We start from the raw sequence: 194534 nt of genomic DNA on the forward strand, positions 1-194534 counted from the left end.
TTTTTTGCCTCTAGATGTGTGTTTTTATTCTTACTTGCCTTTTTTCTCTAAGTAATTTCCGGTTGTGACACTTGGGGTGCGGAAGGTGGGTTAGATGTCCGGTTTTTGCAACCATCGGGCAACCATACCCGCCAAAACTCCACCGAAAATTGGGAACACGATGAAAATCCAAAGGTCAGCCAATGCCCAACCGCGAGTAAAGATAGCTGTGGCTAGCGATCGCACGGGATTGACGCTGGCATTTGTCACCGGAATAAGGATCAGATGCGCTAAGGTCAGCCCCAAACCGATAGGGATAGGTGCAGACAGCTTGAGAGCGCGAGAAGATGTGACGCTCAAGATCAGCAGCACAAAACCACAGGTAACAATGAATTCGGCTAATGCACAAGCCCACCAGCTATAGTTACCAGGGGAGTGAATTCCCACCCCATTAGAACCAAAGTTAGCTGTTGTAAACTCAGGCTTGCCCATACAAATCAAAAACAGGATAGTACTCCCCCAAATTCCGCCGAGAATCTGACTGCCTATATAGGGTAAAACGTCTTTGGAAGAAAACTGCTTGGCTACCCAAAAACCAATTGTGACTGCGGGGTTGAGGTGAGAGCCGCTAATAGAACCGAAGGTATAGGCAGCAGTCAACAAACTTAAGCCAAAAGCGATCGCCACTCCAGTAACTCCAACCCAAGGTACTGCACCAGAGATCACAGCAGTACCCACGCCCATCAGAACCAACCAAGCTGTACCTAGAGCTTCCGCCAAACATCGTTTTGCTAATGAGTAACGATTCACGATCAATACCTTCGTCAAAAAAAGAGGCAGAGGAAGGAGAAGTCCGATGTAGTATAGTTATTGTCTTGGGCAACGACAAAGTATTCCCGAAAATTGCCCATGTTTGACAAAAAGCGCACTCTAGATGATACCTGTTACCGCAAATAAACGCGATAACGGCAGCAGCAATTGAACCTGGATAAAGCACAAGACATGAAAAAAATGCCCAAAGGCATTAAAGTCAGGCATTAAGCTAAAAATCTTTTAATTTGCATCCTCCAAAAAATAAATTTCTTGTGGGGTGGGCCGAAAAACCCGCCCTAGTTGTGCAAATTAAATGCGCGACAGCTTAGTTGATTGTGATTGATTTGGCTTCAAGTTGCGATCGCCCATTATCGTGATGCGATAGGGCCGCCATTCCATGTTTTTGGGCACGTAGCTCTTGAGCAGATATTTCTGGCTCCTTAATATAGACTGAACTCAGTAAGATATTCAGGACTCCACTTTCTTCAGCCTGACGCACAGCGCAATGCGTAATCAATTCACCCACATTCAGAATCACGTTGTCTTCTGGATCAAGAATGACGCGGGTAACAGGACGACCCAGTGCAAGTTCAATTCGTTGCTTCCTCATTGCCCGTGTGCTGCGTCTTTGTAGCATTTCTGCCTTCTGTTTCAAGGCTTGCCAGAAAGTGTTGAGGTTCTCTTGAGCGACACTTGCCCCCTGGCGCAGTTGAACTTTGGTTTCTAACCATGTGTCACTTGTGGTAGAACGAACTGCGGTTGCCACCAGACCAGCAGCGTTGAGTAATTCTGCTTGTTTGCCGTAAGTCTGGGCACGAGCAAGGACGGATTCAGTTACAATCTGCCCAGATGCCGCAATAATTAAGCCATCGTCAGCACGCACCGTTTGCAGGACTCTGCGCCCTCTTACCTGCTGGATCGCCTGTGCTGCCAGCCCATTAACGGACTGACGTAGGTTAGCAGCACTGCTCATCGTTGCACTCCCAATTCGATTGCTAGTAGATTCTGTTGCTGCTTGCAAATTGCGGGTGATATTGGCAGTCAGACTGCCACCTGTGGCTCGATAGAGTTCATCGAGGATACCTAAGCGCTCGGCCGCTTCTGCATCGACTAGCGTGACTGACTGCCCCTGTAGTAGGAGTACACTACCGTCTGGAGTTAGCACATCTCGCTCAACATGTTTGCCAATCACATATACTTTTTGCTCGGCAGGGTCAACCAAATTGTTTGTCAGGGAGGCAGCTGCATCTCGATTCAGGTCTTGCAGTTTGCTGCTAGTAGCATCAGTTGCGGCTTGTAGTTGCTCACCTGCATTTTGGCTTGCTGACTGTAGCCTGCGGTTCACGTTCTCTACTGAGCTTTGTAGTTGCTCACCTGCATTCTGGCTTGCTGACTGTAGCCTGCGATTCACGTTCTCTACTGAGCTTTGCAATTGCTCACCTGCATTCTGGCTGGCTGACTGTAGCCTGCGGTTCACGTTCTCTACTGAGCTTTGTAGTTGCTCACCTGCATTCTGGCTGGCTGACTGTAGCCTGCGGTTAGCCGTTTGAGCCGATTCTTGCAACCTGTCTTCAGTTGCTTGGACGGCTCCCCGGATACCACCGACCTGTTCTTCCATCATCTGAGCAGTTTCTGGAGGCACAAAGGCAACATCGTCACCAATTATCAGTGCTTCGGGAGCAGGAACGAACGATCGCCCCGAGTAAGCATCGGCAAATACACCGCCAGAAACTTCGTATCCTTCCACCAGTCCACTATGCTCATCAAAGAACAAATCCACCAGTCCACCAAGGTAAAGTCCCTCAGTGGTCAGAATTCTTGTTCCTCTTAGTACGATATTCTGGTGCAGAATCTCTTTAATTGCAGGCACACGATGTGCCTTAACAACAGATTCTTTCGATTTAACTATGATCGCATCTGACCCGATCGCTTGCACCTCTTGTATGGGAATAACTTTTGCATCCCGAAACAGTCCCTTCTCTTCAACCAGGAAACCCAAAAGTTGATTGCGTTTGTGATCAAAAATTAAATCTAGAATTCGCTGAATTTTCTGACCCTTGTCAGAAGTGACGACTACTTTATCGATCACATCACTACCTTTACGCATTTATCTATCCCTTGCAGTTATTATTAATTGGGTTATTTAGTGACTTGTTCGTTGGTTGGCTGAATTTTTAGCTGAAAATATCGTCCCTCTCTGCCAAAACCGGGAACGATGTCAATAACGCCAAAGTATTCCATGAATACCCCAAAAATGGCGACAAGGATGATCAGAACGGTGATGTTTGCTCCAGTATTAGAGCGCTGTCCTACGAGTCTAGGCATTTTTTTCCTCTTATTTCTTATTTTTTTATCGCCAAGCTTGCTGTAAAAATCAGATAAGGTTGTTTACATCTTTATTAATTTGACGTACATATATATCTTTCGCCATATGCGATCGCTCAGTTTATTGTTTAAAAATAAATAAATTCCACAAAAATATGGGCATTTGATTATTTTGATTTCCCTAAGCCATTTTAATTAGCGCTCGTCCTGATCACGGGGCGACTTAGTTTAACGCACACCCCTATATATCTGTACAACGCTCAAGTAAAACTCGGCTTTCTACTTGATAATAAGTATTTAAATATACATATATTTGGCAGTCCTATCTGATTTGTGAAAATTCGCGGTGTCCAGATACCCGACTTCGTAAAAGAAGTCGGGTATCTAACTTTTGACCAATGATTTAGAATTGCTATATATGGCGAAAAAAAATTTTTCATTCGCCACTATACTGTAGTTAACTCTAAGTCTGGGATTCTTGTATGCCTAAAATTTGTTTTTTAAGCAAACGAATTTCTCCTGCTAATTCTTGCCGAGTAGAATCTTTGAGCAAATAGCGAAAAGTAAACCAAATTGTGTAACCCAGTCCAATGAACTGTAGAATTGGAGAAACTAATGGAATACCATTTATTGCGTTCAGTACTGCTAGAAATATTCTCAGTGTCGTAACCACTATTACAAGCAAAGCAAAGCTAATAATTGGTAGTTTGTATTCTTGGTAGAAACTACCTATGTACTCAGGAAGTTGTGCCAAAAATGTAGAAATCTGTCTACCAATTCTTTGCCATTGTTCTTCAGGTTCCGAGGCAGGCGGTAACATTGGCAAGTTTCCAGCCTCTGAACCTTTAAGTGCTTCTATCCGGTTTTGGGATGCAGCATCAACGTATTGCTGTTGCTCTAATTCAGTTTCCATAATTCTCTCCTAATTTTCTGCAATGAGAACAGTTTTTAAGTTTAGGCTTTGTTGCTATCAACTTTGGCAACGGTTGCTTTAACAACTACATTTTTAACGTCTTTTATTTCCTTAGCTATGAACTTTTGACTCTACACAGTGAGTTAAACAGTTTCATGGCGGCAATTAACAATGATAACAGCAGAGTCTTCACTGTTGTTATCAAAACTCACTGTTTGACGAACTCCTCAGTTGTCACCTGCGGAGGCATCATCAATAATAAAATCTTCAATTCCTCGCTGTTTGAGAATCGCTTCCACACGCTTACTCTCAGTAGCGCTATCTTTAATTAGTACTAAGTAATCATTTCGATTGAAGCGATCGCTTAATTTATTAGGGCTTTAATAACATTAAGGCATTTTCATATTAGTTTATCATCAATCTTTTGGAGTACGTTTTTTTTCTCTAGAGTGAGATTAGGGTTTTAACTCAAACAATAAGGGCTAAAAAAATATTAGGATGTTTGATTAAAATGTAAGGTTTTAAGAAATTTAATTAGCTTAAAATTCTGAATATATATGAATTTGGCTGAGTTATGACCTGACATTTACGGCTAGAAACTGGTCACAATAATGCTAGAACCTAGTCACAAAATATTAACAAGAGAGGTGTCCTGGTTGATGAATACTGCCTTATAGAGTTTCCTAGTGCGACAGTCGTGAACAAGGTTTAAACCCCTACTTTGTTAAGTGGCTTATTTTTATCCAGGGTTAAATATCCGGCTGAAAAGTCCTGCCAGACTACCTTCAGGAAAAATTGGCTTATAATTTATTACATCATTAGAGTCACAAAAGTTAAGATGTTGAAATAAGACTTCTTGATGATGCAAGTAAAACTAGATGTAATTACTACTTTTTGTTAAAGTTCAACATGATTTAACTCAATCTTTGGAAAGAAGATTTATCTAAATTGAATATGCTAAATTCTAAAAAAGAAACAGTACATTTTTAAGGAATAGAATAATGCCACTGCAAAAAATAAGTGAATTTGATACAGACTACCGGGATGCTATTCAAGGTAACGACATCAAAGGAATGGATGTGTATGTTCAGGGAACTGATGAGAAGATTGGCACGGTAAGTGATGCTGTAGTAGACGAACAAGGAGCGTTCCGCTATTTAATTGTTGACTTAGGCATTTGGATTTTTGGCAAGAAAGTATTACTACCAGTAGGGAAATCGCGTATTGACTCTAGAGCAAACCGTGTATATGCCCTTGGGATCACAAAAGAGCAAGCGGAAAACTTGCCTGAATATCAAGAACACACAGCGCTTGATTACGACTATGAAGAACGGGTGCGTGGAGGATATCGTACACCGTCTGTAGGAAGTTCAGTAGATGGTCGTACTGCTCCCACTTATGATCGCAACAACTACACATATGCAAACGACGCGGATCTATATGATGTCAATGCTCATGAAGACCAAACCTTCAAACTCTACGAAGAAAGGCTGGTTGCCAACAAACAGCGCCGTAAAACTGGAGAAGTGACAATTGGCAAGCACGTTGAAACAGAAACTGTAAGAGTTTCTGTTCCAGTGGAAAGAGAGCGAGTCGTAATTGAGCGAGTTACTCCTCAAGATGCAGGCAAAGTTGTGTCTGCTGAAACAGCTAACTTCGGCGAGGGCGAGGTAGCACGTATAGAACTCTATGAAGAAGTTGCTGATGTCCAGAAAGAAGCTTTTGTGCGCGAAGAAATCAGAGTCCAAAAAGTTGTAGAACAAGAAACTGTTGAAGTTCAAGAGACGATTCGACGTGAAGAGTTAGACGTTGATGCTGAGGGTCGTACTATTGAGGAAAAAACTGGTAAGTTGCCCAAAGATCGTATTTAAGAAGGCTGCTTTTAAGTTTCATCCCTTGTCAGACAGCACAAAGATTCCAGGCTGAGTCTGGAATCTCTTCAAAGGTTTTCAGCACTTTTGTGATCGAGCAAATGTATTTGCTTTCTGTATGCGTTCGCAAGAGTTGTAGAGATCCCCAATTAGATTTAATCTACCGATTTAGGCACAGGAGAGACTTCTGTAAACTAGAAAGGGTCAAGTCTGCGTTAGCTGAACTTGTCGGCACGTTCTTTTTGATGCTTGCTGCACTCTTGGGTGGTACACCTTATGCTGTTGGGCTGAGACTATTAAAAAGAATGCATGAGTAAGTTAAACTTCAAACCTCAAACTTAAGTTTTGCTATGTTACTACAAGAAAAAGAGAGCGGCAATTTAGTAGAAATCCTCGACATTGAGGCACTGTTTAGCCCGAAAGAAACTACTGTTAAAGGCCAATATCAGGTGGGAGAAGAAGAACAAGACCCAGAATCTTTTGAAAAAGGCAAATTAAATTTTCCTTCTGGTGAGAGCTTGCCACAATGTTGGATAGATTCAAATTACAAAAGTGCTTGAACATCTACTTAAAATTCATGCCATGTATGTTGCATCTTAGGCTAGAGCTTATTTAAGCAATTACTCAAACCTCTATAGCACTTTTAAATGATTTATGAACTTTTCTGTTTCTCCTATTCTCTACGACACGCTCTGCGTACCCCTACGGGGAAGCAAGCTACACGTAAAGAAGGCGGTAGCCTGCGCCGCTGCGCGTCTACGATAATTTTCATAACTCAAATAGGATTGCTATAGGCTGGGATTGTAAAACTTCCAACTTATTTTTTTAGGAGACAAGTGTGAATATGATTCAACAGTTTCGCCAAATTTTAATGGCTTTAGTCTTGGCTTTAGTACTAACAACAACTGCCGCTTGTAGTGGTACGGTTCAAGCTAAACAACCAACTCAATTACCACCCGGAATCAGTCGTAGTGGTGACTATGCCTTGTTAGAGCGTGGTAACAGCGTCCAAGGTCAAGATTTTGGTAACTGGGTTATCGGTACAGCAAAGGGAATTGTCCAAGATGCTTATGTCCGTGATAACAACAAGTTAGGTGTCGTGATTACGCCTCAAGTTCGTCCGACAGAAGTGCGACCATTAGCAAAATCCTTACTCCAAGGTTTCCACAAAAACTTCCCTAATCAAGATTTAACAGTTTTGATGTATGCACCAGACAAAAAACTGATTTTGACAGGTCTGTATGATGTGCAATCATCTCAAATTGAGTATAAATAATTAACTCAATTTTCCGAAATAAAAAAGCTGATTTACGTTGATTTGAACTAAAAAAGGAGAAAATTAAAATGAGCAGCAGTGACAAATATAAACGCGAAATTCTGAATGACTTAGCGCATGGTAATACAGAATCTTTGGATGATGTTTCATCTGATCCAACTAAGGAATACCAAAATTTTGACGATTTTGCTCAACGCTCATCCCACGAAGAACGTCGTCAATTATTTGGTCGGTCTTTCAACCATGACAGTATTCCTCCTACTCAGATGGAGCCAGAATTGCAGAAGGCGATCGCTCAGATTAAACCTAACGAGCGAGATGATGTCGCCGGGTCATTTTTCAAGCACTTAAAGCAAAGAGGTTTAGACGAGCGCCATCTAGAGAAAGACTTGGGACTTTCTTCCCATAATCCTAAGCACATAAATGCAGATGACCTGAGCAAACTGGCATCTTTCACTTATCACAATCATCCTGATATCTTCCGAGAAGTGATGGCTGAACAACCAGCGCTGATTAAGTTTCTCAGTAATCCAGTTGTCGGAGCAGCTTTAGGAGCGATCGCAGCTAAATGGTTTGGTGGTCGCAAATAAGCGATCATCTTAGGTAAATATATCCTAAGATGGATGCTCAAAAAATTAAGGACAATCCCCAAAAAGTTATATTTTGGGGAATTGTCCTGCTTAAGCGCGGCAAGATTTGAGTGAGGAGGAGATAAACCAAACCATTGACTCTTCATTAGCAGTCTGGGATAACAGGCAATTAATAATTACCCATGCTTAGAAGATGGAAAAGTTTTTACTATTTTACAAACCGAGCAATTTTAAAAAAGAATTTATTGAAATAAATAATGTTAGTAAATAACAATTTGCATAGACCATTAGAAGTAGTATTAGCAATTCCTGTAAGAACATACGACATTGACTTTATGGGAATTGTAAGTAATATTGTGTATATTAGATGGCTAGAGGATTTACGTTTAAAGTTTTTAGATGAACATTGGCAACTAAGTAAACAAATTGATAAAGGATATGCACCTATTTTAGCTGCAACTGAAATTGAATATAAACGTCCGATAAAGATTATTGATAAAGTGATTGGACGTTTATGGATGAGTAATTTAGGACGGTTAAAGTGGACTGTGCAAGCTGAAATTTTATCTAACAATGAGTTAGCAGCAGTAGCTACCCAAAAGGGCGCTTTTGTCAGTTTGCAAAATAATCGTCTTATTCCTATTCCAGAGGAATTACAGAATAAATATTTAGAGTATAAACCAGCTATTCAGAACACAATACAGTTCAGTTAAAGATAAGATTTACCCAAAATTAATAAAAAACGATCGCATTATCGCTTTTATCCCCTCCAAATCGCTAAATTAGCCGCCAAAGGACTTTTAGGCATAGCAGCGGCGAAGAAACCCAGGTCAGTCAGATAACTGGTACTTAGAAAAAGTTATCTATGACACAATACAGTTCAGCTAAAGATAATTGTCGGTTGGGTTGAACGTAGACAAAGGAGGCGGCTTAAGGCAGAGTAGTGAAACCCCACAAATGCCCATCCAAGGGACTTCCAGTTAAAAAAACATCCCATCCCTGCGGGACGCTCCGCGAACGTAGGGACGCAAGGCCAAAATCCCCTACAAATGTACAAATAATTTTGGATAATTTATTTTTTGTCAGTCCCTAAATTGGGTTTCGTTCCTGAAAGCCTAAGTCCTGTTATCCTTATCGTGATTAACTTTTAGGTATCTTTTTTTAACAATCAGTTCTCAGAAGTTTAACCGACTACTGTGTATTATCCAGAGAATCTAGCGATATACAACACGAATACGCTAGACGTTTTATCATGATTACAAGTAAAATACGGTAAGTGCATCGTCTTACTGGCTTTTACATGTAAAACTACAGAAAAACCAGTTAGAAGTTGAGTTTAGCAGAGCAACTGACCCCTAAGCAGTTATCAAAGTCTGTTTCGGCTAAATGCCAGTTGTCATGCTGACAAAAACTTTCAGACAGGTTTTAAGTTGTCCAGGAATCCTCTCTCCCCTAACTTTTAGCTGGATAACCTTTGTGTCACTCATCCTTTGAGAAACACAATAGCTTGCCATGACTAGCTCTATCTACCACTGGGCTATAGTTTGGCACAGTTGCTGCTCTCTAGCAGTGAAGCTTTAGCTGACTTTCAGTTCCAGCTGCTTGTAATTAAGTCAGTGAACACTTATTAAGGCTTCGTTTGGCGATTTAAACCCTAATCTACGCTGCTCACTTTATAGAAGTGGGAGACTCAACAGGACTCTGATAACTGATAACTGATTGTTGAAACCTCACAAGAGTATGCACTATTTATTACTACCGTTCTTAAGCTTTTTTGTTGGCATCATCGTTGGTTTGACGGGAATCGGCGGAGCCTCTCTCATCACCCCAATGTTGATTTTTGTTTTTCAGGTTCCGCCTTCCATTGCTGTGAGTTCTGATGTTGTAGCTGCCACATTGATGAAGATTGTTGGTAGCGTCAAACATTGGGAACAGAAAACCCTTGACATAGAAGTTGTCAAATGGCTGGCATTTGGGAGTGTTCCAGGCTCACTGTTCGGGGTGGGGATTTTGCACTTCATTAAACGTACAGGTGAGTATAACCTAGATAACATCTTGTTCCGTTTACTTGGCGGGATGATTTTGCTAGTCACACTATTAGCACTAATACAATTGTTGTTATTGACTTTTTTGCCGAAATTTAATTTACCGGAACTGCCAAAGTTAGACTTAGAAACTAATTTGGGTCGGATCATAACAATCAGTTTAGGAGCAATTTTAGGCTGTTTAGTTGGTCTAACTAGTGTCTCCTCAGGTTCAATGTTTGCCCTAGTCCTGATTGGGTTTTTCCGCCTTGATGCACGGAAGTTAGTGGGTACAGATATTTCACACGCAGCAATTTTACTGCTGTTTACAGCCCTCGGTCACCTCAGCCTGGGAACAGTTGATTGGAGTTTGGTAGTGCCTATATGGCTAGGCTCTGTTCCAGGAGTGTTACTAGGCGCTAAAATCTGCCAGGTAGCTCCACAACGCCCATTACGGTTTATCATTTATGCCATCTTGATGATGGTGAGTTGGAAATTAGTTCATCAGGTGTGATAAATTTTAGATTGGGGTTCTAAATCCAGCATTCAACATCCAACATTGATTAACTTCTTAACCAAGGTAGTAGAGTGAATGTACCTCGTTCATAGAGAATGAACAGACCCAAGCCAATTAACACAAAAGGTACAACAGCTTTACCGTAGCGACTTAAAATATAAGCAATGGTAGGTTGACGGCTTAAAAAATAGGCGATCGCACACCAAACCCCTACCATCACAAAAAATATACTTAGAATTACTCCCAAGCTGGCAAGGTCATGACCAGCAAATAAAGGAATATATATACTAATATTGTCACCACCATTAGCAACGGTTACTGCTGCCACTTTATATATTTGGGGATGCAAAACACTCAAAATAAAAGCCAATACGGGGTTAGTAGGTGTAGACTGACTAAAATCACTAGTGACTGTCTGAACTGTTGCAGTTTCTTCTTTTTTATATATTAATTGTTGAATCCCAATTGCTATTGGTAGCAGTCCTAGCAATCCTATCCATTCTCGCTGTATAACCAATCCACCAAAAAATCCTGGTAAGCTAGCGATGATAATGGCTGTAAAACCCAGATATTGACCGAGTAAGATATGCCGTCGTCTAAAATTAACATCTACCTGTGAAAAAAATATTAATAAGATAATAATGTCATCTATGTTAGTGGCTATGAAAGCAATTATTCCTTCACTGAAGGTTGTCCCTAGCTTACTCATGCTGGATTTTTAGAACCTACAATTTATCACCATACCAAATTAACTAATTACTAATTCGTAATTCGTAATGACTCTTGCAAACTCCCTAACGTCATTATCAATTACAAATTATTTTAACCTTCTGGCACAACTAAGTTTTAAAATGACAAAGTAATTATTCTGATAGAGAGAATTTTGTCAATGCCTAGACTTACAGTTCCACCTAATTTCATTGGTACTTCCGGTATCGATACTTTAGCCGCACAAGAGTCAAATGCATCTCTGGCGATCGGTATTGATATTTTAAATCGAGGTGTGATTAATACATTTTCAGGAAACGACAGTATTACTGGTACTGGTAAGCCTAGCACAGGTGGTACTAAGCCTAACAAACCTGTTACTGGCATCGGCATCAATAACAGTGGTACTCTCAATGCAGGGGATGGAAGTGACATTATCAGTGGCATCGGTACTGGCTTGAAATTTATAGGCGCTAGCACTATCACTAGCACTGGTATTGATGACAACCTTGGTAATAGAAACAGCGGAAGTGGAATTGGCATTAGCAACAGTGGCAGTTTAAAAGCTGGAAACGGAAATGACACTATCACTGGCACTGGTACTAGCGCTAGTGCAATCGGCATCAGCAACAGTGGTACTTTTGATGCAGGGGACGGAAATGACACTATCACTGGCAACGGTACTGGTAGCATTGGACTCAACGTTTTCCGTAGAAGAAATGCTCTTAAAGACCGTAAAGGCGATACTGGAATTGGCATCAGCAACAGTGGTACTTTTGATGCAGGGGACGGAAATGACACTATCACTGGCAACGGTACTGGTGGTATTGGCAGCACTGGCGGCGTTCAGGGAGGCGATGATTCTAAAGGTGGCGACGGCGGTACTGGAATCGGCATCAGCAACAGTGTAAGTTTTGATGTAGGGGACGGAAATGACACTATCACTGGTATTGGAACTGGTGGTAATGGTCGCGAAGGTACCATCTTTGCCTTTACTAATTCCATCCCCCCCGGCATATTCAGAGGCGAAAGCGGCGACGGCGGTGCTGGAATCGGCATTAGCAACAGTGGCAGTTTTGATGCAGGGGACGGAAATGACACTATCACTGGCACTGGGACTGGTGGTATTGGTGGCGAAGGTTCCGCCGAGGGTACTACTAGTAATTACAGGATCACAGGCGAAAGCGGCTACGGCGGTGCTGGAATTGGCATTAGTAACAGTGATAAACTAACTACTGGCAAAGGAGAAGATACGCTCATCGGCACTGGTACTGCTGGCAGCAGGGGCAAATATATAATTTCCCCTATACCTAAACCTATTGATGTTGGATCTGTCCAGGTCATTCAAGAAGACACCATCCCCACCACAGAAAGGATCAGCGCTACTAGCATTGACAGCCAGAACAAGAACATCGAAGACGCCACCATCATCACAGGGGGGAGCAAAAGCAGCATCGGCATCCAGAATATTAAAAAAGCAATTATTACTACGGGTGAAAATACTGACACGATTAAGGGTTCTGCAAATAGCTTGGAAGCAAACACCCTAGCCTATGGCATCTTCAATGACGGCATCATTGATACTGGTAATGGCCATGACATCCTCACCGGACAAGCAACAACCACAATTGGTGGTACTGCCTATGGGATTTATGGGCAAGGAATCATCAAGACTGGCGATGGGAATGACAGAGTTACCGCCACCAGTAGTATCGATAAAGTTCAACAGAAAGTCACTATCGGTGGCGGTATCCGCTTTGAACTAGGGACTGGAAATGACTACTTCAAAGGATTCGGGTCTGCAATTGTTGATGGCGGAAATGGTTTTGACACCCTTGATGTGAGGGCTTTCAAACGTTCTGAAGTTAGTGTATCTGGTGTTATTTCTGGCAATAGTCTAAACCCTGCCAACATTATCTTCAACAACAATGGAAACCTGATTACCCTTTCGACAACTGGCTTTGAGAATTTTATCTTTGCGGATAGCTCTTTATCTTACAGCCGTTTAACTTGAAACAAGAATTACCACAATTAAATTGTATACACATTGTATACAATTTAATTGTGAGTAAAGTAATGTAATTTCGGTTTTTGATGCCTTGCTTAATGATTAGTGAAAATTAGTTGTTGAACGAATTGTGTTAAAGAAAGTAGCTGACTACAGGGTAGGATGATCCTCAATACGTAAAAGCATGTCTATATTTCTCTTAAAATATGAACGAGTTACTTACTGCATTTACTACAGGGGCAATTGCGTTCATTGCCACTAACATTGATGATATTGTCATTCTATTGTTGTTTTTTTCTCAAATAAATGCTAACTTTCGCCCCCGGCATATAGTTGCTGGTCAGTTTTTAGGTTTTACGGTTCTGTTAATCCTTAGTCTTCCTGGTTTATTTGGTGGGTTGGTTTTATCAAAAAGTTGGATTGGATTACTTGGTTTACTACCAATGTCCATAGGTATCAGTAGCTTAGTGAATTGGGAAGAAGATTCATCAGAAGAAGTTGTAGCTGCAACAGAAGAAACTGAAGCATCAACAGTTACTAGTTTTTTTTCTCCCCAAGCTTATAGTGTGGCAGCCGTTACAATTGCCAATGGCAGCGATAATATTAGTGTTTACGTGCCTTTATTTGCGAGTAGCAACTTAGAGAGTTTCGTGATAATTATCGGATTATTTTTTCTATTGTTAGGAGTTTGGTGCTACGCTGCATACAAATTGACTAACAACAGAGTCATAGCTGATGTATTGACTCGCTACGTTAATAATCTTGTGCCTTTTGTTCTTATAGGGTTAGGCGCTTTTATTGTATTAAAAAGTGGAGCTTTGAGCTTAATAAAGCTAGCTGCTAGTTGTTTCTGTTTGATAATTTTGGTGAAAAATAATGAAAGTGCAGATGAAATTGGCGAAAATTCTAGTAGATAACCAAGCCAATTTTAGATTTTTCATCTAAATTAAAATCTAAGAAATCGGTTAATTTATTTTTTCTCAGTCCCTAAAATTTAAAATTGGTATATGGAATCAAACTTTACTCAACCACTCATTCTCCTCTGGGTCTTTGAACAGTGAGGTACTGAGGTAGCGTTCGCCGAAGCTAGGCTGGATCATGACGATTAGGCGACCGACATTTTCTGGTCGCTGTGCCACTTGAATAGCCGCGGATAAAGCAGCGCCAGTAGAAATGCCAGATAGCAATCCTTCTTCTTTTGCTAGACGACGGCTGTAAGCGATCGCCTCCTCATCCGCTACCTGAATCACTTCATCTACTAGTTCTGAACGGTAAATTGCTGGGACAAATCCCGCGCCGATACCCTGAATTTTATGAGGCCCCGATTTACCACCCACTAATACCGGACTGCTGCTTGGCTCAACTGCGATCGCTTGAAAACTCGGCTTCCGTTTTTTAATAACTTCTGCAACTCCTGTAATCGTTCCACCAGTACCCACTCCCGCCACAAGAATATCTACCTGTCCATCGGTATCATTCCAAATTTCTTCTGCTGTGGTTTCGGCGTGAACTTTCGTGTTAGCAGGGTTGCGAAACTGCTGTAACATATAAGCATTGGGCGTTTGAGCTAAAATCTGCTCTGCACGACCGATCGCTCCTCGCATCCCTTCTACCCCTGGCGTTAACTCTAGTTGAGCGCCATAAGCTTTGAGCATGGATCGTCTTTCCTGGCTCATTGTGTCAGGCATCGTTAGAATGAGATGGTAACCCTTAGCGGCCGCCACCATCGCCAGCGCAATTCCTGTATTCCCAGAAGTTGGCTCTACTAAAACGGTTTTTCCGGGGTGAATTAAGCCTGCTTCCTCTGCCGCTTCCACCATACTCGCGCCAATCCGGTCTTTCACAGAAGATGCTGGGTTCATGCTTTCTAACTTCACCACAATCTGAGCAACCGCTCCCGAAGCTTGGGGAATCTTGTTTAATTGAACTAAAGGAGTCCGTCCGATTAACTCTGTGATATCTTTTGCTATCCGCATGTAAGTACTCCGTCGTGTCTAAATATAATACATTGGACTTTGCTGGGCGCGAGTTTGTCTTTCCTGGCACAAGTCTTGGAGTGTATAGCGACCCAAAACTTCAATTGAGGCAGCGTTAGCTTGCTCCCAAACTTCATAAACTAGAGTCTTTTCCAGAGTGGAAGAGTCGGAGGTATCTTTCTCTTTCCGCTCGCCTTCGACCAAAGTGACAATTTCAAGTATTGTAATCTGCCAAGGTTCACGAACTAAAACGAAACCTCCTTTAGAGCCGCGTTGACTCTGCACCACACCAGCACGCCGGAGGTTGGTCAAAATTTGTTCCAAATAGCGTTCAGGTATGGGTTGCTTGGCAGTTATTTCGCTCATGGTTAGAGGAAGTTTTTTTCCGTGGTGGCTTGCCAGTTCTAAGAGTGCCAGCAGCGCGTATTCCACTTTGGAAGACAAATCCAAGAGAGTGTAGTTTTGGCTATTCAAGACTGTACTCTACATACTACGGTGATTTGAGGGACTTATCGCAGTTTATGCGAAATTAATTTTTCTGAAAGTGTGGAATGTGATAGCATCCCACTTATTACCCACAAAAACACTGTACTCTATCGACTTACCGTAGATTATTATCTCACACAATTCTCATGAATGACTTGATCTTTTAGTGGGAATTATCCTGAGTTTCTGTTTTCAGAGCCTCACTTACCAACGAAAATCTCAACTGAGTATGCTACTAACTGATTTGCGAACCATTTTTGAGCGTGATCCAGCAGCCCGTAACTGGCTAGAAGTATTGTTCTGTTATCCTGGACTTCATGCCCTAGTATTTCATCGATTGGCACACTGGCTGCATAAACTTGGAATTCCCTTCATCCCTCGGTTTATCTCTCATATTAGTCGGTTTTTAACCGGAATTGAAATCCATCCTGGGGCATTAATTGGTCAGGGAGTGTTTATTGACCACGGAATGGGAGTAGTGATTGGTGAGACAGCGATCGTGGGCGACTATGCCCTAATTTATCAAGGCGTTACCCTTGGCGGGACGGGGAAAGAAAGCGGCAAACGCCATCCAACTTTAGGCTCTCATGTAGTTGTGGGAACGGGTGCGAAGGTTTTAGGAAATATTCAAATTGGCGATCGCGTCCGGATTGGAGCCGGTTCTGTGGTGCTGCGAGACGTGCCCAGTAACACTACTGTAGTTGGGATTCCAGGGCGTGTGACTCGTCAGAACAACTTACCTACCAATGTTCTGGATCATGATAAAGTCCGTGACGTAGAAGCTGAAGTAATCCGCGCTCTATTTGAACGCGTCAAGGCTTTAGAGAAAGAGTTTGAGCAGCAAGAAGATCAATCAAGTTTCTCCCCAACTGAGCTTGGCGACCAACAAATTGACAACCCTAAGAGCAAAAATTATGATGGGATAATTGAAGATTTTCTTGATGGTGCGGGAATTTAATTTAAAGCATTGGGCATGGGGGAGCCACTGGGGTCTTCTCCCATTCGTGAGAGGCTAGCGCCTGCCGTAGGATGCCCAAAGGGCTGTAGGGGTCTCCCCAAGTGGAGGAGCCAGCCGTGTGGGCGGGTCTCCCGACTTGAGCGGACTGGCGTCAAGTGGCGTCATGGGGCATTATTTAGTTATTCTTTCTCCCCCTGCTCCCCTTGCACCTTTGCCCCTCATCTCCCCACTCCCCTCTTTAAAATACTCATAAGCTCTTAGAACCTGATATAAATATATAATACTACGGTTAATTTATCGGCAAATAGTTGTATATATGGTGTCTTTGTACACAAGCTTTACTAGCTTAAACAGTAATAATACTAAGCAAATTTTTGTCCGTCGGTCATTCCTGCCAGAGCATCAAAACGGACTTTGGAAAATTGAAACGGGTTTTGTCAGGACTTTTACCTATCTGGAAGATGGTACAACCGTCGCTCTGGGATTGTGGGGACCTGGAGATATCGTTGGTAAGGCTTTGTCAAAATTAGAACCTTATCAGATGGAATGCTTAACTAAAGTGGAAGCGACGGTCTTACCTTTAGAGGAATGGACTCAACTAACAGAAACTCTACTTGCTCATATCCAACAGGCTCAAGAATTAATGGTTATTCGTAGCCATAAAAAAGTGGATACTATGCTCATCAAACTATTGGCATGGTTATCCAAAAAGTTTGGTTCAGAAGTTGAGAAGGGACGTTTAATAGATATGCGTCTGACTCATGAAGACCTGGCAGAAATGCTCGGTTCAACTCGTGTGACCATCACTCGTGTTCTTGGGCAGTTTGAGCAAGAAGGCTTAATTAATCGTCTTTCCCTGCATCGAATTGTGGTGCGAGAAGAAGAAATTTGGTACTACGAAATTTAGATTATTTCAGCAAAACCAGCCATCGCCGTCAGCATAATTCATAATTACCCTACTAATAAATTTGATGGTTACAAAAAATATTGATGCTAAGTTTTTTGTTTTTCATAAATTAATTCAGGAATCATTCGTCAGATGTTATTTATAAAGTAAAAATAAAATTCCTGTAGGGGAGTACTAGGGGCGCAAGGCCTTGCGCCTTTACAAATGTACAAATAATTTTGGATAATTTATTTTTTGTCAGTCCCTAAAGCTGTAACACACCCTAACTTTTGATTTACTTTATAAATGGTTTCTGAACAACGAGATCCTCAACTTATCTAACAAGTCATGGATCTGAGGATTGCGATAATTTTAATTATTCAGTTAGCGATCGCTATAGACGCTAGACAAATCCAGCCAAATTGGTAGCCCCAGTTTTTCCAAATAACTCAGGCTAGAGTAGAGTTGCTTTGTTCTCCCCCACAAATCCAAGTCAAACCAGCCGTCATCTTGGGTATCGGGTTGAAGTCTAGCACTGGTGATGTTGACTGTTAGTCCATAACCAGAAACTAACTCGGAAATCACTGGTTCCTCATAGTAAGATTTTAAGACGCACAGTTGCAGGCGCAATCGATTGGTTTGACCTGTAGAAATCCATTGCTGGAATTGTTCTTGCCATTGATTTGTCAGCCATGCAGAGTCTTTGGGACTCAGTTTGCTAGCTGGATTTGGGAAAGGTAGAGAGTGCTGGTTGGGTTGAATGTTGTTAGCGATCGCTAGTTGCAGCAAATTCACTCCCAATCCTTGCAAGTAAGATAGGCTATTTGTCAGTTTTTGGGGATTTCCCGAAAGTTCCAAATCAAACCAGCCATCGCTGTCACTATCTGATGTCAGGGATGCAGCTTTGATATTGACGGTTAAACCATAACGAGACACTAGTCGAGAAATTACAGGTTGGCTATGATATCGCTGAGGCACGAGAATTCGGCTGTGGACTGAAGCGGGTTCTACAGATTTTGTGAGAGACATCAGATTAATTCCCAATAGCGATGCCTACGGCGGGCTGCGCCTACGCAATTTTTAGGTTCGGCAAAGAATCTTGCTGATGCCGTGTCTCTACAACTCAACTGTGACTGTTTGAATATCAGCCTCATAGAGATTTTCATATTTCTGGCTTTTATTAAACTACGGTAACTCTATCGATTTAATACATTTAGTTGTAATGTAAAGGAGAGTCCCACAAAGACCGCAAAGAAGCAATAAGTAAATTCACGTAAATTATACTTACTTTATATAAAGTACTTTGACACCAAAGCAATTGAGAATCATTTCAATGGTTGCATGGTAAATGTCCCTAAATTCCGATCAAAACTGCTACGGAATCGTCCCCTGCATCATCAAGACTCTACTGATATAGTTCCTAAAACTGAAAATGGTACACCAGGTTGGATATCGTTACGACTTTGGCCTGATAATGGGTAGTATTGGACATCAAATAAGTTTTCAAAGTTACAGCTATTTTCAGGTAAATAAACCACACGGTAGGGGCACAGCAATGCTGTGCCCTTACGATAGATGTGGTTCAAAAAATATCACTAACTACAGTTTTTGCCCGATAGCGATACCACCACATCACCAAACCAGTAACAAAAAGAACCAATGGTGCAAGTCCAACAAATACATAGAGAATACGGGTGGGTAAGCCACCAAATGTGCCATAGTGCAGGGGTACAAAAGAGTTGAGGACGCGATCGCCCAACCGCATCTTTAAAGCATTATCAACTCGCAAAACCTCACCCGTGTACTGATCAAGATAAACATTACTATTTCCATACTCTACATTTTCCTGCGGCAGCTTCATGCGAATTTGTAGAGGATCTTCTGGTTTACTGGGAAAATAAATACTTTTAGTAACAGCACCAGGTAAGGCAGCATCGGCAATTTTGAGTTGTTCTGTCAGTCCTAAGGTTGATTTACTAGGAATTGGCTTAGATAGTGGCTCAGATGGTTTTGGGGTGAATGTAATAGCGTAAATAATCGGTTCAGGAAAGCTGAAACTCCAGCAAAAGCCAGTAAAGCCAGTAAAGAATAAAAAAACCACAGCGATAATGCCAGCCACTTTGTGAATGTCAAAGTTCACCCGCTTAGGATGAGCATCAAGCTTAATTTTGAAGCCTGCAATTAGCTTACGCCAACCAGGCCAGAGAACTAAACCTGTGATAGTGAGGATACACATTAGAAAGGCAGCAATCCCAACAAACATAATTCCGGTTTCGCCTGCCATTAAGCTGTAGTGCAGATTAAGGATGACACCGATTAGAGTTATATCCGATATCCGCTCACCGAGAATTTTGCCTGTATAAGGGTTGACAAAAACTTCTGTCCTTTGCTCATTAGCTGATGACAACTGCCCCACGTAGGGAGAAGAAGGAGTATCTGGCAAATAAATACGAAAAAGATGGAGATCGCTTCGCGCGGCATACTTCGCCTCAATTGTATTCAGCACAGACTCTGGGGATAACTGCACCTGTTGGGGAATAATCTGTCCATACTGTTGAGTAATCATAAAGTGGTCAAAATCTTGCTCGAACACCAACAAGCTACCTGTCAAGCCAACGATAACCAGCACCAGTCCAACAAAAAGACCGATATATTGGTGCAGGTAAAAAACGATAGAGCGTAGTTTTCTTCGGTTCATAATTGCCACAAAGCTAGTTGGATTTTTATCCCCCTAATCTGTCACCTACAGGTATGCTGTTATCTTTGCTAACAAAGGCATCATTATGGGCAAAAGAAGCAATCACATTCCATCCAGGTAAAATTTGCCCAGCGATACCGAATAGCAGCTTTAAATTAGGAAGTAATGCTACTTGGTTTTGTAAGTAAATACCAACGGTATTTTGTTTTGCTTCATCATTTCGATGGAGTGGATAGTAGTTGTTTAGTGACATAATTAACGACACCACCCGGTTCAAACTGACCATATAGCACCGAAGCAGGGCCTTTAAGGACTTCAATTCGGTCAACAGTGATCGGATTGATATAGTTATCTTGAACTGCAAAACCATTTCTCAGGTTATTGTATGTTACAAGTCCTCGGATGATGTAGTTGTCAGTAAGGTTAGAAAATGATCCTTGCACTGCCACACCACTGACATTGCGTACTGCATCGCTAATCCTGGTGATTTGTTGATCTTTGATGACTTGTTGAGGAATAACTTGAATTGACTGGGGAATGTCACGTTGAGGAGTATCAGTTTTCGTCACAGTTGTCGCATCGGGCACTCGATATCCGTCTTCTTCACCTGTTACTACCAACTCAATCGCTTCATCACTATTGGTTGATGGTTTTGGCTGTGTTTGACTTTCTGGCTTTTGTTGAGAGGGAGTTGGTTGGGTTTGAGGTGGCTGCTGTGTTCGCGCTTGAGATGTAGCAGTTGCAACAGAGAAGATTATACCCTCGTTGGGACTGTCAAACAATTCGACAGTTGGTACACTCCCCTCACCCGTCACTGTGACTCGGATAGTATTAGCATCAGAGTTAGTAACTGTGATTTCAGTTACACCTGCAATTGGTTTAGTAGAGCGGAATGTAAACGTATCACCACTCGGTAAGCGCAGTTGAGCATTGGGAATATCAGCAATAAAATTATTACCAGCACTGCGATTTGTGACTTGCAACTGTTCACCAATGGATGTCTGTAAAATCACCTCCACACCCTTATTGGTGGGATTTGCCTTCACAGAAGTCACTTGCACAACTTCTGTTTGTGGCGTGTTTGATGGTGTTGGCGACTGCACTAATAACATTTTGGCGCTAGTAACAACAGGTTTTAGCTCACTTAATTGCCTAATCTTTTTAGTTGCTTCAGGTGGCTTGGCTTGTGATAGTGTTTTCGCTAGGCGATACCTACGGTGAGCTACGCTAACGCTCAACCAATTATCAGATTTGGGAATATCTTGCGCTTTTACAGGCTGAACCACCAAAAACGGAGAAAGTATTAAAAAACACTTCAGATTTTTAGTAAATTCACGTGCTTGTTTACTCATTTTGTCTCCACACACCATATTATTAAAGATCACAAAAAACCTCACTCCATGCCTAGCTTCATAATTGCTGTTTTACCAATGCAGATGCATAAAGTTGAGCTTAGAATGTAAAAGAAACAGAGCCAATCACCGTAAATGGATCACCTGGATAAACAACGTCGCGTCCCTGAGTTTCCAGGTAGTAGTTAATATCAAAAAGATTTTTGAAATTGAGACCAACCCTCCAGTTATCTTGCTTGTAAAACAGCGCTGCATCTGTGCGAAAATAACTTGGTAGGATAAGGGATTTGTCAATTTCTCCGGGGCGATCGCCCACATAATAGAGACCTAAACCAAAGCCCAACCCTTTGAAATTACCTTTTTGAAGTTCGTAAGTTGTCCAGAAACTAGCAGTATTTTCTGCCACGTTTTGCAGGCGATTGCCTACAGGTAAGTCATTATCGCGTGTGACTCTGGCATCTATATAACCATAGCTAGCAATCACATTCCAACCTGGTGTTAATTGTCCGACGATATCAAGTTCAATCCCTTTGCTGGTCTGTTCCCCCACCTGAATGGAGTAATTGGAATCAGTGGGATCACTAGTTAAAACGTTGGATTTTGTGAGGTGGTAAGCTGCCAATGTTGCTGAGAGTTTGCCGTCAAGCAGCTCTCCTTTTATGCCTACTTCGTACTGTTTGCTGCGTTCAGGAGTAAAAGGTGAATTGTCCCTAGACCGTCCATACTGTGGTACGAAGGATTCTGCATAGCTTGCATACAGAGAAATGGGAGGGATGGGTTGATAGACAATGCCAACCCGCGGTGTAAAGGCGGAATTATTGTCGTTCGTTGCACTTTGGGCTACCAAGTCCTTCTGTAAAATACTGACCGTATCAAAACGACCGCCCAAGAGTAGCTTGAGGTTCTCAGCTATAGTTACCTGGTCTTGCAGATAAAAGCCTAATGTATCCGTAAAATTTTGAACTATGTAAGGAGTCGTGGGACGGGTAATCGGAACAAAGTAGACAGGATTGAAAACATCGATAGATGCAAAAGGCCCATTGGTAAAGCCATTGGAAACATTGGTATAACGATTCAGGTCTACACCAAACAGCAGCTTGTGGGTAATTGTTCCTGTTTTGAAGTTACCAATAACATCTGTCTGGAGTCTGTAGTCCTCTTGGGTGGTTCCACCAAAATTAGCGATATCTCTAGTTGCTGTGCGTCCATCTGCTTGCAGTTCGTCCACCTGAACACGGATTTCATCACTCTTGAATATGTTGGTGGATAAGGTCTGACGCAATTGCCAATCCCGACTGAAGCGGTGTTCAAGATTGTACCCAAACTTGTAGTTTGTAGCGGTGCCTTCGTTAATAGAGGGTTCACCAAAAAATCGACTAATCGGAACTGACCCAGGGCGATCGCCAATTGCAATCACTCCGCGATCGGGTTTATAATCTCTATCATTGTATTCAAAAAATAATTTTAAATCCGTATTTTCACTAAGCTTCCAAGCTATGACTGGTGCAACAAATATCTTCTGGGAACTAATAAAATCTCTGAAACTACCAGTATTCTCGTAAGCAATATTGAGGCGATACAGTAAGGTTTTGTCTACATTCAGAGGCCCTGATAAATCCAAAGCTGAACGATAGAAAGCATAATTTCCAGCACTCAGATCGACATTGTAGTAGGGGTCACTTAGAGGTTGCTTCGTCACAATATTGACAATCCCACCTGGTTCAGTTTCTCCGAATAGCACAGATGCTGGCCCCTTGAGTACCTCAACCCGTTCCACATTTGCAAAATCTGTGGACGCAAAGTTGTCACGAATTCCATCTCGAAAAGTTATTTCTTGCGTAAATCCCCGAATTCTCACTCTGTCAAAGGAGTTTTGATAGCCTGCACCTGGTGTTACCCCACTGACATTTTGCAGAATATCCCGCAATCTAATTGTTTTTTGATCATCAATTATTTGTCGTGGAATCACCTGAATCGATTGGGGAATATCGCGCAGAGGCGTATCAGTTTTAGTCGCAGTTGACGCATCAGGTACGCGATATCCATCTTGCTCACCTGTTACCACCAATTCAATTGGCTGATCACCCGAAGTTGATGGTTGATTTGATTGTGTCTGGTTCGTTGGCTGTTGTGATGTTTGGGGTTGCTGCTGTGACGGCGTAGAAGGTGCAGTACTCGCAACAGAGAAGATCACACCCTCGTCTGGACTATCAAACAACTCGACAGTTGGTACACCCACCTCACCTGTCACTGTCACCCGGATAGTATTCGCATCAAGATTTGTTACCATTATCTGTGTAACACCCGCTATTGGCTTTTCTGAGCGGAACGTGAATGCTTCGCCCGATGGTAGGCGCAGTTGAGCATTGGGTATGTCAGTAATGAAATTGCTGCCAGCACTGCGATTGACTAGTTGCAACTGTTGCCCTCTTGATGTCTGTAAAATCACCTCCAGACCTTTATTGGTGGGATTTGCCTTAACTCCTGTCACTTGCGTAACTTCAGTAGTTGGGATATTCGGTGTTGTTGGTGACTGTACTAGCATTTGAGCGCTGGTATTGGGAAGTTCTACTTCATTGAGTTTTAAAATCTTTCCAATCAACCTAGAATCGCGTAGTACCGATGTAACATATTTCCCTTGTGCTTGTTTGTTGACTTCTTGAGCAATTGCACTTATTGGAACGCAGAACAAAATAGAGCTTGTAACCAGCAGAACTTTCAATATTTGCCTTAACACCATTTACCACCCCTACACTTACTCCCCGGCTGCCATCAACTCTCAATAAATTAGCAAATAGCTGCTAGCTACTGAGATATGTAATCAGCTACTTGAGAATCCAGATTACAGGATATGACTAAGCAATTGCAAATAGTTATCAGAATTTATTTACAAGGGGAGTTGACAGCTAATAGGTTTTTGATTTTATTGCTGTGATTTCAGATACCTTTTTGTTTAAGTTAATTGAAAACTATCTTAAACGTGTAAAACTATTAATAATATTTATTTTTAATCCATTAAATGTATAAAAGCTAATGGGACTTTCAAACAATCTTTGCCCAAACATAGCCAGACTTAGCTTTATGAGTGGCAAATACATCGATATATCTACTGAGCCAGCCTCAACTGTGCCTGATTGAATATCAGTTTCATAGAGATTTTCATCTTTTTGGCTCTTATTAAACTACGGTAACTCTATCGGTTTAATTCTTATGTAAACGAGAGTCCCACAAAAACTGCAAATAAACAATAAGTAAATTGCAGACATAAAGGCATTAATTTTACAAACCAATAATGATAATTATGATTTATTATTTTTTGAAAAAGCTCAAAACGGAAATTTTGATAGTTTTAGTTATCTGATTAGAAAATATGGGAAATATACAACTAACAAAGTAGTTTTTAAACTTAAACAACAGCAATCCGAAATAGAAGGATATTTCTTCAATATAGAAGAAAATAAAGTTTACTATGATCTATGTGGTAAATATTCCCAAAAACAACAAAATTTTGATTACCAAGATTTTGAAAAACTAATTTCTATCGTTTATTAAAAAAAACCTAACCCCCTAACCCCCTTCCCGACGCGGGAAGGGAGAAAATTCAAAGTCTCTGACGCCACGTGCTACCCTGCGGGAACGCTAAGAGCGAACAAGTCGGCAGAGCCGCCCAACGCAGTGGCTCCTCCTTTTAGGAGAGAGATTTAGAGAGAGGTTAACCCTTACCAATCACTCGCTTGAGTGTCATCCCAGACTTGCAATTTCAAATCGTGGAGATAGGTTAACCCACTCTGAATTTGTGCATCTGTTCCTTGTAGTTCAAGGTCAAACCAACCATCACCGACAGCATTGGCTCCCAAAATCGCTGCGGTGATATTCACAGTCAGTCCATAGTCAGACACCAGGCGAGAAATGACAGGTTCCTGGTGATAATCCTTAGGAATTCTTAGTCGAATCCGTTTATTGGTAAGTGTATTGTCACTAGCCATATTTGAATTATTTCAATCCCTGATCGAGATTGGTACAGAACTACCCTTAACTTTAATGGTAATTTCCTGAACGGTACTAGGTAAATCGTACCATGTCCGCTGATTTGCTTGTATCCTATTTAAAGGATAACTGTTCTAACCGCTTGATTTTCCTATTCAACATCTTTAATCTGGGTTTTCCGTTCCAGAATCTCCTTCAGCACTAAGGTTACTACTGCTAACAACGCTAACAATACAGCCGCAGAGAAGGCAGCTTCGGTTTCGTACTGTTTGTAAGCATCTTCTACAAATAATGGTAAACTCTGGGTTTGGTCGGCAATGTTGCCAGATACCACCGAAACCGCGCCGAATTCACCCATTGCTCTAGCATTGGTCAAAATTAAACCGTAGAGTAAGCCCCAGCGGATACTAGGCAGGGTGACGCGCCAAAATATCTGCCAATCTTTTGCACCTAGAGTTCTAGCAGCTTCTTCTTGATCCTTACCAAATTCCTCTAAAACAGGAATCACTTCCCGCGCCACAAAGGGCATACTCACAAAGGCTGTAGCCAGTACCATACCTGGAAAGGCAAAGATGATTTTGATATCATGGGCCTGGAGCCAAGGGCCAAACCAGCCATTGCGTCCGTAAAGTAGCACAATCATTAATCCTGCGACTACAGGCGAAATCGAAAAGGGCAGGTCAATAATGCTCAAAACTACGGCGCGTCCGGGAAATTTATGACGAGCGATCGCCCAGGCTGCACATAGCCCGAATACTGTATTTATAGGCAAAGAAATCAAAGCTAGCAACAGTGTTAGCCAAGCTGCATGGAGAAAAGCCGGTCGCGTCAGGTTGGATAGAAACGGCCCAACTCCTTTGCTGAAGGCTTGGACAAAAACGTTGATTGCAGGGATATATTGAACTAAGGTTAAATAAGCGATCGCTACACCAATTAAAACTATTGGTACCCAACTCTTCTGCTCTTTAGGCTTGGCTGTATGTGTATCTGTATCAGATGCAGATGAGTGAAAACTTGGCTTATCTACTGTCATATCGCCTTGCCCATGCTTGTAAGAAATTAATTGCCAATAACAATACCAACGAAATTGATAGTAAAACTATGCCAATTACTGTTGCACCAGAATAGTCATACTGCTCTAATCGTTGGAAAATCAGCACAGGTGCAATCAAATCTTGGAATGGCGTATTGGAAGAAATAATCACAGTTGACCCATATTCCCCAACTGCACGGGAGAAACCCAAGGCAACACCAGTTAAAATCGTCGGAAATAAAGGCGGCAAAATTACCTTCCAGAAGGTCTGCCATTGAGAAGCCCCCAGACACCAGGCGGCTTCTTCTATTTCATGTTCCATTTCCTGAAGCACTGGTTGCACAGTTCTCACCACAAAAGGTAGTGAGATAAATATCATTGCCACCGCTACTCCTGTGCGGGTAAAAGCCACCTTAATTCCCAGTGGTGCTAATAGCGAACCTATCCAGCCATTATCGCTGTAAACTGTTGCCAGGGTTAGCCCTGCTACCGATGTTGGCAGCGCAAAGGGTAAATCCACTGTGGCATCAATCAAGCGTTTTAAGGGAAAGTCGTAGCGAACCAGAACCCAAGCAATCAGAGTCCCAAATACGCCATTCAGCAAGGCAGCAAATATTGCCGTAAAAAAAGTGACATTGTAAGTGGCTAATGCAATCTCACTGGTTGCGATCGCCCAAAATCTCGCTGGAGGTTCCGTACTCGCTTTCAGGAACATGGCAGCTATGGGGATAAATAACATCACCGTGAGGTATGCAATGGTGATTCGCCAAGTCCACGGAACCCGCCCCAATCTCTTCCAGAATGGCGTTTTGCGTTCAACTTCCACAGAAGGAGATACAGTCGTCATAGTCAAAAATTCAAAATTTTAATTTCAAAAAAAGTTTTTTACCAGTGGTCAGTTGTTTTTTCTACTGACCACCGACCATTGATTAATGACTAATTACCGTTTAATTTGGGCTTGAATCTTATCAAACACACCGCCATCTGCGAAGAACTTCTGATCGATTGCACTCCAACCACCCAAGTCTGCAACTGTACCGAGAGTTTTCACCTTGGGAAATTTGTCTGTGACTTCCTTCGTTTGAGCTAAAGTCTCATCTATAGATCGAAATCCCAATTTGACAAACTCTTGCTGTGCTTCTGGGCCATAGAGGTATTTCACAAAACCTTCAGCAACTTCGCGGGTTCCGTGCTTATCGACGTTTTTATCTACCACAGCGATCGGATTGTCAATGGATATGTTCACATCAGGAACGACATACTCAACCTTCTCGCCCTTTTGCTGTGCCAAAATAACTTCGTTTTCGTAGTTGATTAAAACATCTCCCTGCCCTTGCTTGGCAAATGTATCAGTAGCTTCCCGCGCATCTTTAGGCAAGATTGGCACATTTTTGTAAACTTTAGTCACAAATTCAGTAGCTTTAGCCTCATCCCCACCTGTTTTAATTACAGAATCCCATAGTGCTAAGAAATTCCACTTAGCACCGCCGGAAGTTTTGGGGTTAGCAGTAATCAATTTTACACCGTCTTTGGCTAAATCTTGCCAGTTCTTGATCCCTTTAGGATTGCCGGAACGAGTGACTAATGCTGCAACTGATTTGGAGACAATACCATTGTTGGGAACTTCTTTCTCCCATCCTGGCTGAATCAATCCAGCCTTCTCAATCTTTGTGGTGTCTCCAGCTAGTGCCAAGTGAACAACATCTGCTTCCAAACCATCGATGACGGCGCGAGTTTGGGAACCAGATCCGCCATAACTTTGTTTGAAGGTGACAGTTTGGTTATGATCTTTCTTCCACTGTTCTACAAACTTAGGAATGATCGCTTCGTGAGCTGCTTTGGTAACTGCAAAAGAAACGAGGGTTAGTTCAACATTATCCTTGCTTGCAGCAACAGGACTAGCTGTAGGGGTTTCAGAGGAAGAATTACTTCCAGTTCCACCGGAGCAGGCGGCAAGCGCCATACTCAATAAAGTACCTACTAAAAAGAGCGATACAAAGCTTTTGAGCGAATTTAGCCGGAACCGATATGTTCTATGTTCAGCGATCGCTTGTAATCTTTTCAGTGGGCGTTGCCACAAACTCATTCTATTTCCTCCACTAAATCTACGGATAACTGATGGTAATACAGTTGTATAGTATTTATCATACTAGATGATTCCATCTATTTAGTTGCAAACAACAATAAACATCACATTCTTTATCAAGAATATGGTGATTTTACCAGTTTTGTGAGGAATTATAAATGTTTTTACTTTCTACTATTTAAGTTATCATCACAATTACCTACTTAATCTATCAAGCAAATTGCTAGTGAATAGCTAATTTTTGAGACTCACTGCTATTTCCAAAGTTGGAAATGTAGTTTGTGCTGATGACGATGCCTCAATAGCTGATTTGAGCTTAAGTAGTAGGCACGAGAAAACGAATATATGTTTAGTTTTGTAAAAACGGTGAAATAACGAATTTATAAGGTATGTGCCGAATTTAAATTTCGTTACATACTGGAAAATTTTCTTGCCTACTTACTTATTCTTTTGATTGTTAGGTAAACAAGAAATCTCGTAGTCACAGGAGTATGTAAAACAAGAGGTTACAGCCTCACATAATTGTCTTTCTGTCAATGGGTAAATCTTATTTTCAATCAAACGAGTTCTTTTTTGTTCCTTAGTCAAGAAAACGCGAATGCATATTATCAAAGTTACTTTTCCAAGATAGAAGAAAAATTTGCAATATGATATGAACTTCTGTTTTAGACAAAGAACAAACCATTGCACAGCCTGGATTTAATCGCTGGTTGATTCCTCCAGCAGCATTAGCAATCCACCTGTGTATAGGACAAGTGTATGGCTTTAGCGTGTTCAATCTGCCAATGACGAAACTGATCGGCATCACCCAATCAGCGCCGACAGATTGGAAGTTGCTAACTCTCGGTTGGATATTTTCTAGTGCGATCGCCTTTTTAGGGATTTCTGCGGCTCTTTTTGGCAAATGGGTTGAAAAATAAGGGGTATTGCTTATTGGCTTTCTTGCAAATCTACTTGTCCGTGAAGTCCGTAAAAAATATAGCATTGGACAAGAGAGGTTATCATAGAAAGCATGAAAAAGAAAACCCATTTAGATAATTTATAAATGGGAAAAATATCTAGTTAATTGTGAAATTCGTCAAAAATATCAGATATTTGAGCCTTGGCTACCAAAGCATTTATTGAGTAAGATTGTCACTCTACATAACCTAGACTTGTTCGGAACTGAACGCATATTTCAGGGGCAGCCCGTCCTGAAAAACTAGTAATTCTCCCGGTTGGATTTGTGTCCAAACTTCGTTGTCAGTCAAGGGTGTAGTAGCAATGACAGCGACGCGATCGCGTTCAGTAGTTACCTCCCGAAAATCTACAGTCATGTCTTGGTCAATTAAATGGGCAGCTGCAAACGGCGCTTGGCGGACAATGTAACTGAGTTTGGTTGAGCAATAAGCAAATAAGTGTTCTCCATCTGATAATAAATAATTAAATATACCTATTTCTGCTATTTGATCACTAGTTTCTTTCAGCACAGGGTACAGCTCCTCGATGTCAGGCTTACCCTCAGGAAAGTGCGATCGCAATGTTTCTAGCATCATGCAGAATGCTTTTTCACTATCGGTGTCACCTACGGCTTGATAAAAGCCGAAATTTTCCGGATCAAAATCTGGCAAATTACCGTTGTGGGCAAATACCCAATACTGACCCCACAATTCTCTACGGAAAGGATGGCAGTTGTGTAGGGCAACTTCACCCTGAGTGGCTTTGCGGATATGGGCTATGACATGGGTTGAGTGGATGGGATAACTCCGCACTAACTCCGCTATTGGAGAAACAACAGAAGGTTGGGCATCTAAAAACATCCGACATCCCTTTCCTTCAAAGAAAGCAATGCCCCAACCATCGCGATGATCATCCGTTTTTCCTCCCCGTGCAGAAAACCCTTCAAAAGAAAAGCAAATATCCGTTGGAACATTGCAGTTCATTCCGAGCAATTGGCACATGGACGTTGTAGCTCTCAATTTTTGACTAAGGCCTCAGGATCAAGATACTTCAGAATGCTGTATTGATTCTGGAGCGATCGCTTCAATCTTGGAATTTAATGAGATATTCCAAATGCTCCCCTACAATAAAACAATATATGACTATGCCAAAAGATGGTATCGGCGGACATCTGGTGCAGCAGTCACTAAACCTTCAAGTTTGGCTACTCCCGCTTGGAGATGGGGTGAATCTAGATGAGTGTTCAGGGTTTGATCAGAAGTCCACTCCTCTATAAAAGTAAAGTCTGTTGGATCGGACTGGTTTTGCAAAAGTTCATACTTGATCGCACCTACTTCCTGACGGGTTGGCTCAATAAGTTCCAACAGTACAGCTTTTAGTTCTTCTACTTTGTTAGGCAAAGCAATAAAATGGGCAACTACGCGAATAGTTTGGTTAGTCATTTGTCATTTGTTATTTGTCATGGGGTAGAAAGGATGGAGGGGCGAGGGGAAAAACTTGCTGCTCCCCTGCTCTACTGTTAACATTTATTAAAACATCTCCTGTAAATATTGCTCATAGCCTAGTTGTTCTAGTTTTTCTTGCTTTGCAATTACTGATTCAGATAGGGTTTGGCGATATTGCTGCACTCTTTCTAGCAATTCTAGTTGCCCAGTTGCGAGGATTTGTACTGCTAAAAGTCCGGCATTTTTGGCATTACCGATCGCTACTGTTGCCACAGGAATACCAGCAGGCATCTGTAAAATAGAATACAAAGAATCTACACCTTGTAAGTTACGCGTGGGTACAGGAACACCGATCACAGGAAGTGGAGTTAAAGACGCTACCATTCCAGGCAGATGGGCAGCACCACCCGCACCAGCAATAATCACCTTAATACCGCGTTGGTGTGCAAGTTGAGCATATTGCACCATCCTTTCTGGGGTCCGATGAGCAGAAACGATCGCCACTTCGTTCTCAACGCCAAATTCTTCACAAACTGCGATCGCGTCTTTCATGGTGGGCAAATCAGAATCGCTGCCCATGATAATACCGACTAGGGGTGTCATAGAATTTTGGATTTTGGATTTTGGATTTTGGATTTTGGATTAATCGCCGATTGTTTCATCTAAAATCGGATGAGATTTAGCTCTCTTCTCGCCAGTGTAATGATCCAAGCAACACAAAATCCTGTAGATATTATCAATGCTAAAGTACCAGGGTACAAAGATTTGCAGATGCTCTTGGTTAATCAAGAGGGGATAATTGAGCAAATCTTGCCAATGGGTACAGCAGGAGTACACAGCCGTGCGCCTCTACTAGATGTAGCAGGTGACTGGATTTCTTTAGGCGGCGTTGATTTGCAAATTAACGGAGCATTGGGTTTGGCATTTCCTGAATTGACGGCTCTTAATGCTCACTTGCTGGGGAAAATATCACAATTTTTGTGGGATGCCGGGGTAGATGGATTTTTACCGACACTTGTAACAACTTCGGTAGAAAATATTCAGCGATCGCTTGCGATTATTGCTGAGGTTCTCCCCAGTCAACAAGCAGGTGCCAAGATTCTGGGAGTACATCTAGAAGGCCCATTTTTGAATTTTCAAAAGCGCGGCGCACACCCAGCAGAGTACCTGTTACCCTTAACAATTGATCAGGTAAAGCGGGTTTTGGGTAATTATGCTCATGTTGTAAAAGTGATCACCTTAGCACCTGAGTTAGATTTGACTGGTGAAGTAATTCCATATTTGCGTTCTTTGGGGATTACTGTCAGTTTAGGGCATTCTCAAGCAACAGCTGCCCAAGCGCAACGTGCTTTTGAGGAGGGTGCAACGATGGTAACTCATGCTTTTAACACCATGCCAGCGTTACATCACCGCGAACCAGGATTGTTAGGGGCAGCAATTATTCATCCTGACGTGATGTGTAGTTTTATTGCTGATGGTAAACACGTTTCGCCCACGATGCTGCAAATTTTACTTCGCGCTAGCTATCAAGAAAAAGGGCTGTTTCTTGTCAGCGATGCTCTTGCACCTTTGGGGCTACCCGATGGCGTATATCCTTGGGATAGTCGGCAAATTGAAGTTAAAAACGGTACGGCACAACTGGCGGATGGCACTTTGTCGGGGACGACTTTACCCTTGTTGGTGGGAGTGCAGAATTTGATGAAGTGGGGAATTTGTGACGTAGAAAGTGCGATCGCTTTAGCTACTAATGCACCTAGACAAGCGATTGGTTTACCAGGAATTGCTAAGAGTCAACCCGCTAATTTATTACGCTGGCATTGGGATGAGACTACAAAAGAATTAACTTGGCAACGTGCGATCACCGCAGATATGGGTATATTTTAAGTAATCCATATCAGATTAACTTTGTCTCCCTTCATTCCCACACGTACTATAAATTCATGTCCATCATCAGCAAAACTCAGCTTCCACAAATAGGTCTGAGTTTCTCCTTGTTTGAGATGACCGAAATAAGTAGTTGTATAACCCTCAGACATGCGTGGAATCAGCGGGGAGCTAACTTGGTCAAATATTTCTTTGGTAATATCTCTTCTATACTCTAAATCACCTACCGTGAGAAAAAGTTCGTAATTTCCCGCAACAGTGGCATCCAAAATAGTCTGCAAACAATTAATCACGTTTTCAGGGGGATTTGTCGAATTCATATATCATCCTCCTATGTCTAGTGTGACTCAGAGATCAGGCGTTGACTAACAATATAAGAACATGATACTGAATTTATTGAACTTTAGAGATCGCACCATCGTTTATTAACGGGGTAATCTTGTTTAAAATCCTTTAAACCACTGGCTTTTGCGTCTGTTATACCATTTTACTTTAATAATGATACAAATACGTTGGTAAGGGCATGGCATTGCCATGCCCCTACGAGAAATCTATCTGTATCAGGGTTTTCGTGAATTAGTATTACTCCTGCTTGTGTGGAACAAGAATCTCCCACCACAGCGTAGCTTGGTAGGAGAGTGTCAATAAACTATGCAGGGCTAGGTTGAGTTCGGCTTTGAAGTAGTTGGATAATTGCAGCTTTTTCTAAGATTCCAACTAGAACGCCATTCTCACGAATTACGGGAAGCACAGATAGCTTTTGTTGTTCGAGTAACTGCATGGCTTCCAGCAGAGGTTGATCGGATTGGACTGTGGTAGATTCGGTAATTGGTCGCATGACTTCTTTGACTTGAGTTTCTGACCACAGTGCTGTTGGGATGGTTCGTAAATTATCAACTGCGATCGCACCTACTAATTGTCCATGATCATCAGTCACTAAAAACCGATGCCAGTTTTGCCCACTTATGACTCGCTCATCGGCAAACTCTCTCAGGGTAAGATTAGCAGATACAATCGGGCTATCTTGAGTTACAGCATCTTCAGCAGTCAAACCTGTAAGCTTTTCTTGCACTCTGGCAAATTGAGCCGCATTACCAGCATTTTGCAACAAGAAGAAGCCAACTAACAAATTCCAGGAGTTACCGAAACTGCCAAATAATAGTAGGGGAAGTACACCGGAAAGAACTGCTACCCAACCAAAGATTTGCCCAACTCGACTCGCAAAAGTCACACCTTTATAAGGATTACCTGTAATTTTCCAAACGATAGCTTTCAGTATATTTCCGCCATCTAAGGGCAAGCCAGGAATAAGATTGAACAGGGCTAATGCCAAGTTAACAGAAGCCAGAACACCAAGTATTGCTGCTAACGGCCCTGATGCAGCAGTAGTAACACCAATTACTGTAACGATACCGCATAGTAGTAAGCTAACTAACGGGCCTGCGATCGCTACCCAGAAAGCTTCACCTGGGGTTTTTGACTCTTTTTCTAAGCTAGCCAAACCGCCAAATATAAATAGTGTGATGGATTTTACATCAATTCCCTGACCAATTGCAACGAAACTGTGGCCTAACTCATGGGCGACGACAGAGGCAAATAACATCAGCGCTGTCATCAATCCTAATAGTAAAGCTAATCCCGCAGACAATTGGGGAAATTGCGCCGCCAGTCCACTGCTATAGCTCCAAGTTACCAAACCCAGAACTAAAAACCACGACGGATGGATATAGAAGGGAATTCCGAAGAGATTACCAACGCGAATTGTGCCATTCATGTCGTTCACCTTTGATTTCAGCTTCGAGAGGTTTGCTTTCATCCTTCTCGATGTCTTTAGTGTAACGAAAGGTTAAGAGATTTTAATCTTGATGACGGTAGTGGTGTCCGTCGGTAAAGGTGCGGTTCTTGGGAACATTGGAATAGGACTTACGCAAAAAACCTCTCAAACTCTTATTCCTCCGTGTACTCTGTGTCTCTGTGGTTCGTTCTTTCATAACCCGTGCGTAAGTCCTGTGGAAGCAAAAGTAATTATATCTCCAAGTGGTTGCTAAAAAACTAGGAGATAAACAAGATAAACTCTAGTAATAGGTAAGTACAGTTTTGCGTAGAAGTGTAGCGTTTTGAATGCAGGGGAACGCATTAACATTGCAAGCCGACGCATTAACAATGCAAGCCGACACATTAACAATGTAAGCTGACGCATTAACAATGCAAGCCGACGCATTGGCATTGCAGGGTATTGCCTTTGATTAATTCGCTACAAATTAATGAAATGCTGTACTAAGGGCTATGGGATATTGAGGTAAACTCTAGTAAATCAGATATATCCCCTAGTAATGAAAGCTTTAGTAAAACGCGGCGCTACAAAGGAGAAGGTAGCAGCAGTCAAACTTCGCACCATCACCAAGAAGGGCAGGGATTATCCCCAGGCTTACTATCACGCTCAAGAAAATGGGCACAAGAAAAGCAAGTATATTCCTAAGTAACTCTCACTATTTCTTGATCGCTACATTAGGCAGGCGACTCCACTCATTCCAAGAGCCATCATAATTCCGAACATTCGGATAACCCAATAAATACTTCAAGACAAACCAGATATATCCAGAACGCGCACCGATAGTACAGTAAGGGAACACTTCTTTATCAGCTGTAATGCCATGACTCTCATAAAGATTTTTCAATTCGTTGAATGATTTAAAAGTTCCATCCTCATTGAGAATTAAGATATGCTCAAGATGCACTGCACCTGGTATATGTCCAGTGAGTTCACCTGCTTTCGGTGGCTGATTGAAAAACCACTCACCACAATATTCTTGAAGTGTTCGGACATCCAACAATACGCAATCGCTTCTACCAATTGATGCCTGAACTTCATTATGTAATACTCGCAGATGAGCATCAGGAGTTTTGGCATGGTAATCAGTGTCAGCAAACGTGGATAACTCAGTTGCCAGTGGACGAGCTTCTGACTTCCATTTCTGGTAGCCGCCATTGAGAACTCGGACATTCTCATGCCCAAAGACTTTCAATAACCAGAAAATCCAGGCTCCTGTTCCAGGATAACTGCCATAGGCAATCACTGTTGTGTCATTGGTGATGCCTGAACGTGCCATCAACTTCTCAAAAGCTTGTGCATCCCAATTCATCTTCAAATCGGGCAATAGTAAGTCTGTAAAAATGTTCCAGAAGACAGCACCAGGGATGTGAGCATTTTTGTACGGTTCTGGACTCATATCTACTTCGATAATGCGGACGTTTGGATCGTTGAGATGATTTGCCAGCCACTGGGTATCAACGAGAACGGATGAATCAGCGTATTGAGACACTTAATATTTCTCCTGTAATAGCGCTAAAAGAATTGAAAGTTGTGTTTCCTCTTCGGATTTAGTCTTGGTTGGGAAATACGATGTGCGATGTCCGATGGACTAGGGTTGTGGAAATAGAGAATAAGGAAAAGCCGATAAGTGGGTGGAAAACTGCTAAAGGAAAAGAAGTCTTCAAGTGAATTGTGAGAAATTGCAGTCCCAGCAGCACTGGCATACTTGCTGTAAGGCTCTGGATTCTTGGGGGAAACGGTATTAAAAACACCCATACCAACAAAATTAGTGAGAGTCCGCTATATCCTCGCACGAGCCAAATATGTAGGTTCCACCAATCAGAGTTGTAAAAGTAAGCTAATCCAACACTGAATACTTGGGTTGCTAAACAGAGATTGAAAAACACTGCTGCGATCAAAAAACTAATTTGAATCCAGCGCCCGGATATCTGTGTGTCATCAATGCCAGAATTTATAGTCATGGTAAAGTAATCCAAAAAAAGCAAACAAAGGATTTGACTTGATGTGACTAAAGCTAAGATAGGTCTGGTTGCTATACTGCGCCTAGACCTCGAAAGGGTACACTTTGCCAATCATGATTGCCTTACAAGCTCTATTTCATGCAATTGCTCAAGCTAAAGATGAACAGACGTTGCGATCGCACATATCCGCAGAAATGAGTCAGTATTTTTCAGCTACACGAGGTGGGCTGTTTTTCTTTGCTCAAATTTCTCTAGTTGACAGCAAGCTCCAAAAAGCAATGCAAATTGCATTATCACCTCAACACAATCCACTTGCACGCTACTTGCTAGAACACCATGCCCCTGTTCATGAAGCTTTGGTAGTAGAACCTAAGACGTGGAAGTTGATTTGTCCTCGTGCTGATCACTGGCACGTTATGGCAGGGCCGATTGTCAGCAATGGCCAGTTAGTGGGCGTGTTAGGTTTTACCCGTAAGCAAGGAATGCCTGCATTCGACTCACAAAATCTTACAGATTTGAGTGCGCTTTGTCTGCACGTTTCGACTTGGGTGGCAACGGTGAGATTACAACAACCACTATTACAGACAAAGCGTTTAACGCCTCGTGAAATGCAAATTGCTGACTTGGTGGCTCAAGGACAAACCAATGCAGAAATTAGTGCTGAACTTTGGATTACTGAAAACTCTGTCAAGCAAGCCTTAAAAAGGATGTTTCGCAAGCTTGAGGTTTCATCTCGGACTCAGATGGTTGCAAAGCTTTCCACAGTTTCAAAATAGGTATTGCTGAATCAAGAAACTTTCAGCAGTTTCCACTTCTTCTATTACATTTTTAATTTTCAGGAGCAAGTCCTCATCTCAAATCTTACCAAGATCCTTTTCAAAGCTTTTTCTGAACTCAACTTTCACGATTTCGGCTCCAAAAGTTGAAAGATGAAGTCGCGGTTAACCAGGTCAGTTGTTTCACCTTCCGCGATCGCTCGTTCCATTGCTATATCTTCAATAATTTCTGCCAAAAATTCAGAGACTTCTTCACGGTTATCACGAATCAATTCGACGATCGCGCTTTTCAAGATTTCCTTGAGTTGTTCTGGGTTTAGGATAATCTCAGACATTATGCTTCCATTAAATTAAGTTTAATTTGATAAATTAATGCCAATCGCTTCAAGTTGCTGGTTTATCCAAGTCGTTGCCTTCTCTTCATCCTGCTCGATCGCCCGTTCTACTCCTGTTTTAGCAATTTCCAGCAGTTGTTTCGATTGCTCCCGCTTTTGGTGAGAGGCTTCAACTTTGCTTCTGATTTTTTGTTGAACAGATTCAGGCGCATCCCAAACTAGAAATTGAGCAATTTCGTTGGGATATAGCTCAATTTGCCCAGATGATCCTTTGAAATGCTTTTCAACCAATAGCTTCCCAATCATGCTATTGAGGTAAATCGACAGATAAACTGAATCAAGCGAATCCGTTCGCAAAATTGTGACGTGATTATCGGGTAAAGCTTTTTGTTCGTAGAAATAAGGTGCACAGCGTCCGATTGTGCCAATCCCTGTACCATTGATTAACACATCATCCGTTTGGATGGTTAGCGGATCATTGGTTTCTGATAAATAAGCATAGCGATTGTCCGTCAACATAACCTCACCTTCTCGAACGTGCTTGGAGTTAATGACAGGCAAACTTAATTTATACTCGTCTTCGTCTTCAATATATTGAGGCTGTTTCCCTCGTTGATTCAAGGTAAGTAAATCACCGAGGGGGGTTAGTTCAACTTTTTCTTCAAGTCGTTTAATCAATTGGTCAAATTTTGGCTGGTAATACTCAGCGTCGAAGCGACCGGAGGACAGGAACGACTCAGCAAAACTTTTGACGGCAACGGTTTCTTCAGTAGGTTGCCAGTCCTTCAAGCCAAGCTCCGACAACAGCAAATCCTCAGCTTGTTGATATAATTTCTTTGAATTTTTGAGAATCTTGTATGAATACTTAATTAGTAATTCAAGAAAATCTTGAAAATTAAACTTTAGAGTAGGAACGAGAAGATTCTCAAGAATAGTTAGGTTGACATGTCCTTGTAAACCTCCACTAGCAAATCTAAACAACTGACTTGTACCAAGCTTTGAATTTAGGAAGCCTACAAGATAAAAGGGATTTACGTGATTTTTATTGCTCTCTACGATGATGATGTCAGCAGAATTAACAACTTCTGAATCTAGATAAATACTAGCTTTACCAAAAGATCCACTTCTGGCAATAAGAACGTCACCCTTTTTTATTTGAGATTTTTTAAGCTGTTTGTGAAATTTTTGAGTAATTCTTTGACACTCTTCAGTATTGACAAAGAATTCATCTATATTCCGAGTCTGTAGTAATAGAATGCCCGATTCATCATATTCAGAAACCATTGATCCAACATGACCAACATCAATTTTTCTAGCTACTTGAGATAAAGGCTGAGTTGTGGTGCTACCTAATGCTTTAACAATACTCAAATATCCCTTTTGAAAAAACTCTGCATCAACTCTAAGACTTGCGTTGTTAAATTTTGCTTCGCTAAATAATAATTCAACTGCTTCTAGCCCATCCATCAACCGCTGATACCTCATAGCATCAAATGGTGTCACAGATGGGCTGGGTTCAAAAAAACTGAGGTTCTCCTTTTTGGCAAACTCAATAAAGGCTTCAGCAATACCGTCTTCCGTCCGTCCTTCGTGGTTATACAGGTCATGATCCACCACTAAATGACCGTGTTTATCTTGCAAAAAATCGCTCTCTACCCCAATGACTCGTCGCACCGGAGAAGGTGGCATCAAGTCGCTGAGTTCATCATCGGGTGGTGAAGCCGTAGACGATGAAATCTTGCGCCAAATCTTGTCCCCAGAGTTATCCTTCCCCGACTTTCGCATCGTGGCAAAAAAGATGTTGTAGTCATTTTGTCGGGGGCAAAGTGCGCCTGCTTTGGGGTCGTCGTTCCATTTCTGCACAAACAGCACTGAGGTTTTTGTGCCTGTGTGCGGCTTAAAGGTGTTGCCATGTAGCCCCACTACTGACAGAATCCGGCAGCGTTCCGCAATAAAATCTCGAATGTTCTTATCAGAAGAGTTGTTAAAGCGTCCTTGAGGAAGCACGATCGCCATTCTGCCCCCTGGTTTCAAAAAGTCCAGGTTGCGCTCAATAAACAAAATGTCGCGCCCCACTTTACTTTGCCACTTGCCATCCGGCTTTTTCGCCAGGTCATAGCGGGCAATCATGCGCGGTTCCTTGATGTCCCCCGCAAAGGGTGGATTTGCCATCAACACATCAAACTGAAACTCTCGATAGTCCTTGCTGCCTTTCGGTCGCAGCCGTTTCAGCCGTTTGAACCCCTCATGGTAAATGTCATCCCATTCCTCTTGCTCGGTGACTTCATCCTACAATTCATAGTCCAGGGTGTTCAGGTGCAACACATTTGTCTGCCCATCCCCCGCAATCAGGTTCAGCGTCCGCGCCACCCGCACCGCCTTTTCATCAAAGTCGATGGCAAACACCTTGTCTTCCACATACTCTTTGCACCGGGGCGGCTTATCTTCGAGCGAAAACAAATGACTCGCTGACAATCCCTCATCATCTAAAATCTGCCGCCACACATGAAAAATCGTATGCACCGGAAACCCCGATGACCCCGCCGCCGTGTCGATCATGTACTCATCCTCTTGCGGGTTCAGCATTTTCACGCACAGATCAATTACATAGCGCGGTGTAAAAAACTGTCCCTTTTCGCCCTTGCTGCTCTGGTTGATCAAATACTCAAAGGCTTCATCGATCACATCCAAGTTGGAGTTAAACAGCTTCACATTTTCCAACGACGACACACAGACCGACAGGTGAGACGGCGTGAGGCTAATTTTGGCATCCTCGCTAAACACCCCTTCCCACTTCTTCTTGGCTTTGTCGAAGAGATCCTGAATCTTAGTTTTCAGTGCGGCTTCCGTCTGTCCCGTATTGCGAAATTCCAGAGAACGGGTCGATCGGCGGTTGCCCTGCCCGGAATACCACTCATCATAGAGCTTGGTGAAAATCAGCTTAAACAGTTCTTCAAATACATCCACCCCAGCATTAGCTAGCACCTCATCTTCCATTTCTTCGATCAAGGTCTTGAGAGATTTATTCTCCTTCACCAACTTGTCATTGGCGATCAGGTCTTCCAACGTGAACTTGATCTGGAGAATATCCGCCAGAGTTTGATTCGCATTGGGCAGCCCCGGAATATCTTCAAAATAATTGGGATCTTTGCGCTGGTAGTAGGAAATTTGATCGCCATTCGTCCAGACCGCGATCGGCGCACCCGTGGCATTGCAGTAAGAGCGAAGCTGGTCTTTCCCATCCTTCAGCTTTGGCTTCTTTAGCTCCACGATCATGTAAACCGTGTTGGGACGGTCTTTGTCCATCACCACGATGTCTGCCCGTTTCACCTCTCGTCCAAAGTTCACCCCATACTCAACCTGAATGCGACCGAGGGGATAGTGAAAGTGATCGCTCAAAACCCGTAAATATAGCTGCCGAATTGACTCCTCTGGCGTTAGCTTAATCGCCTTTTGGCGCACCAAACAAACCGTATAAGGAACCTCACCGTTTCTGGTCGCCTTGAGAGTAATCGTCTGCTCTAACTGCTCAATTTCAGCCATCGTAAACTGCGACAGCTTGTAATTTGAGTCCTTGAGGATATCGGCTAATTTCATCAGGGGCTATCAGGTTGACTCTAAAGGCTGCTTCGTCATAAGAGTTTAGCGCCATTGTAGTCACTACTGGATAAATTTTCTTAATTCTTTAATGGCGATCGCTGTATATTCCTGGTGAACACATCACCCTGCTTCTATTTAATCTGTGCGATCGCAGTTCCTAGAGGATTAGCCTCGCCTTTTACTACTGCGAATTTGTTAATGGATTCTAATGCGGCTAAACCCGAACAATTTTTTGTGTGGAAGCCCCGCTACCACACAAGGGACTTCCAAATAAAAAAATAATCAATCGTTTTGGTAAGCAGGGGGAGTAAAAATCGGATAGTCGTATTGGATTACAGGAATTGAGTAATTTAATTTTTGTCAGTCCCCAAAAAGAATCTCAATCTAGGTGCGTGCCGTTATACAAGTATTCGCGTGGCCGCCTAGATAGGTACAAAATGGAACACGTTGTAATGGCTTAGGCATCCACCTATGCTGCAATTGTCTCCATCTGCTGAGAACTTTTGTACAACATCGGGGCAATAATATCAGCAGGGACAGGACGACTAAAGTAGAAACCCTGACCTTCATCACATCCCCGCATTTGCAGGTATTCAAGCTGTTCTTGGGTTTCCACACCCTCTGCCGTGATCTTCAACCGGAGGCTCTTTGCTAGGGCAATGATCGCATCAGTGACGGCGGCGCTATCAGGATTAAATATGACATCCTGCACAAATGACTGATCAATCTTGAGCATGTTCACGGGAAAGCGCTTCAAGTAGTTCAGCGAGGAATAACCGGTGCCAAAGTCGTCTAGAGCCAACCATATACCCAGTTCTTGTAATTGTTTTAAAGTTTTAACAGATTGCTCAATGTCACCCATCAAGAAGCTTTCTGTCACTTCCAGTTCCAGGTAAGATGCTTGGAGTCCAGTCTCCTGAAGAATCTGGCTGACGACCTCAACTAGATTTGCTCGTTCAAACTGTCGAGCTGACAGATTCACAGATATCCGAATTGGGGTAAATCCAGCAAGCTGCCAAGCACGGTTTTGGGCACAAGCAGTTCGCAAGACCCATTCACCAATTGGTACGATCAAACCATTGGCTTCTGCAATGGGAATAAACTTTACTGGAGAAACCCAACCGAACGTAGGATGCTGCCAGCGAACTAACGCTTCCATAGCTGTAACTTGTCCGCTGCGTAAATCAATTATAGGTTGATAATAAACCAGCATTTCATTGCGCCCAAGCGCTCCATGTAATTCATTTTCTAAAATCAGTCGTTCCTGCAACTGATTATTAATTTCTGGCAAATAGAATTGGTATTGGCTACGCCCTTGCTGCTTCGCCTGGTACAGTGCTATGTGAGCCTGTTGCAAGAGTTTATCTACACTATTAGGATTATTTAAGTCATTAATTGTGATACCAATGCTAGCGGTGAGATGAATCGAGTTACCCTTTATGAAAAAGGGTTTGCTCAGAGTACTCAACAGCACCTGAGATAACTTAATCATATTTTCAAAAGAATGAATGTTTATGCGGGCAAGGGCAAATTCATCTCCACTTAAATGGGCAAGAATATCTGTTTGCCTCATGCAGGTTGATAACCTATAAGCAACTGCTCTTAACAACAAATTTGTTGTCTCATGCTCTAACCCATGACTAATATCGGTGAAATCATCAATAGCCAGGAAAAAGATAGCTACAAGGCGCTGGTTGTTTTCAGGTTGGGATAGAGTTTGATGAAGGCGATCGCGGAATAAATCACGATTGGGCAATCCAGTTAGATCATCATAATTAGTGATGTAGTGAATTAACTCATCTAATTTGTGAAGAGTTTGTGAGGTATCCGCCATCAACGTACCCGCTTCATCAGCAAATTCTGTAGGCAGTTCAGGTAGTGTTTTGGTATTGAGATAGTTTTGCAATGCAGCAGATGTCAAAATGACTGGTTTGAGGAGATGGTTTAGGGCGTAGAGGGTGGCGGCCGTACCCGCTAACGTAGCCAACAGAGCAATGATCATAACTCGCACCGCCATCTCCAAGGAATAGGAGTTTGAGATGACGAAACTCAAGAGTAAGGTCAGAAGTGGTACATGAGTGCCCAAAAATGCCACCAACATGATTTTAGCGGTGTAACTTTTCTTGAGCCATCCGAAATGAGCTAGGAATGAATATAGGTAGAACTTGTGATCGAGTTTCATAAATTCTGTTTGATAGTTGGCGAATTAGTTCCGAGCTATCCTGGCAAAAGAGTATTTTTGATTCGCAATCCAGTGGAATTAGCTCTCATGGAACCCAACCCTCATAAGGTTATATATTATGCTTCCCAATACAGGTTTATACTTAATATTTATAACGATAAAGTTTTTGTAAAACTTATTCCACAAACAATTCCAAAATAAAAATGCAATTGTATTGATTGTTACAGTCATCGCTATTTGAAGTTACAATTTGTAGGCGATCGCTATTAAAATTTGAACTACAACTGTTATGTGGCATCAATTATTGCTTGCGGTTGGGTAAAGATTTCTATAAGTGAAGGGTTATGGTGTGATTTTGAGTGAAAGGGTGCGATCGTTAGCGATATGGTTTTCTTAAAAAGATTGCATAATTTCCCCGAACTCTTATTGTATCGGGATGACCTACACCTAAAGTCTGCTCACAAATTGCTAAAGCTTGCTGATACAGGAATTCGGCTTCGCTATAGCGTCTGGTAGAACCGTAGAGTGCTGCGAGATTGTTCAAGATAATAGCGACATCGGGATGGTTGTCTCTTAGTAAGCGTTTTTTCAGTGACAAAGCTTGCTGATACAGGGGTTCGGCTTCGCTGTAGCGTTTTGTGGAACTGTAGAGTTCTCCGAGATTGTTCAAGCTAGTGGCGACATCAGGATGGTTGTCTCCTAGTAAGCGTTTTTTCAGTGCCAAGGCTTGCTGATACTGGGGTTCGGCTTCGCTGTAGCGTTTTGTAGAACTATAGAGTCCTGCAATATTGTCCAGGCTATTGGCGACATGGGGATGGTTGTCTCCCAGTAAGCGTTTTCTCAGTGCCAAGGCTTGCTGATACAAGGGTTCAGCTTCGCTGTAGCGTCCTGTAGACTCGTAGAGTAATGCGAGATTGTTCAGGCAAGTAGCGACATCAGGATGGTTGTCTTCCGGTAAGCGTTTGTACAGTTCCAAAGCTTGCTGATACAAGGGTTCAGCTTCGCTGTAGCGTCCTGTAGACTCGTAGAGTAATGCGAGATTGTTTAGGCTAGTGGCGACATCGGGATGATCGGCTCCCAGTAAACGTTTAGTCAGTGACAAAGCTTGCTGATACAGGGGTTCAGCTTCGCCGTAGCGTCCTGTAGAACGGTAGAGTTCTGCGAGATTGTTCAGGCTAGCGGCGACAGCGAGATGTTCTAAACCAAGACGATTTTTAGCTACCTCAATACATCGTTTGTACCAAGGTTCTGCTTGCTGATAAAGTCCTTGACCGTAATAAAACCAGCCTAAACCTCTGGAAAGCCCAATTAAATCCTCGTGGCTGAGATATTGGGATAGGTGGGTTGCAACTTCTGCAAGGTGGGAGATAAAGGGAGTGAGGTTGAAAATATCTTCACGGTTAGGCTGTGGAGGAATTTGCTTTGCGACCTCTAGCATAAGCGCTGCAAAGATTGTTTTTAACTTATCCGCCTCACTTGACTCATCCAACTTCATTTGGAAAAATTGCCGAATTAGTGGATGTAGACGATAAATTCCTTTATTTTGCCATTGTATTAAATGCAGTTTTCGCAACTGGGCTATAGCTTTCTCCCAAAGTTCTTGTTCATCGTCATCTTTTATCCACTCAACAGAAAAAAGAATATTAGCCAAGGCATACAAACTCAGCCAACAGCCTAAGCCTTGTGCTTTCTCATCCAATTGTTCCCAACTCAATGCAAAAGCTTCAGCAACGCCGTATTTATAATGCATCAATGGGTTAGCCTTGGCTACTGCTTCATGTTCTAGCCGCTTTTTTTCTAGCCGATTTAGCAGTGTCTCTAGAGACAAATCTGGCATTGTATCAAGATATCGCCCCACTAACTCTAACGCCAAAGGCAAATATCCCAAGAATTTACAAATTTCTCTCGCAACCCAAGGTTCGCTTTTAAGTCGTTCTCTATCAACCAGCAATTTTAATAATTTCATCGCCGCCAATGGTTTGAGAACACCCAAAGGTAATTGCGGCAAAGTTCTGTCAAATTTCTCGCGCGTTGTCAGCAATACTTTAAACCGGGGTGATTCTGGGGGTAGATAAGGCTGAACCTGTTTTTTGTAGTCAGTGACATTATCAAACACCAGCAGCACTTCACCTTGTTGCCAATTCTGCCAGCAGTATCGAAGCCTATCTGCTAATTCCCAATCGTCCGGTGCAATGAGTTTAAATTTTAATTGGGCAAATCTGAGAATCTGAATTTCGACATCAATACCCTGTGCTGATAACCAGCAAACCCCACCTTGATAATTCTGCAAATGCTGTTTGGCGTATTGGGTAGCAAGTTCAGTTTTGCCAACTCCACCCATACCCGCCACAGCTACAATCGCAACTTGCCAAGATGTTTGTAATGAGGAGTGCAGGTTTTCTAGTTCCGCCTCACGTCCCACAAATTTTTCAAATGGGACAGCAGGGGGAATATTTTGATGAATTTTTTTAGTTGTGGGACGAACATCTTGCCCGTTATTATATTTTGCTCTCAAGCAAGCCCGTAACTTTTCTAATTTGCCCCGACCTTTAGAGGTGGCTAACTCAGGATAACTCTGGGCGAACTTTTTATAAACGGCAGTCATCCGCTTTGTGAAAGTATCTTCTTCGATGTTTAGTTCGATGGCAAGATTCAATTCACTCTTCCCTGAGTTTTCAGTCTTTAACCGCTCTACAAAAGCTACCGTTTGCTCTGGGAATAAGCCATGAGTAGCAGCTTCATTGGCTAGAAAATCAGCCCATTGCATAGACAGCTTGTGAGATTTCTTCTCGATTCTACTTAATTTCTACCTTCTCTCTACTTTGTCTCCATTTCTAGGGAATCTCCTCTTCTTCTGGCAGAAATATTATTTGCATAGAAACATTTAGAAGAGGTTCAGCCGTGAAAACTGCCTTAACAACTCCAGTCAACTCCAATCAAACCACCCAGACTTCGCAATTAATCCCCGCCTCGCCAACATCGGTAGAGAATCCATCTACTTGGATGCGAGATGGATACAGTCCCACTGAAATCATCCTTGCGGTGGCAATTTTAACTTCATTGTCCATTGGGGGAATTGCCTCTGTGATTATGGCAATTACGGGTTTAGTTAAAACTTTAGTACGCCCGACAAGCGAAAAAACAAAGTAGGGGTACTGGCAAAGGCAAATTCTTCGCTTCGTTGCTATCCCGCCTCAGAATCAATTCCGAGACTAATAGCTTAAGTCCGTTCAAACGGACTAAATTTTAGTTCATTTGACTCAGTTTTAACTGACTTATGCTGTTAGCCTGCGATTTGAATCGCAGGCGGGCTGAAGGTATCGCCCGTTACTTGATACTTTGAGCCTTTGAACCTGAACGTTGAGCCTTTGAACCTGAACGTTGAGCCTTTGAACTTGAACGTTGAACCTCTGAACTTGAACGTTGAGCCTTTGAACCTCAACGTTGAGCCTTTGAACCTGAACGTTGAGCCTTTGAACCTCAACGTTGAACCTCTGAACTTGAACGTTGAGCCTTTGAACTTGAACGTTGAGCCTTTTAACCTCAACGTTGAACCTCTGAACTTGAACGTTAAGCTTCTGAACCTCGACGTTGAACCTCTGAACCTCAAATTTTGAGTTTGGTACTCAAAACAGTCAGGTAAATACTTTATTCCTTCTGCCTTCTCCATTCTTAGACTAAGGTGACTGATTTAACACCCACTTCAACCACTGCCTAAAGGAACTTACAACATTCAACTTTTGAACTCCAGGCGCACGTCCGGCGGCGAGTCCATCAACGGCGACTAATGCGGCATATTGCAAGCCCAAGAAACTATCAACTGCTGCATAAGGGCCACCTAAAGTTATAGCCCCAGCAGCATACATTTGACCTCTATCACTACGCATTTCTACTAATTCAAAATTGTTCGCTACAGCCAATCGCCCCAGGTGATTCATTGGGAGGTTGTAATGTTTCACCAAATCTGCTAGTAAAGGATTGGCATCTACTTTGGCATCCAGTCCAGTAGCATCAACAATAAAGTCAGCTAGCAACTTCATTTCCCCAAAGCTTTGCTCTCGGATACGGGTAATAGTCCGGTTTTGGGCATCTCGTTCTACATCAAAAACCTCTCCGAAGGTAATTTGATACCAACCTTCGCTTATCCCTTGGGCAGTAATTTGCTGCCAGTCGTGGCGGTCGGCGGTGGTAGTTCCACCCCAGTCTGCTAATAAACTCTTGCGTTCATCAGGACTAGCTTTTTCTAACATTGCCCGGAGTTCGCCGCCCCAACAAGCTTTAGGCCAGTTAAAGGGTTGAAATTCATAATGATTTTTGACTAGGCGCTGGGTATTTTGAAATTTGTTGCCTTGGGGTTTAGGCGATCGCATTAAATGCAAAACTGCAATATTCTGATTACGCTTTCTAGCTTCATAAATCCGTTGAATAATCCGCGAAGCCACAATTCCCCGCCCACGAATCAACACCGTACCACCTCGTTGCTCTAGTTGCTGATAAACATGATCATGGGCTTCATAAGCATTGACGACAGATTTAAAGTCTTGATATTTTTCCCTATAAGCTTGCAAATCTGGGAGAAACTGAATTGCTGGATACCCAGTAGCTAAATGTAAATAACGAGTAACTAAAAAAGCATAATTTCCTGGCCCGCGAGAATAAGCTACGCAATACCTGCCATCATCAGTTTTGCGAATTACCCTAACTCGCCCATAGCGATAAATTTGATTCCAGCCAATGCGCTTCGCCTCCCTATCTATGGAATCAAAGACATTACCTGCACGCGGAGTATAAGTTTCTGCAAATGTTGGTTCAGCAAACACTTGCCACAAATACTTGAATGCTGACTTCATCTCTACCTTGGTGAAATCGTGCCAAGCCTCACGCAAGGCATAACTTGGCCAACCCCAAATATTATCAGGACAAGAGTCAGAATTAGATCGCAGTCTTTCATGTAAGGGAATTTGCGAATTCAAACAAAGGCGCTTGTAACGAGCATAAGGCTCCGCCTCTAATCCCAAAGCTACAATTTTGTCAGCAGGCACACCACTAATTCGCAGCAAATCAGCCCAAAAAAAGCTACCCAGTCCCGCCCCGATCGCTAGATAATCAGATTCATCTACTGGTAAACCCGTAGCATGAAGTGCTTGCACAGCGACTTTTTCTGCCTGAAACGCTAATGGCGGGAAATTACTTGCCAAGGGACTTAGCGGCTGAACTACAGGCAAACTGGGGTCTGGGAGATTGGTCTTTGCATTGAAGTGAATCGTTGAAGGGGGGGTGGTATCTGGTACAGAGGCGCTAGCAGCAAATGTCACCATGATCACATAGGGGCCAATTTGTAATGTATCGCCATTAACCAGGACACTGCGTGTTTGTGGTTGACCGTTGACATACACACCGTTAACGCTACCTTGGTCAATTACCACCAAATGGTCTTGTTCCCAGTCAATTAGGGCATGGTAGCGAGAAACTTCGTTACTGTTAAGCAGCATCCTAGAAACCCGCCCTCCCCTGAGTTCAGCAGGTAAACGAGCAAATTCTCGACCAAAAGCGATCGGCATACTCAACATTGGTTCTCGCCGTTCTCCCGTCGCCGGATCTTCCCAACTCAATTTAATTTGTAAGTCATTTGTCATTAGTTATTCCCCTCTGCTCCCCTGCTCCCCTACTCCCCTGCCCCTCTGCCCTCCTTCTCAACTACTCGGTTCTACTAACACACTCACAGCCGCAGCCAAAGATGTCCCACACCAATGACAGCCAATTTGTAGATTCTCTCCTGGCGAAACTTTATGACATTTGGGGCATTCTAAACCATAAACTCCTGGCAGTGGTGCGGGGGGTGTGGCTGCATAGTGGTGATGTCCGTGTACTGGTGGATGGGGTGAGAGCAAAATTGTTGCTGGAATGCTGCCCGTGGAAATGCTAGTAACGTTGAGTTTTATTTGTCCCAAAGATATACTAGTGCCCTCAGTTAAAGGCATTTCACCTTGGACTAATTGCCGTCCATCGACAAAGGGGGGATTTTGCGATCGCAAATTCCTGATATAAAAGCCCTGTTGCTGGTGATGAAAAAATATTTCAACGTGCAGACCAGAGACAGTAGGGTGACTCAGAACAATATCGCACCGGAGTGGATCGCGACCGATGCGGACACTGCCAGGATTTTGACTTGACTGTTGTTCGTAAATGTTCTGAGTTTTATCTTCACCTGCATCGTGCCACTCTAAAGTCAGTGCGTTCATTGTTCTAACTTCGTAACTCGTATTTAGCTACTTCAACTTCTTTCTGTGCGATTCCTAACACGATTGAATAGGTGCAAGCAAGTATTTAGAAAAAACTTCAACAAGCTTTATTTCGCCGACGCTAGTTTATCAGCGATGCGTGTTGTTTCTGGCAGCCGATATTTGGGCGTGCAGCGCAATACATAGTCAATTGCTGTCGGTAAACTAATTCGATGGCCACTGGAGATGTACAGAGGTTTTACTCCAGTGCGCGATCGCAAAACTGCCCCAATGGTTTCACCGTTATGTATCAGTGGTTGTGTGCTACCTTTGGTTTCTGCCAATTCTTCATGCTTACCAATCAACCTCGACTTAGCTACACCAATTGTTGGCATATCTATAAGTAACCCTAGATGGCTAGCTATACCTAATTTGCGGGGATGAGCAATTCCTTGGCCATCACACAGGATCATATCTGGTGTTGTTTTAATCTTCTCCAGGGCATCAAGAACGGCTGGAATTTCCCGAAATGAGAGGAACCCAGGAATATAAGGAAAGCTCGTAGGACGGTGTGCTAGGCTTGTCTCGATTACTTGCAAATTAGGAAAACTCAGGACTGCGACAGCTGCCCGGCTAATTGTTCCATCAGCTTCAAAACCCATATCCACTCCAGCAACGTACTGGATAGGTTCTTGCAGTTGATCCTCAGTAATTACTTGATCCCGCAGCTTTTCTTGGATAACTATGGCTTCTTCCAGCGTTGAGGGCCAAGCATGATCTTGATAAATCTTCATATTGAAAAGTCGAATTAAACTAATTAATATTAATCCTGTTAATTTGACAAGCACAAATACAATACTTTTTGATGTTGATACAGGGAAAATATATTTATTGCAAAAATTTGTGAAAGACTATCTTTATACTAGATATTTTAGCCCAATTTAGCTGATATATTGCATCATAATGTTACTTCCGGCTGTCAAGAGGGAATCCTGAGAATATAAGTTTATTTTCCTAGATTTTCTCTTTTAGTGGTTATGACACAGCCAAATATTCTAAAACTTGCAAAACAGGGAGATACCCAGGCGATCGCATCTCTGATGAACCGCCATCTATACCCCAAAGGGATCACCGCAAAAGTTGCCTTCAAAGATGCTTGCTTAGAGGTAATCCTAGAATCTGCCGAAGTACCAAATCGGCAAACCTTAGTTGCATTTATTCGCAAAGGTTTAACTGGTTTAGGGGCTGCATCTATTGAAAGAGTAAAAGTTTTCGGACAACAAACGGCTAAGGAGTTTCCAGCTTGGAGTCAAGAGTTTGATTTGGGCATAGTAGAAGCTGAAATAGAAGTAGAAGATGATCAACAGTCTTCTAATAACCCTCAAAACCTAACTATTTGTATTAACTTGAGTGGAGATACTGCACAAGGATTAACAATCCAAGATTTTGAATTTATTGCTAATCAAATAAGCACTGATATTTTATCAGCTTGTACTGATATTTTTATTCAAAAAGTAAGTATTAGTAATGGTAGTTCTGTGATTACCAAGGAACGCTAAGATTTAATTTACCTCACGTATAGGTGCAGAAAAAGAGTTTATAATCGTAGTTTTTCCAATAAGTATAATAAATCCAATTAAATTTTAAATATAGGGCTAAAAATGTTATTTTTACCTGTAAATAGGGAACCATGAGATAGAAAATATTTCTCAGATTTTCGGATTTATTGGTTATGACACAGCCGAATCTTTTAGAACTTGCTAAACAAGGAGATGCACAGGCGATCGCATCTTTAATGAACCATCAATTACAGCCCAAGGGCATCACAGCGAAAATAACGCTCAAAAATGCTTGCTTAGAGGTAATGCTAGAATCTGCCCAAGTCCCAAATCAGCAAGCCTTAGTTGCATTTATCCGTAAAAGGATAACAGGCTTAGGTACTGCATCTATTGAGAAAGTTAAGGTTTACGGGCGACAAGCTAGAGAAGACTTAACGGTGTGGACTGAAGAATTTGAGTTGGTAGTACAAGTTAATTCAACTACATCTGTGATTAGTCCGCCTCTAACTATTAACCATAAAACTCAAGTAGAAACTCCAAGCAAAAACTCTACAGTTAAAATAAACACATATAATGATCTCCCATCTCTTAAAAATAAAGTTTCAAATCAATCCCAATCAAGATTTAGTCAACTGGCAGTGTACTATTTTGCTGGGATTGGTTTAATACTCTATGCTTTATTGAGTTCATCAACCTTGGGGAATCCAGCCATAACTTGGTCAATCATTATATGTGTTCTAGCTTGTTTAGTTGCTATCTCTACGCCACAAGGTCGAGGATTTATAGCTAAATATTCACAGCAAACAATTGAAGCACAAGTGAAGGAGCAAGCAAATACTCTAGCAAAATCAGAAATAAAAATACAAATAGAAAATCTGGTAGCTAGGGGTTTATTGGATGCAAGTGAACAAGTTGTATTCTCGCAAATAGCTACTTATCGAGGTGGAGTTCGTGGTTATCCAAACTCTGCTCAAAGCAGTGGATTGGCATTTGTTCTTAACCACTCCTTCGTATTCTATGATAAAGACATGTCTTTCAAAGTCCTATATGAAGGGGTGATTGAAGCTAAACTTGATTTCTTTGAGCTTGGAGGTGTTCGTGGATTTTTAGCTCTTGGTGATGTAGGACGCCAGCTTCAACAAACGAAGAATACCTTGGAATTGTCTTATCTGGATGGTGATAATACTGAACGCAGTGCAAAATTTCAGATTAATGGCGCTCTTACCATACCAGGTGAAGCAGAAAAGGCTAGGGAATTTCTCAACCATCTTCTTGAGTTTAAAGGGCAGTTTTTGGGCTATTCATCTAGAAATATGTCTGATCCACTATCTAAAATAGAAAAATTGAAAAAATTGAGAGATCAAGGAGCAATTAGTGATGATGAATTTGAAGCGAAGAAACGCAAACTACTTGAACAGTTATAAGAAAATATTTACAGATAAATTGGGAGCATCCCAATTTTGCAAATTTACCAAAATTGTTACAAGTCATTGCGAATGAAGTGTTCGCGGAGCGTCTCGTAGAGAAGCGGAATGAAGCAATCGCAACATCTGTAGTTTGCGATTGCTTTGCTTCACTGCGTTCGGCTCGCAATGACAAATTATGTTTTTACACATTTGGGATGCTCCCGATAAATTCTGCTGATGTTATTTTGAGGTGCGATCGCACCTCAAAGCTAAACTAGAAAAAGGAGTGCGATTGCTCGATTGTCCGTATCAGAATAAAAGAGTATGAAGACCAAAATATTAACTGCCATTATTCACAAAGAAGAAGAAATGTATGTTGCTGAATGTCCTGAAGTCGGCACAGTTGACCAAGGTGAAACAATTGAAGAAGCTCTTGTTAATCTTAAAGAAGCTACCAGGCTATACCTAGAAGAATATCCTTTAACCGACACTGATACTAGTCCCAGATTTGTAACGAGTATAGAGGTAAGCTATGCCTAGATTGCCAAGAATATCAGGCAATGAGGCAGTTCGATCCTGATGAAATGCGATGGATCTATGCTTTAGAAGGATATCCAGTTAATTATCCCTAGCTAAAATTTTAGAATAAAACTAATTTCGCCCCCAAAGCCAATCATGACAGAAGGAAAAACGCGGCGTAATTTCCTAATTACCAGCATTGCTGTGACAGGAGGCATTGTGGCAACTAATGCTTTACAACAAAATATTAGCAACACCGCTACACCACCAGCAACGATGCCAGAACGGCTGCTGGGACGCACGGAAGTAAAACTGCCTATCTTCGGATTAGGAGGAGCAGGACAAACGCCGTTATCCTGGGAAGGAAAAGAAGGTGATGCTGCGGCAATTATTCAAAGAGCGCTGGAACTTGGCATTCGCTACTTTGATACAGCGGCTAGTTATGGGCCGAGTGAAGATTATTTAGGCAAAGTGCTACCACCCCATCGCTCAAAGCTGTTTCTAGCAAGCAAGACTGATCAAAGAGATCGGGATGGTGCATGGCGAGAATTGGAGCGATCGCTTAAACGTCTCAATACAGATTATCTCGATTTGTGGCAGTTGCATCGCGTTTCTTTTTCCGAAGAACTCGACACCATCTTTAGTCCATCTGGTGCAATTAAAGCTTTAGAAGAAGCCATACAACAAAAATTGGTACGATTCGCAGGTATTACCGGACACCACGACCCTGAGGTGATTGCCGAAGGGTTACGTCGCTATCCTTTCCATACTACACTGATTCCTGTGAATGCCGCTGACAAACACCACCCACATCCATTTATCCCAGTAGTTCTACCAGTTGCTCAAGAAAAAAATGTCGGTGTGATTGCGATGAAAGTCCCGGCTTATGGTCGGCTGTTTAAATCAGGTGGGTTGACAGGTATGCAGCAAGCTTTAGGTTACACAATGTCTCAGCCTGGGGTTCATTGTTGCGTAATTGCGGCAGAAACAATTGCACAATTAGAGAATAATGTCAAGATAGCGCGGGCTTTTGTGCCCCTTAAAAAGGAAGAATTAACAGCGATCGCTCAACAGACTGCTAATATCTGGGAAGATAGTACATTCTTCCGTGCCTGGACTTAACCCAACCTTGCACATATTACAGAGTGTATTCTTATCAGTCCCGCTGATAATGTTGTGTCGCTTGGGACATATTAAATTGTAGTAGCTTTTCCTCTGGCAACTTGTATCCCAAACTCGGTTTAAAAGGCGAAATATTCAAACTGCGAATAATTTCTGCTGCCACAGCCTTTGCTAATAGGGGTGGTACAGAGTTACCGACTTGTCTAAATCCGTGCCATTTAGTTACATGAAATCTAAACCAATCGGGGTAAGAATGTAATCTTGCTGCTTCTCTGACTGTGATACAACGGGGCGTAAATGGATGAATCGGTCTAGGAGATGTGAAAGAACCTTTATACTTGTCTGTTCCGGCTCTTAAAGTATTGCAGACACCAGCAGGGTGCAGCTTATAAAAACGACTAATTTTTTCTCTCTCGCCTTGTTGAGTCTCCTGAAAACGTTGAATAGTTTCTGCTGAATGTTTTGTTCTTAAACTTGAAGAAAGTATTTGCAAATCATATTCACGTTTGTAAGAATAATCATCGTTTAGGCATTTGATACCGCGAAGTATCCGAGCGTAGTTACTAGGCTTTCCGTATTCTGCTGTTACCCAATTTCTTATTAGTAACTCAGAATATTTTTCTATTTCAGGTAAATCTCCAATTGCATCCCATACTGTAGGACTCAATGGAATGTCAAATATTTTTTTAGAATTTAAATTATTTGGTAATGCTTGTTTAGTAATCGGTTGAGGATATTTCGGTAACTCTAGATCCTCCCTTGCGCCTATGAGAAATAATCTCTCACGGGACTGTGGTACTCCGTAATGTGCAGCGTTGAGAATTTGATAATTTTCTTCTACCTTATAGCCGTAAGTTTTAAACTCGCTAATTAAGCTTTGAAGGATTTGTTTATGTTCGCCAACTGTGATCCCCCGCACATTTTCCATCACAAAAAATTTTGGTTGTAGCTCCAAAACCAATCTATGAAAGTGAAATACCAAAGAGTTTCGTGGATCATCAATAGCCCGTTTACCAATTAGGGAAAATCCTTGACATGGTGAGCCACAAATTACCACATCAATTTCATGATCGCCAATCTCAGACCGATTCCTAATTTCTTTCCCGGTTGTCTGTTCAACACTTTTACATAAAACTGAGCAAAAAGGGAAGTTAAACTCATGTGCTGCACAGTGGATCGGGTCGATTTCCACGGACGCCAGCACATCAAAGCCAGCTTGCTCAAAGCCAAGAGTCATACCGCCGGCGCCAGCGAACAAATCAACTGCGATCGCTCTTTGTTTTTTCATCTCATAAGCCATGACACCTCAATATAATTCGTAATTCCCCCACGGATAAATGCGGGTTTCCACAAAAATACGTGCTTCACACTTATTTTATTCATAAATAAATTGATTGATTCTCTATTTTTAATTACGAATTACGAATTATTTGGTCGCATTTGCAAAATTTCTTGAGCAGCGCGATCGCACACCCCAACTTCTCCTAAACTTTGCCGCATTTCTTCATAATCTAGCAAAGTTTGCTGTCTGCGACGGGGATTGAGTAGCAATTCCATCGCTGCTTGGATAATATTCTCTGGTGTGGCTTGCTCTTGTAAAAATTCTGGCACAATCGGCTTCATCACTACTAAATTGGGTGGTGATGCAAAGGTTATGGAACCTTTGAGGATGTTACGAGCTATCCAAGCAGTCAGGGAACTGAGGCGGTAAACTACAACTTGCGGCACATTTAACAGAGCCAGTTCCAAGTTGACAGTACCAGATTTACTAATAGCTAAATCAGCAGCAGCAAAAACTTCCTTTTGTTGACCCAATACAACTGTAGCCTGCAAACCGTAACGCTCAATAGCCTCCTCAATTGGCTGTCTATAGACTTCCAGAGATAGGGGAATCCAAAAGTGAACTTTAGGTAATTTAGCTTGAAGAGTTTGGGCGGCTTGAAAAATAATTGGTAAAAGATATTTTAGTTCTTGGTGGCGAGAGGCGGGGAGGAGTGCGATCGCAATCTGTTCTGGTGCAATCCCCAATGTTGCACGAGCTGCTTGGCGACTGGGAGCGTCTTGCATTCCGTCAACCAAAGGATGCCCTACCCAAATAACTTTTGCCCCTTGTTCGCGAAAGTAACGGGCTTCTTGTGGGAAGATTGCCAACAACTTGTCTGTAAAACCAACAATCCTGTCAGTCCTACGAAAATTGACTGACCAAGCCCACTCTTGGGGAGCGATGTAATATACTACAGGCACATCTGGCAAATGCTGTTTCATGTAAGTCCCAATTTTTATATTCGGACTCATGTAATCGATCAGCACCACCAAGTCAGGTGGATCTTGCTTGAGGGAAGCGATCGCCTTACGTTGCACTTGGAGAGTCGGTAAAATATAAGGCAGCCCTTCTTGAATACCCATTGAGCCAATACTACTGGTATTTCCCAGTAGAGTTGCCCCAGCCTCTACCATTTTTTCGCCACCCAAGGCCACAATCTCTAATTCCAACCCAATCGCCACAGCTTGACGCTTCAGCGCTGTAATTAGCAGCGACCCTTGTAAATCGCCAGATACTTCGCCAGTGCTGATAAATATCCGCATTTGATAATTGGTAATTAGTAAAAACTTAAAAGTAAGGAGTGAATAGTTAGGAGTTAGGAGTTAAAAATTTAATTCATCAACTCATAACTCCTAACTTAAAATTCACGATTCATCACTCGCGCCTTTTTTCCCCTTACCGGGAATCAAGCCACGCCTTCCTGGCATCTGAGAAAGTAGCAGGAAGCGGCGCAGATGCTGCAATTCTTCGCTATCCCCTAACAGTTCCAGTTGTTCCAAGGCATCCTTAAAGGACAAATCAGAACGGTAGAGAATGCGGAAGGCTTTTTTCAGCATTTGCAAATCTGCTGAGTCCATACCAGAGCGTTTAAGTCCGACAAGGTTGAGAGTTCGTACCCGCGCCGGATTTCCCTCAACTAGCATATATGGGGCCACATCCCGGTCAATCCGTGCCATGCCTCCTACCATTGCCTGTCTACCAATATGCACAAATTGATGGACACCTAAAACCCCACTCAGCCTAGCGCGTGACTCTATATGGACATGACCTGCCAACGCCACAGAGTTAGCGATCACTACCTGGTCTTCAATCACGCAGTTATGAGCCACATGGACATAAGCCATCAGCAGGTTCCCATCACCTATTACCGTCGCTTCACCAGCACCAGTAGCACGGTTAATAGTAACGTACTCACGAATTAAGTTGTTATCACCAATTTTGACCCAGGTTGGTTCTCCCACAAACTTGAGATCCTGGGGTTCCATGCCGATGGCTGCACCTGTAAAAATTTGATTTTGCGCCCCAATTTCACAAGGCCCCTCTAGCACAGCATGAGCGCCGATTATTGTTTCAGGGCCCACTTTGACATGCGCTCCAATCACAGCATAGGCACCGACTTGCACTGTATGGTGGAGTTCCGATTTAGGATGAATTACAGCAGTTGGATGAATTAGCGTTTTCAAGGGTGAATCTCCAGAACTGTCTTGATAAGCCAGCGCCAGACGGGGTTTCTCAGGCAGCGTGTTACTCTGGTTAAAAGAGTTGTACCTACTGCCGTCCCATCGAGGTGACTGGTAGAGCGTGAAGTATTTCAGTGAACGAAAGTGTCGGGCAAAGCAAGTTAAGTGTGTTTGTGAGTGCGTCTCGTAGAGAGGGCGTCGAAAATCAAGAAATTATCAGATGCTGTTGTGGATTTTTTTAACTGTTATCCTTTTTCAGGATTCAGTAAGGGCACTTCACGGCTATGCCTATACCACGAAAGCAAACTTTTAGTTAACTAGAGAAAACATTAATTCCCCTTCACAAGCAAGTTGACCGTCAACTTCGGCACGACCTTGCATCTTACCGAAACGACGTTGTTTTACCCATAACAGTTCCAACGTCATTACTAGTTGATCCCCCGGTACGACCTGGCGGCGAAAGCGGACTTTATCGATACCAGCGAAGACGAACAGTCCGTCTTCTTCCGGAGACATTTGAGTCAGGACAATGCCCCCGACTTGTGCCATTGCTTCGACAATTAGTACCCCTGGCATCAGTGGACGTCCAGGGAAATGTCCTTGAAAATGGGGTTCATTGATAGTGACATTTTTAACCCCAACAGCTTTTTTACCTGGAACGTAGTCAATTATTTTGTCTACAAGTAAAAATGGGTAGCGGTGGGGTAGCAATTTCTGAATTTCTTCAGATGTAAAACTTGTTTTAATCTCAGAACTGATTGTAGTCTCATTTATAGCCTGTGGTTCGGTAGATGTAGTTGTATTGATGGTATTCACTTCAGTGAGGATTGACATTGACCGTGTAGTTGATTTTTCATCTGAAAGTTGAGTAGGCAGGCGTATATCCAAAGCTTAATGATCCTAGATTTTAGGCTTTAGTTTTAATCTAAAATCTAAAATCGTTCGACTGAGCGTTCGCGCAGCGTCTCGTAGAGAAGCCGAAGTCCCAAATCTAAAATTCTTTGAGCCAGTTGAATGTGTAAATTATGACTGGCTTTATACGCTAAGAAATGAGCATTAGGAAAAGTTCCTAGTAAACTTAAATCTCCTACTAAATCCAAGATTTTATGACGGACTGGCTCATTTGCAAATCTTAATGGTGGATTTAGCCAGCCTTCTGATCCACAAACAAGTGCATTATCCAAACTGCCACCTTTAATTAACCCTGTTTTTTGTAAGTGTTCAATTTGATGCTGTAACCCAAAAGTACGGGCAGGAGCAATTTCCGCAGCAAAGCTAGCAGAAGCTTTTCCTAGTTCAGCACTTAGTGACCAACTATGCCATTGATTACCAATGGCGGGCAGGTCAAAATCAATACCGTAACTAAAGCGGGTTTCTGGTGCTGGGAGGGCACATACAAAGGCATCCCCTTGATAGACCCATATTGGTTCTGTAACAGACAAGGCAGCTTGGTTGTTAACGGGTTGTGATACTAAGCCAACTTGGGTAATGTTGGCTGTCCACACACTTGCTGAACCATCCAAAAGTGGAACTTCTGGGCCATCAATTTCAATCCGGGCATTATCCACACCCATACCAGAAAGTGCTGCTAACAAATGCTCTACCGTGCGAACAGATACCTCACCCTTGCCCAACTGAGTTGAGAGAACAGTGTGACTAACTGCCGCAACTTGGGCTGGAATGATCGGCAAATCTGGTAAATCCACTCGCACAAAGTAGCGTCCACTTCCTGCCTCAGCTGGTAGTATCCGCACCTGGGTACTCACACCGCTATGCAGTCCTACCCCTGTTTGGATGATTTGGGCGGCTAGAGTGTGCTGTTGCATAGCCGAAAAGTCAATATATTTCTTTTAGTATTGTTCATCGTCTGTTTTGGTAAAATCCCTGATATTCCCCTAAAAATGTGATTAATCCCTTTATCGGAACAGTATTGAGGTAAATGTGAAAATTAGCAAGCTAATCCAAAAAAGTTATGAGTTAAGAGTGAGGAGTGAGGAATTAAAACTCATAACTCCTAACTTCTGTACAGACGCGATTAATCGCGTCTCTACTTCTAACTCCTAACTGGTTAAAATCTTTCGCCAATACCGAAATTAATCCGGCTATCACCGTCATCGTTGATACCATAGTCAATCCGAATTGGCCCTAGTGGAGACTGGACGCGAACGCCAAGACCATAGCCGAAGCCACTACCATTTTTGTTCAACACTTCAGCTGCCCTAGTACTAGTTCCCAGGTCACTGCCGACATCAAAAAATAGTGCGCCGCTGACTACTGAAAAAACTGGGAAGCGATACTCAACTGATGCTTGCACATAAGAGCGTCCACTAGCTAATGCTCCTTCTTCATAACCCCGGACGGAGTTGCTACCGCCAAGGGTAAAAGCTTCGTAGGGAGGCAAGTCACCGAAGATGGTTCCTGCTTGCAAGTTAAATGCCAACGTTTGTGCCCCTTTGCTGAGGCTAATCAGTTTGATGGGTAAATATTGGCTGTAGCTACCCCGTAATCTGGTGAGGAAAATGCTGCCTAGTCCGATAGGAACCGACTGATCAACCCCAAAGCGGAGATAAGAACCGCTAGTGGGTTGCAAAGGGTTATTACGGAGATCGCGCTGTGCCCCCAGTTGCAGCAGTAGTAAATCGTCTTGACCGCTGCTAGATAAAGTCAGTGGAATTTCATCACTGATGCGGTTTCCATTATCATCAAATACCGCTCCTGTTTTTCTGAGATTGCCATCAGCATCACGGGCAGAAACTCGTTGATACTGTAAACCCGCTGAGGCAGTCCAGACGGAAGTTTTGTAAGGATTGGCAGACAGGGGACGGGTAAAGGTGACACCACCACCTATACGGAGAATGCGGGGGCGATCCTGAGAACCTGTATTAGTGGGATTATCTGGGTCAAACGTCCTAATATCTTCATCTTTGCCATCAAAAATCAATGAAATGGAACTGCGGCGAAAAATATTTGTTGTGTAAGAAGTCCGGTAGGGATCTCCCGCGATCCAGGGGTCTGTGAACCGCAGGTCAAACAGCAGTTCCCGTTCTCCCACCTGTACTTCTGCCCCCAGCTTTTGGTTTCTACCGTTCAGATTTTGCTGTTGATAGCTTACTGTTCCAAAAAGTCCGCTAGCAGAACTAATCCCTGCCCCAGCTGCAATAGAACCACTGCTGCGTTCAGCTACATTCACTACTACATCTACCTTGCTGGGGTCACTACCAGGGTCAAGGGACACATTCACATCCTCAAACAGTCCCACTCCATACACGCGCTGTAGGTCTCTTTGCACTGTGTTGCGATTGAATACTTGTCCTGGCTTCAACTCCAATTCTCGTGTAATGATGTAATCCTGTGTGCGTCCCCGAATCGGTTGTCCTTTCTCGTCTGTCTCCTGACCATCTTTATTACGGAACCGGACTCTAATATTCTCTACTACCCCTTCTGCTATTTGCAACGTAACAACTCCGTTTTCAGAAACTTGGGGCGCTCCAATCACGTTGGCTAGCACGTAACCTTGGTCTTGATATCGCTTGTTTAACTGCTTGATGCCTTCTTGCAAGTCACGCAAGTTGAGGATTTTGCCATACTGCTCCCGAAATACTTCATCCACAGTATTAGCTGGTAGTACAGAAGCAACACCAGTGCCAGGATTGGCTTGCACTTCTACTTTACTGAGGACGGGGTTAGGCTGCACAACAAAGCTCACCCGCACTCCCAAGGGGGTATCTTCTGGCGTTGCCTGGACGTTGGAGAAGAAGCCAGTACCAAAGATGGCGTTAATATCTTCTTGTAGTTGGCTGCGGGTTGTCGTTCGTCCTGGTTGGGTACGAATTACTTTGTAAACTTGGTCTTCTAATTCTGGTGATAGTTGCCCAGCCTGTGATCTAATTACTACTTCTGATACCAGTACGCGGGGGTCATTGGCTTCTGGGGCTGTGTTGGGTTGAGTATTTCCTGGAGTTGTCGGCGGGTTAATATTCTGCGGACTGGGAGTAGCGCCTGGGGCTGTGTTGGGTTGAGTATTTCCCGGAGTTGTCGGCGGGTTGATAATCTGCGGACTGGGAGTAGCGCCTGGGCGTGGGGCAGGTGTTCTTTGTTGACTAGCTGGGGGGGGAATGTCTGGAGTGGTTGATGGTTGTGGAGTTGTGGGTAATAAAGGTTCCGTTGTCGGTGGATTGACATTTTCTGGGACTGGAGTGGTTTCAGGAGTTGGGGAAGGCGTTGGTTGTTGAATTTCTGGCGGTGGAATGTCTGGAGCGGGGGATGGCTGTTGAGTAGGGCTGGGATTGATGATTTGAGCGGTTTGTGCAGTTGTTGGCGTTGTGGAGGTTGGTACTATTACCTTTGATGTCGCGTAGGCGTAGCCCGCCGCAGGCATCGCTGCTGGATTTGCCGGGTAAATTGCGACAATGCGGGATTGGAGAGGCTCCCCCTCTATAACTCCTGTGGGATTAGGTCGAGATACTAGACTTTTACTAGAGTCACCCTGACCAGTATCCTTTTCTAGCTGCTGATTTTTTTCTAGTGTCAAAACTTCTTTTGTCTGTTTTGAACTGTTGGCGGTTTCTGCATTTGCACTCAATGAACCGCCCAAAGGGACTGCAATTGCTACTGCTGCCAGCAATACGGGAGATAAACGCATTTTACTTATGATTCCTCTTCACGACCACACACACACCATCACAAGGCAATAATGCCCTCATGCCAAAGGTAAAACTCAAAACATAGTTTTTTCTTTTGCTTTTTTACTTTACAAGGCAAAAGGCAAAAGTCAAATTTCAGGAGGCAGGAGTAACCCACGTTTAAAAGCGTGGGATTGATCTTGGACGCTTTGGATCTCGCAGCACCTGAGGTGAGAGACAATTTTTGTTTTTAAACTGGCTAATGACCCACGACTAAAGTTTTCATTCATAATTCTTTTCTTTTGTCTCCTGCCTTCTCTGATAATTTCTTCTTCCCTTTTGGTTTTTACCTGTTTAACTTGTAGTTTCTACTGCCTTTAGCACTCTTTGTAAAACCTCCTGGTAGGCATCCTCTACATTTCCTAAGTCTCGGCGAAAGCGGTCTTTGTCCATTACCCGGCGGTTTGAGTCCTTTTCTGTGCTATCCCACAAACGGCAGGTGTCGGGGCTAATTTCATCGGCCAAGAGCAACTGCTGTTGTGAGTCCAAACCAAACTCTAGTTTGAAGTCTACTAGGGTAATGCCGCACCGCTGCCAAAAGTTATTGAGAAATTTGTTGATGTGCAATGCTAGATGTGTTATTGCGTCTACTTGTTCCGCAGTAGCTAGTTCTAGCAGATACAGGCGATCGCGTGTCAATAAAGGATCTCCTAATTGGTCGTTTTTGTAATAAAACTCTACCAAAGGCTGTTTCAGAATTGTACCCACTGGTAACCCTGTTTGCTGACACAGACTCCCAGCAGCAATATTTCTGATAACTACTTCTAAGGGTAAAATCTTTACTGCTCTCACCAGCATCTGATTCGGGGCAGGGCTGTTGATAAAGTGAGTCTTTATACCATTTGCCTCCAACTGTTTAAAAAGCTGACTGGAAATGCTACAATTAATTTTTCCTTTTCCTTGGATACTGCCACGCTTTTGGGCATTAAACGCCGTGGCGTCATCCTTAAAATCAGCCAACAAGACTTCGGGATCGTCCGTTGTATAAAGAATTTTCGCTTTGCCTTCGTATAACTTGGAATTAACAGACATGGTGGCAGGTAAAGTTCTAGGCGATGGACGATTTTTGTCGTTTCGGGCTTCACCATTTTATCTTTAGTTATTGACTATTAGTCATTGGCGATTATTGAGTGCCGAGTACTGAGTGGGGAATCTCACTTCTTCACTCATAACTCTGAACTCAGAACTGTTTTGCCCAATGCCTCATTAGCCAGTTGCCAAACATTCAGAACTGAATCTCTAACTTTTAACAGACGACAATTAGCTTTAGTGCATAGTAAGTTTGTCTAAGTAGTTTCACCTAAAAAGCTTAGTAATTATTTTTGCGAAGAAAGATTAATAAAGAGTACGGGTATTTTTTAATAGTTTGTAAGCCAGGGTTTCAACTGTAGTTAATTACAATCTGAGCTTCATAAACTAAGATGAAAGAAATTGATAGCTCGGAGGGAAGTAAAATATATTCTCTAGTCATTTTAACAGGGAATTTTTTTGTAACATTTACGGTAAAAGTATTTCAAGCTTTATTTTCTAGTCTCAAAATCTGAATCAACCATATTTATGCATCACCAATTTGAAAAGGAGTTGGATGATTTGATTTCCCGCAATCTGATAAAAGAAAGATTAGGGTAGCTAGTGATTCAGCTTTAGACATTTAAACAAAAAGGGAGTTGAATAATTTGGAGAAAAAAATAGTGAACAAAGATGATTTTCTCTACCCTCGTGGTCGCTACTACGGTCAGGTAAAGCCAGAAAACTTGGTTTTTAATGCGAATCTACAGGAATTTGCCCAACGAGTAAGCTACATTTGCAACTTAGAAACAGGTGGAAAACTACCTCCAGGTGCAGCTTACGAACAAATAAAGGATCTATGGAAACAGTTGAAACGCTCAAAAAAAGAGCTAAGAATTGGCGAAGACCCCTTTCAGGATGACCAGGGAGAGGTTCAAGATTGAAGGAGAGAGGCGGGGACGCAGGGACTGATAACTCATAACTCCTAACTCTCTCACTCAAAACTATTTAGTAAGCATTGTCCAAATACCATCTCAGGACTTTGGAGAGTATTTGTAATTAATCATACTTTCATCTTTTAAGTGGATATCAACAGACCGATCTTTGGGTTGAATGCATTTGGTGGATTGAAAACAGGCGATCGCTTGTGAGAACTACGCGATAAATAAGCAGTGCGTCCGGATATGATAGTTAAACAGAAACTTTCGCCAATTAACTCCTAGATATTCACCGCCTGGTGTTTCCCTTTGACGCGAATTTTATCTAACTAGCGCACCCAAATGCGATCGCTGTAAAGCTGCTAAGTAAATTCACTTAAAAAAATCTCACAATCATATTCCTTAGTTACCGCTTCCAAGCGCAAACTCAAATTGGGCATTGGTTATTCTCCCCACTTCTGTGCCCCTGCTTCCCCACTCCCTATTTTGTCAATTGTTCAGAAAATATCACCTTTTGGTAGTAATCTTGTAGCTGCCTGGTAGCAGATGGCCAACCCCAAGTTTCTGCTTCCTGACGAGCATTTTGACGAATGATGTCTCGTTGTTGTTTTTGTTTTAAGAGGCGAATAGTGGCAGCGATGGCTCCTTGAACATCTGCTGTTGGCTCAAAAAGATATCCATTTACCCCATCTGTCACAATATCAGGAATTCCCCCCGAACGGGCTGCTACCACCGGACAGCCAGCAGCCATCGCTTCTAGTAGTACTAAGCCTAATGTTTCTGTCCGGGAGGGAAAAATAAAGGCATCAGCACTCGCAAAGGCAGAACCTAATTCTTGCCCCATAAGATAGCCAACAAAATAAGTGTTTGTGCCAGCAAAGTGTTTTTGCAATGCTTCACGGTGGGGACCATCCCCAACCAATGCCAACCGCGCTTCGGGAATGGCTTCTAAAATTGGTTTAATGCGCTCAATTTCTTTTTCAGCAGAAAGTCGCCCTACGTAAAGTAGCAATGGACTTTCTGGATGGTTTTGTGATAGGCGCGATCGCATCTCTACACTAGCCAAATTGGGGTGAAATAATTCTGTATCCACCCCACGCTGCCACAAATCTACCCGTTCAATACCGTGTGCTGTCAGTTCCTCCACCATTGCTGTCGATGTACACAGATTCAAAGCTGCTTGATTATGAGCACCTTTGAGCAGTTCCCAAAGAAAACCTTCCAGCATCCCCAAGCCGTAATGTTGGAGATATTGGGGTAAATGCGTATGGTAAGACGCCACTAAGGGTATTTTGAGGATTTTACTATAAAATATCCCAGATAAACCCAAAACTGCTGGATTCACAACATGGATAACATCTGGCTTGAACTCTTCTAAGGCGTACCCAATGGCTGGGCGGGGAAGTGCCATTTTCAATTCTGGATACAATGGCAGAGGAAAGCCAGTAACGCCGTAAACTTTAGCGCCTTTGTGTTCAGTAATCCCTCCATCAGGGGCAATCACCAGTACTTGATTACCACTGCGCTGTAAATGGTCAACGGTATGGCACAAGCGCGTTACAATGCCGTCAACCTTGGGCAAAAAGGTTTCGGTAAATAGAGCAATTCTCATAAAAAACTATTTAGTACAGGCAGATAATCCCAGATTTACTTGCGTTTCGGGATCAAACACAGAGTAAACTGTCTCCCGTGGTGTAATCAATTCTGCACAGTCAGATTTAATGTTTTGCCGCTGTTTTTGTACAAAGTCCGAGATATCCTCAATGTTCACAATCCAATCTTTGGCGTAAGCAGCTAGTACTTGACCACGTAACCCTAACTCAATAGCGCGTCTTTCTAATTTTGTCCCAGATGGGTGATGGTCTGGGTCCCATTGTAGGCGAACTTGCGATTGCTTCAATGCTCTTTGCCATTCACTTCTATTGGGATAAAGTTCTGGAACGTAGCTGGAATGAACAGCCGCCGCTAAAATTTCTTCAATTGCCGAACGCTTAATCCAAATAGCTAACACTACCTCTTGCCCATTTTGTGTACCCCATCCAGAACGATACATCATCCAGAGGAAGTTAGGTTTGATCCAACTCATGCGGTCAAAACTGAACTCACCACCAAAATAACCGTAGGTGGCGGCGAAATTACCAATAGCTGGACGATACGCAGGTTAAACAACAATTGAATGGTCGTCATATTGTGCTAAGATATGACGACCATTTTTCGGTCAATTACTGACTTGAGTTAAGTAAGGTTCTGTTATCAGCCGCACGTAGAATTTACCCTAATTTCGATGCCAAGAGACTTTGGGCAGAATTTGTTTGTGATCAACTCGTTTCTGATACTTGATGGCAAAGTTTAACAGAGAATCGAGTAGAGAATCAGAAAGCAAGTGAGGCTCTAAACCTAAATCGAGCAATTTAGTGTTTTTAGCGTTGAAGTAATGTTCTTCTTTCTCGACTCTGGGATTATCTAAGTGATTGATTTCTACATTCAATCCCATAGCGTTACCAGCTTTTTTCACCATCAATGCCAAGTCGCCGACGCTGAATTGTTCGGTAAATTGGTTAAATACGCGGAATTCACCAGGTTTTGCAGGGTTAGCGATCGCTAATTCCACACATCGGACTGTATCCCGAATATCCAAAAATCCGCGAGTTTGCCCGCCTTTACCATAAACGGTTAAGGGGTGTCCAATCGCTGCTTGAATACAAAAGCGGTTTAGTGCAGTACCAAACACCCCATCGTAATCCAGCCGATTAATCAATAGTTCGTCCATCCCCGTTTCTTCGGTTAAGACGCCGTAAACTACACCCTGATTTAAATCCGTTGCCCGCAATCCCCAAATCCGGCAAGCAAAGTGGATGTTATGACTGTCATGGACTTTGCTTAAATGGTACATTGAACCAGGCTGCTTGGGATAAGGTAGGGTATCCTTGCGTCCATTGTGTTCAATGGTGATGTACCCTTCTTCTATGTCGATATTGGGTGTACCGTATTCACCCATCGTCCCCAGCTTCACTAAATGACAGTCTGGGAAATCTTCCCGCATGGCGTACAACAAGTTCAACGTACCAACTACGTTATTGACCTGGGTAAGAACTGCATGTTCGCGGTCAATCATCGAAAATGGAGCCGAACGCTGTTCTCCAAAATGCACTAGGGCGTTTGGCTGAAATTGATGTAATGCTTTGTTGAGAAATTCGTAGTTAGTAATATCGCCGATGAACAGGTCGATAGATTTGCCAGTCAAATCTTGCCAGTGCTGGAGGCGTTGCTGAATTAGTGCGATCGGAGTGAGAGTTTCGACACCCAGTTCATTATCCCAATGCCGCCGCACCAAACTATCTAAAATTCCAACTTCATAACCTCGATTGGAAAGGTAAAGAGCAGTTGCCCAACCGCAATATCCATCACCACCAATAACCAGGACTTTCATCTTCACCAGTTTTTACTCGCTGATAGCTAAATCTACCAGGTTTCTGTCCCCTCTCAATCATCATTCTGGCGGAGATGTCAATTTAGGCAGCAGGGGGAGAGGGGAAGATGAGAGAAATTCTCCTAACTTTTGTACAGACGCGATTAATCGCGTCTCTCCTCACTCCTAACTCAGGACTTGGAAATCCGATACTGCTGGGCAATGTAATAAAACAAACGATAGTAATCTTGAAATTCTTGGCTCTTGCTTCGTCCCTGCCAGTAGTATTTCACTTGACTCTGAGTTAGTGTCAGTGTCATCGAACCTACTCCTTTGTCAACTTCTACAACCAGTACCCCAGATACTCCTTGGGCAGTCTGAAAGTTGGAATTTATCTTTTTCACGGAATTTTGGTCTGTAACAATCGAATTTGGTAGCTGCTGACTTGCCCACCCCCGAATTTCCACTGTTTTGTTCTGGGGTAAAATAAACACAATTCCATCATCATTTTCTGGGGCTGCTAATGAAGTCCAGTTACTTGGATATGGAAATTCAAAGCCATAACGGGAGTTGCTATAAGTTTTCCATGCGATCGCTCCGGCGTTAAAATCGTTTGCAGTGCAACCCCACAGGATTATGAACACGGCAATGACTCCGCTAACGCTGGAGGCAAACCGATAAATTCTTCGCCCCAAACTACAGGTTTTATTAGCAGTAGTCATTTATATTACGCATTTTGCCAAAGTCACTAATTTTATAGAAATACTAGAAACTCAGATCAATACCTTCGCTAATTTACGAGTTATTCCCCAATCCGTAAACTGCTGAATAAACTCCACCAAAAGAGCGCTCATTAAAAATTCAATAATATTCAGGATATTTACCATTCTCTTTTGAGTTCTCAGTAGAGAAAACTATATAAAGTGCTTTATCACACAGCTTATGTACAATGCATCTCAGACAGCCAAGGTAAGTTTGGAGCTTTTTCACTTCCAAACCAACACATCTTTGCAATTTCCACCAAATCTTTCTGTAATTTGCGTCGGTAAGCCAAACGACCAAAAACCACCAGATATTGATATTTCTGGCTTACCAGATTCGGATGTGGTATCTCGCATCCACGCGCAAATTTGGGTGAATGGGGATGAATACCATATCACCGATTTGGGCAGTTCTAATGGCACGTATGTTAACGGTGCGAAACTTCAACCTCAAGTTTTTTGTCCACTGCATCCAGGAGACAGAATTTCATTTGGGCAAGGAGACAAAATAACTTTCATGTTTAGGGTGCAGCAGCACTCTGCATCTGCCACAAAAAATCCTACACCAAACTCCGCGCCAACAAAAATTACAGCACCTACCACCAGTAAAGAAGATGAAGATCAAGTAATCCTTGCCAGTAAGCTTATTGGTTTAGGACTAATCCTAGCAGGCATTACATTTTTCAGTACAAGTATTTATGTGAGCGTCTACTTACGCAGCACACCTGGAATTTTGCTGTGTATGGGAGGTGTAGTAGCTCTAAATTGGGGTGGGCGCGATAATCGGAAACTGGGATGGGTGTTGATTGGGATAGGAATCGCTCTGTTTATTGCCAGTGGTGTTGTAATCGGCTCAGTGTCACTTTTTTCTATGCTAGTATCATTCGCTGCCATCTCCTGTGGATATCAGTTGTTTACAACCGGAAAGGTGTTCAACTTTAATCCGCTTACGCTCCAAATAATTAAAAAATAAGCCAAGTCAGCTAATCATTTCTTCATCGCTAATTCCCGTTCCGGCAAAAATCTCGGCATGGCTAGTTATCAACAACATTCTAGTCCCAAATATAAATAAATGTAACGAAACTGCCGTTAAAACGTTTTTCCGTCTTGACAACCAATCAAGAAACCGATAACTTGATATACATACCCGGGTAAGACCGTTAAAGAGTTATATGCAAACGCAAACTAAGCAAAAGGTCACTTTGTATTTATCGCCAGAGTTGCACAGAAAATTGAAGATTCGTTCAGCAGTCGATTCAGAACCAATGTCAGAACTTGCAGAACGTGCCCTCGTTTTTTACCTGTCTAATTCAGAATTGGTTGACGAGGTAAAAGATTCTTCTTATGGGCGGACTCATAGAGTTTATTCATGCCCAACTTGTGATAGCTCACTAGTCTTACGTGATGGGGAACTGGTAACTTTGGGCAATCAACCAGGAGTAGTTGGTCAAGAACATCTTTCTATTGATGAGATGGATAAAGATGAAACCCATCCCAAGAGTGAGGAAGAGTTAGTTCCTTGCTAAATAGATAGGAATTATGAATTATTTATTCATGATTCGGTTGTCTTTACCAGAAGCAATGTCTCTACTGTCTCTATAAGGTCTCAAGTAGGTCGATGTATGAAAGAAGAGCTCAATATCCTAATTCAAGCTCAATACCCTTTAATCTACCTTGTGACCTCCGAGGAAGAGCGGGCCGAGCAAGCAGTTTCCACAATTGCCCAGTTGTTAAAACCCCAGCGCCGGGTATTTGTTTGGACAGTAACACATGGGATTGTGGAGTATGGTCAACCCCGGAATGTCACCCAACATAATACCGTGTCTCCAGAGGCCGCGATTGAGTGGATAATCCGGCAGAAAGAACCAAGTATATTTATTCTTAAAGATTTACATCCCTTTATTGATGCGCCTGCAACAAACAGATCGTTACGTGATGCGATCGCTAGCTTTAAAGGTACGCAAAAGAACATCATTTTGATGTCGCCGATGCAACAAGTACCTATAGAGTTGGAAAAAGAAGTTGTTGTTATCGACTTTACACTGCCAGATATGGCAGAGTTAAATAAAGTACTGACTCAGCATGTAGACCAAAATCGTGGTCGGCGGCTGACAACAGAAGCCAGAGAAAAGCTTCTCAGAGCAGCTTTGGGTCTAACTAAAGATGAAGCTGAGAAAGTCTACCGGAAGGCGCAGGTAACTACAGGGCGTTTGACGGAAGATGAAGTAGATATAGTTTTATCTGAGAAAAAGCAACTAATTCGGCGCAATGGGATCTTAGAATACATTGAAGAAGATGAAACCATTGATGCTGTAGGCGGCTTAGAAGAGTTAAAAAGATGGCTCAAGCAACGCTCCAATGCTTTCACAGAGAGAGCCAGAGAGTATGGTTTGCCTCAACCAAAAGGGATGTTAATTCTCGGAGTTCCCGGTTGTGGTAAATCATTAATTGCCAAAACTACTTCCAGGCTGTGGGGTTTACCACTGTTGCGGTTGGATATGGGGCGAGTCTATGACGGCTCAATGGTGGGACGAAGTGAGGCAAATTTGCGGAACGCCCTGAAAACAGCAGAATCTATTTCCCCAGCGATTTTATTTATCGATGAATTGGATAAATCCTTTGCTGGTAGTGGAGGTTCCTCCGATTCTGATGGGGGGACTTCAAGTAGAATCTTCGGTTCTTTTCTCACATGGATGCAAGATAAGAAGTCACCAGTGTTTGTGATGGCAACTGCCAACAGAGTAGAACGCTTACCTGGCGAGTTCTTGAGGAAAGGACGCTTTGATGAAATTTTCTTTGTGGATCTGCCAACACCGGAAGAACGGCAGCAGATTTTCAATATTCATCTGACCAAGCGCCGTGAAGACATCTCTCGATTTGATCTTGAGCAACTAGCTAAGATGTCTGATGGCTTTTCTGGGGCAGAAGTTGAGCAAGCGATCGTTGCGGCAATGTATGAAGCTTTTGCCCAAGATCGGGAGTTCACCCAACTAGATATTATTGCTGCACTGAAGGCAACATTGCCGCTGTCTCGAACGATGCAAGAACAAGTAACGGCTCTGAGAGATTGGGCCAGACAGCGCGCCCGCCCCGCAGCATCCTCCGTAGCTGAATATCAGCGAATGGAGTTCTAAAAGCTTTCCTCTGCCATCCCAGGGGGAAAGGCTAGCTCTTAATGCTAGCAGTTATAAGAAAAGCCGCATCCTGTTAAGCGCGGCTTCGCCCAAAACAAACCGTTGTCGTTTTTCTCAATCTTCTCATTGGAGGAAACCCCAAATGTCTCACTTTAGCACCCTGCGTACCAAAATCACCGATGCCGAAATCCTCAAGGCTTCCTTGCGCGACCTCGGTATCAGCGTAAAGACTGAAGCTGATGTCCGTGGTTATAACGGTCAGCGTGTCCGTTCTGACATCGTTGCTATGTTGGATGGCGAATATGACCTCGGCTGGTCTCGCAACAGCGATGGTTCCTTTGACCTAATCGCTGACCTGTGGGGAGTTGCTAAGAAGCACAACCAAACCGAGTTGATCAACTCCATCAACCAAAAGTATGCCGTTAATAAAACTTTGGCTGAAGTAAAACAACGCGGTCTGCAAAACGCCAATGTGAAGTTGGTATTGCAATAACAATTTCTCTGCGCGTTCCCAAAGCTGCACGGGTTAACCATATAAATAGCGGTTAGCCCGCTTTTTTATCGGGGCTGAGATGTATTTCTCAGCCCCTATTTTATTTTTGTACTTTGATATTGCTATTTGTAACGGTTTTATTAGCATCTTTTTGAATTTACTTAGTCTCAAAATGTAACTTTAAGAACGGTTTAGGGAACTATATAAATGTAGCTCTATTCAGAAAAAACTAGTTCGAGGCATAAGTAATGGAAATAAATATCAGAGAACTATTCGAGTTATTTACTTCTAAAATTGGGCATAAAGTCATTGCAAAAACGCAAGATAAATGGCGCAGTAGTAGCGAAGGTTGGGATCATCATGCTTTGATTCACATGGGATATTGGACTTTACGAGATGTCAAAAACTTTACCCACGCAGAAGCCTGTAAGGAATTAGAGGTAAAAACGAAAGATGAATTGTTGAAATATTTATTAAGTACTTTTTTTGACATTGGGGGAGTTGTAAAAGAAATTCTGTTAGAAAAACCTAGTAGTTCCTCTGAGGTGTTTATTTTTACTCCTCAAAATGAGCTAGAAACAGCAGCTATTCAAATTACCACAATGGATGATAGAGGGTGGCAAGGTTCTCTTTACAAACTAGAGTATTATGCTACGGAGAACGATGAATTATGTCTAATTTTTGCAACTAAACCTCCAGATGTAAAAGAACAGGAGTGGTTGCTAATCATATTTAATCAGACTAAAGGTGAACGGTATTGGAGCGTTCATACTGGGAGCTTAAAGCAAGTGTATTACAAATGGGCAGAAAAAATAGGAGTTCTTAAATCTAAATAGCAGTAAGTTTGTAAGGTGGGCTAAGGTTATGCCTAATCCACTAATTTTTATGACTTCAAATCTTCACGTAATGTAAAAATAATTTGCTCTTCAGCTTGCCTAAATTCAATATTAAATTTATCAAATACTAGAGGGTGTTGTGTTCATATATTTAATTTTGTCCGTGGATGTGGAATATTTATAGCGCTATTTTTAATTGTATGGTGCAAGATTTGAACTACCAAACCTGACTTAAATCCAAAATAAACCCAGGTAGTAAAGGTTCACCGGAAAGGGTTTTAGGATTATCTAATTCCTCAACCGCAATATTAGGACGATAAATAAAAACTTGGCGTTGTTTTCTATCAATTAACCAACCAAGTTGTGTCCCATTATCAATATACTCTTGCATTTTGTCTTGCAAAATTTGTAAGCGATCGCTCTGGGAACGCAATTCAATCACAAACTCAGGACAAATCGGTGCAAATTTTTTTCGTAGTTCCACTGGTATGGCTTCCCAGCGATCGCGTTTTATCCACGCTGCATCTGGCGATGTCTACGACGGGCTATTCGGCGTCGCACCGTGATTTATCTGAATGATTGGGTTCCTTTCAACCTTCAGCCATTTTAACCAACAGCGAACTCGGTAAATTGTCGTTTAAAGGGGGAATGAAAAGCCAAAACGATGTCTTTTTTAGGTATACCTTGACTAATAAGTTCATTGGCGATACCTCCTTCAGTACCATCGTGTTGAATCCAAATTTTTTCGTTTTTAATATCTAAATGCAAAACACAGCCATATACACGGCGCTTATTTGACCACCCCGCATGAACGACTTGGTAGCGATCGCGTTCTCTATCAAAAATAACTTCTGCTTCGACTTCTTCGTTGCTGGCTTTGATTTCGCTGTAAGCTAGCAACAGTTCTTGAATAAGTTGACGGTACTGTTCTACTTTTGCCATTTTACGATCGCCTCCTCTTCTGGATCGAAAACAATCAGCCGAACTTGGTAACGTTGGATTAATAAGCCTGGCAGTTCTAAGGTAAAAAAAGAACGATAGGTGTCTAAGGGAACTGCTAAATATAAAAGTCTCTCAGGTTGTTCTTCTTCAAGTGCTAATTGATATTTGAGATACTGTCCTAAAGCAGTACTAAATTCAGTTGTAGTAGATGGAGCAACAAAGCTTTTAACTTCAACCGCAATTTTTTCTTGATTTCGTTCAGCTGCTAAAACTTTCTCTGCACCAAGGTCGATGTACATATCCAAACCACCAAAACGGAGGAAAAGCGGGTCATTAGTGATGAGCCAACCCTCTTTCTCCAAAGCGCGTTTTACTGCATCATGGAATATGTCTTTCGCCGCCATAAATTCATAAGATTTTTATTTTATCATGCTTTGAGTGTAGCTATTTTAGTTTTAATATGTAGATTTTCTCAGGCGCTTTTTTTCCAAACTGGGTTGAGTATTTTGTATTTATCTCTTACCAAACCTGACTTAAATCCAAAACAAACCCAAGTAGCAACGGTTCACCATAAAGTGTCTTAGGATTATCTAATACCTCAACTGCAATATTAGGACGATAAATCAAAACTCGGCGTTGTTTTCTATCAATTAACCAACCAAGTTGTGTCCCATTATCAATATACTCTTGCATCTTGTCTTGTAAAACTTGCAAGCGATCGCTCTGGGAACGCAATTCAATCACAAACTCAGGACAAATCGGTGCAAACTTTTTTCGTATTTCCACTGGTATGGCTTCCCAGCGTGTACGTTTTATCCACGCTGTATCTGGCGATCGCACTGCACCATTAGGCAAAGAAAACCCACCACTGGAACCAAACCCTACACCTGTACCATCTTGCTTTGTCCATACCCACAACTGCCCAACTAAGTTAAAGTTGCGTTCATCAGTTTCGGAACCAGTAGGGGGCATAATCACTAATTCTCCAGCAGCATTACGTTCAATGCGAAAGTCGCGGTTTAACTGACAAAACTCGTAAAACTGATCGTCGGTCATTGCGATCGCAGGTTGCAATTGCAAGACGATTGGTATAATTTCTGTGGCTACAGGTAAGTTGGTGGTCATAATTGCTTTTTGGTCACCTGTCTTCACTATAATCTCTTCACACTCTAGGGCGGAATATGGGTTAACTCATGAAGATTGGAATTAATTGGCAGTGGCAACATGTGACCTTCTTTAGGTCTTCTCTGGGCAGAACAGGGGCATGAAGTATTTTTTGGTTTCTGTGCCTCCACCCGTCATTCTTGGCTTGACAGAGTACTAGTTTAGAAATGCTGGCATTAAACAATCCGGTTGACAATTGTCCACACTTCCCCATCTGATCGGACATAGGGAACAGAGATTGTCTTGAACCCAGTAATGAAGGGCTTGTAATAAATCTGCCAATACATTGGACTCAGTTGATTGGCACAAGCCTTGAGTAAACGGACTTCTGTCGCCAGTTCACCTGCTAGTTGATTAATGCGTTGAGCATGAACCTGAGCGACTTCTTTAGCTTCTTCTAGCTGCTGCTGTTGGATAAGTTCTTTTGATTCAACTTGCGATCGCACTAACTTACCTTGTTTTTGTTTTATCTGGACTTCTAAGGCTGCGATCGCCGCATCTATGCCCTGGAGTTCAACTGATAATTGGGCATTTTCCCTGGCTTGACGGCGGTACGCTTCAACCATTGCCTGTGGTGAATCATTCTCGGCAGAGATTACATTATTAATAGTGAGTGTAGCGCGTTCTTCTAGGAGAATCTGAATTTGAGATTTAAGCGCCGCCATTTCATCCTGAATTTGCTCCATAAATCGAGTTTTAAGTGCTGAATAAAATAGTCATCTGATTTATTAAAAGCTTTTTGCGCCTTGGGTATCGAGAGAAAGCGATCGCACCTCGGCTGTAATTCCTTCTTGTTGCCAAGCAGCTAACATCGCCGCCTCCACAGCCTCTGAGTGTAACTTATCCGCCAAAGCTAACAGTGTCGGCCCCGCACCACTAATCACCATACCATAAGCACCAGCACTAACAGCTGCTATGTTTAGGGCATCATAACCAGGAATCAAAGCTTTGCGATAGGGTTGATGCAACTTATCTTGCAAACCTGTCTTTAACCATTGTCCGTTACCAGTTTCCAAGCCGCGCAATAATAACCCCAGATGTGCCATATTGAAAATCGCATCGGCGCGACTTACCTGAGTTGGGAGAACGCCCCGCGCCTCTGAAGTGGAAAGTTCAAAATCAGGAATAGCCACAACTGGTACAACATCTTTATGCCAGGGAACATCACAAATTTCCCAACCTGCGCCACTGGTAGCAGCAAGACGACATCTTCCCAACAAAGCTGGAACTACATTATCAGGATGTCCTTCCATTGCGATCGCTAACTCCATCACCTGTGACTGACTCATAGGCGCACCCTCAAGTTGATTAGCAGCAACCAACCCACCAACAATTGCTGTCGCCGAACTACCCAAACCCCTCGCCAGTGGGACACCTAATTTAATCTCTATTTTCACTATCGGCGGTGTCTGCTCTATATGTTGATAGAACTTGACAAATGCTTGGTAGAGGAGATTGTTCTCATCAGTTTTGACACGTTCAGCTTCCGTACCAGTGACATGAATAATTAGCTCACCCTCTTCTTGGCGAGTGAACTTGAACTCGTTGTACAGCTTTAAAGCTGCACCGATACAATCAAAACTAGGCCCCAAATTAGCAGTTGTGGCCGGAACGGTAACAGTGATAGCAGAAACAACAGACATTGGCAAAACTCACTAATCATCAACCAGCATCCCATGTATTGGTAACAGTTTGGGGCGAGTTTTTGAGCGTTGCTAGGGATACTTTGATTTACTGTTCCTTAATCCATCCTCCGAGCCTTGAGTTTCAGTGCTTGTGGCTCTAGCAAAATTCTACTATGGGAATTTAAATGGTTGGATTATGCGATCACTCCGCCCATCTATAGCGATGATATAATTATAAGTTCTGTTATAGTACAGATACACTATAAGAATCACAGATTCTAAAAAGTATAATTTGCAGAATTTGTAATTTACAAGGTTATGTAATATGTCTAGTACGCACACGGGTATTGAGTGGACAGATAAAACTTGGAACCCGATAACTGGTTGTAACAAGGTTAGCCCAGGTTGTTTGCATTGCTATGCAGAAGCTCTCACTAAACGTTTTCCTAATAACTTCAAGAATGGATTTGATTTAACCTTACACCCAGAAAGGTTAGCAGAACCTTTTAAATGGCGTACTCCAAGTAGAATATTTGTGAATTCAATGAGCGACCTTTTTCATGAAGATGTACCTGTTGATTTCATTGAAAAGGTCTTTAAAGTGATTCATGAAACTCCTTGGCATATATATCAAATATTAACAAAACGACCTGAGCGGTTACTTGAGTTGGCTTCTGAGTTAGAATTTCATGAAAATATCTGGTTGGGTGTGTCAGTCGAAAATCAAAACTATGTTCATCGTGTTGACTTTCTTCGCAAAGTTCCCGCGACTGTTCGCTTTCTTTCATGTGAACCGCTTTTAGGTGAATTGAATCTTGAATTAACAAATATTCACTGGGTTATTGTTGGTGGAGAGTCAGGACAAAAACATCGCCCTCTAAAAACTGAGTGGGTAAAAGATATTCATGACCAGTGTAAAGCTGCAGAAGTTGCATTCTTTTTTAAGCAGATTGGCGGAAGAACTTCTAAGGCTGGAGGTAGATTACTAGATGGTAAAATATGGGATGAAATGCCTGATGCTTGGAAGCGGCATCAAAAGAGATGGGGGGATACTCCACTGAAATTAGCAGGTAAAAAAGAAAGTTTGGTAATTACTGCTTAGGTAGAAATGTAACTTTCACTGAATCGGCGAATGTAAGTTCACCTTTCTTCTTTCTTCTTTTATTAGCAGGTGGATCTGCTGTAATATTACCCTTAGCTTCAAGATTATTAAGAGCAGCTTTATAGTTTTTGCTAATATAACGCCTGCCAACATGATGCCGATCGTAAATTTCTAGCATGGTTATTGTTTGACCTGCAAATGTATCCAAGAGCATTTCTTCTAAGTCATCAAGAGGATGAGAAAATTCAAAAAGTAACGGTTGTCTATAAGTGGCTGGATTATATTCAAAAGATGGCACACCTTGATGTTGTTCAGTACTCTCTTTTGCCATTATTTGCTTCATAATGTTATAGCCTTTAATATGCTTACTCACAAATATCAAGTGATGGCTAGTACGGTTTCCATTCTTATCTTTGAAGCAGAAAGGCAGAACATACTCTCCACCCATTTCTTTTAAAGCTTCGCAAATTGCCTCTACAACTGTTATTTCTCGTTCCCCTGGTTGAAGTGTTTTTAGTTGCTGGCGTACTTGATCAGCTCGTATATTTCCAAATAGTGCATTCATGTGTTCTTCAACAGTGGCGTTACTTAAAGCCATGTTAATGCGTTTGTAATTGAAAAAGAAGATGCAATCGCACCCATGATTTTTTACAACTGAGTTAATAAGTTCTAGCGATAAACCTTCATATCCCCACGGATCTACAAAAAACAATGTAGGAGGTAACTTGAGTTGTTCAAGTATCTTGACAATTTCTTCACCAACTTTATGATTAAATACTTTAGGCTTAGATTTTAAATTTGCAATATTAGGAATTGAATTTATAGCTTCTTGAAGAGAATTAATATGTTTGGTATCAGCATCATTAAATACTGTCACCAGCATATTTTGCATATATGGATTAGAAATCGCAGTCTCTAAAATTTTTATTGGTGTTGATTTTGAACCATCTTCGTATCTACCTGGCCCTGCAAAAAGGTCTATGTAGGCAATTTTTGAATTATATTTTTTAGCACTTGGTATCATCACGTTTGCCCAAGCCCAAAAATATTTCTCAACAATTCTAGCTTTGATTAAAGATTGCTCTTTCTGTTTATCAAAGAAGGAAGTAATACTCATACGCAACCTACGTGTATATAATCTAATACACTAATTGTAGGCTGCGTAAAGTGTTTGGTCAAAGTTATCTGCTAACAAAAGAGCTAGGCGCGTAGTGGCTATCCTAGACATCACTCTTTTTCACAAAAATAAAGGCCAAAAAGGTTACTTCAAAGTTCCCAAAACTGGCGCTACCTCAACCTCTGAAATTTGCCCAACCAAGAATCCCTTAGCATAAATCTGGGGATTTGTTTGCGAGACTATGGCATAAGACTGGCGAAGATTAGCATTCACTGCTACGGTCTTCACGTCGTACATCTGCATCGCCATTTTAGGATAGAAACCAATACCAATAATCATCAGCAGAAAACAGGCAGCGATAAACACTTCACGCGGTCTAGCATCCTCGTAGACTGCATCTTCTGGCACCAGACAGTCTGTACCAAAACAAACTGTTCCCTCATCTTCTTGATTTTCTGAGCCTGCATTATTAATGTCGCAGATGAGTGCTGCACCCTGACCATAAAATACCTCTCGCAGCATGGAAAGTAGATAAATAGGTGTGAGGATGACTCCAACTGCTGCTAGAAAAACCGTTACGGTGCAGAAAGTCGAACTGTAAACGTCACTGCTTGTCAGACCAACGAATACCGAGAGTTCGCCAGCAAAGCCGCTCATACCGGGAAGTGCCAGAGATGCCATCGCGGAGATTGTAAACAGGGCAAAGACTTTGGGCATGGCTTGACCAATACCGCCCATATCTTTCATTACCATTGTATGGCTGCGATCGTAAGTAACACCTGCTAAGAAGAACAGCACTGATGCAATCAAACCATGTGAAATCATTTGCAACATCGCGCCGTTGATTCCCAAATCAGTGAAAGACGCAATCCCAAGCAATACAAATCCCATGTGGGAAATCGACGAATAAGCTAAACGCCGCTTCATATTGGTCTGAGCAAAGGAGTTCAATGCACCATAGATAATATTCACAACACCCAGAATGGCTAAAATGGGCGCAAAGTAAATGTGTGCATCGGGAAGCAACTCAAGATTCAGGCGAATTAGTCCATATCCGCCCATCTTCAGCAATACACCAGCCAAAATCATCGATACAGGAGAGGATGCTTCGCCGTGGGCATCAGGCAACCAAGTATGCATCGGAAAAACAGCAAGCTTGACACCAAATGCAATCAGCAACCCTGCATAAAGTAGCAGTTGTAAACCAAGAGGATATTCCTTGCTGGCGAGGGCGGTTATGTCAAATGTCATTTTACCGCCGCCATATAGCCCCATTGCCAGGGCTGCCACCAAAATAAATATAGAAGCCGCTGCGGTATACAACAAAAATTTCGTAGCCGCATAACGACGCCTTTGCCCACCCCAAATGCAGACTAGTAGGTAGACGGGAATCAGCTCTACTTCCCACATAATGAAAAATAGCAGCAAGTCTTTGGCAACGAACACGCCTACCTGTGCAGAATACAGCACCAGCATCAGAAAATAGAAGAGGCGAGGTCGGTGATTAACTTGCCAGGCCGAAAATATTGAGAGTGTAGTGACAAATCCTGCTAAAAGCACAAGGGGAACTGAAAGTCCATCGACTGATACCGCCCAGTTCAAACCTAACTGAGGCATCCAGGCATAATTCTCCACAAGTTGAAAATTAGCACTGCTGGCATCGTAATGCTTCCAAAAGGCGTAGCACATCAAAGCAAAGTCTGCGATACCTATACCCAGTGCATACCACCGCACGCGCTTGCCATCTTTATCAGGCAGTACAGGAATGAGCAAAGAAGCAACGAGTGGCAGCAAGACAATCGCGGTAAGCCAGGGAAATTGATCCGCTATCATGTATATGAGAAAAAATACTTATTTGTCAATTATGTCATTCTACTCAAGTTTGTAACAATTTCTTCATAAAGTTTTGTCCCTGTTAACAGCTTTGACCGAAAAACAATTATGAACAAGCACTTCGTTAGCACAGCATCGATTCAAAAAGTTGCAGTTTTGAGGTGGATAGTTCAGTAGCCGCTTTCAAGGAATTAAAAATTACTGGGGAAATTGCTATCTAAGTAGTTGATTTACTCACTCATGGTACTAATCCAGCCCGCAAAGCCCGGACAGCAGCCTGTGTACGGTCAGCAACACAGAGTTTATTCAGAATACCTCGAACATGAGTTTTTACAGTACCGACTGTTAGATAGAGCCTTTTAGCAATTTCTGCATTGTCACATCCAGCGACAATCAACTCTAAAACATCCATCTCCCTATGAGTTAAAGGATAGCTGACTATATTTTTCTCGACATCTGGGTCAATACCTTCAATCAAGACTCTTTTTCCAGCTGCTCCTCTGCTACCATCGGGGAAATCTTGACGTATTTGTTGTAGTACAAGGTCTGCGATCGCTGGATCGATCCATGAGCTACCTGCATAGGTCGTTCGTACAGCCTCTACTAGTTTCTCAGTTTCGATATCCTTCATGCAATAAGAATCTGCACCTGCTGCAAATGCTGCTAAAACTGCCTGTTCGCTATTCTGCATCGTTAAAATTAGCAGCTTTGTTGTATAATCTTCATTCTCGGCTTGATATTGCCTAAATGTGCGTGTTAGCTCAATTCCATCCATGTCAGGCAAGCCAATATCAATAGTAGCAACATCGGGCTTGAGAGTTTTCAGAAGCTTGATGCCCTCTGCCGCATTGGCTGCTTCACCAACAATGTTTAACTCTGGGTCGGTTTGCAAAGCAGCCCGTAAGCCGATTCTCGTAAGGTTGTGATCTTCAATCACGAGGATCTTGATTTCACTCATAGTTGCTTAATTTTACTGTTATCTATCTAAAGTACAGATTAAAATAATCTCGTTCATCTATTCGGGATTTTATCCAAAAAGCAATGCATTTGGTATTATTACCATAAGTTCATCTACCATTAGACATAAATAACCTGATCTCGGAAGTTTTTTTAAAGCAAGAGTTTCGATATGACAATATAATTCGATCAAAAAATATTTTTATACATTTACTTGAGGATAAATGTTTCATGGTAAACAACTCCTTTCTGAAAATCCCCTAGCTAGCTAGCAAGAGTGGGTGACTACTAAATAGTTGCCCTTGCAGTGGCTAGGATGATGCACATAAAAGGGACTAAACTACCTCACCCTAGCATCCAGGCAGAGATATTGGTTGGATAATCGGACAGCTAAGATACTTGTAAAAAAGTAATATTTTTTAATAAATACATTTTTTATTAAAGAAGCAGTGTAATTACGTACAATTCTCAGATATTTAATTTGAGAAACTTTAAAGGAAAATGTCAATCCTTAATAATCTCAGCGCTGGTAAAGTAAGCTATTACTAGATTTGCTAGGGATAGCCAAGCACTTCTTTTTTTATTTAGCCATGTCTTTAACTAAAACTGTTAAAAAAGATAAAATTCTCGTTGTCGATGATGTTTTTGACAATTTACTGGTCTTAGAAGCAGTCCTAGAAGATAACGACTATGAGATTCACTTGGTAGAAGATAGCAAAATTGCTCTGACTATGGTTGAGGAGTCACCACCAGACATAATTCTGTTAGATGTGATGATGCCGGAGGTAGATGGCTATGAATTTACTCGCCGCATCCGACAGAATCCGGCGTTGCCATTTATCCCAATTCTGCTGCTCACAGCTCACTATGAGTCTAGCGTTGTTGAAGGACTTGATGCTGGTGCAGATGACTTTATTCGTAAACCATTCGATCCTGATGAATTACATGCACGAGTGCGATCGCTTTTGCGCCTCAAACATAGTATCGACGAACGAGATCAGATGGCTAACCTGCGGACAGATTTTGTCTCGCGTTTTACTCACGATTTACGCATACCGCTGGTAGCCTCCAACCGCGTATTAAAATTATTGCTGTCAGGCAGATTTTGCGAAGTTTCGCCACAATTGGAAGAAATAATTGATACCATGATTGGCAGTAACCAAGACCTGCTGGAAATGGTAAACACCTTGCTAGAAGTTTATCGTCATGAGGCAGGCTGTAAAACCTTAAAAATTTCTCCTTGCAATATTCAGGAATTAGTTAGTGAAGTTACCCAAGAATTAACTCCCTTAGCTGAAGAAAAAGGATTAGTTGTAAACATTGATAGAGGTGATGCTAGCACCATCATGGGCGATCGCGTAGAACTGCGGCGAGTTTTGACAAATATCATTGGCAATGCTATCAAATTTACAGACAAAGGTTCTGTAGATATTCATAGCCATCTCACTCCAGCAGATGTGACTATTGATATCCAAGATACGGGGCCGGGAATTTCTAAACAAGACCAGGCAATATTATTTGAGCGATTTCGCCAAGGTAAACACCAGCGTTCTGGTAGTGGTTTGGGACTATATCTATCTCGCTGTATTATTGAAGCACATCAAGGCACAATCGATGTGACATCTGAGCCAGGGCAGGGTAGTACATTCACTATCCATCTACCTCTAGCTGGTGAAAATTAAGACACCAGCGATGTCTACGACGGGCTACGCCTACGCAATCTGTGTCAGCTAGTGAGGAGTCAATACTATATTAAGTCTGATGGTTTATTGCCTTGGTCAGAACGACCTGAACCTTCTTTTACCAGATATCAAACTATGCAAAAACATCCGAAGAAGTTGATGAAATAGGTTCAGGATGTGATTGCCTTTTGCTTTCTAGGTATTTTTCAAGACGCGAGATATCGCGTCTCTGCATCTAAACCAATATTTTATAAACCCCTCTTAGAAATCATCCCAACCTTCAATACTTGATGACATGACGTAACTGGTGACACTTGCCTCAAAGAAGTTGGCTTTTGTATTGGCTTCTTTTTTGGTATCTGAGAAACGCTCCAAGTGAGCATAGGGGCTTTTCTTGTAGATAGCTTCTGGAAATAATGGCTTTAAACCGATCGCCTTTAAACGAGCATTTGCCAGATATTTGGTGTACTGTCCTGTACTATTGGCTGTAATGCCAAGAATATCATCTCCGACAATATGTTCTGTCCACTTGCATTCATGCTCGACGGCTAAAGCAAACATTTCATAAATTTGTTCGTGGCTGTGGGGGAAAACTTGCATCGCTTCTGGAATCAATTTTTGATATAGCCGCACATGGGAGAGTTCATCTCGGTTAATCATTCTAAAGATATCGGCACTCCCAGACATGAGCATCCGTGATGACAGATTGTAGAAAAATATAAACCCATTGTAGAAATACAATCCTTCTAACAAGTAATCGGCTAACAGCGATACGAAATAATTTTCTGGTGTCGGGTTATCGACATACTTTTGGTATAGTCCGGCGATGAATTCGCATCTAGCTTTGAGAATGCGATCGCTCCGCCAGAAATCATAGACGTGTGTCCGGCGATCGCTCGGAATCACCGTCTCAATGATGTATTGATAAGACTGATTGTGCATCGCCTCTTGGGAAATTTGTTCTGCCATGCACAGCGCTATTTCTGGTGCAGTCACGCTGTTTTTGATGTGAGGCACATTACAGGTTTGCACCGAATCGAGAAACGTTAGGTAACTGAGGATGCCATCAAATGCACGTCGTTCACCAGGCGTGAGATTGAGGTAATCTGTTACGTCCTGAGTAATGTCTATTTTTTCGGGAACCCAGAAGTTCTCTCGCATTTGACGGTAGAGAGACACAGCCCAGGAATAGCGAACATCATTGAGTTGCATTAAATTTGTAGTTTCCCCGAACCATATTAAACGGTTTGCTGTATTATCACTCCCGTTCGGATTGAAAACGGGATTAATTGGCATTAATGATTGTCTTTGTTGGTACATTTTTCAATTGAAAGGGAGTAGGGATCTTAATTAGGGAGTAGGGAGTAGGGAGTAGAGAGTAGGGGGAAGAATGGGGAATAATAATTACTGCTTCCATGACAATTCTTGGGACGGAGAATATATCTTACTCCCTAATTAAGATCCCTACTCCCTACTCCCTACTCCCCACTCCCTACTCCCTAGTTAGTTTGCACAAGCAACACATTGCTCGTTCGATTCTTTGAAACTGTCTTTTTGGACGGTGCGAATGTAGTAGATTGCTTTACAACCCAATTCCCAAGCCAGCATTAGGGTTTCAAAAATATCAACAGCGGTAAGAGAGCGCTCTGGTTCGTCGGGGAAATAGACTCCAGCGTTTAGGTTAAATAGCAATTCCATTGAAATTCCTGTATCAATCCATTGTTGGATTGTGGCGATCGCTTTCACCACTTTTTTCTGATCTAGTGTCTTATTTTCGACATAAAACCATAGATTATCCTGAATGTAAGGCGGTGCGATTGGTACTGAACCCTTGGCCCACTTTTCATAAAAGAATTTGCTGTAAACGGGTAAAACACTTGCTGTACAACCCTGAACTAAAGATGAAGAAGTGTTAGGTGCGATCGCAGTAATATGTGAATTGCGAATCCCATGTTGTTTGATATCCTGACTCAGTTGTAAAAAGCGTTCTGGTTGACTAGCGTGTTGCTTAAACCAATCCACAGGCTTTGCTCCGATTAAATGTCCCTTGCTCCATTCACTACCCCCAAAAGCAGGATACGCACCCCGTTCCTTCGCTAATTCCATCGATGCTGCGGTGCAATAGTAACCGATGTCTTCAAATAAATCGCTGATTTTCTGAAGATGGGTGTAGCTGAGATGACGTTTTGCTAACCAATCGGCTAATCCCATACAGCCTACCCCAATTGTGCGATATTTGGCGTTGTGAGTGGCACTAGCAGCAAATGGCGGTGAAGTAAGTTCAATCGTGTTATCTAGTATACGTACTGCAATTTGACAAATCTCTGCTCGCTGCTCATTTTCTAAATTTGCAAGATTAATACTTACAAGATTGCACGTATGTGCTTCTTCACCAGGTTTCACATTTGACCATGATTCTTGACAAAGGTTTCCACCAGGAATGTAGCCTTGATGCTGATTAGGATTAGCTCGGTTCGCGGTATCTTTGAACCATAAATAAGGCATCCCGGTTTCTAATTGGGTTCGCATCACCTGTTTGAGTAAAAGACGCGCATTTACCCGTTTGTAGAGTGTAATCGAGTCATCTAAACTGGCTTCGATTTGAAGATAGGCACGTTCAAATGCTTCACCCCAAGTTGAAGCTAGTTCAATGCCTAACCGAGTTCGCACTTCATAGGGATCAACTAAAGTCCATTCTGTATCTGCTGCTACTCGCCGCATAAATTCGTCACTGACAACCAATTGCGGGAATACGTCATAAGCTTTGCGTCGCCCGTCCCCACTCTCGGTTTGCATTTCCAAAAATTCAGGTAAGTCCAAATGCCAAACATCTAGACTCACAGTGACAGCACCTGCTCTGCGTCCACCTTGATTAACTGCGATCGCTGTATCATTTAACAACTTAATCCAGGGAACTACACCACCTGATGCATTTGCCTTGCCCATCACCCAACTACCTGTTGCTCGAATTCGAGACAGATTTACTCCCACACCGCCGCCATTTTTGGAAATGCGAGCCGCATCATGAATGCCGCCAAAAATGCTTTCCAAATTGTCGTCCATTGCCGTAATGAAACAACTAGCAAGGGAGCCATTGGGAATCCGCAAGTTCGCCAGAATGGGTGTTGCTAAAGATATTTGACGATTCGCTAATGCTTCATAAAATTGCTTTGCCCAGGTTAATCGTTTATCTGGTGTTTCCACGGAGGCAATCAATAGCGCACAAGTCAAAAATGCTTCTTGAGGCAACTCATTTGCCAAAAGATATCGCTTTGTCAGTAATACTGCTCCCGCATAATCATAATCGGCATCCCAGTCAGGATTAATCCAAGTGTTAGCAATCTCTAACTCTTCAGGAGAGTAGGTCAAGATGCGGCGATCGTATTGTTCTTCTAGAACTTTGAAATGTACAGTCCGAGCATAGTACCCGTACTGATAGCCACGGCTAACTGTTATTTCTTTCCACAAACTCCAAATATGTAAGCGGCCAGCTACATAGCGCCAATCAGGTTCTTCAGGACTACACAAATCCAAGGCACAGCGAATTAAATTATCTTGAATTTCTCGCGTGGTAATGCCGGGACGCAATCGAGTTGTCAGATGTGCTTCTAGAGCAATGGAATTTGTTGAAAGTCCACAACAAGCCCAATTAACCACTGTGCGAATTTTATTAATTTCCAACGGTGTAGTCGTTCCATCACGACGAATGACATGGATATCCGTTGTGGAGCTGTTGGAGAGTGTAGATGGAGCTTGCATACAAGATGTGTTGATAAATTTTAGAAGAATAATTGCAAAAATGGAAAAAAATTGTCAGCGCTATGTCAAAAAACGCTGGCAACCCGAAAAAGTTTGTTGGGTTGAAAAATTGCAAAAGAATTGTCCAATAAAAATTCAGAGCAAGCTTTGGTAAAGAATGAAACTTGCTCCGATTAATGACGAATGCCAGTATAGATCGACCATTGATTTTTATGCAAGCAAATCACAGTTGTGTTAATATTCAGAGGAATCTCGGTTCTAGTGGAGAACAGCCATTAGAGGAAACGGGGAAAGTCCGGTGTGAATCCGGCGCTGTCCCGCAGCTGTAATCAAGGCTTGCCTTGTGAGTCAGAATGCCCGCCGAAGTTGACTTGTAAATTTTGTACATCTGCGAGGCACAGATTAAGTATTTTTATGAAGATTTCTACAACTACTAGGCAATACAATCTCATAGCCCCACATATCAAGACGCTACAGGTTACGGCTTTCTATGAGACGGTAGGCGATTAATTAATAATATAAATTGCGTATGACTGATGCAGCGATGGTGACAGCTATTCTCTGTGGGAATATCGCTTAAAAATAGTTGCAGTAAAAACGAAACGCTGGATTAATTAACAGATGGAAGTTGTTGCAAACAGGTAGAAAATGGCGTGGATGACTTACACAGTCCTGTTCCATACCGAATAAATAGTTTCTCAATTATGCATAGAAATTGCTAATTTACTAGATTAATACTTCAGTTAATCATCATGCCGAAATTCTATCTTCACAGAGCCGCGAAGATTCCCACTGCTGTTCATCCCTTTGTCAAACAAACGATTCCCCAAGACAAACACAAGCCCCGTCTACTTCCAGGGAGAATTATTCGAGGTATGCAAAATATTGCAATGTCGATGTATGGGAAAATTTATACTGCGTTAGCTTTGCTCGTCGTAGGCATCGCCGACTGCGGGCGGTTACGCCATCGCTCGTCTGATTCGGGACGAGCAACGAGCAAACCGTTAGCTCGACTCCAAAAGTAAATCTTCTTTCTCTTCTACCCCTCTGCTTTCTTGTCAAGGGTTCCTGCTACAAAATTCATGGCTACGAGATTCGTGCAATAAATCTATCTACGGTAGGCGTAGAGGAGCGTTCAAAACAATGTCAACTTCATTATATTTTTTAATTGGTTTTCTTCTGCTTTTGGTGGTAGTAATTGCGACTTATTTCTTGACTGCCCGCAAGTATCAATCTTCAGCTACAGTTGCCAATTCCTACGATCAATGGACTACTGACGGCATCTTAGAGTTTTATTGGGGGGAACACATTCACCTCGGTCATTACGGTTCGCCGCCACGACAGAAGGATTTTTTGGCTGCTAAATCTGACTTTGTACATGAAATGGTTAAATGGGGTGGAATAGAAAAATTACCTCCTGGTACTACCGTTTTAGATGTTGGCTGTGGTATTGGGGGCAGCAGCCGGATTTTAGCGCGAGATTATGGGTTTGCTGTCACAGGGATTACGATTAGCCCACAGCAGGTGAAACGTGCCCAGGAGTTAACGCCCCAAGAGGTAAACGCCCAGTTTGCGGTCGATGATGCGATGGCATTGTCGTTTCCAGATGCCAGTTTTGATGTGGTCTGGTCAATTGAAGCAGGCCCCCACATGCCAGATAAAGCTGTTTTTGCTAGAGAATTAATCCGGGTGCTAAAACCCGGTGGAGTGTTGGTTGTAGCTGACTGGAATCAGAGGGATGACCGCCAAAAGCCACTAAATTTCTGGGAGAAACCAGTGATGCAACAACTCCTAGATCAGTGGTCTCATCCAGCTTTTTCTAGCATTGAGGGATTCTCTGAGCTTTTAGCAGAGACTTCCTTAGTCGAGGGAGAGGTAATTACGGCAGACTGGACGCAAGAAACGCTTCCTTCTTGGTTAGATTCGCTTTGGCAAGGGGTGGTTCGACCGAGCGGATTTCTGCGTTATGGACTGTCTGGTTTCCTCAAGTCTGTGCGCGAGGTGCCGACGTTTTTGTTGATGCGTTTGGCGTTTGGTGTAGGGCTGTGTCGATTTGGAATGTTCCGCGCTGTGCGGGCGAACGGGAGTACAGAATTGATGGACAGAAACCTTGCTAAAGAAACTCCCTCAAGCTTGGTTGGGTAGCGATGCCTGCGGCGGGTTGCGCCTACGCATGATGACCAATTTTGAGTTTCCATTTATTGGTCTTTCCTGCGGCGGCTACTGCTGCGACTGATGACCGGGCTGTGGAGTTGCTAGCCACAACTTGAGGCTATATCTGGCGAGGAAGTGAGCAATGGCACGGTAGCGTTAAACATTTAGCTTCTGATTTTGTAAAGGAAAACAAGAAGCAGAATTTGAGACAAAGACTGAATCAGTGCTGAAGGCGGCTAAACCAACATTATTGCCGCTGTTTATTGAATTCGGGCAGTTGTTTATTGAATTCGGGCAGTCGTTTATTGAATTCGGGCGGTTGTTTATTGAATTCGGGCAGTCGTTTATTGACTTCGGGCAGTTGTTTATTGAATTCGGGCAGTTGTTTATTGAATTCGGGCAGTCGTTTATTGAATTCGGGCAGTCGTTTATTGACTTCGGGTAGTTGTTTGTTAAATTCAGGCAACCACGAAGAATTCACGGAAAATAATTTATTGCTAATTTCTCGCCCTCTCTAAAACCGGGAGCATCCCAAATGTGTAAAATTCCCTTAGATGTCTACGCAGAATTAATTTTCACTCCTATGTCTATTTATAATTGCGATCGCTATTTTTTCAGTAATGCTGAGTGAAGTAGAAAGTACTCACTACTTATTGCAGTGAAGAATCCACAGTCTTGAGTAATTGACCCGATTTTTTAACTCAGCACTCTTTATTCATTTATGACTCAACACAAGCGCACTTTTATGTTAATATGCAAAAGAATCTCGGTTCTAGTGGGGAACAGCCATTAGAGGAAACGGGGAAAGTCCGGTGTGAATCCGGCGCTGTCCCGCAGCTGTAATCAAGGCTTGCCTTGTGAGTCAGAATGCCCGCCGAAGTTGACTTGTAAATTTTGTACATCTGCGAGGCACAGATAAGTATTTTTATGAAGATTTCTACAACTACTAGGCAATACAATCTCATAGCCACACATATCAAGACGCTACAGGTTACAGCTTTCTATGAGATGGTAGGTTATTAATTCGGGGTACAAATTGCGCGATCGCTCGCACTAATTCTCTTTGGCGTAACTATTCACGAAAAAGATGGATACGCTTATTTATTTAGCTAATGTTCACGCCGAATAAATTCAATTACCTTCCACATCACCTGCAAATTAGTAGAGAGGGAAAATTCCACGTCTCTACAGCATGATATCTGCGGTTGAAACTTCTTTCTTGTGATTGCAAAATTAATCAACAAACAACATTTATATGCACAAAATTCCCGTCACAGTCATTACAGGATTTCTAGGCGCAGGTAAAACGACACTAATTCGCCATTTACTCCAAAATAATCAGGGGCGACGCATTGCTGTTTTGGTGAATGAATTTGGAGAAATCGGAATTGATGGCGAACTTTTGCGTGATTGCCGAGTTTGTGATGATGAAGAAGATTCCAACAGTAACATTGTTGAACTCACCAATGGTTGTCTGTGCTGCACGGTGCAAGAGGAATTCTTGCCAGCGATGCAAGAATTACTGAAGCGACGCGATCGCCTTGACTGTATGTTGATTGAAACCTCTGGACTAGCACTCCCAAAACCATTGGTGCAAGCATTTCGCTGGCCAGAGATTCGCACAGGGGCTACAGTGGACGGCGTAATCACTGTGGTGGACTGTGAAGCGTTGGCAACTAATCAATATGTAGGCGATTTAGCAGCTCTCTTAGCACAGCGACAAGCCGACTCTAGCATAGAACACGAAACACCGATTGAAGAACTATTTGAAGATCAGCTGGCTTGTGCTGATTTAGTGTTGTTGACAAAGAGCGATCGCGTTGATTCCCAAACGCAAGTTAGAGTACAGGATTGGCTCAAGCAGAGTTTATCTCCTGGTGTAAAAGTCATTCCTTGCCAAGACGGTGAAATCAGTAGCAATTTGTTACTCGGTTTCAACGCTGCGGTAGAAGATAACTTAGATAGTCGTCCCAGTCACCACGACAACGAAGCCGAACACGAACATGATGAAGGGATTAATGCAGTGCAATTACTGCTAGACCAAGCATTTGAGCCGGCTGTCTTGATTAAACGCTTGCAAACATTGGTACAACAACAAGAAATTTATCGAATTAAGGGATTCGTGGCAGTTCCGAATAAAGCCATGCGTATGGTATTACAGGGTGTTGGTAATCGATTTGACTACTTTTATGACCGGACTTGGCAACCCCATGAACCCCGTCAAACAAGATTAGTGTTGATTGGACGGGAGCTTGAGCAGGTTCGCATTGAGTCATTGGTGTTGGGGGAGGAAGTGAATGCGACCTTCTAAGAGTGTCTGGGAAGGAAATTTTGGTTACTGGCAAAACAGCTTTATCCATAACAATCTGCTGGTAATCGGTTACACAGGATGGAAGGGATTTCAGTCATTTGGGCGGGGAGTTGTTATTTGTGATGTGGATACTCAAGTTACTCACCCGACAATTACAAGTCTTGATACAGTTCCCTTCACCCTCCAATTTCTCCCCTCCGATCTGATTAGGTTTTACTTGCGTTCGTTTCCAGATTGTGGAGCTATATCGCAATCAATCTGCTCATCCATGATTTCATCAATTTTCCCAGCGATCGCAACATACAATCCCCATCAAGATATTCTTCTGGTGCTAAAAGCTGAACCTCAAATTGAGGTTAATTTCTTACACCAATTAAAAATTACTCCACCCGATTGCTACGAACAAGTTTGCAAGCGTTGGTCAGAGTTTAATCCAACCCTAATGCCCTAAAACTTACTTTATTTGTCAATGCTCAAGCCAAAATCAAGCAATATTCCGAAACCTACTCGCTACCAAAATGCAGCGATAGATTATTACATGGGACTTACAAATTCCTGGCAGTTATCAAAAGGAGTTTAATCAAGATGACCCCAGAAATAAATACCCAAGATTGGCAACAAGCTTTTCTCGCCACCAATATATTAGCAATTGGTTACAACGCTTGGATCGGTTATTTAGGAGGAGAGCGTGGTGTTATAATTTGCAGTACCAACTCTCCGCATTTAGGTATGGCTGGCGAAACATTTAAAGCGCATTTTATCCCGCGTAAAAATCTCGCAGCTTTCTTAAATGCTTGGTTAGCAGCACCCGATACCGTACTGTTGCAAAGACACTTCATAAATGCTCATATTCTCGAAGCTGTAGATAAGTATAATCCGCAAACTGATGTTATCTTTTTGTTGGAATATGGTCATCAAGCTGAGTTTTTCTATTTAACTAATTTACCAATTACACCACCGCAATGTTATCAAACTGTGTGCAAAGAATGGGCAGAATTTCAACCTCAGCATACCCTCTCAATAGGAACAAAAACACAATGAGACTCATCGAAAATAAAAAATCAGCTTTCCGGTTTTATCGCTTTGTCCCAATTGCGATGTATAAAGCTTTAATAGCAAAGTTAAAAACTCCAAGACCATAGTCTTAAAAACTTCAAAACTATTTATTCAAAAAGTGGGTAATTAAATTTTATTTATCCACCATATATTACAGTTTTTTTGATTAATGAATATCTTTAATCTACTGTAAAAATAATTAAGAAATTCTCATAATTAATAGTATATATATTGATATTTATTTAGAAAACAATTCAAATTAAATTTGAATGCTAAAAATAGACTGACATTGAGAATGAAGAATCTTATGGTTTGCAGTCCAATCGCATGGAGGCTTCTATAGTAATTTGTGAAAACTTTGTCCAGCCGTTTTTTAACAGGTGTAAATTAAATTATACTGACTTTCATCAAATCGAATCTATATTTACAGCATCAGTATTTATTTATCATCCAAAACTCTTGACATTAGATATTTTCTTGCTTATGATTTTCAATCAGTTCTGGTTTCATTCACTTTCCAACAAATCTCTGTAAGAGGACGTTTGAAATTCCCATAATGTATAGTTTTGCTGTTAATACTTTGGTTGGTTAGGGCGGAAAATTGATTGAGGTTATAGGCATTTACTGAGATGCTTCACTGTGCTAAGTATGAAAGCAAAAGACCTTTTCAAATATTTTCTAAAAAAATTCAATATTCTCCTCGCTATACTGTATGAAATTACGCTGGTTATTGTTGAGCTTAATTAGTATTTTGCTACTATCCTCTCCTGCAAAAGCAACTCGATTAGAATCCTGGCACTTTGACCCCACTCAAAATCAGCTTGACCTAACCACTGACTCAGGTATTCAACCTAGAGTTTATTTAATTAATAACCCCAAAAGGCTTGTCATTGATTTATCGGGAACTATTTTGGACTATCCTGCAACCAAACAAAACTTTGGTTCAGCAATTCGAGAAATTCGGATAGGACAGCTTGACCCCCAGACGACCAGACTCGTAATTGAATTAGCACCCGGTTACACTGTCTTTCCGCAAAGTGTAATAGTTAAGGGAGATTCTCCCTCTCATTGGGTGATCAAATTATCATCAATTGAAAAAGAAAAAATGCCTGCGACGGGAATTTTGGAATGGGGAATACAAACTGGGGAACAATCCTCTCAAATACCAATCTCTATTACCCCTAATTTCCAGAAAAAATCTCAACTTCTCTTATTCCAACGCCAAGCGCCTTTACAAAATATTCCAGGTATTAATCAGCCCAGTCCACCAGATATACTCACTAAACCAGTCAATGCTTCTATGTTTGCTGGGGTAGTTGCTTTAGGTCAGGAACTACCAGAACTAAAATCTCAAATTAATGCCTTGATGGCTCGCTACAGTTTTCTCAAGCCGGGGATGTTTTTTGTGGATTTAGAGACGGGTAATTATTTGGATATTAGTGGCGACAGAGTATTTCCCGCCGCGAGTACGATTAAGTTCCCAATTCTGATTGCTTTATTTGAGAAAATAGACGCTGGCAAAGTTAAGCTAAATGACACCTTGGTAATGCGGCGAGACTTGGTTGCAAGTGGCTCTGGAGACTTGCAGTATCAACGTGTGGGAACCAAGTTGACTGTACTGCAAACCATAAACAAAATGATTACTATCAGCGACAATACAGCCACAAACATGATTATTGACCGTTTGGGTGGTAAAGCTATATTGAATCAGCGGTTTCGCAGTTGGGGACTGAAAAATACTGTAATTCGTCATTTGTTGGGAGACTTCAAAGGAACTAATACGACTAGTCCCGCCGATTTAGTGCAATTGTCAGCATTAATTCAGTATCACAAGTTAATTTCAGATGCGAGTCGCTCCCAGGCTTTAGACATCTTAAGTCATTGCCATAACAAAAAGTTGCTAGCTGCTGGTTTGGGTTCGGGAGCGCTAATTGCTCATAAAACAGGGGATATAGGGTTTGTCATTGGGGACGCAGGTATTGTTGAGATGCCCAATGGCAAGCGTTACTTAGCAGGCATTTTTGTGAGAAGACCTTACAATGACATCAGAGGTAGGGATTTTGTTCGTCAAGTTTCCCAATTGGTATATACATACCTTGAGCAACCAAAATTAACTCAGTTACCTTAAGGAATCTGGATTAAACTGTAGCCTTCACAAAGGATGTTATCAACGTAACACACCCGACAAAAGTTGGTTTTTATTAAATCCACAATGTCTGCAAAGTCCCCTGTACTGAAGTTAGGGGATTTCTTTTATGGGTGTTAATGGTAGCACCAGTATATATTCCATATTGCGTGAGTGATATCGATAATTGGAATATTTCTCAAAATTGTTCACAACTAAATTTGCATCCAGACAGCAACTATGGTAATCTGACGTATAACTGTCGGTTCTGGTGGGGAGCAGCCACCAGAGGAAACGGGGAAAGTCCGGTGTAAATCCGGCGCTGTCCCGCAGCTGTAATGAGACTCATGTCTCAGAGTCAGAATGCCCGCCGAAGTTGGCTAATCAGTTCTACACGTCTGCGAGGCACAGATGAAAAAAAGTATAAATATTTCTTCCACTATTCAGTGTCATTTCTTTAAAGAGCCAGAGATTCGCTATAGATTACGGCTTCCTACAAGATTATAGACACTCGATTTAAGCTACAAATTACACCTCCTAGTTTTTCTCAGCCTCATCATCTGAGCGACTAGTTAATTATTGCTAATTATTAGCAATAGATATATTGCGGCAGTCAGCGACGCTAGACTTCAGCTTTGACAACGCTGAATGATATCTGCGATTCAGATTTATTCCTACACACTTCAAAATTAATGCTTGACAAACAACATACTTTATTTGTTTGCACAACCTGCGCCAGCGTGTGGCAAAACGGTAAACAAGTTGGTATCAGTGGAGGCGAACAACTTCTACAGCGGCTTCAGGAACTCTCACAAGGTTGGGAATTACAAGAAAAATTCTCAATTCAGCCAGTTGAATGTATGAGTGCTTGTAACCGTTCTTGCGTCATTGCCTTTGTAGCAGAAGGAAAATCAACCTATCTTTTTGGAGATTTGCCAATTGATGGCTGTGCATCTGCTGTACTGAAATGTGCGAGTCAATACTATACCAAGTCTGATGGTTTATTGCCTTGGTCAGAACGACCTGAACCTTTGAAAAAGGGTATTTTAGCGAAGATTCCGCCACTAATAAGTGGGCAAAATTAAACATAAGTTGTTGTTAATTGATGACTGGATAAAATTTCCTAATTCCCAATCACTACTACCTAAATCATTAATCTTCAAAGGAACAGAAATCAATGCAGATTCAAACAGCAACATTAGGCTATCCTCGTATTGGTAAAAATCGGGAAGTTAAAAAAGCACTAGAAGCATTTTGGAGTGGCAAGCTAGAGGCAGAGTCATTATTACAAACCGTGCGACAAGTTGAGGAATCTAACTGGAAAACCCAATTGGAAGCCGGAATTGATCGCATTGGGATTGGAGACACAACTCTCTACGACCATGTACTTGACTGGATATTTCGTTTTGGGCTAATTCCTGAAAGATTCCAACAATTTAGTGGGTTAGAACGTTACTTTGCAATGGCGCGAGGTCGAGAAGGAATTCCAGCGTTGGAAATGACCAAGTGGTTTGATACTAACTATCACTATCTCGTCCCTGAAATTGCAGATGAAACATTATCAGTAGATTTCAGTGACTTTTTAGAACGTTTTGTTTTAATCTCGTCAAATTTTTAGTTATACGGGTTGCTTAGATCATAAATGTCTACTAATTTTGTTGTTAGTTGGAAAATTCAAGTTGTTGTGTCTAATTTGACTATCCTTTTGGGAATACTATGCGGTAATCACAACACCACAGCCACAGAAATTACATTAATATCAGAGTTTCCCCAACACGAAGGTACTGCAAAAGACCTACAACCAGTTGCAGAAGTTACACCTCAAAATACTCCAGTAGCAATAAAAAAAACCAGAAGGAATTGCTCAAAATCCTCCAGCATCCACAGAAGAACCCGATATTGAACTGACAGTCATCGACAAGCTATTGAATGAACCCGTTTACTCACCCTTTCGCCGCGAGGGGACAGTGAAAGATTCCACCCGTCCGGTTTATGTGATTACCGGTGAAGAAATGGAAGCGCAAGGTGCTAAAACTGTCAGAGAAGCGCTAAAATTTCTTCCTGGTATCTTGCCTGATGGTACAGTTGGCACAGAAGTAAACGCCTTAAGCGGTCAATTTATCCGAGGTTCTAACTCTGCACAAGTCTTGATTTTGCTTGATGGTAGACCGATTAACGATTTAGATTCCGGTGGTTTTGACCTTTCAGAATTTACTACCAATATTGTTGAAAGAGTGGAAGTATTACCAGGTGGTGGTTCTACCCTTTATGGTTCTGATGCGATTGGGGGAGTGATTAACATTATCACTCGGCGTCCCACAGAAAAAGTGACAACACAAGCGGGAGTCATCCTTGGCGCGTATGGACTAAATCAGCAGACTATCAACAGTAGCGGCAGAGTAGGGAATATTTCTTGGGTTGTAGGTTACAACCGTACCGAAGCCGAAAATAATTATCCTTTTTCCATCCCAGAAGCCAACTTTGAGGGAACCAGGAAAAATAATGACACTCTCTACAATAACTTTAATGTCAAGTTAGAGGCGAATTTAGGTTCTCGCAACACCCTAACCCTTTCAACCCTATATTTAGGTAAAGACCAAGGAGTACCAGGAGGAGTACCGATTCCTGAACCATTATATGGTCAAGGTTATTTTAACTCGTTGACGGATAGCGATCGCAAGTACACAGACCAAGTTCTCACCGATTTAATCTGGAACTCAAAATTAGGAAGTGGGAATGATTCGCTGCTAACAGCCAGAGTTTATGCAGATTTCCTCAACACTCGCTTTGATAGTCGCAATTCATCCCAAGCACGATATGATAATAGGCAAGCTTCTTACGGATTGCAAGCACAACACAATTGGAAATTTGCTAATAATCAAACCCTAGTTTATGGCTTTGATTATCGCAATGTATCAGCTACTAATAATACATTCGATTTTTCTGTTGATACAAAAACAGTCACTTACGACGATAGTATTAGTCAAGGGGCGCTATTTGCTAGATATGAAATTAACTTTACTCCTGGTTTCACTGCCAACTTAGGTTTACGCCAGGATTTTAGCAGCTTGACAAATGGTTCATTTACATCACCGAGTGTCGGGACAAAATTTGCGCTTACCAACTCTACCACCGTGAGAGCTAATTATATCAAGAATTTTCGCGCACCGAATCTTTTTAGCTTATATGCAAATGGTGGTAGTTACGTTGGTAATCCTAATCTTCGTCCAGAAAAAGGCGATAGTTATGATATCGGAATTGACCAGAAAATAGGCAATTTTGGTCTGTTACGCTTGACCTATTTCAACAACACAATATCAGATTTAATCGCCTATAACTTTGCTGTTCCTGTAGCTACTTATGAAAATATTGGTAAAGTTCGTACTACAGGAATCGAAGCAGTTTTAAATTTGCAGATAACGAAGAATATCTATGCCTTTGTTAGTTATACAGCAAATGATCCGCGGATTTTAAAAAGTACAAACTCAGCCGAAGTTGATAAAGAATTACGGTTCGCCAGTGCAGATAGTTTAAATGCAGGACTTTCTTACGAAACTCGTCAAGGTTTATATGCGGGAATACTAATGCATTCTTTGGGTGCGTATCCAATAAACAATACCAATACAGAATCTTTATCTGGGTACACTACTTTTGATTGGAAAATGCGGGTTACTCTTAGTGATACATTAGTGTTAACAGGCAGTGTAGATAATATATTTAACCAGAGATACCAATTATTCCCTGGTTTTCCTGATGGGGGTAGAGTTTTTCAAGTTGGTTTGAGTTCAATATTCTGATGCAATAAGGAGAATATCTCATGGCTGAATTCAATTATTGGGTAACACCATTAAATCAAGTTGTGACTAAGGCTTTATCTACACAAGGGTCTATTGAATATGAATATTTTGATTATGGAAGTGATGTTTTGTCATCGCTACTTTACACTTTATTTCAGCAAAATTGGCAGCAGGTAGGGGTAGGGCATATTGTTCAAGGAGGTGTATTAGAATTAGAATTTAATACTCCACCCAAAATTTGTATCCTCTATGATGGATATCTCACAGTAGTTACTGAAAGCTGGCATTTGCACCTATGTATTGAGGCTAATTTAGGTGGCCCTCATTGTAAGACCCCTTTGGAATTAAGGCAACAACGTCAAGTAAGTCGCGCTGCATTTTATCGACGATTTAATGCAGAAGGTATCCCTAGAAGTTGGGGAATTGATTTTTGGAATGGTGCAGATGAAAACCTCATGACTATTTTCTTGCCAAATCCATATGTAGAAGGTGAAAATTTATTACCAGAAGGTAAGCCTAACTTATCAAAGTTGGCTCTTTATGAGGAACTACGAGATATCTATGTATTGGGAAACAAACCTATACCATTTACCAAAAATCCCCTAAAACATTCTTATATTTCCGTTTGCACTTCAACTCGCTGTCTTCCTTCCCGCAAATGGCAACCTACATTTGATGCCTTAAAATCAGCGGTGGAAAAAGCAGGTGTGGAAGTGGAAGTGAGAACATCTGGCTGTTTGGAAGTTTGCCAACTAGGGCCAGTTGTATTTTATTCAGACGATAGGACTTGGTACACTCGTGTTAACCAGAATGCTGCTGAAATTATTGTTAATGAACATTTAGTAAAAGGTAACAAAGTTACTGAATACCGCTATCCACCAGATTCCGTCTAATTTCTCCTTTTTTTTAATTTTACGCAAAGATGTAAAGTACTTTTTATTTATCTCATCCTCTTTTACTCTAACGCTTTGCGTGAGAAAAATAGTATTTTTATGAAACTCATGAAATTGGTAAAAACACCTCAAGCAAAAGCCATATTTTTTTTATACCAATTACTTTTAATAGCAATTTTAATAATTGCCTGCAATAGTACAGCAATTAACATATCTCCTAATACCAATAATAACGCCTGTATTCAAAAATATGACTTCAAAACTGATTATTTTCCTAATAAAATCAAGATTACCCATGCAACAGGCTTGGCAGTAGAATATCATAAACACTACAAAGTCGTCACTATCAAAAATCCTTGGCAGAATGCCAAGACAGATTTTCAATATGTTCTAGTTCAATGTGGAACTCCTACGCCACAAGGATTTAATCAAACACAGGTAATTACAGTACCAGTAAATTCTATAGTCTCTCTTTCTACTACTCATTTACCCCACTTAGCAAAGTTAGGAGTAGTTGATAAATTGATTGGCGTTAGTAATAGTAAGCAAATAAATACTCCTGATGTGGTAGAAAGAATCAAAGCTGGGAAAGTATCACAAATAGGTAATAATGACAATGTGGATATAGAGAAATTATTAGAATTAAATCCTGACTTGGTAACAACTTATGGTAGTGGAAATTCCCAAACTGATAGCTATGCCAAACTCACAGAGGCGGGTTTAAAAGTGGGGATAAATGCGGAATATATGGAAGACACACCATTGGGAAGAAGTGAATGGCTGAAATTTACGGCTTTGTTTTTTAATAAAGAAGAGAAAGCAGAAAAAATCTTTAATGAAATTGCCAATAAATATGAACAAGTAGCTCAAAAAGCCAAATCTGTAAAAAATCGTCCGACTGTATTTCTCGGATTTAACTTTAAAGGAACTTGGTATACACCTGGGGGCAAAAGTTACGTAGCAAAATATCTGGCTGACGCAGGAGCAAACTACCTCTGGAGTGATGATAAATCATCTGGTAGTTTACCTCTATCTTTTGAAGTTGTTTTAGAACGTGCGGCTAATGCTGATTACTGGTTAAATTTTCGTCAATCTTGGAATACTTTAAAAGATTTAGTTGCTGAAGATAATCGTTATGCTGATTTTAAGGCTGCGAAACAGGGAAATCTTTATAATAATAATGCCCGTGTCAATGAAAGTGGAGGTAATGATTACTGGGAAGATGGTATTAGCAACCCAGATGTCGTTTTATCTGACTTGATTAAGATACTGCATCCAGATATATTACCTAATCATCAACTATTTTATTACCGCAAACTTATTTAATAATGTTAAGGGAAAAATCTAGATTTAAAATCCCCCTACTAAACCAAAAACCTCTGGCTCTAAAAATTATTATTTTCTCAAGTTTGCTGATAGGTTTAATATTTGCTTTTTTATTGGACTTAGCTTTAGGTTCAGTTGATATTCCTATTAATGAAGTAGTCAAAAGTTTACTCGGACAAGAACCAGAAAAAGCAACATGGGCTAATATTATTCTCAAATTTCGTTTACCTAAAGCTTTAACTGCAACTTTAGCAGGTGCAGCTTTAGGTGTGAGTGGCTTGCAAATGCAAACTTTATTTAAAAATCCCTTAGCAGGACCTTTTGTATTAGGAATTAGTTCTGGTGCAAGTTTAGGTGTAGCGTTAGTTGTGCTGACAGCAAGTGCTACGGGTACACCAACATTATTAGCAAATTTGGGGTATTTAGGCGATTTTGGTTTAGTCATAGCTGCAAGTCTCGGTGCAGCATCAGTTTTAGGAATGATGTTAGTTGTTTCTCGCCGAGTGCAAGATACGATGACGTTACTGATTTTAGGTTTATTGTTTGGCTACGCTACAAGTGCAATAGTAAGTATTTTGTTGCAGTTTAGCTCAAAGGAACAGATTCAAAGTTATATAATGTGGACTTTTGGAAGTTTTGCTGGGGTGACTTGGAAACAGTTAGTTGTTTTAATTCCAGTGATCTTTTTAAGCTTATTGGGAGCAGTGCTGCAATCAAAATCTTTGAATGCACTTTTACTTGGGGAATCTTATGCACGTAGTCTAGGTTTAACGGTGCAAAAAACCAGATTTTATATTATTACTAGTGCATCTATATTAGCAGGTGGAATTACTGCTTTTTGTGGGCCTATAGCATTTTTAGGTGTGGCAATTCCGCATCTGTGTCGTAGTCTGTTCAATACTTCCGACCATCGAATATTAATCCCTAGTGTAATAATCATGGGTGCAATATTAGCCCTAATTGCAGATTTGTTTTCCCAAGTTTGGGTAAGTCAGATGGTTTTACCTTTAAATGCTGTCACCGCTTTAATTGGAACTCCTGTTGTCACTTGGGTAATTCTGCGGCGTAATTCCCAAAAATCTTTTCCCTCATGAATGATGCGATTTTAACAACTCACAACCTGACTATTGGTTACAAGACATCCCGAAAAACTGTTCGGAGTGTTGCGTCTGATATTTCTCTATCTCTCTTAACTGGGGAACTGGTTTGTTTACTTGGCCCCAATGGTGCGGGTAAATCTACATTACTGCGATCGCTCGCCGGAATGCAACCACCCATAGCAGGCCAAGTGCGACTCTTGGGAGAAAACATATATCATTTAAAACCACAAGAATTAGCAAAACGTCTGAGTTTGGTACTCACTGAGAAAGTTGATGTGGGAATGCTATCAGCCTACACCTTGGTGAGTTTGGGGCGATATCCTTACACTGACTGGTGGGGAAATTTGACACCCCAAGATGAAGCTATAGTACATTGGGCAATTAAATCTGTAGGAGCAGTACACTTAGCACAACGCCAAGTTAGCGAATTAAGCGATGGTGAACGTCAAAAAATTATGATTGCACGTGCTTTGGCTCAATCACCTATTGTTATGTTACTTGATGAGCCAACAGCATTTCTCGATTTACCGCGACGGGTAGAAATTATGCAATTGTTGCGCCAGTTAGTACGGGAAACTAATCAAGCAATTCTCCTTTCTACCCATGATTTAGATTTAGCTTTGCGGATTGCAGATAAAGTTTGGCTATTATCAACTAATGGCCTTTTACACGTTGGTGCACCGGAAGATTTGGTATTGAATGGTGCATTTGCTGATACTTTCCGTAGTGAAGGTGTAGAGTTTGATGTTGCTTCTGGTGAATTTCATCTCCATACATCTTACAAAGGAGAAATTAATTTGATCGGCGAGGGGATTGCATCTGTGTGGACTATTCGTGCTTTAAAACGTGCAGGCTTCCAAGTTAATCAAAATAAAAATAGCTTACCAATTTCAGTAGAAGTGATAGCAAAATCTAAACAAGTTTTATGGAAAATCACACACAGTCAGAGTGTGTATACTCATCATTCGTTGTATGAAATGATTAAATTTTTGGATTGTTTATAGAAATGCTGTCCGATAAACGTTATCAAAATTTGCACTAGTGGATGGCTATAAAAGGAAGTAGCAATAGTAAATGCAAAAATAAGTTTATGTTATAATGGGAATAATTGTAGTTGATTAGTTATTGCTTGCTAAGAAAGCGTTGCCATGTTTATAGATTACTTTTAGACAAGTTTTAATTTTGTTTTGGAATCTGTTCTCAAAGTTAACCCAAATCATACCGGACTTGATTACCTGGAATCACCAGACTTATACTTTCCCACGCGGGAATCTCTGGGCAGTGTGCTTTTGGCTAAGGGTGATTATAGAGAGTTTAAAAAAGTATCCAAATTATGGGCGTTCTCTATTTGGCTTGCAGGCACTAGGCAAACATGAGTTCGCTCAAGTTGTCAAAGGCTAATTGGAAACGGCTTGGAAAAGTGATGATAAGCAGACATACCCAAAAATGTCATAAAAAAATTAAAAATCATCGTTTGCGTAACCGCGGCTATAAGAGAAGTTCAACCCTTAGCCTCTCACGCCACTTGCTGCCCAACTTTTGGACGATGCTCCTTCGCGCTGGGAGAAGACCGCAGTTGCTTTCATAGCGGGTTATCCAAAGAAGTACAAGCCGACATAGCCTTTATTTGTTGCCTGACTTTGCCTTTCATATTAAAATTTGGGAGTAATGCTTCATGGTTAATGCAGTCAAACGTTCAATTCGGATATTCAAAGATGCGCCCCTCCATGTCTGATTTCCTTTATCACCCTACAGAATTTATCTTCTTGCATTTCCAAACCTTTTTTGCAATGGGCTGTACTTAGGGTAGGTGGGGGGAGGCGATCGCGTAAGTGCGATCGCATCACCGGTTAACTATCTACTGGATGCAGAGAGTTGTCTCCTATGTCATCCTAGATTTAGGAGAGTTAATTCGGTGATGTCTTTGGTTTTAGTATTGAAGGGCTTTTTCCTTTTAGTATTTACAGACTTCTCAGAGAAATTAAAATCTCTACACAGTGATGATTTTGGAGAGAATCGATGTCAATTTATGTAGGTAACCTCTCTTATGACGTTACACAAGAGGATTTAAGTGGTATTTTTGCAGAATATGGTACTGTAAAGCGGGTTCAAGTACCTACTGACCGTGAAACTGGTCGTCCACGAGGCTTTGCTTTTGTGGAAATGGGAACTGAAGCCGAAGAAACAGCTGCCATTGAAGCTCTAGACGGTGCTGAGTGGATGGGTCGTGACCTGAAAGTGAATAAGGCTAAACCTAAAGAAGACAGAGGTGATAGAGGTTCGTTTGGTGGTAACCGAGGAGGATACGGCGGTGGCGGTGGCGGACGCTCCCGCTACTAACCTTGGAAAAAAAATTTACCAACACTCTTAAGGTCAGACAAGGAGTCTGTCTTTTTTTTGTACTGCTACTGCCTGCATAGCTATTGATGAAGTCAACTTAGTAGGAGAAATAATGACCCAAGTAATTGTAGGTGACAATGAACACATTGAGTCAGCCTTACGACGATTTAAGCGAGAAGTTTCCAAGGCTGGAATTTTTCCAGACATGAGAAAGCATCGTCATTTTGAAACGCCCTTAGAAAAACGCAAGCGCAAAGAAGTTGCCAAGCACAGGCAGAGTAAGAGAAGTTTTCGTAATTAAGGACTGACATACATATAAACGAATGCCCTCATAGATTTTATGAGGGTTTTCCTTTTGCCTATTTTAAAATCAGGAAACCTAAAGAAACGCTAAAATCAAGTCAGCCTTTGTATTGTAGCGGTTGTGTCCCACATCACTCAGAGTGCGGTTCACTGCATAAATCCTGATTGTCAACGTCCTTATCCTCAGCCTTGGGGAAACAAATTTTGTAACAGCTGTGGCGCACCGCTAGAGTTGTTAGACCGCTATGTTCCACTTCAGCCTTTAGGGTCGGGAGGATTTGCTCAAATTTACACCGTTTGGGATGAAAAAACTCAAACCGAAAAAGTGCTGAAAGTGTTGGTAGAAGATTCACCAAAGGCACTGGAATTATTTACCCAAGAGGCGGCAGTTTTATCTAGCTTGCAGCATCCAGGCGTCCCCAGAGTTGATGCAGATGGGTATTTTCACGTAAAATTGTTTAATCCCAAACCACACCAACTGCCTTGTCTGGTAATGGAAAAAATCAATGGGCGGACTTTAGAGGAGATATTAAAAAAGTTTCCCCAAGGGTGTCCAGAGGATTTGGTTTTAAACTGGTTCGCCCAAGCTGTACAGATTTTACAGGAATTACATAAACGTCAGATTATTCACCGCGATATCAAACCTTCTAATTTAATGTTGGATTCGCCATCTGTAACCCCGCTTCAAGGGCAAATAGAGGGCGATCGCGTGGTACTAATTGATTTTGGAGGGGCAAAACAGTTTAGCGCCTCTAAACTACGTTCTCACTCTAGTTCCACCCGATTATTTTCTTCGGGCTACAGTCCACCAGAACAAGTTACTGGAGGTATTGTCGGGCCAAGTGCTGATTTTTATGCCCTCGGTCGAACGGTGATTGAACTACTAACAGGCAAATACCCGTTAGAGTTGGAAGATCAGCAAACGGGGAAATTGCGCTGGCGAACTGCGGTAAATGTCAACCCGCAACTAGCTTCTTTGCTTGATGAAATGGTGCAGGAGGATGTGCGATCGCGTCCAGCAAATGCAGCTATGATTCAAAAACGGTTGGCGAAGATTTCTCGACCATTACCGCCGTCAGGGTTATTTTTCCAACTACGGGATAACGTTAAGCAAGCCTCAACGCAAGCTTCCCAGAGATTTAGACTACTAACACAAGCTATTAAACAAGCTTTAGCTAACTTTAGCCAAGCTGTAACTAAAACCGTTATTTTTATCGCTCAGGCAATCATTAAAACTTTTCAAGCTTGTTTAGCGACGATTTGGGCGATGATCCTGACTAGTATCGGCGCTTGTTTTGGTGCGATCGCTGGTTTTATTTTGGCATATCACACCAGCTTGGGTCGTCAGGTTGTGGAATTGATTTTAAGTCAGCTAAACCAATTAGTGCCAAATACTCAACCCGTCTTCGGGGCAGATATTTTGGTGTTCGTCGCCGCAGGCTGGGGAACCGCATGGGGACTAACAGTATCTGGGTGTTTTGGTCAACGGCGGCGCTTTTTAGTGGCGTCGCTGATGGGCATGATTAGCTATGGCTTCGGCTGGTTGATTTTGCAATTAATCACACCAAAAGACAGCGGCGAGGGCTTAGTGGCAGTAATTTTGGTGGCAGTTTGCCTACTCACCTTGAGTTTAGGTCTTCGCAGCCATCACATAGTGTACGCTGTGTTCGCTGCCTTTGGCAGTGCGATCGCCTATGCAGTTTTGATTCTTTTGAGGTTAGCACCTCCGATCTTCCAATTTTCTAGTCAACCAGCCTGGTCAGAGTTATACTTACCTTTGACTTTTTTTGGTTCTGTGGGCTTCTTGATCAGCTTCTGGTTAGGAGTGAGTTACTACCTAATTGTGCCTGGATTGCGCTTTTTAGGTTGGCGGTGAATAAGGCAGGGGCACAGGGGCAGGGGAGGATGAGGGAGATGAGGGAAATGAGGGAGAAATAATCAATGCCCAATGCCCAATGCCCAATGCCCAATGCCCAATACCCCATGCCCAATACCTAAAAACAAGATCCCCCTAGTCGTATTTTTCATCGAGCTAGGGGGATCACATAAGTGGTAGTCTATAAAAGGTTCGGTATAGTTGCTTACGATTCGATTCTATAATCTATATTTCAGTTTGAGTAGTCTTACCATCAGAATTTATACTATTTTCACAGCTTCTTAATCAATGCTTCACCTCATGCCCAATACCTAAAAACAAGATCCCCCTAGTCGCATTTTTCATCGAGCTAGGGGGATCACATAAGTGGTAGTCTATAAAAGGTTCGGTATAGTTGCTTACGATTCGATTCTATAATCTATATTTCAGTTTGAGTAGTCTTACCATCAGAATTTATACTATTTTCACAGCTTCTTAATCAATGCTTCATCCCTGTTGTTCTTTTGGGAAGCATATTATTAAGTATGACAGTATGCAATGTGCGTAAATTGTCATTTTTGTAAATATCTGTAAAATATGAAACTTAAAATTGTTGCTACCGTCGTCCTGTTAGCTTGTTTTGGGTTTGCAGAGCAGGCCCTTGCCTTAAGTCAGCTAGACTTGGATCAGTTGAAGGCAACAAGTGCCTGTCCCCGGTGTAATTTGAGTGGTGCTGACCTAACTCGACTGAATCTAACTGGAGCAAATTTGCGAGGGGCTGACTTGAGCAGCGCTACATTATCTCAAGTTAATCTCACGAATGCCGATCTCACCGGTGCAAATTTAGAAGGTGCGATTCTGAATTCAGCGAATCTCAGTGGTGCTTCCTTAACAGGAGCAAATTTGAAATCAGCATCCTTGGAAAACGCCGATCTGTCTTATGCCGGTTTGATCAGCGCCAATTTGGAAGCAGCAAACTTAAAAGATACCAAATTGCAGTTTACTAATTTTCGGGGGGCTAACTTCCGACTAACAACTCTAGCTAATGGTGTTGTCACCTCCGACAAGCCCTATGGCTGGTCGTTAGAGCGTCAAAATCCTAGAGAATGTAACGAGTTCCGACCCGAAAATACTCGAGGCACAACCTGCTATTCAAAATAACTGGCAATAAGGGATTGGGGAGCCACTGCGTTGTCCAGGTTCCCCGGCTTGTACTCCTACGGGGATCTTGCTAGCAAGAGCGTCTCCCTTGGGAGAAGCAAGTGGCGTCATTAGAGAGTTAGGAGTTAGGAATAGGACTTACGCCCAAGAGATCCGCCAATCTCCTTAAAAAGTTGGCTCTTTGGTTCCCTGCTTTTAAGCTACTGTGTACACACAAGTTATCTGATTACTTAAAAGTCCTTTAAAACCTCACCCTGTCCTGACTTTAATCCCTCTGCTTACCAAGGAGAGGGATAGGTTTTACGTAGCAAAAGCAGGGTGAGGTTTGATTGGGCTATTCGATAAACCATAATTTGCGTCGAGAGAGACTTGTGTGTACACAGTAGTCTTTTTGAGGGGGGATCAAGGTTTCAGGTTTTCACTGCCTAAGTCATGAGTAATTATTCCTCCCCTCTGCCCCTTTGCTTCATCCTTCACTTATGGTTGTATGGCAAAAAGCATTTTGTTTGTTAACATTTCTTTATCATGGGAAAAAAGCCTATAGATTAATTAAATCGATGCTTACCCGTATTAAAGACTTAGCAGCAGAACTAGCGCCTCGCTTAATTGAAATTCGCCGCCACATCCACTCTCACCCAGAACTCAGCGGTCAGGAGTACCAAACAGCAGCCTATGTAGCTGGTGTTTTGTCTTCCAGTGGTCTGCATGTACAAGAGGGAGTTGGCAAAACGGGCGTCATTGGAGAACTGCAAGGCACTAGCCAAAATGACCGTTTATTGGCAATTCGTACCGATATGGATGCCTTGCCAATTCAAGAGGGCACCAATTTGGAATATGCCTCTGGCGCAGAGGGTATTATGCACGCTTGTGGTCATGATGTCCACACCACAGTCGGATTAGGAACAGCGATGGTGCTGTCTCAAGTTGCAGAGGAGTTGGGTGGTAAAGTGCGGTTCTTATTTCAGCCAGCCGAGGAAATTGCTCAAGGGGCAAACTGGATGATGAAAGATGGGGCGATGGAAAACGTCTCGGCTGTATTAGGGGTTCATGTTTTCCCTTCTATACCCGCAGGATCTATTGGTGTGCGTTACGGAGCATTGACAGCCGCCTCTGATAATTTAGAGATTCTGATTATGGGAGAATCTGGGCACGGGGCGCGTCCCCATGAGGCGATTGATGCAATTTGGATTGCTTGCCAAGTGATTACTGCACTGCAACAAGCTATCAGCCGGACACAAAATGCCTTGCGTCCTGTAGTATTGAGCATAGGGAAGATTAATGGTGGCAAAGCGCCGAATGTAATTGCGGATAAAGTGCAGTTATTAGGAACCGTGCGATCGCTCCATCCCGAAACCCGTGCCGATCTCCCGAACTGGATTGAAAACATTGTATCTAATATCTGCCATACTTACGGGGCAAAGTATGAAGTCAATTATCACCAGGGTGTACCCAGCGTCCAAAATGATTACACCCTGACACAATTGTTGCAATCAGCCGCCGAAGAAGCTTGGAGTAGCGATCGCGTCCAAGTTTTACTCGAACCCTCCCTTGGATCTGAAGATTTTTCTATGTATTTGGAACACGCCCCCGGTTCGATGTTTCGCTTGGGTGTAGGCTACAAAGAAAGAATCATTAACCACCCATTACACCATCCCCAATTTGAAGTTGATGAATCTGCTATTATTACCGGGGTTGTGACTATGGCCTATACGGCTTATAAATACTGTCAGCAAAATTTTTAAACAAAAACTCCCAGTAGATCAGCACTGGGAGTTTTTGTTTAACTAACCTTTTTTAGCGGATATAGAAAGCTCGAAAGCATCCTACACATTCGCTTCATTTACAACACCTAGCTTTTGTTGAATTCGGGTCTTAGCAGCTTTGAATTCAGTAGCCAGTTGCTCGCTTTGCTCAGTGTTCAAGTTGTTGCGAATAGCAGCAAACATTGTGCTTTCTTCTTGACGAATATGGTCGCCAACAGCTTCCATAAGCTGTCTAACTTGATCTTTGAATTCAGATGAAGAAGGGCTGATAGCCTTAATTTGATCTAACACCCGCTTCATCTGAGCTTGTTCGTCATACAATTCTTGGGTGTTATCTTGACCGTAGAAAGGACGTACTTTTGGATATACTACTTCCTCTTCAGCTTCAGCGTGAGCAGTTAAATCCTTATAAATTTGACCGAAGTACTCTTGGCTCTTCTGTGGATTGTCGCTTTGCAGGAGTTCGGTAAATAGGGTATTTACCTTGCCATTTTGCAGGAGTTAGCGTAATTTAAAGTTAAAAAACTTTGATTCTCTGGCGTTAATTAATTTAGAATGATGTCTTGATTTTTGCCATAGCTATTAAAGCTTATATAGCATTTAGTAAAATATTTTTAACTGTCAGACCTGAGTTGATTAGTGCTAAAACTAGTATTATTTTTACTGGCTCTTATCCATCATTTCCTTTGCTAAAGGATGATAGCCATTGTTATTCAAAAATCCCAAAGGTGACTCTTTAACCTGATAGCTAATGGCTTTACCAGTTGTCACCAACCTAGCGAAGTGTTCGCAATTCCATCCGAGAATACCATAGTGCCAGTCTTTAAAGAGTTGATAAGCAATGAGGCATCTATCGAGAACTTCTTTCCTATCCAATAATTTTACTGATTTTGCTACATGAGCCTTTTTGGGAATAGGGAACACAGCAAACCCATTTCCGCCAAAGTTAAAAGCGTGAGTATCAGAGATAGTTACGTGATAGTGTAATGCCGGATCGTTACGATGCTCTCTATGATGAATAAGTAATCCGGCATTGGAACTACTATAGTCAACATGAGCATTGAATTCACTGATAATCTTGTCCATCGGTGGAGGACTTTTAATGTCTTCACCGCTTATTAGTGATAACCATTCTTTTACTGACTGAGGCCGTTCCTCTGGTTTGATATTCATTCCTTTGAGAATTATCTGGTTCACTTTGTCGCTGATACTAGAATTAATCTTTTTTGGTTCTTCCAATGGCGTACCAATAGCTCTTAATGGCGCAAGTGTTGGTATTTCCCCAGTTAGCACAGAATATAGTGTTGCTGCTAAAGCATAAATGTCAGTGTAAGCACCCCGTTTTGCTCTTTTGTCATATTGTTCAATTGGAGCAAAACCATCAGATAAAACTTGTGTATGAGTTTGAGTTAGATTCGGGGTAAATTCCCTGGCAATGCCAAAATCAATTAACACAGCCTTAGAATTACCAGAACGCAACATAATATTTTGCGGTTTCAGATCCCGATGCAATAAACCGTTATTGTGAACTACGATCAGTGCTTCACCAATCTGCTGAATGTAGCATAATGCTTCCTTTTCTGCCAAAACGCCTTGATTCTCAATTCGACTGGCTAAATCTTCCCCAGAAATGTATTCCATCACCATGCACCACAGGGGATTCTCATAGATTACTTCATCAATTTTCACAATATGAGGATGACTACATTTAGCTAGTTTTATCGCCTCATTCAAAAAATCTTGCTGAAACTTAGTAAAATCGGGGCGACGTTGCACCTTATCATTCAACGTTTTAATCACAAAATAACGCCCCAGATCATCTCTGGCGAGGTACGTAATACCAAAGCCACCTTCACCTAATTCTTTTTCAATTGTGTATTTACCACTCTGCAATTGTTGTCCTAATACCCAAGCCATTATTCCAAAGTCCAAGACGCTGGTCTTAACTATGGCACAGGTCAGACTAATTTACGGAAGAAAACATATCTTAGAACTTTTTAGGACTTACGCAAAATATCTCTCAAACTCTGATTTCTCTGTGTCCTCTGCGCCTCTGTGGTTCGTTATTCCGTAGACTTGTACGTAAGTCCTAGTTTTAATCATACATTTACCCACTCTTCAACTACCTCAGTTAGACTTTCTAACAAGATGGCTAAATAATTCAACGCCAAGCACAGATTTAGCCAGCCTAACTTTCTGTCTGATGCCGCCTTGACAAACCTCATCGCAATTGTGACGATTACGCTAGAATTATTAAAGGTTCTTCACAGAGTTTTGCTAATCATACCTAATTCTGTTAAAAAATCCTAGCATTCAAATGTAAATCTCAAAACCCCCTCTAAAAGTTCACCAAAAGTTTCTATGACGCTCCCAATTCGCAACGTCGCCATTATCGCCCACGTTGACCACGGTAAAACTACCCTGGTTGACGCACTCCTCAAACAATCCGGCATTTTCCGCGAAGGCGAAGACGTTCCGGATTGCGTTATGGACTCCAACGCCCTAGAACGGGAACGGGGTATTACTATCCTCTCCAAAAATACGGCGGTTCGCTACAAAGAAACACTAATTAATATTGTTGATACTCCTGGACACGCTGACTTTGGTGGCGAAGTTGAACGAGTACTCGGCATGGTTGACGGATGTCTTCTGATTGTCGATGCCAACGAAGGCCCCATGCCCCAAACACGCTTTGTCCTTAAAAAAGCTTTAGAAAAAGGGCTGCGCCCCATCGTTGTGATCAACAAAATCGACCGTGGTCAAGCTGACCCCCACGTTGCTGTCGATAAAGTATTGGATCTGTTCTTGGAATTAGGGGCAGATGAAGACCAGTGTGATTTTACCTATCTGTTTGCCTCCGGTATGGCAGGTTTTGCTAAGGAAAGCTTGGAAGCAGAATCGGTAGATATGCAACCTCTTTTTAACGCAATTTTGCAACACGTTCCATCACCAGTAGGCGACAGCAATAAGCCTCTGCAATTGCAAGTCACAACCCTAGATTATTCTGAATATCTGGGACGGATTGTTATTGGCAGAATTCACAACGGTACTATCCGCTCAGGACAACAAGCAGCTTTAGTAACAGAAGATGGCACCATTGTCAAGGGCAAAATTAGCAAATTGATGGGCTTTGAAGGGTTGAAGCGCGTAGACCTGGAAGAAGCAACCGCAGGTTATATTGTCGCGGTGGCTGGTTTCGCTGATGCTTATATTGGGGAAACGATTACTGACCCCAATGAACCGCAAGCTTTACCACTAATTAAAGTGGATGAACCAACCTTGCAAATGACCTTCTGTGTGAATGATTCGCCCTTTGCTGGTCAAGAAGGCAAGTTGGTGACATCAAGACAAGTGCGCGATCGCCTATTCCGCGAACTTGAAACCAACGTTGCTTTGCGTGTCGAAGAAACCGATTCTCCGGATAAATTCCTCGTTTCCGGTCGGGGAGAACTTCACTTGGGTATCTTAATTGAAACCATGCGCCGCGAAGGCTTCGAGTTTCAGGTATCTCAACCACAGGTAATTTACCGCGAAGTCAACGGACAACCTTGCGAACCTTACGAACTGTTGGTGTTAGACATTCCTGTTGATGGTGTGGGTAGCTGTATTGAACGCCTGGGACAACGCAAAGGCGAAATGCAAGATATGCAACCAGGTAGTGGCGATCGCACCCAACTAGAGTTTGTGATACCCGCCCGTGGATTGATTGGTTTCCGGGGTGAATTCATGCGGATGACTCGTGGCGAAGGCATCATGAACCACAGCTTCTTAGACTACCGTCAACTCAGTGGCGACATTGAAGCCCGGAACAAAGGCGTTTTAATCTCATTTGAAGAGGGTGTTTCTACCTTCTACGCCATGAGAAACGCCGAAGATAGAGGAGCATTCTTTATTACTCCTGGCACCAGGGTTTACAGAGGCATGATTGTGGGAGAACACAATCGTCCCCAAGATTTGGAACTAAATATCTGTAAGACCAAGCAGTTAACCAATCACCGCGCTGCTGGTAGCGATGAATTAGTGCAACTGCAAGCACCGATAGACATGAGCCTAGAACGTGCTTTGGAATATATTGGCTCTGATGAATTGGTGGAAGTTACACCCCAATCGATTCGTCTGCGGAAGATGTCGAAGAAGTTAGCGAAACGTTAAGTAAAATTACTTAATTGATTTAGAAAGCCCGCAGATGTGGGCTTTTTATTTTGTTAGTTACAGCTGTCAATAGGATAAGCACATCGCTAAAATTGAGGGATTATTTGATTTGTCAATTACAAACTCTATCACTTATTGTTAATTTATCTAAGTAATTGAAAGGAAAGTATGGGAGTTGCTATTTGGGCTGCACTTCGTCAAATAGAGGCACTCCGTGAATCTGTTGCATTCACGTTGGAAGATGGAGCTATCCAAAGGTATAAGAAGCTAGACCTCGAAGGACTTGCTCAGTGGGTCAGTGAGCAAGGTGTTAATCCTGTAATTTTGACTTACAAGGATTTTGAAACAGACCAAGAAATAGGAGAGGAAAAGGTAAATCTTCTTATCTCAATGAAGGAATTTTTTAAGGATCGTTATCCTTATGCAGAAGCGGTGAAATACGAAACATGTTACATAAGATACGGTGGTTTTGATTTTGGAGTTCATCGTAGTGGCGTGGGGTGGCATAGTCTGCCAAATTTTGTCATTACCTCTGCTTTCGTTCGGTTATTAGGAGCCTCTGAGCAATTTGAGTTAGACGTTCTTAAATCTCTTCTACACCATAGACCTGCCGGAAAAGCTGAACTATTAGATCAGTGTGATGTAGTTACAGTAAGTCCTGACGTGTTAACAGAAGAACCTGATGAATCTGGCGCTTACTCCAAACCATCGATCTGGACGTGGATTAAGAAAGCAGCTGAGAATAACGTAGAACGGAAGACTATTTTCAAACGGGTTTATGGCATTGAAAGTACACCAGAGGAGTTTAATGGTTTAGCTAAATCTGCTATCAATAAGTATCGAAGTGAACTGTATGAAAAACGCAATGCCATTGCACATGGTCGTGCAAATGTTACAATGCTTCTCAGTGATTACTGTACTGCTGAGATTTTTGTTATTGAGACAATCCGAACAATGGGTCAACAGTGTATGGATAAGTTGAAAGTGAGCTTATGACTCAAGTTATCAACCCTGTTGCAATATGCGATCGCTTATTAGTGAGACGCAATCTAAAAATTTAAACTGATATGTTGCGATTCTTGGCGGACGATAATTTTAAAAATCAGATTTTTATTAAGGATTTCCTAACCAAACTATATCTAAATTAAAAATCTAATTATGAAAAATGTTGGGTTGACGCAAGGAAAAATTACAGTTCCAGAAAGCACGACTTTAGAGGAGTTCTTAAAACCTCCATACTCACTCACAGAGGAGGAAATCGATACATCTGATATTCCTCCTTTAACTAAGGAGTTTTTCAGTAATTGTGACATTGCGATCGCCAATTAGCAGTAGAGATTTACAGTGCGACGCCGAATAGCCCGTCGTAGACATCGCCTTTCGGTGCTTTCATTTCACAAAAATCAGATAAGACTGATATATTTAAGGTAAATAATTTTCATCTAATAATTGTACAAGAGTGTAAGGACACTTTTCTAGAAAAATAGTTAAATCGGTTTTAATTTTCATAAAATCAACCGCACTTTGATAAATATTCTCTAAATCATCCTGTAACTTGTTTATTAAATTCGTCGTTAAATGATTATTTAAGTCATATCTAAAAGTTTTAATTTCTCCAATCCAATGACGATAGTTTCTTTCATATTCCATCTGCCAATATTGCAGTAATAATATATGAATAATAATTTGTCTTAAAAGACTTTTGGCTTTAGCTAAATCTCTTTTACCCAAACTGATTAATTCCTCAATTAAGTTTTCTAAATCAAGTTGGTTAAACTGTTTTTGTTTTAATAATTCAATAGTTTTTTCTAACCATAAATTATCATCGGTTTCATAGAGTTGTTTTAAGTTGGTACTAATTGTCATATTTTTACCTTCTACCTAAATTCCATAATTTAATCATATACAATTATAAATTTATAGATGCAAACTACCAAAATACAGATAACTTGTTAAGTTGTGCATACAATTCCTAACAAACTCCATTTAGATGCTTTTGAAGATGTAAGTCTTTCAATGTTGCTTTCATTTCACAAAAACTCGACACGTCCCAACATCTCTTCAAGTGTCATCACCTCATACATCAAAACCAAATTTTCAATGATTTCACCAATTGAGCGAGTCCCTTTCTTGCAGTAAGTAATACCAGGATGATCAAGCCTAGAACTTGCAATAATCAAAAAATCTGCATCTTGGGTGAACAGTACTCGCTGTGTTTCTTGAATAAACGCTAACTGGACTTCATCGGTTTGGGTGCGTAGTTTTACATCATTGGTTGTTGTGACATCAATTCCATAACGGCGCAAGCCAAGAGCGATTACAGGATCGACATTTTCATCGAGATGAAAGCGAATTCGTTCACTCATTCCTCAACTGTCTGAGTTTCTCTTGCAGACGCGAAGGATGATTCTGCTTCAGTACCTCAACTAATTCATCCTCTTCTGCTGTACGGCAATCAATCTCGTCTCGGTGATCAAAATAATAAGCCATTGCTGCATAAACAGATGCCAGTGACAGGTCATACTTACCAGCAATCTCTACCAAGGAATATCCTAGCTTTAAATGCATCATCGCCACATCCTCTACAGCAATGCGGGTATCAGCAATCCGGGGCTTCCCACTCCGCACATCAGAAGAGATTTCAATATGCTCCTGACTGACTAACTGCATCAAAGAATCTTCCACCTCCATTCCATATCTTAATGATACATAGTACGATCGCCCACTCAACCCAGCACGCTTCAAATTGCTTGACGCTTCCTAAATACTACTATTATGGCTTTGCTTTTTTGGCAAACCCCTGAGACACTGTGAATTTCGGGCGGTGTTGGGTTAAAAAAGAAACATGAAAATCATCAAACCCATCACGAATTGGTTAGAAACTCGCGCTTGTACCCCTGCATACGGCGGTTGGGTACTAGCAGCAACGGCTATTTGTTTTTTTGGCGCAGGTATCAATACGATGGCTGGTTGGCTGTACGCCATTAGCGGCATCAGTTTTGCCCTTTTGGGTGTAGCAGCCATCTTACCGCCGCGATCGCTCACAGGTCTATCCATCTCTCGCCGTCCTATTCAAGCTGTGTCAGCAGGCGATGATCTGACGGTGGAATTAGAAATCCGCAATCAGACACAGCAGCCTGTAAGCTTATTGCAAGTCGAGGATATACTACCCTTCGTCTTAGGGAAACCAGTACAAAAAGCAATAGAAACAATTCCTAGCCAAGGCAGTTACCGTTGGGTATATTACCACCCTACCCAGCGCCGGGGCGTCTATCGTTGGCACACAGTCGAACTGGGTTCTGGTGCGCCTTTGGGATTGTTTTGGTGTCGCCGTCAACGTGACTGTGCTGCCACAGCGATCGTCTATCCCAAAGTGTTACCCTTGGCTACCTGCCCCTTAGTAGACGAAATGGGACAAGAAGAGAGCAAAAGGGGTGATCCTCGTGGTAGACCCTTGCAGACAGCTACAACGGGGCTAGTGCGATCGCTCCGTCCTTATCGCCTCGGAGATCCTACTCGTCTAATTCACTGGCGGACTAGCGCCCGCTATGGCGAATTAAGGGTGCGGGAGTTAGAAATGGTCACAGGTGGACAAGAGATAGTTATTGCCCTTGACAGTGCTAGCAATTGGGAAGAAGAAAACTTTGAACAAGCAGTAATTGCCGCAGCATCACTGTATTTTTATGCACAACAACAGCAATTACAGGTGCAACTCTGGACAGCATCAACAAATTTAATCAAAGGCGATCGCTTTGTTTTAGAAACCTTAGCAGCAACCACAGCCCTAGAAGATGCCAGTTCAGTAGTTCCTAAAAGCTATCCCTTGATTTGGCTGACTCAAAACTCCCTGAGTCTTTCTACTCTTCCTCAAGGCAGTCGCTGGGTAATGTGGCCAAATATTTCCTTACCACCAGCACAAGAGGTAATCAATTGGGAACACCCTGGTATAATTTTGCAAAGCGATCGCGCACTGCAACCCCAACTGCAAAAAACATTAAATTCATATTAATCAATACTTTCGGCAAAAAACGACGTTCTAGAAGGGCTATCCGAACAAAACCTACCTCTAAAGATTAGTAAAGCTTTTAGCCCACAGAGGTGTAGCTCTTGTTGTATAGCCGCTACTTCTAGTCCTTTGGGCAAGGTGTAAGGTTTGAGTTAACTTTGCTTTAGCTGTTTACGTTTTAATACTGAACCAGTACTTAAAGTAGCTATTGACAGTAGCGCTGGTAACAATGTAGGTTCGGGAACAGATGTAGCTTTTTCATTAAAGGTAAAGTTATCTAACGCAAAATTTGTCCCGCCACCCGTATTTATAAGATAATCTGGTTCAACTCCACCAAATGACGTAAACCTTAATTCATCAACACCAAAATAATCAAAATTTACTAAAGTTGGCTGTGTCGTATTTACAACCACAGTTTTTGAATACAAGGTTGCACCGCTCTTTAAACCCTCTACAGTAACCGAAAGACCATCATAGAAAGCAGCTGTGAGGTAAGCACTGTTGAAGTCAAAAATACTATCACTTACTAGTGCTGGGAGTCCAAATCCATTATAGCTTACGTAGTCTCCTGACACTCTGCCATTGTTATAGCCTGTAAGTGAATATGTATCTGAGATGCGGAAAAAATTATTCCAATTAAATCCTCCATAACCGTTAGGAATCGGCTCAGAATATCGATAAAATATAAGAGGTATGTCATCAAATGTTAAAATAGTTGCTTGTGCTACTGCTCCTATTCCCAAAACAATGACTGTTGCTCCAATAGCAGCAGTCGATAACTTTTTCGCAACAGTTGAAATGCTCATATGGTAGTAGTTGTAACTCTTGATAAGTATGTGTTTTTTATTACACATTTTATAACATACACTAAGCTACAAAAAAGTAACTACTATTACTTAGTTATTTCATAAAGCATCATAAAGTTATGATGAAGAGAATTCAGCACAATGTATAAATAAAGGCTGACATAAGTCTGATAAAAGGGTCGCGCTTGGCATCTTCCCTTAGACGGATCACAGCGTCGTTTGTTAATGAGAATAAATTAACCTCTTGACTTTTAAAGTCTGCCTCAAAATGCAACTTGAATTTTAATTGGCTTAGAAGTTAAGCTTCTGCGATTTCCTAGATTTTGTCTGATCCCAGCCCACCGGACATATCAGCCTTTGAGCAAAGGTAAAACAATTTGAGCAGGTAAGGTTGGGGAAAAACACCCAGTAATCCCTACATGAGGCTGAGGTACAATGCAAAGAAATATTTAAATTATGAGTCGCCGATCCACATGATCTCATCAGAAGCTAACACAAAATCCAGCGATAAAAGCCTAGAGGCAATGCGGCATTTTTCCGAACAATACGCCAAGCGGACTGGAACATACTTTTGTTCTGAACCTTCTGTTACCGCAGTTGTGATCGAGGGACTAGCCAAACATAAAGATGAACTGGGTGCGCCCTTATGTCCCTGTCGCCACTACGAAGATAAAGAGGCTGAGGTTCACGGCACATATTGGAACTGTCCCTGTGTGCCAATGAGAGAACGCAAAGAGTGCCATTGTATGTTGTTCCTCACCTCAGATAACGAGTTTGCTGGAGAAAAACAAGAAATCTCTCTCGAAACAATTAAAGAAGTACGAGACAGTATGGGATGAGCGAAACCATCCCCCAAGAGTTTTGGCAAGGCGTAGAACAGTTCAATTCTGGTGAGTTCTACGCCTGTCATGACACTTTAGAAGCTTTGTGGATTGAAGCTGGCGAACCGGACAAAACCTTTTATCAAGGCATTCTCCAAATTGCTGTAGCACTGTATCATTTGGAGAATCGGAACTGGCGAGGTGCAGTAATTCTACTCGGAGAAGGCAGCAATCGCTTACGTCGTTACCCATCTAGTTACGGCGGTGTTGATGTAGATGAACTATTGAGTCAGAGCGCAGTGTTGTTGACGACATTACAACAAATAGGGCAAGACTTGATTATGACTGGTGATTTGGGTGAAAATCAAGTCTTATCTTTGCCTATAATTCTGCTAACTACTGATTAGACATCTGCTGAAATTAATTATGCGTTGCCCGAAATCCTTGGTAGGCACAATTCATGAATTGTGCCTACGTCATTTTCACTTCTTATGCCAATTACCTGAAACCTTGAGGTTGGGCGTAGCGTCACTATTTCAGCCAGTAGTTATCGTAAATCACTCCAGATTGGATATTTCATCTCTGGATAAAGTACTTGAGATAATTAGAATGCAAGCTGAAATCCTGAATCCCCAATTGCTATGATGCCCTGCTATCAATTGCCCATATCCCAGATGCGTCGCTTTGGATTAGCTTTAATGCTGCCAGTTGCACTCTTGGGCGTCGCCTTCCCTAACCAATTGCAAACCGCTACTGCACAAACACCTAGAGAAAATCGCCCCCTCACTATCCGTGCTGATATCCAAGAATATGACGCCAAAAATCAAGTAATCACTGCTCGTGGTAACGTGCAAATGTCGTATCCGGCTCGCCAAATTCAAGCAACATCTGCCCAAGCACAGTACTTTAGTAAGGAACGCCGAATTGATTTCAGTGGGAACGTCTATATTTTGCAACAGGGCGGTAATAGTATCCGGGCGGAGAAAGTAACCTATTTAATTGATCAAGGGCGATTTGTTGCCTTACCCCAATCCAATCGTCAGGTAGAGTCCATCTACATGATCCAGGAATCAGATAATGATGGACAAACTGCAAAACCTGCTCCACAGACACCACCATTCAAGCGTTCTAATTAGCATCTACTATCAAGAAAGGGCGCGAACAATGAAAATTGTTTTAGAGAATATTCATAAATCTTATGGCAAGCGAGTAATTGTCAATCGTGTGAATCTTTCTGTTGCTCAGGGCGAAGTCGTTGGTTTACTAGGCCCCAATGGGGCTGGTAAAACGACGACCTTTTATATTGCCACAGGTTTAGAAAAACCCAATCAAGGAAAAGTCTGGCTAGGTAATCTGGATGTTACGGGAATGCCAATGCACAAAAGGGCGCGACTGGGTATTGGCTATCTAGCACAAGAACCAAGTGTTTTCCGCCAACTTTCGGTACAGGATAATATTCTGTTAGTGCTAGAGCAAACTAATGTGCCACGATGGGAGTGGACAAGACGACTCACAACTTTACTGCGAGAGTTTCGGTTAGAAAAATTAGCCAATAGCAAAGGAATTCAACTTTCTGGTGGTGAGCGACGGCGGACAGAATTAGCAAGGTCTTTAGCTGCTGGACAAGAAGGTCCAAAATTTTTACTTTTGGATGAACCATTTGCTGGAGTTGATCCGATCGCAGTCTCAGAAATTCAGCAAATTGTCGCCCGACTGCGCGATCGCGGTATGGGAATCTTAATTACAGATCATAATGTCCGCGAAACCCTGGCGATCACCGATCGCGCCTACATCATGCGCGAGGGACAAATTCTCGCTTTTGGCGCTACTGACGAACTTTACGGCAATTCCCTTGTGCGGCAATATTATTTAGGGGATAATTTTCAAGTCTAAATTAACAATTATTTAGTTAATAATTTCAAAGGCTATTTTGATTTTTTATTCTGAGGTTGCTCCTGAACTTGGGGATTTTGCCCTAAGTCTGACCAAGCTTGATTTTATGCAGTTTCCTAAAGAATTGGTATAAGCATGAATTTATTAGTTAATTTTAAGCTATTTCAAATTAAATTTTGATCCTAAATACAGTAGATATACTTTACTTCACTAAGGCTGCCAATATTTAACTATTTAATTTTGCTTATGATATCAAAGAAGTTTACGTCTTTCTACAACCTCCATTCGCTGCTGCCTTTTACGATCATGGATCGCTACCTTGCCAGCGAATTGTTAGCGCCGTTTTTCTTTGGTGTCGGAGCTTTTTCATCACTTGGTGTCACTATCGATGCTGTATTTGATCTCATCAGAAAAATCGTAGAATCTGGGCTACCTATAGACATTGCGATTCAAGTTTTTTTGTTAAAATTTCCCAACTTTATCGTTTTAGCCTTCCCCATGTCTACGTTGCTGGCTACTTTGATGACCTACAGTCGTCTTTCTAGCGAGAGCGAACTAATTGCCCTGCGTGGTTGTGGGGTCAGCGTCTATCGCATGGTGCTAACTGCTGTGATGTTGAGTCTTGTGGTTACAGGAATGACATTTGTGTTTAACGAACAAATTGCACCAGCAGCAAATTACCAAGCGGCAATGACTCTGGATAAAGCCCTGAAATCAGACAAGCCAATTTTGAAACAGCAAAATATTTTCTATCCTGAATACCAGGATGCTGCCCAGCCAGATGGCTCTAAAAATAGGATATTGACACGCTTGTTTTACGCCGACCAGTTTGATGGTAAGCGGATGAAAGGTTTAACGATTATAGACCGCTCAACAAAAGGTCTGAATCAAATTGTGGTATCAGAATCTGCCCAGTGGAATGCTTCTCAAAATGTCTGGGATTTTTACAACGGCACGATCTATTTTGTTGCTGCCGATCGCTCCTATCGCAATATCGTTAGATTTGAACATCAACAACTGCAACTACCGCGCACGCCATTAAGTCTGGCAGAAAAAAGCCGCGATTATGGTGAGATGAATATTTCTGAAGCCCTAGATCAACTACAAGTGGAACTTCTCGGTGGCGATCGCCAAAAAATTCGTAAACTCGAAGTGCGGATTCAACAAAAAATCTCTTTGCCCTTTGTATGTGTAGTTTTTGGCTTGGTAGGTGCAGCTATGGGAAGCATACCCCAGCGAACTGGAAGAGGCACCAGCTTTGGGATTAGCGTTGTAGTTATATTTTCCTACTACTTAATTTTCTTTATTGGTGGTGCGATCGCGCAAGCAGGTGTCCTCTCTCCCTTTATGGGGGCTTGGTTGCCGAACTTTCTTTTTCTAGGAATAGGTTTATTTTTATTGATGCGAGTTGCCAAACGGTAGAGGAAGCGGGGAACAGGGGAGCCTCTCTCTGCCCCTTTGCCCCCTTCCTCTTCATCCCCACACCTCAATTACGGATGATAACTTCGACACTCTGGTGCATCTGGGTTTTCCTTGCAGTATTCTTCAAAAGAGGCTTTGGCTGATACCATACCCTCAGATTTCTGATGAGCTGCTTCTGCTTGAAGTTCTTCTACCTCATCCCAGGCAGCTGCACAGGCTTTAGAATAAGCACCTTGTCCGGTGCAAATAGACCGAGCCTGCTCAATGGCTTTTTGAATTCTCTCCTCCAGCAGTAGGGCTTTTGGAGCTTCTACAAAGTCGCTTTTGGTCAAAATGTCGGTAATCGAGATGATACCTAACAGCTTGCTCTGAATCACAGGTGCTCGATGAATACCAGTGTTAGCAAATAACCGCGCTACATATTCCACACCCAAATCAGGATTGACCACAATGCAGGGCTTGCTCATAATTTCGTAAACCCGCACTTGCTTTGGGTCTTTACCGTAGGCTGTTACCTTATAGACAATATCCGTTTCTGTGACAATGCCATAAGCATCATTGTCATAGCGACGAGCCACAACCAGCGCCCGCAATCCTTTTTCCTTCATTACCCCTACCGCTTCAGCAACAGTCGCCGAACCGCGAATGGTAACTACATCTTTGGTCATGATATCTTCAGCTTTCATCATTGCTGTAGTCTCCTGGTTAATAGTACGGTGCAGCCCAGTGCCCTCGGAGGCGTATCGAAGCATTGCAGCGCACAGTTTGCTAACTAGAAAGTAAAAAAGTTGAACTTTTGTCCCGCCACAACAATAAATTAGACCAGTTGTCAACTCCTGATGTTATCCAATGTGACCGATAGCCAAAAACTGAGCATGAATTACCATAACTTTCTAGAAAATCTTGCCAAAGGACTCAAGGCGCTAAAAAGTAAATTTTTGACTACTACATGTCTATTGGTAATGACTAATAACTGATGGAGAAGTTAGGATGAAATTAGCATTTAAACTTAAGTTGAGATATTTTCTGTTGAGGAAAGCAAAAGCATTAAACAGCAACGCCTTCAGCTTCCCTCAAGTTTTTCTGATTTCAAGTAAATTTCAATTACCAATCCCATGCCAAATCGTCATTATCCTCCCGCCTACTTACGCTATCTCAAAGCCAGGTTATGGTATCTAGGGCGACCTGGTTTTTGGGGAACTGCAATTTTTTTATCTATAGTAGGGTTAGTAACCTGGGAATACTGGTCAAACCCAGATATTTTCGTTTATAAGCAAAAAAACCAAGTCGCTTCACAACAGCCTGCTGATTCCTCACTGTCAGCAGAAGACAGAGCTATTGCCGCAGATATTGATAACCTACCAGTTTTATTTAATGATTTTGACCAAGCAACTGTCTCATTAACGCCAAATACCCCTACTGAAAACACTGAGGAAAAAAAGAGCAAAAGCTTATTAGAGGATGTAATTAACAAACAAAAGTCTGGTGGTGATACCAAATTAAATCCTGGTTTAGGCGTTAATGGCGACACCTCCCCAGCCGTGAAAAATCCCTTTGTTGTCCAAACAGAAAATTTATTGCGGACTGGGACGGTTGATAGTAATAACCAGTTTCTAGGTCTGAAGACCTTAAATGCAGCGTCTGAACCAACAGAGGGGGAACAAACATCCTCTAACCTGGGTATTGGATTCACTAATCAAACCAAAAAAAATCAAAATTCTGTCTCCTTCAGCCCTCTGCAAGCAGCACTCAACCAATCAACAAACCAGAAATCGTCTAGCTTCAATGGGATCACTGCAACTCAGACAAATCCCTTGGGTCGAGTCTCTGACTCAGGAACAACGTTAATGCCACCCATCAACAGCTTACCCAGTCAGAATTCTCTACCAAGTAGTGGCTTAACTGCTGGGAACGGCTATACGTCAACGGGTACGAACTTACCACAAAATCCCTACAGTAATTTAAATAACGGTCAGGTATTGCCTAGTAATGGGTTAAATACTGGTACAGGTTATCCGTCAACGGGTACGAACTTACCGCAAAATCCCTATAATAATTTAAATAGTGGTCAGGTAGTGCCTAATGTATCACCAGTGACGCCCCCAGTCAGCTCTGCCGCACCAAGTAATATTTCACCTTACTCTAGGCAGATTCCGAGTCAAGGCGTTGTCACCCCAACAAACCCTGTGGGATATGGGAATTATGGCTTGCAGCAGCCAACGCAACTACCACAGTCTAATTATGGGAATTATGGCTTGCAGCAGCCAACGCAACCACCACAGTCTAATTATGGCTTGCAGCAGCCGACGCAACTACCACAGTCTAATTATGTGTTGCAGCAACCAACACAGTCTAATTCCTTATATCTTCGCCAGATTCGAGACAAGTATAGAAGTCCGGGTCAAAACTGATTTTAAACACAATCTCCTTAACTGAATTTTATTCAGTTAAGGAGATTGTGGGCTATCTGGAATAACCGGAATTTCTGGTGTTTCGGGTTGTCGCTGTTGTCGTTGCAAATATTTACTCAATACATAAGCTATATCCCCACGGGTAACAGGTTTTAATGGGGAAATATTTCCTTGAGCATCTGTGTTAAGAAATCCCTCACTAGCCACTGTAGCGATCGCTTTTCTAGCCCAAGCTGGGATAGACTTTTCATCTGGATGTGAAGCCAGAATCTCATTAACAGCGTCATCAGGAAACTGAAATACACCATAAGCTTGGGCGAAAATAGCAAGAGCTTCTGCCCTTGTCACCTTTTGATTAGGGAAAAATTCATTGCCTCGATAGCCTTTCATAATGTCAGTTTTTAAGACTGTCTGTATATCATTAAATGCCCAATGAGAAGCAGGAACATCTGGAATAGCTAAATTTTCTTTGCTAACAGCTTGTCTTTTATTTAGCCCAAATGCTTTTACCATAATTGACGCTAATTCGGCCCTACTCACTAACCTTTCTGGATAAAACTTGCCATCGGAAAAGTTTGTCATCCATTTGACAGCAGTTATTTGTTGAATGGAATCAGATGGGATTCCAGAAGTAGTTTCTGGCACTTGAGCTTGAGCAATTGCTGGTAAGTTTTGTAGTAGGGCCACTAAAGATAGAGTAATTGAAAGCTGACGCATTATAATAACCACTTTTAGCTGCTAAATGAATTTAAAAAACTACGTTATTGAGGTTAAGGCGAAGTTTGGTATTCCTAATAACGTGTAACTTAACTAGTGACGAATTTAAGTTGGACAATGTTGCTCCCGCTACGTAGGGTGTAGCTATAAATTTTAATAATTAGGACTGTGTTCAGAATCCCAGCACTTCCCATCATGCCAGACTCTACTGGTATATTCACATTCTGATTTATCCTCAATCCAAGGAATTGAAGTAGGGTAATACGAGGTAGATATGGGAGTAAGTGAAGACAATGCAAAAGAAAATATAGTGTAGCTACAAGCCGATAGAATGATTAGAAATCCGATGAGGAACAAGATATTGGCTGGAGTCCAAAAAGGATATAAACTTTTTTCAGAGTGTAAACGCGCTTTAGAGCGACGTTCTGAACCTGCTAACAACACCAGATAAAACCTTAATCCGGGAATTGGCACTGAAACTCTTATGTCTAAAGCATGACGGGTCCGACCACGAGAGACAAAACCCCTTTTTATGGCTTCTAATTGCTCCACCGTGAAGGTATTTGCTACTTCCGGGGCAATCTCAGCGAAAAGTTGCTCAAAAGTAGAAGCAGTGTACTGTGGTTTATTCATAAATTTCGTATATTAATATACACTATATTACATTATTCATTTCCTTTGTCCCGGACACTATGATGTTTTATTTTTTGGAAGTCCCTAATCAAGGAAGTAGAAATTAGCAAAAACTTGTTTTTTACCTTTCATCTTTTGACGTTATCTGCCCACTACTATGGACTATAGTCAGTTTTTCAGGAGTTTTGGGAATGACAGCAACAGATCCCGTAAAGTTGATGAAGCAAGAAGTTGGCAAAGCCGCCGCCGCCCTGGTAAAATCTGGTTCCATCGTTGGGTTGGGTACGGGGTCAACTACAGCATATACGATTCAGTTTTTGGGCGATCGCCTCAATTCTGGTGAACTCAAAGATATCATTGGTATACCTACCTCGTTTCAGTCAGAAGTGCTGGCGAAGCAGTATGGTGTTCCTCTCGCCACCTTGGACGCTATCGACCACATCGATATTGCCATTGATGGTGCAGATGAAGTTGATCCGCAGAAGAATTTGATTAAAGGCGGTGGTGCAGCACATACCCGCGAAAAAGTCGTAGACTACCTGGCAGAACAGTTCATCGTCGTGGTAGATAGTGGTAAGTTAGTAGACCGCTTGGGTTCTAGTTTCGCTGTGCCTGTGGAAGTGATCCCAATGGCAATTACTCCTGTTACCAATGCCATCAAAAAACTGGGTGGTAAACCGGAACTCCGTATGGGTGTAAAAAAAGCTGGCCCAGTGATCACTGACCAGGGAAACTTTGTCTTAGATGTCAGATTTGACTCTATTGAAGATCCAGTCAGCCTAGAAAAGACATTGAATAACATTCCCGGCGTTTTGGAAAATGGTATCTTCGTTAACTGTGTCGATTTAGTTTTGATTGGTGAAGTCAAAGATGGTCAGCCATTAGTGCGGCAACTGTAAGAGTGCTTGATTTTGGATTTTAGAAACATCTAAAATCCAAAATCAAGCAATACATATCTCCATAAATTAATTATGCATCCAGAACCCTAATAGAGACGTAGCAGTGCTACGGCTGTTTTTCTACTACAGGCTAGAACTGAGTGCTAGACGATGACGTTAGTACCAATTACCAGATTTGTAGCCGTGAAATTATTCAAAGTCGCCAAGGTTTCATCGAAATAACCACCATTATTAAAGGAAGAGTAATTAACTTTTGTAGCAGTACCCGATTGCACAAACTGTAGATAGCCATCAGCAATGGGATTGCTGCCAGTGTAGCCCTGATTCTTAAACACGTTAGTAAGAACTAACTTATCTTCACTCTGATTAAAGTCAATGATTATATTATTAGTGCTATAGCTTTGATAGATAAACTGGTCATTACCACTACCGCCATAAAGGATATCATTCTGCTCTTGATCATCAGAAGAGTAATCAGCATCATAATCACCAACAAGCAGGATGTCATTACCAGCACCACCACTGAGGTTATTACTTCCTTTACCGCCAATTAGGATGTCATCACCAGCACTACCAACCAGGGTATCGTTACCCGTACCACCGCGCAGCAGGTCGTTGCCACTCTTGCCGTCGATGCGGTCATTACCCCCCTGACCATTAATCACATCAGCTGAGTTGTCAAAACCATTGACATTGTTGTTTAGGTCATTGAGAAAGGTGACTGTGTTTTTGTTGAAGATGCTGCTTTGGGTGGAGTTGGCATCGAAGACATCAAAGCTGTCACGAATGCTACTTTGCCCATCAAACAGGATATTTCCCAGCGTTGATAGGTTGTCTAGGTTTTCTAGAGGAAAGTTTTGCAGGATAACTTTGTCATCAGCCACCCCATCAAAGGTGACTTCCAGATTGTTACCATTCTGGGTGAGGAGCAGATTTTTGGCAGTTAATCCAGTCCCTTGGAATTTCAGGGTATCCAATTCAGCAATGACTGCTGCCGAGGGATTTGAGCCTTTACCTAACCCCCCAAAATCGGTAATTGTATCAACACCGTCACCTAAGTTGTAAACAAATTTATCCTTGCCGCCACCACCAGTTAGGACGTCGTTGCCTTGATTACCTGTAATGATATCATTCCCGCCTTGACCGTTAATGATCTCACTATAGTTCTTGCCCACTAAATTATCAGCGCCATTGGTTCCATTCAGCCCGTTAAACTCTAATGCACCAATATCAACTGTACCCTGAGATATTCTGTCAAATCCAGCGCCACGTTGGTCGGTGGTGATCCCTGCTGGAATCAGAGCATTTTTGCCTGCGTTAATTGCGGGACTATCCGCAAGTAATGCATGAGTCAAGGTTGCACCACCGTTATTTTGCAGAGGGGTGAGTTTGGGGTTAATGGGGTTAGCGCTGGTGCCGACGAGGGTACTGGTGGTAAAACCTGTGCTACCAGTGCGATCGCCAATCAGGTTACTGCCGAGGTCGGTAAACTTGCCGGAAACGTCGCCCTCTAAGCCAAAGTTGCCTGCAATGATAGTGTTGCCAACAATGACACTACCATCAGAGTCATTGAAAACGCTGCTACCCTTGCCACCATAAGACTGGGCATCACCATTAAAATATGAAGAAATGTCATTATTTGTAATAGTGCTGTTGATGAGAGTAAGGGTGCCTTTGTTAGAGATGCCGTTGCCCTCTGTATAGGAGGTATTACTAGAGACAGTACTATTGTTGAGGTTGAAGGTGCCTTGGTTAAAGATGCCGCCGCCGTTGATCGCGGTACTGTTAGAGATTGTGCTTCCGGTTATGCTGAGGTTGCCTGTGTTAAAGATGCCACCACCGTAGCTATTTGTTAAAAAATTGCCAGGCAGCCGCTCATTAGAGATTTCTGTGGGCAGGTAATTACTAGAGACAGTACTTCCCGTTAAGCTGAGGTTACCTGTGTTAAAGATGCCGCCACCATAAGTATCTGCCGTATTACCAGAGACAGTGCTTCCCGTTATGCTAAGGGTACCTTTGTTAAATATACCACCTCCTAGTGACGATCCCCTATTATCAGAGACAGTAGTGTTAGTCAGGCTAAGGCTACCTCTGTTAAAGATACCGCCTACCGACCCACTATTGTTAGATACAGTGCTATTGGTCAAGCTGAGGCTAGCATTGCTATTGAGCAGAATACTACCAAAGCCATCATTAGCATTAGCAATTTTCAAGCCATTAATGCTTGTATCTGTTCCTGTACCTGATATCTCAAACACGCCAGAGGCGTTATTCCCACTGATAGTCAGGTTAGATACCCCACTTCCCAAAATAGTTAGATCATGGGTAATCGTCAATTTCCCAGAGGTGAGGGTGATGATATCTGGGGTGGCATCGGTGAACACGCCTGCAAAGGTAATCGTATCTGCCCCAACAGTAGCATTGGCATTGAGAATAGCCTGCCGCAACGATCCTGCTCCGGAATCGTTAGTATTAGTCACTACTGTGTCAGTATTAACAGGTGGTGGGCTAGTGGACTGGACTTCATAAGCACCAATATCTACCGTATTATCAGATATTCGGTTAAATCCAATGCCCCTTTGGTCAGTAGTAACACTACCAGCAACTAGAGAATTATTGCCTGCGTTAATAGCGGGACTACCGGCAAGTAAAGCATCAGTAAAGGTTGCACCGCCGTTATTTTGTAGAGGGCCGAGTTTGGGGTTAATCGGGCTGGCACTGCTGCCAACCAGGGTGCTGGTGGTCAATCCGGTGCTACCAGTGTTATTACCAATCAAGTTATTGCCGGAGTCACTGAAGCTTCCAGCCACGTCAGGGTAGATATTAGCGGAGGTAGAGTTATCGAAGTTGCCTGCAATGATGGTGTTCCCAACAGTGATAGTTCCACCATCGTTGAAAACACCTCCACCGTCGCCAGTACCATCGCCGTTTGAGTCAGCTGTGTTATTGGTAATCGTGGTGTTGATAAGGCTGAGAGTGTCGTTGTTATATATGCCGCCACCGTTAGAGATTGCCTTATTACCAGATACAGTACTGTTAATCAAGATTGCTGAACTTGAGGCATCAAAATATGTATCAGAGAGGTGTGAGTTAGAAATGCCTCCTGCCGTATTACCAGAAACACTGCTATTAATAAGTCTAAGAGAGCTGCCTACGTTAGAGATGCCTGATGCTGTATTATCAGAGACACTGCTATTGGTCAGGCTGAGGGAACCAGAGGAAATTAAATGATAAGCGCCAAAAGCGTAATTAGAGATGCCATCTCCTGTATTGCTAGAGACACTGCTATTAGTTAGACTGACTGTACCATCGTTGCCAATACCCTCTCCTGCATTGCCAGAGACACTGCTTTGCGTTAGGTCGAGGAAGCCACCATTAACGATCCCGCTTCTTGTATTGTCAGAGACACTACTTCCTGTTAGGTTGAGGATGCTAGCATTAGAGATGCCACCTCCCATATTGCGGGAGACAGTGCTGTTAGTGAGCCGAAGAATGGCACTGTCATCGACTAGAATACCGCTGCCACTGCCGTAGTTGGTATTGATATTACCATTAGCAATGGTCAAACCATCAATCATGGCATCTGTCGCTAATCCCGATATCTCAAACACCCTGGAGGCATTATTGCCACTCACAGTCAGTTGAGATGCCCCAGTCCCCAAGATAGTCACATCATCGGTAATCGTCAGTTGTCCAGAGGTGAGGGTGATCACATCTGGGGTAGTATCAGTGAATACACCCGCAAAGGTTATGATATCATCCCCAGGAGTGGCATTGGCTAAGTTAATTGCCTCCCGGAGTGTGGTGATGCCGTTGTTCGCATGACCATCATCCGTGTCTCCGGTATTATTCACCGTGAACGTTGCCAGTATCCCTGGGTAAGCTTCTCGGACTGTTTCTGCAAAGGCAAGATTTACTTCCATATCAGCAGTGCGAACTTCTAACTCCCAGTTCCCATTTAATGCTGTATTGCCAATCAGGTGACCAGAAGCGGCAATATTCGCTCCTGTAAGTTGGTGCAGTTTTTCGACAAATTCTCCCCCGGCATCACCAAAAGCCACTTTGCAACCATAGATGAGTAAGTTGCAGGGATTATCGCTTTTAGTAGAGGCTGAAAATATTTTCTGCCATTGTTGCAGTTGCTGACTGTATTCGTCTAGAGTATCAAGTCCTAAATGCGTGTTCCCCAATTGTAAGCAACCTGGGGCACCGTGGCAGACAAGATGAATATTAGTCAAATTCTCGCCAGCCCAACTCTCCAGAATTTCCGTAATTTGTTTTACACCGTTGTCTGTGGAGTCAAGCAGGAATACTTGGGTATTATCAAGCACGCCATTGACTAAACCGCTATAGTCTTCAACTGCCATGTCGATGAAGACTAGACTATTGGTATTGGAGGTGGAAGTTGCGTGATTTAGTTGCAAGTGTGAGGTATGTAGCGTTGCCATTTTGTTACTTTGAGCTTAGGTGATGAGGGAAACTCAAACCGACTTCAGCCTTGTAATTACAGGGTTTTCACACAACTATCAATAACTAAAAAAACTATACTACTAATTACTTTCCCTTTCGTTGCTATTTTCTAGCAAGTTGCCACTTTTGTAAAGCAAGCAAACTATGTAATTTTACTAAGTTGCCCAACTCATATTTAGCATGGGCATCAAAAACCAGGTTTTATGCTAGTTTTCGGAGATGTCTAATAGCTCCTGTTCATCAAAACACCAATTTAACTAAAATTCATAGTCTTCATCGCCCCAATGTGCGTAGTTTACCGCCGTAGGCATCGCTGCTTTGCCCCCGTCTTGCCCAATAATTCTTAAATCGCCCTTTTCGTCTAACTCTGCGTTAATCAATTGTGAAGTTTCTCCTGATTTTTCAAAAAGCCTAATTTTAGCTGGCGTGGTTTGGGGACATCCAAAAAATAAAATGCCCAGCCGTTTCAATGATATTGTTGGCAAAACCAAGTATTTTGGTGCTTTTGCCTGGAGGACAAAAGCGACAACTGGGCATTTTATTACTTGTAAGTACCTTGGGAGTCGTCTTTGGTCATAATTTTTTGTCTTGATTGAATCTACTGCGTGTCTTATTGTCTTAGAAAAAAGTGGCAAATCACTTGATTATTAAGACAATCGCTACAGACTAGAATTGAACGCTAGACGATGACGTTAGTACCGACTACCAGATTTGTAGCCGTAAAATTATTCAAAGTTGCCAAGGTGTAAACAGAATAATGACCAGCAGAGTAATTAACTTGTGTAGAAGTACCTGATTGCACAAACTGTAGGTAGCCATCACTGATGGGATTGCTGCCACTATAGCCCACGCTCTTAAACAGGTCAGTAAAGATTAACTTATCCTGGCTCTGATTAAAGTCAGTAATGGTATCACCGGAATAGTTTAAGGTTTGGTAGATGAACTGGTCATTACCACTACCGCCAGTCAAGGTATTGTTATCTGCACCACCAATAAGAATGTCATTGCCAGCACCGCCGATAAGACTATCGTTACCTGCACCACCAACAAGGATGTCATCATCTGCACCACCAACTAGGGTATCGTTACCCGTACCACCGCGCAGTAGGTCGTTGCCACTTTTGCCATTGATGTAGTCATTACCCCCCTGACCATTAATCACATCAGCTGAGTTGTCAAAGCCATTGACATTGTTATTTAGGTCATTGAGAAAGGTGACTGTGTTTTTGTTGAAGATAGCGCTTTGGGTGGAGTTGGCATCGAAGACATCAAAGCTGTCACGAATGCTACTTTGCCCATCAAACAGGATATTTCCCAGCGTTGATAAATTGTCTAGGTTTTCTAGAGAAAAGTTTTGCAGGATAACTTTGTCATCAGCCACCCCATCAAAGGTGACTTCCAGATTGCTAGCATTTTGCGTAAGTAGCAGATTTTTGGCAGTTAATCCAGTACCTTGGAATTTCAGGGTATCCAATTCAGCAATGACTGCTGCCGAGGGATTTGAGCCTTTACCTAACCCCCCAAAATCGGTAATTGTATCAACACCGTCACCTAAGTTGTAAACAAATTTATCCTTGCCGCCGCCACCAGTTAGGATATCGTTGCCTTGATTCCCTGTGATCGTATCATTCCCGCCTTGACCGTTAATGATGTCACTATAGTTCTTGCCCACGAGATTATCAGCGCCATTGGTTCCATTCAGCCCATTAAACTCTAATGCACCAATATCAACTGTACCCTGAGATATTCTGTCAAATCCAGCGCCACGTTGGTCAGTGGTGCTCCCTGCTGGAATCAAAGCATTCTTGCCTGCGTTAATCGCGGGACTATCCGCAAGTAATGCATGAGTCAAGGTTGCACCGCCGTTATTTTGCAGAGGGGTGAGTTTCGGGTCAATGGGGTTGGCGCTGGTACCGACGAGGGTGCTGGTGGTAAAACCTGTGCTACCAGTGCGATCGCCAATTAGGTTATTACCCGCATCGGTAAAGTTGCCGGAAACGTCAGGGTTGAAGATAAAGGGTTCAGAAGACTGGTTGGGTATCATATCAAAATTGGCTGCAATGACGGTGTTCCCAACAATAACAGTCCCATCAGATTTATTGAAAACGCCCCCACCGTCGCCTATATCCCCCACAAAGCCTTTTGATGTGTTATCTGTAATGGTGTCGTTGGCAAGGCTGAGAGTGCCGCTGTTATAAATGCCACCGCCGTTGTAGTATGCACTATTGGCAGAGACAGTGCTTCCCGTCAGGCTAAAAGTACCTGAGTTAGATATGCCACCACCGTCTGCGGCACTATTATTAGAGACAGTGCTGCGAGTGATATCAACGCTGCCTAAGTTATAAATGCCACCACCAGAGGATGGATAAGGGTCAGGTCCTCCCCGATTAAGACCACTAGCGAACGCACTATTATTAGAGACAGTGCTTCCTGTTATACTGAGCTTGCCTATGTTGAATATACCACCGCCATAGGCAGGGTTGAAACCTACGTATACATTATTATTAGAGACAGTGCTTCCTGTCAGACTAAGATTGCCTTTGTTAAAGATGCCTCCGCCTAAAGACGACCCGTTATTGCCAGAGACAGTGCTTCCGGTTAGGCTGAGAGTGCCTCTGTTAAATATACCACCTACGACCCCCTTATTGTTTGAGACAGTGCTTCTTGTCAGGCTAAGGTTAGCATTACTATTGACCAAAATACTGCCCAAGGGGTCATTAGCATTAGCAATCTTCAAGCCATCAATGCTTGCATCTGTGCCTGTGCCCAATATCTCGAACACGCCTGAGACATTATTCCCGCTAATGGTGAGTTTAGATGCCCCAGTTCCCAAAATAGTTAGATCATGAGTAATCGTCAATTTCCCAGAGGTGAGGGTGATGATATCTGGGGTGGCATCGGTGAACACACCCGCAAAGGTAATCGTATCCGCCCCAACAGTAGCATTAGCATTGAGGATAGCCTGCCGCAATGACCCTGCCCCAGAATCGTTGGCATTAGTCACCACTGTGTCAGTATTAACAGGTGGCTTAGTTGTGGGGGGCTGGACTTCATAAGCACCAATATCAATAACACCGTCGAATACTCGGTTAAATCCAGCACCGCGTTGGTCAGTGGTGAACCCAGTTGAAACTAAGGAATTCTTGCCAGCATTAATGGCGGGACTACCCGCAAGTAAGGCATGAGTTAAGGTTGCACCACCGTTATTTTGCAGCAGGCCGAGTTTGGGGTTAATGGGGCTAGCACTTGTGCCGACGAGGGTGCTGGTCGTAAAGTTACTGCTACCAGTATTATTGCCAATTAGGTTATTGCCAGAGTCAATCACTCCACCACTCACGTCGGGGTTTATATCACCTGATTTGGAGTTGTCGAAATTGCCTGCAATAATGGTGTTACTAACATTGACGTTGCTAACAGACCTATCGTTATTAAAAATACCTCCACCATTGCCAGTACCATCACCATCTGAGTCAGCTGTGTTGTGATTAATTGTGGTATTGATTAGGGTGAGTATGTTGTTTCCCACATAGGCACTGTCATTGTATATGGCACCGCCATCTTCTAACGCTGTATTGCCAGAGATGGTGCTATTAGTTAGAGTAGCTAATCCGGAAAAATAACTACCATCATCTCCGTTAAAAATGCCACCACCGAATTTTGCACTATTGCCAGAGACAGTGCTATTGGTCAGCCTGAGAGTACCGCCTTTATTATAGATGCCACCACCGGAGTTTGCCGTATTCCCAGAGACACTGCTATTGGTTAGGCTAAGAGTACCAGTTTTACCACTAGAAGCGTCATTAAAAATGCCGCTTCCCCCGGTATTGCCATAAACACTGCTGTTAGTTAGGCTGAGAGTACCACCATTATAGATACCGCCCTGTGTATTGCCAAAGACGCTGGTGTTAGTAAGACCGAGGATACCACTGTTAGAAATGCCACTTTCTGCTATATTACCAGACACACTGGTGTTAGCTAGGCTGAGAATGGAATTTCTATTAACCTTAATACTGCCGCTAGCGATCGCCAAGCCATCAATAGTGACACCTGTGGCTAATCCCGATATCTCGAATATTGTAGAGGCATTCTTGCGACTCACAGCCAGCTTAGATGCCCCAGTCCCCAAGATGGTAATATCATCGGTAATCGTCAGTTGTCCAGAGGTGAGGGTGATCACATCTGGGGTCTTATCCGTAAATACACCCCCAAAGGTTATGATATCATCCCCAGGAGTGGCATTGGCTAAGTTAATTGCCTCCCGGAGTGTGGTGATGCCGTTGTTCGCATGACCATCATCCGGATCTCCGGTATTATTCACCGTGAACGTTGCCAGTATCCCTGGGTAAGCTTCTCGCACTGTTTCTGCAAACGCAAGATTTACTTCCATATCAGCAGTGCGAACTTCTAACTCCCAGTTCCCATTTAATGCTGTATTGCCAATCAGCTTCTTGGAAGCGGCAATATTCGCTCCTGTAAGTTGGTGCAGTTTTTCGACAAATTCTCCCCCCACATCACCAAAAGCCACTTTGCAACCATAGATGAGTAAGTTCCAAGGGTTATCGCTTTTGGTAGAGGCTAAAAATATTTTCTGCCATTGTTGCAGTTGCTGGCTGTATTTATCGAGGGTATCAAGTCCTAGATGCGTGTTCCCCAATTGTAAATAACCTGGGGCACCGTGGCAGACAAGATGAATATTAGTCAAATTCTCGCCAGCCCAACTCCCCAGAATTTCCGTAATTTGTTTTACACCGTTGTCTGTGGAGTCAAGCAGGAATACTTGGGTATTATCAAGCACGCCATTGACTAAACCGCTATAGTCTTCAACTGCCATGTCGATGAAGACTAGACTATGGGTATTGGAGGTGGAAGTTGCGTGATTTTCTTGCAAGTGTGAGGTATGTAGCGTTGCCATTTTCTTACTTTGAGCTTAGGTGATGAGGGAAACTCAAACCGACTTTAGCCTTGGATTACAGGGTTTTCACACAACTACCGATAACTAAAAAACTATACTACTAATTACTTTCCCTTTCGTTGCTATTATCTAGCAAGTTGCCACTTTTGTAAAGCAATCAAACTATGTAATTTTACTAAGTTGCTCAACTCATATTTAGCATGGGCATCAAAAATCAGGTTTGATGCTGGTTTAACCTGAAAACCTCAATTTTCCGACCATAAACCCGGTTTAGCAAGTTTTGTTGGGAATAGTACCAGATATCCAATTGATGAATTTGGACTTGAATATATAGCTTTTCTGAAAATGAATTTTATAAATTGACAAATTTATTACACAATATTGAATATATACATTTGAATAATCAAACCAAAAGAACTATTGTGGCATTTTCGCAGATATTAATTTTTTAAGAGTCTTAGTCATGCAAAATACTAAAGAAGTATAAATAATAGCATGGAAAAAAGTGTTATTAATGCCAGTCTTTCTACTCAAAACCTAACCTTTCGTCCAGGTGATACTCCTGTCTCATTTGAGGTAACTGTCAATAATGACAGCGATCGCTTTGTCAATTTTCAGATAGAAGTTACCGCAGCAGGAGAAACCCGGAACACAGGATATCTCTGGTATCGACTCGAACCAGAGGTGGCAGCAGCGAAGCCACCAGGCAGTAGTACAATATTCCAAGTCTTCATATACAATACACCCATTCCGGGATTTGTCGGTACTGTCAACCTGATGGTGAAGATTTTTTCACCGCAATTAGCACAGCAGTCAAGACTTGTGCTGAGGCTAAAAATCGAGCGAGACAACAGACCAACACATTTAAGTGTGGAATTGCCTGTGCGGGAGTTCCAAGTTTATCCCCGAAATTCTGTAGATATACCAGTTCGGGTGCGGAACTTGGGGCAACAACCTACCGATGTGGTACTACGTTTTACAGGCGTTGATCCTTCTTGGCTAACAGGTAGTGCAGAACGCCGATTATTCTTAGAAGCAGGTGGTTTAGCAGAAGTGACATTCCAATGCCAACCTCCTTCTGTAGTACAAGCGCCCAGTCAAAATTATCCTTTTACTATTGAAGCTGTTAGCAATAATGGTTATCCAACTAGTGCTGAAGGTAATGTTGAAGTCTTGCCTGTGGGTTTTATAAACTTTGGTATTACACAAAAACACCTGAAAATTCCTAGTAAATCGGCATGGTTGCCTGACTGGAAGTCAGATACAGCTTCCTTTGAATTACTATTTAAAAACGCTAGTAACCTGAATCAGGAAATTAATCTACAAGTGCAAGGTAGAGACTGGCGAAAATGTAGTTTCAAAAAACTTCCCGAAATTGCCAATCTCCATCTAGGAGAGACAAGTAAAGTCATTCTTGATGTTAAAACAAAACGCCCTTGGGTAGGAATCGGCAAAACTTTGTTGCTGGAGGCCAAATCTGAATTATCCGACCAACGTTTAGGGAGTACAGACCCTGCCACGCAGACATTAGAAGTGGAGGCTCTGCCAATTATACCTCTATGGCTACAGCTGGCTGCGATCGCATTATTAGCCGCACTCCTAGCATGGATACTGCAACCAAGAGATGTAATGCATACACGTTCTGTGAATTCAGTGCGTTTTAGTGGTATTGGTTTATCTGTGGTCAGTGGCTCAGATGATTGCACCTTAAGACTTTGGAGCATCGGTGCTGATAGGTTAGACCCCGACGATAGAGTAACATATGCTGGGGGGCCTGTTGCTTGTGATAAAGCGCAACAGCCTAAAGGTTTAATGGCGATTACTGACGACGCTGTAGAAGTTTTACGCTTCATGCCGTTACAAAATGATCGTGTTGCTGTTGGTTTAGATAATGGTGTAATTGAACTAAGAGATGTCCCTTCAGGTGCAAAGAGCAGCGAACTTCAAGACCTTAAAGATCCAAAGGCAAAAGGCGATCGCGTTTTTGACCTAGCTTTCACCTCAAACTCACTTAACTTATTCAGTGGTTATGGCAGTGGTAAAGTTAGATTATGGTCAAGACCAGCGTCTAACACCGATTTTCTGCCAGAACCGCGAGAAGTTATCGACGTACAAAGTACATTGAAACTATCAGGTTTCCAAGTCCGGGCATTAAATCTTAGCCCAGATGCAAAAACTCTAGTAATTGCTGGAAACTTTAAGCGTTTCATATTATGGCAGTGGAATCGAACTCAATCTGATAAACAATTCCCAGGTTTATCAGTCCAAAATCTAGAAAAATTAGATCCATTAGTTGGGCGTGAAGACTATATTTGGGGATTAGCTTTCGTTCCTAACTCGGCAGAAAAAATCTTAGCAACCTCCGATTCTGCGGGATTTATTACGATTTGGAATTTAAATCAGTGCCAAACTATCAAAAATCCGAATCCGCAGGAAAAAGTTAATGAACTCAATTGTTCACCACTAGACCGCTGGCCAGCATCAAAAACATCTGTGCATAGTCTGGCATTTAGTGATGATGGTAGTCTGTTAGTAAGTGGTGGCGATGATGGACGAGTAGTGGTTTGGTACTTAACCTCCGAACATAAGCTCGACAAAACAAAGGCAGCAGAAGGTAAAACAATTTACCAAAGCTCTAAAAAAATCAATAGTATCGACTTGAAAAGTAATCAAGGAACCATGATTGTGAGTGGTAGTGAAGATTTTCAGGTCAAACTACACCGCATCAAATAAGGGAGTCGATCACATGCAAGCTAAATTCAATCCACTGGAAGTTATTATCAACCCACCTGGAATTCAATTTGGGATGCCAGGAGATACCATTCAACTGTATGTTGTTGTAATCAATCAGGGAGACCAGAGTGCGGTTATTGATTTATATTTTGTTTTTGACGAAGTATTTCAAAATTTAATCGGTTGGTCTAGTTCTCCTAGAGAAAGTTTAGCATTAGCTCCCCAACAGAATAGTGACGAAATAACATTTGAATTTCAAATCCCCGCAAATGCTCTCCCAGGAACCTATGACTATACACTAGTCGTAGATTCTCCTCTACATTATCCACAAGACACTCCCGTAACCTTCCCAAACCAAATTAAGGTTTTACTAAAAGAACAGACCGCAATTCGGGTGAATGACCCGACATTTTCCATTAGACCTAACACCAACCCCAACAAGCCGCTAATTTTCAATCCTAGTCAGCCTCTGCAAGTGGAGGTGATAGTTGACAATCGCTCTTATCTCGTAGACAGGTTCCGCTTGAGTTGCCCAGATTTAGATAATGACTGGTTCACAATCAATTATCCTGCAACTGGACTTGAGGGGCCAGGGTTGGTGTCTGATGTGAGTGCACTAGAACTCAACCCTGGTACTCAAGGTCAAATATTGTTGAAATTTCATCCACCTGGAGATACCCTTGCGGGAAACTATTCTCCAACAATCCGCTTGTATTCAGAAAGCTCTCCAGACTTAGTACTGCTGGATTTGGTGTACATCCAGATTCCGACAAATTATCGCCTAGATATAGAACTTAATACCATCTTAGGACAAGTTAGCCGTAGTCTTGGCAAGTACGAATTATCACTAACGAACCAGGGCAATATAGTTCGCGAACTAATATTAAGTTTAAAAAGTCGAGACGAAGAAGAACTATATACTTACAAATTTGATCCGACTGAAGTAAGATTATTACCTAATAGAAGTGCTGCCGCCAATTTGACGGTCAAACCCAGACCTTGGTGGCGAAGACCGTGGTTTGGCACAGGGCTAGTGGTCAACTTTCAACTCGATATCAAAGACGAACAAAATTTACCCTTACCTAACACATTGCCTCAGGGAACTTTGGTATGGAAACCCCGTCCATTGTGGCAATTTATTCTGTTAATTTTGGCAATTTTGGGCTTACTCGGAGGGATAGGATTTATCATTTGGCGAATTTTAAATCCTGATCCTTTGAGATTAGAAAATTTTAGTGCCAATAACCCTCGAATTACTGAAGAGGAGGATGAGGTAGCTTTAAAGTGGGACATTCACAACTATCAACAGTTGCAAAAGTTGGTTCTGACGGCCAAAAGTTCGCAACCTATTCAGCCTATTACCTATGACTTTAGCAATGGTATTCCTGAAACACTAGGCAAAGGAAGTGCTAATGAAATACCTCCTTGTCAGGTGCAAGAAAAACAAGAGCTAATTTGTAGCAACGTTAAAACTGGAGTGAAAACAAAAGGTAATTACACTTTTGATTTACAAGCGTTTTATCGTAATGGTATACAATTATTTTCTCCAAAGAACCAAGTAGTAAGTCAAACAACACAAGTAGAAATAGCTGAAAAACAAATTGCTGAAGTAGTTGGTTTCCAAACAGATAAACCACTATATACAAAAGGTCAAAATATTCTTTTTAGTTGGACAATTGCCCGTCCATTATTGTTAGCACAAATTCAAATTGCTGGCAGTGCAGATGATGGTACATCCTATGGTCAACAAATTGCTTATAAATTTAATCAAGGTAAGATTACCGACCCTAAACTTCAAAAACTATGTACACAACAAAATCAACAACTGCGATGTAAAAATATTCCTCTACCAGCAAATAAAGCCGGAAACTTTGCGTTTCAAATAAAAGCTTTTTCTAACAATGGAAGTCAAAAAAATAGTTTTAAAAAGACTGAATCAAAAATTGAAATATTACCAAAACCATTTAAGATTATCTCTTTTAGAATCAACGGTAGTGAGCAACCAAATCTGGTTCTCAAAGAAGGGGAATTTACTACTCTAAGTTGGAGAGTAGAGGGAGAAAATATTCAGGTTAAACTTTTGCCATACGGCAATGACGTTAAACCAGTTGACTCAATAAAACTTCCAGTCAATCAAGCCTTCCCGCCTCAAATCGCACTGCAAGTTAATGACATATCTGGCAAGCAACAACCCCAGCAAAGAGGATTTGCAATCACAGTCATCAAAAAAGTGGTGCCTACTCCTACTCCTATACCTAGCATTAACCCAATTCCATCTACTTTACCACGCAACAATAGCCCGTTTAAGACTCCCTTCCCTCTAAGGTAACTTTTTGGGCGATGTGAAAAGCAGAGATATATGAAAGTTGAAGACTGCCTCCAAAATCATTTTCTATGCGATGCCTCAATCCCGAAAATAAAGACTCTTTGTTGTGTGGATCTAATTTTATATATGGCGAGTAAGTATTCAAAAGTGTTAAATATTCATCGACAGTGTAGGTTACTTCTGATATAACTTGTCCGGATATCAAGTCTTTGAATTGCCCCGAATCAATGACCATATTTCCTAATTGTCTCAAGATATATTCTTGAGTTTCTTGGTCTTCATATCGGTCAAGAGATGGAGTATGTAGTTGATAGACTTGCGATAAAGTTTGATACACTTCGTGGCTCGGTTGAAGTTCCTTGTTCCACAATAAAATCAGGTAGCCATTTTGTTGTAGGGCATTTGCAGCTTTTGGATATCCAACTTCTGGTGATATCCAATGAAAAGAAGTTGCTGCTAAGACGGCATCAAATTCAAATGGCTTGAGTTCCCACTCTTCAAAGGATGTGTTATGAATCTCTACATTGGAATACGGTTGACAATTCTGTTGAGCTAACTGGAAAAAATCTGGGTTTGGTTCTAAGCAAATCATTGAGCAACCCAATTGAGCGAGCGCTACTGTTGCAGTTCCAGGGCCACATCCCACTTCCAGAATTTTTGAGTCTGTGGAGAGTTGAGCAACTTCCACAACTTGCTGAATCAAATCCTGAGGATAGCGGGGTCTTGCCTTGTTGTAAGCTTCTGCTGCTGGAGAATACCACTTTTTGCGCTGTTCGAGGTCTGTGCTGGAGTAGTTGATTATTGTTTTTTTTAAGTCTTCCATAATCTATTCAATTTTGATCGTGCAAAGAGCGTACTAGCTCAATTCCTATTTTTCTGAAAAGCTCGGCGTCTGCGCCCATTTTCCAACAGGGGTTTTCGCAACGGTACTACCTCAGCTTCACTACTTTCGCGTGCTACCCGAATCAGCAACCCAGCAGCTATTAAGCTGGCAATCATGGAATTGCCACCATAACTAAACATGGGCAAAGGTAAGCCAGTAGTTGGTAAAGAACCTGTAGCAACACCGATGTGGAGCAATGATTGTCCTACCATCAAAATCGTCACGCCGATCGCTACCAATCGATGCACTATATTTTTAGCCTTCAGCGCCACAATTAATCCGAGAGTGGCGAATGTAGCTAAAAGTACCAACAACACCATACTGCCAACAAAGCCAAACTCTTCAGCGAACACTGCAAAAATAAAATCGGTATCCTGAATTGGTAAATAAAACAGCTTTTGTTGGGAAAGCCCAAATCCGGCTCCCCAAGTTCTACCAGAACCTACGGCTAGTAGACTTTGCACTAACTGGTAGCCATCTCCTGTAGCATCCGCCCACGGATTCAGGAATGACATCACCCGCTTACGCTGGTACTCTTTAATACTAATACTGAGGATTGCCAACATCACTCCGCCAATTGCTGTTCCTCCCAGGTACTTGTAAGGTAACCCAGCTGCTAGGGCAATTAGCCAAATAGTCATGCCGCAAAGTGCTGTTGTACTTAAGTTAGGCTGGGCAAGAATTCCTAAAAGTACCAGACCGAAAATACCCAACCAAGCCAAGCGAACCCGCCAACTGATTCGTTCCCACTGACCAAAAAGCCGCGCACTTTGCAGCACCAAAAAGGGTTTAATTAATTCTGAGGGTTGAATCGGAATTGGCCCGATCGCTATCCAACGCGCTGCGTCAAAAGCCTTCCTTCCCAATCCTGGGATCAGTGTGACAAAAATTAACGCCAAAAACAGTAACAAAAACCAATGGGATAGTCCCAAAATTTTTTGTAATGGGAAATTAACAATAATATTGAATCCGATTAAAGAAACTAACACCCAAAGCAGTTGACGCTTAAAGTAGTACAGCCCGTCATGATGACGGGCGTCAGCCACAGGATAGGATGCTGAAAATAGCATGATCAAGCCGACGAACAGCCAAATCAACGTTAACCAGCGCAACAACCGCGCTTCTAATGCCCAGTTGGAGACTGAACTATCAAAAATTGGAATCAGGCGGCGTAGATTCACGATCAGTACGGGTAAAAAGTTAGGAATTAGGAGTTAGCAATAAAACTCATAAATCATAACTTATAACTCATAAGTAGGCTTTACAACCATAAATCTTATAGTTGTCAACTTCAATACACCGCTCGATCAATATTTCGGATAAATTGCGATCGCTATAGATATTTACTTCAAACAGGGTACATATACGGAAGTGTACAGAAAATATATGTATTATAAAAGTTAATTAAATACATTCTCGACAAAAAAGAGGTCTTTGCTGACCTCTTACTAATTCTCTAAAATAACGTTCTATTTACAGAATTACGACAAGCCAGTATTAGCACCTTGCTTACCTGTTGCCAGTTCCACCTTAATTATTTTGCCACCTGCTTTTTGGATGCGTTGCTGTTCGCGGAACCAGTTCTCATAGGGAACTAGCTTAGTGAAGTAAGTATTTTGTAGTTCGCGTTGGGTACGAATTCGGGTTTGGCTGGGAACTAGAGCAGTAATTTTAAACAAACGGGACATGTTCTGAAAGTCTCCTGTATACTTTGTGAAAACTTTTTTTATCTCAAAATCTTTGAGTGCAAATCTTTTAATATTCAAAGGCTGGAAATCAAACATCAATACTAGACCAGCAACACTCATCACTGATAATTTACCAAGATAAGCAATATAACGTTCTAGCACTCACAGTTGATTTCCAGACCTTAATAAAGCCGCACCTAAATTCTTAAGCGCAAACTAGTTCTTAGCTTAAGCCAGAAGAGATATAGTCTAAGTAAACACCCATTTCCTTACCAGCATCAGAACCAACCAAGCTAGCGGTTACTTCCTTGATTGCTTGGATAGCTTGCACGGTAGCACCAACGGGAACTCCTAAAGAGTTGTAGGTTTCCTTCAAGCCATTTAATACACGCTCATCCAAAATGGAAGGATCGCCAGCTAACATAGCGTAGGTGGCATAGCGGAGGTAGTAATCCAAATCACGGATGCAAGCAGCATAGCGGCGGGTGGTGTACATGTTGCCACCGGGACGAGTGATGTCAGAGTATAGCAAAGATTTTGCTACAGCTTCTTTGACGATCGCAGCAGCGTTGGCGCTGATGGTGCTAGCAGCACGTACCCGCAGTTCGCCAGTAGAGAAATAGCCTTTTAGCTTCTGTAAAGCAGTAGCGTCTAAGTATTTACCTTGAACATCTGCGGAGTTAATGACAGCGGTAATCGCGTCTTGAGCCATGTTGTTAATTCCTTATTTCCAACTGTATTGCAATACTTCTGTTTCGGCAGGGAAACAGCATCACTCTATAGCAGGGCGCCAACTAAGTAGTCGAAGTAGCCACCAGCTTCAGCAGCGTCATCACCAGACAGCAATGTACCAGCTACATTCTTCAGCCCACGGATACCTTCAGCAACACCATCAATCGGAGTTCCCAAGGACTTGTACAGTTCACGGGCACCGATAACACCAATTTCTTCAATGGGTGTAACATCACCAGCAACGATACCGTAGGTAACGAGGCGGAGGTAGTAATCTAGGTCACGTAGACAAGTAGCAGTCAATTCTTGACCGTAAGCGTTACCACCAGGAGACACAACGTCAGGACGCTTTTGGAACAGTTGATCGCCAGCTTGCTTAACCAGCCGTTCACGATTTTCTGTCAAAACTTGAGCAATCCGCACACGGCGTTCACCACTGGCAACAAAGGATTTGATCCGATCCAATTCACCAGGGCTGAGATAGCGAGCTTCTGCGTCAGCATTCACGATAGCTTTCGTGACGATACTCATTAATGGATTCCTCCAATACGAATGAAACCAGGATTTGATTAAACTGGTACGACTTTAATTTGGTTCACTGAGTTTATTCTCTAGTTCTTTTTAGATACAACAGTTTAATAACTGCTATAGCTAATGAATTAGGAGTTTTCTTGAGTCAACACAAGTACACAAGCTTTTAAACTCAGTTACCTTCCGCAAAACATTTTCCGGCATTCTGTTGAGCATTTATGACTGATCTTAACACTTTGTAATATTGCTTTTCAGAATTCCCTGTTTTAGCTGTAATCTGAGAGCAATATTACGAAAGGTTACGAAGGGATATTGGGTATTGGGCATTGAGAAGAAAATTAACTCCTCAGTCACCAATCCCCAATCCCTATTCCCTATTCAGCCGCCTGTACACTGCCGAGGTAGTTACCTGCTGGCAGAGATGGGAAACGGTTGTAAGGCACAACATCTTCACCGAAGTAGCGGCTATATTCTGGGCTTTCGACTATTGCTTCTACAGCAGCCGACAAACCACTATCAGCTAGCAGCTTCTTATACTGGCGAATTTCTTCCTGAGTTGTGGGTGTACGCCCCAACAGGTGACGGAAGAGGAACTCAATTACCTTGGCATGAGGATAAGGTATGTGGAAGCGCTGGCGATAGATTTGGGAACTGGCTAGTTCACGCACAAACTCCCGGACGGAAATTTCACCATTCTGGAGTTTGCCCTCTAGGTCAGTACGGCGGAAATTATCAGGCACTTCACCGCTAACATCCAACACTTGACAGTAAATGGCGTTGATTGCCTGTTGTCTTTCGGTTTGGTTAGTGCTCTCTGCCAGACGGTAAATGCGTGCATGTTTACGCTCACCTAGCTCCACGGATTGTCCGCTACCATCGTTGTAGGAACGACCTAGTTCAGCAAATGAGGGCTTACTCTGGTTTATACCATTTGTTTGTGTTGATATATCTGCGATCGCCTGTATCGAAAGCGCTGTATCATTACTCACTCCGACGCGGGTTTGCACTGGCTTAAAGCTCGGTACAACCACGTCATCATTTTGCTTGGTAAGCTGGTTGTACAACTTCTCCGTATTTGGGAAGTTTGCCGCAGGTAGGGTCGGGAAGCGACGGTAAGGCACCGTATCTTCACCAAATACCTGGTTATATTCCACACTATCTACCAGGGCACCGATAAAAGCACGAATACCTTGAGTAGCCAAAATCTGGTTATACTTGCGGATTTCTGCTTGGTCTAGTGGCGCACGTCCCAGGAAGTGTTTGGTTCCCAACTCAATCACTTTGGTGTTGGGGTAGGGTGTGTAGAACTCTTTCAGGTAGAGGTTAGAGTAACCCAAACCTTCAATAAATTCCTTCACGCTGATTTCGCCGTTCCCCAGCTTGCTTTCCCATTTTGTAAATTCGTTTTTGGCAATGTAGGGGGCAATATCCCGCTCAAATATCTGACGATAGGCAGCGCTGATCAAGGTTTTTACTGCAACTTTATCACTGGTATTGGCCACCAGTTTAAAGATTTTGGTTTGTTCTCGTTGCTTGCTAACACCTTGGTTAATGCGGAACTGAATATCTGGTTCTGACCGCTTTTCTGTGACTGTACCCAGTGTCACAAAGCTCGGCGTTACTTCCTTCTGGATTTTCGCGGCAACATCATCACGAATGCTACCAACGCGCAATTGTCGCCCTGCTACACCACCAGGAGTCAGATACCGTTCGTAAGGAATTGTATCTTCACCAAATGCTTCGCTGTATTCTACGCTGTTAATAATGGCATCAACCACCGCGTAAAAGCCTTGTTTGGCAGCGATGTCAAAGTACTTGTTAATTTCTTGACGACCATAAGTCGGACGACCCAACAAGCGGCGGTGAATATACTCGATCGCTTTACAAACATACAGCGATGACCAGTACAGATTGCGGAATACATCCGACTTAGCCAAAGCACGGATAAACTCCCGTACAGAGATGTCGCCGTTTTCCAGCTTGATTTCCAATACCTTCGGGCGCTGACCTTCGTAGACATCGCGACCGAAAACTTGCAGGTAAGCAGCTCTAATCACTGCTTGCGTGGAGCTTTCGGAGAATCTGACGCTAGAACCTTTGACAGCCTTTCTACCAATAGTACCAGGCAGTTGATCTAATTTGAACACCTTAGGCCCAAGGGTCCCAGGAGCTTCACCCCGCGCCTTGGGATTACTATTTTGGTTATTAATCCCTGCTCCTTGGTGAATTAGGATGCGCTTGGTATCCTTACCAAAAGGAGCCGGACTGGTGCTGGGGTTGCGAGTTTCTTTCGGGAAAATCGCCCCAAACTGAATTTCCAAGGGGTCATTCCCAGAACCGTAAGGATGCTGATCTGGTAGCGGTTGTTCGTAAGCAGCAAATGTGGTAATGAACTGAGGTATTTTGCGGAAAGGCGCACTGTAGTTAAACAGGTCTTGCTGCAGGCCCCAATTGCGACATTCTTGTGCTTCTTGACCCAGACCCCGGAGGTAGGGTACTGTTTCTTCACCAAAATAGTCGCTGTATTCAGCAGAATCTACTAAGGCATCTACTAAGGCTGGCAGACCACCATTAGAAATAATCGAGAAGTATTTTTGTACTTCTTCTCGGCTACTTGGTCCCCGTCCCAGAATGTGACGGAAAGCTAGTTCAATGACTCGGCTGTTAATAAAAGGCTGGTAAAACTGTTTTTGGTAAAGGGGAGATTTAGCTAGACGACGAACAAATCCCTTCATGGAGATGTCGCCATTTTTTACCTTGGATTCTAGGTCAGATATGGACAAGCTATAAGCACGGGTAATGTCGCGCTCAAAGATTTGCCGATATGCGGCCTTGATTACCTCATTTTTTTCGCTACTTGATAACCCAGTCTTCATCACAAACTTGGGACGCCGTTCTGCCGCATTAAAGTAAATTTGCGGTAGTTCCAACCCTTGCTGGTCGCTAGAGGGGCGTTGACGCAGTTTATTTGAAGGTGTGGCTGCTTTGAATTCTGTTAGCAAAACATCCATGTACTGAGACACAATGTCTGTAGCCTCAGGATCATTGCGGAAAAAGGAAAGTGACCCAACTTTGATTTCCTGCAAAGCTACTAGCGTTGCTTCACCAGAGCAGGCATTTTCAATTATTTCCCGCAAACCTCGTGTGTTCACCGCTATGATGTTGGGGTCGCCAGCAACGATCGCATAAGTAGCGTAGCGCAAGAACCAGGATAAATCCCGCAAGCTCTTGGCCATGTTGCTCGGACCATAACGGGCAATGTTAATTGGTCTGAAACCTGGAGGTGTCGGCCCACTGGGGGATGAGTTAAAGATTGAGCGTAAATTTTCTAGGAACCCACCACGACTTTCAACGTAGGTTACAGTTCCCAGTTGCATCCCTTGTTGAACATTAGCACCAGCACTAACAGGTACTATTTCTACTGCTCTAGGCTTTTCTAAAAAAGCCATTGGCGAACCACCGACAAAAATCCGGTTGGCAGCTCGAGATACGATAATCTCGGCATTTTCCGTAAGCCTCTGGGAAATTTCTAGACGCTTTGCACCAGATGCAAAATAGCTTGCCAGTTCATTTAGTTCACCACTTCCCAAAAAGCGGTCTTGCTGCTCCGCTTGGGTAATTGTCGCAACAGCTAGGGTTTGATATAGTTGCGGACGCGCAACTGAGCTTCCACCACTCGCCTTAACACTCATCGGATTTGTAAAACTCCCATCATAAGCGTTTATGTGTTAAGTCTGGATCGTTTTGAGGCTTGACACATCGGTGTGTCTATGCTTTATGAGCTTGAGAGTACTGCCTGCAAAACTGCCAGTAAATTAACCCGGTTAGCTTTTAGATTAAAACGTTTTGCGTTCTCAAGGCGGGTTTATTAAGAAGTGTGTAGAACATGTAGCTTTTATCCATGCAATCTCAAAAATAGATCCTCTTATTTGCTGAGATAAAATATAAGTTTTGTAACTCAGTACTAGGGTAGGCATGGTCTACCGATGCCGAAAACCTCGATTTTGATGTTTATGGTAGTGTCCACCCGACAATTATTGCAATTTGGGCAAAATCTCAGTTGAAACCAAATTCCCTCCAGCAACGTCAGGAGACAGTAGTCATTAGTCAATGTTAAGTTGTTTTTGCTACTAATGACTGAATATTAAGAAATAACACCATCCTGGAAAAAATTCTCAAATTGTGGTGGTTTAAGCATTAGCTATCAGCATTCTTTAACCGGAAAATACTATGCACAAAAGTTCTAAATTTAACTATTTATTCAATGCTACTTTGTCTGCGATCGCAGTTATTTTAGCTGCCACTCCTGCAAATGCGCTTCCAGAACAAAATATTAGCACCGTTGTTAAATGGGCAAAAACTCGATCACAGCTACCAACTCTGAGATACAACAGCGAAGCCCACGGTTATGAGGGTACAAAGGGAAATTTATACTTTTATGCTGATGTTACAGAACAAAATGGGACAGTGACCAAAGAAGGAATAACCGTTAGTGGTGACGATCGTCTCAAATTCACCACAAAAAATGCTAATGCAATCAAATTGTTACAAAATATTTATAATTCCAACATTGCCAATGACTTCCAAAAGTCTCGGTATGTCACCAAAGTTGGACGTGACCAGTTTTATCGTGGGCAAAAGTTTGCTTACATCACTGCCCAAGTACAGGGTGGGTCAGCATTGCAGATAATTCCCTTGAGAAATTTGCAAGAATTTATAAATAATGCCAAATATTGCCAAACCAATCAATGTGACCTTTGATTAAGTGTGTAGCCTGGAATTTACATAAGCATTGTCAGTAAATAAAGGCACACAATCACTAACGTTATAGGCGGCTGAGAGTTCAACATCTGACTCAAAACCTTTTTCAATCAACTCTTTACCCGAACTGCATTTTTTCAAGTACCCCAGTAAATCCTGCTGGAAAGCCTGAAATGTTGCCACAGCCGCTTTAGCTTCTGGTGACAAATTACCATCTAAATAACTGAGAATTGCCCCAGCACCAATTAAATCTTCAAATGCAGGTCGTAGGCTACCATCTTCTTTCCACCTCTCACCCGCAGGAATCACAGCGATTTTATCACCATACTTTTGAGCAACCTTAGCTACAGCTTGGCAATTTCGCAAGCAACCAGCCAAAGTAGGTGTATTCCCAGTATGTAAAGTCAGAAAAGAACCATTAGGTGAGGGTAAAACTAGTCTAGTTCCAGCAGGAATCTGAGTTACCGATTTTGGCGAGAGAGAATATCCTGTTGTAGTCCAACGTTGTCTATGACTTGCTAACTCTGCTTGCACTGACTTAGCATAATTTATGACAGATTCATCTCTCATGGCGTAGGGAAAAATTATCGCGCCATTGTTGGTGGCAATTTCCACGCAGGTGGAAAAAGAGAGAACGTCAACTATCACAATTACATCACTGATAGGAGCGAGTTGAGCAACTCCTTGGGGGCCCCATTCACAGCGTAAATCAAACTCTGATTGGTTGTAAATCATTGGAGCGATCGCAAAAGACAATATGATAAAAATAAAACTGTAGAGGAATAAACCTAGTATAAATAATTAAAGGTTTGTAGTCAGCACAAAGCGTGCTAATTTGAGAGCTTTATCCTCTCTATGAGACGCTACGCTAACACTACAAACTAAAGGTTAGCAGTCAGTAGGTGAGCAGTTATAATCAATATAAAACTTCAAGGTTCAAAATATTATGAATTTAACTGTAAAAACTTATCCTAACAATACTGCACCCAAGTTAACTTATGATGTGCTAATTGAAAATCAACAAGATGGCGGAGTTAGTGCGACAGTGGTAGGCTTGCCAGACTTTAAAGGCTTTGGTGTGACTAAAGAAGAAGCGCTAGAGAAACTAATTCAACTTTTACAAGAACGAGAACCAGAAATAGTAACTTTGGAAATTGAGCTTCCCCAAACTGAACATACTTGGATGAAATTTGCGGGAATGCACAAAGATAACCCTCTTTTTCCTGAGGTGCTGGAATACATAGAAGCTGAACGGAGTCAAATTGACTTAAAGAATGAGACAAAGTAAGTATTATGTGGATATTAGATACAGACCATGTTTCGTTATTTCAACATAGTCATCCACTAGTCACGCAACGCATAAGCCAGCATAATCCTGAAAATTTAGCCATAACAGTGATTACATTCGAGGAGAAAGTTAAATGTTATCAATAAATATAACAATCAAGCTTCTAAATATGACAAATTAATATGGGGATACAAGGGATTATGGGATGAAATAGAATATTTCAAAAATATAAACCTGCTTGAATTTGATACTAAAGCTTGTAATGTTTATGCTGAATTAGTTAAACATAAAATTCGCGTTGGCACTCAAGATTTACGCATTGCGGCAATTACGCTGTCAGTGAATGGGATTTTAGTTACTGGAAACCGGAAAGATTTTGAGAGAGTTCCTAATTTGTGTTTAGAAGATTGGACTATATCTTAATTTTGTGCGATCGCTAGGATTTAACGAGTATGCTATCAATTGTTACGAAGACTTGATTCGTCAAAGAATTCGCATTGGTACACAAGATTTACGCATTGCGGCTTTTTCTTATCCTTGCTGCTTTATAAACAGCACTTATTTCTTTATGGATGTGATAATTATTCCTATTAGAAATATAAGAAAAAGGGCTAGTAATGCCCACAAAATTAAACTAGTAAAACCAGAATGAATAAGAGAACGTGACACTGCTGGACCTAACATTAAAAAAATCACCGAAACTATAGTACTAATTAGGTCTGTAGTCGATGATGTTTGAGATGTATTTTTTACTGGTTTATTGCTTATCTGATTTTTTGCAGAAGTAGGATTTACTACTGATGAAGAAGTATTTTGGGCAATAGCGCTTTGAAAAATACTTTGTTTACTATAGTTATTAAGTGATGGTGAATTTGCAGACTGATTAGTTTGCGAAATTTGAGATTGAGTTGGCTTAATTGATGATGAAGTAGCTGTATTGCTCGATGATGTAAGCTGCCAAATATTGATAGTCTCATCAAAGCTTGCACTGGCAAGGATTTTGCCATCTGGACTGAAAGCTACGGAAGTGACATAGGAGGAATGCCCCTTAAGGGTGTAGATTTCTCTTGCCGTGCTTACATCCCATAGTTTAATGTCACCATAACTCCCACTGGTAAGGGTTTTGCCATCTGGGCTGAAAGCTAGGGAATAACCATAGGAAAGAACCGAGTCGGAATGCGCTTGGAGAGTGCGGATTTGCCTTCCTGTCGTGACATCCCACAGTTTAATAGTCTTGTCCCAACTCCCACTGGCAAGGATTTTGCCATCTGGGCTGAAGGCAACCGAACGAACCCAGTCGGAATGCGCTTGGAGAGTGCGGATTTGCCCTCCTGTTGTGACATCCCACAGTTTGATAGTCTTGTCATCACTCCCACTGGCAAGGATTTTGCTATCTGGGCTGAAAACAACTGAATGAACAGAGTCGGAATGCCCTTGAAAGGTGTAAATTTTTTTCCTGTGCCTACATCCCACAATTTGATAGTCGAGTCATCACTTCCACTGGCAATGATTCTGCCATCTGGGCTGAAGGCAACTGAACAAACAGAGTCAGAATCTTGGAGGGTATGGATTTGCCCTCCTGTCGTTACATCCCACAGTTTAATAGCACAACTCCCACTGGCAATGATTTTGCCATTTGGGCTGTATGCTATGGAATAAACAGAGTCGAAATGCCCTTGAAAGGTGTAAATTTTTTTTCCTGTGCCTACATCCCACAATTTGATAGTCGAGTCTTCACTGCCACTGGCGATGATTCTGCCATCTGGGCTGAAGACAACTGAATGAACAGCGTCGGAATGCCCTTGGAGAGTATGTATTTTCCCTCCTATTGCGACATTTTCTATAATTTTATCTGTGGCAAAAGCTTTAGGTTGTGATGTTGATACAGCAAAAGCAGATTGTTGCTTTGGTCTAGCAAAGCCAGGAAATATATCAATACCAAGTTTTGTAGAGCGATCGCACCAATAACACTTACCATAAGTTCGGCTGTAGTAGTGGCTGTCTACCTTTTCACAGATAGTTAACTCATTAACAGCAAGTCTCAGCGCCTTTACCCAATCCCCAGCAGTTGGGCGCAAGTTAGAATTTTTATAACCATCGTTAAAGCATCTGAGAAAACATCGCTGAACCTCTGGGTGAATAATCTCAAGAGGAATTGTCCTTTCTACAGGTTGAATCAAACGGTTTGGTGCATACAGCCATAAACCCTGACGGATACGATCAGTTTCTGGAGTTTCCCCCGCGCCTATCCACTTTCCCGCAAAAGGACTTTCACCACCAAATAACAACTGATAGATAATGACTGCTAACCGAAAGCGATCGTGTACTTCCGTTTGATCAATGCTATCAAAATCTTTGCCAATCAGTTCCGGTGGTGTAAAGCCATCTGAACCAACTGAACAACGATAAACCTTATTATTTTTCGGATTCCGAACCTGAAATGAATCAGTATCAATAATTGAAGGTAAGGCGCGATCGTTAACAAGAATATTTTGTGGCTTGATGTCACCTACAACATAGCCAGAAATGTGAATTGCTTCAATAATTGAGGCAATATTCAGCGCTGTTGTGTGGAAAAAACGCCAATCAACGTCAAGTTTCAAAGCCTTTCTTTGCTTGGGATTGTATACATCAATAAGTTCTTTTCCCTCCTTAATTTCCGGCATCAAAAAGCCCACGCAATTAGCCTGAGCATCTTTCAGTACCGACTTAGGCCAAGCAAAAGAAATATGATTGAGATGAGAGTTTGGCTCTTTGGGTCGGTGCGTTATCATCACCGCCAACTTTTGCAAATGCTCAGGAGTTGGCGAGTGGTAAATTTTCGCTAAGTAACCATTGCGATTAGTTCGCCAAACTTTACCTTCACCACTATCAGCGATCGCTTCACCCAGCAGAGTAATCGATTGTCCCGTACTGGTACAGGTGAAAACTGTCATTGAATTTTACTCTCATCAAACAAGCACAAAAGTAAGGTTTTATCATCATCAGTGCGAGAATTTAGCCGTTCCGAGTTGAGGAATTCCATCAGATATTTATCTTCATCCTCTGGATTAACAGTTTCGTGCAAGTATTCCTCCAAAGGTTTAAAGAAAGGTGAGAAAGGCTCCCAGTCGCTCGAGCGAATTGCTACTTTTTCAAGTCCATCAGTGGAAGCACAAATAAACTCTTGTTTTTCATGAATAACCTCTACCTGCATTTCTTTTAGTGCATTTTTTGAGGTGATAAAAGTCGTTTCATTAGCAAATTCACCTTTATCTGGCTGAAACAACAGTTTATATTCTGGCTCTTGGGAACGCATTACAATAAATCCATCCCCGATTTGCATAGCTGCAATGCAGTCAGGAGTTGCCAGGAAAACCAATAACGTACAAGCTAAATCATTGACAGAATAATCTCCTTCATCTGCTTGCTTCTGTAATTCTGTAATAACTTGGTTCACGATCTTAGCAAACACTTTCTGAGCTTCTTCTTTAGAAAGTGGTTGAAAAAAACCTTGTTTCTGAGGAAACTCATTAATATCAGAAAAGCATTTTAGTACTGTTTCTACCGCCAACTTAGAACCAATATCAGAATATTTAGCACTACCAGCACCATCAGCAACAGCGCCTACAATAACATCATCCAAGATGCAGGAATGCCCATAATCTTGACAAACTATCCCCTGTTTTTGATGACTCGTTCCGATCGCAGAACGTGCAACAGCTTTCCACTTCACAAAATTTCCTCTAACTAGTAATTTGACCCCATATCATAGCTGGTAAAGCTACAGCTTGCCCCACTTTGCCACTAGAAACCCGTTTCATCGAAGCAGAAAGCCAGACAAACATCTCACGAAAATCTAAGCCATTTAGCGTAACTGGTGGACGTTCAGGTGGAGAAATTTGTTTGAGGATATTCATATCAGCACCCTTTACACCAACCGCAAAAAATGAAAGTCGGCTTTGTGCTTCTGCTTATCTCAATCTTTGCGCGGCTGATTGCCAGGAGTCAGTTGGCGCTCCGTCTGTAATCAAAAACACCCAAGGGCGATAATAAAGAATACCGTTGTCTTTATAAGTCTGTTTCCGGCTCTCTAGAAAATCCAAGGCATACTCAATCGCCGCACCCATTGGGGTAACACCATCTACTTCCAATGTAGGCGGTGTAAATTGGTCAATCGTCACAAAGTCTTGTATTAGTTTAACTATAGGGCCAAATGTAATCATGGCCACTTCTACACTCAGCGATGCTTGGGAATCTTTTACTACATCTGCTTTGAAAGCAGCAAGTCCTCGATTTAACTCTTGGATAGGCTGACCTGACATAGAGCCAGAAGTATCGAGTAACAGAATTACAGGGCAACGATTTTCTGGATTTTCAACAAATTCAGGCATTCCTACAGCCATTGAATACTCCTGATTAAGTAAATTATTATACAAAGTTACAATTAAATTTTATTAGCCAATAAATACTTAAACACTAGTGTTTTTACTGAAACAACTTTCCTGCTTAAAATATATGGGCTGATGGCGCTCATAATTATCTGTATACCTGAAGGACATTGTTTTATGGAAGGAATAAATTACTCTCAAATTATTCAAAAGATTTTAAATAACCATTCCGCAAATGACGTAGCTAATGGCACGGAAGTTCAATTGTTGTTTGACGCGGAACGCCATCATTATCAAGTCTTAAATATTGGCTGGAAAGAACAACGGAGAATTTATGGAGTTATCATTCATGTTGATATAAAAGACAAAAAAAATTGGATACAAAGAGATGGTACAGAAATCGGTATCGCTAATGAATTAATTGCTGCTGGAGTACCTAAAGAAAATATTGTATTAGGATTTCATGCTCCTTATAAACGCGAATTTACTGACTTTGCTGTTGGATAAGTAGCAGTAAATAAGCAATAGTAATTTTTGCTCTAATCAGCCACTATCCGCTAAACTCAGAAATGCTGCGTTATTCCTCATCATGTCCGATTCCCAAACTGTCAGTGCTGCTGTTGCCAAACTCTACAATACCTACCCCTTTCCGCCGGAAGCCCTGTTAGATGAACCACCTCCAGGCTACAACTGGCGCTGGAATTGGCTAGCCGCTTATAATTTCTGCACAGGTCAAAAACCCCAAAAGCAAGATATTCGGATTTTAGATGCAGGTTGCGGTACAGGGGTGAGTACGGAATACCTGGTTCACCTCAATCCCCAGGCTTGTGTTGTGGGAATTGACCTCAGTACAGGCGCTTTGGCTGTAGCCAAAGAACGTTGTCAGCGTTCAGGGGCTACCCGCGTTGAATTTCATCACCTCAGCTTGTTTGATGTGGAACAGTTACCGGGTGAGTTTGATTTAATTAACTGTGTTGGCGTTTTGCATCATACGCTTGATCCAATTCGCGGTATTCAAGCTTTGGCGAAGAAGTTAGCCCCAGGTGGCTTGATGCACATTTTTGTCTACGGAGAGTTGGGACGCTGGGAAATTCAACTCATGCAAAAAGCGATCGCCCTTCTTCAAGGTGACAAAAAAGGCGACTATCGTGATGGTGTCCAAGTCGGGCGACAAATATTTTCCTCTTTACCAGAAAATAACCGAATTGTCAAATCTGAAAAGCAGCGTTGGTCATTAGAAAACCACAAGGATGAACACTTTGCCGATATGTACGTTCACCCCCAGGAAATTGACTATAACATTGAGACGCTGTTTGAATTAATAGATGCTTCGGGATTGGAGTTTATTGGTTTCTCGAATCCGAGTTTCTGGGATTTGGAGAGACTTTTGGGCAAAGCACCAGAGTTAGTAGAACGGGCAAAAGAATTGAGCGATCGCCAGCTTTATCGTCTGATAGAATTACTAGATCCAGAAGTAACTCATTACGAGTTTTTCCTGAGTCGTCCTCCCCTCATCAAAGCCGACTGGTCAAACGATAACGCCGTACTGGCTGCGATTCCCGAACTTAATCCTTGTATTGAAGGATTTCCCAGTCAATGTTTCTTTAATTACGATTACCAGATTGTTAATTTATCAGTAGCAGAGTTTGAGTTTATGCAAAAATGTGATAGTAATTCCACAGTTGCAGAGATTTTGGCAGGTGTAGAACTGGGATTGGATGGGGTAAGAACGCTCCTCCGGCAGCAGTTGATTTTGTTGACACCTGCTTAATTACAATACATTTTAATACTGAGTTAACAAAAGCAATTTATACTCGTAGTGATGAGCGATCGCCCATCACCACTTTTGGCAAATTAATGTAGATTAGGAAAGTGCCCAACAAACGGGGTATGGTACATCCCAAAAGTTTGAGTTTTTTGGAATTCAGCAGTGGTGCAATGTTTAATGACAAGCCGCTACTTTACGATTTCTGATTTGCGGTAGGCCCATACACTCCTCAAGCACCAGTTGATTTTATTGATACCGACTTAATTCAAACAGCAAGATGCTATGTAACGACATTGGAGAAGAATTATTCACTCAAAAAAGCTGAAATTGTCAGAAATTTTTAATTTTAAGGTAGCGATTATTGATTATTTAGCCCCACAGTCCCTCACCTCATTAGCCGTTCTCTCACTTCTGGGAGCGTGATTTTACTGACTGTCTAACGTTGCCAAGAAGTTAATTGTTTTTTCCTAAAGTATTGTTACCGGATCGTGATATGATTCATCTGACTGAATGTGCAGTCATAATGTTTAGCTGTACTGGTTTCAAGTCTCGTGAGCTTGTCAGACGAATCAATTGCGCCCACTCCGACAACGCAACAAGATGCTAAAACTGTTTCTGAAGATACAGAATCAGATAACTCCATGCAAGAGTTCTATCAACTCTTCCAGCGGTTGTTGGTAATCACGCTTGTCTTGACGGGGGTTATTTTTATCTCTGTGTGGATCTTTTATTCCTTGAACATTGCTCTCAATTATTTAATTGGGGCGTGTACAGGTGTGGTTTACTTAAAAATGCTGGCTAGAGACGTTGAGCAGCTCGGTAGTGAAAAAACCAGTTTGAGCAAAACTCGTTTTGCTCTATTTATGGGAGTGATCGTCGTGGCAACTCAATGGCGTGAGCTACAGATTCTGCCCATATTTTTGGGGTTTTTAACTTACAAAGCCACGCTCCTGGTCTATATGGTGCAAATTGCGTTCATTCCTGATTCTTAAAAAGTCAGGCTCACAAAGATAGTAATCCCATCCTCGCTCGTTGGGGAAAATGCTTGAAGAATGCAAATGCTTAGTGTCTTAAACGCCTTTAGTTCTTTTCCCCTCGCCGCATTAGAAGTAGGTCATCATTTCTACTGGCAATTGGGCAATCTTAAAATTCATGGGCAAGTTTTTCTCACCTCATGGTTTGTGATTAGCATTTTAGTAGTGGCTTCAATTGCTGCTACTCGCAACGCACAAAGAATTCCCAAGGGCATCCAAAATTTGATGGAATACGCCCTAGAATTTATCCGGGATTTGGCAAAAAACCAACTTGGTGAGAAAGAGTACCGCCCTTGGGTGCCATTTATTGGCACATTGTTCTTGTTTATTTTCGTATCGAACTGGTCAGGTGCGCTAATTCCCTGGAAGCTGATCAAGCTACCTTCAGGCGAATTGGCAGCTCCCACCAATGACATCAATACGACTGTTGCATTGGCACTGCTAACCTCCTTAGCGTACTTTTACGCAGGTTTTAGCAAACGGGGTTTGGGCTACTTTAAGAAATATATAGAGCCAACACCTGTTCTATTGCCGATCGCAATTCTCGAAGATTTCACCAAGCCCCTCTCCCTAAGCTTCCGTCTATTTGGTAATATTTTGGCGGATGAACTGGTAGTTGCGGTACTGGTGCTGCTAGTTCCTCTATTTGTACCTCTGCCTGTAATGGCCTTAGGTTTATTTACCAGTGCCATTCAAGCCCTGGTTTTTGCCACCCTAGCCGGAGCATACATTCATGAGGCCATGGAGGGACATGGTGGAGAAGAACATGAGGAGCATTAAACTTCTCAGTTGATAGCACAGTTCCAAGAGCATTTTCGCTCAAAACATCGCAAAGCGCGATCTGAAGAACTCGGTGCAGCGTGAAAAACACGTCTCTAGTCGTTAACGTAATGTCTGTTAGTTTTGTAATCAAAGCAAGGAAAATCAACATGGATCCATTAGTGCAGGCTGCTTCAGTTCTCGCTGCTGCTTTAGCGATTGGTTTAGCTGCAATTGGCCCTGGTATTGGTCAAGGAAATGCTGCTGGACAAGCAGTAGAAGGTATTGCCCGTCAACCTGAAGCAGAAGGAAAAATTCGCGGTACTCTGCTATTAACCTTGGCATTCATGGAATCCTTGACTATCTATGGTCTAGTGATTGCCCTGGTATTGCTGTTTGCTAATCCCTTCGGCTAATACCTTAAAGTTTTTGTGAGTGTGGAGTCGTGAGTGATCACGCCTCTACAATCGAAATATTTTGGGTATCTTAATAGTTCTAATGTTCAATTGACTACCGATTTTGGATTTTGGATTTTGGATTATCAAGAGTTTTGGGTACATGCCCCTGAGCTATGCCTGCTCTAAAATCTAAAAGACGCTTCTACGTCGCTAACGCTACGCTATCGTCAATCTAAAGTCCAAAATTACTTGACCCTTGTTGGCTATGGGTTTCTAAAATATGAAAGGTTGGATGATGTTGCTAGCCATGAAAACTGCTACTCCAGCCAAAGAGGAGAGAAATGTTTGATTTCGATGCTACCTTGCCCTTCATGGCATTGCAATTCCTGCTATTGGCAGCCTTGTTGAATGCAATTTTCTATAAGCCACTGACCAAGGTATTAGACGATCGCGATAATTATATCCGAACGAATACTCTTGAGGCGCGGGAGAGCTTGGCTAAAGCCGAGCGCTTGGCTACCGAATATGAGCAGCAACTCGCAGAAGCTCGCAAACAATCGCAAGCTACCCTAGAAGCAGCTCAACTTGAAGCTAAGAAAATTACTGCCGAGAAAATAGCTGAGGCCCAAAAGGAAGCTCAGTCTCAACGAGAACAAGCTGCTGTTGAAATAGAACAACAAAAGCAGGAAGCTTTTCGCACCTTAGAGCAACAAGTTGATGCTCTCAGCAGGCAGATTCTAGAAAAACTATTGGGGCCAACTCCAGTTAGATAAGCTAACAAGACTGGTTCTGTAAAAGCATACGCGCAATTGGGCCCTAGTCCAAAGCGCTTAATTAAGTGTCAAAAAAAGGCACTTTTTCCCCTTCGGGGGAAAGATACTTAATTTCCTTACGGGGAAAAGATACTTAAATTTCCCTACAGGGGAAAGATACTTAAATTTCCCTACGGGAAAATACAACGTATTAGCAAGCGAGCAGCGCACTTGTAAATGGGTATCATGGGGACATTGTTATTACTTGCCGCAGAAGCAAACGCTGTTCACTCTGAATTGGCAGAAGGCGCAGCAGAAGGTGGTTTCGGTCTAAACCTAGACATTTTTGAAACCAATCTGATCAATCTAGCGATTCTAGTTGGCATACTATTCTACTTCGGACGTAAAGTTTTAAGCAATATCCTGAACGAGCGACAATCCAATATTGCCACCGCAATTCAGGAAGCAGAAAGGCGCTTAAAAGAGGCTTCAATTGCCCTTTCCCAAGCGCAAGAACAGTTGAAGCAATCTCAGGCAGAGGCACAACGCATCCGCCAATCTGCCACAGAAAACGCCCAAAAGGCGAAAGAAGACTTGTTGGCGAAGGCAGTGCAAGACGTAGAACGCTTGAAACAAACAGCAGCAGCAGATTTAAACACTGAAACCGAGCGAGCGATCGCCCAACTGCGGCAACGGGTAGCTACTCTAGCATTGCAAAAAGTCGAATCGCAACTCAAAGGCGGGATTGCCGACGATGCTCAACAAGGTTTAATTGACCGCAGCATCGCACAACTGGGAGGCAATGTATGACAAGCAAAGTAGCAACAACTGAAGTAGCCCAGCCCTACGCACAGGCACTTTTGTCAATAGCGCAATCGAAAAATTTGACAGAAGAGTTCGGGGAAGATGCGCGGACTTTCCTGGGTTTGCTCAGGGCAGACAAACAGCTACAAAACTTCTTCAGCAACCCGTTTATTCAGTCTGAGAACAAAAAATCTCTGATTAAACAAATACTCGGTGAAGGCGCTAACCCCTACTTACGCAATTTTTTGCTAATACTAGTAGACAAACGCCGCATTGCATTCTTGGAATCAATTTTTCAACAGTATCTGGCGCTGTTGCGGCAGCTGAATCAAACCGTATTAGCGGAAGTGATTTCAGCCGTTCCCCTCACAGAAGCTCAACAGCAGGCAATTACAGAAAAGGTGATTGCTATAACTAATGCTCGCCAGGTAGAAATAGAAACCAAGGTAGACAGTGAGTTAATTGGTGGTGTAATCATTAAAGTAGGTTCGCAGGTAATTGATGCCAGTATCCGGGGTCAGTTACGCCGCCTTTCATTGCGCTTAACTAATAGCTAGAAAGTTAGGAGTACAGACGCGATTAATCGCGTCTGTACAGGAGTTAGGAGTAGAGACGCGATTAATCGCGTCTGTACAGGAGTTAGGAGTTAAGTAAACAGTAATTTATTTTGACTTTTAACTTTTAACCTTTGCTTTTTTAACTCATCACTTCCAACTATTGAATTTTTCCGTCTCGAAAGCAAAAAAGATAGACACATGAGCATATCAATTAGACCTGACGAAATTAGTAGTATAATCCAACAACAAATCGAGCAATACGATCAAGAGGTCAAAGTTGCTAACGTTGGTACTGTTCTACAAGTTGGTGACGGTATTGCCCGGATCTATGGTCTTGAAAAGGCTATGGCTGGGGAACTCTTAGAATTTGAAGACGGTACAGTTGGCATCGCCCAGAACTTGGAAGAAGACAATGTGGGCGCAGTGCTTATGGGTGAAGGGATAGAAATTCAAGAAGGTAGCTCTGTAACTGCGACTGGTAGAATTGCCCAGGTGCCTGTAGGAGAAGCCTTAGTTGGACGAGTTGTAGACGCCTTGGGTCGTCCCATTGATGGGAAGGGAGACATCAAATCCTCAGAAAGCCGTTTGATTGAATCTCCAGCACCCGGTATCATTGCTCGTCGGTCTGTACACGAACCCATGCAAACGGGGATCACAGCTATTGACTCAATGATTCCCATCGGTCGCGGTCAGCGCGAATTGATTATTGGTGACCGTCAAACTGGCAAAACTGCGATCGCGATCGACACAATCATCAACCAAAAAGAAGAAGATGTAATTTGTGTTTACGTTGCGATCGGTCAAAAGGCTTCCACAGTTGCTAACGTGGTGCAGACATTGCAAGAAAAAGGCGCGATGGATTACACCGTTGTCGTTGCCGCTAGCGCCAGTGAACCAGCAACCCTGCAATACCTAGCTCCCTACACAGGCGCAACCATCGCTGAGTACTTCATGTACAAGGGTAAAGCTACCCTAGTTATTTACGATGACCTCTCCAAGCAAGCCCAAGCTTATCGCCAAATGTCCCTGTTGTTGCGTCGTCCACCCGGACGCGAAGCTTACCCTGGAGATGTATTCTACATCCACTCCCGCTTACTAGAAAGAGCAGCAAAGCTGAGTGATGAATTAGGTAAAGGCAGTATGACCGCCCTACCAATCATCGAAACTCAAGCTGGTGACGTTTCGGCATACATCCCTACAAACGTAATTTCCATTACCGATGGTCAGATATTCTTGTCTTCTGACCTGTTTAACGCTGGTATCCGTCCCGCTGTAAACCCTGGTATTTCCGTATCCCGCGTAGGTTCGGCGGCGCAAACCAAGGCAATGAAAAAAGTTGCTGGTAAAATTAAATTGGAACTAGCACAATTTGACGACCTGCAAGCCTTCGCTCAATTTGCTTCCGACTTAGATAAAGCTACTCAAGACCAATTGGCACGGGGTCAACGGTTGCGCGAACTCCTCAAGCAGCCACAGAATTCGCCACTATCAGTATACGAGCAAGTAGCAATTTTGTATGCTGGTATCAATGGTTACCTGGATGATGTACCTGTAAATCAAGTAACCACGTTCACCAAAGGTCTGCGTGAGTACTTAAAGACTGGTAAACCGCAGTATGTGCAAGGAGTACAAGGCTCTAAAGCACTAGGTGATGCAGAAGAAGTTGCCTTGAAGGAAGCACTCACCGAATACAAGAAGACCTTCAAAGCTACAGCATAGCAATTTTGGATTTTGGATTTTGGATTTCGGATTAAATCTAAAATCCGAAACCCCAAATCTAAAATCTAAAATCTAAAATCTAAAATCGAATTATGGCCAATCTAAAAGCAATACGCGATCGCATTCAGTCGGTCAAAAATACCAAAAAAATCACAGAAGCCATGCGTCTGGTAGCTGCGGCTAGAGTGCGTCGGGCGCAAGAACAAGTGCTAGCGACTCGCCCCTTCGCCGATCGCTTGGCACAAGTATTGTATGGTTTGCAAAGCCGTCTGCGCTTTGAAGAAGCAAACCTGCCACTGCTGAAAAAACGGGAAGTTAAGTCAGTCGGGCTGTTGGTAATTTCAGGCGATCGCGGTCTATGCGGCGGCTACAATAATAACGTTATCCGTCGTGCAGAAAACCGCGCCAAAGAAATCCAGGCAGAAGGTTTAGACTATCAATTTGTGCTCGTCGGACGCAAAGCTACGCAGTACTTTCAACGCCGCAATCAGCCAATTGATGCAACTTACAGTGGCTTAGAGCAAATTCCCACCGCAGCCGAAGCTACTCAAATTGCTGACCAACTGCTTTCCTTGTTCCTTTCGGAAGAAGTAGATCGCGTTGAGTTAATTTATACCAGATTCCTTTCTTTGGTTAGCTCCCGTCCTGTGGTGCAAACCCTGCTACCCCTCGACCCGCAAGGACTAGAAGCAGCCGATGACGAAATCTTCCGCTTGACAACCCGTGGCGGTAAATTTGAAGTAGAACGCGAAAAAGTGACTAACCAAGTCCGCGCGTTGGCTCCTGACATGATTTTTGAGCAAGATCCAGTGCAGATTCTCGATTCTCTGTTGCCCCTGTATCTGAGTAACCAGCTATTGCGAGCGCTACAAGAATCGGCAGCTAGTGAACTAGCAGCCCGGATGACAGCCATGAGTAATGCCAGCGAGAATGCGGGTGAACTGATTAACACCCTCACCCTGTCTTACAACAAAGCGCGACAAGCTGCAATTACTCAAGAACTCCTTGAAGTTGTGGGCGGTGCTGAAGCACTAACTTAAGGTATAGCTAATTATTTATTTGTAGTGCGTTGTAATATATAGCCAATTGCTAATTATTTTAAGATTAGCAATTGGCTATTTTAGTATTTGGGACTTTCAAGATAAAGCAAAAAATTTTGTCCATTAACACATTTCAAGAATTGCGTATTATAATTGAAGTTATAAAGCGCATGGGTCCGTCACGGTTTCGACAGGTTGGCGAACGCTGCTCTGTGATTCAGGTCGAGAGTGAGTCTCCTCTCGAAAATCAAAGGCTCAAACAAAAAGTAAATGCGAATAACATCGTTAACTTTGCTCGTAAGGATGCTCTAGTAGCAGCCTAAAACACCTCTTACAGGTTCGAGCGTCTTTAGTTTGACTCCGTTAAGGACTGAAGACCAAACCCCAACGGATGCTCTAGCAAGCGTTCTCTGGTTGGCTTGCTGGCTAAGATTAAATCAGAGCATCCTACGTTCGGGATAATGAACGATTCCCGCCTTGAGGGTCAGAAAGGCTAAACCTGTGAATGAGCGGGGGGTCAATACCCAATTTGGACAGCAGTTCGACTCTGCTCGGATCCACTAAAAATAGTTAACAAGTCCACTTGACACTGTGATGTGTGAGTGGACTTTGTTTTATGGGAAACTCCGATCGTAATTTTCTATTATGCACAGCTAATATCATGTCCGCATAATTAGTTATAATTCCCACAGTCATTTTCAATGGCTAACATCTCAGGATGTGGGTAAACTGAGCTTCGCCCAGCTGCGCTAAGGTGTCTCTACAAGGTTTTAGATCAACAAGTCTAATTAGTTTTAATTCCCGAATCTGGGCAGAAAGCCCAAAACCCCCTCTCCGGGGTAATATTGCAAAAATACTAATTACAGATTCATCTCCCCTAGTTATCCCCGATTAACTTCTAATATTAAAAGCATCAAAGAAAGCTGTATTGAACAAGTATGGATTGCAGTTAATGGCATGAAGTTTTTATTTAGATGCAATATACGCTTTTAAAGTATATCTGTGCGCTCTTAGTGGAAACGCCTATATATAAACACGCTGACTTCGCCTTGTAAATAACTGTTAGTTGGTAAATAAATCTTTTTCTAAAAAAGTCAAATTTTCCTTATTGAGTTTCCCAGGTTAAATAAGAGCTTTCAAACTTAATTTCTGTGTTTGATTGCATCTGGCCTAGATACAGCACAAGTTTAGATTTAATACATCAAGTGATGAAAAACTGCACTCATGCGTCAGAAAAGATGCCTCATGAGCAGCATAAGCACATTTAAAAATATTCAGGAGTATCAGGTATTATGAATGCAATAATAAAGGCTTTTAAGCATATACAAATCTTTAGACATAGAGAGAAAGAGCAAAATATTTCCGAGCTTGTTTTTGCTTACGATACAAGCATTGCTGAAGATATTAGACGTGTAGATAACCAGGAAAAACCACAACTACTTGCTGATGCAATACCTGCTACGGGCTACGCCTACACAAAAACGTCTCCAACTATGCCTAATATCAACAGTCAGGAAAAACCACAACTACCTCCTGGTGAAATTGGCAAAGAGCCTCCACCTAATTTGCCTAATATATGGATTTACGACGGCGAAGCATACGATTTATCTGACTTTATTAAGCGGCATCCAGGCGGTGAATTTTTCATTGGACGTATGAAGAATAGAGATATCACCACATTGGTTAATATCTTTCATCCTAATCCCGAAAAGTCCAAAAGAGTTCTGAAGAAATATGCTTTGGGACGAAAAGCTAGACCTGAAGACGTTCATCCTAAATACAATGCTCCACCATTCTTATTTCGTGAAGGTTTTGATGGCTGGAGAGATACACCGAAGTTTAACTTCCAAAACCAAGAGCAACTGCTGAATCAGATTAAGGCAAGGATAAACAAGCCAGAAATGAAAAAAAAGATTGAGCAAATGGACTTTATTTTTGATGTGGTAACAATCATTTTGCTCGTTGTCTATATCCTTGTGCAAGTGCTGCGGTTAAATTTCATGCAATATATGCCAATTTATCTTTTTGTTCCACTGATGGCGGCTCTGAGAATCTCCCTCACAGGTGCAGGTCACTATCTAATCCATCGCGCTCAAGTTGGCCTTAATAAAGTATTTGCACATATTTTTGATATCAGCTACGTTCCAATGGCTTTCGTCGTGACTGATGGTCATACTTTAATGCATCATCCTTTTACCCAAAGTCAAGTTGATATCAAGAGAAATGTTTTCACAGCCATGTTGGAACTTCCTCGTTTCTATCGAATTCCGGTTCATACTGTACATAAGCTTGGTCACGTTTTGACTGGAATGCTTGTGCGATTTCTTGAGATATGTACACTGGCAGTAAAGTTTGGTGTAAAAGACTTGTTTGGCTCTTGGCAACGAGGTTTGCCTCATTATGTCGGCACTTTTTCTATGCGAGTAATCCTTGTTGGCGAGTTGATTTTGTTTTGGATGAATGGTGATTTTGGAGCTTGGCTGGCATAATTTATTTTGACTCTATGGATTAGTACTTTCATGATTGTCGCTAGTCACGATTTTGAAGAAGAAGAAGTCGATCCCTCAGAAGATTGGGCAGTATCTCAAATTAAAAATTCCTATGATTTGACTATGATTGGCAACAAGTACATTGACTGCTTTCTATCAGCAGGTCTTAGTCCACATCGCGTACATCATGTGCTTCCATACCAAAAAAGTGGTTTTGCAAATATTATCAGCGAAGATATTGTCCGAGAAGAGGCAGAGAAATTTAATGTTGTCTGGTCAAAGCCAAAAAATTTCTTCTTTGAGCGTCTGCCAATATTGGTAAAACATTACTTGTTAGGCCCATCAAGAACGGCAAAAGAAAATAACTTTGGACTATTGAAAGAACACTTTCACCCACAACAATTAATGACATCAGCGAAATATGTTTTTCAAGGTTTTTTGGGAATCGGTTCAATTTAATCAGAAAACATAGTTGTTGTTAATAGCAACTGTCTTGTTAAAATCCTGAAATTGACCAAAAATAATTGTCAATAGTAAAAATAGAAAAATTAGATGAATACTAAAACTAGCCTAGTAATGCACAACCAAGTAAATAATTTCGGTGTTGTTAAACCAACCGAAATAAAAGCAAAATACAACCCTTATGAACTTGGTACGATTAAGTCAAAGCAGTTTTTACCGATTATTGAGAGTATCGCAACTGGTACCCCCGACAACATCGTTCGACAGTCTGACGCGGCTGGATTAGTTGCAAAAATTCCTAGTTTGGAGCAAAATCGATGCCGAATCGATAAGATTTATAAAAATACTCGAATTGATACGAGACATCTAGCAGTCAATTTATTATCCGATGAAGCGATCGCTCACGGGCACAATCAGACTATCCAATCTCGGATGCAGATGTATCAAGAGTTTGCTGTTCCTCTGGCTGAACGGGTTGCTAAAAAAGCACTCTTAACTGCCTCTGAAAGTATGGAAGCTAACACTCATCTATACTTAGATAGGAATATCGAAGAGTGCATCCGCCTGATTGTTTTTGTATCGAGTACAGGCTTCGTAGCACCAGGAATAGATACAGAATTGATTAAAAGGCTTGGACTCAGGCGAGACACAGCGCGAGTAACAGTAAATTTTATGGGTTGTGCAGCTGCAATGAATGGACTGCGTGTTGCCTCCGATCATGTGCGAGCTAATCCAACACACAAAGTCCTTTTAGTATGCCTTGAACTAAGCTCAATCAATGCAGTCTTTGAAGATGATATGAATGATGTTATTATTCATAGCATTTTTGGCGATGGATGTGCCGCAGTAGTTGTCGGAGCTTGTCAACCAGAGCAAGCAATCGGTCAAGGTAAAGTCATCATTAAAGATCACCTAAGTTACCTTATTGAAAATACCGAAGATGGCATCGTTCTTGGCATACGAGATAACGGAATTACTTGTCAGCTTTCGCGTCAGTTGCCTGACTATATTAAGACTGGTGTTAATCCAATTATCGAAAGTTTTTTAGCAAGCCATGAGCTTACTAAAGATAGTATCGATCTTTGGGCTATTCATCCTGGTGGCACACGCATTATTCAGAATTCACAGGATTCTCTTGGACTCACTGATAGTCAAGTTGCTGATAGTTGGGAGATACTGCGTCAGTATGGTAATATGCTTAGTTCCTCAGTACTATTTGTCATGGAACGTATGCTGTTTAGAAGTGAAAATAATTCTTCGGCAGCTGAGAAAGAATACGTGGGATTAGATAACCGAAATCACGATTATAAAAATTCAAGCGAACAAATGAAAGCATTAACTGGAATTGCCTTTTCATTTTCACCAGGAGTTGGAATAGAAGGAATTCTATTTCAAAAAGTTTAAAATAATCATCCTGATATTATAAACGCCACAGTTTTTAGCCATCTAAAAGGACACAAGCATGAGATTTATTCGATTTCTTTGGGAAATATCATGGCGGAGTATTTTGATTGCAACTATCACAGGCTTAATTAGCGGTGGTAGTAATGCAATGCTGATTTCACTCATAAATCGGGCTGTTAGTCAAGCATCACTTCCCAATGCATTGTTATATTTTGCAGGATTAGGTCTTTGTACTCTCTTCACAAGTACTGTCACGCAATTCATGCTGATTAATCTCTCGCAAAATGCTATCTACCAATTGCGAGTCAGGTTAGGTCAAAATATCTTATCTTCACCTTTAGAACATCTAGAAAAACTTGGAGAAAATCGTTTACTTGCAACACTAACTGATGATGTCAGAGTTCTTTCGCACGCTGTATCAGCAATTCCGAGTATCTGTATCGATTTCGCGACTGTTCTGGGATGTTTATTCTACTTATCTTTAATTTCAAACATCATATTTGTATTGACGATCGCTACATCTGCTGTTGCTATTTGGTGTGTGCAAATTAGACTGGACAAAGCACAACATTTGTTCTCTATAGCACGTGAAGAGGAGGATAATTTATTCAAGCATTTTCAAGCTATCACTAGAGGTACTAAAGAACTAAAACTGCACAAAACCAGACGAGAAGATTTTTCCTCTAAGAACCTGCAAGGTAGTGCCACAAAACTGCGTCAAAAAAATACTACCGCAATGCAAAGTTTTGCGATCGCTAATGGGTTAGGGCAATTTTCACAGCTTTCTACTTTAGCTTTGATGCTTTTTATTTTGCCCTGGTTTATTCATATCCCAATCCCGATGCTATCAACTTATGTCCTGACTACTACCTATCTATCTCTACCACTCCAGAACCTATTACGCAGATTACCCGATATTTTGCAAGGTAATGTTGCATTGCAGAAAATTAACATGATGAAGCTGTCATTAACTAGCCAAGCAGAAGTTGACACAACAATTAACTCCCACATCGTCAAACAACCTAGTCAAATTGAAGTGAAACTCGAACTCGATCGGGTGAGCTATCTATATTACCCTGATAGTGATGAGAAAAGGTTTCTCTTAGAGCCAAATAATCCATCATTGCACCCAAAACATAAATCGGAAAAGGGACGTAAGCCCAGAGATATCCACCCGCCTCGTGGTAGTGAGAAAGAGTTTCTCTTGGGGCCAAATAGTCCATCTTTACCGCCGGGACATAAGCCCAGAGATATGCATCCTCCTACTGACGATGAAAAAGGATTTCTCCTAGGCCCAATTAGTCTAACTTTGCAGCCGGGACAAATAACGTATATTGTGGGTGGCAATGGTAGTGGCAAGTCAACGCTAGCTAAATTGATTACGGGATTGTATCCACCTAAAAATGGGTCAATTTATCTAGACGGAGTACTGATTACAGATGAAAACCGCGAATGGTATCGCCAGCATTTCTCTGCTATCTTCTCTGATTTCTACCTTTTCGATAGCTGTTTGGGATTCAATCATCCGAATCTCGATCGAGAAGTTGAAAATTATCTCAGACAATTGCAGTTAGACCATAAAGTTAAGGTGAGAGATGGTGTTTTATCAACAACTAATCTATCTCAAGGGCAAAGAAAGCGTCTCGCATTACTAACAGCTTATTTAGAAGATCGCCCTATTTATTTATTCGATGAATGGGCATCTGACCAAGAGCCATACTTTCGAGACCTCTTTTATAGGCAGAGTCTTGTGAAACTCAAAGAACGTGGTAAAGCCGTAATAGTAATTACCCATGATGACCGTTACTTTCACCTTGCTGACCAAATTATTAAGCTCGATTATGGTAAGGTTCAATCTGACTATATTCCGACAACTAGCCTTCTAAGTTAAGGCAGGCTTGATCGAGTAAAATCATCGGATTAACATCAGATACTCTAGCTTTCTTAATTACGAATTACGAATTGGTATTACTCGCTAGGATGATTCCGGCTCGAAATACCGCTCAATTAAACGCAATTACTGCCTTACGAAGTGATTGATATGACAACCAATCTCTAGCGATCGCTGCCCAAACGAAACAAGTGATCCGAGTCCAAGATGATTTAATCAGCTAACTATGCTGTTTTTGGGTTTGTGTGTATGCGCTTCCAAACCTCCTTCCCCTTTTTTTCAGTACCCGTCGTAGTCGATCTGCACTCAAGTTTACTTGACGCTCAGATGCGAGTTTTTTTGCTAATTGTTTAGAGTTATAAGTCTCTGACTCTTGAGCCAAACAACTTTCGAGATAAACCAAATCTGATTCTGAATATCGCGGCTTTCCCCCTCGACCAGGAGCATCCCATAAACCTGCTAAACCCATCTTTTCCCAGCGATGAAGGGTTTGACGTACTGTTGAAATCGCCCAGTTTAAGCCTTTAGCGATTTGCTCATTTTTTAAGCCGCGAGTATTCAGCAGTAAAACTTGAGCACGATCCTTGGTACGTTGAGGAACATCTTTGGCTTTTCTCAACTCTTCTAAAGTCAGCTTTTCTGCGTCAGTTAGAAAGACTTTTAATCGGCATCCCATAAACGATAACCTTTCACATAGTCAATTTTTGGCATTGTATATGTCTATTCACACCTCTATATCTACTTCAGCATGTGTTTAATAATACAGTTATAAGTTTAACAATAAGTATTAAATATACCGAAGTTTAGCCTTATGGCTGTTAGGGGCGAAGTATTAGCTTGAGAACATTATTAAAGTTTGTAATTTATCATCGGTAATGAATTTTCGTAAAAAGTTAGGCACACAAAAAACGACACCGTTAGCTTGTATGGGCATATAGATTAAATAGCCAGACGCTGTAGCTTATGGCTATGATCAAAATAATTTGTTGGCGTTGTCTTGATTAATGCCTAAGGTCGATAATAAAAAACTGTATCATTAAAATTATTAAATTATTCGTATTGTTACGGTCATTCATCGAAACTTTAAAAATGATTTTTACACTAGTTTATACTTGAATGAGCAGAAAAAGATATACAGGGTCAGTTGTTTTTATTCCGCTCGTCTCAGAAACTTTGCTTTTATTATCTCCAAAAAGACATCTATTTTATCGACTTTACAGAAAATTTATATTTTACGTAACAAGATTCTTGCTTGAGACAAAAATATATTTATACTCATTGGGAAAAATAGTCTCAACAGCTTATTTGATGCGTATTGAAAAGGTGTAAAAAATTTGTCTTACCTTTCCTACCTTTCCTACTTTTCCTACTTTTCCTACTTAGTTCTAAGAGAGGACTTCAAAAAACTAACTTTTTCTATTTGACATCTAAATCTATTCTCTTAAGACATGAATTTTGCGATCGCCCAATATTTTGCACCACAATTACAGAGTCTCTTTGTAATTGTGGTATATCCTTAGCACTCATCCGTCATTCTCAAAAATAAAGGTTAGCATAACAATCCTGGATGTGTAATATTTTTTTAGGTTTTGACTTTTTAGTTTTTTATTGTCAAATAACATGATGAATATGATATTTTTGAATTAGGATAAGTTCAGATAAACTTGCAAAATCAAATACTCAGTGAATAAGCCGGAATAAATTAATATTTAGTATATTTTTGGAGTCATATTTTTAGCAATAAAATAGCAATAATTGATACAAGTTAAAATTTAAAAAAACTGATATTTATTACAACTTAAACAAAAAATAATAGAGACAATGGGGGCAGAAGAAAAACCTGCTAATTTGCGCTCGGAGACGAATAATGGTAGCGATCGCACAGAACGTTCAACATCGCCTAACTATACAAACTGTAGAAATTGCCCCTAATACAACGGCGATTCGCTCTCTTGATTGGGATCGCGATCGCTTCGATATCGAATTCGGATTGCAAAACGGTACAACCTATAATTCATATCTAATTAGGGGTGAACAAACAGTTTTGATTGATACTTCTCACCAGAAGTTTCGTGATCTGTATTTAGAGACTCTAAAAGGTCTTGTCAACCCCAAAACAATTGATTATATAATTGTCAGCCACACAGAGCCAGACCATAGCGGCTTAGTAGAAGATGTCCTCCAATTAGCTCCTAGAGCTACCGTTTTAGCCTCAAAAGTTGCGCTTCAGTTTTTGGAAGGCTTAGTCCACGATCCTTTTTCCAAGAGGGTTGTGAAAACTGGCGATCGCATAGATATCGGCAAAGGACACGAAATCGAATTCGTGAGTGCGCCTAACTTACACTGGCCGGATACAATCTTTAGCTTTGACCGCAAAACCCAAACCCTTTACACCTGTGATGCTTTTGGGATGCACTTTTGTGACGATCGCACCTTCGACGAAGATTTAGAAGCGATCGAAGCTGATTTTAGATTTTACTACGACTGCTTGATGGGCCCTAACGCTCGTTCTTTGGTGAATGCCATGAAGCGGATGGGTGAACTAGGGAAGATTAATATTATCGCCAACGGTCACGGTCCATTATTACACCACCACCTAGATGTTTTAACCGGGTGCTACGAAAATTGGAGCCAAAAACAAGCTAAAGCAGAAACCACCATTGGCATGTTTTTTGTCTCAGATTATGGGTATAGTGAGCGCCTTGGTCATGCAATTTCTGAGGGTATACTGAAAACTGGGGTTGGGGTAGAAGTATTGGATCTAAGTACTGCCCAGAGCCAAGAAATCCAGGAACTAGCCGGGAGAGCAGCTAGCATCATTATTGGTATGCCCCCGACTACAAGCGCCGCCGCCCAAGCTAGTATCAGTTCATTGCTAGCTGTCGCCAGAAACAAGCAAATGGTAGGGCTGTTTGAATGTTACGGTGGGGATGATGAACCCATTGATACACTCCGCAGAAAATTTCTCGACTCTGGCATCAAAGAAGCCTTCCCAGCCATTCGGATTAGAGAGGCTCCTACCGCATCAACATTCCAATTGTGTGAAGAAGCGGGTAAAGACATCGGACAATTGCTGGTACGCGATCGCAACATCAAGCACATCAAGTCCCTCGACGTTGACATGGAAAAGGCGCTGGGTCGGATTAGTAGTGGGCTATATATAGTCACCACGAAAAAAGAAAATGTGTCAAGTGCAATGCTGGCATCCTGGGTAACGCAAGCGAGTTTGCAACCCTTAGGATTCACAATTGCCGTTGCTAAAGACCGCGCCATTGATTCCTTAATGCAAGTAGGCGATCGCTTCGTCCTCAACGTATTGGAAGAAGGCAATTATCAAGAATTGAAAAAGCACTTTCTCAAGCGCTTGCATCCTGGTGCTGACCGCTTTGCTGGGGTGAAAACTCAAACCGCGAAAAACGGCTCCCCGATTCTGACTGATGCTCTGGCGTACATGGAATGTGAAATACAGACCAGCATGGAATGCAGCGACCACTGGATTTTATACTGCACCGTCGAAGAAGGTCGTGTCTCTAAAAACGATGGACTGACAGCGGTTCGCCATCGCAAAGTAGGTAATTACTACTAAGAAAGAGGGAATGGGGAGTAGGGAGTAGGGAATAAAGATGCAGGAGAGCTTATGAGCAGAGGAGAACTTGTACAAGTCTTTGCTCATTCTCCATTCCTCATTCCCCATTCCCCATTCCCCATTCCCCACTCCCCACTCCCCATTCCCCACTCCCTATTCACCAACAGCTATGACCAATTCCAAGCCACGCGACGTACAAGTTCTACCAATTGCTACAAATACTAAGGCAATCAAAGCACGTAGTTGGTCACGTCTGCGGTTTGAAATTGAATACGCACTTGAAAGAGGTACTACTTCCAATTGCTATTTAATTGAAGCTGATAAAACCGCACTTATTGATCCACCCCCAGAAAGCTTTACCGAAATTTATTTAGAGGCATTGCGGCAGACTTTAGATTTGCAAAGTTTGGATTATATAATCCTGGGTCATTTTAATCCTAACCGAGTTGCAACCCTGAAAGCAATTTTACAACTGGCACCACAGGTAACTTTTGTCTGTTCTCTTCCCGGTGCGAACAATTTGCGTGCTGCTTTCCTAGACCACGATTTGAAAGTCTTGGTGATGCGAGGGAAAGAAACTCTGGATTTGGGCAAGGGTCATGTTTTAAAATTCTTCCCGATTCCTAGTCCACGTTGGCCAGAAGGACTTTGTACCTACGACCAGCAAACCCAAATTCTCTACACAGATAAGTTATTTGCAACTCATCTTTGTGGTGATGAACTATTTGATGATAACTGGGAAGCGCTCAAAGAAGACCAGCGTTATTACTTTAACTGCCTGATGGCTCCCCAAGCTCCTCATGTGCAAGCAGCTTTGGAGAAAATATCAGATTTGCAGGTGAGAATGTATGCTGTGGGTCACGGGCCCTTGGTACGCACCAGCTTAATCGAACTTACCAAAGCTTATGGAGAATGGAGTCGTGCTCACAACGATCGCGAGATTTCCGTTGCCCTACTTTATGCTTCAGCTTACGGGAATACGGCGACTTTAGCACAGGCGATCGCTCTGGGACTGACTAAAGGTGGAGTCGCAGTCAAATCGATTAACTGTGAATTTGCCACCCCTGATGAAGTTCGCATCAACCTAGCACAGTCAGACGGTTTTATTATCGGTTCTCCTACCATTGGTGGTCATGCGCCAACTCCTATTCATACTGCTTTAGGGATTGTGCTATCGAGCGGTGACAATAGCAAACTCGCTGGGGTCTTTGGTTCCTATGGCTGGAGTGGCGAAGCATTTGACTTAATTGAAGGTAAACTCCGGGATGCTGGATATCGCTTTGGTTTTGACACCCTGAAGGTCAAGTTTAAACCTGATGATGTCACTCTCAAGTTCTGTGAAGAACTAGGCACAGACTTTGCCCAAGCACTGAAAAAGGCTAAAAAGGTACGCGTACCACAACAAACCGCTACTCCAGTGGAACAGGCTGTCGGTCGGATCGTTGGTTCCGTTTGCGTGGTTACAGCCAAACTTGGAGAAGTGTCTACCGCAATGTTAGGCGCTTGGGTTTCTCAAGCCACCTTCAACCCACCTGGACTAACTGTTGCGATCGCCAAAGACCGAGCGATCGAATCTTTGATGTATCCAGGTGGGAAGTTTGCCTTAAATATTCTACCTGAAGGCAATCATCAAGACTACATGAAACATTTCCGTAAATCTTTCGCGCCTGGGGAAGATAGATTTTCCAACTTTAGTACAGCAGTTGCAGATAACGGTTGTACCATCCTCACTGATGCATCAGCATATTTGGAATGCTCAGTCAATCAACGTCTGGAATGTGGCGATCATTGGGTTGTGTATGCAACTGTGGATGAAGGTAAATTACTCAAGCCCGATGCTGTTACTGCCATCAACCATCGGAAAACAGGCACTCATTATTAGATAATGAGAAATTTAACTTAACGAAACCGCCTTAGCTTGAATATAGCCAAGGCATTATTATGACAAAAATTCTCTTTTTTATTGTGGGATGGGCAAGATGCTTATCCCAGTTTTTTTGTCGATATGTAGAGTCCGCCTAAGTAAATTTTAGTTATCTACGAGCTTATCTATCTTTAGACAGATACTGAATATTTTGAAGTTTTAGATTATACAAAAAAACTTTGAAATTACAAAATCATCTATTGTTTTAAAAGGGACTCCGACAATACTCTGGTAGATTTCTGAAGTGAAGAACCACTGGCTAGGAAGTGTCTCAAGTGCGATCGCTTAGTACAGCTGAGGAAACGTACAGACTTCTTAGGCAGCTCCGTCAGCAATGCAGGGGACATCAACGGTGGCGGCTTCGAGTCTGCGCCCCTAGCAACGTTATCTGTAGGATGAATTTCGTGAAATGGTATGACTTTTTATGGGATGTGGAATCAGAAAAATGGTGCGTGCAATTTCAGTATTAAAGCGGAAACAATATAAATTCACTCGCTGAAATTCCGCAATTGCCACCAAGACAATTGTAGAAACGCAGTGTAGCCTTTAACTAGAAAAAGAGTATCAGGGAGTTGCTAGACAAAATGCCAACTAGTAGTTTGCCAAACCAAAATTGCTGGGTTTGGGCTGGGGAAAGGGGAAAGGTTAAAGGAAAAGGGGCTAAAAACCTTTTCCCTTTTCCTCTTACCCTTTAAAGAGCCAAGTTCCATTGGCGAACTACTAGTACTACTAAACTTTTATAATATTTTGTTGTTCTTATGACTCCAAAACACACCAAAATTAAATTTCCCCTTTGGCAGTATCTGAACCAGCCTTTATTTAGTCACAATCCTAAATTAGTATTGAATCCCCATCGCTTTGCATTCATCTGGCGTCTTCGACTTCTAGAACGCTGCTGGACTAAAGAATGTGATGCCAAAGGGCCTCAACAGCATTAGATACCTGAAAAGCCGTAAACTAAGCCTCGTCTATAGAACGAGGCTTTTTGCCGTCAAGTAAAGCACTGACAGTCATATCTCCCATGACATTAATCGCGGTGCGGCAGCGATCCAGAAACCAGTCTACAGTAACTAGCAAAGCGATGTACTGGGTAGGTAAGCCTACAGAAGTGAACACTAGTGTCATTGTTACCAGTCCAGCATTGGGAATATTTGCCGCACCTACGGATGCAAAAATCGAGGTAAGGATGACAATTAACTGCTGTCCCAGACTCAGATGTTGTCCAATTAGTTGGGAAATATATAACGCAGACATTGCTTCATAGAGGGCAGTGCCATCATTATTGAAATTTGCCCCAACTAATGCCCCCAAGGCAGCAGAAGATTCCCTTAAACCGACTTTTGTTTGCAAAACCTCAAAGGTTACGGGCATTGCCGCCGCAGAGGAAGAAGTTGAGAAAGCTGTCAAAAAAGCATCAGAACCGCCAGCTAAGAATTTTAACGGATGTACCCAAGAACCAAATTTTACTCTGGTGAGGTAGTAGCACGCCTGCAATACTAATGCTAACAGCACTGCCACGATGAATGCACCCAAAGATTTAAACGGTGTAAAGCCCTGCATAGCAATAGTTTTAGCAACAATCCCAAAGACTGCGAACGGCACTAAGGCAATTACCCAGTTGAGGATACGGACTACCGCTTCAAATAAAATCCCGATGACATCCTCAATTGGCTGGTATCCGTTCTTGCCTTGAGTGATTTGTTCAGATTTTAATCCCCGCAGGACGATGCCAAAACTTAGGGCAATTACAATCAGTTGGATGACGTTATTATCAACTAACGGCTTGAGAACAGCTTCCGGTACAGCATCTTTGAGTATTCCCCAAGGGTCAAGACTCTGAGGAGTTATTTCTGTACTTGTTGAGGTGGTTACATTGCCCCAAGTTCCTGGACGCAGCACATTCGCTACCAAAAGTCCGACTAAAATAGCTACGGTAGTGTTAGTTAAAAGTAGCACTGCCAGCCGCCGTCCGGCTGTACCGGGGATATTCGTAGTCATTAAGGTATGCAGCACTGCTACCAGAATCAGAGGCGTAGCTAGGGCGCGGAGAGCCTTTAACACCAATTCCGCCGGAATTGCTAAATTATTGATTAAAGTGGCATTGTTGGGATTGGGATTCCCCGCTCCAAGGGCAATTCCGACGCTGACTGCTACTACTAGGGCGATGAGAATTTGCAATGTGAGAGGGATACGCTGCCACCAAGGGCTAGCTTTGGTTTCAGGCGAAGTAGTACTCTCTGTTTGACTCATTAGTTAGATGCTGATTAACTACTGTAACTATTAAAACAACACTTATGATAGTGACAATTTCGGAAAAATAACAGCTTGAATTTTGGTTAAAAACTGTTAATCTAAGATTCCGTTGCTTTGCAAAATCTAGCTCGAAAGGGTATACCACAAGGTAGGCCCCTAGAGATATCTTGGCTTGTGGTTGGAGATGCTTATGTCCTTTGTCCCTTTACATATTCACAGTGACTACAGTCTGCTCGATGGGGCAAGTCAGCTACCAGAGTTGGTGGATCAAGCGATCGCACTGGGGATGAAAGCGATCGCCCTTACCGATCATGGTGTCATGTATGGAGCCATTGAACTGATCAAAATCTGCCGTAGTCACAATATTAAGCCGATTATCGGCAATGAAATGTATATAATTAACGGCGATATTGAAAAGCAAGAACGCCGTCCGAAATATCATCAAGTAGTTCTAGCTAAAAATACCAAAGGTTACAAAAATTTAGTCAAGTTAACCACAATTTCTCACCTCAAAGGTGTTCAAGGTAAAGGAATTTTTTCTCGTCCTTGTATTAATAAAGATTTACTAAAACAATATCATGAAGGCTTGATTGTCACCAGTGCTTGTTTGGGTGGAGAAATTCCCCAAGCAATTCTTAGTAATAGACCAGACGCAGCCAGAAAAGTTGCTCAGTGGTATAAAGATGTATTTGGTGATGATTATTATCTAGAAATTCAAGACCACGGCTCCCAAGAAGACCGGATTGTTAATGTTGAAATAGTCAAAATTGCGCGGGAACTAGGAATTAAATTTGTTGCTACCAATGATTCTCATTTTATTTCTTGTTTTGATGTTGAAGCCCACGATGCTTTGCTATGTATTCAGACTGGCAAGCTAATTATTGAAGATAAGCGGATGCGTTATAGCGGCACAGAGTACCTCAAATCTGGTGAGGAGATGCAGCAGCTATTTCGTGACCATTTGCTAGATGATGTGATTGCAGAAGCGATCGCCACTACTGAAGAAGTCGCTGATAAAGTCGAGCGTTACAATATTATGGGTGAGCCTCAGATTCCTACACCCCCGATTCCCTCCGGTCATACTGCTGACACTTACGCCGAAGATGTTGCATGGAGCGGACTTTTAGAACGGTTAAATCGTAAATCCCGCAATGAGGTTGATTCCGTCTATAAAGAAAGATTGGAATACGAACTAAAAATGATTCAGCAGATGGGTTTTTCCAAATACTTTTTAGTTGTATGGGATTACATCAAATTTGCTAGAGATAATAACATTCCTGTGGGTCCCGGTCGGGGTTCGGCGGCCGGTTCATTAGTTGCCTATGCGATGCGAATTACCAACATTGACCCTGTGCATCATGGGCTACTATTTGAGCGTTTTTTGAACCCAGAACGGAAATCCATGCCTGATATTGATACGGATTTCTGTATTGAACAAAGAGATAAAGTTATTGAATATGTAACTGATAAATATGGTGCAGATAAAGTTGCCCAAATTATTACCTTTAACCGCCTAACTTCTAAAGCAGTTTTGAAAGATGTCGCCAGAGTCTTGAATATTCCCTACGGGGAAGCTGACAAAATGGCGAAATTAATTCCTGTAGTGCGGGGAAAACCAACGAAACTCAAGGTGATGATTTCTAATGAAACCCCAGAACCACAGTTTAAAGAGAAATATGATAAAGAACCGCATGTTCGCCATTGGCTTGATATGGCGATGCGAATTGAAGGAACTAACAAAACTTTTGGTGTTCATGCAGCAGGTGTGGTAATTTCTGCCGATCCACTTGATGAAATTGTGCCGCTACAGAAGAATAATGATGGTTCCGTGATTACCCAGTATTTCATGGAAGACCTGGAATCAATGGGTTTGTTGAAAATGGATTTTCTGGGTTTACGGAACCTGACGCTGATTCAAAATACCCTTGATTTAATTCAAGAAACTAAAGGATATCGTGTTGATCCTGATGAAATCACCCACCAAGAGAGAAAAGCCCAAAAGATATTAGCTAAAGGTGAACATACCACTCTGCCAAAAGATGTGCAAAAAACTTATGAACTATTAGAAGCAGGTGAGTTAGAAGGGATATTTCAATTAGAATCTTCTGGGATGCGTCAGATAGTGCGAGATTTGAAGCCTTCAAATATAGAAGATATTTCTTCAATTTTGGCACTTTATCGACCTGGGCCATTAGATGCGGGACTAATCCCTAAGTTTATTAACCGTAAACATGGTCGAGAAAACATTGATTATCAACACACCATTTTAGAACCAATATTAGACGAAACCTATGGAATTATGGTCTATCAAGAGCAAATCATGAAAATTGCTCAGGATATGGCTGGATATTCTTTAGGACAAGCTGACTTGCTACGTCGGGCGATGGGTAAAAAGAAAGTTTCTGAGATGCAAAAGCAGCGAGAAAAATTCGTGGATGGTGCAGCTAAAAATGGTGTTCAGAAAAAAGTTGCGGATGAATTATTTGAGCAAATGTTGAAGTTTGCTGAATATTGTTTAAGCTATGACACGGAAATATTGACAGTAGAATATGGATTAATGTCGATTGGGGAAATTGTAGAAAAACTTATTGAATGTACTGTGTACAGCGTTGATAATAATGGAAATATTTACACACAACCTGTAGCACAGTGGCACGATCGCGGACAACAAGAGGTGTTTGAATATTGCTTGGAAGATGGTTCAGTGATTCGGGCAACAAAAGACCATAAATTTATGACTGCTGATGGTCAAATGTTGCCAATTGATGAAATATTTGAACGGGAATTGGATTTGATGCGGTTAGGGGGTTTACCGGAATAAGAGCAATATAGCTGAGTAATTTTCCAAGAAGTATATTATATACAATGAGTTGCTTCTGCATGGGAAGACAAGAAAAATATGTTGTCGCGTAAAGCCATTGCTACACCTTTTGTAATTTGTGTGTGTATTTTAGGAGTTGGCTTGATTCAATTCCCCCAATTACAAAAACTGATAAATAGCAAACAATCTGCCTCCTTAGAAACTCTAGAGAAAGAAATAAAATCAGAAAATATCCGTCTGAATTTTCTCAAAAAAATGCCTACTTTTGGTTATGATAATTTCATTGCAGATTTGGTATATATCAATTTTTTACAATATTTTGGAGATGATCAAGTTCGGGATAAAACAGGTTATAGTTTAAGTCCCGAATATTTTGAAGTCATTCTAGAACGTGACCCGCGATTTTTAGAAGCGTATCGCAGTCTTTCGATCAGTACTTCATTGTATGCTGCTATGCCAGAACGTGCGATCGCACTATCAGAGAAAGGCTTAAAATCACTATCTCCCTTCGTTCCTGAAAAGTCTTATTACGTGTGGCGTAACAAAGGAATTGATGAGTTATTATTTTTAGGCAATGCTCAAGCTGCCCAAAAGTCTTTTGCAACAGCGGCAAACTGGGCTAGTAACTTTTCAGATGCAGAGAGTCAGTTTATAGTTAATAGTTCCCAAAAAACTGCGGAATTTTTGAGTCGAAACCCTAACAGTAAATATGCTCAAATTTCTACCTGGTCTATGGTTTTAAATAATCAAGTTGATGAAAAAACTCGAAAACGAGTAATTAGAGAAATTGAAAAATTGGGAGGAAAAGTAATTATAACTCCTGAAGGTACTGAGAAAATTTTATTTCCTCCAAAAGATTAAATTATTATTCATAGCATTTTTGTACAAGAGAAAGAAAATCTTGCAAAATTGTGATATTCTCGATAATTTGAGAAATTAATATGAATACGCATCATATTTTCAGGAGCAATACTGATGTCAATCCAATTAGGAGAATCTAACCTTCAAATATTAAAGTGTTTTCCTGTTATGTCCCAGTTGCGTCCTCACCTTGAGCAGGCTAAGTTTGTAGAACAAGTTCGATATCAAATGAAAGAAGGATATCAACTTGTATTCTTGGAAGTAGAGCAGCAAGCTGTGGCAGTAGCTGGATTTCGCATTTATACCTGTTTAGCATCAGGAAAGTTTTTATATATTGATGACTTAGTTGTTGATGAGTTAAAACGGTCACAAAGTTATGGTAAACAGTTATTTCAGTGGCTAATTGAATATGCAATAAATCATGACTGTGAACACCTGAGTCTTGATTCTGGTGTTCAGCGATTTGCAGCTCACAGGTTTTATCTCATGCAGCGCATGAGCATTACAAGTCATCACTTTGGAATAGAGTTGTAGCGAGAAGCAATCTGGTTGTGAAAAATGATATTTTTTGGTATAGCGGCAAATTAATTGAGTCCGGAATTTTAGAGTTAGACATTAATGATCCGGGTTTACTTTATGGGGCGACTGTTTTTACAACATTGCGGGTTTATCAGAACTCGCTAGATAGTAATTTAACTAATTGGCAAGCACACTGCGATCGCCTGTTTTTCTCAGTACAATCATTTAGTTGGCAGCAACCAGACTGGAGGCGTGTGCGTCAAGGTGCCCAAATTCTCCTCGCCCACTTCCCTGTTCTCAGAATTACTCTTTTTCCCGATGGACGGGAATGGATAACTGGCAGATTCTTACCAGAGGATTTGAGAGAAAAACAAAAAACTGGCGTTGTGTGTGCCATTGCTAGTTCTGAATTTTATCGCTCTCTCCCCTCTCATAAAACTGGAAACTATTTGAGTGCTTGGCTGGCAAAAACTAGCTTAGATGCTCAAGAAGCAATATTAGTCGATGCCCAAGGAAATTGGCTAGAAACCAGCACAGGCAACCTTTGGGGATGGTACGATCGCAGTTGGTGGACGCCGCCAAAGGAGGCAGGAATTTTGCCTGGAATTATGCGATCGCAACTTGTAAACTGGTTGCAAAACCAGCAGCAGCCGATGCGGGAAGAAACTTGGAGCGGGGAGTTAGTGCAGAGATTTGAAGCGATCGCCTACACTAATAGTGTGGTAGAAATTATTCCCATTCATACCGTTCATCAGCGCACAGGGTCGCTACAATATGATCCCTACCATCCTAGTTTTCTGCAAATAAGGGAGCTTTTTCTAGCATGATAGCCACGCCACTTTGTTACACTTAAGATAAGTTAACATAATTCTTAATAATGACCTCTCGCAACAGAGACGCTAGGCGATGGCGCAAAGCGCCCACTGAGAGCTAACGCGCGAAAAATACCGGAGGATAGACCTTAGTGAATAAAAGATGGAGAAATACGGGGCTGTACGCGCTGCTGTTTATTGTCGTCATTGCGCTGGGAACAGCATTTTTTGACAAACAACCTCAAAGCAGAGAGACATGGCGATATAGCCGGTTTATTCAAGAAGTTCAACAAGGCAGAGTAGAAAAAGTCAGTTTGAGTGCAGATCGCTCTACAGCACTGGTTACAGCCAAATATGACGGAAATAAACGGATTGTGACCTTAGTCAACGATCCAGACCTGATCAATACTCTGACTTCAAAAGGCGTTGATATTTCTGTTTTGCCCCAAAGCGATGAAGGATTTTGGTTTAAGGCACTAAGCAGCTTATTTTTTCCTGTATTGCTTTTGGTTGGGTTATTCTTCTTGCTACGTCGCGCTCAAAGTGGTCCAGGTAGCCAAGCGATGAACTTTGGCAAATCTAAAGCCAGAGTCCAAATGGAACCACAAACTCAAGTGACATTTGGCGATGTTGCTGGTATTGACCAAGCCAAGTTGGAATTAAACGAAGTCGTAGACTTTCTGAAAAACGCCGATCGCTTTACCGCAGTTGGTGCAAAAATTCCTAAAGGTGTGCTGTTAGTTGGCCCTCCTGGTACGGGTAAAACCCTCCTAGCTCGTGCTGTAGCAGGTGAAGCAGGTGTACCCTTCTTCTCGATCTCCGGTTCGGAATTTGTAGAAATGTTCGTCGGTGTGGGTGCATCCCGCGTCCGCGATTTATTTGAACAAGCTAAGACCAATGCTCCCTGTATCGTCTTCATCGATGAAATTGACGCCGTAGGTCGTCAGCGGGGTGCAGGTTTAGGTGGTGGTAACGATGAGCGGGAACAAACCCTCAACCAGTTGCTCACAGAAATGGACGGCTTTGAAGGCAACACAGGCATCATCATTATTGCTGCTACCAACCGTCCTGATGTCCTAGATGCAGCACTGTTGCGTCCTGGCCGCTTTGACCGTCAAGTTGTGGTAGACCGTCCCGACTATGCCGGACGCAGCGAAATCTTGAAGGTTCACGCCCGTGGCAAAACCTTGGCGAAAGATGTGGACTTGGATAAAATTGCGCGTCGTACCCCCGGATTTACTGGCGCAGATTTATCCAACCTGCTGAATGAAGCCGCAATTCTGGCAGCACGTCGGAATTTGACTGAAATTTCGATGGATGAAATCAACGACGCCATCGATCGCGTATTAGCTGGCCCAGAGAAGAAAGACCGGGTAATGAGCGAAAAGCGCAAAACCTTGGTAGCATATCACGAAGCTGGTCACGCTTTAGTTGGTGCTTTAATGCCAGACTACGATCCTGTGCAGAAAATTAGCATTATCCCTCGCGGTCGCGCAGGTGGTTTAACTTGGTTTACCCCCAGCGAAGACCGGATGGACACTGGTTTGTACAGCCGCGCTTATCTGGAAAATCAGATGGCTGTGGCTTTGGGTGGTCGAATTGCTGAAGAATTAATCTTTGGTGAAGAAGAAGTGACCACTGGTGCTTCCAACGACTTGCAACAAGTAGCACGGGTTGCGCGTCAGATGATCACCAGATTTGGGATGAGCGATCGCTTAGGCCCAGTTGCCCTTGGTCGTCAGCAAGGTAACATGTTCCTCGGACGGGATATTATGTCAGAGCGTGATTTCTCTGAAGAAACTGCCGCTGCTATTGATGAAGAAGTTCGCAAACTTGTGGATATAGCCTATACACGCGCTAAAGAAGTGTTGGTGCGTAACCGCCACATTTTAGATCACATAGCGCAAATGTTGGTTGATAAAGAAACGGTAGACGCTGAGGAATTGCAAGAAATTCTATCGAGTAACGATGTGACAACCGCTGCGTTTGCCTAATTTAACGAGTAGTTAGGAGTTAAGAACAATTCCTAACTTCTAACTTTTAAAATTCGGGGTAATTCTGGGATTTTCTAGAGTTACCCCAATTTTTTTTAATTCCTTGTCAAAAGCCCGGCCTTGATGGCTGGGCTTTTAATCCGAAATGGGGTTATATTCCCCGAAGGTTAGTTATAGAGTTTCAGTATAAATCCGTAGTCTGATAGAGACTACCACCTGAGCATAACCAATTCCGGAAAATTAGAAAAATTTTTCTAGATACACCCAAATAAAAGAACCTAAACCTCATCTATGTTGAGAACCGTAGTTTTTGCCCTCACCCTAATATCCCTCTCGCTACTGGGAGAGGGACTTTTTTTCGGCTCCCCTTCTCCCAATATTGGGAGAAGGGGCTGGGGGATGAGGGTTTTTTCTTAAAAGAGGTTGGTAATACTTTGCCTGACACACCGCAAAAGGATGAGTTACTCAAAGTCAGAGGAAATGCTTAAACTCTCTATTCGATTGGTAATACATTATCTCAAGTATGGTTCCGTGGCGCTGTCGGCGCTACGCGCCCGCAAGCTTGAGGCGATGTCTACGACGGGCTACGCCTACGCATGATTCATACTTGGATTCAGCAACGCCAAAAATTTACATCCGTATCTCCTGTTGCCGTCTTTGATAATTAGCAACTTGGATTATTTAGTGAAAACTAGAAATCAAGGTAATTCTGAGATTTTACAGAATTACCCCGATTGTTCTGAATGCAAAAGCATTTATACATTCTGTGGCGCACCCCTTATAGCGATCAAAAGTGTTCTCTAGATAACTTTCCGAATCTTGACATAACTACCGTCAAGAGTGACTCGACACTCAACTAATCGCCGATCTTAAAGTCTGGATGTCGGTTTTAAAAATAGCCACGCCACAAAGAACGTAGCCGCTGTGAATAGTTGCGTCAAATCCAAAGCAGATAGATAGCCATCTGCAAATGAAGCAATACTGCGATCGGTAATGCCAAATACCCAGGATGACAGTCCAAACAGCCAAATCCCATTCTTGAGATTTCCGACGAATTCCTTAGAGTTTGATGGTTTTTGGTCTTTCATGAGCTTCTGTTCTGTTGGTGAGAAATTTAATGATTGATGCGAAATACCTGCCATTAGGAATTTTTCTGACTCCTGATGCTGAATTTACACTTCCTATTCATAATATTAATAAATATTTCAGCTACTTGACTTCGCTGCCTAAAGGTACATCTCCTAATGTTGACATTCCTCCTTTGGTTCTGTAACCTCTGATAAAGGGCAATGTGTTGGGTTATCAGCATTACAGCGTTGGGTTTGAATGTTGAGATTACATTATCTTTAAAAAACTATATAAATATTTATTTATATTTATGATAAATTCCTCCATAGGATAGATGCATTTCAAAAAATGCCTTATATTTCACTTGCGTGGATCTGTCGTAGTGGCGCACAGATGTGCGCCACTACGCGATGATCTAGATTTCTGGGTCAACCAAGCGGGTAGTGGGACGACTCTGATGCAAGTCTTGAACTACTTGCCCAGAGGAAGGCTGCGATCGCAAAACCAATAGCGTAGCGAGTGGTCAAAGGACGTGCGGAGGGGATATGTCTTCCAGCACGGACGTACTCTATTACCAGCACAGCCCGACCGAGAGTATAGGAAATAGCAAAACCAGGGGAACTCTCACCCAAACCGTGGTGGATATTAATAGCCATTGCTGCTGCTGTCAGCATTTGTATACCAATTAGCAGCCGATGTCCCACATCATCGCTGTCAAAGCGGTTGGCGTAGAATGTAGTGCCAATCCATGACCACCAAACTGGTATAAATAAAACTACAAACCCAAATAATCCTGATAGAGAGATATCCTCGTTGAGATTGTGGGCGAGTTGAGAAACTGCAACTACAAAAACCAAATCATAAAACAGTTCTAGCCAAGTGGCGCGTCGTTCTTCTTCAGTGTCTTCACCAATGCGTAACCTTGGTGGTTGGAGAAAATTTGCCATAGTGCTAATTGCGAATCGCTAATTGATTTTTACCATTAGCTGTCATCCATTAGCGAGTGCGTATATGTTTCTGCGTAAATTCTTAAAAACCTGCTGAAAATTCGGTAACTTTGGCATTGTCCCACTGAATACTTTCAGCCGGAGAAGCTAAAGGCTGCGTTTAAAGCTTACGAACAACAAAAAACGGACTTCTTCCAGCAGGGTGAGCCAAAAGTTCAAATGGGGGTGGACGGTATTTCTTACCAAACCTTTAAAAAAGAACTTGATTTACGTTGTCAGCTTCTATCAAATAGATTATTTAAAGGTACATATCAGTTTTATACTTTTCGAGAAATAGAAATTCCTAAGCCATCTGCTGGAAAGCGAGTTTTATCGATTGCGACTATACGCGATGTTATTGTCCAAAAAGTATTGTATGATGCTATTTACAAAGAAATAGAAAAAGATTTTCAAGCCACACCTAGACTAAATAAAGTATCTTGTGCATATAGAAAGGGAAAGTCTGCACCCTATGCAGCAAGCTTGATTCATCATTATATTAAACAAGGTTTTATATTTGCCTTAGATGCTGATATAGTAAAATTTTTCGATAGGCTGTCTCACGAATATCTTTTTGAAATTATAGAGAGAAAGTTTGGTCAAGATACTCTAACTAATAAATTATTAAGACGGTTTATAAAAACTGGTGGACTTCCACATAGAAATCAACATGGCAAAACATACGGATACCGTTTTTTCATCATTATAAGCCTATTTTAAATAATCAAAGAATTATAAGAACTCAGGGTATCCCTCAAGGCGGTGTACTTTCGGGAATGCTAGCAAATTTATTATATTTACATGAATTTGATTGTTGGGTTATCAATGATTTATCGAAAAAATATTCTCTAAGATACGTCCGTTATGCAGATGATTTTGTAATACTTTTAAAACAAAAAGAATTAATTTCTATAGTACATCAAGAAGTTGCTCAAAAATTACAAGATATAAAACTGGAATTACATACTGATGAAAGTAAAACCAAATATGTTGATATAGCTAAAGATTTTCTAGAGTTTGTTGGTTTTCAATTTACTCTTGAGCATATCAAAGTTAAATCAGGAAACATTTTAAGATTTCAGCAAAGAATTGTAGAAAAGATTAATAAAGAGCAGTCTTATAAAACTGGTGAAAATTTAGAGCGTAGATTTAGCTTTTTTATCAAATACGTGATTAATAGAAAAGTAACTGGGCGTGGTGAGAAAATATGTGATGTATGCGGTGGTGTGCTAGGAGAAAGAGTAAAAAGTTGGATGGGCTTTTTTATGATTATTACAGACATCCAACAAATACGTGAATTGGATAAATGGATTCGGAAAGAAGTCAGCAAACACTTTTATAAAAATTACAAACTTCGTCTGAAAAAATCAGACTTTAAAAATGCAGGATTAATTACTCTTGAGCAAGAGTATTACAGACTTCGTAAACGAAAAGCCTGTTCATGTGAAAAATTTAATTGTTCTTTAAGTCCAATAAATGACAGTAACGCCATACAGCATACAGAGGTAAGGCAAACTCTATGTTGGAATTTTATTTGGAACTTTCTTAAGAGAACATTCAAGAAGTTATTTGCTCTTTAATGTTTAGCCAGTTTTGCTCATGCAAACGCTGCCAAGCTTTGCGAATATGTTCAGGCTTAAATAGCTTGCGCTTGCTTACACTGAATGGGTTGCCCCAGGCGATCGCCTGCTCAGTATCTTGTGCTAGTTTGGGATAACGGCTCAAAAATAATTACCTGCACATCTGGTAGTTGGGCGAAGGCTAATTCTATCAGTGGCTTAACATCAGCCCAAATGATGACATCAATTTGTTAAAAGTGACATTAATCTGTCAACAGTCACAAATAATTAGTTAATGTACATGATTTTAAAGCGGGCGATGGGACTCGAACCCACGACGATCACCTTGGGAAAGTGAGATTCTACCACTGAATTACACCCGCGAATTGCTGCCATAAACTTGGGCCTACAATGAATCATACCATTATTTACAGCTGTTTTCAATTGGCTTGAACATACGCTGTTTTGGTAACTGCTGATGTATGAGTCCTGTGGCTGTTCATATTGGGGAATTTTTTAGCTAGCTGATGACGGCACTTACTCCCATATTTAACTAAAGAACAATGTCCTCACCTCGCTCGGTGAAGCGAACCTCTTTAATATTCCATTGGGCATTACTCTTTAGGGTTTTGCGGAGACTACCAAACAGAGCGAACTGTTCACAACTAGAAAGAGAAGTTATTTGCCGCTTTGACTCAGGAGATATTCGCAAATCAACTGTAGCAATGCCATTTTTGACATTGACACGATACCCAGACAAGCTAAAGTCGCTTGTATCTCGTTTTTCTAAGATTTTACCCACTACATTTTTCACTGGTTCCTCGGCTGGTACTGAAACCTTTTCTGGAATTAGTTTTTGGCATTGAGTATCACTTGTGTATAGTGTGACTTTGGTAGTTTTGCTAGTAGCAGCCTTAGAAGTTGGTGAGGAAGGCGTATTCTCCTTAGGAGATTCTTGATTGGAAGATTTTTCTCTCAACTGAGCTACGCTAGGAATTTGGCTGGGAGTCTGAGACGATAAGCTACTCGTTAGTGTTGGGGTAGAGGATGGCGTTCCGCTATCAACATTACCAGCTGTGGGGTTAGAACTACAACTGCTGAGGTTGACAACCATTGCCATAAAGATAAGGGGTAAAAAATATCTCTTAGTTGTGTTCATAAACTTTGCTTACAAGTGATGTTGCTGCTATCAATTTCAGTGTTGCTGGTATCAATTCCGCATAAATTTGTGAATTATCAGCCAGTCTATAAAGTGTCAACCTGAAATCTGTTAAGGTCAAGGATTATACTATACACAGATTGCAATTGCACTGGGCGATCAAAATACGTGTGATTTCTCTCGCCAGTTTCGTCAGCACCACGGACTTTCTCCCAAAACTTGGAGAAAACAGCAACAAATTTTTCAGCCTTCAGAAGCGCGAAGCTACAATTGCTCAAAAATTGTAGTTCGTTAGAAAAACTTGTGTCTTTAGGTTGCTGATTAAAAGCAAATTACTAGTTTTCACTACTTTTTTGCTTGGTCAACTCCTGCACTAATAATTGCACACCCAAAGCCAACAAACCAATTGCTACTATACCAAATATCCCGCTTCCTAAAGCAACTACACCAACAACCAGAGTCCGAACAGCAGAAGAAATCTTCACCACCAATGGATTAATTGAATGGATCGGTTTAGTAGCGAAATTTGTAGCGATCGCAATCATCAGCGAATACACTGCATATCCCATTCCTCCAGAAATCACCGCCCCAGTTAAACAGCGTAACGGACTCGTTGCCGACTGTATTTTAGTATCCGTTTCTGGTGTTAAATTTTGCTCACTCATACCATTTTAGATTTTATATTTTGGATTGGGTCATTAGGAATAATTATTGTTTATTCCCTATAGTTAATTAACGAAAAAGAATTATTTAAACAGACGATGCCACTTTAATACCATGTGTGATTGTTCGAGTTACAAACAATTCTAAGTCCTGATCAAGAATTGCTTCCCTTACTTGCAGCAAAACTAGTTCTGCCTGCTGTTGAGACTCAAAAAGAGCAAATACTGTTGGCCCAGAACCAGACATCATTGTTCCTAAAACGCCTTCTTTATTTGCGAATACTTCTCGCAGTTGCAAGACTTGGGGATAGGCTGGCAATACCACACGCTCTAAATCATTGTGCAGTTTTTGGGCAATTTCTCCCACATCTTTATCCAGGACAGCTTTTACTATTGTTCCGGAATGAACTGCATTAGCACGCGCTACCAAGTTATCGCTATCTCTAATATAAGAATTACCAAACTGCTCTCGATAGGTTTTGTATGCCCAAGCCGTGGAAACTTCCAAACTGCGGTATTTCCCCAATACTATATATATATTATCTAAACTCGGCAGGGGAGAAAGTTGCTCACCCCTACCTGTTGCGATCGCAGTTCCACCCGCTACACAAAATGGTACATCTGAACCAAGTGTGCCTCCCAACTCCTCTAATTCTGACTGAGTTAATCCCAATTTCCACAGTAAATTTATCCCTACCAACACAGCTGCTGCATTCGTCGAACCCCCAGCTAACCCAGCAGCTACAGGAATCTGCTTATTGACGGTAATCTCCACACCCCCATATTTGGCAAAGGCTCCAGGAAATTGCCTCGCCATTAATTCTGCTGCTCGGTATGCCAAATTACTTTTATCTGTCGGTACTTGTGGGTGGTTGCAGTGAACACGGATGCTGTCAATGCTGATGGAACGCAGATCAATTTGGTCTGCAAGTCCGATACTTTGAAGTATCATGGCTAACTCATGATAGCCATCAGGACGATTGCCAATGATTTCCAGATACAAGTTGATTTTGGCAGGGGCAATTAGGCTGTAGGAACGCATTTTGAAAGTTAGAAGTTAGGGGTTATGGGTTGCTAATTGGGAATGGGTGAATTTTGGGTTTGAATCAAAGCAATCATCTACATGTTCACTCTTAACTCCTCATTCCTCACTTTTAACTCCTAACTCATTTGCTAGGATTACCCATTGCTGAACACTGAGGTCTTCGGCTCTGGCTTGGGGATTTATTTTTAATTGTTCCAATAAGTGGATCAGGCGATCGCGTTCAATAACAGATTGCAAATTATTTCGTAACATTTTGCGCTTGGCACCAAACCCCAACTTTAAAAAATTCTCTAACCGTCTTGGGTCAAGTGCTGCTATTTCTATTTTTCGGGGACATAATCGTACTACTGCTGAATCAACTTTTGGCGGTGGATGGAATGCGACCGCTGGAACGGTGCAAATTAACTCACACTCAGCCAAATACTGTACCCGCACGCTCAACGCTCCAAAGGCTTTTGACCCTGGTTTAGCATACAACCTTTCTGCTACTTCTTTTTGTACGAGTAACACTATTGAGTCAAATGGTTCGGGATTGGGGTTGGCGATCGTACCCAGTAGTTTCTCGATGATTGGCCCTGTAATGTTGTAAGGAATATTGGCTACTACTTTATTTGGCTTTTGGAAATTGGGAAAGGCTACGAGATGAGATGGTAAATCCAGGGTGAGAAAATCGCCTTGCAGCAGTAAAAAATTTTCAGTCTTACCCAGTTGCTTTGCCAATAGTTCGCATAAGTCGCGGTCTATTTCAACTGCAACCAGAGATTGCACTAGGGGTAATAAACGACGAGTCAGAATGCCGGTACCGGGCCCAATTTCCAGGATGCCATCGCTTTCTGTACACTCTGCTGCTTGAATAATTGCGTCGAGTGCCTTTTCACTTTTGAGCCAATGCTGAGCAAAGACCTTACGCGGTCGGATCATCTGTATTTATTGCCTAGTTTAGTTTTTAGCTTTTTATCAAAAATTCATTTGTTTAGAGTCAATGGGCGATATTACCTGCCGCACTTCTCTATTCAATCTAAAATTTGCACCAAGGGAGGTTTTCCTAAAGTTCACTAGGGCTAGTATCAGTCATCTGTGTAACCTTGGTCTACTTTGTCTTCTTATCGTCTAGTTGTCTCCAAGCAATACGCTTCGTCCTACCGAAGTCAGGGTTTCTCTGTCTGGTCTTGCCTACTTAGGTTTCGACCAATCTTAAAACTTAATTATTACTTTTGACTAATTTTATTGATTTTATATTGACACAAAGATATTTTTATATATTTTAAAAAGTAAAGTATCCCCTTTTTTAGTCTAGGGCTGTTTCATCGTTTAAAAGTACCTGATTTATAAGCATGGAAGCCAAAAATCAGTTAGTTAAAAAATATGATTGGACAATTATCATGGCGATCGCACTTAGATTTTTAGAGTTATGGCAATAATTTTTCTTTGTCCTACTTTTTTAAATTTCTTCCTGATAATTTTGATAAAATCCCTATCTTTACCTACCTTATCGATTGTGAAATCCTTCTACAGCGCTAGACTCACTGTAACGAACCTTCCCATGAACGGCTGCCTATCTTCGTAACGGTGTCAGTACGACCTTCACCCGTAGGATAGGGGTCTTAAACAGTAAGCTCGATAATGGTTATGCTTTTATCTTATATAGTTTATAGTTCTGACTTTCGCCTCTTATCTGGAAAACCTCACTTCCATTCCTTTCTCCTACTGTAGAGAGGCTTTGAATCCTCCCCCAACCCTATAAAGATTAGGGGTTAGGTTTCGCTCTCTTCTTTTCCATATCTTATGAAAAGTCAGATATAGTTTGGCCATTTTGATTCGGGATAAATCCCTCCAGCAAGACTGACTCTTGTCTTGTAAGATAAACACGATCTAAATACCCTAATCTGGATTAGATGGTGTTTAGGGGACACTAACTATTAATTTGCACCATTACAACATCAGGATTGAGCCACTTATTTTCGTTTATCTCCTGCTGCTTAACCTATTTCCCTGAAAGTACTGCCAGTCAAGCAATTTGTCCGATGATAAAAAAAGATTGTTTTACCCCTTGACAAACTAGAGAAAGACTAGCTACTCTAGTTAAGTGCGAAGGCGAAAGAAGCCAACGACGCGCTGAACCTAAAAAACATAATACTTTGAAAGCTTAAGAAATAACCAATCCTCGTCAAACAGATTCTAGCTTTGGGATTTACCAAAGAAATAGTCGAAATTATTAACTAGGATTCCGAGAAATAGATTTTTCGGAGCCACAAACTCGAAACAAACCAAAACGGAGAGTTTGATCCTGGCTCAGGATGAACGCTGGCGGTATGCTTAACACATGCAAGTCGAACGGTGTCTTCGGACACAGTG

General features: G+C 42.0%; 165 protein-coding genes, 1 tRNA gene, 1 rRNA gene, 1 other RNA gene, 9 pseudogenes and 3 riboswitches. Of the genes and pseudogenes, 90 read left to right on the forward strand and 87 right to left on the reverse strand.

Translation table 11 applies throughout. From position 1 onward, the window contains the following. Positions 1-90: 90 nt before the first annotated feature. The 4 genes from aqpZ to V7K46_RS06180 all read right to left on the reverse strand — a co-directional run bounded on the left by aqpZ (position 91) and on the right by V7K46_RS06180 (position 4030). Positions 91-789 carry an aquaporin Z gene (gene aqpZ / locus V7K46_RS06165; protein ID WP_335111715.1) on the reverse strand — a complete coding sequence of 233 codons (699 nt, stop codon included), beginning with the start codon at positions 787-789 and terminating at the stop codon, positions 91-93. 328 nt (positions 790-1117) lie between these two features. Then, positions 1118-2899, reverse strand: a complete 1782-nt coding sequence (locus tag V7K46_RS06170) for a PRC-barrel domain-containing protein (protein ID WP_335111716.1) — start codon at positions 2897-2899, stop codon at positions 1118-1120. Positions 2900-2931: 32 nt separating this feature from the next. Then, positions 2932-3117 (reverse strand): hypothetical protein, encoded by a 186-nt coding sequence (locus V7K46_RS06175; RefSeq protein ID WP_298906380.1) that lies wholly within the window; start codon positions 3115-3117, stop codon positions 2932-2934. 463 nt (positions 3118-3580) lie between these two features. Then, positions 3581-4030, reverse strand: coding sequence for a CAAD domain-containing protein (locus tag V7K46_RS06180; protein ID WP_335111717.1), 450 nt, complete (start codon positions 4028-4030; stop codon positions 3581-3583). A 1001-nt stretch (positions 4031-5031) separates the two neighbouring features. On the opposite strand from V7K46_RS06180, the gene V7K46_RS06185 reads away from it, so the two are divergent. The 6 genes from V7K46_RS06185 to V7K46_RS06210 all read left to right on the forward strand — a co-directional run bounded on the left by V7K46_RS06185 (position 5032) and on the right by V7K46_RS06210 (position 10305). After that, positions 5032-5901 (forward strand): DUF2382 domain-containing protein, encoded by an 870-nt coding sequence (locus V7K46_RS06185; protein ID WP_335111718.1) that lies wholly within the window; start codon positions 5032-5034, stop codon positions 5899-5901. Between the two features lie 350 nt (positions 5902-6251). Further along, positions 6252-6461, forward strand: coding sequence for an acetyltransferase (locus tag V7K46_RS06190; RefSeq protein ID WP_335111719.1), 210 nt, complete (start codon positions 6252-6254; stop codon positions 6459-6461). A gap of 278 nt (positions 6462-6739) precedes the next feature. Next, positions 6740-7177 carry a hypothetical protein gene (locus V7K46_RS06195; protein ID WP_335111720.1) on the forward strand — a complete coding sequence of 146 codons (438 nt, stop codon included), beginning with the start codon at positions 6740-6742 and terminating at the stop codon, positions 7175-7177. A 68-nt stretch (positions 7178-7245) separates the two neighbouring features. After that, on the forward strand, positions 7246-7767 hold the full coding sequence (locus V7K46_RS06200) for a hypothetical protein (RefSeq protein ID WP_335111721.1): 522 nt from the start codon (positions 7246-7248) through the stop codon (positions 7765-7767). Between the two features lie 257 nt (positions 7768-8024). Continuing rightward, positions 8025-8480, forward strand: a complete 456-nt coding sequence (locus V7K46_RS06205) for an acyl-CoA thioesterase (protein ID WP_335111722.1) — start codon at positions 8025-8027, stop codon at positions 8478-8480. A 1027-nt stretch (positions 8481-9507) separates the two neighbouring features. Next, positions 9508-10305, forward strand: coding sequence for a sulfite exporter TauE/SafE family protein (locus V7K46_RS06210; protein WP_335111723.1), 798 nt, complete (start codon positions 9508-9510; stop codon positions 10303-10305). A gap of 49 nt (positions 10306-10354) precedes the next feature. Here V7K46_RS06210 and V7K46_RS06215 read toward each other — a convergent pair whose 3' ends face one another. Beyond that, the gene (locus tag V7K46_RS06215) at positions 10355-11017 is read right to left on the reverse strand and encodes a cadmium resistance transporter (RefSeq protein WP_335111724.1); all 663 of its coding nucleotides are present in this window, start codon (positions 11015-11017) and stop codon (positions 10355-10357) included. 180 nt (positions 11018-11197) lie between these two features. Between V7K46_RS06215 and V7K46_RS06220 the strand changes: the two genes are divergently transcribed. Then, positions 11198-13030: a beta strand repeat-containing protein gene (locus V7K46_RS06220; protein WP_335111725.1), complete on the forward strand. Its 1833-nt coding sequence runs from the start codon at positions 11198-11200 to the stop codon at positions 13028-13030. Between the two features lie 200 nt (positions 13031-13230). Beyond that, positions 13231-13941, forward strand: a complete 711-nt coding sequence (locus tag V7K46_RS06225; protein WP_335111726.1) for a cadmium resistance transporter — start codon at positions 13231-13233, stop codon at positions 13939-13941. Positions 13942-14037: 96 nt separating this feature from the next. Here V7K46_RS06225 and cysK read toward each other — a convergent pair whose 3' ends face one another. Then, a complete protein-coding gene (gene cysK, locus V7K46_RS06230; RefSeq protein WP_335111727.1) occupies positions 14038-15000 on the reverse strand; it encodes a cysteine synthase A in 963 nt (320 codons plus the stop codon). Between the two features lie 18 nt (positions 15001-15018). Next, entirely contained in the window at positions 15019-15474 is a 456-nt protein-coding gene (locus V7K46_RS06235; RefSeq protein ID WP_335111728.1) for an RrF2 family transcriptional regulator, read from the reverse strand. Positions 15475-15715: 241 nt separating this feature from the next. Between V7K46_RS06235 and cysE the strand changes: the two genes are divergently transcribed. Both cysE and V7K46_RS06245 read left to right on the forward strand, forming a co-directional pair. After that, entirely contained in the window at positions 15716-16444 is a 729-nt protein-coding gene (gene cysE, locus V7K46_RS06240) for a serine O-acetyltransferase (protein WP_442939806.1), read from the forward strand. Between the two features lie 316 nt (positions 16445-16760). Then, a complete protein-coding gene (locus tag V7K46_RS06245) occupies positions 16761-17351 on the forward strand; it encodes a Crp/Fnr family transcriptional regulator (protein ID WP_335111729.1) in 591 nt (196 codons plus the stop codon). A gap of 363 nt (positions 17352-17714) precedes the next feature. Here V7K46_RS06245 and V7K46_RS06250 read toward each other — a convergent pair whose 3' ends face one another. The 9 genes and pseudogenes from V7K46_RS06250 to V7K46_RS06290 all read right to left on the reverse strand — a co-directional run bounded on the left by V7K46_RS06250 (position 17715) and on the right by V7K46_RS06290 (position 28486). Continuing rightward, positions 17715-18359, reverse strand: coding sequence for an NIL domain-containing protein (locus V7K46_RS06250; protein ID WP_335111730.1), 645 nt, complete (start codon positions 18357-18359; stop codon positions 17715-17717). A gap of 553 nt (positions 18360-18912) precedes the next feature. Then, on the reverse strand, positions 18913-20028 hold the full coding sequence (locus V7K46_RS06255) for a PepSY-associated TM helix domain-containing protein (RefSeq protein ID WP_335111731.1): 1116 nt from the start codon (positions 20026-20028) through the stop codon (positions 18913-18915). 25 nt (positions 20029-20053) lie between these two features. Further along, positions 20054-20281 carry a hypothetical protein gene (locus V7K46_RS06260; protein ID WP_335111732.1) on the reverse strand — a complete coding sequence of 76 codons (228 nt, stop codon included), beginning with the start codon at positions 20279-20281 and terminating at the stop codon, positions 20054-20056. Next, a pseudogene (locus tag V7K46_RS06265) lies at positions 20253-21053 on the reverse strand (TonB-dependent receptor plug domain-containing protein); the annotation flags it as partial. The gene V7K46_RS06260 and the pseudogene V7K46_RS06265, both read right to left, overlap by 29 nt. A 427-nt stretch (positions 21054-21480) precedes the next feature. Further along, complete coding sequence (locus V7K46_RS06270; protein ID WP_335111734.1) at positions 21481-24120, reverse strand: TonB-dependent siderophore receptor; 2640 nt, start codon at positions 24118-24120, stop codon at positions 21481-21483. Between the two features lie 979 nt (positions 24121-25099). Then, entirely contained in the window at positions 25100-25366 is a 267-nt protein-coding gene (locus V7K46_RS06275; RefSeq protein WP_298913151.1) for an NIL domain-containing protein, read from the reverse strand. A gap of 152 nt (positions 25367-25518) precedes the next feature. Next, positions 25519-26400 (reverse strand): sulfate ABC transporter permease subunit CysW, encoded by an 882-nt coding sequence (cysW, locus tag V7K46_RS06280; RefSeq protein ID WP_335111735.1) that lies wholly within the window; start codon positions 26398-26400, stop codon positions 25519-25521. Beyond that, a complete protein-coding gene (gene cysT, locus V7K46_RS06285) occupies positions 26387-27247 on the reverse strand; it encodes a sulfate ABC transporter permease subunit CysT (RefSeq protein ID WP_335111736.1) in 861 nt (286 codons plus the stop codon). The genes cysW and cysT overlap by 14 nt, the downstream gene beginning before the upstream one ends. 93 nt (positions 27248-27340) lie before the next feature. Then, positions 27341-28486, reverse strand: a complete 1146-nt coding sequence (locus V7K46_RS06290) for a sulfate ABC transporter substrate-binding protein (protein ID WP_335111737.1) — start codon at positions 28484-28486, stop codon at positions 27341-27343. A 785-nt stretch (positions 28487-29271) separates the two neighbouring features. Here V7K46_RS06290 and V7K46_RS06295 point away from each other — a divergent pair. Then, complete coding sequence (locus V7K46_RS06295) at positions 29272-29406, forward strand: hypothetical protein (protein WP_335111738.1); 135 nt, start codon at positions 29272-29274, stop codon at positions 29404-29406. A 228-nt stretch (positions 29407-29634) separates the two neighbouring features. Here V7K46_RS06295 and V7K46_RS06300 read toward each other — a convergent pair whose 3' ends face one another. The 3 genes from V7K46_RS06300 to purE all read right to left on the reverse strand — a co-directional run bounded on the left by V7K46_RS06300 (position 29635) and on the right by purE (position 31473). After that, positions 29635-30426 (reverse strand): class II glutamine amidotransferase, encoded by a 792-nt coding sequence (locus V7K46_RS06300; protein ID WP_335111739.1) that lies wholly within the window; start codon positions 30424-30426, stop codon positions 29635-29637. Between the two features lie 141 nt (positions 30427-30567). Then, positions 30568-30867, reverse strand: coding sequence for a putative quinol monooxygenase (locus V7K46_RS06305; RefSeq protein ID WP_335111740.1), 300 nt, complete (start codon positions 30865-30867; stop codon positions 30568-30570). A gap of 87 nt (positions 30868-30954) precedes the next feature. Beyond that, positions 30955-31473 carry a 5-(carboxyamino)imidazole ribonucleotide mutase gene (purE, locus tag V7K46_RS06310; RefSeq protein WP_335111741.1) on the reverse strand — a complete coding sequence of 173 codons (519 nt, stop codon included), beginning with the start codon at positions 31471-31473 and terminating at the stop codon, positions 30955-30957. A gap of 99 nt (positions 31474-31572) precedes the next feature. Here purE and nagA point away from each other — a divergent pair, with 99 nt between their 5' ends. Further along, positions 31573-32754: an N-acetylglucosamine-6-phosphate deacetylase gene (gene nagA / locus V7K46_RS06315; RefSeq protein ID WP_335111742.1), complete on the forward strand. Its 1182-nt coding sequence runs from the start codon at positions 31573-31575 to the stop codon at positions 32752-32754. Here nagA and V7K46_RS06320 read toward each other — a convergent pair. From V7K46_RS06320 to V7K46_RS06335, 4 genes are all read right to left on the reverse strand, one after another. Continuing rightward, on the reverse strand, positions 32751-33074 hold the full coding sequence (locus V7K46_RS06320; RefSeq protein WP_335111743.1) for a hypothetical protein: 324 nt from the start codon (positions 33072-33074) through the stop codon (positions 32751-32753). The two genes, nagA and V7K46_RS06320, sit on opposite strands and share 4 nt — an antisense overlap. 329 nt (positions 33075-33403) lie before the next feature. Beyond that, positions 33404-34528, reverse strand: coding sequence for a site-2 protease family protein (locus V7K46_RS06325; protein WP_335111852.1), 1125 nt, complete (start codon positions 34526-34528; stop codon positions 33404-33406). Positions 34529-35243: 715 nt separating this feature from the next. Next, a complete protein-coding gene (locus V7K46_RS06330) occupies positions 35244-36077 on the reverse strand; it encodes a sulfurtransferase (protein WP_335111744.1) in 834 nt (277 codons plus the stop codon). A gap of 58 nt (positions 36078-36135) precedes the next feature. Then, positions 36136-36549, reverse strand: a complete 414-nt coding sequence (locus V7K46_RS06335) for a DUF6220 domain-containing protein (protein ID WP_298910750.1) — start codon at positions 36547-36549, stop codon at positions 36136-36138. A gap of 113 nt (positions 36550-36662) precedes the next feature. On the opposite strand from V7K46_RS06335, the gene V7K46_RS06340 reads away from it, so the two are divergent. Beyond that, positions 36663-37325 (forward strand): LuxR C-terminal-related transcriptional regulator, encoded by a 663-nt coding sequence (locus V7K46_RS06340; RefSeq protein WP_335111745.1) that lies wholly within the window; start codon positions 36663-36665, stop codon positions 37323-37325. A gap of 125 nt (positions 37326-37450) precedes the next feature. Here the strand turns inward: V7K46_RS06340 and V7K46_RS06345 are convergent, their stop codons facing one another. The 5 genes from V7K46_RS06345 to V7K46_RS06365 form a co-directional block, all read right to left on the reverse strand. After that, complete coding sequence (locus tag V7K46_RS06345) at positions 37451-37660, reverse strand: hypothetical protein (RefSeq protein ID WP_335111746.1); 210 nt, start codon at positions 37658-37660, stop codon at positions 37451-37453. 21 nt (positions 37661-37681) lie between these two features. After that, positions 37682-39832, reverse strand: coding sequence for an N-6 DNA methylase (locus tag V7K46_RS06350; protein WP_442939807.1), 2151 nt, complete (start codon positions 39830-39832; stop codon positions 37682-37684). 117 nt (positions 39833-39949) lie between these two features. Further along, positions 39950-41203, reverse strand: a complete 1254-nt coding sequence (locus V7K46_RS06355) for a type I restriction enzyme HsdR N-terminal domain-containing protein (protein ID WP_335111747.1) — start codon at positions 41201-41203, stop codon at positions 39950-39952. Positions 41204-41729: 526 nt separating this feature from the next. Beyond that, a complete protein-coding gene (locus tag V7K46_RS06360; RefSeq protein WP_335111748.1) occupies positions 41730-43442 on the reverse strand; it encodes a putative bifunctional diguanylate cyclase/phosphodiesterase in 1713 nt (570 codons plus the stop codon). Positions 43443-43818: 376 nt separating this feature from the next. Further along, positions 43819-46209 carry a tetratricopeptide repeat protein gene (locus tag V7K46_RS06365; protein WP_335111749.1) on the reverse strand — a complete coding sequence of 797 codons (2391 nt, stop codon included), beginning with the start codon at positions 46207-46209 and terminating at the stop codon, positions 43819-43821. Positions 46210-46343: 134 nt separating this feature from the next. Between V7K46_RS06365 and V7K46_RS06370 the strand changes: the two genes are divergently transcribed. Beyond that, positions 46344-46592 carry a hypothetical protein gene (locus V7K46_RS06370; RefSeq protein ID WP_335111750.1) on the forward strand — a complete coding sequence of 83 codons (249 nt, stop codon included), beginning with the start codon at positions 46344-46346 and terminating at the stop codon, positions 46590-46592. A gap of 197 nt (positions 46593-46789) precedes the next feature. Further along, complete coding sequence (locus tag V7K46_RS06375) at positions 46790-47059, forward strand: hypothetical protein (protein ID WP_335111751.1); 270 nt, start codon at positions 46790-46792, stop codon at positions 47057-47059. Positions 47060-47119: 60 nt separating this feature from the next. Here the strand turns inward: V7K46_RS06375 and V7K46_RS06380 are convergent, their stop codons facing one another. The 3 genes from V7K46_RS06380 to nfi all read right to left on the reverse strand — a co-directional run bounded on the left by V7K46_RS06380 (position 47120) and on the right by nfi (position 50457). Beyond that, on the reverse strand, positions 47120-49078 hold the full coding sequence (locus tag V7K46_RS06380) for an FHA domain-containing protein (RefSeq protein WP_335111752.1): 1959 nt from the start codon (positions 49076-49078) through the stop codon (positions 47120-47122). Positions 49079-49135: 57 nt separating this feature from the next. Then, positions 49136-49684, reverse strand: coding sequence for an FHA domain-containing protein (locus tag V7K46_RS06385; RefSeq protein WP_335111753.1), 549 nt, complete (start codon positions 49682-49684; stop codon positions 49136-49138). Between the two features lie 107 nt (positions 49685-49791). Beyond that, positions 49792-50457: a deoxyribonuclease V gene (nfi, locus tag V7K46_RS06390; protein ID WP_335111754.1), complete on the reverse strand. Its 666-nt coding sequence runs from the start codon at positions 50455-50457 to the stop codon at positions 49792-49794. A 243-nt stretch (positions 50458-50700) separates the two neighbouring features. On the opposite strand from nfi, the gene V7K46_RS06395 reads away from it, so the two are divergent. From V7K46_RS06395 to V7K46_RS06410, 4 genes are all read left to right on the forward strand, one after another. Further along, on the forward strand, positions 50701-51222 hold the full coding sequence (locus tag V7K46_RS06395; protein ID WP_335111755.1) for a hypothetical protein: 522 nt from the start codon (positions 50701-50703) through the stop codon (positions 51220-51222). Between the two features lie 173 nt (positions 51223-51395). Beyond that, a complete protein-coding gene (locus V7K46_RS06400) occupies positions 51396-52646 on the forward strand; it encodes an SHOCT domain-containing protein (RefSeq protein ID WP_335111756.1) in 1251 nt (416 codons plus the stop codon). A gap of 306 nt (positions 52647-52952) precedes the next feature. Further along, positions 52953-53168, forward strand: a complete 216-nt coding sequence (locus V7K46_RS06405) for a type II toxin-antitoxin system HicB family antitoxin (protein ID WP_335111757.1) — start codon at positions 52953-52955, stop codon at positions 53166-53168. 135 nt (positions 53169-53303) lie between these two features. Beyond that, positions 53304-54269: an aldo/keto reductase gene (locus tag V7K46_RS06410; protein ID WP_335111758.1), complete on the forward strand. Its 966-nt coding sequence runs from the start codon at positions 53304-53306 to the stop codon at positions 54267-54269. A gap of 34 nt (positions 54270-54303) precedes the next feature. Here the strand turns inward: V7K46_RS06410 and V7K46_RS06415 are convergent, their stop codons facing one another. The 7 genes from V7K46_RS06415 to purC all read right to left on the reverse strand — a co-directional run bounded on the left by V7K46_RS06415 (position 54304) and on the right by purC (position 63487). Continuing rightward, positions 54304-55557 carry a DNA cytosine methyltransferase gene (locus V7K46_RS06415; protein WP_335111759.1) on the reverse strand — a complete coding sequence of 418 codons (1254 nt, stop codon included), beginning with the start codon at positions 55555-55557 and terminating at the stop codon, positions 54304-54306. 131 nt (positions 55558-55688) lie between these two features. Further along, positions 55689-56855 (reverse strand): lipid-A-disaccharide synthase, encoded by a 1167-nt coding sequence (gene lpxB, locus V7K46_RS06420; protein ID WP_335111760.1) that lies wholly within the window; start codon positions 56853-56855, stop codon positions 55689-55691. Positions 56856-56957: 102 nt separating this feature from the next. Next, positions 56958-57776: an acyl-ACP--UDP-N-acetylglucosamine O-acyltransferase gene (lpxA, locus tag V7K46_RS06425; protein WP_298904437.1), complete on the reverse strand. Its 819-nt coding sequence runs from the start codon at positions 57774-57776 to the stop codon at positions 56958-56960. A 306-nt stretch (positions 57777-58082) separates the two neighbouring features. Then, positions 58083-58607 carry a 3-hydroxyacyl-ACP dehydratase FabZ gene (fabZ, locus tag V7K46_RS06430; protein ID WP_298904439.1) on the reverse strand — a complete coding sequence of 175 codons (525 nt, stop codon included), beginning with the start codon at positions 58605-58607 and terminating at the stop codon, positions 58083-58085. Between the two features lie 98 nt (positions 58608-58705). Next, the gene (lpxC, locus tag V7K46_RS06435; protein WP_335111761.1) at positions 58706-59599 is read right to left on the reverse strand and encodes a UDP-3-O-acyl-N-acetylglucosamine deacetylase; all 894 of its coding nucleotides are present in this window, start codon (positions 59597-59599) and stop codon (positions 58706-58708) included. Between the two features lie 242 nt (positions 59600-59841). Next, a complete protein-coding gene (locus V7K46_RS06440) occupies positions 59842-62415 on the reverse strand; it encodes a BamA/TamA family outer membrane protein (RefSeq protein ID WP_335111762.1) in 2574 nt (857 codons plus the stop codon). A gap of 334 nt (positions 62416-62749) precedes the next feature. After that, positions 62750-63487: a phosphoribosylaminoimidazolesuccinocarboxamide synthase gene (purC, locus tag V7K46_RS06445; RefSeq protein ID WP_335111763.1), complete on the reverse strand. Its 738-nt coding sequence runs from the start codon at positions 63485-63487 to the stop codon at positions 62750-62752. Between the two features lie 644 nt (positions 63488-64131). Here purC and V7K46_RS06450 point away from each other — a divergent pair. Beyond that, positions 64132-64407, forward strand: a complete 276-nt coding sequence (locus V7K46_RS06450) for a DUF7219 family protein (protein ID WP_273762410.1) — start codon at positions 64132-64134, stop codon at positions 64405-64407. 90 nt (positions 64408-64497) lie between these two features. Here V7K46_RS06450 and V7K46_RS06455 read toward each other — a convergent pair. The 5 genes and pseudogenes from V7K46_RS06455 to V7K46_RS06475 form a co-directional block, all read right to left on the reverse strand. Beyond that, a pseudogene (locus V7K46_RS06455) lies at positions 64498-64835 on the reverse strand (adenylate/guanylate cyclase domain-containing protein); the annotation flags it as partial. Positions 64836-64882: 47 nt separating this feature from the next. Then, positions 64883-66013, reverse strand: coding sequence for a glycosyltransferase family 4 protein (locus V7K46_RS06460; protein WP_335111764.1), 1131 nt, complete (start codon positions 66011-66013; stop codon positions 64883-64885). A 6-nt stretch (positions 66014-66019) separates the two neighbouring features. Further along, a pseudogene (locus V7K46_RS06465) lies at positions 66020-66547 on the reverse strand (DUF4291 domain-containing protein); the annotation flags it as partial. A 129-nt stretch (positions 66548-66676) separates the two neighbouring features. After that, positions 66677-67831, reverse strand: coding sequence for an NAD-dependent epimerase/dehydratase family protein (locus tag V7K46_RS06470; protein ID WP_335111765.1), 1155 nt, complete (start codon positions 67829-67831; stop codon positions 66677-66679). 170 nt (positions 67832-68001) lie between these two features. Continuing rightward, the gene (locus V7K46_RS06475) at positions 68002-68532 is read right to left on the reverse strand and encodes a hypothetical protein (protein WP_335111766.1); all 531 of its coding nucleotides are present in this window, start codon (positions 68530-68532) and stop codon (positions 68002-68004) included. Positions 68533-68752: 220 nt separating this feature from the next. Between V7K46_RS06475 and V7K46_RS06480 the strand changes: the two genes are divergently transcribed. The 5 genes from V7K46_RS06480 (at position 68753) to V7K46_RS06500 (ending at position 73034) form a co-directional block, all read left to right on the forward strand. Continuing rightward, positions 68753-69544, forward strand: coding sequence for an FHA domain-containing protein (locus V7K46_RS06480; protein ID WP_335111767.1), 792 nt, complete (start codon positions 68753-68755; stop codon positions 69542-69544). A gap of 199 nt (positions 69545-69743) precedes the next feature. Then, the gene (locus tag V7K46_RS06485) at positions 69744-70097 is read left to right on the forward strand and encodes a hypothetical protein (RefSeq protein WP_335111768.1); all 354 of its coding nucleotides are present in this window, start codon (positions 69744-69746) and stop codon (positions 70095-70097) included. A gap of 96 nt (positions 70098-70193) precedes the next feature. Further along, entirely contained in the window at positions 70194-71705 is a 1512-nt protein-coding gene (gene ycf46, locus V7K46_RS06490; RefSeq protein ID WP_273762402.1) for a stress-responsive protein Ycf46, read from the forward strand. Positions 71706-71847: 142 nt separating this feature from the next. Further along, complete coding sequence (locus V7K46_RS06495) at positions 71848-72198, forward strand: DUF1257 domain-containing protein (protein ID WP_012407317.1); 351 nt, start codon at positions 71848-71850, stop codon at positions 72196-72198. Between the two features lie 248 nt (positions 72199-72446). Continuing rightward, entirely contained in the window at positions 72447-73034 is a 588-nt protein-coding gene (locus V7K46_RS06500; RefSeq protein WP_335111769.1) for a hypothetical protein, read from the forward strand. Positions 73035-73251: 217 nt separating this feature from the next. On the opposite strand, the pseudogene V7K46_RS06505 reads toward V7K46_RS06500, so the two are convergent. The 6 genes and pseudogenes from V7K46_RS06505 to thrB form a co-directional block, all read right to left on the reverse strand. Beyond that, a pseudogene (locus V7K46_RS06505) lies at positions 73252-73566 on the reverse strand (Uma2 family endonuclease); the annotation flags it as partial. 74 nt (positions 73567-73640) lie between these two features. Continuing rightward, complete coding sequence (locus V7K46_RS06510) at positions 73641-73976, reverse strand: XisI protein (RefSeq protein WP_335111770.1); 336 nt, start codon at positions 73974-73976, stop codon at positions 73641-73643. After that, the gene (locus tag V7K46_RS06515; RefSeq protein ID WP_190894602.1) at positions 73964-74380 is read right to left on the reverse strand and encodes a XisH family protein; all 417 of its coding nucleotides are present in this window, start codon (positions 74378-74380) and stop codon (positions 73964-73966) included. Before V7K46_RS06515 ends, V7K46_RS06510 begins: the two co-directional genes overlap by 13 nt. Positions 74381-74495: 115 nt before the next feature. Further along, positions 74496-75101: a Uma2 family endonuclease gene (locus V7K46_RS06520; RefSeq protein WP_335111854.1), complete on the reverse strand. Its 606-nt coding sequence runs from the start codon at positions 75099-75101 to the stop codon at positions 74496-74498. A gap of 215 nt (positions 75102-75316) precedes the next feature. Further along, positions 75317-75826 carry a hypothetical protein gene (locus tag V7K46_RS06525; protein ID WP_335111771.1) on the reverse strand — a complete coding sequence of 170 codons (510 nt, stop codon included), beginning with the start codon at positions 75824-75826 and terminating at the stop codon, positions 75317-75319. A gap of 42 nt (positions 75827-75868) precedes the next feature. After that, positions 75869-76783 (reverse strand): homoserine kinase, encoded by a 915-nt coding sequence (gene thrB, locus V7K46_RS06530; protein ID WP_335111772.1) that lies wholly within the window; start codon positions 76781-76783, stop codon positions 75869-75871. A gap of 307 nt (positions 76784-77090) precedes the next feature. Here thrB and V7K46_RS06535 point away from each other — a divergent pair, with 307 nt between their 5' ends. After that, positions 77091-77867, forward strand: coding sequence for a DUF5131 family protein (locus V7K46_RS06535; protein ID WP_335111773.1), 777 nt, complete (start codon positions 77091-77093; stop codon positions 77865-77867). On the opposite strand, the gene tcmP is transcribed toward V7K46_RS06535, so the two are convergent. The 3 genes from tcmP to V7K46_RS06550 form a co-directional block, all read right to left on the reverse strand. Then, complete coding sequence (tcmP, locus tag V7K46_RS06540; protein WP_335111774.1) at positions 77857-78984, reverse strand: three-Cys-motif partner protein TcmP; 1128 nt, start codon at positions 78982-78984, stop codon at positions 77857-77859. The two genes, V7K46_RS06535 and tcmP, sit on opposite strands and share 11 nt — an antisense overlap. Before the next feature lie 144 nt (positions 78985-79128). Further along, positions 79129-80817 (reverse strand): NAD(P)H-quinone oxidoreductase subunit 4, encoded by a 1689-nt coding sequence (locus tag V7K46_RS06545; protein WP_335111775.1) that lies wholly within the window; start codon positions 80815-80817, stop codon positions 79129-79131. A gap of 238 nt (positions 80818-81055) precedes the next feature. Next, the gene (locus tag V7K46_RS06550; RefSeq protein WP_273762392.1) at positions 81056-81775 is read right to left on the reverse strand and encodes a response regulator; all 720 of its coding nucleotides are present in this window, start codon (positions 81773-81775) and stop codon (positions 81056-81058) included. A gap of 589 nt (positions 81776-82364) precedes the next feature. Here V7K46_RS06550 and V7K46_RS06555 point away from each other — a divergent pair. Beyond that, entirely contained in the window at positions 82365-83456 is a 1092-nt protein-coding gene (locus V7K46_RS06555) for a hybrid sensor histidine kinase/response regulator (RefSeq protein ID WP_335111776.1), read from the forward strand. A 261-nt stretch (positions 83457-83717) separates the two neighbouring features. Here the strand turns inward: V7K46_RS06555 and V7K46_RS06560 are convergent, their stop codons facing one another. Next, a complete protein-coding gene (locus tag V7K46_RS06560; protein ID WP_335111777.1) occupies positions 83718-84752 on the reverse strand; it encodes a ribonucleotide-diphosphate reductase subunit beta in 1035 nt (344 codons plus the stop codon). A gap of 207 nt (positions 84753-84959) precedes the next feature. Then, complete coding sequence (locus tag V7K46_RS06565; protein WP_335111778.1) at positions 84960-87215, reverse strand: ribonucleoside-diphosphate reductase subunit alpha; 2256 nt, start codon at positions 87213-87215, stop codon at positions 84960-84962. Positions 87216-87451: 236 nt separating this feature from the next. After that, positions 87452-87595: riboswitch (cobalamin riboswitch) on the forward strand. A 372-nt stretch (positions 87596-87967) separates the two neighbouring features. Here V7K46_RS06565 and V7K46_RS06570 point away from each other — a divergent pair. The 20 genes from V7K46_RS06570 (at position 87968) to V7K46_RS06660 (ending at position 109378) form a co-directional block, all read left to right on the forward strand. Continuing rightward, positions 87968-88240: a hypothetical protein gene (locus tag V7K46_RS06570; RefSeq protein WP_335111779.1), complete on the forward strand. Its 273-nt coding sequence runs from the start codon at positions 87968-87970 to the stop codon at positions 88238-88240. A gap of 118 nt (positions 88241-88358) precedes the next feature. After that, the gene (locus V7K46_RS06575; protein WP_335111780.1) at positions 88359-89360 is read left to right on the forward strand and encodes a methyltransferase domain-containing protein; all 1002 of its coding nucleotides are present in this window, start codon (positions 88359-88361) and stop codon (positions 89358-89360) included. A gap of 232 nt (positions 89361-89592) precedes the next feature. After that, positions 89593-89814 carry a hypothetical protein gene (locus tag V7K46_RS06580; RefSeq protein ID WP_335111781.1) on the forward strand — a complete coding sequence of 74 codons (222 nt, stop codon included), beginning with the start codon at positions 89593-89595 and terminating at the stop codon, positions 89812-89814. A gap of 305 nt (positions 89815-90119) precedes the next feature. Continuing rightward, positions 90120-90262, forward strand: a riboswitch (cobalamin riboswitch). 362 nt (positions 90263-90624) lie between these two features. Then, a complete protein-coding gene (gene cobW, locus V7K46_RS06585; RefSeq protein ID WP_335111782.1) occupies positions 90625-91680 on the forward strand; it encodes a cobalamin biosynthesis protein CobW in 1056 nt (351 codons plus the stop codon). After that, positions 91667-92131 carry a hypothetical protein gene (locus V7K46_RS06590; protein ID WP_335111783.1) on the forward strand — a complete coding sequence of 155 codons (465 nt, stop codon included), beginning with the start codon at positions 91667-91669 and terminating at the stop codon, positions 92129-92131. The genes cobW and V7K46_RS06590 overlap by 14 nt, the downstream gene beginning before the upstream one ends. 134 nt (positions 92132-92265) lie before the next feature. Further along, positions 92266-92721 (forward strand): hypothetical protein, encoded by a 456-nt coding sequence (locus V7K46_RS06595; RefSeq protein ID WP_335111784.1) that lies wholly within the window; start codon positions 92266-92268, stop codon positions 92719-92721. Positions 92722-93448: 727 nt separating this feature from the next. After that, the gene (locus tag V7K46_RS06600; RefSeq protein ID WP_335111785.1) at positions 93449-94864 is read left to right on the forward strand and encodes a serine hydrolase; all 1416 of its coding nucleotides are present in this window, start codon (positions 93449-93451) and stop codon (positions 94862-94864) included. Positions 94865-95106: 242 nt separating this feature from the next. After that, positions 95107-95250: riboswitch (cobalamin riboswitch) on the forward strand. A 303-nt stretch (positions 95251-95553) separates the two neighbouring features. Continuing rightward, a complete protein-coding gene (locus V7K46_RS06605; RefSeq protein WP_335111786.1) occupies positions 95554-95946 on the forward strand; it encodes a DUF1636 domain-containing protein in 393 nt (130 codons plus the stop codon). A 92-nt stretch (positions 95947-96038) separates the two neighbouring features. Further along, positions 96039-96479: a hypothetical protein gene (locus V7K46_RS06610; protein WP_335111787.1), complete on the forward strand. Its 441-nt coding sequence runs from the start codon at positions 96039-96041 to the stop codon at positions 96477-96479. A 24-nt stretch (positions 96480-96503) separates the two neighbouring features. Further along, a complete protein-coding gene (locus V7K46_RS31960; protein WP_442939808.1) occupies positions 96504-96764 on the forward strand; it encodes a hypothetical protein in 261 nt (86 codons plus the stop codon). A 64-nt stretch (positions 96765-96828) separates the two neighbouring features. Beyond that, complete coding sequence (locus tag V7K46_RS06615) at positions 96829-98658, forward strand: TonB-dependent receptor (protein WP_442939809.1); 1830 nt, start codon at positions 96829-96831, stop codon at positions 98656-98658. A gap of 20 nt (positions 98659-98678) precedes the next feature. Then, complete coding sequence (locus V7K46_RS06620; RefSeq protein ID WP_335111788.1) at positions 98679-99551, forward strand: (2Fe-2S) ferredoxin domain-containing protein; 873 nt, start codon at positions 98679-98681, stop codon at positions 99549-99551. A 108-nt stretch (positions 99552-99659) separates the two neighbouring features. Continuing rightward, entirely contained in the window at positions 99660-100877 is a 1218-nt protein-coding gene (locus V7K46_RS06625; RefSeq protein WP_335111789.1) for an ABC transporter substrate-binding protein, read from the forward strand. A 2-nt stretch (positions 100878-100879) separates the two neighbouring features. Then, entirely contained in the window at positions 100880-101971 is a 1092-nt protein-coding gene (locus V7K46_RS06630; protein WP_335111790.1) for an iron ABC transporter permease, read from the forward strand. Further along, the gene (locus V7K46_RS06635) at positions 101968-102981 is read left to right on the forward strand and encodes an ABC transporter ATP-binding protein (RefSeq protein WP_335111791.1); all 1014 of its coding nucleotides are present in this window, start codon (positions 101968-101970) and stop codon (positions 102979-102981) included. Before V7K46_RS06630 ends, V7K46_RS06635 begins: the two co-directional genes overlap by 4 nt. Positions 102982-103996: 1015 nt before the next feature. Then, a complete protein-coding gene (locus V7K46_RS06640) occupies positions 103997-104317 on the forward strand; it encodes an RNA recognition motif domain-containing protein (RefSeq protein WP_273762368.1) in 321 nt (106 codons plus the stop codon). Between the two features lie 112 nt (positions 104318-104429). Further along, positions 104430-104618 carry a 30S ribosomal protein S21 gene (gene rpsU, locus V7K46_RS06645; protein ID WP_012407716.1) on the forward strand — a complete coding sequence of 63 codons (189 nt, stop codon included), beginning with the start codon at positions 104430-104432 and terminating at the stop codon, positions 104616-104618. Positions 104619-104741: 123 nt separating this feature from the next. Continuing rightward, on the forward strand, positions 104742-106496 hold the full coding sequence (locus tag V7K46_RS06650; RefSeq protein WP_335111792.1) for a serine/threonine protein kinase: 1755 nt from the start codon (positions 104742-104744) through the stop codon (positions 106494-106496). A gap of 576 nt (positions 106497-107072) precedes the next feature. Next, positions 107073-107636, forward strand: coding sequence for a pentapeptide repeat-containing protein (locus V7K46_RS06655; protein WP_335111793.1), 564 nt, complete (start codon positions 107073-107075; stop codon positions 107634-107636). 557 nt (positions 107637-108193) lie between these two features. Further along, positions 108194-109378, forward strand: a complete 1185-nt coding sequence (locus tag V7K46_RS06660; RefSeq protein ID WP_335111794.1) for a M20 family metallopeptidase — start codon at positions 108194-108196, stop codon at positions 109376-109378. 81 nt (positions 109379-109459) lie between these two features. Here the strand turns inward: V7K46_RS06660 and V7K46_RS06665 are convergent. Together V7K46_RS06665 and V7K46_RS06670 are read right to left on the reverse strand one after the other, a co-directional pair. Further along, positions 109460-109897: pseudogene (locus V7K46_RS06665) on the reverse strand (hemerythrin domain-containing protein); the annotation flags it as partial. 162 nt (positions 109898-110059) lie between these two features. Further along, complete coding sequence (locus V7K46_RS06670) at positions 110060-111316, reverse strand: serine/threonine protein kinase (protein ID WP_335111795.1); 1257 nt, start codon at positions 111314-111316, stop codon at positions 110060-110062. Positions 111317-111760: 444 nt separating this feature from the next. On the opposite strand from V7K46_RS06670, the gene typA reads away from it, so the two are divergent. The 3 genes from typA (at position 111761) to V7K46_RS06685 (ending at position 114880) form a co-directional block, all read left to right on the forward strand. Continuing rightward, positions 111761-113551 (forward strand): translational GTPase TypA, encoded by a 1791-nt coding sequence (typA, locus tag V7K46_RS06675; protein ID WP_273762357.1) that lies wholly within the window; start codon positions 111761-111763, stop codon positions 113549-113551. Positions 113552-113719: 168 nt separating this feature from the next. After that, positions 113720-114547, forward strand: a complete 828-nt coding sequence (locus V7K46_RS06680) for a hypothetical protein (RefSeq protein WP_335111796.1) — start codon at positions 113720-113722, stop codon at positions 114545-114547. 162 nt (positions 114548-114709) lie between these two features. After that, positions 114710-114880, forward strand: coding sequence for a hypothetical protein (locus V7K46_RS06685; protein ID WP_335111797.1), 171 nt, complete (start codon positions 114710-114712; stop codon positions 114878-114880). A gap of 93 nt (positions 114881-114973) precedes the next feature. On the opposite strand, the gene V7K46_RS06690 is transcribed toward V7K46_RS06685, so the two are convergent. The 3 genes from V7K46_RS06690 to V7K46_RS06700 all read right to left on the reverse strand — a co-directional run bounded on the left by V7K46_RS06690 (position 114974) and on the right by V7K46_RS06700 (position 116296). Next, positions 114974-115417 (reverse strand): DUF29 domain-containing protein, encoded by a 444-nt coding sequence (locus V7K46_RS06690; protein WP_335111798.1) that lies wholly within the window; start codon positions 115415-115417, stop codon positions 114974-114976. Positions 115418-115581: 164 nt separating this feature from the next. Continuing rightward, positions 115582-115917 carry a DUF5615 family PIN-like protein gene (locus tag V7K46_RS06695; RefSeq protein WP_335111799.1) on the reverse strand — a complete coding sequence of 112 codons (336 nt, stop codon included), beginning with the start codon at positions 115915-115917 and terminating at the stop codon, positions 115582-115584. After that, entirely contained in the window at positions 115910-116296 is a 387-nt protein-coding gene (locus V7K46_RS06700; protein ID WP_335111800.1) for a DUF433 domain-containing protein, read from the reverse strand. The genes V7K46_RS06695 and V7K46_RS06700 overlap by 8 nt, the downstream gene beginning before the upstream one ends. Before the next feature lie 100 nt (positions 116297-116396). Here V7K46_RS06700 and V7K46_RS06705 point away from each other — a divergent pair, with 100 nt between their 5' ends. Next, positions 116397-117560: a DUF58 domain-containing protein gene (locus V7K46_RS06705; RefSeq protein WP_335111801.1), complete on the forward strand. Its 1164-nt coding sequence runs from the start codon at positions 116397-116399 to the stop codon at positions 117558-117560. 149 nt (positions 117561-117709) lie between these two features. Here the strand turns inward: V7K46_RS06705 and V7K46_RS06710 are convergent, their stop codons facing one another. Next, positions 117710-118363, reverse strand: a complete 654-nt coding sequence (locus tag V7K46_RS06710; RefSeq protein WP_335111802.1) for a PEP-CTERM sorting domain-containing protein — start codon at positions 118361-118363, stop codon at positions 117710-117712. 473 nt (positions 118364-118836) lie between these two features. On the opposite strand from V7K46_RS06710, the gene V7K46_RS06715 reads away from it, so the two are divergent. From V7K46_RS06715 to V7K46_RS06735, 5 genes are all read left to right on the forward strand, one after another. Further along, positions 118837-119202: a ferredoxin thioredoxin reductase catalytic beta subunit gene (locus tag V7K46_RS06715; RefSeq protein WP_335111803.1), complete on the forward strand. Its 366-nt coding sequence runs from the start codon at positions 118837-118839 to the stop codon at positions 119200-119202. After that, the gene (locus V7K46_RS06720) at positions 119199-119591 is read left to right on the forward strand and encodes a DUF309 domain-containing protein (RefSeq protein ID WP_335111804.1); all 393 of its coding nucleotides are present in this window, start codon (positions 119199-119201) and stop codon (positions 119589-119591) included. Before V7K46_RS06715 ends, V7K46_RS06720 begins: the two co-directional genes overlap by 4 nt. Before the next feature lie 234 nt (positions 119592-119825). Next, positions 119826-120320: an LptA/OstA family protein gene (locus V7K46_RS06725; RefSeq protein WP_335111805.1), complete on the forward strand. Its 495-nt coding sequence runs from the start codon at positions 119826-119828 to the stop codon at positions 120318-120320. 28 nt (positions 120321-120348) lie between these two features. Beyond that, complete coding sequence (lptB, locus tag V7K46_RS06730) at positions 120349-121077, forward strand: LPS export ABC transporter ATP-binding protein (protein WP_298909124.1); 729 nt, start codon at positions 120349-120351, stop codon at positions 121075-121077. A gap of 306 nt (positions 121078-121383) precedes the next feature. Continuing rightward, complete coding sequence (locus V7K46_RS06735; RefSeq protein ID WP_335111806.1) at positions 121384-122499, forward strand: LptF/LptG family permease; 1116 nt, start codon at positions 121384-121386, stop codon at positions 122497-122499. Positions 122500-122567: 68 nt separating this feature from the next. On the opposite strand, the gene V7K46_RS06740 is transcribed toward V7K46_RS06735, so the two are convergent. Further along, positions 122568-123188 (reverse strand): CP12 domain-containing protein, encoded by a 621-nt coding sequence (locus V7K46_RS06740; protein ID WP_335111807.1) that lies wholly within the window; start codon positions 123186-123188, stop codon positions 122568-122570. A 426-nt stretch (positions 123189-123614) separates the two neighbouring features. On the opposite strand from V7K46_RS06740, the gene V7K46_RS06745 reads away from it, so the two are divergent. Continuing rightward, a complete protein-coding gene (locus V7K46_RS06745) occupies positions 123615-124910 on the forward strand; it encodes a hypothetical protein (RefSeq protein WP_335111808.1) in 1296 nt (431 codons plus the stop codon). Between the two features lie 36 nt (positions 124911-124946). On the opposite strand, the gene V7K46_RS06750 is transcribed toward V7K46_RS06745, so the two are convergent. Next, positions 124947-125627: an S-layer homology domain-containing protein gene (locus tag V7K46_RS06750; protein ID WP_335111809.1), complete on the reverse strand. Its 681-nt coding sequence runs from the start codon at positions 125625-125627 to the stop codon at positions 124947-124949. Between the two features lie 153 nt (positions 125628-125780). Next, entirely contained in the window at positions 125781-126260 is a 480-nt protein-coding gene (locus V7K46_RS06755) for a hypothetical protein (RefSeq protein ID WP_335111810.1), read from the reverse strand. A gap of 191 nt (positions 126261-126451) precedes the next feature. Between V7K46_RS06755 and rpiA the strand changes: the two genes are divergently transcribed. Next, complete coding sequence (rpiA, locus tag V7K46_RS06760; protein WP_335111811.1) at positions 126452-127159, forward strand: ribose-5-phosphate isomerase RpiA; 708 nt, start codon at positions 126452-126454, stop codon at positions 127157-127159. 143 nt (positions 127160-127302) lie between these two features. Here the strand turns inward: rpiA and V7K46_RS06765 are convergent, their stop codons facing one another. From V7K46_RS06765 to V7K46_RS06775, 3 genes are all read right to left on the reverse strand, one after another. Beyond that, complete coding sequence (locus tag V7K46_RS06765) at positions 127303-131607, reverse strand: DUF4347 domain-containing protein (RefSeq protein WP_335111812.1); 4305 nt, start codon at positions 131605-131607, stop codon at positions 127303-127305. A gap of 279 nt (positions 131608-131886) precedes the next feature. Next, positions 131887-132120 carry a hypothetical protein gene (locus V7K46_RS06770; RefSeq protein ID WP_335111813.1) on the reverse strand — a complete coding sequence of 78 codons (234 nt, stop codon included), beginning with the start codon at positions 132118-132120 and terminating at the stop codon, positions 131887-131889. Between the two features lie 188 nt (positions 132121-132308). Beyond that, entirely contained in the window at positions 132309-136541 is a 4233-nt protein-coding gene (locus V7K46_RS06775; RefSeq protein ID WP_335111814.1) for a DUF4347 domain-containing protein, read from the reverse strand. A gap of 495 nt (positions 136542-137036) precedes the next feature. Here V7K46_RS06775 and V7K46_RS06780 point away from each other — a divergent pair, with 495 nt between their 5' ends. Then, entirely contained in the window at positions 137037-139274 is a 2238-nt protein-coding gene (locus V7K46_RS06780) for a hypothetical protein (protein ID WP_335111815.1), read from the forward strand. A 13-nt stretch (positions 139275-139287) separates the two neighbouring features. Continuing rightward, entirely contained in the window at positions 139288-141603 is a 2316-nt protein-coding gene (locus V7K46_RS06785; RefSeq protein WP_335111816.1) for a COG1470 family protein, read from the forward strand. On the opposite strand, the gene V7K46_RS06790 is transcribed toward V7K46_RS06785, so the two are convergent. From V7K46_RS06790 to V7K46_RS06815, 6 genes and pseudogenes are all read right to left on the reverse strand, one after another. After that, positions 141578-142423, reverse strand: coding sequence for a class I SAM-dependent methyltransferase (locus tag V7K46_RS06790; RefSeq protein ID WP_335111817.1), 846 nt, complete (start codon positions 142421-142423; stop codon positions 141578-141580). The two genes, V7K46_RS06785 and V7K46_RS06790, sit on opposite strands and share 26 nt — an antisense overlap. A gap of 38 nt (positions 142424-142461) precedes the next feature. Next, the gene (locus tag V7K46_RS06795; RefSeq protein WP_298909102.1) at positions 142462-143664 is read right to left on the reverse strand and encodes an FtsW/RodA/SpoVE family cell cycle protein; all 1203 of its coding nucleotides are present in this window, start codon (positions 143662-143664) and stop codon (positions 142462-142464) included. 300 nt (positions 143665-143964) lie between these two features. Next, positions 143965-144171 (reverse strand): phycobilisome linker polypeptide, encoded by a 207-nt coding sequence (locus tag V7K46_RS06800; RefSeq protein WP_012411143.1) that lies wholly within the window; start codon positions 144169-144171, stop codon positions 143965-143967. 223 nt (positions 144172-144394) lie between these two features. After that, complete coding sequence (gene apcB / locus V7K46_RS06805; protein WP_335111818.1) at positions 144395-144883, reverse strand: allophycocyanin subunit beta; 489 nt, start codon at positions 144881-144883, stop codon at positions 144395-144397. Positions 144884-144948: 65 nt separating this feature from the next. Next, positions 144949-145434: an allophycocyanin subunit alpha gene (gene apcA, locus V7K46_RS06810; protein WP_334960712.1), complete on the reverse strand. Its 486-nt coding sequence runs from the start codon at positions 145432-145434 to the stop codon at positions 144949-144951. Positions 145435-145814: 380 nt separating this feature from the next. Then, positions 145815-149126 (reverse strand): annotated as a pseudogene (locus tag V7K46_RS06815) (phycobilisome rod-core linker polypeptide); the annotation flags it as partial. 538 nt (positions 149127-149664) lie between these two features. On the opposite strand from V7K46_RS06815, the gene V7K46_RS06820 reads away from it, so the two are divergent. Next, on the forward strand, positions 149665-150195 hold the full coding sequence (locus V7K46_RS06820) for a hypothetical protein (protein WP_335111819.1): 531 nt from the start codon (positions 149665-149667) through the stop codon (positions 150193-150195). Here V7K46_RS06820 and V7K46_RS06825 read toward each other — a convergent pair whose 3' ends face one another. Further along, positions 150196-150930, reverse strand: a complete 735-nt coding sequence (locus V7K46_RS06825; protein ID WP_335111820.1) for a 2-phosphosulfolactate phosphatase — start codon at positions 150928-150930, stop codon at positions 150196-150198. A 211-nt stretch (positions 150931-151141) separates the two neighbouring features. Here V7K46_RS06825 and V7K46_RS06830 point away from each other — a divergent pair, with 211 nt between their 5' ends. After that, positions 151142-151483 (forward strand): type II toxin-antitoxin system HicB family antitoxin, encoded by a 342-nt coding sequence (locus V7K46_RS06830; RefSeq protein ID WP_335111821.1) that lies wholly within the window; start codon positions 151142-151144, stop codon positions 151481-151483. A 558-nt stretch (positions 151484-152041) separates the two neighbouring features. Here V7K46_RS06830 and V7K46_RS06835 read toward each other — a convergent pair. The 3 genes and pseudogenes from V7K46_RS06835 to V7K46_RS06845 form a co-directional block, all read right to left on the reverse strand. Continuing rightward, positions 152042-154419: pseudogene (locus V7K46_RS06835) on the reverse strand (protein kinase domain-containing protein). Further along, positions 154416-155198, reverse strand: coding sequence for a PP2C family serine/threonine-protein phosphatase (locus tag V7K46_RS06840; RefSeq protein WP_335111822.1), 783 nt, complete (start codon positions 155196-155198; stop codon positions 154416-154418). The pseudogene V7K46_RS06835 and the gene V7K46_RS06840 overlap by 4 nt, the downstream one beginning before the upstream one ends. Before the next feature lie 10 nt (positions 155199-155208). Beyond that, positions 155209-155868: pseudogene (locus tag V7K46_RS06845) on the reverse strand (vWA domain-containing protein). Positions 155869-156030: 162 nt separating this feature from the next. Here V7K46_RS06845 and V7K46_RS06850 point away from each other — a divergent pair. After that, positions 156031-156360, forward strand: coding sequence for a XisI protein (locus V7K46_RS06850; RefSeq protein ID WP_335111823.1), 330 nt, complete (start codon positions 156031-156033; stop codon positions 156358-156360). An 82-nt stretch (positions 156361-156442) separates the two neighbouring features. After that, complete coding sequence (locus tag V7K46_RS06855; protein WP_335111824.1) at positions 156443-157624, forward strand: class I SAM-dependent methyltransferase; 1182 nt, start codon at positions 156443-156445, stop codon at positions 157622-157624. Positions 157625-157661: 37 nt separating this feature from the next. On the opposite strand, the gene V7K46_RS06860 is transcribed toward V7K46_RS06855, so the two are convergent. Next, a complete protein-coding gene (locus V7K46_RS06860; RefSeq protein WP_335111825.1) occupies positions 157662-157805 on the reverse strand; it encodes a hypothetical protein in 144 nt (47 codons plus the stop codon). A 367-nt stretch (positions 157806-158172) separates the two neighbouring features. Here V7K46_RS06860 and V7K46_RS06865 point away from each other — a divergent pair, with 367 nt between their 5' ends. From V7K46_RS06865 to V7K46_RS06925, 13 genes are all read left to right on the forward strand, one after another. Beyond that, on the forward strand, positions 158173-158613 hold the full coding sequence (locus tag V7K46_RS06865; protein WP_334726274.1) for an ATP synthase subunit I: 441 nt from the start codon (positions 158173-158175) through the stop codon (positions 158611-158613). 60 nt (positions 158614-158673) lie between these two features. Beyond that, positions 158674-159435, forward strand: a complete 762-nt coding sequence (gene atpB / locus V7K46_RS06870; protein ID WP_335111826.1) for a F0F1 ATP synthase subunit A — start codon at positions 158674-158676, stop codon at positions 159433-159435. A gap of 149 nt (positions 159436-159584) precedes the next feature. Then, complete coding sequence (gene atpE, locus V7K46_RS06875) at positions 159585-159830, forward strand: ATP synthase F0 subunit C (protein WP_012411162.1); 246 nt, start codon at positions 159585-159587, stop codon at positions 159828-159830. Positions 159831-160153: 323 nt separating this feature from the next. Further along, on the forward strand, positions 160154-160585 hold the full coding sequence (locus tag V7K46_RS06880) for a F0F1 ATP synthase subunit B' (protein ID WP_298909033.1): 432 nt from the start codon (positions 160154-160156) through the stop codon (positions 160583-160585). A 216-nt stretch (positions 160586-160801) separates the two neighbouring features. After that, on the forward strand, positions 160802-161374 hold the full coding sequence (locus tag V7K46_RS06885; protein WP_335111827.1) for a F0F1 ATP synthase subunit B: 573 nt from the start codon (positions 160802-160804) through the stop codon (positions 161372-161374). Beyond that, positions 161371-161925 (forward strand): ATP synthase F1 subunit delta, encoded by a 555-nt coding sequence (atpH, locus tag V7K46_RS06890; protein ID WP_335111828.1) that lies wholly within the window; start codon positions 161371-161373, stop codon positions 161923-161925. Before V7K46_RS06885 ends, atpH begins: the two co-directional genes overlap by 4 nt. A 198-nt stretch (positions 161926-162123) precedes the next feature. Then, positions 162124-163644: a F0F1 ATP synthase subunit alpha gene (gene atpA, locus V7K46_RS06895; RefSeq protein WP_335111829.1), complete on the forward strand. Its 1521-nt coding sequence runs from the start codon at positions 162124-162126 to the stop codon at positions 163642-163644. 92 nt (positions 163645-163736) lie between these two features. Then, entirely contained in the window at positions 163737-164684 is a 948-nt protein-coding gene (locus V7K46_RS06900; RefSeq protein WP_335111830.1) for a F0F1 ATP synthase subunit gamma, read from the forward strand. A 172-nt stretch (positions 164685-164856) separates the two neighbouring features. Continuing rightward, positions 164857-165247, forward strand: a transfer-messenger RNA (tmRNA) gene (ssrA, locus tag V7K46_RS06905). Between the two features lie 729 nt (positions 165248-165976). Then, positions 165977-167173, forward strand: coding sequence for a cytochrome b5-like heme/steroid binding domain-containing protein (locus V7K46_RS06910; protein WP_335111831.1), 1197 nt, complete (start codon positions 165977-165979; stop codon positions 167171-167173). 30 nt (positions 167174-167203) lie between these two features. Further along, entirely contained in the window at positions 167204-167632 is a 429-nt protein-coding gene (locus V7K46_RS06915; RefSeq protein WP_335111832.1) for a hypothetical protein, read from the forward strand. A gap of 93 nt (positions 167633-167725) precedes the next feature. After that, complete coding sequence (locus tag V7K46_RS06920) at positions 167726-169039, forward strand: type III polyketide synthase (protein ID WP_335111833.1); 1314 nt, start codon at positions 167726-167728, stop codon at positions 169037-169039. A gap of 58 nt (positions 169040-169097) precedes the next feature. Next, a complete protein-coding gene (locus V7K46_RS06925; RefSeq protein WP_335111834.1) occupies positions 169098-170930 on the forward strand; it encodes an ATP-binding cassette domain-containing protein in 1833 nt (610 codons plus the stop codon). Positions 170931-171150: 220 nt separating this feature from the next. Here V7K46_RS06925 and V7K46_RS06930 read toward each other — a convergent pair whose 3' ends face one another. After that, entirely contained in the window at positions 171151-171606 is a 456-nt protein-coding gene (locus V7K46_RS06930) for a helix-turn-helix domain-containing protein (RefSeq protein WP_335111835.1), read from the reverse strand. Between the two features lie 1191 nt (positions 171607-172797). Between V7K46_RS06930 and V7K46_RS06935 the strand changes: the two genes are divergently transcribed. The 3 genes from V7K46_RS06935 to V7K46_RS06945 all read left to right on the forward strand — a co-directional run bounded on the left by V7K46_RS06935 (position 172798) and on the right by V7K46_RS06945 (position 177378). After that, the gene (locus V7K46_RS06935) at positions 172798-174516 is read left to right on the forward strand and encodes a diflavin flavoprotein (RefSeq protein ID WP_335111836.1); all 1719 of its coding nucleotides are present in this window, start codon (positions 172798-172800) and stop codon (positions 174514-174516) included. Between the two features lie 169 nt (positions 174517-174685). Beyond that, positions 174686-176398: a diflavin flavoprotein gene (locus V7K46_RS06940; RefSeq protein WP_335111837.1), complete on the forward strand. Its 1713-nt coding sequence runs from the start codon at positions 174686-174688 to the stop codon at positions 176396-176398. 800 nt (positions 176399-177198) lie between these two features. Next, positions 177199-177378 carry a hypothetical protein gene (locus V7K46_RS06945; RefSeq protein WP_334726280.1) on the forward strand — a complete coding sequence of 60 codons (180 nt, stop codon included), beginning with the start codon at positions 177199-177201 and terminating at the stop codon, positions 177376-177378. Between the two features lie 19 nt (positions 177379-177397). Here V7K46_RS06945 and V7K46_RS06950 read toward each other — a convergent pair whose 3' ends face one another. Continuing rightward, positions 177398-178690: a dicarboxylate/amino acid:cation symporter gene (locus V7K46_RS06950; protein ID WP_335111838.1), complete on the reverse strand. Its 1293-nt coding sequence runs from the start codon at positions 178688-178690 to the stop codon at positions 177398-177400. A gap of 193 nt (positions 178691-178883) precedes the next feature. Here V7K46_RS06950 and V7K46_RS06955 point away from each other — a divergent pair, with 193 nt between their 5' ends. From V7K46_RS06955 to V7K46_RS06980, 6 genes are all read left to right on the forward strand, one after another. Next, on the forward strand, positions 178884-181514 hold the full coding sequence (locus V7K46_RS06955) for a DNA polymerase III subunit alpha (protein WP_335111839.1): 2631 nt from the start codon (positions 178884-178886) through the stop codon (positions 181512-181514). A gap of 78 nt (positions 181515-181592) precedes the next feature. Then, the gene (locus V7K46_RS06960; RefSeq protein WP_335111840.1) at positions 181593-182375 is read left to right on the forward strand and encodes a hypothetical protein; all 783 of its coding nucleotides are present in this window, start codon (positions 181593-181595) and stop codon (positions 182373-182375) included. A gap of 114 nt (positions 182376-182489) precedes the next feature. After that, on the forward strand, positions 182490-182909 hold the full coding sequence (locus tag V7K46_RS06965) for a GNAT family N-acetyltransferase (RefSeq protein ID WP_335111841.1): 420 nt from the start codon (positions 182490-182492) through the stop codon (positions 182907-182909). A gap of 17 nt (positions 182910-182926) precedes the next feature. Next, entirely contained in the window at positions 182927-183721 is a 795-nt protein-coding gene (locus V7K46_RS06970; protein ID WP_335111842.1) for an aminotransferase class IV, read from the forward strand. 137 nt (positions 183722-183858) lie between these two features. Further along, positions 183859-185700: an ATP-dependent zinc metalloprotease FtsH3 gene (gene ftsH3 / locus V7K46_RS06975; protein ID WP_335111843.1), complete on the forward strand. Its 1842-nt coding sequence runs from the start codon at positions 183859-183861 to the stop codon at positions 185698-185700. A gap of 456 nt (positions 185701-186156) precedes the next feature. Further along, positions 186157-186300, forward strand: coding sequence for a hypothetical protein (locus V7K46_RS06980; protein ID WP_335111856.1), 144 nt, complete (start codon positions 186157-186159; stop codon positions 186298-186300). 269 nt (positions 186301-186569) lie between these two features. On the opposite strand, the gene V7K46_RS06985 is transcribed toward V7K46_RS06980, so the two are convergent. Further along, on the reverse strand, positions 186570-186788 hold the full coding sequence (locus tag V7K46_RS06985) for a hypothetical protein (protein WP_298909172.1): 219 nt from the start codon (positions 186786-186788) through the stop codon (positions 186570-186572). A gap of 29 nt (positions 186789-186817) precedes the next feature. On the opposite strand from V7K46_RS06985, the gene V7K46_RS06990 reads away from it, so the two are divergent. Beyond that, entirely contained in the window at positions 186818-186973 is a 156-nt protein-coding gene (locus V7K46_RS06990) for a hypothetical protein (RefSeq protein ID WP_335111844.1), read from the forward strand. A gap of 262 nt (positions 186974-187235) precedes the next feature. On the opposite strand, the pseudogene V7K46_RS06995 reads toward V7K46_RS06990, so the two are convergent. Beyond that, positions 187236-187715 (reverse strand): annotated as a pseudogene (locus V7K46_RS06995) (low temperature requirement protein A); the annotation flags it as partial. Between the two features lie 219 nt (positions 187716-187934). Here V7K46_RS06995 and V7K46_RS07000 point away from each other — a divergent pair. Beyond that, positions 187935-188474 (forward strand): hypothetical protein, encoded by a 540-nt coding sequence (locus tag V7K46_RS07000; RefSeq protein WP_335111845.1) that lies wholly within the window; start codon positions 187935-187937, stop codon positions 188472-188474. Positions 188475-188503: 29 nt separating this feature from the next. Further along, complete coding sequence (locus V7K46_RS07005) at positions 188504-189334, forward strand: reverse transcriptase domain-containing protein (RefSeq protein ID WP_335111855.1); 831 nt, start codon at positions 188504-188506, stop codon at positions 189332-189334. Here V7K46_RS07005 and V7K46_RS07010 read toward each other — a convergent pair. The 6 genes from V7K46_RS07010 to rsmA all read right to left on the reverse strand — a co-directional run bounded on the left by V7K46_RS07010 (position 189312) and on the right by rsmA (position 193100). Beyond that, positions 189312-189479, reverse strand: a complete 168-nt coding sequence (locus V7K46_RS07010) for a hypothetical protein (RefSeq protein ID WP_335111846.1) — start codon at positions 189477-189479, stop codon at positions 189312-189314. The genes V7K46_RS07005 and V7K46_RS07010 overlap by 23 nt on opposite strands. A 145-nt stretch (positions 189480-189624) precedes the next feature. Continuing rightward, positions 189625-189696, reverse strand: a tRNA-Gly gene (locus tag V7K46_RS07015). A gap of 170 nt (positions 189697-189866) precedes the next feature. Beyond that, positions 189867-190472, reverse strand: coding sequence for a sporulation/spore germination protein (locus V7K46_RS07020; RefSeq protein ID WP_335111847.1), 606 nt, complete (start codon positions 190470-190472; stop codon positions 189867-189869). 335 nt (positions 190473-190807) lie between these two features. Beyond that, positions 190808-191137 carry a DUF3082 domain-containing protein gene (locus V7K46_RS07030; RefSeq protein ID WP_335111848.1) on the reverse strand — a complete coding sequence of 110 codons (330 nt, stop codon included), beginning with the start codon at positions 191135-191137 and terminating at the stop codon, positions 190808-190810. An 85-nt stretch (positions 191138-191222) separates the two neighbouring features. Further along, on the reverse strand, positions 191223-192176 hold the full coding sequence (ispE, locus tag V7K46_RS07035; RefSeq protein ID WP_335111849.1) for a 4-(cytidine 5'-diphospho)-2-C-methyl-D-erythritol kinase: 954 nt from the start codon (positions 192174-192176) through the stop codon (positions 191223-191225). Positions 192177-192275: 99 nt separating this feature from the next. Then, complete coding sequence (gene rsmA / locus V7K46_RS07040; RefSeq protein WP_335111850.1) at positions 192276-193100, reverse strand: 16S rRNA (adenine(1518)-N(6)/adenine(1519)-N(6))-dimethyltransferase RsmA; 825 nt, start codon at positions 193098-193100, stop codon at positions 192276-192278. Between the two features lie 1348 nt (positions 193101-194448). Here rsmA and V7K46_RS07045 point away from each other — a divergent pair. After that, positions 194449-194534 (forward strand): 16S ribosomal RNA (locus V7K46_RS07045); the annotation flags it as partial.

This window comes from Nostoc sp. (genome assembly GCF_036917395.1).
Classification (GTDB): domain Bacteria; phylum Cyanobacteriota; class Cyanobacteriia; order Cyanobacteriales; family Nostocaceae; genus Nostoc.

Coding starts and splice junctions, on each gene's coding strand:
- V7K46_RS06170 (WP_335111716.1), bottom strand. CDS start 2,899: ATGCGTAAAGGTAGTGATGTGATCGATAAAGTAGTCGTCACTTCTGAC.
- V7K46_RS06175 (WP_298906380.1), bottom strand. CDS start 3,117: ATGCCTAGACTCGTAGGACAGCGCTCTAATACTGGAGCAAACATCACC.
- V7K46_RS06180 (WP_335111717.1), bottom strand. CDS start 4,030: ATGGAAACTGAATTAGAGCAACAGCAATACGTTGATGCTGCATCCCAA.
- V7K46_RS06185 (WP_335111718.1), top strand. CDS start 5,032: ATGCCACTGCAAAAAATAAGTGAATTTGATACAGACTACCGGGATGCT.
- V7K46_RS06190 (WP_335111719.1), top strand. CDS start 6,252: ATGTTACTACAAGAAAAAGAGAGCGGCAATTTAGTAGAAATCCTCGAC.
- V7K46_RS06200 (WP_335111721.1), top strand. CDS start 7,246: ATGAGCAGCAGTGACAAATATAAACGCGAAATTCTGAATGACTTAGCG.
- V7K46_RS06205 (WP_335111722.1), top strand. CDS start 8,025: ATGTTAGTAAATAACAATTTGCATAGACCATTAGAAGTAGTATTAGCA.
- V7K46_RS06210 (WP_335111723.1), top strand. CDS start 9,508: ATGCACTATTTATTACTACCGTTCTTAAGCTTTTTTGTTGGCATCATC.
- V7K46_RS06215 (WP_335111724.1), bottom strand. CDS start 11,017: ATGAGTAAGCTAGGGACAACCTTCAGTGAAGGAATAATTGCTTTCATA.
- V7K46_RS06220 (WP_335111725.1), top strand. CDS start 11,198: ATGCCTAGACTTACAGTTCCACCTAATTTCATTGGTACTTCCGGTATC.
- V7K46_RS06225 (WP_335111726.1), top strand. CDS start 13,231: ATGAACGAGTTACTTACTGCATTTACTACAGGGGCAATTGCGTTCATT.
- cysK (WP_335111727.1), bottom strand. CDS start 15,000: ATGCGGATAGCAAAAGATATCACAGAGTTAATCGGACGGACTCCTTTA.
- cysE (WP_442939806.1), top strand. CDS start 15,716: ATGCTACTAACTGATTTGCGAACCATTTTTGAGCGTGATCCAGCAGCC.
- V7K46_RS06245 (WP_335111729.1), top strand. CDS start 16,761: ATGGTGTCTTTGTACACAAGCTTTACTAGCTTAAACAGTAATAATACT.
- V7K46_RS06250 (WP_335111730.1), bottom strand. CDS start 18,359: ATGTCTCTCACAAAATCTGTAGAACCCGCTTCAGTCCACAGCCGAATT.
- V7K46_RS06255 (WP_335111731.1), bottom strand. CDS start 20,028: ATGAACCGAAGAAAACTACGCTCTATCGTTTTTTACCTGCACCAATAT.
- V7K46_RS06260 (WP_335111732.1), bottom strand. CDS start 20,281: ATGTCACTAAACAACTACTATCCACTCCATCGAAATGATGAAGCAAAA.
- V7K46_RS06270 (WP_335111734.1), bottom strand. CDS start 24,120: ATGGTGTTAAGGCAAATATTGAAAGTTCTGCTGGTTACAAGCTCTATT.
- V7K46_RS06275 (WP_298913151.1), bottom strand. CDS start 25,366: ATGGCTAGTGACAATACACTTACCAATAAACGGATTCGACTAAGAATT.
- cysW (WP_335111735.1), bottom strand. CDS start 26,400: ATGACAGTAGATAAGCCAAGTTTTCACTCATCTGCATCTGATACAGAT.
- cysT (WP_335111736.1), bottom strand. CDS start 27,247: ATGACGACTGTATCTCCTTCTGTGGAAGTTGAACGCAAAACGCCATTC.
- V7K46_RS06290 (WP_335111737.1), bottom strand. CDS start 28,486: ATGAGTTTGTGGCAACGCCCACTGAAAAGATTACAAGCGATCGCTGAA.
- V7K46_RS06295 (WP_335111738.1), top strand. CDS start 29,272: ATGACGAAACTGATCGGCATCACCCAATCAGCGCCGACAGATTGGAAG.
- V7K46_RS06300 (WP_335111739.1), bottom strand. CDS start 30,426: ATGTGCCAATTGCTCGGAATGAACTGCAATGTTCCAACGGATATTTGC.
- V7K46_RS06305 (WP_335111740.1), bottom strand. CDS start 30,867: ATGACTAACCAAACTATTCGCGTAGTTGCCCATTTTATTGCTTTGCCT.
- purE (WP_335111741.1), bottom strand. CDS start 31,473: ATGACACCCCTAGTCGGTATTATCATGGGCAGCGATTCTGATTTGCCC.
- nagA (WP_335111742.1), top strand. CDS start 31,573: ATGATCCAAGCAACACAAAATCCTGTAGATATTATCAATGCTAAAGTA.
- V7K46_RS06320 (WP_335111743.1), bottom strand. CDS start 33,074: ATGAATTCGACAAATCCCCCTGAAAACGTGATTAATTGTTTGCAGACT.
- V7K46_RS06325 (WP_335111852.1), bottom strand. CDS start 34,528: ATGAATGGCACAATTCGCGTTGGTAATCTCTTCGGAATTCCCTTCTAT.
- V7K46_RS06335 (WP_298910750.1), bottom strand. CDS start 36,549: ATGACTATAAATTCTGGCATTGATGACACACAGATATCCGGGCGCTGG.
- V7K46_RS06340 (WP_335111745.1), top strand. CDS start 36,663: ATGATTGCCTTACAAGCTCTATTTCATGCAATTGCTCAAGCTAAAGAT.
- V7K46_RS06345 (WP_335111746.1), bottom strand. CDS start 37,660: ATGTCTGAGATTATCCTAAACCCAGAACAACTCAAGGAAATCTTGAAA.
- V7K46_RS06350 (WP_442939807.1), bottom strand. CDS start 39,832: ATGGCAAATCCACCCTTTGCGGGGGACATCAAGGAACCGCGCATGATT.
- V7K46_RS06355 (WP_335111747.1), bottom strand. CDS start 41,203: ATGGCTGAAATTGAGCAGTTAGAGCAGACGATTACTCTCAAGGCGACC.
- V7K46_RS06360 (WP_335111748.1), bottom strand. CDS start 43,442: ATGAAACTCGATCACAAGTTCTACCTATATTCATTCCTAGCTCATTTC.
- V7K46_RS06365 (WP_335111749.1), bottom strand. CDS start 46,209: ATGCAATGGGCTGATTTTCTAGCCAATGAAGCTGCTACTCATGGCTTA.
- V7K46_RS06380 (WP_335111752.1), bottom strand. CDS start 49,078: ATGACAAATGACTTACAAATTAAATTGAGTTGGGAAGATCCGGCGACG.
- V7K46_RS06385 (WP_335111753.1), bottom strand. CDS start 49,684: ATGAACGCACTGACTTTAGAGTGGCACGATGCAGGTGAAGATAAAACT.
- nfi (WP_335111754.1), bottom strand. CDS start 50,457: ATGAAGATTTATCAAGATCATGCTTGGCCCTCAACGCTGGAAGAAGCC.
- V7K46_RS06395 (WP_335111755.1), top strand. CDS start 50,701: ATGACACAGCCAAATATTCTAAAACTTGCAAAACAGGGAGATACCCAG.
- V7K46_RS06400 (WP_335111756.1), top strand. CDS start 51,396: ATGACACAGCCGAATCTTTTAGAACTTGCTAAACAAGGAGATGCACAG.
- V7K46_RS06405 (WP_335111757.1), top strand. CDS start 52,953: ATGAAGACCAAAATATTAACTGCCATTATTCACAAAGAAGAAGAAATG.
- V7K46_RS06410 (WP_335111758.1), top strand. CDS start 53,304: ATGACAGAAGGAAAAACGCGGCGTAATTTCCTAATTACCAGCATTGCT.
- V7K46_RS06415 (WP_335111759.1), bottom strand. CDS start 55,557: ATGAAAAAACAAAGAGCGATCGCAGTTGATTTGTTCGCTGGCGCCGGC.
- lpxB (WP_335111760.1), bottom strand. CDS start 56,855: ATGCGGATATTTATCAGCACTGGCGAAGTATCTGGCGATTTACAAGGG.
- fabZ (WP_298904439.1), bottom strand. CDS start 58,607: ATGTCAATCCTCACTGAAGTGAATACCATCAATACAACTACATCTACC.
- lpxC (WP_335111761.1), bottom strand. CDS start 59,599: ATGCAACAGCACACTCTAGCCGCCCAAATCATCCAAACAGGGGTAGGA.
- V7K46_RS06440 (WP_335111762.1), bottom strand. CDS start 62,415: ATGCGTTTATCTCCCGTATTGCTGGCAGCAGTAGCAATTGCAGTCCCT.
- purC (WP_335111763.1), bottom strand. CDS start 63,487: ATGTCTGTTAATTCCAAGTTATACGAAGGCAAAGCGAAAATTCTTTAT.
- V7K46_RS06460 (WP_335111764.1), bottom strand. CDS start 66,013: ATGAGAATTGCTCTATTTACCGAAACCTTTTTGCCCAAGGTTGACGGC.
- V7K46_RS06470 (WP_335111765.1), bottom strand. CDS start 67,831: ATGAAAGTCCTGGTTATTGGTGGTGATGGATATTGCGGTTGGGCAACT.
- V7K46_RS06475 (WP_335111766.1), bottom strand. CDS start 68,532: ATGACTACTGCTAATAAAACCTGTAGTTTGGGGCGAAGAATTTATCGG.
- V7K46_RS06480 (WP_335111767.1), top strand. CDS start 68,753: ATGTACAATGCATCTCAGACAGCCAAGGTAAGTTTGGAGCTTTTTCAC.
- V7K46_RS06485 (WP_335111768.1), top strand. CDS start 69,744: ATGCAAACGCAAACTAAGCAAAAGGTCACTTTGTATTTATCGCCAGAG.
- ycf46 (WP_273762402.1), top strand. CDS start 70,194: ATGAAAGAAGAGCTCAATATCCTAATTCAAGCTCAATACCCTTTAATC.
- V7K46_RS06495 (WP_012407317.1), top strand. CDS start 71,848: ATGTCTCACTTTAGCACCCTGCGTACCAAAATCACCGATGCCGAAATC.
- V7K46_RS06500 (WP_335111769.1), top strand. CDS start 72,447: ATGGAAATAAATATCAGAGAACTATTCGAGTTATTTACTTCTAAAATT.
- V7K46_RS06510 (WP_335111770.1), bottom strand. CDS start 73,976: ATGGCAAAAGTAGAACAGTACCGTCAACTTATTCAAGAACTGTTGCTA.
- V7K46_RS06515 (WP_190894602.1), bottom strand. CDS start 74,380: ATGGCGGCGAAAGACATATTCCATGATGCAGTAAAACGCGCTTTGGAG.
- V7K46_RS06520 (WP_335111854.1), bottom strand. CDS start 75,101: ATGACCACCAACTTACCTGTAGCCACAGAAATTATACCAATCGTCTTG.
- V7K46_RS06525 (WP_335111771.1), bottom strand. CDS start 75,826: ATGGAGCAAATTCAGGATGAAATGGCGGCGCTTAAATCTCAAATTCAG.
- thrB (WP_335111772.1), bottom strand. CDS start 76,783: ATGTCTGTTGTTTCTGCTATCACTGTTACCGTTCCGGCCACAACTGCT.
- V7K46_RS06535 (WP_335111773.1), top strand. CDS start 77,091: ATGTCTAGTACGCACACGGGTATTGAGTGGACAGATAAAACTTGGAAC.
- tcmP (WP_335111774.1), bottom strand. CDS start 78,984: ATGAGTATTACTTCCTTCTTTGATAAACAGAAAGAGCAATCTTTAATC.
- V7K46_RS06545 (WP_335111775.1), bottom strand. CDS start 80,817: ATGATAGCGGATCAATTTCCCTGGCTTACCGCGATTGTCTTGCTGCCA.
- V7K46_RS06550 (WP_273762392.1), bottom strand. CDS start 81,775: ATGAGTGAAATCAAGATCCTCGTGATTGAAGATCACAACCTTACGAGA.
- V7K46_RS06555 (WP_335111776.1), top strand. CDS start 82,365: ATGTCTTTAACTAAAACTGTTAAAAAAGATAAAATTCTCGTTGTCGAT.
- V7K46_RS06560 (WP_335111777.1), bottom strand. CDS start 84,752: ATGCCAATTAATCCCGTTTTCAATCCGAACGGGAGTGATAATACAGCA.
- V7K46_RS06565 (WP_335111778.1), bottom strand. CDS start 87,215: ATGCAAGCTCCATCTACACTCTCCAACAGCTCCACAACGGATATCCAT.
- V7K46_RS06570 (WP_335111779.1), top strand. CDS start 87,968: ATGCCGAAATTCTATCTTCACAGAGCCGCGAAGATTCCCACTGCTGTT.
- V7K46_RS06575 (WP_335111780.1), top strand. CDS start 88,359: ATGTCAACTTCATTATATTTTTTAATTGGTTTTCTTCTGCTTTTGGTG.
- cobW (WP_335111782.1), top strand. CDS start 90,625: ATGCACAAAATTCCCGTCACAGTCATTACAGGATTTCTAGGCGCAGGT.
- V7K46_RS06590 (WP_335111783.1), top strand. CDS start 91,667: ATGCGACCTTCTAAGAGTGTCTGGGAAGGAAATTTTGGTTACTGGCAA.
- V7K46_RS06595 (WP_335111784.1), top strand. CDS start 92,266: ATGACCCCAGAAATAAATACCCAAGATTGGCAACAAGCTTTTCTCGCC.
- V7K46_RS06600 (WP_335111785.1), top strand. CDS start 93,449: ATGAAATTACGCTGGTTATTGTTGAGCTTAATTAGTATTTTGCTACTA.
- V7K46_RS06605 (WP_335111786.1), top strand. CDS start 95,554: ATGCTTGACAAACAACATACTTTATTTGTTTGCACAACCTGCGCCAGC.
- V7K46_RS06610 (WP_335111787.1), top strand. CDS start 96,039: ATGCAGATTCAAACAGCAACATTAGGCTATCCTCGTATTGGTAAAAAT.
- V7K46_RS31960 (WP_442939808.1), top strand. CDS start 96,504: ATGTCTACTAATTTTGTTGTTAGTTGGAAAATTCAAGTTGTTGTGTCT.
- V7K46_RS06620 (WP_335111788.1), top strand. CDS start 98,679: ATGGCTGAATTCAATTATTGGGTAACACCATTAAATCAAGTTGTGACT.
- V7K46_RS06625 (WP_335111789.1), top strand. CDS start 99,660: ATGAAATTGGTAAAAACACCTCAAGCAAAAGCCATATTTTTTTTATAC.
- V7K46_RS06630 (WP_335111790.1), top strand. CDS start 100,880: ATGTTAAGGGAAAAATCTAGATTTAAAATCCCCCTACTAAACCAAAAA.
- V7K46_RS06635 (WP_335111791.1), top strand. CDS start 101,968: ATGAATGATGCGATTTTAACAACTCACAACCTGACTATTGGTTACAAG.
- V7K46_RS06640 (WP_273762368.1), top strand. CDS start 103,997: ATGTCAATTTATGTAGGTAACCTCTCTTATGACGTTACACAAGAGGAT.
- rpsU (WP_012407716.1), top strand. CDS start 104,430: ATGACCCAAGTAATTGTAGGTGACAATGAACACATTGAGTCAGCCTTA.
- V7K46_RS06655 (WP_335111793.1), top strand. CDS start 107,073: ATGAAACTTAAAATTGTTGCTACCGTCGTCCTGTTAGCTTGTTTTGGG.
- V7K46_RS06660 (WP_335111794.1), top strand. CDS start 108,194: ATGCTTACCCGTATTAAAGACTTAGCAGCAGAACTAGCGCCTCGCTTA.
- V7K46_RS06670 (WP_335111795.1), bottom strand. CDS start 111,316: ATGGCTTGGGTATTAGGACAACAATTGCAGAGTGGTAAATACACAATT.
- typA (WP_273762357.1), top strand. CDS start 111,761: ATGACGCTCCCAATTCGCAACGTCGCCATTATCGCCCACGTTGACCAC.
- V7K46_RS06680 (WP_335111796.1), top strand. CDS start 113,720: ATGGGAGTTGCTATTTGGGCTGCACTTCGTCAAATAGAGGCACTCCGT.
- V7K46_RS06685 (WP_335111797.1), top strand. CDS start 114,710: ATGAAAAATGTTGGGTTGACGCAAGGAAAAATTACAGTTCCAGAAAGC.
- V7K46_RS06690 (WP_335111798.1), bottom strand. CDS start 115,417: ATGACAATTAGTACCAACTTAAAACAACTCTATGAAACCGATGATAAT.
- V7K46_RS06695 (WP_335111799.1), bottom strand. CDS start 115,917: ATGAGTGAACGAATTCGCTTTCATCTCGATGAAAATGTCGATCCTGTA.
- V7K46_RS06705 (WP_335111801.1), top strand. CDS start 116,397: ATGAAAATCATCAAACCCATCACGAATTGGTTAGAAACTCGCGCTTGT.
- V7K46_RS06710 (WP_335111802.1), bottom strand. CDS start 118,363: ATGAGCATTTCAACTGTTGCGAAAAAGTTATCGACTGCTGCTATTGGA.
- V7K46_RS06715 (WP_335111803.1), top strand. CDS start 118,837: ATGATCTCATCAGAAGCTAACACAAAATCCAGCGATAAAAGCCTAGAG.
- V7K46_RS06720 (WP_335111804.1), top strand. CDS start 119,199: ATGAGCGAAACCATCCCCCAAGAGTTTTGGCAAGGCGTAGAACAGTTC.
- V7K46_RS06725 (WP_335111805.1), top strand. CDS start 119,826: ATGATGCCCTGCTATCAATTGCCCATATCCCAGATGCGTCGCTTTGGA.
- lptB (WP_298909124.1), top strand. CDS start 120,349: ATGAAAATTGTTTTAGAGAATATTCATAAATCTTATGGCAAGCGAGTA.
- V7K46_RS06735 (WP_335111806.1), top strand. CDS start 121,384: ATGGATCGCTACCTTGCCAGCGAATTGTTAGCGCCGTTTTTCTTTGGT.
- V7K46_RS06740 (WP_335111807.1), bottom strand. CDS start 123,188: ATGATGAAAGCTGAAGATATCATGACCAAAGATGTAGTTACCATTCGC.
- V7K46_RS06745 (WP_335111808.1), top strand. CDS start 123,615: ATGCCAAATCGTCATTATCCTCCCGCCTACTTACGCTATCTCAAAGCC.
- V7K46_RS06750 (WP_335111809.1), bottom strand. CDS start 125,627: ATGCGTCAGCTTTCAATTACTCTATCTTTAGTGGCCCTACTACAAAAC.
- V7K46_RS06755 (WP_335111810.1), bottom strand. CDS start 126,260: ATGAATAAACCACAGTACACTGCTTCTACTTTTGAGCAACTTTTCGCT.
- rpiA (WP_335111811.1), top strand. CDS start 126,452: ATGACAGCAACAGATCCCGTAAAGTTGATGAAGCAAGAAGTTGGCAAA.
- V7K46_RS06765 (WP_335111812.1), bottom strand. CDS start 131,607: ATGGCAACGCTACATACCTCACACTTGCAACTAAATCACGCAACTTCC.
- V7K46_RS06775 (WP_335111814.1), bottom strand. CDS start 136,541: ATGGCAACGCTACATACCTCACACTTGCAAGAAAATCACGCAACTTCC.
- V7K46_RS06780 (WP_335111815.1), top strand. CDS start 137,037: ATGGAAAAAAGTGTTATTAATGCCAGTCTTTCTACTCAAAACCTAACC.
- V7K46_RS06785 (WP_335111816.1), top strand. CDS start 139,288: ATGCAAGCTAAATTCAATCCACTGGAAGTTATTATCAACCCACCTGGA.
- V7K46_RS06790 (WP_335111817.1), bottom strand. CDS start 142,423: ATGGAAGACTTAAAAAAAACAATAATCAACTACTCCAGCACAGACCTC.
- V7K46_RS06800 (WP_012411143.1), bottom strand. CDS start 144,171: ATGTCCCGTTTGTTTAAAATTACTGCTCTAGTTCCCAGCCAAACCCGA.
- apcB (WP_335111818.1), bottom strand. CDS start 144,883: ATGGCTCAAGACGCGATTACCGCTGTCATTAACTCCGCAGATGTTCAA.
- apcA (WP_334960712.1), bottom strand. CDS start 145,434: ATGAGTATCGTCACGAAAGCTATCGTGAATGCTGACGCAGAAGCTCGC.
- V7K46_RS06820 (WP_335111819.1), top strand. CDS start 149,665: ATGCACAAAAGTTCTAAATTTAACTATTTATTCAATGCTACTTTGTCT.
- V7K46_RS06825 (WP_335111820.1), bottom strand. CDS start 150,930: ATGATTTACAACCAATCAGAGTTTGATTTACGCTGTGAATGGGGCCCC.
- V7K46_RS06830 (WP_335111821.1), top strand. CDS start 151,142: ATGAATTTAACTGTAAAAACTTATCCTAACAATACTGCACCCAAGTTA.
- V7K46_RS06850 (WP_335111823.1), top strand. CDS start 156,031: ATGGAAGGAATAAATTACTCTCAAATTATTCAAAAGATTTTAAATAAC.
- V7K46_RS06855 (WP_335111824.1), top strand. CDS start 156,443: ATGTCCGATTCCCAAACTGTCAGTGCTGCTGTTGCCAAACTCTACAAT.
- atpB (WP_335111826.1), top strand. CDS start 158,674: ATGCAAATGCTTAGTGTCTTAAACGCCTTTAGTTCTTTTCCCCTCGCC.
- atpE (WP_012411162.1), top strand. CDS start 159,585: ATGGATCCATTAGTGCAGGCTGCTTCAGTTCTCGCTGCTGCTTTAGCG.
- V7K46_RS06880 (WP_298909033.1), top strand. CDS start 160,154: ATGTTTGATTTCGATGCTACCTTGCCCTTCATGGCATTGCAATTCCTG.
- V7K46_RS06885 (WP_335111827.1), top strand. CDS start 160,802: ATGGGTATCATGGGGACATTGTTATTACTTGCCGCAGAAGCAAACGCT.
- atpH (WP_335111828.1), top strand. CDS start 161,371: ATGACAAGCAAAGTAGCAACAACTGAAGTAGCCCAGCCCTACGCACAG.
- atpA (WP_335111829.1), top strand. CDS start 162,124: ATGAGCATATCAATTAGACCTGACGAAATTAGTAGTATAATCCAACAA.
- V7K46_RS06900 (WP_335111830.1), top strand. CDS start 163,737: ATGGCCAATCTAAAAGCAATACGCGATCGCATTCAGTCGGTCAAAAAT.
- V7K46_RS06910 (WP_335111831.1), top strand. CDS start 165,977: ATGAATGCAATAATAAAGGCTTTTAAGCATATACAAATCTTTAGACAT.
- V7K46_RS06915 (WP_335111832.1), top strand. CDS start 167,204: ATGATTGTCGCTAGTCACGATTTTGAAGAAGAAGAAGTCGATCCCTCA.
- V7K46_RS06920 (WP_335111833.1), top strand. CDS start 167,726: ATGAATACTAAAACTAGCCTAGTAATGCACAACCAAGTAAATAATTTC.
- V7K46_RS06925 (WP_335111834.1), top strand. CDS start 169,098: ATGAGATTTATTCGATTTCTTTGGGAAATATCATGGCGGAGTATTTTG.
- V7K46_RS06930 (WP_335111835.1), bottom strand. CDS start 171,606: ATGGGATGCCGATTAAAAGTCTTTCTAACTGACGCAGAAAAGCTGACT.
- V7K46_RS06935 (WP_335111836.1), top strand. CDS start 172,798: ATGGTAGCGATCGCACAGAACGTTCAACATCGCCTAACTATACAAACT.
- V7K46_RS06940 (WP_335111837.1), top strand. CDS start 174,686: ATGACCAATTCCAAGCCACGCGACGTACAAGTTCTACCAATTGCTACA.
- V7K46_RS06945 (WP_334726280.1), top strand. CDS start 177,199: ATGACTCCAAAACACACCAAAATTAAATTTCCCCTTTGGCAGTATCTG.
- V7K46_RS06950 (WP_335111838.1), bottom strand. CDS start 178,690: ATGAGTCAAACAGAGAGTACTACTTCGCCTGAAACCAAAGCTAGCCCT.
- V7K46_RS06955 (WP_335111839.1), top strand. CDS start 178,884: ATGTCCTTTGTCCCTTTACATATTCACAGTGACTACAGTCTGCTCGAT.
- V7K46_RS06960 (WP_335111840.1), top strand. CDS start 181,593: ATGTTGTCGCGTAAAGCCATTGCTACACCTTTTGTAATTTGTGTGTGT.
- V7K46_RS06965 (WP_335111841.1), top strand. CDS start 182,490: ATGTCAATCCAATTAGGAGAATCTAACCTTCAAATATTAAAGTGTTTT.
- V7K46_RS06980 (WP_335111856.1), top strand. CDS start 186,157: ATGAGTTACTCAAAGTCAGAGGAAATGCTTAAACTCTCTATTCGATTG.
- V7K46_RS06985 (WP_298909172.1), bottom strand. CDS start 186,788: ATGAAAGACCAAAAACCATCAAACTCTAAGGAATTCGTCGGAAATCTC.
- V7K46_RS06990 (WP_335111844.1), top strand. CDS start 186,818: ATGATTGATGCGAAATACCTGCCATTAGGAATTTTTCTGACTCCTGAT.
- V7K46_RS07000 (WP_335111845.1), top strand. CDS start 187,935: ATGGGGGTGGACGGTATTTCTTACCAAACCTTTAAAAAAGAACTTGAT.
- V7K46_RS07020 (WP_335111847.1), bottom strand. CDS start 190,472: ATGAACACAACTAAGAGATATTTTTTACCCCTTATCTTTATGGCAATG.
- V7K46_RS07030 (WP_335111848.1), bottom strand. CDS start 191,137: ATGAGTGAGCAAAATTTAACACCAGAAACGGATACTAAAATACAGTCG.
- ispE (WP_335111849.1), bottom strand. CDS start 192,176: ATGCGTTCCTACAGCCTAATTGCCCCTGCCAAAATCAACTTGTATCTG.
- rsmA (WP_335111850.1), bottom strand. CDS start 193,100: ATGATCCGACCGCGTAAGGTCTTTGCTCAGCATTGGCTCAAAAGTGAA.